Consider the following 218,740-nt stretch of genomic DNA (forward strand, 5'->3'; position numbering starts at 1 on the left):
CAACCGCTTGCGATCTTTCGATCGTAGCCCTTTCAGCAGCACCTTAACTACCTAACTCATTGAATCTCAAGGAGTTTGTCGTTCCGATGTCGCTGGAAGTGGGGCGCATTATAAGGGGATTCGGAAGGGCGTCAACCTTTAATTTCAGTTATTTGGAATATTCCTGGCGAAGGCCGTATCAAGGGCCACCAGGTGTCCGCCACAACACATTCAGCGCCTATGAGATCGAGCGCCGCCCGCGCGGCGCTTCGCAGCACAAGGCTGCTCCTACATTTGTTTCGGGCCAGTATCGCCTGTGGCAGACGCGCGCGACCTCCTTGTTTGAACGACGCGATATCGAGCCGTGCTCCAAGGCGTTCGCGCGCAAATCTCACAGTGCTGCGAAGCGCCGCGCGGGCGGCGCTCGATCTCACAGGCGGCACAAGATCAAAGGCAAGCACCTTTCACAGCCACTACTATCTCAAGACTGGCCCCTGGCAGCCCCACCTCACTCTCAAACCGCCCTACCCTGCTTCCTGCCGATCCTGGAAAGCCCCCGCCCAACAGCAGGAATCCGCAGCACCATCAGCAAAGTACCGATAACCGCATACACAGCCCACTCCCGCAGATCCGAGCGCACAATCCACAAAAAGTGCAGCAACCCCAGCCCAAGAACCAGATACACCAACCTGTGCAGCTTCTTCCACCGCGCCCCCAGCCGCCGCTGGCTATACCGATTCGAGGTAACCGCCAAGGCCAGCAAGCACAGGAACCCCAGCGCACCGACAATAATGTAGGGCCGCTTGCTCAGCTCCACCGCCAACTGCCCCCAATCCAGCCCAAGAATAAAGAAGAGGTAACAGAGGATGTGCAGCACTATATAAGCAAACACCCACAACCCCAGCTGCCGGCGCACCACGATCCACACCGACCAGCCCGTCAGCTTCTGCAGTGGGGTCATGCTCAAGGTCACCAGCAGGAAGGTAAGCGCCCCAAGCCCAAGGCGATCCATCATGATCTTCCCGGGGTCAGGCCCCAGCAGGTTCATCGCCGCCTCATATAGCCACCACCCCGGGAACAGGCATCCCACGATGAAGATCGCCAGGCGAAACCAGGGGTAACGCATCAATAGTTCTTCCGCAGATCAAGCCCTGTATACAGCGACGCCACTTCATCAGCGTAACCATTGAACATCTGCGTCTCTCGCACATTGGGGCTGAACAACCCGCTGGGCAACCGGCGTTCGCGCCCCTGGCTCCAGCGTGGGTGATCGACCGTCGGGTTCACGTTGGCATAAAAACCATATTCATCCGGCGCCAGCCCTTCCCAGGTCGTGCCCGGCTGCTCAGCCACCAGGCTGATGCGCACGATCGACTTGATGCTCTTGAAGCCATATTTCCACGGCACCACCAGGCGCAACGGCGCGCCATTCTGATTGGGCAGTTCGCGGCCATACATGCCGACCGCCAGGATCGCCAGCGGATGCATCGCCTCGTCCAGGCGCAACCCTTCTCGATAAGGCCAGTCGATCAAGGCGAACCCTGAACGCTGCCCAGGCATATGCTGTGGATCTTTCAACGTCTCGAAGCGCACATAGCGCGCCCTGGAAGTCGGCTCGACCTGCTTGAGTACCTGCGCCAGCGGGAACCCCAGCCACGGGATGACCATCGACCACGCCTCTACACAACGCAACCGATAGATCCGCTCTTCGAGCTGATAAGGTTTGACGAAGTCTTCCAGCGCATAGCGCCCGGGCTTGCCCACCTCACCATCCACCACGATCGACCACGGTTCGGTCTTCAGGCTGTCGCCATTGGCGGCCGGGTCGCCCTTGTCAGGCCCGAATTCATAGAAGTTGTTGTAGTGGGTAGCATCTTTGAACGGCGTGATTGCCTCGCCCTTCACCGTCACCGCCTGCCAGCGCGTGGCAGCGAGCTTGTCAGTGAACCAGGCCGGTGCGGCACCCGCCTGCACATCGGCATAACGGGAAACTTCAGCAGCGCCCGCCCTGCCCGGCAATGCGCCCAGCGCCAGGCCGGCCAATGAGCCACCCAGCAGGGTACGACGGGAAAGATAGATGCCTTCGGGCGTGATCTCCGACGCCTTGCACTCGGAAGACCTGGGAAGCTTGATGAGCATGGGCGGCTCCATAGCACTGGATAACGGATGTACCAGTAAGACTATGGAGCCGGAGGGTTATTCCAGCGTTAAGCAATTTTCACGCTTTGCGCCGGCGCGCCTTCAACAGGAACTGGATCGGCCCCGACGCTGCATAGGCGAGGAAGATCAGCAGCAGGATGCGCGGCGGGTCGCTGAACACGACGGCAAACACTAGCACCACGGCAAGGATGGCCACGAATGGTACGCGCCCCTTGAGGTCCAGCTCCTTGAAGCTGTTGTACTTGATATTGCTGACCATCAGCATGCCGGCAGCTGCCACCAGCAGCGCCACCAGGAACGACAGCTTGGAGCCCTGGATACCGTAATCGCTGAACGCCCACACGGTACCCGCTACCACACCTGCGGCAGCCGGGCTGGCCAGGCCGATGAAGTAGCGCTTGTCAGCGGTACCGACCTGGGTGTTGAAGCGCGCCAGGCGCAGCGCGGCACCGGCCACATAGATGAAGGCGACCATCCAGCCGACTTTGCCCATGTCACCCAGCGCCCAGCCAAAGGCCAGCAACGCAGGGGCCACACCGAAGGCGACCATGTCCGACAGCGAGTCATACTCGGCACCGAAGGCGCTCTGGGTATTGGTCATGCGCGCAACGCGACCGTCCAGGCCGTCGAGCACCATGGCCACGAAGATGGCGATGGCGGCGAAGGCGAAGTACTTGCTCGCCTCGCGCGGGTCACCGGCACTCAGGGCGCTCTGTGCGCTCATCGAGCTGATGATGGAATAGAAGCCGGCAAACAGGTTGGCGGTGGTGAACAGGTTGGGCAGCAGGTAGATGCCGCGGTGGCGCACCTTGCGGCCTTCGGCGTCATGCCCTTCTTCAATGTGCTCATCGATAGGTAGCAGGCTTTCGGCGTCGGAGGGCTTGTTCGGCTCTTCGGGACGTTCGCTCATAAAGGGTACCTTGCAACAGGATGGAAAATGTTCGACACGGGCCCGCGAAACAGGTTCTGACAGCAGGCCACTGGTCTGCTTTATACCAGAAGCGGACTGCCAGAACGAAAAAACGCGGCCGAAGCCGCGTTTTTCATCTTTCGATAAGACTTAGTTCTTGGTCTTGTCGACGATTTTGTTAGCCGAGATCCACGGCATCATCGAGCGCAGTTGCTCGCCGATGATTTCGATACCGTGAGCGGCGTTGTTGCGGCGCTTGGCGGTCATCGATGGGTAGTTGGTTGCACCTTCGGAAATGAACATCTTCGCGTACTCGCCGTCCTGGATGCGCTTCAGGGCGTTGCGCATGGCCTTGCGGGATTCTTCGTTGATGACTTCCGGGCCGGTAACGTACTCACCATATTCGGCGTTGTTGGAGATCGAGTAGTTCATGTTAGCGATGCCGCCTTCGTACATGAGGTCAACGATCAGCTTCAATTCGTGCAGGCACTCGAAGTAGGCCATTTCCGGCGCGTAGCCAGCTTCGACCAAGGTTTCGAAACCGGCCTTGACCAGTTCAACGGTACCGCCGCACAGAACAGCCTGCTCACCGAACAGGTCGGTTTCGGTTTCGTCCTTGAAGGTGGTTTCGATGATGCCGGTACGGCCGCCACCAACGCCCGAAGCGTAGGACAGGGCAACGTTCTTGGCATTGCCCGAAGCATCCTGGTAGATAGCGATCAGGTCAGGAATGCCGCCGCCTTTGACGAACTCGGAGCGAACGGTGTGGCCCGGGGCCTTCGGCGCGATCATGATCACGTCGAGGTCGGCACGCGGAACAACCTGGTTGTAGTGGATCGAGAAGCCGTGGGAGAAGGCCAGGGTAGCGCCCTTCTTGATGTTCGGCTCGATCTCGTTCTTGTACAGAGCGCCCTGGAACTCGTCCGGGGTCAGGATCATGACCAGGTCAGCCGCAGCGACAGCGGTAGCAACGTCGGCAACTTTCAGGCCGTGGGCTTCAGCCTTGGCAACGGTAGCCGAACCTTTACGCAGACCGACGGTAACGTCTACACCGGAGTCCTTCAGGTTGCACGCTTGAGCGTGGCCCTGGGAGCCGTAACCGATGATGGCGACTTTCTTGCCCTGGATGATGGAAAGGTCGCAGTCTTTATCGTAGAAAACTTTCATGAAATACCCCTGGTTATATCTCGGCCCCTGCGGAGCCATCGCTAATTTTTGAATTTAGATGCTGAGCACTTTGTCGCCACGGGCAATGCCGGTAACGCCGCTGCGCACGGTTTCGAGAATCGATGCAGTGCCGATCGCCTGGATGAAGCTGTCCAGTTTGTCGCTGGTGCCGCTCAGCTGCACGGTGTACACGCTGGAGGTCACGTCGACGATCTGGCCACGGAAGATATCCGTGGTGCGCTTGATCTCGGCGCGCTGGGCACCGGTGGCCTTGACCTTGACCAGCATCAGTTCACGCTCGATGTGAGCGCTTTCCGACAGGTCGACAAGTTTGACCACTTCGACCAGCTTGTTCAGGTTCTTGGTGATCTGTTCGATCACTTCGTCATGGCCAACGGTGGTCAGCGTCAGACGCGACAGGGTCGGGTCTTCGGTCGGCGCCACGGTCAGGCTTTCAATGTTGTAGTTGCGCTGGGAGAACAGGCCGACCACACGGGACAACGCACCTGGTTCGTTTTCCAGCAGCAGGGAAATGATGTGCCGCATATCAGGTACGCTCCGTCTTGCTCAGCCACATGTCACGCATCGAGCCATCCTTGATCTGCATCGGATAGACGTGCTCGCTGCGGTCAACCGCGATGTCGATGAACACCAGACGGTCCTTCATCGCAAACGCTTCTTCCAGCTTCGGCTTGAGGTCCTTCAGGCTGGTGATGCGGATACCCACATGGCCATAGGCCTCGGCCAGCTTGATGAAATCAGGCAGCGACTCGACGTACGAGTGCGAGTGACGACCGTTGTAGGCCATGTCCTGCCACTGGCGGACCATGCCCAGCACACCGTTGTTCAGGTTGACGATTTTCACCGGCAGGCCGTACTGCATGCAGGTGGACAGCTCCTGGATGTTCATCTGGATGCTGCCCTCGCCAGTCACGCAGGCAACGTCCTGATCCGGGAAGTTGAGCTTGACGCCCATCGCCGCCGGGAAGCCGAAGCCCATAGTGCCCAGACCACCGGAGTTGATCCAGCGGTTCGGCTTGTTGAAGCGGTAGTACTGCGCCGCGAACATCTGGTGCTGGCCTACGTCGGAGGTGACGAAGGCATCGCCATGGGTCACTTCGCACAGGGTTTCGATGACTTTCTGCGGTTTGATGACAGTGCCGTCGCCCTTGTCGTAAGGGAACATCTCGCCATTGCCGCGCCATTCGTCGATCTGCTTCCACCAGGCATCCAGCCACGCCTTGTCAGGCTGCTCGCCGATTTCCTTGAGGATACCGAGCATTTCGCTGAGCACGCTGTCGACCGGGCCGACAATTGGCACGTCGGCCTTGATCATCTTGGAGATCGACGCCGGGTCGATGTCGATGTGGATGATCTTGGCGTTCGGGCAGAACTTGGCCGGGCCGTTGACCACACGGTCGTCGAAGCGTGCGCCCACAGCGAGGATCACGTCGGCGTTGTGCATGGCCATGTTGGCGGTGTAGCTGCCGTGCATGCCGAGCATGCCGAGGAACTGGCGGTCGGTACCCGGGAAGCCACCCAGGCCCATCAGGGTATTGGTGACCGGCAGGTTCAGCGACTTGGCGATTTCGGTCAGGGCTTCGGAGCCACCGCCGAGAATCACGCCACCACCGGAGTAGACGATCGGGCGCTTGGCAGCCAGGAGCATCTCGGCGGCCTTGCGGATCTGGCCGGAATGGCCACGGACCGCCGGGCTGTAGGAGCGCAGCTTGACCTTTTTCGGGTAGACGTATTCGAACTTTTCGGCCGGGTTGGTCATATCTTTTGGAATGTCGACCACGACCGGACCTGGGCGACCGGATTGCGCCAGGTAGAACGCTTTTTTCAGGACTTCCGGGATCTCGGTCGGGTTCTTGATCATGAAGCTGTGCTTCACGATCGGCCGCGAGATACCAATCATGTCGGTTTCCTGGAAGGCATCGGTACCCACCATGGTGCTAGGCACCTGGCCGGACAGGATAACCATCGGAATCGAATCCATATAGGCGGTGGCAATGCCGGTGATGGCATTGGTCGCGCCCGGGCCGGAGGTTACCAGCACCACACCGGCCTTGCCGGTGGCGCGGGCGTAGCCGTCCGCCATATGGGTTGCCGCCTGCTCGTGACGAACCAGGATGTGTTCCACTTCCGGTTCTTTGAACAGTGCGTCGTAAACATGCAGGAGAGCACCACCAGGGTACCCGTAGATGTGCTTAACGCCTTCGTCACGCAAAAAGCGGACGACCATCTCAGCGCCAGATAAAAGCTCCACGTTGTTCACCTCTAAAACGCCAGAATACCGTCCCTAGTGGACGGGTCTTAATAGGTTTACTGCCAAGCAGAGCATGAGCGAAAACGTCAGCACTGACTGAGCAAGTATTGGGAGCACCCCTGAGTGTTGCGGGGCTTTCCCACCCAGCGCGAGGTAACGCGTTGCGGGGTGTAACAGGTCGGCGCGGGTGTGCACCTCATGATCTGCTTAGCGGGTCTGCTTCTGGCAGTCCCTCTACAGCGGAAGTTGGATTCTTGTGATTCGGCGCCAACATGTCAAGAAAAATTATTGCCAATTTTTCCCCAAGATGAATTCCTGCCACCACTAAAAATCGCTTCAGCAGCAGAATAAATAACATTTCCATAAAAAAGGGCCACAATCTGCGGCCCTTGAAGGAAAAACTGAAGAAATCAGGCGGAAGGAGCGATCAATTGGTCAAATGCTGCCAACAGGCGGCGCAGCTCACGACTTTGCTCCGGCCGGTCGGTAAACACGGTCTCGGCCATGACCAGGATGCTGGAGGCGTTGGGCAACGGCTGCCCGAGCTCGATGATGATCTTCATCCGCGGCAGGAAGATCCATTGCAGCCACTGCTCGAAACTGAGGGTATCGACCGCGAACGGCACGGTACTGGCCAGAGCCTCGTCGCTGGGTGGCTCGTCATCCCACCACCCTTGCACCACCAGTTCACGCTCGATCAGCAGCAGGTGGTCGGCAATGTCCAGAATACGTCGCTCGATCATCACGAATTGACCCGCGCCTTCTGCCGGGCCAGTGCCGCGCCAGCGCTGTCACCTTGCTTTTCACGGGCCTGGGCGATGGTGTTCCACAGCTCGGCCTGCAGGCTTGGGCGGCCGTTGGCGTAAGTCAGGGCGCGACGCGCCAACTGCTCGGCCTGCGCTGCATCACCTTGCGACAGGCGCACCTGAGCCAGGCGATACAGCACCTGCGGCTCGCGCGGGGCAATGCGCTGTGCACGCTCCAGGCTCGAAGCAGCGCCGTTGAAGTCACCACTGCCCTGCTGAGTCTGCGCGGTGGTCAGCAGTGCCAGCACCGGGCCGTCCAGTTGCTCGTCGGCCGACAGACCACCGGCAGCGGTGCTGCTGCGCGGAATGCCGGTTGGCGCGCTGGTGCTTGCCGGGGTGCTGTTCATTGCCGCGATGTCGAACGGCTCGTCGGCGATCGGGTTGGGGTTGGTGGTCATCGGCGCCGAACTGACCGGGCCAGGGGTAATCGGGCCCGGCGTGATTGGCGAGGTGCTGATCGGCGCCGCGCCATTGGCAGCCGGGAACGTCTGGATGCCAGAAGCGCCAGCGCCCTGCGGGATCATCACGGTCACGCCGGAGTCTTCGGGCAACGTCTGCGCTTGCGCGGTGCCCGTGTTATAGCCACCCGCCGAGCGGTTGGCCGTCACGCGCTCGCTGTTGGACACGCGAGTGCTCGAATCGACCACCGGAATATTACCGCGCGGGACGCTAGAGCACCCCTGGAGCACAGCCAACGCCGTCACGGCAGGAAACAGCCACTTGTTCACGTCACACCTCATCAATGCAGCCTGCGCTTAATTCATCCAGCCTTTGACCCAGTCCATGACTGATTCTGCAGGATTCTGCTCGCCGCCACAGGTCGCGCCGGCGGGCGGTTCACTCCCGCGAATATACGGCATCTGCACCGCTCCCGGACAGCTGCCATCAGACCCATGGCCAGTGTACGGGTCGATCCAGGCCTGCACCACGTTGTCCGGCTGCGGCATGTCCAGCGGTAGCGGGTCGGCCTTCTTCATGAAGCTGGTCCACACCTGCAGGGCACCGGTGGCACCGGTAAAGGGGGTTTTACCGTTATCGTCACGGCCCATCCACACCACGGCCAGCAGGTCCTGGCTGAAGCCGGAGAACCAGCTGTCGCGCGAGTCGTTACTGGTACCGGTCTTGCCCGCCAGGGTCAGCGAGCGCGGCAAGGTGTTGTACACCGAGCGCCCGGTACCTTCGCGCATGACCCGCTGCATGGCGTTCTGCACCAGGTAGATGGCCCCCGGGTCGAAGGTTTGCTGGATTTGGAACGGGTAGCGCTTGAGCGGCTCGCCCTCGGCAGTCAGCACACTGCGGATACCACGCATCGGGGTGTTGAAACCGCCGTTGGCGATGGTCTGGTACATGGTCGCAACCTGCATCGGTGACATGCCGCCGGCACCCAGCAACATGGCCGGGAAGGCTGGCCAGTCGACATTTACCCCCAGCCGGCCAATGGTCTTGATCACATTGGACACGCCCACTTCCAGGCCGAGCTTGGCGGTCGACAGGTTGTACGAGTTGGCAAGCCCCTGGTACAGGTAGATGGTGCCATGCGGTCGACGGTCATAGTTTTGTGGGCGCCAGACCTGACCATCGGCACCCTTGACCGAAAATGGCTCGTCCTGCACCCAGCTGGTCAGGGTGTACTTGCTCGGCTGCTCCAGCGCAGTCAGGTACACCGACGGCTTGACCAGCGAGCCGATCGGCCGCACAGCATCGATGGCCCGGTTGAAACCGGCGAAGCCTGCCTGGCGGCTACCGATCAGCGCCTGTACCTCACCGGTTTCCGGGTTGGTCACGACCATGGCCGATTCCACCTCGTCAGCACCTTTGCGCCCCGACAGGCGCTTGAAGGTCTCGCTCATCGAGGTTTCGGCCTTCATCTGCAGGATCGGGTCGAAGCTGGTGAAAATACGCAGGCCTTCTTCGGTCAAGTCTTCGTCGCGGTAGTCCTGGCGCAGCTGACGCTTGACCAGGTCGAGGAAGGCCGGGAACGAGCTGTCGGCCAGGCTGCCGCGCTTGGTCACGCCCAACGGCATCTTCTTCGCAGCATCGACTTCCGCCTGGCTGGCGACGCCCTGTTCGGCCACCAGGTCGAGCACAAGGTTGCGGCGGGCCAGAGCGCGGTCAGGGTATCGCCGCGGGTTGTAGTAGGACGGTCCCTTGACCATGCCCACCAGCAAGGCGATCTGATGCAGCTTCAGCTCCGAAAGCGGCTGGCTGAAGAAGAACTGGCTGGCCAGGCCGAAGCCGTGAACGGCACGCTGGCCATCCTGACCGACAAACACCTCGTTGAGGTAGGCCTCGAGAATCTCGCGCTTGTCGTAGTGCAACTCAAGCAGCATGGCCATCATCGCTTCGGTCAGCTTGCGGCTAAGGCTGCGTTCGCTGCTGAGGTAGAAGTTCTTCACCAGCTGCTGGGTCAGGGTACTGCCGCCCTGGCGCATCGAGCCGGACGAGGTGTTGACCCACATTGCCCGGGCGATGGACTTGGGCGACACGCCGTAGTGGCTGTAGAAGTCGCGGTCTTCGGTCGCCACCAGGGTTTCGAGCAGGTATTTGGGCACCTGGTCGATCTTGATCAGGATGCGGTCTTCGAGGTTCTTCGGGTAGATACCACCGATCATCAGCGGCTCCAGCCGCACCACGTCGAGCGCCTTGCCGTTGGCGGCAGAAAGGCCCGCCACGTAATCGCCGGAGAAGCGCACGCGCACGAACTGCGCCGGCTCCATGCCCTCGTAGAACTGGAAGCCACGGGTATTGAGGTCGACGGTGTTGCCGTTGACGGCCGCTGCACCCGGGCCATTGGCCGCGCTTTCACGCCGGTAGCCGAGCGCGTCGAGTTCGGTAAGGAAGTCGTTCTTGCTCAGTTTCTGACCAGTAAAGAGCTCCAGCGGCCGGGCATACACCTTGGCCGGGATGGTCCAGCGCTTGCCGGAGAACTTCTCCTGCACAACAGCGTCAAGGTAAACCGCGAAGCCGGCAACGATCACCAGGCCTACCAGGCTGAGCTTCAAAGCCCAGCCCAGCCAGGCGCGAGAGCGGCCGGTCGGGCGTTTCTGAGGGGTACGGGGATTTCGGGTTCGGGTCATGGCGGCGGATTATACGCACTTTATAAAGGCTGGGCAGACGGCCCAGCGGTAGGCAGGGACGGCACCATTGACCATAATGGCGCATTCGAATTCCCTGCCCCCGGAAGGATTTCCCGTGAGCCAAGCCCTTATCACTGCGCTGCAGAACCCTGCCCTGTACCCTCACCCCGTGGATGGGTTCCAGCTCATCGAGACACATATCTCCTGGGTGCTGCTCACCGGCGAGTACGCCTACAAGATCAAGAAACCGATGAACTTCGGCTTTCTCGACTTCACCGAACTGGGCCAGCGCCAGCATTTCTGTAATGAAGAGTTGCGCCTGAACCAACGCCTGACCGACGGCCTGTACCTGGAGGTATTGCCGGTTACCGGCAGCGTCGAAGCGCCGCAGATCGGTGGCGACGGCGAAGCCATCGAATACGCGCTGAAGATGCGCCAGTTCCCCCAGGGGCAGATGCTCAGCACCCTGCAGGCCAATGGCGAGCTGAATGCCGCGCACATCGACCAGATGGCCCGGCAAATCGCCGAGTTCCACCTGCAGACTCCCAAGGTATCGGCCGAGCAGCCCTACGGCTCGCCTGAAAGCGTCATGGCGCCGGTCGAGCAGAACTTCGAGCAGATCCGCCCATTCCTCAGCGACAAGGCCGATCTGCTGCAACTGGACAACCTGCAGGCCTGGGCCCGCAGCAGTTTCGAGCGGCTGCAAGGCCTGTTCGCCTCGCGCAAGGCCAATGGCTTCACCCGCGAGTGCCATGGTGACATCCACTTGGGCAACGCTACCCTGATCAACGGCCAGGTGGTGATCTTCGACTGCATCGAGTTCAACGAGCCGTTCCGCATGACCGATGTGTGGGCCGACACCGCCTTCCTGGCCATGGACCTGGAAGATCGCGGCCTCAAGTGCCTGGCACGACGCTTCATCAGCCAGTATCTGGAGCTGACCGGCGATTATGAAGGCCTGGAAGTGCTCAACTTCTACAAAGCCTATCGCGCCCTGGTACGGGCCAAAGTCGCGCTGTTCAGCATGCCGGCCAATGCCGACGGCGTGCAGCGGGCCACCACCCTGCGCACCTATCGCAACTACGCCAACCTGGCCGAAAGCTACAGCGCCATCCCTTCGCGGCTGCTGGCCGTTACCCATGGCGTCTCGGCAGTGGGCAAGAGCCACGTGGCAATGCGTCTGGTCGAGGCCTTGGGCGCCATTCGTGTGCGCTCCGATGTCGAGCGCAAGCGCCTGTTCGGCGAACAGCCGCAAGAAAACGCCGGTCAGCTCACCTCCGGCATTTATGACCAGGATGCCAGTGCTGCCACATACCAACGTCTGCACGAAGTTGCAGCAACCGTTTTGCGCGCCGGCTTCCCGGTGGTGCTGGATGCCACCTACCTCAAGCATGAACAGCGGCAAGCTGCGGCAGACGTTGCCAGCCAGACCGGTGTACCGTTCCTGATCCTCGACTGCCACGCACCCGAGGCAGTCATCGCCAGCTGGCTGAAGCAGCGTCTAGCCGAAAACGCCGACCCTTCGGATGCCACCCTGGACGTGGTCATGGCCCAGCAGGCCAGCCGTGAAGCCCTGGATGCGCAGGAGCTGGTCCAGAGCACCCGGGTCGATACCCAGGATGCTGGCAGCATGGACCAGGTGATCGAGCAGATTCGCCAGCGTTTGCCTGGCCTGTAAGTTCGCCGCTTTCCTGTACCGGCCCCTTCGCGGGTAAACCCGCGAAGAGGCCGGCACAGGTCCCGACAGCTCATCGCCCCGATGGCAAAAGGCCGCGCATTTCTTAACCCCCGCTACACTCCTCTCTGACCTGCTCGCGATTTATCCTCCAATCCACGTTCAGCCATCGCAAGGAGGCTCGATGAACGATGAATTGCAGCACCTGAAGAACCTTGGCAAGACCTCTGCGCAGTGGCTGCATGCCGCCGGCATCCACAGTGCATCGGACCTGCGTCGCCTGGGTGCGGTGGGTGCATACCAGGCCGTAAAGACACGAGGGTTCCGCGCTTCCAAGGTGCTGTTGTACGCCATCGAAGGCGCCCTGCTGGACATGCACTGGAACGATCTGCCACTTGAACGCAAAGAAGCGCTCAATCAACAACTGGACGCGAAAAACCCTACGCAAAAAAATCCAAAATAATCGTGGGAAGGGGATTGACTACGAAATGAGAATCGTTATGATTATCACAACTGGTCGCGAGACTGGTTGGATAACCTAAGAGCCCCTGGTTCGGACTCTCAGATTATCTCCTCATCAGGCTAATCACGGTTATTGACCCGGCTCTTTGCCGGGTCTTTTTTTGCCTGTGGTTTTTGTGCCGCCTGGCTTGGCTTTACCACCGTGCACACTACTGGCGAAACTGCGCGCAGTAATCCTGCTCCGGCGTCGCCGCCGTGTACCACACGTAATCAGCCTCGCCTGGCTCAACCTGCTCGCCCACCTCGGCCAGCAGCAATACCTTGCTCTCCCCCGACGCCCCCAGATCAGCCAGGTGCAAGGGTATGCCCAAGTCCTTGCGCACGTGATATGCCCCGGCAAACAGCAGCGCCGGCTGCGGCGCCGACAGTAAACGCTCGGCCATGCGCCGGTCGCGCTGCTGCTGCACGGCCAGCATCGCTGGCAACTGGTTTTCCGGCAGCATACCGCAATGCCCGGCGCGTACCTGCTCCAGCAAGGCAGCCTTCACCGCTGGCGCATTGGACCTTTCGCCGGTCAGCGAGGCGGGTTGTCGATAGGCTTGGCGCATCTCGCCAGGCGACAGGTTGGCCGCCAGCAGTGGCACTCTCTGCTGCAAGGCCTCACGCACTATCGGCCCGTACAGTTGCCAGTCCCAACCCTCCTGCCAGGCCAGCGCCTTGGGCAAGTCTGCCGGCAGGGGCTGCCCCTGAACCTTGTCGACCAGCGCTTGCTGCTCGGGCTGCAGCATTTCCAGCAAGAGGCTGCCTTGCACGCGCTGCCCCTGCAACGCGCGCAGCAGCCAAAGTTGCAGCGCGTGGTGGTCCGGGTTGTCGTGTTTTTCGCCCACCAGCACCCGAGGGGTGCCCGCCAAGCGTTGCACCAGTTGCTCTGGGCTGATCGCCTGGCCGCTGGCAAGGTTGATAATGTGCCCCAACTCGGCATGCGTAAGCCCCTCACTGCTCTGCCAAGCGGGCAACGGCGGCAGGCTGGCCTGGCAGCCACCCAGTGCCAACATCAGGCAGAGCGAGAAACCGGACAGCAGCGGATGACGCATCGGCAATGCCTCCTAGCGGGTGATGATCAGTGGATGCCCACGCTCCGGGTGCGCCTGCACTAGCACATCGATTCCGTAAACCGCCCTCAACGCCGCTGGCGTCAGCACCTCTTCAGGCGAGGCCAAGGCATGACTGCGCCCCTGTTCCAGCAACAGGATACGGTCACAGTAGCGCGCTGCCAGGTTCAGGTCATGCAGGATCAGCAGCACCGCGGCGCCGCGGTCGGCAAAGCGGCGCACGGACTCCAGGGTAGTGTGCTGGTGCAGTGGGTCGAGCATCGAGGTCGGCTCGTCGAGCAGCAGCGTGGTCCCCTCCTCGCCTGGCCACAGCTGCGCCAGCACGCGGGCCAGGTGCACCCGCTGGCGTTCGCCACCGGACAACGCCAGGTAACTGCGCTCCACCAAGTGCCAGGCATCCGCCGCCTGCAACGCCGCTTCGACAATTTCCGCATCGCGCCGCTGCCCGGTGCCATGGGGCATGCGCCCCATGCCCACCACTTCCTCGACCCGGAACGAGAAACCCAGGCTGGACACCTGTGGCAATACGGCCAGGCGCCTGGCCCGCTCCTGCCCAGGCCAATCGGTGAGGGGCCGGCCCTGCAGCGTCACCCGCCCCCGGTCGGGCGCCAGCTCGCCACACAGCACACCCAGCAGGCTGCTCTTGCCGGCACCGTTGGGGCCTAGCACGCCCACCACCTGTCCCGGGCTCAGTTGCAGATTGATATCGTGCAGCACCTCATTGCTTCCCCGCCGCAGGTGCAGGCCTTCGACTTGCAACATCAGCTGCGCCCTCGTATCAGCAGGACCAGAAAGAACGGCGCACCGATGAAGGCCGTGACAATACCAATCGGCAACTCGGCAGGTGCCAGCAGTAGCCGCGCCGCCAGGTCGGCGAACAGCATCAGCACGCCCCCCGCCAGCAACGAGGCCGGGAGCACCACACGGTGATCAGGCCCGGCCAGCAAGCGCACCAGGTGCGGCACCACCAGGCCGATGAAACCGATCAGCCCTGCTGCAGCCACTGCCGCACCTACGCCCAACGCCGTGCAGAACACCAGCTCGCGCTTGAGCCGCTCAACGTCAACGCCCAGGTGGCGCGCCTCCGACTCACCCAGTAACAGGGCATTCAGCGCCTTGGCCCGGCGTGGCAGCCATACCGCTACCCCCGCCGCCACCAGCAGCAACGGCCACAGCCGTTCGTAGCTGGCACCGTTCAGGCTGCCAAGGTTCCAGAACGTCAGCGTGCGCAGGGTGGCGTCGTCGGCTAGGTAAGAGAACAGCCCAACGGCCGCGCCGCCCAGCGCAGTCATGGCCACGCCCGCCAGCAGCATGGTTGCGACGTTGGTCTGGCCATCGCGCCGGCCCAGACGGTAGACCAACGCGGTTACGCCAAGCCCCCCGACAAAAGCGCAGAACGACAGCAGATACGGCGCGAAAGCCTCCGGCATGCCGCCAAACCAGGCACCACCGACTATGGCGACCGCGGCCCCCATCGCCGCCCCAGCGGCAACCCCCACAAGCCCTGGATCGGCCAGCGGGTTGCGGAACAGCCCCTGCATGGCCACGCCGGACAGAGCCAGCACCGCACCCACCGCCAGCCCCAGCAAAGTCCGCGGCAGACGGATCTGGCCCAGGATCATCTCGGCCTGCTGCAGGCCGTCAGCCGCAATCGGCAGCCCCAGCAGGCGCAGGCCGGCGCGCAGGGTGTCGAACAACGGCAGGCTGACCGGCCCCAGGGCCAGCGACAGCCAGACCGCCAACAGGCACAGCAGGCTCAGACATATGAACAACGTACGTGGCTGGACCCGCTGTTTCATTGCGCGAAGCTGGCCTGGGCTGCCGGGTAGAAGGTGGCTGCCAACGACTGCAAGGTCGATGGCAGGCGTGGGCCAAGCCCGCCCACCAGCAGCGTCGGGTCCAGTGACACCAGGCGTTTCTCACGCACAGCCCGCGAGGCAGCCAGCGCGGGGTTTTCCTTCAACAGCGCCTGCAAGGCCTGCTCATCGGCCAGCGCCCGGTCGGAAAACACGATCACGTCCGGGTCCAACGCCGCCAAGGCTTCGTTGGAGAAGTTCTTGTAGCCCTGATGTTCTGCCAGATTGTGCCCACCTGCCTGGCCCAGCAGCCAGTCACCCGCAGTGCCCTGCCCGGCGATCAGGGGCTTGGCCCCGGCGTGGCCGACCAGCAGTAGCACCCCAGGTGCCTTTTGCCCGGCCTGAGCCTGCTTGACCTTGGCCTGCACAGCCTCGATTTGCTGGTGGTAACCCGCCGCCAACGCCGAAGCTTGCTGCTCTGCGCCAAGCAACTGCCCCAGATGCTTGAGGTTTGCATCCACCGCCGCCAGTTCGGCCTTGCTGGAGAACAACTCCACCTGCACACCGGCCTTGCGGATTTGCGCCAGGACCGGCGGCGGGCCCATTTCCTCGGTGCCCACCAGTACATCCGGGCGCAGGCTGAGAATGCCTTCAGCCGACAACTGCCGCTGGTAGCCCACGCTGGGCAGTGATTTCAGCGATGCCGGATGCTGGCTGGTGGTGTCCACACCGACAAGCCGTGCTTCACCGCCCAGTGCCGTTATCCACTCGCTCAGGGCGCCACCCGCGCTGACCCAGCGTTGCGGCAACTCGGCCGCCAGGGCCTGGGTGGAGAGCACAAGGCTTGCGCACAGGGCGAGCAAGGCGACTGGACGGCGCATCATCGGGTTCCTTCTGAGGGCGAGCCGCGCGCCTTGTGGCGGACGGCAGAACTGCGCACCATAGGTAGCCAGGCGCAGCGAATGCGGGAAATTTGATAATTATTCGCATTGACGCGTCAAGTCATCATCTGTTTCATGAGTCGTCCTCGCCATGCACTTGCTCTGTACCTCCCACGCCCTGGCCGAAGGCCAAAGCCGCGCCTTCAGCGTAGACGGCCTCGAACTGTTCGGCGTACGCCGCCAGGGCCAGGTGTACCTCTACCGCAACCTTTGCCCACACCGCGGCATCCCGCTGAACTGGGCGCAAGATGCCTTTCTTGATGACAGCGCCAGCCTCATCCACTGCGCCCACCATGGCGCGCTATTTTTGATTGAAAGCGGCGAGTGCGTAGCCGGGCCCTGCGAAGGTGAGCAATTGCTGGCCCTGGGCTGTCACGAGGACAGCCAGGGCATCTGGCTTATGGCGTAACCAGCACCGGCAGGCGGCGATCAACAACAATGCCTTCGGCGTCCAGACGGGTGCCGTAGGCCAGCACCTCCACGCCGTCCGCCACCGCCGCACGCAGGGCCTGGGCATAGGCTGCGTCGATTTCCTCAGCTGGGCGTATGGCGTCGATGCCCGTCAGGTTCACGCAATACAACTGCACCGCCCGTACACCCTGGCGGGCCAATTTCGCCAGCTCGCGCAGGTGCTTGGCACCGCGCTGTGTCACCGCATCGGGGAAGGCTGCAACTGTGCTGTCGGGGTAGCCCAAGGTCACGCTCTTGACCTCGACGTACGCGGGGGCACCGTCGAACTCCAGGCGAAAGTCGATGCGGCTGCTTTCCTCACCGTACGCCACTTCGCGCTTGAGCGCGGTGAACCCGGCAAGTTCCGTGATGACGCCGGCCCGCAGTGCCTCTTCGACCAGCGCGTTGGCACGCCCGGTATTCACGCAGGCCAGCCGCCCCTGCGGGGTTTCGCTGATTTCCCAAGTGCCCGGCAGTTTGCGCTTGGGGTCGTTGGAGCGGCTGAACCACACCTGCCCGCCTTCACGCATGCAGTTGAGCATCGAGCCGGTGTTCGGGCAGTGAATGGTCAGCTGTTCGCCGCTGGCCAGTTCGATGTCCGCCAGAAAGCGCTTGTAACGGCGCAGCAGGCGGCCCTGTTCGAGTGGGGGATAGAACTGCATCAGCCTTGCCAGCTCTGCAGGCCACGGGCAATGCGCTGCACCGCCTCTTCCAGGCGCGGCAGGCTCTGGGTGTAGGCAAAGCGCACATGGTGCCCGGCCAGGTGGCGGCCGAAGTCCAGGCCCGGCGTAAAGGCCACGTGCTCGGTTTCCAGGAAATGCCGGCAGAAGGCAAACGCATCACCGCCAAAGGCGCTGATGTCGGCATACAGGTAAAACGCCCCCTGCGGCTCGACGGCAATGCGGAAGCCCAATTCGCGCAGGGCGGGCAACAGATAGTCGCGACGGCGGGCGAACTCGGCCCGGCGTTCTTCGAAAATGGCCAGGCTCTCGGGCTGGAAGCAGGCCAGCGCGGCATGCTGGGCCATGCTCGGTGCACTGATGTAAAGGTTCTGCGCCAGCTTCTCCAGGTCGCCCACCGCGCCGGGTGGGGCTACCAGCCAGCCAAGGCGCCAACCGGTCATGCCGTAATACTTGGAAAAACTATTCAGGACGAACGCCGAGTCGTCGACTTCCAGCACGCTTGGCGCGTCCATGCCATAAGTGAGGCCATGGTAGATCTCGTCCACCACCAGGTGGCCGTGTCGCTCATGGGTGGCCTTGGCAAGGCTGGCCAACTCTTCGCGCCCCAGCACGGTACCGGTCGGGTTAGCCGGCGACGCGACCAGTGCACCGACGGTGTCCTTGTCCCAGTAACGCCCGACCAGGTCGGCGGTCAGCTGGTAATTCACCTCCGGGCCCACTGGCACCAGCTGCGCCCCGCCCTCGACCAGCCGCAGGAAGTGGCGATTGCACGGGTAACCCGGGTCGGCCAGCAACCAGTGCTTGCCCGGGTCGACCAGCAGGCTACTGGCCAGCAGCAGCGCGCCAGAACCACCTGGGGTAATGAGGATGCGCTGCGGGTCGATATTCAAGCCATAACGCTGACCATAGAAGCCGGCGATCGCTTCGCGCAGTGCCGGCAGGCCGCGTGCGGCGGTGTAGCGGGTGTGCCCGGCGGCCAGTGCCGCCTGGCCGGCAGCCACGATCGGCGCAGCCGTAGTGAAGTCCGGCTCGCCGATTTCCAGGTGGATCACGTCGTGCCCGGCCGCCTGCAGCTCGTTGGCCCGGGCCAGCAGCGCCATGACGTGGAAGGGTTCGATGGCGCGGCTGCGCGCACTGTAGGGGTGGGCCATGACCTTCTCTCAATTGCGTCTAAACTGGAGATTCTACCTCTGCACGCCAACGAACGTACGGCTCGCGCCGATGTCAATAAGCAGGATCGGGCGGGGTAGCGCACCCCCGATCTATCTGGTAAGTTCGGCGGCTCGCAGTCGCAGGGCCGGCGGTCGCCGGGGATGGAGCATCCTGCGCATTGGATCAGATGAGTGAGAGGCGGTCTATTCATGTCCACCGTAGAAAAGCAAAAAACCGGTCAAACCATGTACGGTGTCGAGCCCTATAAAGAGACCAAGGGCGAAGAGTACATGGGTGAGCCCATGAAGAAGCACTTCACCAAGCTTCTCAATGCCTGGAAAGGCGAGCTCATGCAGAGTGTGGATCGCACCGTAGACCACATGAAGGATGAAGCTGCGAACTTCCCGGACCCGGCCGACCGTGCCAGCCAGGAAGAAGAATTTGCTCTTGAGCTGCGCAACCGTGATCGCGAGCGCAAGCTGATCAAGAAAATCGACAAGACCCTGCAGAAGATCCAGGACGAAGATTACGGTTGGTGCGAATCGTGCGGCATCGAAATCGGCCTGCGCCGCCTGGAAGCACGTCCGACCGCCGACCTGTGCTTCGACTGCAAGGAAATCGCCGAGAAAAAGGAAAAAACGGTCGGCAAAGGCTGATCTTTCTTCCACCTGAACGGGGCGCTTGATGCGCCCCGTTTCATTTATATGCCCAGCCTGACCATGACCGACTCCAGTTACATCGGGCGCTTCGCCCCGACCCCCAGCGGCTTCCTGCACTTCGGCTCGCTGGTCGCCGCCCTCGCCTCCTGGCTCGATGCCCGTGCCGTCAACGGCCGCTGGCTGCTGCGCATGGAAGACACCGACCCACCTCGGGAAATGCCCGGGGCCCGTGATGCGATCCTGCAGACCCTGGAGCGTTACGGGCTGGAATGGGATGGCGAGGTGGTGTTCCAGAGCCAGCGGCACGATGCCTATGCCGCAGTAGTCGACCGCCTGTTCAACATGGGCCTGGCCTATGCCTGTACCTGCTCGCGCAAACAGCTGGAGGGTTACAACGGCATCTACCCAGGCCTTTGCCGTAACGCTGGCCATGCCCGGGAAGGTGCGGCGATCCGCTTGCGCGTGCCAGAGCTGATCTACCGCTTTACCGACCGGGTCCAGGGCGAGTACCAGCAGCACCTGGGGCGTGAGGTGGGCGACTTCGTCATCCAGCGCCGCGACGGGCTGTATGCGTATCAGCTGGCGGTGGTGCTGGACGATGCCTGGCAACGTGTGACCGACATCGTGCGTGGCGCCGACCTGCTGGACAACACCCCCCGCCAGCTGTACCTGCAGGAATTGCTGGGCTTCTCACAGCCGCGCTACCTGCATATTCCGCTGATCGTGCAGCCAGATGGGCACAAGCTGGGCAAATCGTACCGTTCGCCGCCCTTGCAGGCGGAGCATGCCACACCGCTGCTGTTACGGGCATTGCGGGCGCTGGGGCAAGAGACAGACCCCGATTTACTACTGGCTACGCCGGCTGAAGTGTTGGCGATAGCCCGCAAGCAGTGGCGGACGGAGGCAATCGAGCAGCGGACCACGGTGCCAGAGGCTGATTTGCGCTGAGGCAGGCCCGGCCCTTTCGCGGGTAAACCCGCGAAAGGGCCAGCACAGGCAAACCAACCCTCAAAAACAAAAGCCCAATAATTTCAAAACCTTGGCTAACGCAATGGATTCCCGCTAGCATCCCCCCAGCCATTTGCGCCAATAATAAGTCCAAGCCCGCAGCGCCCAACCATCGAGGCCAGCATGTACATCTATCGTTTGGTCCTGCTTCTGGTCGTGGGGATCTACCTGTTCTCCCCGGCCATCATGGACTGGTGGATCGAACCGACCGGAGCCTGGTACCGCCCCTACCTGCTCTGGCTGATCCTGATCGTCGTCACCTTCATCCTGCAGAGCCAACGAGATGCCGATGAGCTTTAGCCTGACCCAGATGATCCTGATCAGCGCCGGGTACCTCATGGTGCTGTTTGGCGTGGCCTGGATCAGTGAGCGGGGGTTGATCCCGCGTTCGATCATTCGCCACCCGCTCACCTACACCCTGTCGCTGGGCGTGTACGCCAGTGCCTGGGCCTTCTATGGCTCGGTGGGCCTGGCCTACCAATATGGCTACGGCTTCCTTGCCTGTTACCTGGGGGTGTCCGGCGCGTTCCTGCTGGCACCGGTGCTGCTCTACCCGATCCTCAAGATCACCCGCACCTACCAGCTGTCATCGCTGGCCGACCTGCTGGCGTTCCGCTTCCGCAGCACCTGGGCCGGGGCACTCACCACCATCATCATGCTGATCGGCGTGCTGCCGTTGCTGGCGTTGCAGATCCAGGCGGTGGCCGACTCGATCAGCATCCTCACCGGTGAGCCGGTCAAGGCCAGGGTGGCCTTCGCCTTCTGTACGCTGATCATCCTGTTCACCATCTTCTTCGGCTCGCGGCACATCGCCACGCGCGAAAAACACGAAGGCCTGGTGTTTGCCATCGCCTTCGAGTCGGTGATCAAGTTGCTGGCCCTGGGCGGTATCGGGCTTTACGCCCTGTACGGCGTATTCGGCGGCCCGCACGAGCTGGAAGTGTGGCTACTGCAGAACCAGACCGCCCTGGCCGCGCTGCACACCCCGCTGCAGGAAGGCCCATGGCGCACCCTGCTGCTGGTGTTCTTCGCCTCGGCCATCGTCATGCCGCACATGTACCACATGGCCTTCACCGAAAACCTCAACCCGCGCTCGCTGGTCAGTGCCAGCTGGGGCCTGCCGCTGTTCCTGCTGCTGATGAGCCTGGCCGTGCCGCTGGTGCTGTGGGCTGGCCTGCGCCTGGGCGCCACTACCAACCCCGAGTACTTCACCCTAGGCCTGGGGATTGCCGCCAACAACGAAGCATTGGCACTGCTGGCCTACGTCGGCGGTTTGTCGGCCGCCAGCGGCCTGATCATCGTCACCACCCTGGCGCTGTCGGGCATGGCCCTCAACCACCTGGTGCTGCCGCTGTACCAGCCCCCGGCCGAAGGCAATATCTACCGTTGGCTGAAGTGGACCCGCCGCGCGCTGATCGTCGCCATCATCACCGCCGGCTTCATGTTCTACCTGACCCAGAACAACCACCAGAGCCTGGCCAACCTGGGCATCGTCGCCTTCGTCGCCACCCTGCAGTTCCTGCCGGGCGTGCTGTCGGTGCTGTACTGGCCCACCGCCAACCGCCGCGGCTTCATCGCCGGGCTGCTGGCCGGCACCCTGGTGTGGATGGTGACCATGCTGCTGCCGCTGCTGGGCAATCTGCAGGGCTTCTACATCCCGCTGCTGGACATGATCTATGTGCTGGACGATACCAGCTGGCACATGGCGGCCATTGCCTCGCTGGCGGCCAACGTTTTGCTGTTCACCCTGATCTCGCTGTTCACCAACGCCAGCACAGAAGAAGTCAGCGCGGCCGAAGCCTGCGCCGTGGACAACGTACGCCGCCCGCAGCGGCGCGAGCTGCACGCCGCCTCGCCACAGGAGTTCGCCACCCAACTGGCCAAGCCGCTGGGCGCCAAGGCCGCACAAAAGGAAGTGGAACAGGCCCTGCGTGACCTCTACCTGCCGTTCGACGAGCGTCGCCCCTACGCCTTGCGCCGCCTGCGCGACCGCATCGAGGCCAACCTGTCAGGCCTGATGGGGCCGAGCGTGGCGCAGGACATGGTCGAAACCTTCCTGCCGTACAAGTCCGGTAACGAAAACTACGTGACCGAAGACATCCACTTCATCGAAAGCCGCCTGGAAGACTATCACTCGCGCCTGACCGGCCTGGCCGCCGAGCTCGATGCCCTGCGCCGTTACCACCGCCAGACCCTGCAGGAGCTGCCCATGGGCGTCTGCTCGCTGGCCAAGGACCAGGAAATCCTGATGTGGAACAAGGCCATGGAAGAGCTGACCGGTATCGCCGCCAAGCACGTGGTCGGCTCGCGCCTGCTCACCATCGACGAACCGTGGCGGGGCCTACTGCAAGGTTTCATCAACCTGCCCGACGAGCACCTGCACAAGCAGCGCCTGGCACTGGACGGGCAGCCGCGCTGGCTGAACCTGCACAAGGCCGCCATCGACGAGCCGTTGGCCCCCGGTAACAGCGGCCTTGTGCTGCTGGTGGAAGACCTTACCGAAACACAGGCCCTGGAAGACAAGCTGGTGCACTCCGAGCGCCTGGCCAGCATCGGCCGCCTGGCCGCCGGCGTGGCCCACGAAATCGGCAACCCGATTACCGGCATCGCCTGCCTGGCGCAGAACCTGCGCGAGGAACGCGAAGGCGATGGCGAAATCATCGAGCTGTCCAGCCAGATCCTCGACCAGACCAAACGCGTGTCGCGCATCGTCCAGTCGTTGATGAGCTTCGCCCATGCCGGCGGCAGCCACCAGAACAGCGAAGAACCGGTGTGCCTGGCCGAAGTGGCGCAGGACGCCATCGGTCTGCTGGCCTTGAACCGGCGCAATTTCGAAGTACAGTTCTTCAACCTCTGCAACCCGGATCACTGGGCCGAAGGGGACCCGCAGCGCCTGGCCCAGGTGCTGATCAACCTGCTCTCCAACGCGCGCGACGCATCAAAGCCCGGCAGCGCCGTACGCGTGCGCAGCGAGGTCAGCGAACATACCGTCGACCTGATCGTCGAGGATGAGGGCAGCGGGATACCGAAGAACATCATGGACCGCCTGTTTGAACCCTTCTTCACCACCAAGGACCCGGGCGAGGGAACCGGACTAGGGCTCGCTCTGGTCTATTCCATCGTGGAAGAGCATTATGGGCAAATCACCATCGACAGCCCGGCCGATATCGAACGGCAACGTGGCACCCGGATCCGCGTGACCCTGCCCCGGCATGTCGTAGCGACGTCCCCTGAAATTCGAGACCGTCGAGAGAATTGAATCAATGCCGCACATTCTGATCGTCGAAGACGAAACCATCATCCGCTCGGCCTTGCGTCGCCTGCTCGAGCGGAACCAGTACCAGGTCAGCGAAGCCGGCTCGGTGCAGGAAGCCCAGGAACGCTTCAGCATTGCCACCTTCGACCTGATCGTCAGCGACCTGCGCCTGCCAGGCGCACCCGGCACCGAGCTGATCAAGCTCGGTCAGGGCACCCCGGTGCTGATCATGACCAGCTACGCCAGCCTGCGCTCGGCGGTGGACTCGATGAAAATGGGCGCGGTGGACTACATCGCCAAGCCTTTCGACCACGACGAGATGCTGCAGGCCGTGGCGCGTATCCTGCGCGACCGGCAGAACGCCCCGGCTGCCGCACCGGCTGCCGAGCCACGCGCCACCAATGGCAAGGCCGCACTGGCCGACAAAGGCAGCGCGGCTGCGGCCAATGGCGAAATCGGCATCATCGGCTCGTGCCCGCCGATGCAGGACATGTACAGCAAGATCCGCAAGGTGGCGCCTACCGACTCCAACGTACTGATCCAGGGCGAGTCGGGTACCGGTAAAGAGCTGGTGGCCCGCGCCCTGCACAACCTGTCGCGCCGGGCCAAGGCACCGATGATCTCGGTGAACTGCGCCGCCATCCCCGAGACACTGATCGAGTCCGAACTGTTCGGTCACGAAAAAGGCGCCTTCACTGGCGCCAGCGCCGGGCGTGCGGGCCTGGTAGAAGCCGCCGACGGCGGCACACTGTTCCTCGACGAAATCGGCGAATTGCCGCTGGAAGCCCAGGCCCGCCTGCTGCGCGTGCTGCAGGAAGGCGAGATTCGCCGGGTGGGTTCGGTGCAATCGCAAAAGGTCGATGTGCGCCTGATCGCCGCGACCCACCGCGACCTGAAGAACCTGGCCAAGGCCGGCCAGTTCCGCGAAGACCTTTACTACCGCCTGCACGTGATCGCCCTGAAACTGCCTGCCCTGCGCGAGCGCGGCAGCGACGTCAACGAGATCGCCAGCGCCTTCCTCGCCCGCCAGAGTGCGCGCATCGGCCGCGACGACCTGCATTTCTCGGCCGAGGCCGAGCAGGCCATTCGTCATTACAGCTGGCCGGGTAACGTACGTGAGCTGGAAAACGCCGTGGAGCGCGCGGTGATCCTCAGCGAGAGCGCAGAAATTTCTGCCGAGCTGCTGGGCATCGACATCGAGCTGAGCGACCTGGAGGAGGACGAGATCCTCAACAACGCGCTGGTAGTGGCCAGTGCTGCCAATGCCAGCCACGAGCCGACCGAAGACCTTTCGCTGGAAGACTACTTCCAGCACTTCGTGCTCGAGCACCAGGACCACATGACCGAAACAGAACTGGCACGCAAGCTAGGCGTCAGCCGCAAGTGCCTGTGGGAACGGCGTCAACGCCTGGGCATTCCACGGCGCAAGAGCAACGCTACCAGCGAGTAACTCAACCTGCCCAGTGTTCGCCGCAGCAAGTGCGGCGCCTGGGAGATCGAGCACCGCGCGGGCGGCGCTCGATCTCCCAGGCGCTAAACGGGGTGTGGCGAACACATCTGGCCCGGAAACACCCCAGGTAACACATCAGTTCCCACAAAAATCTGTTACCCAACCTTTCCGCCGTAACAGTTCCCGAGGTGTACGGTAACGAAATCGCCCCGATTTCAGCCCGCAAAATTTCGCCGAAACCCCTCAAACCCTTGATTTTACTGGGTTTTGAAAAGTTGGCACGGCACCTGCTATATGCTTAGTACAAAAACAATAACAAGCACTGCAACCTAAAATAAGAACAAGACGAAACGGCTCACGCACAATAAAAACAAGACGGCGGAGGCGCAGCTAACTGATTCTTTTGGAGAGGATGCGTGTTTGGGGCTTGCCCCACGACCAGGCAGAGAACAACAAAAACTGCACTAAAAAGCAGCGCCTGAACTGGTTGGATCGATAGATCAACGTGACATCAGCGGCCAAAGCAATCCGTTTGCTCTTAACCCCTGGATTGGGGGTCGTCCACAAGCTTCGAGATTTGTGGACAGGGCACTCAACAAAAACAAAAAGCCCAGTAAAAAAACAATAAGAGCACGCAACGACTTCTTGGGGAGCTTAGGCTCCCCTTGTCGTTTCTACCCTTCTGGCAGCCATCCTGCTACCCGCCTACACCATTCCCCGAGTAAATGCTAGAATCCCCGCCCATCATGCGGCCATTCTCCTATTGTTGGCCGAACATTCCTTCACACAGTGCATCCCATGCTGAAGAAGCTGTTCCAGTCTTTCCGCCCGCCCGTACCGGGCCCGCACCACAGGCGCACCACGCCAGAGGTGATCAACAAGAGCCAGCACTCGCTGCAGCGCCACCAGTTCAGCCGTCACGCGGTGAACATCGTGGAACGCCTGCAGAGCGCCGGCTACCAGGCTTACCTGGTCGGTGGCTGTGTCCGCGACCTGATGCTGGGCATCACGCCGAAGGACTTCGACGTCGCCACCAGCGCCACCCCCGAACAGGTCCGTGCCGAGTTCCGTAACGCGCGCATCATTGGTCGCCGCTTCAAGCTGGTTCACGTGCATTTCGGCCGTGAGATCATCGAAGTTGCCACCTTCCGTGCTCCCCACTCGGAAGACGATCAGGGCGACAGCCACCGTTCGTCGCACAATTCCAGTGGCCGCATCCTGCGTGACAACGTGTACGGCACTCTGGAAGAAGACGCGCAACGTCGCGACTTCACCATCAATGCCCTGTACTACGATCCGGTCAGCGAGCGCATTCTCGATTACGCCAATGGCGTGCACGATGTACGCAACCGCCTGCTGCGGCTGATCGGCGACCCGACCCACCGCTACCAGGAAGACCCGGTGCGCATGCTGCGCGCGGTGCGTTTCGCCGCCAAGCTGGACTTCGGTATCGAGAAGCACACGGTTCAGCCGATCCGCGAACTGGCCCCGCTGCTGCGCGAGATCCCGCCGGCACGGCTGTTCGAGGAATGCCTCAAGCTGTTCCTCTCCGGCCAAGGCGCCATCGCCTTCGAAATGCTGGTCGACCTGCAGCTGTTCGAGCCATTGTTCCCGGCCAGTGCGCACGCCCTGGACGAGCGCCCGACCTACGCCCACACACTGATCAGCCAGGCGTTGCAAAACACCGACCTGCGCGTGAAGCAGGGCAAACCGGTAACCCCGGCGTTCCTGTTCGCTGCGCTGCTGTGGCCAGCCCTGCCGGCCCGTGTACTGCACCTGCAGAACCAGGGCGTGCCGCCGATCCCGGCCATGAACGGCGCGGCACACGACCTGATCGCCGAGCAATGCGCGCGCATCGCCATTCCCAAGCGCTTCACCCTGCCGATCCGCGAGATCTGGGACATGCAGGAGCGTCTGCCACGGCGCAGCGGCAAACGCGCCGACCTGCTGCTGGACAACCCACGCTTCCGCGCCGGTTACGACTTCCTGCTGCTGCGTGAAAGCGCCGGGGAAGAGACCGACGATCTTGGCCAGTGGTGGACCGACTACCAGGATGCCAACGACAGCGAGCGCCGCGAGATGATCCGCGAGCTGGGCAGCCGTGACGAAGGCACCAGTGCCGGCCCGCGCAAACGCAAACGCAGCGCCAGCAAACGCAAGCGCGGTGGCGACGAGGCGCCCGAGTGAAGACTCGCGCCTACGTCGGCCTGGGCAGCAACCTGGACGCGCCTGCCGAGCAACTGCGCAGTGCCTTGCAGGCGCTGGACCAGGTCGAGCAGACCCGCCTGGTGGCGGCTTCGGCCCTGTACACCAGCGACTCGCTGCTGCCGGGTCAACCGCGTTACACCAACGCTGTCGCCGCCCTGGACACCGCATTGCCGCCACTGGCGCTGCTCGATGCACTGCAAGCCATCGAGAACGGCCAGGGCCGCGTGCGCAAGGACCGCTGGGGCCCGCGCACGCTGGACTTGGACATCCTGCTCTTCGGTGACCAGGTGCTCGACGAGCCACGTCTGAAAGTGCCGCATTACCACATGCATGCCCGGCCTTTCGTGCTGTATCCACTGGCCGAACTGGTGCCGGACGATTTCCACTTGGCAGATGGCCGCGCCCTTGCGCAATTGCTCGACGACTGCCCGTTCGTCGGCCTTGAGCGCCTGTAAACCGGGCGTTCCAGCCTTACCCACTGGCGCGGTAACGCCAGTAACACCCTGATCGTAACAATGCGGTAACAGGGTGATTGACTTCCCACACCTCGCTCACGACTATAGGCGTCCCGTGTGGCACCAAAGTGCCGCATACCCGTATTTAGGCCCGGACGGACCTGTGCCCGAACATCACGCGCGATGATGTGCCGCTCCGGAAGATGACTACACGCGTTGAATGCAGTCGTTTTTTACAGCGCCTGAACGAGGATTTTCCGACATGCCTGAAGTAACCCTTACCACCCTCAATGGCCTCAAGGCCAAGGGTGAAAAAATCACAATGCTGACCTGCTATGACGCGACCTTCGCCAAGGCCGCCAGCCAGGCCGGCATCGAAGTGTTGCTGGTTGGCGACTCGCTGGGGATGGTCCTGCAGGGCCACGACAGCACCTTGCCGGTCACCACGGCGGACATGGCCTACCACACCGCCAGCGTCAAACGCGGCAACGACGGCGCGCTGATCCTTGCCGACCTGCCGTTCATGGCCCACGCCACCCCGGAGCAAGCCTTTGCCAACAGCGCCACGCTGATGCAGGCTGGCGCCCACATGGTCAAGATCGAGGGCGCCGCATGGCTGGCCGAAACCATCCGTCTGCTGGCTGAGCGCGGCGTGCCGGTGTGTGCGCACATGGGCCTGACCCCCCAGACCGTCAACGTGCTGGGCGGCTACAAGGTGCAAGGCCGCCAGGAAGCCCAGGCCCGCCAGATGCGCGCCGACGCCATCGCCCTGGAACAGGCCGGCGCGGCCATGCTGCTGCTCGAATGCGTGCCCAGCGAACTGGCGGCAGAGATTACCAATGCCGTGGGCATTCCGGTGATCGGCATTGGCGCCGGCAGCGCCACCGATGGCCAGGTGCTGGTACTGCACGACATGCTCGGCCTGTCGCTGACCGGCCGGGTGCCGAAGTTCGTGAAGAACTTCATGCAAGGCCAGCCTGATATCCACAGCGCCCTCGTCGCTTACGTCGAGGCGGTCAAGCAGGTCAGCTTCCCAGGTAGCGAACACGGGTTCAGTGCATGAATACAGTCAAGACCGTCCGCGAATTGCGCGCCGCCGTCGCCCGCGCTCGTGGTGAAGGCAAGCGCATCGGCTTCGTGCCGACCATGGGCAACCTGCACAGCGGCCACGCGGCCCTGGTGACCAAGGCTGCGCAGCGCGCCGATTTCGTGGTGGCCAGCATCTTCGTCAACCCGCTGCAGTTCGGCGCCAACGAAGACCTCGACAAGTACCCGCGGACCCTGGCCGCCGACCAGGAGCGCCTGCTGCAGGCGGGCTGCAACCTGCTGTTCGCGCCCAGCGCCGAAGAGATGTACCCCGACGGCATGAGCGTGCAAACCCGCGTCAGTGTGCCCCACCTTTCCGAAGGCCTGTGTGGCGCCAGCCGGCCCGGGCATTTCGAAGGTGTGGCCACCGTAGTCAGCAAGCTGTTCAACATGGTCCAGCCTGACCTTGCCGTCTTCGGTGAAAAGGACTTCCAGCAGCTGGCGGTGATCCGCGCCATGGTGCGCGACCTGAACATGCCGATTCAGATCATAGGCGAGCCCACTGTGCGCGCCGAAGATGGCCTGGCGCTGTCGTCGCGCAATGGCTACCTCACGCCGGAGCAGCGTGCGATCGCGCCGGTGCTGTACCGTACGTTGCAGCACATTGCGGCTGCAATTGGCCATGGCCAGCGCGACTTTGCCGCGCTGGTCGCTGACGGCCAGGCCAAGCTGAGTGCTGCGGGGTTGCGCCCGGATTACCTGGAAGTGCGCCATGCCGTGAGCCTGCGCCCGGCCGTGATCGATGATCGGGACCTGGTGGTGATTGCGGCGGCGTACTTGGGTAACACGCGGTTGATCGACAACCTTTACCTGCATGTGGAAGAGAAGACCGCGTAACGGCCTGGGGCTGCTTTGCAGCCCATTCGCGGGCAAGCCCGCTCCCACAGGCACCCCCAAAATCACCCTGCCATACCCATTCCCAGCGCGTGGCCTTTGCCTATAATGATGCCAGCCTGAACCCGGCAATGACTGCCGTGTCCAAGGCATCACCACGCACCAAGGGAACCCCGCGCAATGGCGTATTACCGTACTCCCCACGATGTGACGGCCCTGCCCGCCTGGCAGGCGCTTCAGCAACACCGCGACGCCATGCAAGGCTTCAGCATGCGCGAAGCCTTCGCCGCCGATGCCCAACGCTTCGACCAGTTCTCCCTGAGCTGCTGCGGCCTGTTCCTCGACTACTCGAAAAACCTGATCACCGAACAAAGCCGCGACCTGCTGGTGAACCTGGCCAACGAAGTGGGCCTGCAGGACGCCATCAAGTCGATGTTCAGCGGCGAAATCATCAACGCCTCTGAAGGCCGCCCGGTGCTGCACACTGCCCTGCGCCGGCCCGTGGGCGACAAGCTCAGCGTCAACGGCGTGAACGTCATGCCGGAAGTACACAAGGTACTCAACCAGATCACCGAACTGGTCGGGCGCATCCACGACGGCCTGTGGCGCGGCTACAGCGAAAAGCCCATCACCGACGTGGTCAACATCGGCATCGGTGGCTCGTTCCTTGGCCCCGAGCTGGTTTCCGAGGCGCTGCTGCCCTACGCCCAGCGTGGCGTACGCTGCCATTACCTGGCCAACATCGACGGCAGCGAGTTCCACGAGCTGTCGGCCAACCTGCGCGCCGAAACCACCCTGTTCATCGTCTCGTCGAAGTCGTTCAACACCCTCGAGACCCTGAAAAACGCCATGGCCGCGCGCACCTGGTACCTGGCCCAGGGCGGCTCGGAAGCCGAGCTGTACCGCCACTTCATCGCGGTTTCCAGCAACAAGGCCGCCGCCGTGGCCTTTGGTATTCGCGAAGAGAACATCTTCCCGATGTGGGACTGGGTGGGTGGGCGCTATTCGCTGTGGTCGGCCATCGGCCTGCCAATCGCCCTGGCCATCGGCACAGCCAACTTCAAGGAACTGCTGTCCGGTGCCCACACCATGGACCAGCACTTCCAGACCGCGCCGTTCGACAAGAACATGCCGGTGCTGCTGGCCCTGCTGGGCGTGTGGTATGGCAACTTCTGGGGCGCGAACAGCCACGCGATCCTGCCGTACGACCACTACCTGCGCAATATCACCAAGCACCTGCAGCAGCTGGACATGGAGTCCAACGGCAAGAGCGTGCTACAGGACGGCACCCCGGTGAAAACCGATACCGGCCCGGTGATCTGGGGCGGGGTCGGCTGTAACGGCCAGCACGCCTACCACCAGTTATTGCACCAGGGCACCCAGCTGATTCCGGCCGACTTCATCGTACCGGTGGTGAGCTTCAACCCGGTGGCCGACCACCACCAGTGGCTGTACGCCAACTGCCTGTCGCAGAGCCAGGCGCTGATGCAGGGCAAGACCCGTGAAGAAGCCGAGGCCGAATTGCGCAGCAAAGGCCTGAACGAAGCGGACATCGCGAAGCTGGCCCCGCACAAGGTGATCCCGGGCAACCGCCCGAGCAACACCTTGGTTGTGGAGCGCATCAGCCCACGCCGCTTGGGCGCACTGGTGGCAATGTACGAGCACAAAGTGTTCGTGCAGAGCGTGATCTGGGGTATCAACGCCTTTGACCAATGGGGTGTGGAACTGGGCAAAGAGCTGGGCAAGGGTGTTTACCAACGCCTGGTCGGCACATTGGAAGACAGCGCCGAAGACGGCTCTACCCAAGGCCTGATCAACTACTTCCGCGGCCGTCACCGCGGTTGATCCAACGCCTGTACGGGCCTCTTCGCGGGTAAACCCGCGAAGAGGTCAGCACAGGTTGAACACCGCTCCCAGCTACACTGTCCTATCGAATAGCCGTTGCAGTCCATCGCCCCTTACAAGAGCAGGACCACCCGCCATGTTCGATATCCACAATTACCCCCAGGCCCTGGCCGTCAGCAAGTCCGCCGCCCTCACCCCCGACGAATACCGCCGCCTCTACCGCCAGTCGGTCGACGACCCTGACACCTTCTGGGCCGAACAAGCCAAACGCCTGGACTGGATCAAGCCCTGGTCGAGCGTGCAGCAATGCGACCTGAACACCGGCGAAGCCCGCTGGTTCGACGGTGCGCAACTGAACGTCAGCTACAACTGCATCGACCGTCACCTGGCCCAGCGCAGCGAGCAGACCGCCCTGCTGTGGGAAGGCGACGACCCGAAAGATGCAAAGACCATCACCTACCGCGAACTGCACCGTCAGGTCTGCCGCCTGGCCAACGCACTGAAAGCACGCGGGGTTAAAAAAGGCGACCGGGTATGCATCTACATGCCGATGATCCCCGAGGCTGCCTTCGCCATGCTCGCCTGCACCCGCATCGGTGCCATCCACTCGGTGGTGTTCGGCGGTTTCTCCCCTGACGCCCTGCGTGACCGCATACTCGACGCCGACTGCCGCACGGTGATCACCGCCGACGAAGGCGTGCGGGGGGGCAAGCGCATCCCGCTGAAGCAGAACGTCGACAAGGCCCTGGCCAGCTGCCCGGCAGTCAGCAGTGTATTCGTGGTGCGCCGCACCGGCGGCGATGTCACTTGGGCCGAAGGCCGCGACCTCTGGTACCACGAGGCAACCGACAACGCCGGCGACGAATGCATCCCCGAACCGATGGAGGCCGAAGACCCGCTGTTCATCCTGTACACCTCAGGCAGCACCGGCAAACCCAAGGGCGTGCTGCACACCACCGGCGGGTACCTGTTGCAGGCGACGATGACCTTCAAGGTGGTGTTCGATTACCGCGACGGCGAGGTGTTCTGGTGCACCGCCGACGTCGGCTGGGTCACCGGCCACAGCTACATCGTCTATGGCCCGCTGGCCAATGGCGCAATCTCGCTGATGTTCGAAGGCGTGCCCAACTACCCGGACACCTCGCGCTTCTGGCAAGTGGTGGACAAGCATCAGGTGAACATCTTCTACACCGCCCCAACCGCCCTGCGCGCGTTGATGCGCGAGGGCTCGGCGCCATTGCAGGGTACTTCGCGCAAAAGCCTGCGCCTGCTGGGCAGCGTCGGCGAGCCGATCAACCCCGAAGCCTGGGAATGGTATTTCGAGGAAGTCGGGCAAAAACGCTGCCCCATCGTCGATACCTGGTGGCAGACCGAAACCGGCGGCATCATGCTCACCCCGCTTCCCGGCTCACAGTCACTCAAGCCCGGTTGCGCAACCCAGCCCATGTTCGGCGTGCAACCGGTACTGCTGGACGAAAAAGGCAAGCTGATCGAAGGCCCCGGCGCCGGCCTGCTGGTGATCAAGGCCAGCTGGCCGGGTCAGATCCGCAGCGTCTATGGCGACCACCAGCGCATGGTCGACACCTACTTCAAGCCCATGCCCGGCTACTACTTCACCGGCGACGGTGCCCGCCGCGACGCCGATGGCGACTACTGGATCACCGGGCGTATCGACGATGTGATCAACGTGTCCGGGCACCGCATCGGCACCGCAGAGGTGGAAAGCGCGCTGGTGTTGCATGACAGCGTCGCCGAAGCAGCGGTGGTCGGCTACCCGCACGACCTGAAGGGCCAGGGCGTGTACGCCTTCGTCACGCCCATGAATGGCGTGGCCCCGGACGATGCGCTCAAGGCCGAACTGCTGGCCCTGGTCAGCAAGGAAATCGGCAGTTTCGCCAAGCCCGAGCTGATTCAGTGGGCGCCGGCATTGCCCAAGACCCGCTCAGGCAAGATCATGCGGCGTATACTGCGCAAAATCGCCTGCAACGAGCTGGAGAACCTGGGCGATACCTCGACCCTGGCCGACCCCAGCGTGGTACAGGGCCTGATTGATAAACGCCTCAACCAGTAACCGGCGGCCACTGTCCATGGCCGCCCTGAACCACAGGTCGCCATGGAAGCCCTTCGCCGCCGCATCGAAACCCAGGTCATGAGCCTCACCGGGCTGGCCCTCGGCCAGCTCGACCTGGAATCGCCCAAGGGCGACCCCGGCCTGTTCGGCCCGCACAGCATCAGCTGGCGGGTACATGGCGACTTCCCGAGCATGCTGGTCGGCGGCATCAGTGCGCTGATGCTGCAGCTGTTGCACCCGCTGGCCCTGGCCGGTGTGTGGGACCACTCAAACTTTCGTGAAGACCTGCTCGGCCGCCTGCGCCGCACCAGCCAGTTCATTTCCGGTACCACCTTTGGTGCTACCGGCGATGCCGAGTGGCTGATCGACAAGGTGCGCACCATTCACCTGCAGGTCACCGGCACAGCACCGGACGGCCGCCCCTATGCCGCCAGCGACCCGGACCTGCTGACCTGGGTGCATGTGGCGGAGGTGAGCAGTTTCCTCGCCGCCCACCTGCGTTACCGCAACCCGCACCTGCCGCGCGCCGAGCAGGATGCTTACTACAACGAAATCGCCCTGATCGCCGAACGCCTTGGCGCCCGTGACGTGCCACGTTCCTGCCAGCAAGTCGAAGACTACCTGCAACGCATGCGTGCGCAGCTGCACTGCGATACGCGCAGCCATGAGGTGATACAGATCCTGCTCGACGCCCCTGCCCCCAGCCGCCTGGCACAGCCGGTAGGCAAGCTGATGCTGCACGCCGGCATCGACCTGCTGCCCGGCTGGGCCCAGGCCATGCTCGGCCTGCAGCACAGCCCCTTGCAACAGCGCCTGATCCGCCTGGGCCTGAAACGCACCGCGCCTGTGCTGCGCTGGGCAATGCGCGACGGCTCGGCGCATCGGGCCAAGCGGCGCATGGGCATCGAGTGAGGGCAAATGGTCGCCCCTGCGGAACTGATTTAACGTGCCATACTCCAAGCACTCCTGCTTAGACAGACGAAGCGACACATGTACAAAGGATTGACTCGCGCCGCTGGCGCAATCGTGGCCCTCGTAGCCCTCTACAGCCTGCTCGGCTTTCTCGTTCTTCCCGGTGTCGCGCTGCGCATCGCCAACCAGCAGTTGGCCCAGTACGCGACCGTGCCGGCCCACCTCGAGCGGATCGAACTCAACCCCTTCAGCCTCGAGCTGACGCTATGGGGTCTGCAGCTTGGCGAGCCGGGCAAGGAGCAAGTCGGTTTCGAGCGGTTGTACGCCAACCTCTCGCTCGACAGCCTGTGGACCAAAGCCCTGCATGTGGAAGCGGTGGAACTCGACAAGCCACGCAACGAGGTACTGTTCGCCAAGGACGGTACCCTCAACCTGACCCGGTTGTTCAAGCTGCCCGCCGGTGAGGCCAAACCCGACGAGCCGCCCAGTGACCCGTTCCCACTGCGCATTGGCAGCATCAAGTTAGTCGATGGCTACCTGCACTTCGAGGACCTGCGCCCCAGCGAGCCGATCGAGTTCCTCTACGACAACATGAACCTGGAGCTGAAAAACCTCAGCACCCTGCCCAACGACAATGCCGACATGACGCTGGTGGCCAACGGCCCCAACGGTGGCCGTGTCGACTGGAACGGCACCTTGAGCCTGTCGCCGATAGCCTCCGAAGGCACCCTGAAAGTCACCGACGCGAAGATGAAGCTGTTCTGGCCCTACGTGCGCGATGCCGTGCCACTGGTGCTTGAAGACGGCGTGGTCAGCCTCGATACGCATTACAAGCTCAACCTCGCCAAACAGACCGAACTGCTGCTGGATAACGTGTCCGTACGCATTGCGCCGTTCGCCATCAAAGCCCCGGATGGCCGCCCATTGGCGCGCTTGGCCAGCCTGGAAGTGAGCGAAACCTCCATCGACCTGGTCAAGCAACGGGTGACCGTGGGCAAGATCCGCAGCGAAAAACTGGAAACCTGGGCGGCACTGGAAAAAGACGGCCAGCTCGACTGGCAGAAGCTGTTCGCCAGCCAACCGGCCAAGGCCACACCGAAGGAAAAAGCCGAGCCTGCCGCCGCCGAGCCTACGCCTGAAGAGAACGCCGCCAAGGAGCCTGGCAAGCCGTGGCAAGTGCTGCTCAAGGACGTGCAATTGCGCAGCTACCTGGTGCACCTGGCAGACCGCAGCCAGAAAGAACCTGTCGCCTTGGACATCGGCCCGCTCAACGCCGACCTGCAAGGTTTCGACAGCCTCAACCAGACGCCCTTCACGCTCAAGCTCGATACCGGCGTAGGCAGGCAAGGCAAGCTGCAGGCGTCCGGCCAGGTTAACCTGGCGCCAATATGGGCCAAGCTGGATGTGAGCACCCGCGACATTGACCTGCGTGTGGCCCAGGCCTACATCAACCCGTTCATCCTGCTGGAGCTGCGCAGCGGCATGCTCGCCAGCGACCTCAAGGTCGACCTGAAGAACACCGCGCCACTGGCCTTCACCGTAACCGGCAAGGCGCAAGTCAACCAGTTGCATACCCTCGACACCATCAAGAGCCGCGACTTCGTCAAATGGCAGCAGGTGAACGTCGACGGCTTGTCCTACGTGCACGGCGACGCCCTGTCGATCGACAAGGTGACCCTGCTGCAACCCTATGCGCGTTTCATCATCAACGAAGACCGCACCACCAACGTCAATGACCTGCTGATCCCACAACCGGCCGGCGCTCCGGCGAGCAGCCAGGCCAAGCCGGCCTCGGCCAGCAGCGACAAACCACTGGGCATCCACATCGGCCAGATCGACATCAATGACGGCTCGGCCAACTTTGCCGACCTGTCGCTTACCCCCAACTTCGCCACCGCCGTCCAGCAGCTAAACGGCCAGATCGGCACCATCGACAACCGCAAGCCGCTGCCGGCCAAGGTCGATATCAAGGGCAAGGTCGACCGCTACGCACCGGTTACCATCAAGGGTGCCCTCAACCCGTTCAACCCGCTTGCCAGCTTGGACATCGCCACCAGCTTCAAGCGCGTCGAGCTGACCACGTTGACGCCCTACTCCGGCAAATTTGCCGGTTTCCGTATCCGCAAGGGCCGGCTAAACCTCGACCTGCACTACCTGATTACCAACGGCCAGCTCAAGGCCGAGAACAAGGTAGTGGTGGAGCAGCTGCAGCTGGGCGAAAAAGTCGACAGCCCGGACGCCGTCGACCTGCCGATCCGCCTGGCGGTGGCACTGCTGAAGGATACCGAGGGCAAAATCTCGATCGAACTGCCTGTGACGGGCGACCTCAACAACCCACAGTTCAGCGTGATGCCGATTGTGTGGCAAACCCTGCGCAACCTGGTGCTGCGCGCGGCACAGGCGCCGTTCAAGTTCATTGGTGGGTTGGTTACCGGCGGTGGCTCGGAAGACTTGGGTAACGTGGCCTTTGCCCCGGGCTCCAGCGAACTCACCGGCGATGCCCAGTCGTCACTGGACAAGCTGGCGTCGGCGCTGAAAGAGCGCCCGGAGCTGCGCCTGGAAATCGAAGGCACCAGCGCCCAGGCCAGCGACGGCCCGCTGATCGCCCAGCAGCGCCTGGAGCGTGAATACCAGGCCACCTGGTACAAGATCCTCCAGCGCCGCGGTGACAAAGTGCCGGCCAATGCGTCGATGCTGGTAGTCGACGACAGGGACAAGCCAGCAATGCTGGAAGGCATCTACCGCACGCGCCTGAAACAGCAACCGCCTGCCGAATGGGAGCAACTGGCCCGCGACGAACGCACCACCAAGCTACGCGAAGCAGTGATCAAGTCGTGGGCCGAAAGCACCGCCCTGCTGCGTACACTGGGCCAGGAGCGGGCCAGCAGTATCAAGGATTACCTGGTGGACAAGGGCAAGCTGGAAGATGACCGGGTGTATTTCATCGATACCAGCCTGGGCCAGCCTGAGAGCGATGGCCGGGTGGTGACGCCGATGCACCTGGATGCCGAATAGTCGTTCAGACTGACACTTACCCTTGTAGGAGCAGCCTTGTGCTGCGAAGAGGCCAGAGCTGGTAAAGCATTTGTATCTGCCTGTTCCGGCCTCTTCGCAGCACAAGGCTGCTCCTACAAGGGGATGTGGTTGCCTACTAGACCAACCGCTGCCCCGACACCGCCGGGTGATACAGCGGCTGCACCTTGTTCCCCGCCGGGTCCAGCAAGTGGAAGCTGCGCGCCCCGTCACCATGGTTGAACGGCCGGTCGAGCAAGGTCACGCCATGGGCCTTGAAGTATTGATACCAGGCCTCCAGCTCCTCCACGCTGTCCACAATGAACCCATAGTGGTCCAGTGTCTGCAGCCCGTTCGCCGCCCCCGCCCCACGCCCCAGCGAAAGGTTGTCGTTGCCGCAGGTGAGGTACACCAGGTCTTCGTTGGCACGGTTCAGCACTTCCATGCCCAGCACGTCGACGTAGAAGCGTTCGCACTCCTCCAGGTTGGGTACCAGCAGGGCAATATGGCGCAGGCCATTCAGGCGGCCGGGACGTGCAGGCAATTCAGACATTGGTGAGGCTCCATTTTTGTATACAATTCATAATCGAATTTAAAACAAAAGGAGCGACTTGTGTATAGCCTGTTCATCAAGACCCGTGTAAAGCCCGGTTGTGCGAAGGAGTTTCTGGCAGCGATCAAGGTCAATGCCGCCGCGTCCGTTGCCAGCGAGCCCGGCTGCCTGGTGTTCGATGTGTCGCAGGACCGGGTCGACCCGGAGCTGATCTACCTGTACGAAATCTACCGCGACGATGCCGCGTATGAAGCCCATACCCAGACCGCGCACTTTCGCGACAGCCGCCCACTGGTAGAACCGCTGATCCTGGAGCAGGAATGCTTCGAGAGCGATGTAATCGCCCGCAACCCGGTGTACTGAGCGCCAAAAGCAAAGCCCCGGCACAGGGCCAGGGCTTCGGTAGAGGTGGCCAAATCCTTATGGCCGACGGGACATCCCTTATTCGGACTTCAGGCCATCAGCCGACACGGCCTGAACGCCTTTGATTTTCTTGGCGATGGCGACTGCCATCTCTTTCTGTGAATCGGTAATGGCAACATCGGACGACAGCGACACTACGCCTTTGTTGGTTTCAACCTTGATGTCGCTGCCTGGCACGCCTTTCTCGGTCATCAGGTCAGCTTTGACCTTAGTGGTGATCCAGGTATCAGAGGTAGCTTCCTTGGCTTGGGTCACCTCACCGGCCGCCAGCGTCATGGGGGCCTGGGTGGACTGTTGGGCAAATGCCGCGTTAGCCATGGTCAGGGTCAGAGCGGTAGCAGTAGCGGCAGCAATGGCGAACTTCTTCATGTGGGTCACTCCTGTTTTTTCGAAAGGTCTGCGCCTGTGTCCTGGCGGCAGGTATGAAGGTAGTTGCATGTGCTGTGCCAGCTTTGAGACTTCTATTTAACCCTTATAAATCAATTGGTTAGCACACAGCCATCATTTGCGTGATCGTGCATTTTGCAATCAGCGCGGTAAACCTGCATGCAAGATGCAAGTCCGCAAAAGGTTCCCGCCACCCATGAAAAAAGGGCCCCGAAGGGCCCTTTTTCTGTTGCGGTGCAGTCGCTTAGACGCCCGAGGCCTTGGCCGCGGCAACATCTTTGATCGACAGCTTGATACGGCCGCGGTTGTCCACGTCCAGTACCAGCACTTCAACTTCCTGGCCTTCTTTCAGGATGTCGGTGACTTTTTCGACGCGAGCATCGCTCAGCATCGAAATGTGCACCAGGCCGTCCTTACCAGGCAGGATGTTCACGAAGGCGCCGAAGTCGACGATACGCTCAACCTTACCCACGTAGATCTTGCCGATTTCGGCCTCGGCGGTGATGCCCAAGATGCGCTGCTTGGCAGCCTCTGCCGCTTCCTTGGTTTCGCCGAAGATCTTGATCGAGCCGTCGTCTTCGATATCGATCGAAGCCTTGGTCTCTTCACAGATGGCACGGATGGTGGCGCCGCCTTTACCGATGACGTCACGGATCTTGTCGGTGTCGATCTTCATCGCGATCATGGTCGGGGCGTTGGCCGACAGTTCGGTACGCGACTGACCAATGATCTGGTTCATCTGGCCGAGGATGTTCAGGCGCGCTTCCAGGGCTTGGCCCAGGGCGATTTCCATGATCTCTTCGGTGATGCCGTTGATCTTGATGTCCATCTGCAGCGCGGTAACACCTTTGGCGGTACCGGCTACCTTGAAGTCCATGTCGCCCAGGTGGTCTTCGTCACCCAGGATGTCGGTCAGAACGGCAAACTTCTCGCCTTCCTTGACCAGGCCCATGGCGATACCGGCAACCGGCGCCTTCATTGGCACACCAGCGTCCATCAGGGCCAGGGAAGCGCCACAGACCGAAGCCATGGAGCTGGAACCGTTGGATTCGGTGATTTCCGAAACCACGCGGATGGTGTACGGGAACACGTCAGCAGCCGGCAGCATGGCCTGGACCGAGCGACGGGCCAGACGGCCGTGGCCGATTTCGCGACGGCCAGCACCGCCCATACGACCACACTCGCCCACCGAGAACGGCGGGAAGTTGTAGTGCAGCATGAAGGGGTCTTTCTTCTCGCCTTCGAGGGTGTCCAGCAGCTGGGCGTCACGGGCAGTACCCAGGGTCGCAACGACCAGAGCCTGGGTTTCACCACGGGTGAACAGCGCCGAACCGTGGGTCTTCGGCAGAACACCTACTTCGATGTTCAGCGGACGAACGGTCTTGGTGTCGCGGCCGTCGATACGAGGCTTGCCGTTGACGATGTTTTCGCGAACGGTGCGGTATTCGATTTCGCCGAAGATTTCTTTGACTTCGGAAGCCGAAGGCTGGCCTTCTTCACCGGAGAACTTGGCGATGGCCTGGTCACGCAGCTCGCCCAGGCGCGCATAGCGGTCAGCCTTGACGGTGATGGTGTAACCCTGCGAAACCGCTTCGCCGAACTCGGCGCGGATGGCGTTGAACAGCTCGGTGTTGGCAACCGCAGGTTTCCAGTCCCAGGTCGGCTTGCCAGCTTCGGCAGCCAACTCTTTGACAGCCTGGATAACAGCCTGGAACTCGTCGTGGGCGAACAGTACGGCACCCAGCATCTGGTCTTCGGTCAGCTCTTGAGCTTCCGATTCAACCATCAGCACGGCGTCGGAGGTACCGGCAACGACCATGTCCAGGCTCGAGGCAGCCAGTTGCTCGTAGGTAGGGTTCAGCAGGTAGCCGGTGCTTTCGTGGAAGGCAACGCGGGCGGCGCCGATCGGGCCTTCGAACGGAATACCCGAGATGGCCAGGGCAGCCGAGGTACCGATCATCGCAGCGATGTCCGGGTCGGTCTTCTTGCTGGTGGAAACCACGGTGCAGACGACCTGCACTTCGTTCATGAAGCCTTCCGGGAACAGCGGACGGATAGGACGGTCGATCAGGCGCGAGGTCAGGGTCTCTTTCTCGGAAGGACGGCCTTCACGCTTGAAGAAACCACCTGGGATCTTGCCGGCGGCGTAGGTCTTTTCCTGGTAGTGAACCGACAGCGGGAAGAAACCCTTGCCTGGATCAGCCTGTTTGGCGCCTACCACAGTCACCAGCACGGTGACGTCGTTGTCGACGGTAACCAGCACGGCGCCGGTTGCCTGACGGGCAATACGGCCCGTTTCGAGAGTAACGGTCGACTGACCGAACTGGAATGTCTTGATTACCGGGTTCACGGTTTCCTACCTTTTTCAGTGGCTCTGGGGGAACTGGTTTCTTGCGAATTTGTGGGCAGAACGGGGAATCGGCCCCATTGACCGTCCAGATACAACACGAGGCTGGGAGCCTGGTTGAAGAGCGGAAAACCGCTCCACTTCACCAGGCTGCCAACCTCGGAGATACGCATGGCGTGCCCATAGACAACGCTGCCAGGCAGCGCTGCCACTGCATGAGACACGCCATGCACACCACTGACCAGGCCGCTATTAGCGACGCAGGCCCAGGCGACCGATCAGGGCGCTGTAACGAGTGGTGTCTTTACCCTTCAGGTAGTCCAGCAGCTTACGACGCTGGTTTACCATACGGATCAGGCCACGACGCGAGTGGTGGTCTTTACCGTTGGCCTTGAAGTGGCCTTGCAGCTTGTTGATGTTCGCGGTCAGCAGAGCAACCTGAACTTCCGGGCTACCAGTGTCGCCAGCGGCTTGCTGGAAGTCGGTAACGATTTGAGCTTTTTCTTCAACGCTGAGGGCCATTTGGCTTCTCCTGATAACGGATCCCGCAAGCGGGGTCCAATAGGCCAGGGACAAATCCCTGTATTAATAAAAAAGGTGTGACCGTGCCTACTGACAGCCACCCTTGATTCCGTAGGGTTCGGCCAAAGCCTTACCCCGCGGTTTCGGTCATTCCGACCGAATAAGCCGACGCGGCGCAATACGCCCGTCTTCGCTCACTTCACCGATACCGATGAAGCGCGCATTGTGATCTTGTACCCGGACCATGCCAAACTGTGGCGCGTCCGGCGCGCGTACCGCCTGACCATGCAGCCAGTAGAACGCGCTGTGCTCGGACAGGCTCACCATGGGCCAGTCCTGCAGGCCGCTGTCCGAGGGCATCAGGAAGCGATCGAGCGCTTCGTTACCGCCTTCGGCATGGGCCTGTTCAAGCGCTTCGAGCGTGACCGTTTGTGCCAGCGCGAAAGGCCCGGCCTGGGTCCTGCGCAGCTCGGCGACATAGGCACCGCAACCAAGGGCCTCGCCGATATCCTCCACCAGGGTGCGGATATAGGTGCCTTTGCTGCATCCTACGGTCAACCGTGCACGAGTGCCTTCGCACTCCAGCAACTCCAAGCGGTTAATAGTAACAGAACGCGCCTCGCGCTCCACTACCTCTCCTGCACGTGCCAGCTTGTACAACGGCTGGCCGTCACGCTTGAGCGCCGAGTACATCGGCGGTATCTGGCTGATCGGGCCACGAAAACGTGGCAGCACCGCTTCGATGTCGGCACGACCAACGGTCACTTCGCGGGTCTGCAGCACCTCACCTTCAGCATCGCCGGTGTTGGTAGTCTGCCCCATCTGCATGACGGTTTCGTAGCCCTTGTCGGAATCGAGCAGGTACTGCGAAAACTTGGTCGCCTCGCCGAAGCACAGCGGCAGCACGCCGGTTGCCAACGGGTCGAGGCTACCGGTGTGACCGGCCTTTTCCGCGTTGAGCAGCCAGCGCACCTTTTGCAGGGCGGCGTTGGACGTGAAGCCCAGAGGCTTGTCGAGCAGGATGATGCCGCTGACATTGCGGCGGATACGTTTGACCTGGGCCACCGCTTACTCCTTGGTGTCCAGCTCGTCGGTATCCTTGTGCAGGCGGTCTTCGGCCACTGCACGCTCGATCAGCGCCGACAGGTGCACACCGCGGCTGACGCTTTCATCGAAGTGGAAGTGCAACTGCGGCACGCTGCGCAGCTGCATCGAGCGGCCCAGGTGCAGACGCAGGAAGCTGGCAGCACTGTTCAGTGCCTTCAACGACTGCTTCACGGCGTCTGGCGTTTCCTCGCCCATGACGGTGATGAACACCTTGGCATGGCCCAGGTCACGGCTGACGTCCACGGCGGTGATGGTGACCAGACCGACACGTGGATCCTTGACTTCGCGACGGATCAGCTCGGCCAGCTCGCGCTGCATCTGATCGCCGATACGTTGGGTACGGCTGTATTCTTTGGCCATTCTTGCTACCTGTAACTTAAAGCGGCAAACGCCCGGTCAGACGAATGCCTGACCGGGCGCTACCTGAAGAGGTGCCGCAAACCGCCCTGTAGCGGGCGTTTGCGGCTAGCTCGCCCTTAGAGGGTACGAGCCACCTGGACTTTCTCGAACACTTCGATCTTGTCACCGACCTTGACGTCGTTGTAGCTCTTGACGCCAATACCGCACTCCATGCCGTTACGCACTTCGGCGGCGTCGTCCTTGAAGCGACGCAGCGATTCCAGCTCGCCTTCGAAGATAACCACGTCTTCGCGCAGTACGCGGATCGGACGGTTACGGTACACGGTACCCTCGATGACCATACAGCCAGCGATGGCGCCGAACTTCGGCGAACGGAACACGTCACGTACTTCGGCGACACCCAGGATGTTCTCGCGAACATCGCTGCCGAGCATGCCGGTCAGGGCCTTTTTGACGTCTTCGATGATGTCGTAGATCACGTTGTAGTAACGCATATCCAGACCTTCCTGCTCGACGATCTTGCGCGCGCCGGCATCGGCACGCACGTTGAAGCCGAACAGTACTGCATTCGAAGCCAGCGCCAGGTTGGCGTCGCTCTCGGTGATACCACCGACGCCGCCACCGATCACACGGACCTGTACTTCGTCGTTGCCCAGAGCGCCGAGCGAACCGTTGAGCGCCTCGAGCGAACCGCGAACATCGGTCTTGAGAACGATGTTGAGGGTTTTCTTCTCGGCCTGGCCCATGTTCTCGAAGATGTTTTCCAGCTTGCCGGCGTGAGCACGGGCCAGCTTGACCTCGCGGTACTTGCCTTGACGGAACAGGGCAACTTCGCGGGCTTTCTTCTCGTCGGCCACTACCGACAGCTCGTCACCGGCTTCCGGCGTGCCATCCAGGCCGAGGATCTCGACCGGGATCGACGGGCCAGCTTCCTTCACAGGCTTGCCGTTCTCGTCGAGCATGGCGCGAACACGGCCATAGTTGGAGCCACACAGGACCATGTCGCCCTGACGCAGTGTACCGTCCTGGACCAGGATGGTAGCAACCGGACCACGGCCCTTGTCGAGGCGCGATTCAACCACGACACCACGGCCTGGGGCGGTCGGCGTAGCGGTCAGTTCGAGAACCTCGGCCTGCAGCAGGACGGCTTCGAGCAGTTCGTCGACACCGGTACCCATCTTCGCCGAAACCTTGACGAACGGCGTGTCACCACCCCATTCCTCGGAGGTCACGCCTTCGACGGACAGTTCGTTACGGATGCGATCGAGGTCAGCACCTGGCTTGTCGATCTTGTTCACCGCGACCACCAGCGGAACGCCAGCTGCCTTGGCATGCTGAACGGCCTCGCGGGTTTGCGGCATCACGCCGTCGTCCGCCGCCACCACCAGGATGACGATGTCGGTCGCCTTGGCACCACGTGCACGCATCTGAGTGAAAGCTGCGTGGCCCGGGGTGTCGAGGAAGGTGACCATGCCGCGGTCGGTTTCGACGTGGTAGGCACCGATGTGCTGGGTGATACCACCGGCTTCGCCAGCAGCAACCTTGGCACGACGGATGTAGTCGAGCAGCGAGGTCTTACCATGGTCAACGTGGCCCATGACAGTTACCACCGGCGCACGCGACTCGGACTGGCCTTCGAATTTCAGCGATTCGGCCAGGGAGTCTTCCAGGGCGCTGTCGCTGACCAGGGTGACCTTGTGGCCCAGCTCTTCTGCGATCAGCTGAGCGGTTTCCTGGTCGAGTACCTGGTTGATGGTAACCGGGGTGCCCATCTTGAACATGAACTTGACAACTTCAGCGCCCTTGACGGACATCTGGTTGGCCAGTTCGGAGACCGTGATGGTCTCGCCGATGGTCACGTCACGGATGACGGGGCCGGTCGGGTTCTGGAAGCCATGCTGGTTACGCTTCTTCAGCTTGCCCTTGCCACCACGACCGCGACGAGCGCCATCGCTCTCTTCGTCGGTGGTACGCGGAGCAGCACGCGGAGTCGGCGCCTTTTCCTTTTCCTTGACCTTGACCTTGATCGACACACGAGGCGCCTCGCCACGACGACGATCGTCATCGCGAGTACGGCTTTCGTTGCGACGGGTCTCGTCCTTCTTGCGCTCGGCAGCACGGGCTGCAGCGTCTTCGGAGGCCGGGGCGTCGGCGACTACCGGAGCCGGGGCAGCGGCAGGTGCCGGCTCTGGCTTGGCGGCAGGCGCAGGAGCGGCTACAGCAGAGTCGGCTGCCTGACGGCGAGCCTGATCTTCGTTGCGCTGGCGGACTTCGGCATCAACCTTGTCACGAACGGCGTTTTCAGCCGCGCGGCGCTCTTCCACTTCACGCTTCTGCTCAGCCTGGACTTCTTCCGGGCTGCGCTGCACGAATACTTTCTTCTTGCGTACTTCTACGCTAATGCTTTTGCTACCGGCGACACGCAGGGTGCTGGTGGTTTTGCGCTGCAAGGTAATCTTGCGCGGCTCTTCCGCCTTGCTCTTGTGGCTGCTTTTCAAATGAGTCAGCAGGGTCTGCTTCTCATTGTCGGTCACTACCTGACCGGCGTCGGTGTGCGGCAGACCTGCCTCACGCATCTGCTGCAGCAGGCGCTCTACCGGTGCCTCGACCTCTTGGGCCAGTTCTTTCACCGTGACTTGCGTCATGCACTTCTCTCCTCAGGCCGCGCCTAATTACTCGAACCAATGGGCTCGGGCGGCCATGATCAACTTGCCGGCACGCTCTTCGTCGATGCCGTCGATGTCGAGCAGATCGTCGATCGACTGCTCGGCCAGGTCTTCGCGGTTAACCACGCCGCGCACCGCCAGTTCAGCCGCCAGGTCCTTGTCCATACCCTCAAGAGAGAGCAGGTCTTCGGCCGGGTGGGCGTCTGCCAGTTTTTCTTCGGTAGCGATGGCCTTGGTCAACAAACGGTCCTTGGCTCGAGCGCGGAGCTCATTGACGATATCTTCGTCAAAGCCATCGATGTTGAGCATTTCTTCCAACGGTACGTAGGCAATTTCTTCGAGGCTGGTGAAGCCTTCGTCGACCAGCACTTGGGCCAGCTCCTCGTCGACTTCCAGTTCATCGATGAAATTGCGCAGGATGTCACCTGTTTCGGCCTGCTGCTTGGCCTGAATGTCCTTCTCGGTCATCACGTTCAGGGTCCAGCCGGTCAACTGACTGGCAAGACGAACGTTCTGACCGCCACGGCCAATGGCCTGGGCCAGGTTATCCTCGGCGACGGCGATGTCCATGGCATGGGCATCTTCATCAACGATGATCGCCGCGACTTCAGCCGGCGACATGGCGTTGATGACGAACTGCGCCGGGTTATCGTCCCACAGGACGATATCCACACGCTCACCACCCAACTCCCCGGATACAGCTTGGACGCGCGAACCACGCATGCCGATACAGGCGCCTTGCGGGTCGATGCGCTTGTCCTTGGAGCGGACGGCGATCTTGGCTCGCGAACCCGGATCACGGGAGGCAGCCATGACTTCAATGAGGCCCTCGGCAATTTCCGGCACTTCAATGCGGAAAAGCTCGATCAGCATCTGTGGCGCAGTGCGCGACAGGATCAGCTGAGGACCACGGTTTTCAGTGCGAATTTCCTTGAGCAGTGCACGCAGGCGCACACCCACACGGAAGGTTTCGCGCGGAATAATATCTTCCCGGGCCAGCAAGGCCTCGGCGTTGTTACCCAGGTCAACGATGACGTTGTCGCGGGTAACCTTTTTAACGGTACCGGAAATGATCTCGCCTACGCGTTCGCGGTAAGCATCGACCACCTGGGCACGCTCGGCCTCACGGACCTTCTGTACGATGACCTGCTTGGCGGTCTGGGCGGCGATACGACCGAACTCGATGGACTCGATCTTCTCCTCGATCACGTCACCAATCTTGGCTTCCGGATGAGTGTCCTTGATCTTGTCCAGCCAGGTTTCGATCGCCGGATCATCAAGATCGGCTTCATCGACCACGGTCCAGCGACGGAAGGTCTCGTAGCTACCGGTGTGACGATTGATTTCCACACGCAGATCGACTTCATCTTCAAAACGTTTTTTGGTCGCAGTGGCCAGGGCCACTTCCAGCGCTTCGAAAATGACGCCGGGCGGTACACCTTTTTCGTTGGATACCGATTCAACAACCAGCAGTACTTCTTTGCTCATCGTACGCCTCGCCTTGCGCAAGCCATTGGGCCCGGATAGTCCGCCGGGCCCGGCACGTCTCAGTCAAAACTGGGAATAATATTGGCCTTGTCGATCGAGTCGATCGGCAACAGGAACTCTTGATCGTCCACCTGGACCACCACATCCTGCTCCTCCACACCGCGGAGAAGGCCCTGGAAGTTACGACGACCCTCGAAGGGTGAGCGCAGCTTGATCTTCACTTGTTCGCCGGCATGCGAGGCAAACTGTTCAAGCGTGAACAGCGGGCGTTCCATGCCAGGAGAAGAAACCTCTAGGGTATATTCAGAGCTGATCGGATCTTCCACATCGAGAACGCTGCTGACCTGACGGCTGACTTCTGCGCAGTCGTCCACCAGAATCCCGCCTTCCTTGTCGATGTAGACACGTAGTACCGAATGCTTGCCTTGGGAGACGAATTCAATCCCCCAGCATTCGAAGCCCAGCCCCGTGACCACCGGGGCCAACAAGGCCTGCAACTGTTCTAGCTTGCTCGACACCTGAACCCCCTCGTGCATGCTGTGCAAATGAAAAATGGGCGAAGCGCCCATCCCTGAAAGCGCCGTTGGACAACGACGCCGAAAACTGTTCGGTTAGCAAAAAGCCCCTGAAAAGGGGCTCCGCTGAAGCTGGTTGCGGGGGCTGGATTTGAACCAACGACCTTCGGGTTATGAGCCCGACGAGCTACCAAGCTGCTCCACCCCGCGACAAAGCTGGGGCGAAAGTATAAGACCGAACCCCATTGAGGGTCAAATCCAAACCTTCACCTACAAGAAAGCCCGCTAAAGCGGGCTCTCAAGCTTCAATATGGTACCGAGAAGGGGACTCGAACCCCTACACCCTATGGGCACAACCACCTCAAGGTTGCGTGTCTACCAATTCCACCACCTCGGCAATACTACTACTTGAAACCCGTTACTTCTGCTCTTGAGCCGGAGGAGGTACATCACCCGTATTATTGGGGGTTTCGCTCTTCTGCTGTTGGAGCACCGGTACATCATCATTAACTGCCGGCTTCTGCTGCTCTTTCACTTCTAGCACTGCTGGATCTGGAAGACCTGCTTGGCTAAGCTGGTGAGCTTGTTGCTTCGCGAAGTATCCTAACCCAAGTGCTGTCAAAAAGAAAGTGGCAGCGAGTATAGCAGTGAATTTACTTAGGAACGTTGCAGAGCCCTGGCTCCCGAACACGGTATTTGAAGCACCCGCGCCGAAAGATGCACCTGCTTCAGCACCCTTACCCTGTTGCAACAGTACCAGCACTACAAGCGACAGCGCTGCCAACAGATGAAAAACAACGATGACTGTTTCCAGCATTTGTTCAGTTTCCTGCGGCGCGACAAATTGCACCGAATTCGTCTGCGTTCAGGGAAGCCCCACCAATGAGACCCCCATCGATATCCGGCATGCCGAACAGTTCGGCCGCATTGGCCGCCTTCACGCTGCCGCCGTAGAGCAACTGCACCTTCGCAGCTACTTCAGCATCTTCTGCCGCCAGCTGGCCGCGGATGGCGGCGTGCACATCCTGGGCCTGCTGTGGCGTGGCCGTCAGGCCGGTGCCGATGGCCCATACAGGCTCATAGGCAATTACTGCATTGGCAAAAGCCTGAACACCGAATGCTTCGATGATACTGCTTAGTTGACGCCCGACAACTTCAAGCGTTTTGCCTGCCTCGCGCTCTTCAAGGGTTTCCCCGATGCAAAGCACTGGCTTCAAACCTTTGGCCTGGGCCGCTGCAAACTTGCGATTGAGCACTTCGTCGGTTTCACCAATGATCTGGCGACGCTCCGAGTGACCCACCAACACCAACTTGCAACCTGCTTCAACCAGCTGTTCCGGAGCAACTTCCCCGGTCAGCGCACCCTGTTCGGGTTGTACAGCAGAATTCTGTGCGCCGACAGTTATTTCTTTACCTGCCAGGCCATCAATCACCTGATTGATGAACAAAGCCGGTGGAAACACCGCGACTTCCACTCCGCTCGGCAAGGCGAGATTGCTCAAGCCTTCGGTCAGCTCAGCGACGCTAGCGCGGGTACCGTGCATCTTCCAGTTACCAGCTACCATAGGGCGACGCATGCTTTACCTCGTCGGTCAAAGTGGGCGCAGATCTTACCCAACCAGATCTGCGCTGGCAAGCGCCTTCAGACACAAACTTCGCCGACCAGTCTGGCCAACGCTTCAGCGTGCGTCCGCACCTGGCTTTCGTCTTCGCCCTCGACCATGACCCGCACCAACGGCTCGGTACCGGACTTGCGCAACAGAACACGACCGCGACCAGCCAAGGCTTCGGTCACATTGGCACTGGCCTCCTTGACTGCCGGGTGCTCCAGCGGGTCGACCTTGCTCGCGCCGAAGCGCACGTTGATCAGCACCTGCGGGCACTTGCGCAGGGCCTGACGAGCCTGCGCCAGGGTTTCACCACGGCGCTTGAGCGCCATCAGCACCTGCAGCGCGGCAATGATCGCGTCACCGGTGGTGGTGTGGTTGCAGCACACGACGTGGCCAGAGTTTTCCCCCCCGACCAGCCACTCGCGCTCCAGCAGTTCGGCCATGACGTAACGGTCGCCGACCTTGGCCCGCACGAACGGGATATCCAGGTCCTTCAGCGCAAGCTCCAGGCCCAGGTTGCTCATCAACGTACCCACTACCCCGCCCTGCAGCTTGCCACGGTCGTGCAGGTCGCGGGCAATGATGAACAGCAGCTCGTCGCCGTCGACGATGGCGCCAGTGTGGTCGACCATCAACACGCGATCACCGTCACCGTCGAAGGCAATGCCGAGGTCGGCATGGCCAACCAGCACAGCGGCCTGCAGCGATTCGATGTGGGTCGAGCCGCAACCTTCGTTGATGTTCAGGCCGTCCGGCTGGGCATGCAGCACGGTCACGTCAGCACCCAGCTCGCGGAACACGCTTGGCGCAACCTTGTAGGTGGCACCATGGGCACAGTCGACCACAAGCTTCAGGCCATCGAAACTGGTGCTGCTAGGCACGCTGCTCTTGCAGAATTCGATGTAGCGGCCAGCAGCATCGTTGATGCGAGAGACCTTGCCCAGCTTGCTCGAGTCGACAACGGTCATCGGCTGGTCGAGCAACTCTTCGATCATCAGCTCTACTTCGTCCGGCAGCTTGGTGCCCTGGCCCGAGAAAAACTTGATGCCGTTGTCTTCGTGCGGGTTGTGCGAAGCACTGATGACAATGCCCGCCTGGGCATGGAAGGTGCGAGTCAGGTAGGCGATGGCCGGTGTAGGCATTGGCCCCAGCAGCATGACGTCGGCACCTGCTGCGGCCAGACCGGCTTCGAGTGCGGACTCGAACATGTAGCCGGAGATACGCGTGTCCTTGCCCACCAGCACGCGGCAATGGCCCTGCTTACGGAAGGCCATGCCGGCCGCCCAGCCAAGCTTCAGCATGAAGTCAGGCGTGATCGGGAATTCGCCGACGCGGCCACGAATGCCGTCGGTACCAAAGTATTTTCTGCTCATAGGGACTCCAATGTTCTTATTCGGCGTTTTGTACCGCAGCGATCATGCGCACCACATCGACAGTTTCGGCCACGTCATGGACACGAAGGATGCTCGCCCCCTTGGTCATGGCCAACGCCGCCAGCGCAAGGCTGCCGTACAACCGCTCGCCGACCGGACGATCCAGCGTCAGGCCGATCATGCTCTTTCGTGAAACGCCCACCAGCAGCGGGCGCCCAAGGCGATAGAGCGCTTCCATGTGCTTGAACAGGCTAAGGTTGTGCGCCAGTGTCTTGGCGAAACCAAAGCCTGGGTCAAGGATGATTCTGTTCGCATCGATGCCCGCTGCAGCGCAGGCGGCCATCCGCTGTTCAAGATAACGCGTAACGTCGGCGGCCACATCATCGTAATGCGGGTCGTCCTGCATGTTACCCGGCTCGCCGCGCATGTGCATGAGGCACACCGGGAGCCCGGTATCCGCAGCGGCATCCAGGGCGCCATCACGCTCCAGGCCACGGACGTCATTGATCAGCCCGGCACCGAGGCGCGCCGATTCACGCATGACGGCAGGCGTCGAAGTATCGACCGAAATGACGACGTCCAGGCGGCTGTTGATAGCCTCGACCATCGGCGCCACACGCTCCAGCTCCTCGGTCACGGATACCGCCCGCGCACCGGGGCGCGTGGACTCACCACCGATGTCGATCAGCGTGGCGCCGGCGGCAGCCATCGCTTCGGCATGGCGCAGGGCCTCGTCGCGCTGACTGAAGCGCCCACCATCGGAGAAGGAATCGGGGGTGATATTGAGAATACCCATGACATGGGTACGCGACAAATCAAGAACCCGGTTGCCGCAAGGCAACCGGGTCGGGTACTGCACTGAGCTCATAGACGCCCTTAGTGTTGAGCTGCCGGACCGCCAATTGGCGATTCAGGGCGATCATCCTGGGCAGCAGGGGTGCCCGAATGCTTGTCGTCGTCCCAGTCACGCGGTTCGCGTGGCGTACGGCCAGCCATGATGTCATCGATCTGATCGGCATCAATGGTCTCATACTTCATCAGCGCTTCGGTCATCGCTTCGAGCTTGTCGCGATTCTCGATCAGCAGCTGCTTGGCAGTGGCGTAGCACTGGTCGATGATGCTGCGTACTTCGGAGTCGATCAGCTTGGCAGTCTCGCCGGACACACTGGCGTGCTGGCTGCCCGCGCTGCGGCCGAGGAACACTTCACCCTCTTCTTCTGCGTACATCAGCGGGCCGAGTTTTTCCGACAAGCCCCACTTGGTGACCATGTTGCGAGCGATCTGGCTGGCCCGCATGATGTCGTTGGAGGCACCCGTGGTGACGCCGTCGAAGCCCAGGGTCATCTCTTCGGCGATACGGCCGCCGTACAACGAGCAGATCTGGCTGATCAGTGCACGCTTGGACAGGCTGTAGCGGTCTTCTTCCGGCAGGAACATGGTCACGCCCAGGGCGCGACCGCGCGGAATGATCGAAACCTTGTAGACCGGGTCGTGCTCAGGCACCAGGCGACCAACGATGGCATGACCCGCCTCGTGGTAGGCAGTGTTGCGCTTTTCTTTCTCGGACATGACCATGGTCTTGCGCTCGGCGCCCATCATGATCTTGTCCTTGGCCAGCTCGAACTCTTTCATTTCGACCACGCGCTTGTTGGAACGCGCGGCAAACAGCGAAGCCTCGTTGACCAGGTTGGCCAAGTCGGCACCGGAGAAGCCAGGGGTACCACGGGCAATGACCGCCGGGTTGACGCTTTCGCCAATCGGCACCTTGCGCATGTGCACCTTGAGGATCTGTTCGCGACCGCGGATGTCTGGCAGGCCCACCACCACCTGGCGGTCGAAACGGCCAGGACGCAGCAGTGCCGGGTCGAGCACGTCGGGACGGTTGGTGGCGGCGATGACGATGATGCCATCGTTCATTTCGAAGCCGTCCATCTCTACCAGCAACTGGTTGAGGGTTTGCTCACGCTCGTCGTGACCACCACCCATGCCGGCGCCACGGTGGCGACCAACGGCGTCGATCTCGTCGATGAAGATGATGCACGGGGCGTGCTTCTTGGCCTGTTCGAACATGTCGCGCACACGGCTGGCACCGACACCGACGAACATTTCCACGAAGTCCGAACCGGAAATGGTGAAGAACGGTACTTTCGCCTCGCCCGCAATGGCCTTGGCCAGCAGGGTCTTACCGGTACCGGGCGGGCCTACCATCAGCACACCGCGCGGGATACGGCCACCCAGGCGCTGGAACTTGCCCGGATCGCGCAGGAACTCGACCAGCTCGCCCACTTCTTCCTTGGCTTCGTCGCAACCTGCAACGTCGGCCAATGTGGTTTTGACCTGGTCTTCGGACAGCAGGCGCGCCTTGCTCTTGCCGAAACTCATCGGCCCGCCCTTGCCACCCGCACCGCCTTGCATCTGGCGCATGAAGAACATGAACACGGCAATGATCACCAGGATCGGGAAGCTGGCGACCAGCAACTGCGTCCAGATGCTCTGCTGTTCAGGCTGCTTGCCTTCTACAACCACGTGGTTGTCGACCAGGTCACCGATAAGGCCATTGTCGGTAATGGCCGGGCGCACGGTCTTGAAATTGTCGCCGTCGGCGCGCTTGCCGGTAATGATGTAGCCGTCGACGGTCACACGCTCGACCTTGCCATCCTTGACCTGCTGGATGAAGTCGGAATAGTTGAGGGTCTGCGGCTCGTTAGGGCTGGAGAAGTTGTTCATCACTGTCACCAGGACAGCTGCGATGATCAACCACAGGATCAGATTCTTTGCCATGTCGTTCAATTCGCTACCCTCTGAGGCCGGCGCACGACGCAGCCGTGCCTCGCATGATATTCATCGCCCTAACTTACTACATTACCTACGCAGCCGCAGGCACCGTCTGTAACCCTTTGTGAAAGCTAGACTACACGAAGTTCGGACGATCCAGACGGGAGGGCCGATTGGAAATAACTATCGACCACCCGCAGCACGCTTTTCAAACACCTTTGAAACCTTTGCCCAACAGGTACTGCTCACGGGAACGGTCCCGCGAAGAGGACGGCTTGCGCATTTGCACCTTGTCGAACTTGGTGCGCACATCCTTCAGGTACATATCGAAACCTTCGCCCTGGAAAATCTTGATCAGGAAGTCACCGCCAGGCTTCAACACGCGGGTTGCCAGATCCAGGGCCAGCTCGCAGAGGAACATGGCGCGCGGCATGTCCACTTCGGGCGTACCACTCATATTGGGGGCCATGTCTGAAATCACAAGGTCTACGTGCGAATCACCGACCGCCGCGAGGATCTGCTGCAGCACTGCATCCTCGGTGAAGTCACCCTGGATGAAGGTCACGTCGGGGATCGAGTCCATTTCCAGGATGTCGGAAGCGATCAACCGGCCCTGACCACCAATCAGACGACTGGTCACCTGCGACCAGCCGCCAGGGGCCGCGCCAAGGTCGATTACACTCATGCCAGGACGGATCAGGCGGTCCTTTTCCTGGATCTCCAGCAGTTTGTAGCTCGCACGCGAGCGGTAGCCATCCTTCTGCGCCTGCTTCACAAAAGGGTCGTTAAAATGCTCTCGCAGCCAGTTTGCGCTGCTTTTGGAACGTTGTACCACGGGGCACCTCGATGATATGCGTCGTGATTGACTGGGCGGAGCCGGTGGCCCTCGGGTAAAATGCCGGTCAATTTTACAGAATCAGACGGAAAGGGTCAGATTATGCCGCTCAATAACGAGCAGAAGAAGCAATACAAGTCCATTGGTCATGACCTGAAGCCGGTCCTGATCGTTGCCGGGAACGGTCTGAATGAAGGCGTAATCGGCGAGCTGGAGCGCGCACTGGTCGACCATGAGCTGATCAAGGTCGAAATTCGCTCGGAAGACCGCGAAGAGCGTGCTGCCACCATTGCCGAGCTGTGCAAGGCCGGCCGTGCCGAGCTGGTGCAGACCATCGGCAAGAAAGCGCTGATCTACCGCAAGAACCCACAGCCGAACAAGCAGCTGTCCAATATCCACCGCTTCAAGTAACGGTGGCTCCGGTCAGTGGCGCGGCGAACGCGCCCTGACCGGTACCGGCTGGGCCACCAGCACGATGCCGGAAAAGCCCAGCACCAGGAAGCAGAACATCTGCCAGCGCTCGCCCACGGAAATACCGTAGCGCAAGGTGTAATACCCCACGCAGGCACCGAAGCCGAGCAACAGCATCTGGCCACGGAACTGCCGCCACCAGGCCGCCAGGCCGTCCACCCTTGCCAGCACTGCCAGCTGGGTCAACAAGCCAAGCAACGCCACGCCGATCAACCAGCGGTCGATCTGCCCGGCGATGTCCTGCACAAGCAGCGGCGCCAGACCACTGACCTTGAGCGCAGGCACCAGCCCTACATGGAACACCCACAGGCCACCAACCCAGAAAACCTGGGCCAGTTGCCAGAGGATCCCCTCAAGGGATGGCGCCCGCAGGCGCCGGTCAGATGTGCTGGACTTCGACAATCTCGTACTCGACCGTGCCGCTTGGCGTCTTGATGACGACGATGTCGCCTTCTTCCTTGCCGATAATGGCACGGGCAATCGGCGCGCTTGCCGAAAGCTTGCCGAGCTTGATGTTGGCTTCGTCCTCGCCAACGATCTGGTACTTCACCCGCTCGTCGGTTTCGGTGTTGGCCAGCTCTACGGTGGTGCCGAAGATGACCTTGCCGGTATGGGCAATGGTGGTCACGTCGATCACGACCGAGTTCTGCAGACGGCCTTCGATATCGCGGATACGCGCCTCGACCATGCCCTGCTCTTCGCGGGCGGCATGGTATTCGGCGTTCTCCTTGAGGTCGCCCAGTTCGCGCGCTTCACCGATCGCCTGGCTCAAACGCGGGCGCTCTGTCTTGCTCAGGAACAGGTGCTCCTCTTCCAGGGCGCGAGCGCCCTGGACGGTCATCGGGTACTTGGTAATGCTCATGCTTTCAGTCCTGCATGCAGATCTTGCAGGCGACGAACGGTCTTTTCAGGACCAAATTTCAGCGCCTCGCAGATGGCTTCACCGGCCGCAATGGTGGTGGTGCAGTAAATCTTGTGCTGCAGCGCATTGCGACGAATCGAATAGGAATCGGCAATCGACTGACGGCCCTCGGTGGTGTTGATGATCAGCGACACTTCGTCGTTCTTGATCATGTCGACCACGTGCGGGCGACCTTCGGTCACCTTGTTCACACGGCGCACTTTCAGGCCAGCCGCCTCGATAACCTTGGCGGTGCCAGCAGTTGCAACCACTTCGAAGCCCAGGGCGATCAGGTCGCGGGCAACGCCAGCCACTTGTGGCTTGTCGTCGTCACGCACGCTGATGAACGCGGTACCACCGGTCGGCAGCACTTCGCTGGCACCCATCTGGGCTTTGGCGAACGCTTCACCGAAGGTGTCACCGACACCCATGACTTCACCGGTCGATTTCATCTCAGGGCCGAGGATCGGGTCAACCCCCGGGAACTTGGCAAACGGGAAGACGGCTTCCTTGACGCTATAGAAGTTCGGGATGATTTCCTGGGTGAAGCCCAGCTCTTTCAGGGTTTTACCGGCCATCACGCGGGCGGCGATCATGGCCAGGGAAGTGCCGATGCACTTGGACACGAACGGCACGGTACGCGAGGCGCGCGGGTTGACTTCGATCACGTAGATCTTGTCGCCTTGCAGGGCCAGCTGCACGTTCATCAGGCCGACAACGCCCAGCTCCAGGGCCATTTTGGTGACCTGTACGCGGACTTCGTCCTGCACTTCCTTGCTCAGCGAGTAAGGTGGCAGCGAGCACGCCGAGTCGCCGGAGTGAACGCCGGCCTGTTCGATGTGCTGCATGATGGCGCCGATCACAACGTCAGTGCCATCGCACACCGCATCCACGTCCATCTCGATGGCGCAGTTGAGGAAGTGGTCGAGCAGTACCGGGCTGTCGTTCGACACTTGTACCGCTTCACGCAGGTAGCGTTTGAGCTCGTCCAGTTCGTAGACGATTTCCATGGCGCGGCCGCCCAGTACGTACGACGGGCGCACCACCAGCGGGTAGCCGATGCCGCCAGCAGCGCGGATGGCTTCTTCTTCGCTGCGCACGGTGGCGTTTGGCGGCTGCAGCAGGTTCAGGCGCTGAACCATCTGCTGGAAGCGCTCACGGTCTTCGGCGCGGTCGATAGCATCCGGGCTGGTACCGATGATCGGTACGCCGGCTTCTTCCAGGGCACGGGCCAGTTTCAGCGGGGTCTGGCCGCCGTAATGGACGATCACGCCTTTCGGCTTCTCGACGCGGCACACTTCCAAGACGTCTTCCAGCGTCAGCGGCTCGAAGTACAGGCGGTCGGAGGTGTCGTAGTCGGTGGAGACGGTTTCCGGGTTGCAGTTGACCATGATGGTCTCGTAACCGTCTTCACGCAGCGCCAGGGCGGCGTGTACGCAGCAGTAGTCGAACTCGATACCTTGGCCGATACGGTTCGGGCCGCCACCCAGGATCATGATCTTGTCGCGGGTCGACGGGTTCGCCTCGCACTCTTCCTCGTAGGTGGAGTACAGGTAGGCGGTGTCGGTGGCGAACTCGGCGGCGCAGGTGTCGACGCGCTTGTACACCGGGAACACTTCCAGCTTGTGGCGGTGACGGCGCAGGTTCTTGTCGGTGATACCCAGCAGCACGGCCAGGCGCTGGTCCGAGAAACCTTTGCGCTTGAGGCGCAGCATCAGGCTCTTGTCGATGGACGACAGGGCCAGGGTCTTGACCTTCTCTTCTTCCTTGATCAGATCTTCCATCTGCACCAGGAACCACATGTCGATGCCGGTGAGTGCAAAGATTTCTTCGCAGGTCATGCCCGAACGCATGGCATCAGCGACGTACCAGATACGCTCGGCGCCCGGCACGGTCAGCTCGCGCTTGAGGATGCCGGCAGCTTCAGGGCTGGCCAGGTCCACTTTCGGGTCCAGACCGCAGGCACCGACTTCCAGGCCGCGCAGGGCTTTCTGCAGGGATTCCTGGAAGGTACGGCCGATGGCCATGACTTCACCCACGGATTTCATCTGGGTGGTCAGGCGGGCGTCGGCTTTCGGGAATTTCTCGAAGGCGAAGCGCGGCAGCTTGGTGACGACGTAGTCGATCGACGGCTCGAAGGAAGCCGGGGTGCGGCCGCCGGTGATGTCGTTCTGCAGCTCGTCGAGGGTGTAGCCAATGGCCAGCTTGGCGGCGATCTTGGCGATCGGGAAGCCGGTGGCCTTGGAAGCCAGGGCGGACGAACGCGATACGCGCGGGTTCATCTCGATGACGACCATACGACCGGTGTCCGGGCAGATACCGAACTGCACGTTGGAACCGCCGGTTTCAACACCGATTTCACGCAGCACCGCCAGCGAGGCGTTGCGCATGATCTGGTATTCCTTGTCGGTCAGGGTCTGCGCGGGAGCAACGGTGATCGAGTCACCGGTGTGCACGCCCATCGGGTCGAAGTTTTCGATCGAGCAGACGATGATGCAGTTGTCCTTTTTGTCGCGGACCACTTCCATCTCGTACTCTTTCCAGCCGATCAGCGATTCGTCGATCAGCAGCTCTTTGGTCGGCGACAGGTCCAGACCACGGGTGCAGATTTCTTCGAATTCTTCACGGTTGTAAGCGATACCACCGCCGGTGCCACCCATGGTGAACGATGGGCGGATGATGCACGGGAAGCCGAGCTTTTCGAGGACCGCATTGGCCTCTTCCATGCTGTGGGCGATACCCGAGCGCGGGCATTCCAGGCCGATGTCTTTCATGGCCTTGTCGAAGCGCGAGCGGTCTTCAGCCTTGTCGATGGTGTCGGCGTTGGCACCGATCATCTCTACGCCGAACTTCTCCAGAACGCCGTGGCGCTCCAGGTCCAGGGCGCAGTTCAGTGCGGTCTGGCCACCCATGGTCGGCAAAACGGCGTCCGGGCGCTCTTTCTCGATGATCTTGGCCACCGACTGCCACTTGATCGGCTCGATGTAGGTGGCATCGGCCATGGCCGGGTCGGTCATGATGGTGGCTGGGTTGGAGTTCACCAGGATGACGCGGAAACCTTCCTCGCGCAGGGCCTTGCAGGCCTGGGCGCCGGAGTAGTCGAATTCACAGGCCTGGCCGATCACGATCGGGCCGGCACCGAGAATCAGGATGCTTTTGATGTCTGTACGTTTTGGCATGGTGGTCACTCAAATCCGGGGTCAGTCGGCAAGCCGCTTAGAACAATCTGGGTCAGGCGCTTCCGGGCGCGGCGCGAGCCAGCCCGGGGCCTTGAAGCAGGATGCTCAGCGGCGCTTGGCCATGGCATCGGTGAAACGATCGAACAGTGGCGCGACGTCGGTCGGGCCAGGGCTCGCTTCAGGGTGGCCCTGGAAGCTGAACGCGCTCTTGTCGGTGCGCTCGATACCCTGCAGGGTGCCGTCGAACAGCGACTTGTGGATGGCGCGAACGTTGCCCGGCAGGGTAGCTTCGTCAACAGCAAAACCGTGGTTCTGGCTGGTGATCATGACCACACCGCTGTCCAGGTCCTGGACCGGGTGGTTGGCACCGTGGTGACCGTGGCCCATTTTCACGGTCTTGGCGCCGGAGGCCAGGGCCAGCAGCTGGTGGCCGAGGCAGATGCCGAATACAGGAATCTCGGTTTCGAGGATTTCCTTGATCGCCTGGATGGCGTAGTCGCACGGCTCAGGGTCACCAGGGCCGTTGGACAGGAACACGCCGTCCGGGTTGAGTGCCAGCACTTCGCTGGCCGGGGTCTGGGCCGGCACCACGGTCACGCGGCAGCCACGGGCAACCAGCATGCGCAGGATGTTCAGCTTGACGCCGTAGTCGAAGGCGACCACGTGGTAAGGCAGGTCGGCAGCTTCGATGGTCGGGTGGCTGTCGGTTTTCAGCTCCCACACGCTGGAGCGCCACTCGTAGCGCTCTTTGGTGGAAACGACCTTGGCCAGGTCCATGCCCTTCAGGCCCGGGAAACCACGGGCAGCGGCGATGGCGGCTTCTTCGCTGATGTTGTCACCGGCGAGGATGCAACCGTTCTGGGCACCCTTTTCACGCAGGATACGGGTCAGGCGACGGGTGTCGATGCCAGCGATGGCAACGACGTTGTTGGCCTTGAGGTATTCAGGCAGCGACTGGGTGTTACGCCAGTTGCTGGCCAGCAGCGGCAGGTCACGGATGACCAGGCCAGCGGACCAGACGCGGTTCGACTCGGCATCTTCCGGCGTAGTACCGGTGTTACCGATGTGCGGGTAGGTCAGGGTAACGATTTGCTGCGCATAGGAAGGGTCTGTAAGGATTTCCTGGTAGCCGGTCATAGCGGTGTTGAATACCACCTCACCAACGGTCTGACCGTCGGCACCAATGGCTTCACCGCGAAAAATACTGCCGTCGGCAAGGGCGAGTATGGCTGGCTTTGTCAAGAAGACCTCCCGTAAATCAAGCATGAAAGGGCGATCGCAGGTTGCAAAAAAGCGGAGTGACGTATGGACACGTCACCCCGCTTTCATGTGCTGAATTCAATTCGCTGCGCGCTTTTAGTGGACACACTAAAGCTGTAGCTTACAGAAAAGTGCGTTTTCGGTCTACCGCATATGTGTCTCTAAAACACATCAATGCGACAGACTGACATCGGCGGTGGCTTCTTCGCGGGCTCGCCCGCTCCCACAGAACCACCAGGCGCCAAGACCGGCGCAATACCTGTGGGAGCGGGCAAGCCCGCGAAGAAGCCAACACCACTCGAACGGCTCAGCGCAGCTCGAGCACATCCTGCATGTCGTAAAGGCCAGGCTCGCGCCCATCCAGCCACAGCGCCGCACGCACGGCGCCCTTGGCGAAGGTCATGCGGCTGGAGGCCTTGTGAGTGATTTCCAGACGCTCGCCTTCGGCAGCGAACAATACAGTGTGATCACCCACCACATCACCGGCACGCACAGTCGCGAAACCAATGGTCTTGCGATCACGCGCACCGGTCTGCCCTTCGCGGCCATACACGGCCACTTCCTGCAGGTCCCGGCCCAGCGCATTGGCAACCACTTCACCCATGCGCAGCGCAGTACCCGACGGCGCATCGACCTTGTGCCGGTGGTGCGCCTCGATGATCTCGATATCAACATCATCACCCAGCACCCGCGCCGCCATATCCAGCAGCTTGAGGCTGAGGTTGACGCCGACACTGAAGTTGGCGGCAAACACGATTGGAATGTCCTTGCCCGCCTCGGCCAGCAACTGCTTCTCTTCAACAGAGAAGCCCGTAGTACCGATGATCATCGCCTTGCCGTGCTTGCGGCAGAACGCCAGGTTCTTGAGGGTGACCGAAGGGTGCGTGAAATCGATCAGCACGTCGAACTCGTCGGCAACCTTGACCAGGTCATCGGACAGCAGCACACCGATCCGGCCGAGGGCCGCCAATTCACCGGCGTCCGCCCCGACCAGCGAGCTGTCAGGGCGATCGATCGCTGCCGTCAGGCCGGCACCCGGGGTTTGCTGCACAGCCTCGATCAGGGTCTTGCCCATCCGCCCTGCCGCGCCCATCACTGCAATACGTCGCATAGCCTTTTCCTTGTCAGAGATCGCCGAAGAAGCGCTTCACGCCATCGAACCAGCCACTGGCCTTGGGCGAGTGGGAACTGTCGCCTTCCAGCGAGTCACGCAGCTCTTCGAGCAGCTCGCGCTGACGGCGGCTGAGGTTGACCGGGGTTTCCACCGCCACACGGCACAGCAGGTCACCCGCACCACCACCGCGCACCGGCGCCACACCCTTGCCACGCAGGCGGAACTGCTTGCCAGTCTGGGTGCCTTCCGGAATTTTCAGCTTCACGCGACCATCAAGGGTCGGCACTTCCAGCTCACCACCCAGGGCGGCATCGGTGTAGCTGATGGGCACTTCGCAGTACAGGTGCTTGCCGTCGCGCTGGAAGATCTCGTGCTCACGCACACTGATCACCACGTACAGGTCGCCAGTCGGGCCACCATGGGTACCGGCCTCGCCCTCGCCCGACAGGCGGATGCGGTCGCCGGTATCGACACCTGCCGGCACCTTGACCGACAACGTCTTGTATTCTTCGACACGGCCTTCGCCGTGGCACGAGGTGCACGGGTCGGTAATGATCTTGCCCTGGCCATGGCAGCGCGGGCAGGTTTGCTGCACCGAGAAGAAGCCTTGCTGCATGCGCACCTGACCGATGCCCCCGCACGTCGGGCAGGTCGACGGGGTCGAACCCTTCTTGGCACCGGAACCGTCGCAAGGCTGGCAATTGACCAGGGTAGGAACACGGATGCTGACCGTGGCGCCACGCACCGCTTCTTCCAGGTTCAGCTCCAGGGTGTAGCGCAGGTCACTGCCGCGCTGGGCACCGCCACGTCCGCCACCGCGGCCGCCACCGAAGAAGTCGCTGAATACATCGCCGAAGATGTCGGAGAAGTTGGCGCCACCGAAGCCGGCACCACCACCGCCCATGCTCGGGTCGACACCCGCATGGCCGTACTGGTCGAACGCCGCGCGCTTGCTGGCATCAGACAGCACTTCGTAGGCCTCGTTGGCCTCCTTGAACATGTCTTCCGACTCTTTGTCACCCGGGTTGCGGTCCGGGTGGTATTTCATCGCCAGGCGGCGATAGGCCTTTTTGAGGTCAGACTCGCTGGCGCCGCGCTCGACACCCAGTACCTCATAATAATCACGCTTGGACATAGGTCATTTGCACCTTGTTGGGCGTCTGGCATCTGCGCCGCGCCATCAGCACCTGCCTGCGCCACCAAAGTTGGCTGACAGATGCTGTAAAAATTCTCGAATTCCAGATACGCCAACGCGGGAGCAAGCCCCCGCGCGGCGACATCCTACCAGCTCACCGCCAAACGGCGGTGGGCTGGCCGACAACATGCAGGGATTACTGCTTGTTGTTGTCTTTCACTTCTTCGAACTCGGCGTCAACCACGTCATCGTGCTTGGCTTCCGGCTCGGCCTGCTGCGCGCCACTCTGAGGCTGTTCGGCCGACTGCTCGGCGTACATCTTCTGGGCAACCGGGGCAGAGACCTTGGACAGCTCCTCGACCTTGGCATCGATTGCAGCCTTGTCATCGCCTTTGACAGCGGTTTCCAGGGCAACAACGGCAGCCTCGATGGCAGTTTTCTCTTCAGCGGTGACCTTGTCACCCGCGTCAGCAACCATCTTGCGGGTCGAGTGAACCAGCGCATCACCCTGGTTACGGGCAGCGGCCAGCTCTTCGAACTTGCGGTCTTCCTCGGCGTTAGCCTCGGCGTCACGCACCATGCGCTCGATCTCTTCGTCCGACAGGCCGGAGTTGGCCTTGATCACGATCGACTGAGTCTTGCCGGTAGCCTTGTCTTTCGCGCCTACGTGCAGGATGCCGTTGGCGTCGATGTCGAAGGTTACTTCGATCTGTGGAACGCCACGTGGTGCTGGCGGAATGTCAGCCAGGTCGAACTTGCCCAGCGACTTGTTCTGCGCAGCCTGCTTGCGCTCACCCTGCAGTACGTGGATGGTCACGGCGCCCTGGTTGTCATCGGCAGTCGAGAACACCTGCGACTTCTTGGTCGGGATGGTGGTGTTCTTCTCGATCAGCGCGGTCATCACGCCGCCCATGGTTTCGATACCCAGGGTCAGCGGGCTGACGTCCAGCAGCAGTACGTCTTTCACGTCACCGGCCAGTACAGCGCCCTGGATGGCAGCGCCCATGGCAACTGCTTCGTCCGGGTTGACGTCCTTGCGTGCTTCTTTACCGAAGAAGTCGGCAACTTCTTTCTGCACCAGCGGCATACGGGTCTGACCGCCGACCAGGATCACGTCGTCGATCTTGCTGGCGTCGATGCCGGCGTCTTTCAGGGCGATGCGGCAAGGCTCGATGGTACGCTTGACCAGGTCTTCGACCAGCGACTCCAGCTTGGCGCGGGAGATCTTCACGTTCAGGTGCTTAGGACCGGTGGCATCTGCAGTGATGTACGGCAGGTTGACGTCGGTCGACTGAGCGGAAGACAGCTCGATCTTGGCTTTTTCTGCGGCTTCTTTCAGGCGCTGCAGGGCCAGAGGATCGTTCTTCAGGTCCATGCCCGACTCTTTCTTGAACTCGTCGACGAGGTAGTCGATCAGGCGCATGTCGAAGTCTTCGCCACCCAGGAAGGTGTCGCCGTTGGTAGCCAGTACTTCGAACTGGTGCTCACCGTCGACTTCGGCGATTTCGATGACCGAAACGTCGAAGGTACCACCACCCAGGTCATAAACGATGACAGTGTGGTCGCCCTTGGCCTTGTCCATGCCATAAGCCAGTGCAGCGGCGGTCGGCTCGTTGATGATGCGTTTTACGTCCAGGCCAGCGATGCGGCCGGCGTCTTTGGTGGCCTGACGCTGGCTGTCGTTGAAGTAGGCCGGAACGGTGATGACCGCTTCGGTGACTGGCTCGCCGAGGTAGTCTTCGGCAGTCTTTTTCATTTTCTTCAGGACTTCGGCGCTGATTTGCGGCGGAGCCATTTCCTTGCCAGCAGCCTCGACCCAGGCGTCACCGTTGTTCGCCTTGACGATCTTGTACGGCACCAGCTTGATGTCTTTTTGCACAACGTCTTCTTCGAAGCGGCGGCCAATCAGGCGCTTCACTGCGAACAGGGTGTTGTGCGGGTTGGTCACAGCCTGGCGCTTGGCCGACTGACCCACCAGGATTTCGCCATCGTTGGCGTAGGCCACGATCGAAGGGGTGGTACGCGCACCTTCGGCGTTTTCGATGACTTTGACGTTACCGTTTTCCAGAATGGAGACGCACGAGTTGGTGGTCCCCAGGTCGATACCGATGATTTTACCCATGTTAACTCTCCCGAAACTTGAATTTGGTAGCAGCGACTACTTTGGCCAACTGCGGTAATACTTGAAGGCTTGACACCTAGATGGGGTTGCCCGGAAGGATTTCAAGCCTTTTCATTGATCGAGGGTTGCGCCGCGCTCGGCGCCTTGCTGACCACCACCATGGCGGGGCGCAGCAGGCGGCCGTTCAGCAGGTAACCCTTCTGGAACACATTCAGCACGCTGTTTGGCTCGACTTCGCCGTTTTCCTGCATGGCCATGGCCTGGTGGTGCTCAGGGTTGAACGGCTGGCCGTGCGGGTCGACTGCTTCGAGGTTGTAGCGCTTGAGGGTGTCCTGGAACATTTTCAGGGTCAGCTCGACGCCTTCGCGGATCTGCTTGACGTGCTCATCCTCGGCGCTGGAGTGGGCCAGGGCCAGTTCCAGGCTGTCGATGACCGGCAGCAGGTCGCTGGAGAACTTCTCCAGGGCGAACTTGTGGGCTTTCTCCACATCCTGCTCGGCACGACGGCGCACGTTCTGCACGTCGGCAACGGCGCGCAGCGCCTGGTCCTTGGCTGCGGCCAGCTGTTCCTCGAGCTCCAGAACACGGGTGTCAGCTGCAGTGCCTGCACCGGTTTCTTCCACGTTAAGGTCTTTCTCGTTCAGCTGTTCATCAGCCATGGGGTCTCTCCTGCGCAATTTTGTGGACTGCGAGCCAGGCTCGCCTGTGATGTCGGCTATATGGGGCCGGAAAAACCAGCTTCAAGGGGCAAGGTGGTTTTCCGGGTTGCAACAGAATCTGGCAGGGGGCATTGGCAGGCCTGAAAAAAGTACTGTATAAATAACCAGACCTGACTTTCGGGAGCCGCCCCTCATGCTGGTGCACCTGTCCATTCACAACTACGCCATCGTCGAGCACCTCGACCTCGAAATTGCCCGCGGCATGTCCGTCATCACGGGCGAGACCGGTGCCGGCAAATCGATCATGCTCGACGCCCTCGGCCTGGCCCTTGGCGACCGTGCCGACAGTGGCGTGGTGCGCCCTGGCACCGACAAGGCAGACATCCTCGCCACCTTCGACCTGGTAGACATCCCGGAAGCCCATGCCTGGCTGGCCGAACGCGACCTGGACAACGACGGGCTATGCATCCTGCGCCGGGTAATCACCGCCGAAGGGCGCAGCCGCGGCTACATCAACGGCACGCCGTGCCCGCTGGGCGACCTCAAGGCGCTGGGCGAGCTGCTTATCGATATCCACAGCCAGCACGAGCACCAGTCGCTGCTGAAAACCGACACCCACCGCCGCCTGCTCGACGAGTACGCCGGCGCCGTCGACCTGGCCCGCCAGGTGCATCTGGCGGCCAAGCGCTGGAACCAGACCCGCCTGGAGCTGGAGCGGCTGTCCAATTCAGGTGACGAGCAGCGCGCCCGTCATCAGTTGCTCAGCTACCAGCTGGAAGAACTGGACAACCTCGGCCTGGGCGAGCACGAACTGGAGCAACTGGAGCAGGAGCACAAGAACCTGACCAGCGCCGAAGCGCTGTTCGGCATTTGTCGCCAAGTGATCGACCAGTGCAGTGAAAGCGATTCGGGCAACGTGCTCAGCGCCCTCACCTCCAGCCTCAACCGGCTGGGCGCTGCCACCCACTCACCCAAGGCCCTGGGCGAGGCCGCCAACCTGATCGCCAGCGCACAGATCCAGATAGAAGAAGCCGTGGGCGAGCTCAACCGTTTCCTCGACAACTTCGACGCCGACCCGATGCGCCTGCAGGCTTTGGAAGAACGTCTCGACACCATCTATACACTCGCGCGCAAACACCGCGTGCACCCCACTGAACTGCCGCACCTGCAGCAACAACTGATGGAAGAAATCGAAGGCCTGAACGCCAGTGACGAGTCGATCGAGCGGCTGGGCGAGGAACTGGCGGCTTTCGCACAGCATTACAAAGAGCGGGCCCGTGAACTCAGCGCCCTGCGCCAGCAAGCCGCCCAGCAACTGGCGGGCGCCGTCGAGCAGGAAATCCAGCGCCTGGGCATGCCCGGCGGGCGTTTCCGCATCGAGCTGACGCCCACCGAGGGCGCAGACCTGTCACCGCATGGCCTGGAGCAGATCGAACTGCTGGTCAGCGCCAACCCCGGCCAACCGCTCAAGGGCCTGGCCAAGGTAGCTTCGGGTGGCGAACTGTCGCGTATCAGCCTGGCGATCCAGGTGATTACCGCACAGACATCGCGCATTCCTACCCTGGTATTCGACGAAGTCGACGTGGGTATCGGCGGCCCTACTGCCGAAATTGTCGGCCAGTTGTTGCGCCGCCTGGGCGAGCGCGGCCAGGTGCTGACCGTGACTCACCTGCCGCAGGTGGCCGCGCAAGGGCATCACCACCTGTTTGTGCACAAAGTGCGCAACAGCGACACCACCCACACCGCCGTGGCCAGCCTGGGCAAGCGGGAGCGGGTAGAAGAAGTGGCGCGGATGCTGGGCGGCATTGACCTGACCAAGGAATCCCTGGCGCATGCGCGCAAGATGGTGGTTTCTGGCAAGGCTTGATGCTACCGGTACTGACCCTATCGCCGGCAAGCCAGCTCCCACAGGGTGATCACAGGACCTGGGATATGGGGTGTACCTGCGGGAGCTGGCTTGCCGGCGATAGGGCCAGTGCAGACAACCAAATTAATCTGCCGAAGCAGAAAGCACAAAGGCGACCCGGAGGTCGCCTTTGTCATTCATAACGATAAAAAATCATTACTTCTTCTTACGCACATACAGGACCAGATTGTGGTCCACCAGCTCGAAGCCATGCTCGGCTACGATTTCGCGCTGGCGCTTCTCGATTTCGGCATCCATGAATTCGATGACTTCACTGGTATCCACGTTCACCATATGGTCGTGGTGACCGCCATCGGCCAGCTCGAACACTGCGTGGCCGCCGTCGAAGTTGTGGCGAACCACCAGACCCGCCGCTTCGAACTGGGTCAGTACGCGATAGACGGTGGCCAGGCCTACGTCCTCGCCTGCTTCCATCAGTGCCTTGTAAACATCCTCGGCACTCATGTGACGCTGCTCGGTGGAATCGAGCATCTGAAGGATCTTGACTCGAGGCAGGGTCACCTTGAGACCGGCTTTGCGTAATTCGCTATTTTCAACCATGGTCAGCTTTCTCGCCGATGCTGCTTCGCAGCTTCTCTTAATACGGGTATGATCGGGGTTTACGTTGTCCAGCCAAGATAGTGGAAGTCGCCCACCGATGCAAAACACCAAGCTCTTGCTAACCAGCCTCACCCTAGTGGGACTGCTCGCACTCGCCGGTTGCTCGTTTCCCGGGGTTTACAAAATCGACATCCAGCAGGGCAATGTCGTCACGCAGGACATGATAGACCAATTACGCCCGGGAATGACCCGCCGGCAAGTAAGGTTTATCATGGGCAACCCGCTGATTCAGGATACCTTCCACACCAACCGTTGGGATTACCTGTACAGCCTGCAGCCTGGCGGTGGTAAACGCCAGCAAGAGCGCATGAGCATCTTCTTCAACGAGAGCGACCAACTGGTCAGCTTGTCGGGCGACTTCATGCCAGGCGTCAGCCGCGACCAGGAAATCCTGGGGGGCAGCAGCGACACCACAGTCAGCCCGGCCACCGAGCCAGGCCAGACAGCGCAGCCAGCAGCTCAGCCTGAAGAAAAACCAGCTAAGCCAGGCTCGGTGGAAGAGTCCATCCAGCGCGAAATCGACACCATCGAGACCACCCCGGTCCCGACGCCGGCTCCGTTGGAAACCCGCTAAGCGGGAACAGCAGTCACAAAAAAGCCCGGACCTGGTCCGGGCTTTTTGTTTTCGCCGTATCTGTCAGGCATGCAGTTGCTTGGCACGCTGGCAGAAAGCATCGACCAGCGTGTTGGCCGCCTGATTGAACAGCGGGCCCAAGGTGGCGCGCACAATCGGCCCGGCATAATCGAAAGACAGGTCCAGGCTGATCTTGCAGGCCTTTTCACCCAGCGGCTTGAACACCCACACGCCATGCAACTGCGTGAACGGCCCCTCCTCAAGGTTCATCTCGATAGACTGCCCCGGCACCAGCACGTTACGCGTGACGAAGTACTGACTCATGCCGCCCTTGGCCACCTCGAGCTTGGCGTGCATGTGCGTGTCGCTGGCGTCGATCACCGTCGAGGCCGAGCACCACGGCAAAAACTCTGGGTAGCTGGCCACATCGTTGACCAGATCATAGAGCGCCTGGGCGGGGTATGGCAGCAGGGCGGAGCGTTGAATATGGGTTGTCATCCAGGCGTCACTTCCAAGGCTGGGTGGCGGCGCTTCGCAGCGTGCCGAAAACAGGTTCTGTCACCAAGACAGGCCCGTATTGTCCGGTATTCATTGCAGTGGCTCAAGCACACCGAAATCCCATAGCGGACGACGCACGGACTTGCCTATAATGCCGCCCCTATGGCTAAGCAAAAAAAACATCCGACCGGGACCATCGCGCAAAATAAAAAAGCGCGACACGATTACTTCATCGAACACAAGTTCGAGGCCGGGCTGGTCCTGTCCGGCTGGGAAGTAAAAAGCCTGCGAGCTGGCAAGGCGCACCTCGTTGACAGTTACGTGCTGCTCAAGGACGGTGAAGCCTGGCTGTTCGGCAGCCACATCACCCCGCTGACCACTGCCAGCACCCACGTCATCGCCGACCCCATCCGCACCCGCAAGCTGCTGCTGAACAAGCGCGAGCTGGAGCGGCTGGAAGCGGCTGTAGCGCAAAAGGGCTACACCTGCGTGGCGTTGTCGCTGTACTGGAGCAAGCACCTGATCAAGTGCGAAATTGCGCTGGGCAAGGGCAAGAAGGAATACGACAAGCGCGACACCGTGCGCGAACGCGATTCCAACCGCGAGCTGCAGCGGGTCGTGCGGAACAAGGGCAAGGAAGACTAATTAGTCTTTAGCCTGTTCCGGCCTCTTCGCGGGCACGCCCGCTCCCACAGGGATCGCGCCAGGTCCAAACCCGGCGCCCATCCTGTGGGAGCGGCGTGCCCGCGAAGAATCCAGCACCGATCTCAGCGCCCGCTGCGCCGCTCTGCCCGCGCCACCCGCTGCGCCTCTTCGTGTGCCTCTTGCAGCACCTCCTGCACATACAGAATGTGCCGGCTGGACACCTCCCGCGCATCCTCCGCCCTGCCCTCGACAATCGCCAGGTACAGTTCCCGGTGCTGGCTGATCAGCATGTCCCGGGTTTCGGTGCGTTGCTGGTACATGCCACCAATGTTGGTCACCACGTTGCGCTTGAGCAGGTCGAACAAACCACGAATGGTGTGCAGCAGCACCGCGTTATGGCTGGCCTCGGCAATCGCCAGGTGAAAGCGTGCATCGGCCACACCCTCCTCCGCCCGAGTGACTTCATCGACCCTGCTGTAGCAGTCCTGCAACGCATCGAAGGCCGCCTTCAAGCGTGCCCGGTCCGGCTCGGTGGCACGCTGGGCGGCGTAATAGGCACACGACGCCTCCAGGGTATGGCGAAATTCAAGTAGGTCGCGCTGCGCCTCGGCACTGTGCTCGAGCAACTGCAGCAATGGGTCGCTGAAGGTAGAGCCCAGTGACTCGGCAACAAAATTGCCGCCGCCCTGGCGGCTGACCAGCAGCCCTTTGGCCACCAGCTTCTGGATCGCCTCACGCAGTGACGGGCGGGACACGCCGAACTGCTCGGCGAGGGCGCGTTCGGCCGGCAGCCGCTGCCCCGAGGTCAGCGTGCCTTCCAGAATCATCCCTTCCAACCGATCGACGATGTCGTCGGACAGGCGCCGTTGGCGGACCTGATCAAAAACCATCACATGCTCTCCACAAACCCCCGGCAGATTTCAGGGGGCGCCTATTCTCGCCGATCCACGCCGCGCAAACACCCATCAAGCCACGATTTTGCATGCGCATCAGGCGCCCGCTCATCGGCACACGACCAAAGTTTTGCACAGGACAAATTGACACACCCACGACAGCGCTTTTAACCTAGCGACCAGCCATTGTAAATTGGTCTTACCAATTATCCAATGCCAGTGCTGACCAACAACAATTAGGGGCCACCCCATATGCAAACCTGGCAACAACTCTATAGCCCGCTTGGTAGTCTTGGCTTGTCCGCACTGGCGGCAGTCATCCCTATCGTGTTCTTCTTCCTTGCCCTCGCCGTGTTCCGCCTGAAAGGCCACGTAGCGGGCAGCATCACGCTCGCGCTGTCGATCCTGGTGGCGATCTTTGCCTTCCAGATGCCTGTCGACATGGCCCTCGCTGCCGCGGGTTATGGCTTCCTCTACGGCCTCTGGCCAATAGCATGGATCATCGTTGCCGCGGTGTTCCTGTACAAACTCACGGTCAAGAGTGGCCAGTTCGAAGTGATCCGCAGCTCGGTGCTGTCGATTACCGACGACCAGCGCTTGCAAGTGCTGCTGATCGGCTTCTGCTTCGGTGCCTTCCTGGAAGGCGCGGCGGGCTTCGGCGCCCCCGTGGCAATCACTGCCGCGCTGCTGGTGGGCCTGGGCTTCAACCCGCTATACGCCGCCGGCCTGTGCCTGATCGCCAACACCGCACCGGTGGCATTCGGCGCCTTGGGCATCCCGATCATCGTGGCCGGCCAGGTCACCGGCATCGACGCCTTCCACATCGGCGCCATGACCGGCCGCCAGCTGCCGCTGCTGTCGCTGTTCGTGCCGTTCTGGCTGGTGTTCATGATGGACGGCCTGCGCGGCGTGAAGGAAACCTGGCCTGCCGCCCTGGTCGCCGGCCTGAGCTTCGCCGTTACCCAGTACTTCACGTCGAACTTCATCGGCCCTGAGCTGCCCGACATCACCTCGGCACTGGCCAGCCTGATCAGCCTCACCCTGTTCCTGAAAGTCTGGCAGCCAAAGCGTTCGTTCAGCGAAGCCAAAGGCAGCGTCGGCGCAGCCGTTGTGCAATCAAGCGGCAGCCAGCCAAGCCCTTACAGCTTTGGTGAAATCTTCAAGGCCTGGTCGCCGTTCCTGATCCTGACCGTACTGGTCACCATCTGGACCCTGAAGCCGTTCAAGGCAGCGTTCGCCCCGGGCGGTGCCATGTACAACTTCGTCTTCAACTTCGCCATCCCGCACCTCGACCAACTGGTGATCAAGACCGCACCGATCGTTGCCGCGCCCACTGCCATGCCAGCGGTGTTCAAGCTCGACCCGATCTCCGCCACCGGCACCGCGATCTTCCTCTCGGCGCTGATCTCCATGGCGGTGCTGAAGATCAACTTCAAAACTGGTCTGACCACTTTCAAGGAAACGTTCTGGGAGCTGCGCTGGCCCATCCTGTCGATCGGCATGGTGCTGGCCTTCGCCTTCGTCACCAACTACTCGGGCATGTCCTCGACCATGGCCCTGGTACTGGCCGGCACCGGTGCCGCGTTCCCGTTCTTCTCGCCGTTCCTTGGCTGGCTTGGCGTATTCCTGACCGGCTCGGACACCTCGTCCAACGCCCTGTTCAGCTCGCTGCAGGCCACCACTGCGCACCAGATCGGCGTCAACGACACCCTGCTGGTAGCGGCCAACACCAGCGGCGGCGTGACCGGCAAGATGATCTCGCCGCAGTCCATTGCCGTGGCCTGCGCCGCCACCGGCCTGGTGGGCAAGGAATCCGACCTGTTCCGCTTCACCGTCAAGCACAGCCTGTTCTTTGCCACCATCGTCGGCCTGATCACCCTGGTCCAGGCTTACTGGCTGACCGGCATGCTGGTTCATCACTAAAGTGAAAGGGGCCGGGCGCCATTGCGCGCCCGGCACTCCCCACAAGCAACGCTGCGAGAATCCATGATCATTTCTGCCTCTACCGACTATCGCGCCGCGGCCCAACGCAAGCTGCCTCCCTTCCTGTTCCACTACGCCGACGGCGGCGCCTACGCCGAGCACACCCTGCGCCACAACGTGTCGGACCTGGCCGGCATTGCCCTGCGCCAGCGCGTGCTGAACAACATGTCCGAGCTCAGCCTGGAAACCAAGCTGTTCGACGAAACCCTCAGCATGCCGGTGGCCTTGGCCCCGGTCGGCCTCACCGGCATGTACGCGCGCCGTGGCGAAGTGCAGGCGGCGCGTGCAGCCGCGGCCCATGGCATCCCGTTCACCATGTCTACCGTGTCGGTGTGCCCGATCGAAGAAGTGGCCCCGGCGATCAACCGGCCGATGTGGTTCCAGCTGTACGTGCTCAAGGACCGCGGCTTCATGCGCAACGCCCTGGAGCGGGCCAAGGCCGCCGGGGTCAAGACCCTGGTGTTCACCGTCGACATGCCCGTACCCGGCGCCCGCTACCGCGATGCCCACTCGGGCATGAGCGGCCGCAACGGCCCGCTGCGCCGTGTGCTGCAAGCCATGACCCACCCCGAGTGGGCGTGGGATGTCGGCGTGATGGGCCGCCCGCACGACCTGGGCAACATCTCCAAGTACCGCGGCAACCCCACCGGCCTGGCCGACTACATCGGCTGGCTGGGCAACAACTTCGACCCGTCCATCTCCTGGAAAGACCTGGAGTGGATCCGCGAGTACTGGGACGGCCCGATGATCATCAAGGGCATTCTCGATGCCGATGACGCCCGCGACGCGGTCAAGTTCGGCGCCGACGGCATCGTGGTGTCCAACCACGGCGGCCGCCAACTCGATGGGGTGCTGTCCAGCGCCCGAGCCCTGCCGGCCATTGCCGACGCCGTCAAAGGCGACCTGAAAATTCTGGCCGACTCCGGCATCCGCAGTGGCCTCGACGTGGTGCGCATGATCGCCCTGGGCGCCGACACCGTACTGATCGGCCGCGCTTTCCTCTACGCCCTTGCCGTGCACGGCGAGGCCGGGGTGAAGAACCTGCTGGAGCTGTTCGAGAAGGAAATGCGCGTGGCGATGGTGCTGACCGGCGCCAAGTCGATCAGCGAGATCACCCGCGACTCGTTGGTACGCGAACTGGGCGCCTGACCGCCTGCAAGAAACACCGCCTGATTGACCCGGGGCATGTGGCGCACAGACGCCACGGCCCCGCGAGGAGACTGCATGAGCTTGCCCGCCGCGTTCCTGCGTGATGCCGAGCGCCTGATACCCGCCGAACGCCGCTTCGACGACCCCACGTCCACCCTGGCCTTCGGCACCGACGCCAGCTTCTACCGGCTGATCCCCAAGCTGGTGGTGCGCGTCGAGTCTGAGGACGAAGTGGTCGGCCTGATCAAACTGGCCCAGCGCGAGCGGGTGCCGGTCACCTTCCGCGCAGCCGGCACCAGCCTGTCTGGCCAGGCCATCACCGACTCGGTGCTGATAGTGCTCGGCGATAACTGGAACGGCCGCGAAATCCGTGGCCAGGGCGAGCAGATCCGCCTGCAACCTGGCGTGATCGGCGCCCAGGCCAACGCCTGGCTGGCCCCCTTCGGGCGCAAGATCGGGCCCGACCCTGCGTCGATCAACGCCTGCAAGATTGGCGGCATCGTTGCCAACAACGCCAGCGGCATGTGCTGCGGCACCGCGCAGAACACCTACCACACCCTGGCCGGCCTGCGCCTGGTGCTGGCCGACGGCACCCGCCTCGACAGCGAAGACCCGGCCAGCGTTGCCGCCTTTGAACGCAGCCACGCCGAGCTGCTGGAATCGCTGGCCCGCCTGGCCCGCGAGACCCGCGCCAACACCGCGCTGGCCGAGCGCATCCGGCACAAATACCGGCTGAAGAACACCACCGGCCTGTCGCTGAACGCACTGGTGGACTACGACCAGCCGCTGGACATCCTGCAGCACCTGCTGGTCGGTTCCGAAGGCACGCTGGGCTTCATCAGCGCCGTCACCTACGACACCGTGCCCGACCACCCGCACAAGGCCAGCGCCTTGCTGGTGTTCCCCAGCGTCGAAAGCTGCTGCCGCGCGGTGCCCGTGCTCAAGCAGCAGCCAGTCTCGGCCGTGGAACTGCTCGACCGCCGCAGCCTGCGCTCGGTGGAGAACATGCCCGGCATGCCGCTGTGGGTAAAAGGCCTGTCGGACAATGCCTGCGCCCTGCTGATCGAGTCCCGCGCTGCCAGCCAGAGCCTGCTGCACGAGCAACTGCGCCAGGTGATGGCCTCGATTGCCGACTTCCCGCTGGAACAGCAAGTGGACTTCAGCGAAGACCCAGCCGTGTACAACCAGCTGTGGAAAATCCGCAAGGACACCTTCCCCGCCGTCGGCGCAGTGCGCCAGACTGGCACCACGGTGATCATCGAAGACGTGACCTTCCCCGTCGAGCAACTGGCCGAAGGCGTCAACCGCCTGATCCTGCTGTTCGACAAGCACCGCTACGACGAAGCGATCATTTTTGGCCACGCGCTGGAAGGCAACCTGCATTTCGTCTTCACCCAAGGCTTCAACAGCGCCGCGGAAGTCGCCCGTTACAAGGCGTTCATGGACGACGTGGCGCAACTGGTGGCGGTGGAGTTCGGCGGCTCGTTGAAAGCCGAGCACGGCACCGGGCGCAACATGGCACCGTTCGTGGAACTGGAATGGGGCCATGACGCCTACCAGTTGATGTGGAAGCTCAAGCGCCTGCTCGACCCCAACGGCATCCTCAACCCCGACGTGGTGCTGAGCGAGGACCCTGACATCCACCTGAAAAACCTCAAGCCGCTGCCAGCCGCCGACGAAATCGTCGACAAGTGCATCGAATGCGGCTTCTGCGAACCGGTGTGCCCGTCCAAAGGGCTTACCCTCAGCCCGCGCCAGCGCATCGTCATGTGGCGGGACATCCAGGCCAAGCAACGTGCCGGCATCGACACCCGCGAACTGATGCAGACCTACCAGTACCAAGGCCTCGATACCTGCGCCGCCACCGGTCTGTGCGCCCAGCGCTGCCCGGTCGGTATCAACACCGGCGAGCTGGTGAAGAAACTGCGCAGCCAGGCCGCCGAACACACCAAGACCGCCGACTGGCTAGCCGAGCACTTCCACACCGCACTGGGTGGCGCCCGCCTTACCCTCACGGCCGCCAACACTGCACGCAAGCTGCTCGGCGCCCCGCGCCTGGGCCGCCTGAGCGCCTCGCTGAGCAACGCCAGCAAAGGCCGCCTACCCCAGTGGACCCCGGCCATGCCACAACCCCTGCGCCCGATCAGCTTCGGCCCGGCCAGCAACGACGCACGCCCCCGCGTGGTGTACCTGGCAGCCTGCGTGTCACGAGTGATGGGCCCGGCCTATGCCGACCGCGAGCAAAGCTCGCTGCTGGACAAAACCCGCGCCCTGCTGGAAAAGGCCGGCTACCAAGTGGTGTTCCCCGACAACGCCGACAGCCTGTGCTGCGGCCAGCCCTTCGCCTCCAAGGGCTACCCCGAACAGGCCGAGCACAAGCGCCAGGAGCTGATCACCGCCCTGCTGCACGCCAGCCGCGGCGGCCTTGACCCGATCTACTGCGACACCAGCCCCTGCACCCTGCGTCTGGTGCAAGACCTGGGCGAAACCCGGCTGGACCTCTACGACCCGGTACGCTTCATCCGCACCCACCTGCTCGACCGCCTGGAGTTCACCCCCCAGGACGAGCCGGTGGCCGTGCACGTGACCTGCAGCACCCAGCACCTGGGCGAAAGCCAGGCCCTGATCGACCTGGCGCGGCGTTGCAGCAAACAGGTGGTAATCCCCGAAGGCATCCATTGCTGCGGGTTTGCCGGTGACAAAGGCTTCACCACCCCCGAACTCAACGCCCACTCGCTGCGCAGCCTGAAGGACGCGGTGCAGTATTGCAGCGAAGGCATCTCCACCAGCCGCACCTGCGAGATAGGCCTGTCGAGCCACAGCGGCATCGACTACCACGGCCTGGTCTACCTGGTAGACCGCGTCACCCGCCCACGCAGCATCTAGGCCGGGAGCGGTTCGGCGTGGGGGTTGCAGCGCCTGGGAGATCGAGCACCGCGCGGGCGGCGCTCGATCTTCCAGGCGCCGCGCATTCCAAGGCGAACCCAGCAGCCACCCCGGTCCCACTGCCAATCAATCCCTCCCCCATCCCGATTGAACCCCCGCCAATCCCCCACAGTCCACCCTACAGGCCCACCTTCCAGAGGCCCCAGAGGAGACACCCATGAAAGGTACCGCGCTTTCGGCCCTGTTCGCGGCCGCCACCCTGCTGGCTTCGCCGGTGTTCGCCGCCGATGACCTCTGCACCACCAACCTGCAAAAGATCGACGACAGCATGGCCACCGCCGGCGCCACCTCCGAAGGCCTGGACAAGGCCCTCACCGAGCACGTCGACAAAGCCAAGGCCGCCCAAGCTTCGGGCGATACCAAGGAATGCATCGCCATCACCAGCAAAGTGCTGGAGCGCCTGGAAAAAACCGAAAAAGGCAGCAGCTCCGGCAGCGGCGGCGGCGGCGCGTGAGCCTTGATGCGGGCGACAGGACCGGCTGTCGACGTCGCCCGCGCAATGGCGTATACTCCATCCCACGTGCCGTAAGGTGCGTTAGCGTAACGCTAGTGTGGGGCCGATTAGGATTCGACGCCGGTAGCGAAACTCTAGGTGCATGCCGAGTTGGTAACAGAACTCGTAAATCCACTGTTGCAACTTTTATAGTTGCCAATGACGATAACTACGGCGCGGAGTACAAGCTGGCTGCGTAAGCAGTCTTCTTGACCCGTTGCTTCTGGTAGCTTCGGCTCCAGCAATCACTAGGGGATGCCTGTAAACCCGAACTGATTGTCATACAGAACAGGATCGTCGCGTAGCACGTTGTGGGCGAAGTGACTAAAACTTACACAACTCATCCAAAGCACCCTGCCCGTCGGGCGGCTGCGGATTAAATCAGTAGACACGGCTACGCATGTAGTACCGACAGCGGAGTACTGGCGGACGGGGGTTCAAATCCCCCCGGCTCCACCAAATCCAAAGAAGAAGACGCCCTCGGGCGTCTTTTTTTGTGCCTGGATTTTGGGCCCTGCGGGCCGAAAAATCGGATTTACCCCCTTTCTTGTAGGGCGTTTCCCAAAGATACTCCCAGCGCCTGTTTTCCGTTGCGGTCATTTTTTCGGGGTTTTAGTCTCGGTGGGTCGTTGCTCATCAACGGCATGACTTTGACAGGTCGCGACGGTAAACAACAAAACGGCTCGTCCTTATGGCGGCTGTACGTGCGGGCACGCTTGCGTGCGCCGGAACTTGTTGTTTCCGCCGGTCTGTCAACCCGCGTACAGCTGCCACCCTCTGTTTGACAGCAGATGGTGACGGCCCTGAAATGGAAGCAATCATGTTGAAGATAGTCCCCGACCCACCCCACCACCTCCACTCCCTGGAAGACACGATCATGATGGCCTCGGACTACGCGCTCTGTGCAGAAGCCGTAGCCCAGCAGGCGATGCTGATGCAGCCCAGGTCGCCCGCATCGGTTTTGATCATGGCCTCGATGCACGAGCTCGAAACGCTGCGCCGATTGCTCGAATCAGCGCTGGTGCAAATACAGCAGCCAGCGAACCCGCAACCGATGCACTGATTCGCATATCGAGCAGAAAACCTGTGGGAGCCCGGCTTGCCGGCGACAGGGCCAGCCCAGGCAACCACCAGACCAGGGAGATTGATCAATGACCACCGAAGACACGAACTGCACAGTCGGCAAAACCATCTTCTTTCAAGGCGAAAACCAGACTCACCCACTGTTCCGCATCGAACCCGGCATCCCTTGCCAGAACGCCCGCGAACAGGCCTCGGAACTGATGGGCTACGCGCGGGACCTGACTATTGATGGCCTGATGGAAGACAAGCCCAAGCTGATCTGGGCTGCGCACTACCTTTGCGCTTTGGGCAAAGCGCTACTGGATGATGCCGAACTCGGCATGATGCGTTGAAACCCAAACTGCTAGGCCTACCAGCCGCCGCCATCTGACCTAGGTGGCGGCCATATCATGGGAGTGCGGAAAGCGCTCTTTCAACCGTTCAATCGTTGATCGCCACTTCGGCGTTCCAGGCCAACACACCGTCTTTTGACTACTTATTTTGACCGCAGGTCAGTCCCCCTCCGCCTTCTTGTGCTTACGATAACGGGAGAGCGAAACACCCGTTTGGCGCTTGAAGTAGCGACACAAGTACGATGCGTCGGCGAAGTTCAGTTCCTCGGCCACACGGCCAATAGATAAGTCACTGTACGAAAGAAGAGCCTTGATTTCCAAGGTTACCTGCCGATCGATCAGGCCCTTGGGAGTTTCATTGAAAAACGCATTGGTCAACTGCGACAGGTAGAACGGTGTGATATTCAGTGCATCGGCATAGAACTTCACATCTCGGTAGCGGCGGCAGTGTTTGCCAATCAACTCCCAGAAGCGCCAACAATGCATTTCCTGCCGGTTGAAGCCACTGTTTTCTATGGGAGTAGCTGGTAATTGCTCGGCTATTTTCAAAAAGAGGTTCTGCAGCTGATTGCGCAACATGATGCGTTGGTATGTGGGACAAGTCTGCGCAACGTTACGCATCTGTGCCACCCACCCCTCTATCAGCGGCATGTCGTCCTTGGATGGAACGCAATGAGGGTGGTCATGCAGAAATACGAACAAGCTATTTGGCAGCGGGTAGGCTACCTCCGCTGCAAAATTTTTCGGCATCAGGCAGAAGAAAACCTTGAAGCGGCGCGAGCGACGTTTGAGCAAGGCAATAGTGTCCTCAGCTAGCAGCATCACACCACCGCGCCTGACCGCATGCTCTTTGAAGTTGAGAGTGAAGTGGGCACTACCGGAGAGGCACACCAGCAGCGTCAAGTAAGCATGACCGAAGGAGAGCGGCAAACCACGCCCTTCCGCTAGCGTGGTTTCTCCCATCCGCATCGGATCGTCAGGAACGGAGAGCTTCGGAATGTGATGCATAGTGCCTCAGCGCTACAACAAACAGTAGCCATCATCGTATCACTGCGTGGCGCGATTGTTTCGAAAAGTACCGAAGAAGCCGAGTTACTGGCATGTACCGATGCCCTGTCTCCCAATACTCTATCCCGAACACACCAATCCACTACGAGTACAGGATATGACACTTAAAACAGAACGACTCTTGCTGCGCCCGTGGCAAGACACAGACGCCGCTGATCTATACGAATATGCCAAAGACGCCCGAGTCGGCCCCATCGCTGGCTGGCCCCCGCACACCAGTGTGGAGAACAGTGCCGACATCATCCGCACTGTCTTTAATCACCCAGAGGTGTACGCGGTCGAATTGAAGGAAAATCGCCGTGCTGTGGGTTGTGTGGGCATTCTCATAGGCAGCAATAGCCATTTTGAAATCAGTCAGCAGGAAGGGGAAATAGCCTACTGGATCGGTGTGCCGTACTGGGGCAAAGGCCTGATTCCGGAAGCAGTGCGTGAAGTGATGCGACATGCTTTTGAAAACCTGGGCCTCAAAGCACTATGGTGTGGTTACTTCGCCGACAACATCCAGTCCCATGCTGCTCAATCGAAGTGTGGCTTTCGCTTTCACCACACGGAAGAAAACAAATATAACCCATTCCTCCAAGACTACCGAACAGAACACATTAGCCGTATCACTTACCAAGAATGGCTAGGACATTCGAAAGAGTAAGAACACAAACCAAAGGTACCGCCAGGAGAAAACTCAGGAGACGCTATGGAAATCTCACTCGCCCAAATAACCCAACAAAACTATGAGGTAATTTGTGAACTGGAAGTCACTAAGGAGCAGGAGGACTACGTGGCTAGTAATACCTGGTCGCTCGTTGAGGCTGCGTACAACCCAGGTTACTTCACACGTGCCATCATAGCGGATGAAGAGCCCGTAGGCTTCTTTATGTGGGTGCAGGAATCAAAAGAAAAAGTCTCCATCTGGCGCTTTATGGTGGACAAAGAACATCAGCAGAAGTCCATCGGTAGAGTAGCGCTGGGTCTCGCCCTGCAGGAAATAAAACAGATCGAATATTTGAAAGAAATTGAAATTTGCTACAACCCCAACAACATCGTAGCCAAAGGCTTCTATTCCAGCTTTGGGTTTGTCGAGGTTGGCATGGATGTAGACGGCGAGGATATGCGGGCGAGGATCATGATTTGATCGCCAAATACAATCTGAGCGACATTCCGATCCCTCCCTCTCGACGCTCAAGCAGTTGCCGCTGAGCTCGCTGCTGCCGTTTTCCTTGGTGCTTACACCCAGGGCAGTTACCCCTACAGGCATCTTTGCAGACGTCAGTGTTTTGCACACCTGCAGGGGCTGATTTGCTCGAGAACACGGACGGAGTCCGTGCCCCCTACCCGCCTTACCAGCTGTAACTCACCTTCGCCGTAACCTCACGCCCCGGGTTGTAGTAATTCGCCGTCCCCGACCCCACCACATGCTGCTCGTCAAACAGGTTGCTGACATTCAGGGCCAGGTCAGTCCCTTTGGCAATCTTGTAGTTCAAGGCCGCGTCAAACAGCGTGGTACCGTCGCTCTTCTTGGTGTTGGCAGCATCCATGTAATAACCTCCAACGTACCTGGCACCCAGACCAACGCTCACATCAGTGTTGGCAATGTCGTAGTAGCTCCACAGCGAAGCCGTATGCTTCGGCGCCACAGTGAATTCCTTGCCCTTGAGCGAACTGCCGTCATACAGCGCGCCGCGCAGCACCTCGGTTTCCATGTAGGAATAGGCACCGATCAGGCTGAGGTTTTGCGTGACTTGCGCCTTGGCTTCCAGGTCCAGGCCGCGGGCACGGGACTCGCCCACCGTCTGCTGCTCGATGATGCCGCTCGGCAGCACGACGGCGATGGTGACGTTTTCCTGGGTCAGGTCATAAACGGCAGCAGAGAACAACGCATCCATGCCCAGTGGCGAGTACTTCACACCCACTTCGTACTGCCTGCCGGTCTGCGGCGTTACGCCAACCTGCGGGGGCGAAACAGATTCCACCATGCTCACATAAGTGGAGACTTCATCGTTGACAATGTAAGTCAGCGCGCCACGGTAGGACGTTTCAGAGAAATTGTCGCTTTGCTTGCTCACCCCGCCGACGTACTCCGTGCTGGACAGGTCCATGGAGTCATTACGCACACCCGCTGTAGCGATCAAGCGGTCATGGAAGGACAAGTTCTGCTGCAGGAACACGGCCTTGGTGGTGGCGTCGTTCTTCTTGCGGGTATAGGGCGTGATGCCGCCCGGCACGCCGGTGAACACTGGGTTGGCGATATCGATGGAGGGCGCCAGGCTGTATACGGAGCTCTGTTTGGTGGTGGAGTCGAGGTATTCCACACCCACCAGGGTGCTGCTGTCGATGTGCTCGAACTGGGCATCGTATTGCAGCATCAGGTTGCCGTTGAGCTGATCGGCATCGCTGTCGGTGCCGAACACGTAGCGCGGTATGGTGGTGCCAACCCGCGAAGCGCTGTCGCTCAGGTAGACATAGCCAAAGTCATCGCTCAACTCGCTGTAGCGCAGGTTGCCGCGCAGCGTGAAGCCGTTGTCGAAGTCGTGGGTGATGTTGCCGCTGAGGCTGGTGCGCTCGACATCGTGGAAGTTGTAGCCGGGCTCGCCGTAGAAATCGCTGCGGTCGTATTCCTTGTCCAGTGGGTAGCCACCGCTGTTTGGCGAGCTGTTGGTCTTCAGGTAGTCGAGGATCACGGTAGCCGAAGTGAAGTCGGTAGGCGCCCAGGTCAGGCCGCCCATCACGAACCGGTTATCGTCCTGCGAGTGGTCGTACTCACGGTCGCTGTTCTGCATCTTGGCAGTGAAGCGGCCGGCCAGCGTCTGTTCGTCGTTCAGGGCGTCGCCTACATCGATACCGGTTTCGGCATGGTCATACGAGCCGTAGGTGACATAGCCCTGGCCAAATTTTTCGAAGCGCGGCTGCTTGGTCACGAAGTTGACCGAGCCACCTGGGTCTGCCGGGCCGAACAGGGTGGAGTTGGCGCCGCGCAGAATTTCGATGCGCTCATAGGCGAACGGGTCTTCACGCACACCGCGCATCGAGCTCAAGGTCAGGCCGTCACGGTAAGTGGTGGCCTGGAAGCCGCGGATCTGGAAGTAGTCGTTGCGGTCGTCCGAGCCGTAGAAGTCGCTGACCACACCAGGGGTGTATTGCAGCGCCTCTTCCGTGGTGCTGACGCTGCGCTGCTGCATTTCCTTGTTGGTCACTACCGACACGGAGGCTGGCGTGTTGAGGATGCTGGTCGCCACCTTGCCACCCACCCACAGTTCCTTGGCAACCACCGAGTTGGTGTCATCGTCGGCACTGGCCTTGACCTTGGCGTTGATGATGACGGGCGCCAGGCGGTAGTCCTCGGTCGCGCCCAGTTCCAGCGGGCCGGTCGGCTTTGGCTGCGGTACCACCAGGTAAGCACTCGGGCCTTGCTGTTCAGCCTGAAGCTCGGTCCCCTGCAACAACGACGAGAGTGCAGCCGACGTACCCAGCGCACCCTGCACACCCGCCGTGTTGCGGTTGGCTACGCTCTGTGCGTCGAAGGACAGGCTGATACCGGCCTGGCGCGCAAAGTGGTCAAGCGCCGGGGCCAGTGGGCCCCCAGGAATATTCCATTGCTGGACCTGGTTGTTGCGCTCAGCGGTTGCCTCTTGTGCAAGCGCAGGCAGCGCAGCGCTGCTGACAACCAGGCCCAGGAAAGCAGCGTGCACAGCACGGCTCAATGGATGGCGCTGTGAAACCGGGGTCAAACTCATTTTCTCGCTCCGTAGAGGGGTCGGCGGGCTGGCCTGTATTCCGGCCTTCTCTACAAGCCGAACGAGAATGAGAAAACACCTCATTTATTTTTCGGATAGCTGGAGGCACCACATCGCGGGCGCTTCCAGCACTTAAACCTTATTCACTATCGCGGCTCGCAAACGGGTCAAACTCGGGGTCGTTCAACTTCAGGATGTGGTTCTTGATGGCATAACCGGCCAGCTCGATGTATTCCATATAGAAGTCTTTACCCAGTTGCCGCAGCGGTGAGCCCTTCAATGATTCAGCGACAGCTTTTAACGTTATGGTCCCGGATTGTTCAGCGATGATTTCCATACTGCGCACACGCTTTTCAGGGTGGTCATAGGGCTTCTGGTACCAGCTCGCGATCTGATACTGGATATCCTCTCTTTCCAGCGCCTGATACAGATGGCTGGCAAACGCGATGCTGGTTTCGCGAATCAGGCCCGGGTCGATATCGCGCTTTTCAAGTAGCGTTTCAGTGGGTTGGTAAGCAACATAAAGCAGGTCGGCGATGGTGAAGCCCGGCATCGGCGGAAAAACGCCTGGCGGTAGTTGGTCCGCCGGGATTGATAGCTGGTCGGAATAGTCGTCGTTGTGCACGGGAAGCTCCTTGCCTCGGTGTAGTTTTACTGGCCAGCGCCAGCATCATCCACGCGCCATTGCTGGCGCGCAGTGAAATGACATTTTCCGGTTGTATTAGTTGCGCGCAAGGGTGAAATAACCGCGGTCAGCTACCTACTCATCCGAGTGCGGTTTCAAAGCGGTTTCGCCGGTGTGGATACAGGCCTTTTACAGGGGTTGGCTTTGCGCCAGTAGCGTTTCCTGCGTAACGGGCAGCGGGCGGCTCAGCAGCACGCCAACCACCACCGCGAACACCAGCGCTGCAAAGCCCGCAACCTGCAACACGGCCTCGAAGCCACCCATGAACGCCTGGCGGGCCAAGGGTGCCACCGCTTCACGCAAGCCCGGATCAAGCAGCGCCAGGGCCGCCTGCAGGTCGCCCGCAGCTACCCGCGTGGCCATCGCAGCAACCTGGCCCACTTGCGATGGCGCTACGGCAACCAGGGCTTCGTGAAGCAATTGCCCGCTGCGGGCGGCCAGTACGCCCCCCAGTAAACCGATAGCCAGGACGATGGCCCCGAAGCGCGTAGTTGTACTTAACCCGGAAGCCATCCCGGTACGCTGGCGTGGCACACAAGCCATGATGTTTTTCTGGGTGTCGCCATTTAGCAGCCCGGCACCCGCCCCCAGCACCAGGCTGGCCAGGGCAAAGGCTGCATAGCCGCCAAACCCGGCGGCCCAGGCACACAGCAGGTTGCCCACCCCCACCAGCACCAGGCCCAACGCAAACACCTGCGCCGGGCTCAAGCGGGTGGCCAGGCGCATGCCCAGCCGCGGCGTCACCAACATGGCGATGGCGAACGGCAACATGCCTGCGCCAGCGGCCAGGGCCGAAAGCTGCAGGCCGTTCTGCAGGTACAGCGGTAGCAAGGTCATCATCACCTGGGCGCAAGCGGCGTACGCGAACATGCCCAGCAGGGCGCCGACGAAACGCCCGCTGCGCATCAGCCGCAGGTCGATCATCGGCCGTGCCTGGCTGCGCTCGACCATGACGAACAAGCCGAACAGGAAGGCGCTGATCACCAGCCGCCCAAGGGTTTGCGCGCTGCCCCAGCCCACCTGGTTGGCATCGATCATCGCCCAGATCAGGTAGCCCAGGCTGCCGGCGAAGGTCAGGCTGCCCCATGGGTCGAGCCGGGCGGCGTCGGTGTCGCGAGATTCTTCGACACTGCGCATTACCATCACGGCAAGCAGCGCAACCAGCGGCAGGTTGATGTAGAAGATCCAGCGCCAACCCAGGGTGCTGGCGATTATCCCGCCCAATAACGGCGCAAAGGTGATGGTGGCGCCCATGCAGGCACCCCAGAAAGCCCACGCGCGCATGCGCTCCTGCGGCTCATGAAAGCGGTTGCCGATCGCGGCCAGGGCCGAGGTCAGCAACAACGCAGCCCCAACACCCTTGGCGGCCCTGGCCAGGTCAAGGAACAGCAGGTTGGGCGCGGCACCACACGCCAGCGAGGCCAAACCGAACAGCACCAGGCCGAGCAGCAGCATGCGCCGCCGGCCAAAACGGTCGGCCAGGCTGCCGGCGGGCAACAGGCAGGCGGCGAAGGCCAGCAGGTAGGCGCTGACTACCCACTCGATATCGGCGAACGAGCCGGACAGGTCGCGGGCGATGCTGGGCAGGCTGACCGCGACGATGTTGGTGTCGAGAATGATCAGGGCACAGACCAGGGAGGCAGTGAGCAGGGTGAAACGTGCAGAGGGCATAATGGGGCTCCGGAAGCTGAGCGGGCTGGCTCGGAGGTACTGTCAGCTTGCAGCATCGCCGGGGCTGCCTTGCAGCCCATCGCAGGCAAGCCAGCTCCCACAGGTTTTGCATAACCTCCGAAAGCGCTGCAGCCCCTGTGCAAAGCGGTACCCTGCAATTGCACAGGCAGGCTTTGCCGCCAAGCCACCAGCCTTGTAGTGTTGGCCTTACCATACCGCCGCCTGCGCCAAGGCTTGTTAGCCCCGGCGGCCCGCGTCATTACCCTGCAGGTAACACCTGATGGAAATCCGCCATTTCCGCTATTTTCTCTGCGTCGCCCGCCACGGCCATTTCACCCGGGCCGCCGAGCAGTTGGGCATCGCCCCGCCCACCCTCAGCCGGCAGATCCAGGACATGGAACGCGAGCTGGGTGTGCGCTTGTTCGAGCGCAGCCAGCGCGAGGTCAACCTGACCGCCGCCGGCCAGGCGTTGTTGATCGAGGCGGAGCACGCCGTGCGCCAGTTCGATGCGGCGCAACTGGGCGCACAAAGGGCCGCCCGTGGCGAAAGCGGGCGTATCGAACTGGGCTACGTGGCCTCGGCCGCCTACTCGGGCATGCTCCAGCAGCACGTCAGCCGCTACAGCGAAACCTGCCCTGGCGTGCGCCTGAATATCCGTGAACTGCCCATGGCCGAACTCCCCGGCATGGTCCGCGACGGCTTGCTCGACCTTGCCTACGTGCGCTCACCGATGGAGCTGCCAGACGAACTGCAAGCCATCGCCCTGCACCAGGAAGGTTTCGTCCTCGCCCTGCCCGCCAGCTCGCGGATCAACGAAGTACCGCAGATCCCGGCCTCGCGCCTGGCCAACGAAACCTTCATCCTGCCCGAGCAGATTTCCGGCACGCTGGAAGTGGCCGCGCAAGGTGGTTTCGTGCCCAGGCTTGGCCCACAACCCGGCAGCCTGGTGGCCGTGATTACCTTGGTATCCCTTGGGCAAGGCATTGCCGTAGTCCCGGCATCGGTGGTGCAGCGCATCAACCTGCCGCAGGTGAATTACCGGCAGATCGTCGATTTCCAGGCCAGCTCGTGGCTAAGCCTGGTCCACCGGCGGTTCGAAAAAGCGCCGGCAGTGATGAGGTACATCGAGATGATGAAGGCCTGACCGTCGCCCTGAAAAACAAAGGGCACCCTCCTCGGGTGCCCTTCGCCTTACCGCCCGGTGAACTCAGTCACCCCATCGACCGCGCCCCCACCGGTTGCGCATGGCCGCGCGAGGTCACGATCCCCAGGAAGGAAATCACGATCGCCAGGCCCAAAGTAGAGCTGACCTCCACCCGATGCTCGGGCGTGTACATCATCACTGCCAGCGCCCCGGCAATGAAGATGATCACCGCCCAGGTCAGGTACGGGAACAGCCACATGCGGAACTTCAGCTCGGTGTTCTCCCGCTCCAGGCGGCGGCGCATGCGCAGCTGCGAAATGGCGATGACCATGTACACCAGCAGGGCGATGGCCCCGGAGCTGGCCAGCAGGAACTCGAACACGCCCTTCGGTGCGAAGTAGTTGAGCACGGCGATGGCTGCGCCGATCAGGGTGCTGCCAAACACTGCAGCGCGCGGTACGCCAACCTTGGAGGTCTTGTTGAGGAAGGCCGGGGCGTCACCGCGCTTGGCCAGCGAATACATCATCCGCGAAGCAATGTAGATCGACGAGTTCATGCAGCTGGTCACAGCCACCAGCACCACCAGGTCGACCATGAACGCCGCGTTGGGGATGTTCATGATTTCCAGCGCACGCTGGTACGAGCCCACCACCGCCAACTGCGGGTCGTTCCACGGCACCACCGAAATGATCACGAAGATCGACAGGATGTAGAAGGTGCTGATACGCCAGATCACCGAGCGCGTGGCTTTGGCGATGTTGCGCGAAGGGTCGCTGGATTCGGACGCGGCGATGGTCACCGCCTCGGTGCCGATGAAGCTGAACATCACGGTGATGAACGCACCGACCACTGCCGACCAGCCCTTCGGCGCAAAGCCGCCGTACTCGGCCATCAGCCCGCTCAGGCCGCTGACCTCGCGGTTGGGCAGCCAGCCCATCAGTGCGGCAAAGCCCAGGCCGATGAAACCCAGAATCGCCGTAACTTTCAGGATGGCGAACCAGAACTCGAACTCACCGTACTTGGCCACGCTGAACAGGTTGGTGCAGGCCAGCAGCAGTACCGAGGCCAAGGCGAAGATCCAGCTGTCCACCTGCGGGAACCAGGCGTTCAGCACATGCCCGGCAGCCAGTGCTTCGATAGGGATTACCAGTACCCAGAACCACCAGTACAACCAGCCGATGGTGTAGCCGGCCCAGCGGCCGATGGCCTGGTCGGCGTAGGTGGAAAACGATCCGGTATCAGGGTGTGCCACGGCCATTTCGCCGAGCATGCGCATGACCAGTACCACGAGGGTTCCGGCCACGAAATAAGAAACTATGGTAGCTGGCCCGGCCGCCGCGATGGCGTGACCAGAGCCTACGAAAAGTCCGGCGCCGATGATGCCGGCGATGGACAGCATCGTTACATGACGAGGCTTGAAACCTTGTGCAAGGTTGCCATCAGATCCCACGGTGCTCATTGGTGTTGTTCTCTTTTTGCTGACACAAGGATGGACGGGCAGGCGTAGGCGAAAATATCTCCTTTCAAATCAGTTAGTCGACAGGTTGCTCGCGCGCTGTTGTTGATCTTTGGCGCGCATCACAGAGCAACGTGTCCGTGCGGTTCGGGCTTCATTTAAGCCTCGCAGGGCTGCGGGAAATTACACGAGAACGCCCCGGAACTGTTCGATCACGACAGGGCAGTTCCATTACCGCCAGATGTCGCGAATGGCATGCCCGATCGCGCCATCGGGCCATCTGGCGCTTTTGTTTTTCATTTGGATGTGTGTTGCCAGTGCCGGTCTCTTCGCAGCACAAGGCTGCTCCTACAGGGACCGCACCAGTCTCAACGGCAGTGGGGTACTTGTAGGAGCAGCCTTGTGCTGCGAAGAGGCCAGCACTGGCCCAGGCGATTTCAGCTACTCACAAAAAAGCCCCGGTCACCCGGGGCTGTCTTTGCACTGCGGGGCCTGTAACCGCCTCAACGCACCAGGCAAGGCCGCTTGTTATCGAAGCGCCAGCCCGAGATCAGAAACTGCATCGCCACGCTGTCATCCCGCGCGCCCAACCCCATGTTGCGGTAGCACTCATGGGCCTTGGCCAACTGGTCCTCATCCAGTTCCACCCCCAGCCCCGGCCGGGCCGGTACCCGCACGTGCCCGTCCACTATGCGCAGCGGTTCACGGGTAAGGCGCTGGCCGTCCTGCCAGATCCAGTGGGTGTCGATTGCGGTGATCTCGCCCGGCGCCGCAGCCGCCACCTGGGTGAACATCGCCAGCGAAATGTCGAAGTGGTTGTTCGAATGCGAACCCCAGGTCAGCCCCCAGTCATTGCACATCTGCGCCACCCGCACCGAGCCCTGCAAGGTCCAGAAGTGCGGGTCGGCCAGCGGAATATCCACAGCCTGCGACTGGATCGCATGGCCCATCTGCCGCCAGTCGGTGGCAATCATGTTGGTGGCGGTGCGCAGGCCAGTGGCACGGCGGAACTCGGCCATCACCTCACGGCCCGAGTAACCGTTCTCGGCGCCGCAGGGGTCTTCGGCATAGGCCAGCACGTGATGCTTGTCGCGACACAGGGCAATGGCCTCTTTCAGTGACCAGGCGCCGTTGGGGTCAAGGGTGATGCGCGCTTCGGGGAAGCGCTCGGCCAGCGCCGTCACGGCCTCCATCTCCTCCTCGCCACGCAGCACGCCGCCCTTGAGTTTGAAGTCGCTGAAGCCATAGCGCTGCTCGGCCGCTTCGGCCAGGCGCACCACCGCTTCCGGGGTCAAGGCCTTCTCGTGGCGCACGCGGAACCAGTCGTCATCGGCATCGGCCTCGTTGCGGTAGGCCAGGTCGGTCTGCTGACGGTCGCCGATGTAGAACAGGTAGCCCAGCATCTTCACCGCATCGCGCTGCTGCCCCTCGCCCAGCAGCGCCGCCATGGGCACGTTGAGGTGCTGGCCAAGCAGGTCGAGCATCGCCGACTCGATGGCCGTTACCGCATGCACGGTAATCCGCAGGTCGAAGGTTTGCAGGCCACGGCCCGCCGAGTCACGGCTGGCGAAGGCCTGGCGCATGGCATTGAGCACGCGCTGGTAGTGGCCGACCGGCTGGCCGACTACCAGGCTGCGGGCGTCTTCCAGGGTCTGGCGAATCTGTTCACCGCCAGGCACCTCGCCCAGCCCGGTATTGCCAGCACTGTCGCGCAGCACTACTACGTTGCGGGTGAAATACGGGCCATGGGCGCCACTGAGGTTCAGCAGCATGCTGTCATGGCCGGCCACGGGGATCACCCGCAGGTCGGTGACCACCGGGGTGCTGGTATGAACGGCGGGATTGGTCTGCATATTCATGATTGTTGTCTCGCAGTATTCAGTGGGTCTGGCCCAGGGCCGAGGGGGCCTTGAGGTCATCGGAAGGGGCGCCCTTTGGGCGAGTGCGTACGAAGAAGATGGCAATGGCCGCCAGCACCGAGGTCACGGCCAAGCCATACAGCCCGCCCTGGATCGAGCCGGTCTGCTGCTCCAGCAGGCCGAAGGTGGTGGGGGCAACAAAGCCGCCGAGGTTGCCGACCGAGTTGATCAGGGCGATCACTGCCGCCGCGATGCGGGCATCCAGGTAACCCTGCGGGATCGGCCAGAACAGTGACGATGCCGATTTGAAACCAATGGCCGCGAAGCACACGGCGACAAAGGCGAACACCGGCCCACCGGTGGTGGACATGAACATGCCGATGGCCGCGACCACCAGGGCACCGGCTACCCAGGCCTGCTGGAACTTCCAGCGCGCAGAGCCAGCGGCGAAGGCGTACATGGCCAGGATCGAGATTAGCCACGGGATCGAGTTGAAGAAGCCGACCTGCAGGTCGCTGAGGTCACCCATGCGCTTGATGATGCTGGGCAGCCAGAAGGTGGCGGCGTAGATGGTCAACTGGATGCAGAAGTAGATCACGCAGAACAGCACGATCTGGCGGTCCTTGAGCAGGCTCCAGGCCGAAGCCTTGACCGTGCCAACGGCTTCGCGCTCACGCTGCTCGCGGTCGATGGTGGCCACCAGCGCGTCCTGCTCAGCCTGGCTCAACCACTTGGCATCCTGCGGCTTGGAGTCCAGCCAGAAAAACACGAAGAAGCACAAGGCGACCGAGGCCATGCCTTCGATGAACAGCATCCACTGCCAGCCATGCATGCCTAGGCCCTGGATCTGCATCAACGCCCCGGCCAGCGGCCCGGAAATCAGCGAAGCCAGCGCCGAACCGCTGAGGAAGATGGCAATCGCCTTGCCGCGCTCGGCGCCTGGCAGCCAGCGGGTGAAGTAGTAGATCACCCCAGGGAAGAAGCCCGCCTCGGCAACACCCAGCAGAAAGCGCAGCACGTAGAACTGGGTTTCGTTCTGCACAAAGGCCATGGCCGTGGCCACCAGCCCCCAGGTGAACATGATGCGGGTCAGCCAAAGCCGCGCCCCCACTTTTTGCAGCAGCATGTTCGAAGGCACTTCGAACAACGCGTAGCCAATGAAGAACAAGCCGGCGCCAAAGCCGTAGGCCGCGGCGCTGATGCCCAGATCGCTTTCCAGATGCGGGCGGATGAAACCGATATTGACGCGGTCGAGGTAGTTGACGATGAACATGATGACGAACAGCGGCAGGACATGGCGCTTGACCTTGGCTACAGCACTGGCCAGGGCGTCGCCGTCATTCCGGGCAGACGGAGCGAGGGTGTCGTTCACGTGCGAATCTCCCACTAATTGTTTTTGTGCGGGTCTTGGTTGTCTGACATGGCAGTGGGGACGAGCATATTCGCGACGAGGTTGTACGACAAGATCAACAGTGTCGACAAAATGGCAAAATACAAGCTGTCACAATGCCAATATGCTGCGATCTTTCAAAAGTAGAGAAGTCAAATGCCAGCTTAGAGGCAGAAAAAATCGGCAAAAAATAATTTGATCGATTAACTTGTCGTACAAGTACTGCGCAAAACGGATCACACCATGGAACCCGAACACACCCGCAAACGCGGCCACAGCCGTGCCCATGACTTGGTCTCCAGCCTGACCCAGCAGATTTTGCTGGGCACCTTCAAGCCGGGTGACAAGCTGCCCTCAGAGAACACACTGGTGCGCGAGCATGGCGTCAGCCGCACGGTGGTGCGTGAAGCCTTGTCCAAGTTGCAGGCTTCCGGGCTGGTGGAGCCGCGCCACGGTATCGGTACCTTCGTGATGGAGCGCCAGGCCCAGGCCGGGCTGCGCATCGCGGCGGAAAGCGCGGCGAATGTGCGCGACCTGCTGGAGCTGCGCATTGGCCTGGAAGGCCAGGCCGCCGCCCTGGCTGCGCTGCGCCGCGACGAGGGGCACCTGGTGCGCATGCGCCAGGCGCTGGATGACTACCAGGACCTGGCAGCCGCCGGCGACAGCTGTATCGAGCCCGACCGACGTTTCCACCTGCTGATTGCCGAGGCCACCGGCAACCTGTACTTCACCGAAATGCTGCTGCATCTGGGCAACAGCCTGATCCCGCGCAACCGCATGGCCCTGGCCGAACGCGGCGGGGCGAAGCTGGCGCGGCAGGCGTACCTGGCCAACCTGGAGCATGAGGCAATCCTCAATGCCATCCGCCGGCAAGACCCGGACGCAGCGCGGGCGGCGGTCTGCCTGCACCTGTCCAACAGCCGCGACCGTTTGCTGCCGGACTAGGGGCCGCTGCGCAGTCTTTCGCGGGCACGCCCGCTCCCACAGGTACCGCGTATGGGCAGGGCGTGTGGGAATCCAGCCCTCACCAGGTCAGGCAGATCTTGCCGAAATGCCGGTTGCTTTCCTGGTAGCGGAACGCCTCGACGATCTGCTCCAGTTCGAAGTGCTTGTCCACCACCGGCCGCAGGCCGTTGGCATCGATCGCGCGCACCATCGCCTGCTGCTGGGCGCGGCTGCCCACCAGCACACCTTGCAGGCGAATCTGCCGCACCAGCGCCTGCACCAGCGGCAGCTGACCGGCCACGCCGGTAAGGATGCCGATCAGCGACACATGCCCACCGATGCGCGCGGCAATCATCGACTGTTCCAGCGTCGCCGGGCCACCCACTTCGATCACATGGTCGACCCCGCGATTGCCGGTGAGCGCGCGCACTTTCTCGCCCCAGGCCGGGGTGCTCTTGTAGTTGATCAGGTAATCGGCGCCCAACGCTTTCAGGCGCTCCAGCTTGGCGTCGCTGGACGATGTGGCGATCACGGTGGCGCCAGCCAGCTTGGCAAACTGCAGGGCGAAGATCGACACACCACCGGTGCCCTGCACCAGCACCGTGTCGCCAGGCTTGAGGTGGTCGTCGCTCATCAGCGCACGCCAGGCGGTAAGGCCAGCGGTGGTCAGGGTAGCGGCTTCGGCATGGCTGAAGCCTTTGGGCGCCAGGGTGAACGCGGTCGCGCGCGCGGTCACCTGTTCGCGGGCATAGCCGTCGAGGCCGTCACCGGGCACCCGGGCAAAGCCCTCGACATTGGCCTGGCCGTCGAGCCAGTCGGGGAAGAAGGTGCTGACCACATCGTCGCCGACCTGGAACTCGCTGACGCCTTCGCCCACCGCAACCACTTCGCCGGCGCCATCGGCCATGGGGATACGCCGCTCGCTAGGGCCCCACATGCCGCTGACCACGGCGAAGTCGTGGTAGTTGAGGGAGCTGGCGTGCAGGCGCACGGTGATTTCGCCGGCCTTGGGGGCCTGGGCCTCGCTGGTGCCGACCTCGACCTTGTCGTAGCCGCCGCCGGGTTGTACGTAGATGGCCTTGCTGGTCATGGGTGGGTCTCCGTATCAGAGGAAAGAATGGGGTTCAGCATAGACAGGTCCGGCACCACAGACCTGAGACTTGCACAATACCGGTGGGAGCGGGCATGCCCGCGAAGAGGCCCGCATTGCCGACACAAAATCAGCCCAGCATCACCTTCAGCGCTCGGCAATCGGCCGCATGCCAGTCCACCAGTTCCGGCCACGGGTTATCCGGCAGATTCACCAGCACCGTGCGCGCACCTGCAGCACGCCCACAGTCCAGGTCAAACCGGTAATCCCCCACCATCACCAGCTCGCCCGGCGCCACGCCCCAGGCACTGGCGATCTTCAGTAGCCCGTCCGGGCTCGGCTTGGGCGCCGCTTCGTCACGCCCCAGAATGTGCTCCACCGGGAAGCAGTCTGCCAGGCCGATGGCCTCCAGCGTCACATGCGCCAGCTCGCGGGCATTGCGGGTCAGAATACCCAGCCGGCACCCCCGCCCGGCCAGCTCGCGCACCAGCTCCACCGCGCCGGTGGCCGCCGTGGAGGCAACCGCCAGGTCGCGTTCGTGCTCCAGCAACCAGGCATGCTTGGCCGCTGCTACATCTGCCGGCAAGGCCGCCAGATGGGTGAGGATGTCGTGCTCGGCCGGGATGTCCAACGCCACGCGAATGGCGTCGAAATCATGCACGGCCACGGTCAGGGTGCCGTCCATGTCGAACACCCAGTTACGCACCTCGCCCAGGCTCATGCCCAGTCCTTGCGATGGCGAATCAGGCCTTCCTGGCTCGACGATGCCACCAGTTGCCCGGCCTGGTTGAAGATGCTACCGCGGCAGAAACCGCGAGAATTCCCGGCCCAGGGGCTGTCGGTTGCGTAAAGCAGCCACTCGTCGGCCCGCAGGTTGCCATGGAACCACAGCGAATGGTCGAGGCTGGCGATCTGCATGTCGCGCTGCCACACCGACTTGCCATGCGGCAGCAACGCCGTGGTCAGCAGGCCGAAGTCCGAGGCATAGGCCAGCAGGTACTTGTGCAGGGCAGGTACGTCCGGGAGGCTGCCGTCGGCGCGGAACCAGGCGTACTTCACCGGGTCGCCGGGTTTGGGGTTGAACGGGTCGCGCTCGGTGATCGGGCGGATCTCGATCGGCTTGGCGCACAGCACTTTGTCGCGAATACGCTCGGGCAACTGGTCGGCCATGGCGCGGGCCAGCTCCACCTCGCTCGGCAGGTTTTCCGGGCCGACCACGTCTGGCATTTGTGCCTGGTGCTCGAAACCTTCCTCGTCGTACTGGAACGACGCGCTGCAGGTGAAGATGGTCTGGCCCTTCTGGATCGCCGTTACCCGCCGGGTGCTGAAGCTGCCGCCATCGCGCACGCGGTCCACCGAGTACACCACCGGCAGGCTGGCATCGCCCGGGCGCAGGAAGTAGCCGTGCAACGAATGCACATGGCGAGCATCCTCGACCGTCTGGCTGGCCGCCGACAAGGACTGGCCCAGCACTTGCCCACCGTACAGCTGACGGAAGCCCAGGTCCTGGCTACGCCCACGGAACAGGTTCTCCTCGATGGATTCGAGGCTCAACAGGTCGACCAGGTCGTCCAACACATGACTCATTGGGGGTTCTCCTCGCAAGGCAACACGTCTCTACAGCGCTCGTTATGAAGGCAAATGATACAGGGTTTGTCATTCGCGCCGGGCATGGCCGTGCATTCAGGCGCGCAGGGTGCGCTCCCAGTGTGCGCGGTCGATGCGGTACAGCACGTGCGGGCGCAGCGGATGGCCCTCGGCCAGGCGGGGGTGTTCGAAGCTGCCGTTCAGGTCCTGCTGCATGCCGATGGCTTGCATCACCTTCTGCGACGGCAGGTTGCTCTCGCTAGTGAACGACACCACTTCTTCCAGGCGCAATTGGGCGAAAGCACAACGCAGGCAGGTCCACGCCGCCTCACTGGCAAAGCCCAGGCCCCAGTGGCGACGTGCCAGGCGCCAGCCGATCTCCACCGCCGGGGCAAAGGGTGCCTCGAAGTTGACATTGAGCAACCCGGTCATGCCGATGAACGCGCCGCTGTCTTTGCGCTCCAGCGCCCACAGGCCAAAGCCGTACTCATTGAAATGCCCGCGCACACGGCCGATCAACGCAGCCGCCTCAACGCGCGTCAGCGGCGCCGGAAAGTAGCGCATCACCTGGGGGTCGGCACACAGCGCGGCGAACTCGCGCAAATCATCGTCATGCCATTGGCGCAGCACCAGCCGTGCGCTTTCCAGTTGGAGGATGGGGGTCATGGGGCCTGCTCCGGTTTACCGCCTTGCAGTTTACAGCGTAGGCGCGGGCGCGGGTTTCACCCAACCGGCAGCAGCCGAATGCAATTTTCACACGCCCTTCACCGGCCCCAGACAGGCGGGAGGCTGAACAAACCTGACTGGCAACGCGTATTGGCCAGCACCGCCAAGTGATGCAGGCAATCACAATTCCCTTGTAGGAGCAGCCTTGTGCTGCGAAGAGGCCATTACTGCCACAGACACTTGTTTGTCATACCGGCCCTTTCGCAGCACAAGGCTGCTCCTACAGGCGATTGGGCAGCAAAGCGGCCCCGGCCATGGCAAGATCAGCACTGGCCCTGATTGCGACCCCACCCATGCCGTTGCCGCTGATCTACCACGAAGACTACAGCCCGGAGTTCCCCGCCGAACACCGCTTCCCGATGGACAAGTTCCGCCTGCTGCATGACCACTTGGTCGACAGCGGGCTGACCACCGACCAGGCGCTGCTGCGCCCGGACATCTGCCCCAACGACATCCTCGCCCTGGCCCACGACCGTGGCTACATCGAGCGCTACATGAACGGCGACCTGTCCCGCGAGGACCAGCGTCGCCTCGGCCTGCCCTGGAGCGAAGCCCTGGCCCGGCGCACGGTGCGGGCAGTGGGTGGCTCGCTGCTGACCGCCGAGATGGCGCTGCAACATGGCATCGCCTGCCACCTCGCCGGTGGAACCCACCATGCCCATTACGACCACCCCGCCGGCTTCTGCATCTTCAACGACCTGGCCGTGATCAGCCGCTACCTGCTGGAGGCTGGCCGGGTACACCGGGTACTGATCTTCGATTGCGATGTGCACCAGGGTGACGGCACCGCGCGCATCCTGCACGACACCCCCGAAGCCATAACCGTGTCGTTGCATTGCGAACAGAACTTCCCGGCCCGCAAGGCGCAGAGCGACTGGGACATTCCCCTGCCTCGGGGCATGGGCGATGCGGCCTACATGAAGGTGGTGGACGACACCCTCAACTACCTGCTGCCGCTCTATCAACCCGACCTGGTGCTGTATGACGCCGGCGTCGATGTGCACAAGGACGACGCCCTGGGATACCTGCAACTGACCGACGCCGGCCTGGCCGCCCGTGACGAAGCGGTGCTGCGCCATTGCCTGGGCCGTGACATCCCGGTGGTTGGCGTAATCGGCGGCGGCTACAGCAAGGACCGCGAAGCGTTGGCCAGGCGCCATGGCATCCTGCACCACAGCGCGGCACGCGTCATCGGTTGTTCACAATGACTGTGGAACCGCTTGTGGATAACCTGCGGGAAAGGCGCTGTAGCCCTTTGTACACAAGGCCTGCAGAACTCTGATCGTTTTTTGACCAGTGCTTCCATGGGCAGCGCTGCGCTAGAATGCGCATCTTTTCCACAGCCTGCTGCCCACCATGCCCGATCTGAACCCCGCCTCCCCTCCCCTCGCCGTCGTTATCGGTGGCGGCCCCGCCGGCCTCATGGCCGCCGAAGCGCTGGCCCAGGCAGGCCTGGCGGTCGAGGTGTTCGACGCCATGCCTTCGGTGGGGCGCAAGTTCCTGCTCGCGGGGGTTGGCGGCATGAACATCACCCACTCCGAGCCATACCCAGCGTTCGTTTCACGCTATGCCGAGCGCCAGGGCGAAGTCGATGCGCTGCTGCGCGACTTCGACGCCGACGCCTTGCGACAGTGGATTCACGGCCTGGGCATCGAAACTTTCGTCGGCACCTCGGGGCGGGTGTTCCCCACCGACATGAAGGCCGCGCCATTGCTGCGCGCCTGGCTCAAGCGCCTGCGCGACAGCGGGGTAGTTATCCACACCCGCCACCGCTGGCTGGGCTGGAACGCCAACGGTGCCTTGCGGATCGCTTATCCACAGGGCGAGCGCGCGGTGAAGGCTGCAGTCGTGGTACTGGCGCTGGGTGGCGGCAGTTGGGCGCGGCTTGGTTCGGACGGCGCCTGGCAGCCATTGCTGGCCGAACGGGCTGTGGATATCTCGCCTTTGCAGCCCAGCAACTGCGGGTTTGAGGTGGAAGGCTGGAGCGCATTGCTGAAGGAAAAATTCGCGGGTGCGCCACTGAAGAACATTGCCCTCAGCGTCCCCGGCAGCGCGCCGCGCAAGGGCGAGTTCATCCTCACCGCGCAGGGTGTTGAAGGCAGCCTGGTGTATGCCTGGTCGGCGCCGGTGCGTGAGGCCATCAACCGCGAAGGCCGAGGGGTATTGCTGCTCGACCTGCTGCCGGACAAGCCTGTGGACAAGATTGCCCAGGCATTGGCCAAGCCACGCGGTTCGCGCTCCATGGCCAAGCATCTGCACAGCCAGCTGGGCATTGATGGTGTGAAGGCGGCGCTGCTGCGCGAGCTGACCGATCAGGCGACCTTTGCCGACCCACTGGTGCTGGCGCAGGCGATCAAGGCATTGCCGTTCACATTGGTGCGTACGCGGCCACTGGATGAAGCAATCAGCAGTGCCGGCGGGGTACGCTTCGAGGGGCTGGATGAGGGGTTGATGGTCAAGGGCATGCCGGGGGTGTTCTGTGCCGGCGAGATGCTGGACTGGGAGGCGCCGACCGGGGGGTATCTGCTGACGGCTTGCTTCGCCAGCGGGTTGCGCGCCGGGCGGGCGGCGGCGGATTGGGTTACGCGGGTTTCCTGACAGATTTTTGGGGCCGCTTTGCGGCCCCAACATCTCAAGGCTTACGCTTACGCGGCCCACCATTGAAGCTCGGCACCTTGCGCACCGCCTTCACAGCCGGCTCCGGCTCACCACTGTCCATCCAGCGCCCCAGCCCGCGCTTGGCGCTGTTCTCTTTCGGCTTTTTGGGTTTCTTCGGCTTCTTGATCACCTGGCCACTGGCGTCGGTCATCGGCACCCGGTGATCAGGGATGAAATCCGGCTCTTCATGACGTGGCAGGGTCTGCCGGGTAAGCACTTCGATAGCCCCCAGCAACTGCACTTCATCCGCGCACACCAGCGAAATCGCCTCGCCTTTGTTACCCGCCCGCCCGGTACGGCCGATGCGGTGCACGTAATCCTCGGCAACGATCGGCAGGTCGAGGTTGACCACCAGCGGCAGGTCGTCGATATCCAGGCCACGGGCCGCCACGTCGGTTGCCACCAGCACCTGAATCTCGCGGACCTTGAAGCTGTCCAGCGCACGCTGGCGGGTGGCCTGCGGGCGGTCACCGTGGATGCCGTCGGCGTTCACGCCTTCGGCCAGCAAGCGCGCCACCAGTTGGTCGACACCGTTACGGGTCTTGGCAAATACCAGCACCTGCGTCCAGCGTTGCTTGCGCAGCAGGTGGCAGAACAGGTCTTCCTTGCGCTTCTTGTCCACAGGTACCAGCCACTGCTTGACGCTGGTCGCGGTGGCGTTGCGCGGGCTCACTTCGATACTGATCGGGTCGTTCAGGGCCAGCCCGGCCAGCACGCGAATCTGGTCAGAGAACGTGGCGGAAAACAACAGCGTCTGGCGCTTGCGGGGCAGCGCGGCGTACACCGATTGCAGTTCTTCGGCAAAGCCCAGGTCGAGCATGCGGTCGGCTTCGTCCAGCACCAAGGTCTGCACCTGGTTGAACTTGACCGCGTTTTGCCGGAACAGATCGAGCAAGCGGCCCGGGGTGGCCACCAACAGGTCGACGCCACGGCGCAGGCGCATCATCTGCGGGTTGATGCTGACGCCGCCGTACACCGCGTAAGTGCTCAGCGGCAGGTTCTCGGCGTACTCGCGCACGTTGTTGTGCACCTGCTCGGCCAGCTCGCGGGTAGGCACCAGCACCAGCGCGCGGATCGAGTTGCTGGCCACCTTCTCGCCCTCCAGCGCCAGACGCTGCAGCACGGGCAGGGCAAAGCCTGCGGTCTTGCCGGTACCGGTCTGGGCTGCGGCCATCAGGTCGCGGCCGGCCAGCACGGCGGGGATGGCCTTGGCCTGCACCGGGGTCGGGGTGGTGTAGTCCAGCTGCTGCAGGGTGCGCAGCAGCGGTTCGATCAGGCCGAGTTTGGCGAAATTCATGGCAATACCGTCAGGGGGTTCAGCGAAGGCGGCAAGTTTACCGCATCACCCCGGCCTACTTGCAGATTTCGCCTTCCAGCGGCTGCGCAGGCGCAGGTGCCTTGCGCCACTGTGGCAGGCCGATCAGCACCACCGCACCGATAATCACCGCCATGGCCACGCACTCCTCTGCGCCAATCTGTTCGCCGGCAAAGACGATGCCCAGCAGCACGGCAACCGCCGGGTTGACGTAGGCATAGCTGGTGGCCGCCGCCGGGCGTACGTTCTTGAGCAGGTACATGTAGGCGCTGAACGCCAGGATCGAGCCAAAGAACACCAGGTAGGCCAACGCCCCCCAGCCGGCCGCGGTCGGCATCTGCGTCATACGCTCGCCAGACAGCACGCTGCCCAGCAACAGCGCCGCGCCACCCACCAGCATTTCCGCCGCGCTGGCCATCGGCCCCTGGGGCAATGGCAAGGTCTTGCTCCACACCGAGCCGAACGCCCACGACGCCGCCGCGAAAATGATCAGGGCAGCACCCACCGGGCTTGCCTGCAAGTTCGAACCCAGGTTCAGCAGGCCGATACCCACCAGCCCCAGGGCAATCCCCGCCCACTCCAGCCGCGAGTTGCGGTGCCCGAACAACAGGCCGAACAGCAAGGTGAACAAGGGCACTGTCGCCACCGCCAGCGCCGCCACGCCCGATGCCACCCCGGCATGTTCGGCCACGGTCACACCGCCGTTGCCACAGCTGAGCAGCAGAAAGCCGATTGCCCCTGCCGCCCGCCACTGCGCCCAGGTCGGCGCCGGCGCACCGCGCCAGCGCAGAAAACCGTACAGCAGCCCCCCAGCAATCACGAAGCGCACACCAGCCATGAGCATCGGCGGCCAGCTCTCCACGCCAATACGAATGAACAGATAGGTAGAGCCCCAGACCAGGTACAAGGCCAGGAAAGCACCAATGAGCAGCAACGGGAAGCGACGGGCGGCAGGCATGGGAAAAACTCGAAATCCGTTTACGGGTGATTCAGTTTAACGGCCTGCCTGGGTGAAGTTACGTTACAGAACGGGCTCAAATGAGCGGCACACTTTTGGTGCGCACAGCTTGGACGGTGGCCTTAGCGGAACTTGGCCAGGGTTTCACGTACCTTTGCGGCAGGCACTTTCTGCAGACGGCAAAGCAGGCCATGGGACAGTTGCTGAATACCATGGGCCTGGCGCAGTTCGCCTACCAGGTGCTGCAGCAGGTTGGCGGCCATCTCGGCATCGGCCATGGCCCGGTGCGCGGTACCGGTGTCCGGCAGGCCGGCCCAGCGGGTCAGGGTGCCCAGCTTGTGGTTCGGTGCCATCGGCAGCAGGCGCCGCGACAACAGCAGGGAGCAGGCGAACGACTGGCTGCGGCTACGGCCGATGCGACTCAGTTCGTAGTCCCAGAACTTCTGGTCGAACGCCGCGTTGTGTGCCAGCAGCGGGGTGTCGCCGACAAACTCGGCCACTTCGTTCATAACCTTGTCCACCGGTGGTGCGCTGCGCAGCATGGCGGTGGTAATCCCGGTCAGCCCGGCGACGAAGGCCGGTACCGGCACGCCAGCGTTCATCAGGCTCTGGTAGCGCTCGACGATACGCCCGCCTTCCAGCATCACCACTGCCACTTCGGTGGCGCGGCAGCCGGCGCCAGGGCTGATGCCGGTAGTTTCAAAGTCGATGACAGCAATACGTTCCATGAAGGGGCCTCAATGTTTGAGCAACAGCTTACCCTCGATGGGCACATAACGGGTGGCCGCACGGATCAGCGACAATGCGGTAAGCCCAGGCACGCCATACACCACGGCCTCTGTACCGTGGCGCTGGATCACCCGTTCCAGCAGCAGGTCGAAGTCGCCATCGCCAGAGGCCAGCACCACCTGGTCGACCCGGCTGGCCGCATCGATCACATCCAGGGTAATACCCACATCCCAGTCCCCTTTGGCCGAGCCATCGCTGCGCTGGATGAAAGGCTTGAGGCGCACATCGAAACCAAGGTTGCGCAAAATCTGCTGGAACTGCTGTTGCTTGCTGTCGCCACGGTCGATGGCATAGGCCACCGCTTCGACAATTTCGCCTTCACGGCTGACGTCGGCCCACAACGCGGTGTAGTTGAAATGGCACCCGTGGGCCTGGCGCACGGTGTAGTAGAGGTTCTGCACATCGGCGAACAGCGCGATCTTTTTCACCTGGGAACCTCATGTCTGGCCCGCGAAGGGGCGCAAAGCGCCCCCAAAATTGCCAGCAGTATGCCAGACCTGTCACACGTACGAATCGTCGTCCGAGAAGAACCCGCCATCGTCGCTGCCGTAATCGGTGTCGGCATAACCGCCCTGGTCACTGCCCCAACCACCGTTGTCAGCCACTTGCTGCTGCCCGCCCTGATCGTTCCAGCCACCGCTGTCGCTGGCCGGTGCTGGCTCTTCCTTGATTACCTCGACCACTTCCTCGGGCTGTGAATTGTGGTTGAACAGGCTGCTGATGCCCTGGGCCAGCAACACACCACCGGCCACACCGGCTGCGGTCTGCATGGCCCCACCGAGGAAGCTGCTGGCACCGCCGCGCGCCGGCGCAGCGCCAAAGCCTGGCTGCTGCGGTTGCGGCTGAGCCTGGGAGAAGCCCGGTGCCGACGGCTCGCGCCAGCCACCACCGGATGCTGCAGGCGGCGCCGAAGGGCGCTGAGGCTGCACAGCCGGCGCCGCATTGCGCCCGCCCGAGCCAAAGATGCTGGACAAGAAACCACCGCCGCCGCTGCCCGGTGCGCCGTTGCCAGCCTGTGCCGCCTCGGCCTGGGCGCGGGCCTGCTTCAACTCGGCCTCCAGCTGCTTGTTCTGTTCGTCGAGGCGCTTGATTGCCGCCTCCTGCACCAAAATCGCCTGGGCCATGTAGTAAGGCGCCGCCGGCTGCTGGCGCAGGTGTTGCTCGATGCACGCCTGGGCCTGCGCGTCACGCGGCTGGCTTGGGTCTTCGGCTTGCTTGATGCGGCCGAACAGGCCGTCGATCAGGGTTTGTTCTTCAGTGTTCATGGGGCGACCTCGTGGGGTAGCAGGACAACGGACAGCGTCAAAGATGGGGTGTAGCGGCACGGGATTCAATCACTGGCGCCGTGAAACTTTTTTCAGCAAGTGACAGCCCCACGCCCGCTTTGGGCTAAAGTTATGCCCCTGATTTTACTGCCATGCGATGTTGACTGATGAATCCGCTGAGCGTTCTGCGCGACTCCCTGTACTTCTTCCGCCGCCACCTGCCGAACATCCTCCAGCTGTGCCTGCCGTTGGTGGTGCTGGAGGCCTTGCTCACCCAGCTGCTGTACCGGCAGATGGGCGACCAGGCATCGCCGGCCTACGGCATGCTGGTCAGCCTGCTGTTCTACCCGCTGTACAGCGCGGCACTGATTCTTTACCTGCACACGCGCAGCAACGGCCAGGACATCGGCAAGCGCGACCTGTTCGCCCGCGCCCTGCAGCTATGGCCGCAACTGGCCCTGCTGATCCTGATCAGTTCGCTGCTGATCATGGCCGGCCTGGCGCTGTTCATCTTCCCGGGCGTGTGGATCATGATCAACCTGGTGTTCGCCGAGTACCTGCTGGTGCTGCGCGGCCTGCCGGTGGTGCAGGCAATGCGCGAAAGCGCACGCATGACCACCGGGCACTTCATGCGCATCATGATTTGCGTGGTGGCCGTGCTGGCACCGATCTGGCTGATCGACGGGCTGTTGCTGATGGCCTTCCCCGAGCCATCGCCGGGCATGGAGCTGGCCATGGACAGCCTCAGCGGCTTCCTGCAGTTGTTCAGCACCGTGGTGCTGTACCGCCTGTTCATGCTGCTGGAGGGCGAAGCCGGGGCGTGATGCCCAGGCCCGCGTTTCGGCCAGGCAGCACCGTAATCAGGTACCCCGAGGCTTGGCCCGCGCCGTAGCTTCGGCCACCAGAGGGTCGTCCGGCCAGTAATGCTTGGGGTACCGCCCTTTCAGGTCTTTCTTCACTTCGGCATAGGTCGTGCGCCAGAAGTTGGCCAGGTCCTGGGTCACCTGCACCGGTCGGCGTGCCGGCGACAGCAGGTGCAACTTGACCTGCTGCCGGCCATTGGCGATGCGCGGGGTATCGGCCAGGCCGAACAGTTCTTGCAGGCGCACGGCGAGAATCGGCGGGGTTTCGCTGTAGTCCAGGCGGATATTCGAGCCGGACGGCACGGCCAGGTGCGCGGGGGCCTGTTCTTCCAGGCGTTGCGGCAGCGGCCAGGGCAGCAGGTTGCGCAGCAGCGACGGCAGGTCCAGCGCGCTGAAGTGGCTGAGCCGGGACACTTTGCCAAGGTAGGGCTGCAACCAGTCTTCCAGGCTGGCGAGCAGCGCCTCGTCACCCAGGTCGGGCCATTCGCTTTGCCCGTCCCTGTCCAGGTCCAGCTGGCGCAACAGTGCCACCCGCGCCTGCCACTGGCGCAGTTCCGGGGTCCATGTCAGCAGGTTCAGGCCTTTGCGCCGTACCAGGCCAAGCAGCGCCTTGGCCCGCGCTTCGTCAGTCAGGCCCGCCAGTGGTTCACGGCTTAGTATCAGCTCACCGACTTTGGTTTGCCGCTCGGCACGCAGCACCTGCTCACGCTCGTCCCAGTCGAGTAGATCGACACGCTCGACCTGCTCGGCCAGCACATCATCAAGCAGCGCCGGGTCAAATTCTGCGGCAAGGTAGATGCGCTCTTCGCGCTGGCCCTGGCGGCTGCCCAGGTCGGCGATCACCAACCACGGGTGCTTCATCAACGCATCGACCTCGCCGAACAAGGCAGCACGGCCGTTGGCCAGGCGATACTCGGCGCCCCCTGCACGCCGCTGCTGCGCGACCCGGTCGGGATAGGCCAGCGCCAGCAAGGCGCCAAGCCAGCGCGGATGATCGGGGTCGGCGACGGCGGCCCCGGCCTTGCCGCGCAACAGGCCACGGTACTGACGCGCAAGCTGCCGGGCGCGCTGCACGCCACCCTGGCCGCCACGGCTGGCCTTGCTCTCGCCGCTGACCAGGGCCAGCCGGCTGTGCAGGTCGGCACCGCCGCCACGCTGGATATCCCGCTCACCGAGCAACGCCGCCACATCACAGGCCATGGCGGCCAAACCCAGGCTCTGCCCCCGCAGCAACAAATGGGCGATACGGGGGTGGGCCGGCAGCTCGGCCATGGCCTGGCCGTGGTCGCTGAGGTTGTCGCGGCTGCCCGGTTTGAATGCCCCCAGGCGCGCCAGCAGGTCCTGAGCCTGGGTAAACGCTGCGCTGGGCGGCTGGTCGAGCCAGCTCAACTGATGGGGGGCGACGCCCCAGCGCGCCAGTTGCAGGGCCAGGCCTGCCAGGTCGGCCTGGAGGATTTCGGCGCTGCCATGGGCAGCCAGTTGGTCATGCTGGGCTTCGGACCACAGCCGGTAGCACACGCCCGGCTCCAGGCGGCCGGCACGGCCGGCACGCTGGGTGGCGCTGGCGCGGGAGATACGCTGTGTATCCAGCCTGGTCATGCCACTGCCAGGGTCAAAACGCGGCACCCGGGCCAGGCCCGCGTCGATCACGACGCGCACGCCGTCGATGGTCAGGCTGGTTTCGGCAATGTTGGTGGCCAGCACCACCTTGCGCTGGCCCTTGGGCGCCGGGTCGATGGCTGCACGCTGGGCATTGAGGTCAAGTTCGCCATGCAGCGGGCACAGCAGAATCTCCGGCCGCTCGCCCAGTGCTTCCTGCAGGCTCTGATGCACCCGGCGGATTTCGGCCTGGCCCGGCAAGAACACCAGCACGCTGCCCGTCTGGTCGGCCAGCGCCTGCAGCACGCTGTCCACGACCCGTGGCTCGATGAACTCGCCCGGCTGGAAGGGCCGCCCCCAGCGGATGTCCACCGGGTGCATGCGGCCCTCACTGCTGACCACCGGGGCGTCGTCCAGCAGCCGTGACAGGCGCTCGCCTTCCAGGGTTGCCGACATCAGCATGATCTTCAGCGGTGGGTCGTCACGCAGCAACGCGCGGCCGTTGAGGCTCAGCGCCAGGGCCAGGTCGGCATCCAGGCTGCGTTCGTGGAATTCGTCAAAGATCAGCAGGCCCACGCCTTCCAGCGCCGGGTCGGCTTGCAGGCGGCGGGTAAGAATGCCTTCGGTCACCACCTCGATACGGGTTTTCGGCCCGACCTTGCTGTCCAGGCGGATGCGGTATCCCACCGTTTCACCCACCTGCTCGCCCAGTTCACTGGCCAGCCGTTCGGCTGCCGCACGCGCCGCCAGGCGCCGCGGTTCGAGCATGAGGATGGTCTGCCCGGCAAGCCACGGCTCGTTCAGCAGCGCCAGCGGCACGCGGGTGGTCTTGCCGGCGCCGGGTGGCGCTTCGAGCACAGCTTCGTCACGTTTTTCCAGGGCATGGCGCAAAGCAGGCAAGACGGCATCGATCGGTAATGAAATCATGGTGGTCCTCGAACAATCTGGCGAGTATAACGGCGAACCCAGCCTGCTCTATCATGGTCTTAAGCTTCAGGCGCAGGCGCTTCGCTTGCCCTGCTGAATACCTTCTCGGAGATTTACATGCGCATCCCATCCCGCGTCATCGGCGGCGCCCTCATCGCCACCTTGCTGACCCAGCTGACGGCCTGCGGTACCATTTTCTACCCGGACCGGCGCGGCCAGATCGGCGGCAAGATCGACCCCGTGGTAGCCGCAATGGACGCCATCGGCATTCTGTTCTACGTCATCCCGGGGCTGATTGCCTTCGGCATCGACTTCGCCACTGGCGCCATCTACTACCCGGGTGGCCGCACCGCCCAGGTCGACCCGGCCAAGCTGCAAGAAGCGGTCAGCCCCGACGGCAAGGTCGACAACCTGAAGTTGCAGGCCATTCTCGAAAGCGAACTGGGCCAGCGCCTGCCGCTGAACGACCCTCGGCTGATCCAGCACCGCGGCAGCGTCGAACAGCTGGCCAGCCTGGGCTTGGTGCCGGCAGCCTGAACCCCACGCACGGACGTTGACCACGGATGATCACCCCAGCCGAACACCAGCGCCTGCTACGCCTGGCCACCCGCGCCTCACTGGCGGTGGCCAGTATCCTGGTGCTGAGCAAGGCGCTGGCCTGGTGGCTGAGCGGCTCGATCAGCCTGCTGGCCGGGTTGACCGACTCGGCACTGGATGCTGTCGCCTCGTTTATCAATCTGCTCGCGGTGCACTACGCCTTGCGCCCGGCCGACGACGACCACCGTTTTGGCCATGGCAAGGCCGAAGCCTTGGCCGGTATGGCGCAAGCGCTGTTCATCGGCGTCAGTGCGGTGCTGATTGGCGTACAGGCGGCCGAACGCCTGCACACGCCGCAACCCTTGGGCGATACCGGCGTCGGCATTGCAGTGATGCTGCTGTCGCTGGGGCTGACCTTTGCCTTGCTGGCACTGCAACGCAAGGTCGTTCGCCTGACCGGCTCCACCGCAGTGCGGGCCGACTCCCTGCATTACCGCTCGGACCTGCTGTTGAACAGCAGCATTCTGCTGGCCCTGTTGCTGGCACGCTTTGGCTGGCCACAACTGGATGCACTGTTCGGCCTGGGCATTGCCTGCTACATCCTCTGGAGCGCGTTGCAGATTGCCCGCGAGAGTACGGCAATCCTGATGGACAAGGAGCTGCCCGGTGATGTTGGCGAGGACATGACCACACTGGTTTTGGCCATACCCGGGGTGAAAGGTGTGCATGACCTGCGTACGCGGGTGTCGGGCAACCAGTGGTTCGTGCAGCTGCACCTGGAGCTGCCGGGGCAGTTGCCGCTGCATGATGCGCATGGTTTGTGCGTGGAGGCCTCGCGGGTGATCCGCCAGCGTTATCCACTGGCGGATGTGATGGTGCACGCCGACCCTGTTTGAATCTGCAAGGGTCCTATCGCCGGCAAGCCAGCTCCCACAGGGCCTGCACTGGCCTGGAGGCATGCGCAATACCCATGGGAGCTGGCTTGCCGGCGACAGGGCCGGGACAGACAGCACATCTGGCTTAGTTGATGCTGTAACCCCGGCCACTGAAGCAGGCACCCAGCGCCCGGCGATAGGTGTCGAGCACATTGGCCGCCGGTGCGTAGGTCGCCGTCGCCGGGTCGAACCCCGACTGGCTCACCGCCCAGCGATGGCACTGGTAGCGGTCCTGCTCCTGCTGCTGTTGCCCCTGCCCGTTCATCGGGTAAGCCACCACGTCATACCCGCCGGTTGCCGGCGCCACCGGTACGGGGGCCGGGGCGGCGACAGGTGGGTTGACCACCACATACTCCCGGCTGTCAGCCAGGTACTGGTAATAGGTGTCGGCCACCAGGAAGAACATCGCCCCACCCAGCCAGACCTCCTGCGCATAGGGCGGCAGGTAATTGACCCGCACGCCGTAAGGCGGGGTCACGACGATGTAACTGCCACCATGGGGGCGATACCAGTAGCCACCGGAGTAGAAGTAGTCCGCCCCCCGGTAAGGCACTTTCCAGTAGCGGTCGGGGAAATGATCGACAGTGTGACCCGGTCGATACTGCGGCCCAGGCCCCCAGCCATTGCCGTGGCCATCCGGGCGCCCCTGCCAGTCGCCACCGGGACGTTGCCCTGGGCCGCCAGCTTCCCATTGATGGTTATCGCCGTGGCGCCGGGGAATGTCCTGGTAATAGCCCTCCCTTGGCGGCTGGGTCTGGCGCACTTCGTCGCGCGAGTTCAATGAGCGGCCAGGCGTGCCTTCTGCCTGCCCCTGCTGGCCTCGTTCGCCATGCCCCTCGGCCGGCCCTTCGGCCAAGGCCCCCAGGCTGATGCTCAAACCCAGCAAACCAACACCTGCCAACTGCCAGATGCGCGACTTCATGGTGTTCCTCACGGTAGAAAATACGGCAACTAGAGCCAGTCTACCGTGACGGCACCACAGGCCAATTAAATTTCCAGACAGAAAAAAGGGAGGCCACAGGGCCTCCCTTCTGAAATTGTCGTCCGTGCTCGGCACTTGTGGCGCCGGCTCACCTCACACCGTCTTCTGGAGGGTGTGTAGCCCGGGGGCCGAGTGCATCCTGTTGGATGGCTGGCCGCGACCGCCCGCCTAGGGCGCGTCGCTGTGGACTGATGTCCGGGCAGTGATTCTGTGGATAAAGATACCGGACAGGTTGCGGCAGAGGATTGCGAAGATTGCTCAGATAAATAGCACTTGCGCAATTTTTCACCCTGGATTGATAATTCGCCGCAATACGAACAGAAAAGGGCAAATGCCATGAGCAAACTTGACCGCTACGACCTGAGCATCCTCGCCGAATTGCAGCGCGATGCGCGCATTTCCAACCAGGAACTGGCCGAACGCATAGGCCTGTCGCCTTCGCCATGCTCGCGTCGGGTCAAGCAACTGGAGGACGACGGCTACATCTCGCGCCAGGTAGCGCTGCTCGACCGCAAGAAGCTGGGCCTGAGCCTCACCGCCTACGTGCTGATCGGCATGGACCGCCACACCCCGGAGCGCTTCGAAACCTTCGAGGCGGCCATCCGCATCCTGCCGCAGGTGCTTGAATGCAGCCTGGTCACCGGGATGGATGCCGACTACCAGCTCAAAGTGGTGGTGCCGGACATGGACCATTACCAGAAACTGCTTCTAGGCAGCCTGACCCGTATCGAAGGCGTCACCAGCGTGCGTTCAAGCTTCGTGCTCAACCAGGTGTTGGCCAGCACCGAGCTGCCATTGACCCACCTGCGTTAAATGCCCACGGTAGCCGGCGTATAATCGGCTGTTAAGCCTGCCTGGAGAACACAGATGGATCCCGCCGTATTCGAAGAGTGGATGATGATCATCCTGGTTACCGTATTGATCGGTTTCATGGGCTTCATCGTCTGGGACCTGGCGAAAAAGTCCAAGGCAGGCAAGTTCGGGACGTTGATCCTGTTCTTCGTGCTGGGGCTGGGGGTGCTGGCCTTTATCATCAAGAGCGTGGTGGTGGGGTTTCTCGAAGGCGTTTAAGGCTCAGGAATGGCGGGAGCGCTGCAACTTCGCCGGCACTTCGCGCCAGCACCCCTGCTCCAGCCCATCCAGCGCCCAGTCACCAATCCGCACCCGCACCAAACGCAAGGTCGGCAGCCCCACTGCCGCCGTCATCCGCCGTACCTGCCGGTTACGCCCCTCGCGAATCACCAGTTCCAGCCAGCTGGTCGGCACGCTCTTGCGAAAGCGTACCGGGGGGTTGCGTGGCCACAAGTCGGGTTCTTCCAGCCGCCGCGCCTCGGCCGGTAAAGTCGGCCCATCGTTCAGCTCCACGCCATCGCGCAAGCGCTGCAACTGCTCGTCGCTCGGTTCCCCCTCCACCTGTACCCAGTAAGTCTTGGCCAGCTTGTGCTTGGGGTCGGCAATACGCGCCTGCAGCCCGCCATCGTTGGTCAGCAACAGCAGGCCTTCGCTGTCGCGGTCCAGCCGCCCGGCAGGGTACACGCCCGCGATGTCGATGAAGTCCTTGAGGGTCGCGCGCCCTTCGCCGTCGCTGAACTGGGTCAGCACGTCGAACGGTTTGTTGAACAGGATCAGGCGCGGCTCGGCCGGTGGCGCCTTGGGCTGGCGACGCGGGCCGGCGGCAGGCCGCGCCTGGGGGCGGCGCGGCTTGTTACGGGGTGGCAGTGACATGGATCCTCAGCGGAACGGCGGCTCATCGAAGCTGCGCAGTTTACGCGAGTGCAGCGAGTTGAGCTCGGTGCGCAACAGGTCGAGGGCGGCAATGCCGATCTTCAGGTGCTGGCTGACCGCCCGGTTGTAGAAGGCGTTGGCCGAACCCGGCAGCTTGATCTCGCTGTGCAGCGGCTTGTCGGACACACACAGCAAGGTGCCGTACGGCACGCGCAAACGGTAACCCTGTGCGGCAATGGTCCCGCTTTCCATGTCCACGGCCACGGCACGCGACAGGTTGATCAGCGGCCGTTCCTGGGCCCATCGCAGCTCCCAGTTACGGTCGTCGTAGGTCAGCACGGTGCCGGTGCGCAGGCGTTTCTTCAGCTGTTCGCCACGTTCGCCGGTAACCTGCGCAGCCGCTTCCTGCAAGGCCAGTTGCACTTCGGCCAGGGCTGGAATGGGGATGTTCGGCGGCACCACCCGGTCGAGAATGCCGTCACGGCGCATGTAGGCGTGGGCCAGCACGTAGTCGCCGATGGTTTGCGACTGCCGCAAGCCGCCGCAGTGGCCGATCATCAGCCAGCAGTGCGGGCGCAGCACGGCCAGGTGGTCGGTGATGTTCTTGGCGTTGGACGGGCCGACACCAATGTTGACCAAGGTCACGCCGTCGCCGTCGGCGGCGATCAGGTGGTAGGCCGGCATCTGGTAGCGGTGCCAGATCACGCTGGCGACCAGGGCCTGGGTTTCACCGTGATCCATGGCTTTTTCGATCACCACGTTGCCCGGCAGCACCATGCGCACGAAGCGCGGGTCGTCGCGAAGTTGCTCCAGACCGTGGCTGATGAACTGGTCGACATAACGGTGGTAGTTGGTCAGCAGGATCCACGGCTGCACATGGCGCCAGTCGCTGCCGGTGTAGTGCACTAGGCGGCGCAGCGAAAAGTCGACGCGCGCGGCGTCGAACAGCGCCAGTGGGAAAATTTCGGCACGGTCCCAGTCGTACAGGCCATCGGCGATGTTGTCAGTGGCGGCCGACAGGTCGGTGCTAGGGAACACCCGCGCCAGCTGCGCGGCGGTAATGCCGCTGCCGGCCAGTTCGTCGCCCTGGTCGACTACGTAAGGGTATGGAATGTTCTGCTCGCTGATGCCTACCTCTACCGTGACGGTGTAGTCGTGCATCAGGGGGCGCAACTGCTCCAGCAAGTAGCCACGGAAAGCAGCGGGCTGGGTGACGGTGACGCTGTAGGTGCCGGCCACCTGCACCTTGGCATAGGCCCGCGTGGTGGCGGCGACCTCACCGTGGCTGTAGTAGGTCAGGCGCAGCGCCGGGTAGCGGAACAGGTCGCGCTCATCGGCGCCCGGCTCGGTACGATCCTTCAGGTAACGCTTGAGGGCCTGGCTAAGGGCCCCGGTAGCCTGTTCATGCAGGGCCGCCAGACGGTCGACGGCCTGTTCGGGGGTATCAACGACTACAAAAGCGTGGCTCACACTGTGCTTCCTGTCTGGACATGCATGTGAACCATCTTGCCTGCGTTTCATGGCAATTACATCCCCGGCGGTCAGTACCGGCCCTATCGCCGGCAAACCAGCGCCCACAAGTCCTCCACCGGTATCGAACATTGCGCATTACCTGTGGAAGCTGGCTTGCCGGCGATAGGGCCTTCAAACACACCTCAACTCGGCCAGGCAGGTGTTGCCCTGATCACCAATGCCTGCACATCCACACCCCGTGGCAGCGCCCCATACGCCCGTCCACCACCCGTCAGGCGGCTACCGATAAACGCATCGCTGACCACCGCGTTGCCCGCCTCCAGCAACAGCTTGGCCTGAAGCGCCAGCGCGATATCCTCGGTCAGCTGCCGCGCGCGGTACTGTATGTCGCCGGTGTCGGCAAACGCCCCCTTGAGGTTGCCGATATGCGCCGCCAGCCGCGGATCCCCATGCCCGTCGCCCAATTCGGCGAACAGCGCATCGAGCACGCCCGGCTCCTTGGACAAGGCCCGCAGCACATCCAGGCACTGCACGTTGCCCGAGCCCTCCCAGGTCGAATTGACCGGTGCCTCGCGGTACAGCCGTGGCAGGATGCTGTCTTCGACATAACCCGCACCGCCCAGGCATTCGGCGGCCTCGTTGATCATGGCCGGCGCCCGTTTGCAGATCCAGTACTTGCCAACCGCCGTGACCAGCCGGGCGAAATGCGCCTGCTGCGGGTCGTCGAGTTGCTCCAGTGCCTGCCCCATACGCAGGCTCAGGGCCAGTGCCGCCTCGCTTTCCAGGGCAAGGTCGGCCAGCACGTTCTGCATCAGCGGCTGCTCATTGAGCAACCGGCCGCCGACCTTGCGGTGCGCGCAGTGATGGGCCGCCTGGGTCAACGCCTGACGCATCAGGGCGCTGGAGCCGACCATGCAGTCGAAACGGGTCATGGCGACCATCTCGATGATGGTTGGCACACCCCGCCCTTCCTCCCCAATCATCCATGCCAGCGCACCACGGAACTCCACCTCGCTGGAGGCGTTGGAGCTGTTGCCCAGCTTGTTCTTCAGGCGCTGGATGTAGAACTGGTTGCGGTTGTCGTCCGGGCGATGGCGCGGCAGCAGGAAGCAGCTCAGGCCTTTTTCGGTTTGCGCCAGCGTGAGGAAGGCATCGCACATGGGTGCCGAGCAGAACCACTTGTGCCCGACCAGCTCATATGGCTGGCCCGGGCCAGGTGCCCCTACCGGGTAGGCCCGCGTGGTATTGGCGCGCACATCGGTGCCGCCCTGCTTCTCGGTCATGGCCATGCCCAGGGTGACCCCGGCCTTGTGCCGGTCGCCGACGTTGCGCGGGTCATACTCGCAGGCAAGGATTTTCGGCAGCCAGTACTCGGCCAGCTCGGGCTGAAGGCGCAGCGCCGGCACGGCAGCGAAGGTCATGGTCAGCGGGCACCCAGTACCGGCTTCGGCCTGGCTGTGCAGGTAAGTCATCGACGCGCGTGCCACATGGGCGCCAGCGCGGGGTTCGGCCCATGGCAAAGAAGGCAGGCCGTGCTCGACGGCGGTACGCATCAGCTCGTGGTAGGCCGGGTGGAACTCGACCAGGTCGATGCGATGGCCATAGCGGTCGTGGCTGATGAGCTCCGGCTTGTGCGCGTTGGCCAGGAAACCTGCCTGCATCAGCGGGCCGCCCGCCAGGGCGCCGTAGGCATCTATCCGCGACTCGGCCCAGCCCGCGCCGAAACGCCGGGACCATTCCTGCAAAGGCAGGTCGAGGCGGTACAGGTTGGCACCGTCGAGAGGCGGCGGCTGGTTGGTGACTTCGTGGGTTTCAGCGTACTGGTGCAGGTTCATCGGGGGGCTCCTGGATCCGGGTAGGCTTGAGAGACCCAGTGAAGCACTGCTTGCGGGGGAGTCAAAGGGGCATTAATGACTAAACGTGTGGTGGGGGTGGCGCATACCTTGGGAGGCATCAGGGCTGAAGCTGCTCGCCGTGGCAGGTGCAGCGTCTATGAGATCGAGCGCCGCCCGCGCGGCGCTTCGCAGCACAAGGCTGCTCCTACATTTGTTTCGGGCCAGTGGTTCCTGAGGCAGAGGCGCGCGGCCCCTTGGTGTTCACCTCGATATCGTGTCGGGCAAACCAGGCGGTCGCGCGCGTTGGCCCAGGTGTTACTGGCCCGAGACAAACGTAGGAGCAGCCTTGTGCTGCGAAGCGCCGCGCGGGCGGCGCTCGATCTCATAGGCGCTGCACCTGCCCCCGGCGAACACCTGCCAGCCCTCACGAACGCTATGCCTTCAAAGCAAGCGCCGCGTCTGCACTATATTCGGGCTCATCTGCACCTGCGAAATCGCCACGTTCAAACTCAATTCAAACCGGCTCCCCAACCCGCGCGTCGATTCATGCGCCAACCTGGCCCCCAGCAATTCCCCCATCTGCCGGCAGATCGACAAGCCAATCCCCAGGCCGCCATACCGCCGGGTCATCGAACCGTCGACCTGGAAGAACCGCTGGTACAGGGTCGACTGCTCCAGGTCATCGAAGCCGATACCGCTATCACTGATGGTAAAGGTCAAGGCCAGGTCGCCCGGCCCCAACCGGCGGCCGCGCACCTGGATCATCACCCCGCCCTGATGGGTGAACTTCAAACCGTTGTCCACCAGGCAGCCCAGGCACTGGGCCAGTTTCTTCCCGTCACCCAGCAGCCCGTCCGGCAGGTCGGCCGGTATGTCCAGGCTGAGGTACAAGCCTTTGCGCAGGGACTGCCCTGCATAACCGGCGCGCAAGCCCTGCAGCAGTGCGCGCAGGCTGAACGGCGCCGGCTGCGCGCGCAGGCGGCCTGCCTGCAGCTCGGACAGGGTAAGAATGGCGTCGACCATGTCCATCATGCCTTGCGCCGACCCCACCGCCGTGCGGTGGTACTGGGCCATCTCGGCTTCCATCGGCAGGGTGTGCATCAGCTCCAGCGAGCCGATCACGCCATTCATCGGGGTGCGCAGCTCATGGGTCACGCTGGCCAGAAACTCGTCCTTCAGGCGGTTGCTCCTGGCCAGTTGCAGGTTCAGCTGCTCCAACGTGCGCCCAGTCTCGCGCAAGGTCTGCGCCTGTTGCTCACGCAGGCTGTTGATACGGTCGGCCAGCGCCAGCGACAGCAATGCTACCTCCAGCGCAGAACCGAGCTGGCTGGCATACATGGTGATGAACACATTTGGCAGGTGGCCCAGCACCATCAGGGTGTTGACCAGCCCGCCAAGCAGGAACGCCGTCCAGGCGATGATGAACCAGCGCGCCACGCGCAAGCCACGCCACCAGGCGTAGAGGCCGGCGCTGAAGATGCTCACGGTGAACAGCAACGCCAGTAGCGTGGCCATGCGCAGGGCAATGCCGTAGGGCATGCTCACCGCCATTACCATGACCAAAGCGCCGCCCAGCATCAGTAGCTGCAGCAGCCGGTCGAAACCACGGCTGATGTTACCCAGTTGCAGGAAGTGCCGGGCGAACTGGCAGCCGAACAGGCCGGCCGCACCAATGAACAGCGGCGTCGAGGCGTTCGCCCACCAGGGGCTGTCCGGCCAGAAGTAGGCCACGCCTGCACCGTTCACCGATACCTGGTAGAAACCGAACGAGGCGATATAGAGGATGTAGTAGAGGTAGCTGACGTCGCGCACGCTGAGGTAGATGAACAGGTTGTACACCAGCATCACCAGTAACACGCCGTAGATGATCCCCAGCACGTACAGGCGCGTGGGCTGCTCTTCCAGGTAGGCTTCAGGGGACCACAGCGCCAGCGGCGCTTGTACCGAACCCTGGCTGTGCAGCCGCAGGTAGGCGGTGGTCACCTTGCCAGGGGGCAACTGCAACTTGAACAGGTAGTTGTTCTGCCGTATCTGCCGGCTGTCGTAGGGCAAGGCATCGCCGGTGCGCTGCGCCAGGCGGTATACGCCGCTGCCGTCGGGCAAGTACAGCTCGAGGTGGTCCAGCGGCGGATAGGCCAGCTCCAGCAGCCACTGCCGCGGGGCAGCGCCGGGCGGGGCAACGGGGCGCAGCTCGACCTTGAGCCAGAACACCGAGGTGGAATAACCGGCGTTCAGCACGTCTTCATGGTGGGGGCGGAAGAATTTGGCAAACCCGGGGGCACTGACCTGGGCGATGCTGGCACTGCCATCGAGGTCTTCGTAAACCTGCATGGCCTTGCCCAATGGAAGATGCCGGGTAGCGTCGTCGAAATCGACCGCTCCGGCCAGCACGGGCAGCAAGCCCAGAAGCACAATCAGCAAATAGCGCATACAGCCCCAGCATGGCCTGTCCGGTCGCGTCGCGGTAGCCTCCCATCCGTTTGAGACGACGTTATCCGGCAGAACCCGTTTGTCGAGTTATCCGAGCACTCTAGCATAGCTTCGCAACCTGGCAATCGGCCATATCAAAAACCAAAGAAAAGGCTCTAAATCAATACTTTCAGAAGTTCATAAAATTAAAATCTGACCGATCGATCAGTAAAACTCGTTTGTCGGACGATCCGCCCAAACAGGTTTGGTGGTAAGCTCGCCGACCATGAATACCTACAGCTCCCGCCCCGTTGTCCTCTGTCTCTCCGGCCACGACCCCAGTGGCGGCGCCGGCCTGCAGGCAGATATCGAAGCCCTGATCGCCCAAGGCTGTCACGCTGCACCCGCAGTGACCGCCCTGACCGTGCAGGATACCGTCAACGTTTCCGACTTCCGCGTGCTCGACCGCGAGTGGGTACTGGCCCAGGCCAATGCCGTACTGGCCGACTCCACGGTGGCCGCCGTCAAGCTGGGCATGCTCGGTTCGATCGAGATGGTCGACACCGTCGCCGAACTGCTGGCCGCCCACCCGCACCTGCCGCTGGTTTGCGACCCGGTGCTGCGTGCCGGCGGCGGTGGCCGCCTGGGCAAGGACGAGGTGGGCTACGCCGTGCGCGAACGCCTGCTGCCACTGGCGACCATCGCCACGCCGAACCTGCCCGAAGCGCGCATCCTCGCCGAGCTGCCCGAAGGCACCGCCGACGAATGTGCCGAAAAGCTGCTGCCGTTCTGTAGACACCTGCTGATTACCGGCGGTCACGGCGACGAAGACGAAATTCACAACCGCCTGTACACCCAGGACGGTCAGCACCACACCTGGACCTGCCAGCGCCTGCCGGGCAGCTACCATGGCTCGGGCTGCACCCTGGCCAGCGCCCTGGCTGGCCGCCTGGCCCTCGGCGAGCAGCTGGAAAGCGCCGTGCGCAGCGCTTTGGACTACACCTGGCGCACCCTGCGTGACGCCGAGCAGCTGGGCAGGGGCCAGTACGTGCCGCGCCGCCTGCCCCTGGACTTCTGTTCCTGATACGAGGCTTTCAATGAAGCTACGCGGTCTGTATGCAATCACCGACAGCCAGCTGCTCGCCGGCCGGTTCCTGTCCCATGTCGAGGCGGCACTGGAAGGCGGCGTGTGCCTGCTGCAGTACCGCGACAAAAGTGACGACGCGGCGCGCCGCCTGCGTGAAGCCGAAGGGCTGATGAAGCTCTGCGAGCGCTACGGCACCCAGCTGCTGATCAACGACGACGCCGAACTGGCCGCACGCCTGGGTGTCGGTGTACACCTGGGCCAGACCGACGGCCCGCTGACCCCGGCCCGCGCCCTGCTCGGCCGCCGGGCGATCATCGGTTCCACCTGCCACGCCAGCCTCGACCTGGCCGCCCAGGCCGCCAGCGAAGGCGCTAGCTACGTCGCCTTTGGCCGCTTCTTCAATTCCGTTACCAAGCCGGGCGCGCCCGCCGCCAACGTCGAACTGCTGGAGCAGGCGCGTGCCCAGGTGAAATTGCCGATTGCCGTGATCGGCGGCATCACCCTCGACAACGCCGCCCCGCTGGTCGCCCACGGCGCCGACCTGCTGGCGGTGATCCATGGCCTGTTCGGTGCCGACAGCGCGCAGGAAGTTACCCGCCGCGCCCGCGCCTTCAATGCCTTGTTCGCATCCTGATTTCGAGAGAGCCTTTCATGTCCCGTTCCGAAGACCTGTTCGCCAAAGCCCAGAAGCACATCCCCGGCGGCGTCAACTCGCCAGTGCGCGCTTTCAAAAGCGTGGGCGGCACGCCGCTGTTCTTCAAGCATGCCGAAGGCGCCTACGTCGTTGACGAAGACGACAAGCGCTATGTCGACTACGTAGGCTCCTGGGGCCCGATGATCCTCGGCCACGGCCACCCGGACGTACTGGACTCGGTACGCAAGCAGCTGGAGCACGGCCTGTCCTACGGCGCGCCGACCGCCATGGAAACCGACATGGCCGACCTGGTCTGCTCGCTGGTGCCGTCGATGGAAATGGTGCGCATGGTCAGCTCGGGCACCGAAGCCACCATGAGCGCCATCCGCCTGGCCCGTGGCTACACCGGCCGTGACGCCATCATCAAGTTCGAAGGCTGCTACCACGGCCACTCCGACAGCCTGCTGGTAAAAGCCGGTTCCGGCCTGCTGACCCAAGGCGTGCCAAGCTCGGCCGGCGTGCCGGCAGACTTCGCCAAGCACACACTGACCCTGCCGTTCAACGACATCGCCGCGGTCGAGAAAACCCTGGCAGACGTCGGCCAGACCGTGGCCTGCATCATCGTCGAGCCCGTGGCCGGCAACATGAACTGCGTCCCGCCGGCGCCGGGCTTCCTTGAAGGCCTGCGCGAGCAGTGCGACAAACACGGCGTGGTGCTGATCTTCGACGAAGTGATGACCGGCTTCCGCGTCTCGCTGGGCGGCGCCCAGGGCCACTACGGCATCAAGCCGGACCTGTCCACCTTCGGCAAGATCGTCGGTGGCGGCATGCCGGTCGGCTGCTTCGGCGGCAAGCGCGAAATCATGGGCTGCATCGCCCCGCTCGGCCCGGTTTACCAGGCCGGCACCCTGTCGGGCAACCCGCTGGCCATGGCCGCTGGCCTGACCACCCTGAAGCTGATCAGCCGCCCGGGCTTCCACGATGAGCTGACCGACTACACCAGCCGCATGCTCGATGGCCTGCAGCAACGTGCCGATGCCGCTGGCATACCGTTCGTCACCACCCAGGCCGGTGCCATGTTCGGCCTGTATTTCAGCGGCGCCGACGATATCGTCACCTTCGAAGACGTGATGAGCAGCGATGCCGAACGCTTCAAGCGCTTCTTCCACCTGATGCTGGAAGGCGGCGTGTACCTGGCACCCAGCGCATTCGAGGCGGGCTTCACCTCCATCGCCCATGGCGACAAGGAGCTGCAAATCACCCTGGATGCGGCTGAGAAGGCCTTTGCTGCATTGAAGTAACTGCCAGCCTGCATCGGCCTCTGTGGGAGCGGGCTTGCCCCGCGAAGAGGCCGGTACAGGCAATAATTACGCATGCACAATCAGCTGACTTCCCCAACCAAGCAGAAATTCGAGTAAAACTTTGTAAGGTTGGCGCTGCTTATCCCATAATGTGCCACCAGAGACATTGGCCGCAGCTTTGCAGAGGTAAGTCGATCCCCATGAACCGCACCGGCCGCGCCCTGACCCTGGGCTGCCTGTTGCTTCTTCAGCCCCTGCTGGCCTTGGCGGAGGGCGGTAACTCGTTGCTGATTCCGGCGACGGGCCGCTGCACCTTGAATGTTCAGCCTGAAGACCTGGCAAACGCCCTCAAGGCCTGCGAGCAGACGGCTACCGCGGGGGATGCCCAGGCGCAATTCGAACTGGGCGAGTACTACTACACGCAAACGCCGAAAAACCTCGACAAAGCCCTGGACTGGTTCCAGAAGGCTTCGCTGCAAGGCCAGGCCGACGCCCAGTACCGTCTGGGTGCGATGTTCTTCCATGGCGAAGGGGTCAAGGCCAACAACGTGCAAGCCTACATCCTGCTGAAGATGGCCGCGGTCAACGGCGCCGAAGATGCACTGGACATGGCCGACGAAATCACCGAGCAAATGCCCCGCGACGAACTGGAGCATGCCACCCAGGTGCTCGGCCAGATCTTCCGCAAATACCTGCTGGAACTGCAGAACGCCGAAGGGCGCACGCCGTTCTCGCCACTCCCCTGACGGTTACTTTTCCGGCATTGGCATCGGGAACGGCATCACGTTGCCGCCGCCCTTGGCTTCGCTGATCTTTGCCGTGCCCAGCCGCTCCACTTCGTCAATCCGCACGATCGAGTGCATCGGCACGAAACTGCGGATCACGCCCTCGAACTGGTTCTTTAGCTTCTCCTCGCTCGGATCCACCACCAGTTGCGAGCGCTCGCCGAACACGAACTCCTCGATTTCCAGGAAGCCCCACAGGTCGCTCTGGTAGATCTGCTTGGCATACATCTCGAAGACCTGCCCCTGGTTGAGGAAGATCACTTTATAGATGGCAGGTTCGCGTTTGCTCATGATGGGAGGGATAACACATGCGTAAGAAAAGGCAGGCATGATACCTGCTCCGGCCTCTTCGCGGGTGAACCCGCTCGCACAGGTCATGCACACAACCTGTGGGAGCGGGTTCACCCGCGAAGAGGCCAGAACAGGCAGTACATACCGTTGAACGTTTCAGTGCTTTCGCCACTGGCATTCAAGGGTTATTCTTGAGTTCACACCCATTGCCGTCGAGCGGCTAAAAACGACCTTGAACGCACCCATAGAACCTCATCGTTTCATCCTCGAGCCCTTCGAGGCCCACCGTTTCGCCAACTTGTGCGGGCAGTTCGACGAGCACTTGCGCCTGATCGAACAGCGCCTGGCCATCGAAATCCGCAACCGCGGCAATCAGTTCGAACTGATCGGCGAACCCAAGACCACCTCTGCGGCCGAACAGTTGCTGCGCCGTCTCTACCGCGAGACCAAGGCCACCGACCTGTCGCCGGAAACCGTGCACCTGTACCTGCAGGAGTCGGCTGTCGAAAACATCGACAACCCGGCCGTCAACGAGGTCAGCGTGTCGCTGCGTACGCGCAAGGGCAACATCCGCCCGCGCGGGCTCAACCAGCAGCGCTACGTGAAGGAAATACTGGCCAACGACATCAACTTCGGCGTCGGCCCGGCCGGTACCGGCAAGACCTACCTTGCCGTGGCCTGCGCCGTGGATGCGCTGGAGCGCGAACAGGTGCGCCGTATCCTGCTGGTGCGCCCTGCGGTCGAGGCAGGCGAAAAGCTTGGCTTCCTGCCCGGTGACCTGGCACAGAAGATCGACCCGTACCTGCGCCCGCTGTACGACGCCCTGTACGAAATGCTCGGCTTCGAACACGTTGCCAAGCTGATCGAGCGCCAGGTGATCGAGATCGCCCCGCTGGCCTACATGCGTGGCCGTACCCTGAACAACAGCTTCATCATCCTCGACGAAAGCCAGAACACCACGCTGGAACAGATGAAAATGTTCCTCACCCGCATCGGTTTCGGCTCCACCGCGGTGATTACCGGCGACATCACCCAGGTCGACCTGCCACGTGGCACCAAGTCGGGCCTGGCACACGTCATCGAGGTGCTGAAAGACGTTCCGGGCATCAGTTTTACCCACTTCCAACCCAAGGATGTGGTTCGTCACCCACTGGTGCAGCGTATTGTCGAAGCCTACGACCGCTTCGAAGCCCGCCAGGCCAAGCCCGAGGCGCCCGGCAAAGATGCTTGAACTTGATATCCAACGGGCCACGGACGCTGCCGCCCCGGATGACGCCGCCTTCCACCGCTGGTGCGAACTGGCCCTGCGCCAGCGCAGCGCCGACTCGGAAATGACCATTCGCCTGGTCGACGAAGCCGAAGGCCGTGAGCTGAACCACACCTACCGGCACAAAGACTACGCGACCAATGTGCTGTCTTTCCCGGCCGATGTGCCCGACGAACTGCTCGATATTCCGCTGCTGGGGGACCTGGTGATCTGCGTCCAGGTGGTCGAGCGCGAAGCGGCCGAACAAGGCAAGTCGCTCGACGCCCACTGGGCGCACCTGGTCATTCACGGTTGCCTGCACCTGCTCGGCTACGACCACATCGATGATGAGGAAGCCGAAGAAATGGAAAGCCTGGAACGGGAATTGCTGGCAGAACTGGGTCACCCCGACCCGTATGCCGACGATGAAACCGACTCAATCACACACTGAAACACGAAGGATCACGAGAACCGCCATGAGCGAAGATCGATCGAGCAACGGGCAAAAGTCCTGGCTGGGCAAACTGACCCAGGCTTTTGCCCATGAGCCGAAAAACCGCCAGGAGCTCCTTGAGCTGCTGCGCGAAGCCCATCAGAACAAATTGCTGGACAGCGAAGCGCTGACCATCGTCGAAGGCGCCATCCAGGTCGCCGACCTGCAGGTGCGCGACATCATGGTGCCGCGCTCGCAGATGAACAGCATCAAGGCCGGCCAGTCGCCTCGCGAGTTTCTGCCAGCGGTGATAGACGCCGCGCACTCGCGCTACCCGGTGATCGGCGAAAGCCACGACGATGTGCTCGGGATCCTGCTTGCCAAAGACCTGCTGCCGCTGATCCTCAAGGAGAACGGCGACAGCTTCAATATCAAGGACCTGCTGCGCCCGGCCACCTTCGTGCCCGAGTCCAAGCGCCTGAACGTGTTGCTGCGCGAGTTCCGCGCCAACCATAACCACATGGCCATCGTCATCGACGAATATGGCGGCGTGGCAGGCCTGGTGACTATCGAAGACGTGCTGGAACAGATTGTCGGCGACATCGAAGACGAGCACGACGTCGAGGAAGACAGCTACATCAAGCCGCTGCCAAGCGGTGACTTCCTGGTCAAGGCGCTTACCCCGATCGAGAACTTCAACGAGTTCTTCGACAGCGAGTTCTCCGATGACGAGTTCGACACGGTTGGCGGGCTGGTGATGAGCGCCTTTGGCCACCTGCCCAAGCGCAACGAAACCACCGAGATCGGGTCTTACAAGTTCCGTATTCTCAACGCCGACAGCCGGCGGATACACTTGCTGCGCCTGACCCCGATCACCCGTTAAGGACAAACATGCGTTGGATCACCCGCCCCGGCTGGCCCGGTAACCTGCTGGCCCTGGCGGCCGGTGCTTCCACCCTTCTGGCCCTGGCGCCGTTCGACATCTGGCCGCTGGCCATATTGTCCATCGCCGTGCTCTACCTTGGCCTGCGCGAGCTCACCCCGCGCCAGGCCATGTGGCGGGGCTGGTGGTTCGGTTTCGGCCTGTATGGCGCCGGCACCTGGTGGATCTACGTCAGCATGAACACCTACGGCGGCGCCTCGCCGCTGCTGGCGATCCTGCTGCTGTTGGCGTTCTTCGCCGCCCTGGCCTGGTTCTTTGCCCTGCCCACCTGGCTGTGGGCACGCTGGCTGAGGCGCAATGAAGCGCCACTGGCCGACGCGTTGTGCTTCGCCGCCCTTTGGCTGCTGCAAGAGGCCTTCCGCGGCTGGTTCCTGACCGGTTTCCCTTGGCTCTATGCCGGCTACAGCCAGCTGGATGGCCCATTGGCCGGGCTGGCACCACTGGGGGGCGTGTGGCTGGTTTCCTTCACCCTGGCGCTCACTGCGGCCCTGCTGTGCAACCTGCACCGCCTGCGCGCCCGCCCCTCGTTCCTTGCCGTGGCCTGCTTGCTGTTGCTGGCCCCGTGGGTACTGGGCCTGGCGCTCAAGGGCCATGCCTGGACCAAACCGGCAGGTGACCCGCTGAAAGTGGCAGCCATTCAAGGCAACGTCGAGCAGGACCTGAAATGGGACCCGGCGCACATCGACGCGCAACTGGCGCTGTACCGTGACCTGAGCTTCAGCTCCAAACCTGTGGACCTGCTGATCTGGCCAGAAACCGCAGTGCCTGTGCTCAAGGACCAGGCACAGGGCTACATCGACGTGATGGGGCGCTTCGCTGCCGAGAGGCATTCGGCGCTGATCACCGGCGTGCCGGTGCGTGAAGTGGTGCATCATCAGCGCCGCTACTACAACGGCATCACCGTCACCGGTGAAGGCGATGGCACCTACCTCAAGCAGAAACTGGTGCCGTTTGGTGAATACGTGCCGTTGCAGGACATGCTGCGAGGGATGATCGAGTTCTTCAACCTGCCCATGTCCGACTTCGCCCGCGGGCCGGAAGATCAGCCGCTGCTGCAAGCCAAGGGTTATCAGATTGCGCCGTACATCTGCTACGAAGTGGTCTACCCCGAGTTTGCCGCAGGCCTGGCCGCACGCAGCGACCTGCTGCTGACCATCAGCAACGACACCTGGTTCGGCAAATCGATCGGTCCTTTGCAGCACTTGCAGATGGCACAGATGCGCGCCCTGGAAGCCGGCCGCTGGATGATCCGCGCCACCAACAACGGCGTGACCGCCCTTATCGACCCGTTTGGCCGCATTACCACGCAGGTGCCGCAGTTCGAGCAGGCGGTGCTGTATGGCGAAGTGGTGCCGATGCAGCAATTGACGCCGTACCTGAAATGGCGCTCGTGGCCGCTGGCGATTGTCTGTGTGCTGCTGCTGGGCTGGGCGTTGCTGGCAGGGCGCATAGCCAAAACTGTCTGATGATGCTACCTGTACCGGCCTCTTCGCGGGCTTGCCCGCTCCCACAGGTACTGCACACGCCTCGAAGGCTGCGCTAATTCTGTGGGAGCGGGCAAGCCCGCGAAGAGGCCGGTACAGGTAGCACAAGTTTCAATAGAACACCCGATACCCCACCAGCCCCACCACCTCATTCAGCAACTGACCGCTCTGCCACATCGCCCGGCTCTCGGGCAGCAGCCCGGCAAACGGTCGCGCATGATCGCGCCCAAGGAACCCCACCGGCGCTGGCACCACCTCGAACCCCGCCTGTTCAAAACTCCAGCGTGAGCGCTGCATGTGCCAGGCCTGGGTCACCAGCACCACCCGGCGAAACCCCAAAGGCTGCAAGACCTTGGCCGTCAGCTGAGCATTTTCCCAGGTCGTGCGGCTGGCCTCTTCGCGCCATTTCACCTCGACAGCGAAATCTTCATGCAGGCGTTCCGCCATCAGCCTCGCCTCGCTGGGCGGCGTGCCGTAATGCAGTCCACCACTGGTCAACACTGGCAGGCCCGAGGCCTTGGCCAGCCGCGCGGCAAAGCGCATACGCTCCAGTGCCGTGGCCGTGGGCTGGTCACCGCCACCCCAGGCCGGGTCCCCGCGCTCGCGCCCGGCGCCCAGCACCACAATGGCATCCGCCCGGCTCGCCAGGCCCGCCCAGTCGCTCACGGCCAGCGGCGGCTCACTTTCCAGCACACGGGCGGTTTCCTGCACCACCAGCGGCAGGCTCATCAGCCATAGGCCACCCAGCCCCATGGCAAAGCACAGCGCCGCCAGCCGTGGCCGCCGTGCACGCAGCCACCACGCCGCAAGCAACAGCAGCAACAGGATGCCCGGCGGCATCAGCCATTGTTTGATGAAGAATCGGATCGGCATCGGCCACACCTCCTTGGCAGGGGTGCAGCCTAAAAGGATCGGCGCCGGTCAACAAGGGTGCGACCGGCGCCAATCGTGAGCTGTGTGATATTGAAGAACCGGCGCGCGATGGCCTGCGGCTGGCATCCTGAACGGCTAGCGATGTGGCAGCGTCCTGGATCTCGCCGTATTGGCGGGGCGTTTCTTGTCCTTGAGCCAGATGATCTTGGCCGATGTCGGCTCCGCTTGTGGGTAACTGCCGGCACAGGCACTCTGGCGCACCGGGAGCGATTCCAGGTAGGCCTTGATCACTTCGAACTCTGCGTGGCTCAGGCCGCGCAATTCCAGCTCGGCCGGCATCTCGTCGCGCAATCGAACCGAGGTCCTGGCGGTTTCCAGCGCCAGGCCAAGCCGGTCGATCAGACGTTCGTAAAGCTCCGGCTTGATTGCGGGTAGCTGCGTCTCTCCCATCCGTTCACCTCATTGAAGATAAAGAATATCTCCCCCCACACCTGAGCTTAGCGGCGCAATGAAAAGCAGCCGCCTGCCGCGACCAGCGGGCATTCGCAACGAAGGTTTCCCACGATGCGCAACGCTGCTGTATGCTACGGCGTTCACTCTAAACGACACCGGAGTACCGGTTGCAGCGAGGTTCCGCTGCCTGGAACAAGGTCTCTTCTCTCTCAGCCAAAAGTAGCCATGCACGAACAATACACGCCCCGTGATATCGAAGCCGCCGCCCAGAACTTCTGGGACGAGCAACAATCGTTCGCTGTTACCGAACAGCCAGGCAAAGACACCTACTATTGCCTATCGATGTTCCCGTACCCGAGCGGCAAGCTACACATGGGCCACGTGCGCAACTACACCATCGGCGACGTGATTGCCCGCTACCAGCGCATGCTGGGCAAGAACGTCCTGCAGCCGATGGGCTGGGACGCTTTCGGCATGCCCGCGGAAAACGCGGCGATGAAAAACAACGTCGCCCCGGCCAAGTGGACCTACGAAAACATCGACTACATGAAGACCCAGCTCAAGAGTCTGGGCCTTGCCATCGACTGGGCACGTGAAGTGACCACCTGCAAACCCGACTACTACCGTTGGGAGCAGTGGCTGTTCACCCGCCTGTTCGAGAAAGGCATCATCTACCGCAAGAACGGTACCGTGAACTGGGACCCGGCTGACCAGACCGTACTGGCCAACGAGCAGGTCATCGACGGCCGTGGCTGGCGTTCGGGCGCGCTGATCGAAAAGCGCGAAATCCCGATGTACTACTTCCGCATCACCGACTACGCCGACGAGCTGCTGGAAAGCCTCGACGAACTGCCGGGCTGGCCTGAGCAGGTCAAGACCATGCAGCGCAACTGGATCGGCAAGTCGCGCGGCATGGAAGTACAGTTCCCGTACGACCAGGCCAGCATCGGCCACGAAGGCACCCTGAAGGTCTTCACCACCCGCCCGGACACGCTGATGGGCGCGACCTACGTCGCCGTCGCCGCCGAGCATCCGCTGGCCACCCAGGCCGCCCAGGGCAACCCGGCGCTGCAGGCGTTCATCGACGAGTGCAAGAGCGGCAGCGTTGCCGAAGCCGACATGGCCACCCAGGAGAAGAAGGGCATGGCCACTTCCCTGCTGGTCGAGCACCCGCTGACCGGCGAGAAGCTGCCGGTATGGGTCGCCAACTACGTGCTGATGCACTACGGCGATGGCGCGGTAATGGCCGTGCCGGCCCACGACGAGCGCGACTTCGAGTTCGCCCACAAGTACAAGCTGCCGGTCAAGGCCGTGGTACGCAACAGCGCTGGCGATGAAGTCGGCAGCGAGTGGCAGGCCGCCTATGGCGAGCACGGCCAACTGATCAACTCCGGCGAGTTTGACGGCCTGGACTTCGCCGGCGCCTTCGACGCCATCGAAGCCGCCCTGATCCGCAAGGAACTGGGCAAGTCGCGTACCCAGTTCCGCCTGCGCGACTGGGGTATCAGCCGCCAGCGCTACTGGGGCTGCCCGATTCCGATCATCCACTGCCCGTCCTGCGGCGACGTACCGGTGCCGGAAGACCAGCTGCCGGTCACTCTGCCGGAGAACGTGGTACCGGACGGTGCCGGCTCGCCACTGGCGCGCATGCCTGAATTCTACGAATGCACCTGCCCGAAATGCGGCACCGCGGCCAAGCGCGAAACCGACACCATGGACACCTTCGTCGAGTCGTCCTGGTACTTTGCCCGCTACGCCTCGCCTAATTACGACAAGGGCCTGGTCGACCCGAAAGCCGCCAACCACTGGCTGCCCGTCGACCAGTACATCGGTGGTATCGAACACGCGATCCTGCACCTGCTGTACGCGCGCTTCTTCCACAAGCTGATGCGCGACGAAGGCCTGGTCACCTCGAACGAGCCGTTCAAGAACCTGCTGACCCAGGGCATGGTGGTCGCTGAAACCTACTACCGCGTGGCCAGCAACGGCGGCAAGGATTGGTTCAACCCGGCCGATGTCGAAATCGAGCGCGATGCCAAGGCCAAGATCATCGGCGCCCGCCTGAAGACCGACGGCCTGCCGGTGGAAATCGGCGGCACCGAGAAGATGTCGAAGTCGAAGAACAACGGCGTCGACCCGCAATCGATGATCGAAGCCTACGGCGCCGACACCTGCCGCCTGTTCATGATGTTCGCCTCGCCGCCCGACATGAGCCTGGAATGGTCCGACTCTGGCGTCGAAGGTGCCAGCCGCTTCCTGCGCCGTGTCTGGCGCCTGGCCCAGGCTCACGTCAGCCAGGGCCTGCCGGGCAAGCTGGATGTCGCCGGCCTGGACGACGCGCAGAAAGTCATCCGCCGCGCCATCCACGCCGCCATCAAGCAGGCCAGCAATGATGTAGGCCAGTTCCACAAGTTCAACACCGCCATTGCCCAGGTGATGACCGTGATGAACGTGCTGGAAAAGGCCCCGCAAGCCAGCGAGCAGGACCGAGCCCTGCTGCACGAAGGCCTGGAAGCCGTCACCCTGCTGCTGTCGCCGATCACCCCGCACATTTCCCACGCGCTGTGGCAGCACCTGGGCCACGCAGGGTCGGTAATCGATGCCGCCTGGCCGAGCGTCGACGAGCAGGCACTGGTGCAGGACACCGTTACCCTGGTGGTTCAGGTCAACGGTAAACTGCGCGGCCAGGTCGAGATGCCTGCCGCAGCCAGCCGCGAAGAAGTCGAAGCCGCCGCCCGCAGCAACGAGAATGTCCTGCGCTTCATCGATGGCCTCACCATCCGCAAGGTCATCGTGGTACCGGGCAAGCTGGTCAACATCGTCGCCAACTGATGAAAACGCCCACCCGCAGTGGCTGCGGGTGGGCGGTACAGGCCCACAAGGGAGCAACAACATGATCAAACGCAATTTGCTGGTAATCGGCCTGGCGGTCATGCTCAGCGCCTGCGGTTTCCAGCTGCGCGGCACCGGCTCCACCGAGCTGAGTGTGAAGGAAATGGACGTCAGCGCACGCAATGCCTACGGCCCGACCGTGGTCCAGCTCCGAGAGGTACTGGAGCGTAGCGGTGTCAACGTGCATGCCGGCGCGCCTTACCGCCTGGTGTTGACCAACGAGCAGGAGCGCGAGCGCTCGGCAACCTACAGCAGCGGCAACCGTACCGCCGAGTACGAGCTGACCACGGAGCTGAACTACAGCATCCAAGGCCTGAACAACCTGGAACTGCTGAGCGACAAGCTGGAAGTGCGCAAGATCTACGTGCGTGACGGCTCGAACATCACCGGTTCCGAGCAGGAAGCCAACCGCGCGCGTGAAGAAATGCGCCGCGACCTGGTCAATGCCATGGTCGTGCGCCTGCAGATGCTGAGCCCGTCCCAGCTGGACGAGCTGCAGCGTAAAGCCGACGAGCGCGCCAAGGCCGAAGCCGACGCGCTGGAAGCTGCGCGCCGCCAGCAGGCCGACACGCCTCAGCAGTCGCCACTGGAAGTGCCGGGCAACTAAGCCCGCGTGGGGCACCCTCGGGTGCCCCACCTGTTTCCCATGAAACTCGCCCCCGCCCAACTCAACAAGCACCTGCAAGGCGCCTTGGCACCGGTCTACGTAGTCAGCGGCGACGACCCGCTGCTGTGCCAGGAAGCCGCTGACGCCATCCGCAACGCGGCACGTCAGCAAGGTTTCGACGAACGTCAGGTATTCAGTGCCGACGCCAACTTCGACTGGGGCACCCTGCTCCAGGCTGGCGCCAGCCTGTCGCTGTTCGCCCAGCGCCGCCTGCTGGAACTGCGCCTGCCCTCGGGCAAGCCTGGTGACAAGGGCGCCGCCGCGCTGATCGAATACTGCGCCAGGCCCGCCGAAGACACCGTGCTGCTGGTCAGCCTGCCCAAGCTCGACGGCAGCGCGCAGAAGACCAAATGGGGCAAGGCCTTGATCGAAGGTGCCCACTGCCAGTTCATCCAGATCTGGCCGGTGGATGTGCACCAGCTGCCACAGTGGATCAACCAGCGGCTGCAGCAAGCCGGCCTGTCGGCGCAACGGGACGCTGTCGACCTGATCGCTGCGCGCGTGGAAGGCAACCTGCTAGCCGCCGCGCAGGAAATCGAAAAGCTCAAGCTGCTCGCCGACGGCAACCAGATCACCGTGGAAACCGTGCAGGCTGCAGTCGCCGACAGCGCCCGCTTCGATGTCTTCGGCCTGGTCGACGCCATTCTCAACGGCGAAGCGGCGCATGCCCTGCGCATGCTCGAAGGCTTGCGTGGTGAAGGCGTAGAGCCGCCCGTGATCCTCTGGGCCCTGGCCCGTGAACTGCGCCAACTGGCCGGGCTGGCCCAACAGTTCAGCCAAGGCGTGCCGCTGGACAAAGCCTTTAGCCAGGCCCGCCCGCCGATCTGGGACAAACGCCGACCGCTGGTCAGCAAAGCCCTGCAACGCTTGTCAGCGCAACGCTGGGGGCAGTTGTTGCAGGATGCCCAGCGTATCGATGCGCAGATCAAGGGCCAGGCCGAGGGTTCGCCCTGGACAGGTCTGGCGCGCTTGTCGCTGTTGATGGCGGGTCAGCGCCTGTCGTTACCTTCGCAATAGCCGGGGCCGCTTTGCGGCCCCAAGATCCAAGCCATAAACACAATCAATTGGCCCCACCCCGCACCAAGCCCTACAGTGCGCCCCGAATCCCCACCCAACCCGGGAAGCCCACCATGAGCAAAAAGCCGAAAAAGCACGGCCCCAACAAGGCCAAGTCCATCGTCGCCCAACCCCTGTTCCGCTGCCGCCAGGAACAACCGGACAAGGGCAAAGGCAGCTACCGCCGCGAAGCCTTCCAATCGAGAGATTGGGAGGCTTCCTACTTTTTGGCAGCATGAAAGCATCGCAAGCGCAGGCATGGTATGGTCGTCACCTGACCTGCAATTCTGGATCTGTGCATGCTCTTCCGTCTTCTCCCCCGTTGGGAAACCCGCCAGCTGATCGCGGCCTCCAGCTTCATCCTGCTCGTGGCCTGCGCGGAAAAACCCACCGCTGCCGACGCACTGCCGCTGGCCCCTGCCCAACCCGCTCCAGTGGTGACTGTGCCCGGCACAACGCCTGACGTCAGCACTGAAATCCAGCCTCTGCAAACCTTCGCCCAATGGCAAGCAGGCTTCCGCCAGCAAGCCCTGCAAGCCGGCATCTCGCCGAGCACGTTCGACAGCGCCTTCCTCGGCGTCACCCCCGACATGGACGTGATCAAGGCTGACCGCAGCCAGCCAGAGTTCACCCGCCCGGTATGGGAATACCTTGAAGGCGCCCTGTCGCCTCTGCGCGTGCGCAATGGCAAGAAGCTGCTGGAGCAGAACGCCGAGCTGCTGACCCGCCTCGAGCAACGCTATGGCGTCGACCGCCAGGTGCTGGTCGCCGTGTGGGGCATGGAAAGCAACTTTGGCCAGTTCCAGGGCAACAAGTCGGTGATTCGCTCGCTGGCCACGCTGGCCTATGAGGGCCGTCGCCCGCAGTTCGCCCAGGACCAGCTGATCGCCGCGCTGCAAATTATCCAGCATGGCGACATCCAGCCTGAAGCCATGCGTGGTTCGTGGGCCGGTGCCATGGGCCAGACCCAGTTCATCCCGACCACCTACAACACCCATGCCGTGGACTTCGACGGCGATGGCCGTCGCGACATCTGGAACAGTACGCCGGATGCCCTGGCCTCGACGGCGCATTACCTGCAAAGCTCGGGCTGGAAGCGTGGTCAGCCATGGGGCTTCGAGGTACAAGTGCCGGCTGGTTTCGATTTCTGGCAAGCCGATGGCGCGCTGCGCAAACCGGTCAGCGAGTGGCTGGCGATGGGTGTGACACTGCCTGCAGGCACGCAATTGCCCGCCAACAGCAACCAGCTGTCAGCCGCCCTGCTGCTGCCAGCGGGCGCACGTGGCCCGGCGTTTTTGGTGCTGGACAACTTCCGTGCAATCCTCAAGTACAACAACTCGTCGTCCTACGCCTTGGCGGTGAGCCTGCTGGGGGATCGCTTCAGTGGTTGGGGCTTCATTGCCGGCAGTTGGCCGAAAGAAGACCTGCCATTGAGCCGCAGCGAGCGCATGGAGCTGCAGAACTTGCTGAACAGCCGTGGGCACGAGGCCGGCAATGCCGATGGCATCATCGGCGCCAATACCCGCAAGGCCATTCGCACCGCCCAGCAGGGGCTGGGGTGGCCAGCAGATGGCTACCCGACCCACAAGCTGCTCGAGAGCCTGCGTCAGCCGTGAGATTGCTGAGGGCGCTCCTGCAGCCAACCGCGTAACTGCAATGTATCGCAATTCCCTGTAGGAGCGGCCTTGTGCCGCGATGGGCTGCAAAGCAGCCCCGACAATCTCAAACCTTGAACAGGTCCTGCTCCAGCACCAGGCTCTGCCGATCACTGTCCAGCCTGACCCGAGCCCCCAGCGGCAAGCACACATTCGGGTCGCAATGCCCACTGCGCCACCCCGCCAGCACCGGCACACCCAAGGGCGCGAAGGTATCCTCCAGCAACGGCGCCAACGCCGCCGGGGTGATCCCGGCAAAGTCCCCTACCAGCACACCCTTGATCCCCTCCAGCTTGCCCGCCAGGCGTAACTGGGTCAGCAGCCGGTCCACCCGGTACAACGGCTCGTTGACGTCCTCGATGAACAGGATGCAGCCCTGAGTATCCAGCTCGGCAAGCGTCCCCATGGTCGCCCCCAGCATCGACAGGTTGCCGCCCAGCAGCGGCCCGCTGGCCACACCCGGCAACACCGTGGTCAAGGCATAGTCCGCCGGGTGCGCGATCTGCTCGCCGCCCCGCACAAGCCCACCCAACTGTGCCAACAACGACGATTCGGTCGGCGGCAACTTGGCCCCCAGCAGATCGGCATTCAGCATCCCCCCGTGGAAGGTAACCAGCCCGCCGCAATGCCGGTAGATAGCAGTGTGCAGTGCAGTAATGTCGCTGTAGCCGATCAACGGTTTAGGGTTGCGGCGAATGAGCTCGAAGTCGAGCTGATCGAGCAAACGCATGCTGCCATAGCCCCCGCGCATGCACAGGATGGCGTCGATGGCCGGGTCGGCAAAGGCATCGTGCAGGTCCTGCAGGCGCTGCTGGTCCGGCCCTGCCAGGTAACCCTGCGCTTGCAGGGCACCTGGGTAGATACGGCAACGGTAGCCGCGGTCAGCAAACCACTGGCTGACCTTGTACGTATCCAGACGCGCCGCGCCTGCCGGCGCGACAATGGCAAAGCAGGCGTTAGCCGGCAGCGCGGCTGACAGGCTGGGTTGGACAGTTTCGGCGCAATTCATCGCGGCTCCTTGCAGCGCAGGTGGCACAAATAAAAATGCCGATGCCGCCTTTCGGCGTGCATCGGCATACGTAGCTCTGCTTTTGGCTCAGAGCTTGATCTTGGCTTCGTGAGCTTGCTGGTCAGCGTGGTACGAAGAACGCACCAGCGGGCCGGAGGCGACGTTCTTGAAGCCCATCTTGTAACCTTCCTCGGCGAACCAGGCGAAGGTGTCCGGGTGAACGAAACGTTGCACCGGCAGGTGGCTACGCGATGGCTGCAAGTACTGGCCGAGGGTGAGCATGTCGATTTCATGCTCACGCATGCGGTGCATCACCTCGATCACTTCTTCGTCAGTCTCGCCCAGGCCGAGCATCAGGCCCGACTTGGTAGGTACGTGCGGCACCATCTGCTTGAACTTCTGCAGCAGGTCCAGCGACCAGTCGTAATCGGAACCCGGGCGCGCGGCCTTGTACAGGCGCGGCACGGTCTCGAGGTTGTGGTTGAACACATCTGGCGGCTCTTGCGCAGTGATCGCCAACGCAACGTCCATGCGGCCACGGTAGTCCGGCACCAGGGTTTCCAACTGCACACCCGGCGACAGCGCACGAATTTCGCGGATGCAGTCGGCAAAGTGCTGGGCGCCGCCATCACGCAGGTCGTCGCGGTCCACCGAGGTGATCACCACGTACTTCAGGCGCAGGTCGGCAATGGCGACCGCCAGGTTTTTTGGCTCGTCCAGGTCCAGCGGTTTCGGTCGGCCGTGGCCAACGTCACAGAACGGGCAACGACGGGTGCAGATGTCACCCATGATCATGAAGGTGGCGGTGCCACCAGAGAAGCACTCACCCAGGTTCGGGCAGGAGGCCTCTTCGCACACGCTGTGCAGCTTGTGCTTGCGCAGCAGTTGCTTGATGCGGTCTACCTCGGGCGAAACCGGGATACGCACGCGGATCCAGTCAGGCTTTTTCGGCAGCTCATCGGTCGGGATGATCTTTACCGGGATGCGCGCGACTTTGTCGGCACCACGCAGTTTGACCCCGGCTTCCACCTTTTTCGGCGCTTGGCGCGGGGTGGCATCCAGGGTAGGTATCAGGTTCGGCACGGCTTCTTGCACAGTTGTCATATTCAGTCGATTCCGCCCGTGAGGGTCGTCTGCTCAGCGTAGTCGAGGTGCTTGACCAGCTGTCCGCGCAGCCTTGTCCTGACCTCGTCGAGTTCGATCGGACCTGCCAGGTCGCGCAGCTGGGTCATGGCCAGCCCCGCATAGCCGCAGGGGTTGATTCGGCGGAATGGCGCAAGGTCCATGTCCACGTTCAGGGCAAGGCCGTGGAACGAACGGCCGTTGCGAATTCGCAGGCCGAGGGAGGCGATCTTCGCTCCGTCGACATAGACGCCCGGGGCATCGGCCTTGGCCGATGCCTGCACGTCGTAACTGGCGAGCAGGCCGATCAGGGCCTGTTCGATACGGCTGACCAACTCGCGTACGCCAAAGCCCAGCCGGCGCACGTCCAGCAGCAGGTAGGCCACCTGCTGACCGGGGCCATGGTAGGTCACCTGGCCACCGCGGTCGGTCTGCACCACCGGGATGTCGCCCGGCACCAGCAGGTGCTCGGCCTTGCCGGCCTGGCCCTGGGTGAAGACTGCGGGGTGCTCGACCAGCCAGATTTCATCCTGGCTGTCCGGGCTGCGCTGCTCGGTAAAGCGACGCATGGCCTCCAGCACCGGTTCGTAGGGCTGCAGGCCAAGCTCGCGAAAACCGAGACAGGCGGACATCAGAGCACCATTTTCACGATGCCGGTAGCGCGCAGGGCGCTATTGATGTCGTGCAACTGGTCTTCGCTGGTGGCAACGATGTGCAATTGCACGGTGGTGTACTTGCCTTCCTTGCTCTGGCGCTCAGCCAAGGTCTTCATGTCGACCTCAGCATATTTCTTCAAGATCTCGACGACCGTGTCCTTGAAATGGACAACGGTATCGCCGATCACCTTGATCGGGTAATCAGCGCAAGGGAATTCGATCTTGTGCGACTTGACGTCTGGTTCGCTCATGGCGGAAACGGCCTCGTAAGCCGTGGCAACAACAACACCCCCGCTAGATACGCGGGGGCATGCAGGTCACGTATCAGTTGAACAACCCGAAGAAGAATAGACGGATGCTATCCCACATACGGCGGAAGAAACCACCTTCCTCGACGCCATCGAGGGCGATCAGGTCGGCGCTGTGAACCACTTTCTCGTCCAGTTTGACTTCCACTTTGCCGATCACGTCACCTTTGGCGATTGGCGCGGTGAGCTGCGGGTTCATGGTCATCGAAGCCTGCAGGCGCTTCAATTGGCCTTTAGGCATAGTCATGGTCAGGTCGTCGGCCAGGCCAGCCTTGATCTGGCTGGTCGCGCCCTTCCAGACCGGGGCCTGGGTCAGCTCGGTGCCCTTCTGGTAGAAGGTCTGGGTTTCGAAGAAGCGGAAACCGTAGGTCAGCAGCTTCTGGGTCTCGGCAGCACGGGACTGCTCGCTGTTGGTGCCGAACACCACGGCGATCAGGCGCTGGCCATCACGAACGGCCGAAGCCACCATGCAGTAGCCGGCTTCGTCGGTGTGGCCGGTCTTCAGGCCATCGACGGTCTTGTCACGCCACAGCAGCAGGTTGCGGTTAGGCTGCTTGATGTTGTTCCAGAAGAACTCTTTCTGCGAGTAGATGGCGTAGTGGGCCGGGTCGACGGTGATGATCGCACGGGCCAGGGTTGCCATGTCATGCGCCGACGAGTAGTGCTCCGGGTTCGGCAGGCCAGTCGGGTTCATGAAGTGGCTGTTGCTCATACCCAGGTCGGCAGCCGTCTTGTTCATCATGTCGGCAAAGGCATCTTCGCTGCCGGCGATGTGCTCGGCCAGGGCGACCGAGGCGTCGTTGCCGGACTGGATGATGATGCCGTGCAGCAGGTCGCTGACAGTCACCTGGCTGCCGACCTTGATGAACATGCGCGAACCGCCGGTACGCCAGGCGTTTTCGCTGACGGTAACCGGGTCGTTCTCACCGATCTGGCCGCGGCGGATGTCCAGGGTGGCGATGTAGGCGGTCATCAGCTTGGTCAGGCTGGCTGGCGGCAGACGCTCGTCACCGTTGTTCTCGACCAGCACGTTGCCGCTGGACGCGTCCATGAGTACGTAGGACTTGGCTGCCAGTTGCGGTGGTGCCGGCGTCATCTGCTCTGCCGCGAAGGCGGCAGGCGTGATCATCAGCAGTACAGGCAGGCAAAGTCGTTTGGCAAGGTTGGTGATGTTCATCCGTCTCTCGAAAATCGCTAATGGTCTGAGATGTTCCCTGGGCAAGATCGTGTGCCCAGCGCCAGTCAGTCTAGTTTTATGGCCGTTGGCCTGGCCCGCATGTGCGGCTTTATGTCGCTGCGGGCAAAAGCCGTCATTGTACATGGCCGCGCCCGGCAATTCATGACAAAACCGACAGTTTGGTGTTGCCTTCTTCGCGGGCACGCCCGCTCCCACAGGGTGTCGCATACCCCTGTGGGAGCGGGCGTGCCCGCGAAGAAGACGACGCGGTCAGTCTGCTGTGACCAGCTTGGCCTGCCCCAAGTTCGCCAGGCGGATGCTGTCTTGTGCTTGCTGGATCTCGCCCTGGCTGCCGATCGGCCCCAGGCGCACGCGGTGCAGGGTCTGCTGGTTGCGCACGATCGAGCTGATGAACACCGGTGCGCTGACCATGGTGCTGAGCTTGGAGCGCAGCAGTTCGGCGGCGTCCGGGTTGGCGAAGGCGCCCACCTGCAGGAAGCTGCCGCCATTGCCGCCAGGTACGTTGTTGCCCCCGACCTGCACCGGCACTACCGGCGCTGCATGCTGTTGGGCCGGCGGGGTCCATTGCTCGACACGCCCGGTAGTGGCCGGGATCGCCTGGGTCTGGGCCACCTGCGGCTCTTTCAGCACCATCGGCGGCGTCTGGCCACGCTGGGCCCACCACTGCTGCGGGTCGATACCCTCGACACGCACATGCGCGGTGCCGGTCTCGGCATAGCCGAGCTTTTTCGCTGCCGCGTAGGACAGGTCGATGATGCGGTCCGAATAGAACGGGCCACGGTCATTCACCCGCAGGATCACGCTCCGGCCGTTGGCAAGGTTGGTCACCCGCACGTAGGCCGGCAGCGGCAGGGTCTTGTGCGCCGCGCTCATGCCATACAGGTCGTACAGCTCGCCGTTGGCGGTGTTCTGACCGTGGAACTTGGTGCCGTACCACGACGCGGTGCCCTCGGCGCGGTAATTGCGCGAGTCCTGCATCGGGTAATAAGTCTTGCCCAGCACCGTGTAGGGGTTGGCCTTGTAGTTGCCGGTGTGCACGGTCGGCGTGGCATCGGGGATCTTGTTCACATCCACGTCCCACCACGGCGCGCCGTCCTTGTGGGCCCGGTTGATGTCCAGCCCCGGCTGGGCACGCACGACGTTGCCACTGCTTTGCTGGGGCGGGCGGCTGGATGAACAGCTGGCCAGCAGCACGCCAACGGCGAGGCAGGTCAACAGCTTGAAGGAATTGGCAGAAATGATTGCGCGCATTACTTGACGCCCCGTGCTTGAACCAGCTGTTGCGCAAGCTGATGCACCGCCATGGCATACATCACGCTGCGGTTATAGCGAGTGATCGCGTAGAAGTTCTTCAGGCCCACCCAGTACTCGGGGCCATTGTCGCCCTCAAGGCGGAAGGCAGTAACCGGCAGATCATCGCGCAGCGAATCATGAACCGACCAGCCAAGCGCGCGCAACTCCCCTACCGTCTTCACCGGCTCGATACCGGTGGTCAGGCCTTGGTCGGCACGTGCACCGTCCACCCAGGCGCGACTGACCACGCCCCCGCCCGCTACCCAGCCATGGCGCTTGAAGTAGCTGGCGACGCTGCCGATGGCATCGTCCGGGTTATTCCAGATATTGATGTGGCCATCGCCGTCGAAGTCCACCGCGTAGTTGCGAAAACTGCTCGGCATGAACTGCGGCAGGCCCATGGCGCCGGCGTAGGAGCCTTTGAGCGTCAGCGGGTCGAGCTGTTCATCACGGGCCAACAGCAGGAATTCGCGCAGTTCCTTGCGGAAGAACTCGGCCCGCGGCGGGTAATCGAAGCCCAGCGTCGACAGCGCGTCGATCACCCGGTAGTTGCCGGTGTTGCGGCCAAAGAACGTTTCCACACCGATGATCGAAACAATGTACTGCGCCGGCACGCCGTATTCCTGCTCGGCACGGGCCAGCACGGCCTCGTGCTGGCGCCAGAAGTCCACACCACGGGCAATACGCGCGTCGGTGAGGAACATCGGCCGGTAGTCCTTCCACGGCTTGACCTTTTCGGCCGGGCGCGAGATGGCGTCGAGGATCGACTGCTTGCGCTGCACTTCACGGAACACGCCCATCAGCTGCTCAGGGGCAAAACCATAGTCGCGGCTCATTTCGCCAACAAACTCGGCCACCTGCGGTGAGCCTTGGTAATCGCCGGCATGGGCCAGCTGTACAGCGCCGAACAGGCCCACCGCGCCGATCCACGGCGCACAACGGGCAGCCCAGTTACGCACTGCTTGCATGAAATTCTTCACCTTATTCAAACCTGTGCGATCCATTTGCGGTGCGTGTGGATCGACATCAGAACGCCAAACGCTGAAAGCAGCGTCACCAACGATGTTCCGCCATAGCTGATGAAGGGTAGCGGCACGCCCACCACGGGCAGGAGGCCGCTGACCATCCCGATATTGACGAACACGTATACAAAGAAGGTCATGGTCAGGCTGCCCGCGAGCAGCTTGCCAAACAGGGTCTGCGCCTGGGCGGTGATCATCAGGCCACGGCCGATCAGCAGCAGGTAGACAATCAGCAGCAGGCAGATACCGACCAGGCCGAACTCCTCGCCCAGTACGGCGATGATGAAGTCGGTGTGGCTTTCCGGCAGAAAATCCAGGTGCGACTGGGTGCCGAGCAGCCAGCCCTTGCCGAACACCCCGCCCGAACCGATCGCCGCCTTGGACTGGATGATGTTCCAGCCCGTGCCCAGCGGGTCGCTTTCCGGGTCGAGGAAGGTCAGTACCCGCTGCTTCTGATAGTCGTGCATGACGAAAAACCACATCGCCACCGCCACCGGCACCGCCGCCGTCAGCACACTGAGAATCCAGCGCCAACGCAGGCCACCCATGAACAGCACGAAGGCGCCGGAGGCGAGAATCAGCAGCGCCGTGCCCAGGTCGGGCTGGCGCACGATCAGGATGAACGGCACGCCGATCAACACCAGGCTGATCGCCACGTGCTTCAAGTGGGGCGGCAAGGTGCGCTTGGACAGGTACCAGGCGATGGTCGCCGGCATGATGATCTTCATGAATTCCGAGGGCTGGAAGCGGATCACGCCGGGAATGTTGATCCAGCGCGTGGCGCCCATGGCGTTGTGGCCCATCACGTCCACCACCACCAGCAACAACACCCCGGTCAGGTACGCCAGCGGCACCCAGCGTGCCATGAAGCGCGGCTCCAGCTGGGCGATGACGAACATCGACACCAGGCCGATGCCGAACGAGGTGGCCTGCTTGAGCAGCAGGTCCCAGTTCTTGCCACTGGCCGAATAAAGGACGAACAGGCTGCCGGCCGCAAGGGTGAGCAGAATGATCAGCAAGGGGCCGTCGACATGGATGCGCTGCAGAAAGCTGGCGCGCCGACGCATCACATCCTCACTGGAGAGCATGCGATCGAAATTGTTCATCACAGGGCCGATTCCTGGGTAACGGTGGCAGGCGCGAACTCGGGCTTGAGCCGGCCATTTTCGTCGAGCAGCCAGGCGTCCATGATCTGGCGTACCACGGGCGCAGCCACGCCCGAGCCGGACTCACCGTTCTCGACCATCACCGATACCACGATTTTCGGGGCTTCGGCCGGGGCAAAGGCGACGAACAAGGCGTGGTCGCGGTGGCGCTCCTGAAGCTTGTTGCGGTCGTACTTCTCGCCTTGCTTGATCGCCACCACCTGGGCGGTACCGCTCTTGCCGGCAATGCGGTACTGGGCGCCGGCGGCAGCCTTGCGCGCAGTACCGCGGGCGCCGTGCATTACCTGCTCCATGCCATGGGTGACCTTGGCCCAGTCGGACTTGTCACGCAGCACGATGTTTTCCATGGGGTTTTCGTCCACAGGCTGCTGGCCTTCGATGGTCTTGGCCAGGTGCGGGCGGTTCCACACGCCCTTGTTGGCGATCAGCGCAGTGGCCTGGGCCAGCTGCAGCGGCGTGGCCTGCATGTAGCCCTGGCCAATACCGAGAATCAGGGTTTCACCAGGGAACCAGGCCTGGCGGCGGGTGGCACGCTTCCATTCGCGCGACGGCATCAACCCGGCAGACTCCTCAAACATGTCGAGGGAAACCCGCTGGCCGATGCCGAACCTGTTCATGTAGCTGGACAGCCGATCGATGCCCATCTTGTGCGCAAGGTCGTAGAAGTAGGTGTCGTTGGAACGCATGATCGCGGTGTCCAGGTCGACCCAGCCATCGCCGGAGCGGTTCCAGTTACGGTATTTGTGGTCATAGTTGGGCAGTTGGTAATAGCCCGGGTCGAACACCCGGCTGCTGGCATTGACCACGCCACTGTCCAGGCCGGCGATGGCCACCGCCGGCTTGATGGTCGAACCAGGCGGGTACAGGCCACGCAGCACGCGGTTGAACAGCGGCCGGTCGATCGAATCGCGCAGTTCGGCATAGGCCTTGAAGCTGATGCCGGTGACGAACAGGTTGGGGTCGAAGCTTGGCTGGCTGACCATCGCCAGCACCTCGCCAGTACGTGGGTCGAGTGCTACCACTGCGCCACGCCGGCCACCCAGGGCGGCCTCAGCGGCCTCCTGCAGCTTGATGTCCAGGCTCAGCACAATGTCCTTGCCCGGTTTCGGGTCGGTGCGCTTGAGCACCCGCAGCACGCGCCCCCGAGCGTTGGTTTCGACTTCTTCGTAGCCGACCTGGCCGTGCAGGTCGTCTTCGTAGAAGCGCTCGATGCCGGTCTTGCCGATATGGTGAGTGCCGCTGTAGTTCACCGGGTCGAGGGTTTTCAGCTCTTTCTCGTTGATGCGCCCAACATAACCCACCGAGTGGGCGAAATGCGCACCCTGCGGGTAATGCCGCACCAGCTGGGCCACCACTTCCACGCCTGGCAGGCGGAACTGGTTCACCGCCACCCGGGCGATCTGCTCTTCGTTGAGTTCGAACAGGATCGGCACCGGCTCGAACGGCCGACGGCCCTGGCGCATGCGCTTCTCGAACAGGGCCCGGTCGTCGGTTGTCAAATCCAGCACTTCGACGATGGTGTCCAGCACTTCCTGCCAGTTACCCGCACGTTCGCGGGTCATCGACAGGCTGAAGCTGGGCCGGTTGTCGGCAACGATCACCCCGTTGCGGTCGAAGATCAACCCGCGGGTCGGCGGGATCGGCTGCACATGCACCCGGTTGTTCTCCGAGAGCGTCGAGTGGTAGTCGTACTGGATGATCTGCAGGTAGTACAGCCGCGCAATCAGCACGCAAATAAGCAGCACGATCGCCACTGCGCCGACCACGACGCGGTTGCGCACCAGGCGGGCGTCTTTCTCGTGGTCCTTGAGGCGGATCGGCTGCGACATCTGACTGCTTACAGGCTCATTTGTGGTAAGGGTGCCCGGACAACACGGTCCAGGCGCGGTAGATCTGCTCGCCGATGAGTATCCTTACCAACGGGTGCGGCAGGGTCAGCGGCGACAGCGACCAGCGTTGCTCGGCGCGCGCGCAAACCTCAGGCGCCAGGCCTTCCGGGCCTCCGACCATCAAATTCACCGTGCGCGCATCCAGGCGCCAGCGGTCCAGCTCGGTCGCCAGCTGCTCGGTGCTCCAAGGCTTGCCATGGACCTCGAGGGTGACAATGCGTTCCCCAGGCTGAACCTTGCTCAGCATGGCTTCGCCTTCCTGACGGATCAGGCGGGCGACATCGGCATTCTTGCCACGGGTATTCAGCGGGATTTCCACCAGCTCCAGCGACAGCTCGGCGGGCAGGCGCTTGGCATATTCATGCCAGCCTTCCTCGACCCACTTCGGCATGCGCGAGCCGACCGCGATCAGGCGCAGACGCACGACGCTTCCTTATTCCCGGTCTTTGATCTTGTCATCGAAGTAGGCGCTGGCGTTTTCCGGGCTGTGATGCTTGGCATCAGCAGCACGGCTCTGCTCGGCACCCGCCCACAGACGCTCCAGGTCGTAGAACTGGCGGGCAGCGGCAGTCATCATGTGCACGATGACGTCATTCAGGTCCAGCAGAACCCAGTCGCTGTCGCCCTTGCCTTCTTCGCCCAGCGGCTGCGCGCCTTGTTTCTTGACCGCTTCACGGACCTTTTCCAGCATCGCGTTGATCTGGCGGTTGGAGGTACCGGTGGCAATGATCATGTAGTCGGTCAGGCTGTGCTTTTCGCGGACGTCGATAACCTGGATGTCCTGGGCTTTGACGTCTTCCAGAGCGCTAATGGTCAGTTTGACCAGTTCTTCGCCACTGATGCCATTGGTTTTCTGCTTGCTCATATAAAACTCGTTCAACTCGTTGGATGAGGCGCCAGAGGCACCGTCAGTTAGGCGCACGATACAGTTCGTGCGCCTCGATGTAGGCCAGTACGGCGTCCGGCACCAGGAACCTCACCGATTTGCCGCTGGCCAGCAGCTGTCGGATCTGTGTAGCCGACACCGCAAGCGGCGTCTGCCAGACGAACGAAATATTTCCCGCCGGGCCGGACATGGCGGCGGGATCGCTCTCCGAGCGCGCAGCCAGCAGGTTGCGCAGCTCGTCAGGGGGTTCTACGTCGGCATCCGGGCGTTGCAGCACCAGGATGTGACAATGTTGCAGCAATTCTTCCCAGCGGTGCCAACCAGGCAGGCCACAGAAGGCATCCCAGCCCAGCACCAGGAACAACTGGTCGTTGCCGGCCAGTTCGGCGCGGATCGATTCCAGCGTATCGATGGTGTACGACGGCTTGTTCCTTTCCAGCTCGCGGGCATCGACGCTCAGGCAAGCAACGCCTTGCACCGCTTCGCGGACCATGGCCAGGCGATCCTGCGCGCCCACCTGCGGGGTGTCGCGGTGCGGCGGCCGGGCGTTGGGCAACAGGCGCAGCTCGTCCAGCCCCATGAACTCGGCCACTTCCAGCGCGCTGCGCAGGTGGCCGATGTGCACGGGGTCGAAGGTGCCGCCTAGAATGCCGATGCGCCGGACTGCCTGGGCCTTGCTCAACTCAGCAGGACTCCTGACCGCGCAGCTGGCCGTCGCCGATCACTACGTACTTCTCGCAGGTCAGGCCTTCCAGGCCGACCGGGCCACGGGCATGCAGCTTGTCGGTGGAAATACCGATTTCCGCACCCAGCCCGTACTCGAAACCGTCGGCGAAGCAGGTCGGGGTGTTGAGCATGACCGACGCCGAGTCGACCTCAGCCATGAACTGGCGGGCTTCACCCTGGTGTTCGCTGATGATCGAGTCGGTGTGGTGCGAGCCATAGTGGTTGATGTGCTCGATGGCGTGGTCCAGGCCATCGACGACACGGATCGACAGGATCGCGTCCAGGTACTCGGTGTGCCAGTCGTCTTCAGTGGCCGGCTTGGCCTCGATCAGCGCGCGGGTACGCTCGCAGCCACGCAGCTCCACGCCCTTCTCTTGGAAGCGGCGGGCCATCTCCGGCAGGAAGCGCTCGGCCACTTGCTGGTCGACCAGCAGGGTTTCCATGGCGCCGCAGATGCCATAACGGTAGGTCTTGGCGTTGAAGGCCACGTTCCAGGCCTTGTCCAGGTCGGCATGCTGGCTGACATAGATGTGGCAGATGCCGTCCAGGTGCTTGATGACCGGAACGCGGGCATCGCGGCTGATGCGCTCGATCAGCCCACGGCCGCCACGCGGCACGATGACGTCGACAAACTGCGGCATGCTGATCAGCGCACCCACGGCTTCGCGGTCGGTGGTCTCGACCACCTGCACCACGGCGGCCGGCAGGCCCGCAGCAGCCAGGCCACGCTGGATGCAGGTGGCGATGGCGCGGTTGGAATGGATGGCTTCGGAGCCGCCACGCAGGATGGTTGCGTTACCCGACTTCAGGCACAGGCTGGCGGCATCGATGGTCACGTTCGGGCGCGACTCGTAGATGATCCCGATCACCCCCAGCGGTGCGCGCATCTTGCCGACCTGAATACCGGATGGGCGGTAGCTCATGTCGCGGATGGCACCGACCGGGTCCGGCAGGCTGGCGACCTGACGCAGGCCGGTGATCATGCCGTCGATGCGCGCGGGGGTCAGCGCCAGGCGGTCGAGCAGCGCCGGCTCAAGGCCATTGGCGCGGCCGGCGGCCAGGTCCAGCTCGTTGGCGGCAGTCAGTTCGGCACGGGCAGCATCCAGCGCATCGGCAGCGGCTTGCAGGGCGCGGTTCTTCTGCGCGGTGCTGGCACGGCCGATCACCCGGGAAGCCTCACGGGCAGCGCGACCCAAACGGGTCATGTAGTCAAGAACGGACTCAGTCATGGGTTCGGTGTCTTGGCGAAGGGGAAATCGGCTGATTATAACTGCCGCGCAGGTGTACGCCCAGCGGCGGGTGGCGGATGGTAGAAAATGGCTGAGGCAATGCGCAGGAAAGATGTAACTGCACTTATCGAAAATTCCTCTCCCTGCTCCGACCCTTTCGCGGGCGAACCCGCTCCCACGCTGATTCCACACGGCCTGAGCCCTATGAAACACCTGTGGGAGCGGGTTCACCCGCGAAGAGGCCGGCACTGCCAACTTCGATATCCGATTCAGCCTCGATTAAGCCATTCATTGCTATCATCCCCGCCTCCCCAGCCACGAACCGCCCGCATGCCAGCCCTGCCCGACAGCTTTTTCAACCGTGATGCCCAGACCGTGGCCAAGGCGCTGCTGGGCAAGGTAATCCGCCATCGCCACGGCGACCTGTGGCTGGCTGCGCGCATCATTGAGACCGAGGCCTACTACCTCACTGACAAGGGCAGCCACGCCTCGCTCGGCTACACCGAAAAGCGCAAGGCATTGTTCCTCGATGGCGGGCACATCTACATGTACTACGCCCGCGGCGGCGACTCGCTGAACTTCAGCGCCGAAGGCCCGGGTAACGCGGTGCTGATCAAGTCTGCCTATCCTTGGCAGGACGCCCGCTCGGGCCCCAACAGCCTGGCGCAGATGCAACTGAATAACCCCGACGCCAGCGGCAAGCTGCGCCCGGATGCGCGCCTGTGCGCCGGCCAGACCCTGCTCTGCCGGGCGCTGGGCCTGAAAGTGCCCCACTGGGACGCCCAGCGCTTTGACGCCGAGCGGCTGTACGTGGACGATTGCGGCAATGCCGTACCAAGGGTGATCCAGACTGCACGGCTGGGCATCCCGCACGGGCGCGACGAGCACCTGCCCTACCGCTTCGTCGACGCCGAGTACGCCCGTTTCTGCACGCGGAACCCGTTACGTCGCGGCCAAGTCGAAGGCCGTGACTTCTTCATTCTGGAACAAGGAAGCTGAACATGGGCCAATGGCTCGACAGCCTGACCGGCTGGCTCAGCGCCAACCCGCAGTGGCTTGGCCTGGCGATTTTCCTGGTGGCCTGCATCGAGTGCCTGGCCATTGCCGGCATCATCGTGCCTGGCACCGTGCTGCTGTTCGCCGTCGCGGTACTGGCCGGCAGTGGCGCCTTCAGCCTGGGCGAAACATTACTACTGGGTTTTCTCGGCGGTTTGCTGGGCGACGCGGTGTCGTACACGTTGGGCAAGCACTTCCACCAGAACATTCGCCGCCTGCCATTGCTGCGCCATCACCCTGAGTGGATCGGCAGCGCCGAAACCTACTTCCAGCGCTACGGCATCGCCAGCCTGCTGGTGGGGCGCTTCATCGGGCCGCTGCGGCCCATGCTGCCAATGGTCGCCGGCATGTTCGACATGCCCCTGCCGCGCTTCATCGCCGTCAGCCTGGTGGCCGGCGCCGGCTGGTCGGTGGCCTACCTGCTGCCAGGCTGGGCCACCGGCGCGGCCATGCGCCTGCCGCTGCCGGAAGGCTTCTGGCTGGATGCTGGCATCATCGCCGGCACCCTGGCAGTCATCATCGGCTTTAGCCTGACCACCAGCATTCGCGACCAGCGCCATGGAACACGACTGATCGCCGGCATGAGCTTCGCTGCCTTGGCCGGAGTATTTTTTGGCTGGCCTTACCTGCACGAGTTCGACCAAGGCGTGATGACACTGGTACAGGAACATCGCAGCCAGGCCATCGATGGCGCCGTGGTACTGGTGACCCGGCTGGGCGATTTCCGCACGCAACTGTTTCTTGGCGGCCTGCTGACCGGCCTGCTGCTGCTTGCCCGGCAATGGCGGCAAGCCTTTTTTGCTGCCGGCGCGCTGATGGGCACGGCAATCGCCAACGGTACGCTGAAATGGCTGTTCGCCCGCGCAAGGCCGGAAGTGCTGACCGACCCACTGACCAGCTACAGCATGCCCAGCGGGCACAGCTCGGCGTCGTTTGCGTTCTTTCTGGTGATGGCGGTACTGGCAGGGCGCGGCCAGCCGCCACGGATGCGCCTGACTTGGGTGATGCTGGGTTGTATTCCGGCGCTGGCGATTGCCCTGTCACGGGTGTACCTGGGGGCGCACTGGCCGACCGATATCCTGGCTGGGGCGCTGCTGGCGTGCTGCGTGTGTGCGCTTAGCCTGGCAGTGGTGCAGCGCCAGCAAACACTGCCGGCCCTGCCGCTGCGGGTGTGGTGGCTGGTGTTGCCGGCATGTATCGCGCTGCTGGCGTTCTTTGCCATGCATGCGCTGCCGCAGGCTTTGCTCAGATACCAGTACTGATGTCGCCCTCACTGGCCTCTTCGCGGGCAAGCCCGCGAAGAGGCCAGCCCAAGCAGCACAAAGAGGTCAGGCGAAAAGCTCACCCTGAATCCGCTCCAGCAATTTCTGAATCTCCCCCAATCGCTGCTGCGGCGAGTCAAGGGTCAGCAGGTCCAGCTTGTCTTCTTCCATGAACGGCAGCAGGTACGCCAGCTGATTGGCCAGCGCCTGGCGCCCGTCCACCGGGCGCGGCATGTCCAGCGCCTCGACCATCGGGTGCTCGCCCAGCGCCACCAGCAGCGCCAACAGGTCGTCATCGGCCTCGAGCAACGGGCTGTCCGCCTGCTCCGGTAGCCATTGCACCTGCCCCACCAGCAACTGGTCCTTCTGCACTTCGGTGCTTTCCAGGTTGAAGCGCCGTACGCCCTCGACGCGGATCCCCAGCAAACCGTTGTCCTGCTGCACGAAGTCGCGGATCACTGCTTCACAGCCGATCGACGCGACCATCGGTGGCGCCTTGCCAACCTGCTCGCCCTCCAGGATGCAGACCACCCCAAAGCCTTCGCCCTGCTTCATGCAGCGCCCGATCATGTCCAGGTAGCGTGCCTCGAAAATCTGCAAATCGAGAAAGCAACCCGGGAACAGCACGGTATTGAGCGGAAACAGCGGTAGTGTCATCACAACTCCTCAAGCCACCAGGCTGACCGCCAACGGCAGGAACACTGCCGTGGCTACCCCCATCAAGCTCATCGCCAGCGCGGCAAAAGCGCCGCATTCGTCACCTTCCTGCAGGGCGACCGAAGTACCCACCGCATGCGCGGTCACACCCAACGACATGCCGCGCGCCTCAGGGCTGTGCACGCCGAAGCGGCTCAGCAGCGCCGGGCCGAAGATCGCGCCGATCACCCCGGTGATCAGTACGAACACTGCCGCCAGCGCCGCCACACCACCAATCTGCTCTGCGACCAGCATGGCGATTGGCGAGGTCACCGACTTGGGTGCCATGGTCATCAGGATCATGTGCTCGGCACCGAACCACCAGCCTAGCAACAGGCAGCAGAGCGTGGCGAACAGCCCCCCGATTACCAGCGTAGTAAATGTGGGCCAGAACAGCTGCCGGATACGCCGCAGGTTGAGATAGAGCGGCACGGCCAGCGCCACGGTGGCGGGGCCCAGCAGGATGTTCATGATTTCGGTGCTGTTGCGGTACTCGCTGTATTCGATGCCGCACAGCAGCAACACGCCGATTACCAGCAACATCGACACCAATACCGGCTGCAGGAAGATCCAGCGGGTTTTCTCGTAGGCCGCCAGCACCACCTGGTAGGCACCGAGCGTAATACCGATACCGAACAAAGGATGGTGCACCACGGCATTCAGCGCGCCTTGCCAATCGAGCATCATGGCTGCTCCTCGCGCTTGCCCTGGCGATGCATGAGCTTTTGCATCAGCACACCAACAAACACCAGCGTTAACAGGCAGGAAATCAGCAAGGCGCCGGCAATCGCCCAGAAGTCAGCGGCGATGTCCTTGGCATATACCATCACCCCCACTGCTGGCGGTACCAGCAACAGCGGCAGGTATCGCAGCAGGCTGCTGGCCGCCTCGTTCAGCGGCTTGCCCACCTCCCCACGGGCCATGAGGAAGAACAACAGCAGCACCAGGCCGATGATCGGCCCCGGCAGAAATGGCACCAACAGGTGATTGATCGCCGTCCCCAGCAGCTGGAACAGCACCAGCCAGGTCAAACCACGCAACAGCATAAGCATCTCCCTCGGGCATGGCCGCCATTATAAGCACGCGCAGCTATAGACCGATATTCGCCGAAAAGCACACAACTTGACTGAAACGGTTCGCCGTGCTGATCTTGCACTTTCGTACCAACTGACAACCTGGAGAGTCCGCGATGCCCTATGTACCGGTTACAGAGCTTTCGCAATATGTTGGTAAGGAACTGGGCCGCTCCGAGTGGCTGAAAATCGACCAGCAGCGCATCAACCTGTTCGCCGAGGCGACGGGCGATTTCCAGTTCATCCATGTCGACCCTGAAAAGGCGGCCAAAACCCCGTTTGGCGGCACAATTGCCCACGGCTTCCTGACATTGTCACTGATCCCCAAGCTGATCGAGGACATCCTGGTCCTCCCAGAAGGGCTGAAGATGGTGGTGAACTATGGGCTGGACAGCGTACGGTTCATTCAGCCGGTCAAGGTCAACAGCCAGGTTCGGCTGAAAGTGGACCTGGCCGAAGTGGTGGAGAAAAAGCCGGGGCAGTGGTTGCTCAAGGCGATTGCCACGCTGGAAATCGAGGGTGAAGAGAAGCCTGCTTATATAGCTGAGTCGCTCTCGCTCTGTTTCGTCTGATTTATCCCCGGGGGCGCTACGCGCCCCATTCGCAGCACAAGGCTGCTCCTACAGGGGTATGCGATCTCATGTAGGAGCAGCCTTGTGCTGCGAATGGGCTGCACAGCAGCCCCCGATCCACAAATCTTCCGCACTCGCGTAGACTGCCAGCCTCCGCGCAGCCTAGGGCTGCCCCTGTCGATTTACCAAAGGTGCCCGCCATGCCCTGGCTGCAAGTACGCCTGGCCATCAGCCCGGAACAAGCCGAAACCTACGAAGATGCCCTGCTCGAAGTAGGCGCCGTCTCGGTCACGTTCATGGACGCCGAAGATCAACCGATCTTCGAACCAGACCTCAACACCACCCCGCTGTGGTCGCACACCCACCTGCTGGCCCTGTTCGAGGCCGATGCCGAGCCCGAGCAGGTGTTTGCTCACCTGCGCCTGCTGACCGGCGCCGAGCTGCCACAGCACCAGGCTGAAGTGATCGAGGACCAGGACTGGGAGCGCAGCTGGATGGACAACTTCCAGCCCATGCGTTTCGGCCGCCGCCTGTGGATCGTGCCAAGCTGGCACGAGGCCCCGGAAAAGGACGCCGTCAACCTGCTGCTGGACCCGGGCCTGGCCTTCGGCACCGGCACCCACCCCACCACGGCCCTGTGCCTGGAATGGCTCGACGGCCAGCAACTCGAAGGCACCCAGGTGCTGGACTTCGGCTGCGGCTCGGGCATCCTGGCCATCGCCTCGCTGCTGCTGGGCGCCCGTGAAGCAGTCGGTACCGACATCGACGTGCAGGCCATCGAGGCTTCGCGCGACAATGCCCAGCGCAACGGCATCGCCGATGACAAGCTGGCCCTGTACCTGCCCGAGCACATGCCGGCCATGCAGGCAGACGTGCTGGTCGCCAACATCCTCGCTGGCCCGCTGGTGTCGCTGGCGCCGCAGTTGTCCGGCCTGGTGCGCCCTGGTGGCCTGCTGGCACTGTCCGGCATTCTGGCCGAACAGGGCGAGGAGGTGGCCGCGGCCTACGCCGCCGACTTCGAGCTGGACCCGATCGTCGTCCGCGACGGCTGGGTGCGCATCAGTGGTCGCCGCCGCTAAGCGGGCCTAGAATATCTCTCTGCATAGCTTCCGGATTGCCGCATGACCGACAGTTTCGTCACCCAGTGCCCGCATTGCCAGACCAGCTTTCGCGTCACCCACCACCAGTTGAGCGTGGCCCGCGGCGTGGTTCGCTGCGGCCATTGCCTGCAGGTGTTCAATGCCGCCAAGCAACTGCTGGAGCAGAACCGCGCCAGCGCACCTGAGGTGCCGGTAGCGGCGCCTGTGCCAGCGGCACCTGCCGAGCCAGTGGTCGAGCCGCCGGTTACCCCCGAGCCTGTCACCCGCGAGCGCAGCATCACGCCTGACGAGGACTGGGCCCTGACCGCCCAGGCGCTGGACGCACTCGACCTCGACCAGGAACTGGCACGCCTGGAGCGGCGCGGCCAGCCGGCCCCGGCACGCCCCGCCAACCTGGATGGCGGGCTGCAGGCGCGCCGTGACGAACTGCACCCGGACGAGCATGCGGACGACCTGTTCGGCAACGCCACCGATGAGCCCTTCGAGCCGCAAACGCCGGCAGAGCCCGCACCTGTGTTGCTGGAGCCGCAGCCGCTGGAGCTGGACCTGGAGCCCGTACCCGGCGAGCGCACCGAGCCGACCCTGGGCCGTAACCTTGACCTGGACATCGATGACGAGCCGCCCGTACACCGCGCAGCTGAAATCGACGACCAGCCCGCCTTCAGCGAACCGCTGCGCACCCGTGATGACGAAATCCCGGAAAAAGGCCTGAGCGCCCGCGACGATGAACCGCTGGCGCTGCACCTGTCGGCGCGCGACGACGACCCTGTCGAGCCGCTGCCGGGTGAACGCCTGGAGCCAGGCCTTGCCAGCAAGCCCGAGCGCCCGGCGCGCAAGGAGCCGCTGGTCGATGTGGTGGACGACCCGCTGCAACTGGGCTGGGAAAAACCCGCGCCCAACTGGGGCAAGCGCCTGCTGTGGGGCTTCCTGACCCTGCTGGCCGCTGGCCTGCTGGCATTCCAGTATGTGTGGTTCCACTTCGACGAAATGGCCCGCCAGGACCAGTACCGGCCGATCTTCCAGCAAATTTGCCCGATCGTCGGGTGCCAGGTGCCGACCCGCGTCGATATCGCAAGAATCAAGAGCAGCAACCTGGTGGTGCGCAGCCACCCGGACTTCAAGGGCGCACTGATCGTCGATGCGATCATCTACAACCGTGCACCGTTCGCCCAACCGTTCCCGCTGCTGGAACTGCGTTTTGCCGACCTCAATGGCCAGCTGATCGCCAGCCGGCGCTTCAAGCCCAGCGAGTACCTGTCCGGCGAGTTGGCCGGGCGTGGCGACATGCCAAGCCAGACGCCCATCCATATCGCCCTGGACATCCTCGACCCGGGGCCAAAGGCCGTGAACTACAGCCTCAGCTTCCGCTCGCCGGAATAGTCAGCACAACCCTGTGGGAGCGGGCATGCCCGCGAACACGGGCAAAGCCCGTGCCATGCACCGCGGCGTCTGCTTCGCGGGCGCGCCCGCTCCCACAGGGGTCCGCGCGATACCCGGGTCTTGGCTCATACCAAAAGTCATAAGCCGACAACTGTTCAGATTTTATCCAAATCCATCTTTATCCGGTCACCGAGAGCGGGTATCATGCCCACCCTTTTTCGAACTCCAAGATTCGGCCCCACAACAGGGATCACCTATGTCGGCGGTACGCATCGGCCCATACACACTACGTAACAACCTGATCCTCGCGCCCATGGCCGGGGTCACGGACCAGCCTTTCCGTACACTTTGCAAGCGTCTGGGCGCGGGCATGGTGGTGTCGGAGATGGTCTCCAGCGACATGAGCCTGTGGAACAGCCGCAAGTCGAGCCTGCGCCGCATCCATGAAGGTGATCCCGAGCCACGCTCGGTGCAGATCGCCGGTGGTGATGCGCAGATGATGGCTGCGGCAGCAAAGGCCAACGTCGAGGCGGGTGCCCAGATCATCGACATCAACATGGGCTGCCCGGCAAAAAAAGTCTGCAACAAAGCTGCAGGCTCTGCTTTATTGAGAGATGAAGCCTTGGTCAGCGAGATCCTCAACGCCGTGGTCGGCGCTGTGGACGTCCCGGTGACCCTGAAGATCCGCACCGGTTGGGACCGGGCAAACAAGAACGGCCTGAACGTGGCGAAGATCGCCGAACAGGCCGGCATCCAGGCGCTGGCGGTGCATGGCCGCACACGCGCCGACCTGTACACCGGCGAAGCCGAATACGACACCATCGCGGCCATCAAGCAAGCGGTGTCTATCCCGGTCTTTGCCAATGGCGATATCACTTCGCCAGAAAAGGCCCGGGCGGTGCTGGATGCCACCGGGGTCGACGGCCTGTTGATCGGCCGGGCTGCCCAGGGGCGGCCATGGATCTTTCGCGAGATCGAGCATTACCTGCGCACTGGCGAATACCTGCCAGCGCCGCAACTGGACGAAGTGGAACGCATCCTGCTGGAGCACCTGGCCGCGTTGCATGCCTTTTATGGCGATGTGATGGGCGTACGTATCGCCCGCAAGCACGTTGGCTGGTACCTGGCAACACGACCCGGCGGCAAGGAGTTTCGCTCCCGGTTCAACGCTTTGGAAGAGACACAAGCGCAGTGCGCCAACGTTCGTGCGTTTTTCAGCGAGCGTCGACAGAGCCTTGAGACAGAGGACGGACAAGGGGTGGCCGCATGACGATGATGACCGAGAATTTTGTGAGTGGAACAACGCCCGTGAGCGACAACGCCAACCTGAAACAGCACCTCAACACGCCGAGCGAAGAGGGCCAGACCCTTCGCGACAGCGTCGAGAAGGCGCTGCACAACTACTTCGCCCACCTGGAAGGCGCGACCGTGACGGACGTGTACAACCTGGTGCTCTCCGAAGTGGAGGCGCCACTGCTCGAAAGCGTGATGAACTACGTGAAGGGCAACCAGACCAAGGCCAGCGAGATGCTCGGGCTGAACCGAGGCACCCTGCGCAAGAAGCTCAAGCAGTACGACTTGCTGTAAGCCAGAATCCCAACCAGAAAAGGCGGCTCCCTGAACAGAGGCGCCTTTTTTGCAGACTCCACCGCGTTATTGGAACCCGAAATGACCGACCAGACTACCCGCCTGCCAGTCCGCCGCGCCCTGATCAGCGTCTCCGACAAGACCGGTATCCTCGAATTCGCCCGTGAGCTGCAGCAGCTCGGTGTCGAGATCCTGTCCACCGGCGGCACCTACAAGCTGCTGAAGGACAACGGCGTGAACGCGGTGGAAGTGGCCGACTACACCGGCTTTGCCGAAATGATGGATGGCCGGGTCAAGACCCTGCACCCGAAAATCCACGGTGGCATCCTCGGCCGTCGCGGCACCGACGACGCCATCATGAACGAGCACGGCATCAAGCCGATCGACCTGGTTGCGGTCAACCTGTACCCGTTCGAAGCCACCATTTCCAAGCCTGGCTGTGACCTGCCGACCGCCATCGAGAACATCGACATCGGCGGCCCGACCATGGTCCGTTCGGCAGCCAAGAACCACAAAGACGTCGCCATCGTGGTCAACGCCAGCGACTACGCCGGCATCGTCGAAGGCCTCAAGGCCGGCGGCCTGACCTACGCCCAGCGCTTCGACCTGATGCTCAAGGCGTTCGAGCACACTGCTGCCTATGACGGCATGATCGCCAACTACATGGGCACCATCGACCAGGCCAAGGACACCCTTTCGACTTCCGCACGCAGCGAATTCCCGCGCACCTTCAACAGCCAGTTCGTCAAGGCCCAGGAAATGCGCTACGGCGAGAACCCGCACCAGAGCGCGGCGTTCTACGTAGAAGCCAAAAAAGGCGAAGCCAGCATTTCCACCGCCACCCAGCTGCAGGGCAAGGAGTTGTCGTTCAACAACGTGGCCGACACCGACGCCGCACTGGAGTGCGTGAAGAGCTTCGTCAAGCCAGCCTGTGTCATCGTCAAGCACGCCAACCCGTGCGGCGTGGCCGTTGTGCCTGAAGACGAAGGCGGCATCCGCAAGGCCTACGACCTGGCCTACGCCACCGACACCGAGTCGGCCTTCGGCGGCATCATTGCCTTCAACCGCGAACTGGACGGCGAAACCGCCAAGGCCATCGTCGAGCGCCAGTTCGTCGAAGTGATCATCGCCCCGAAAATCTCCCAGGCCGCCCGCGACGTGGTAGCTGCCAAGCAGAACGTACGCCTGCTGGAGTGCGGCGAGTGGCCAGCTGAGCGCGCTGCCGGTTGGGACTTCAAGCGCGTCAACGGTGGCCTGCTGGTGCAAAGCCGCGATATCGGCATGATCACCGCAGACGACCTGAAGATCGTCACCAAGCGTGCCCCGACCGAGCAAGAAGTCCACGACCTGGTGTTTGCCTGGAAAGTGGCCAAGTTCGTCAAGTCCAACGCCATTGTCTACGCCAAGCAGCGCCAGACCATCGGCGTCGGCGCTGGCCAGATGAGCCGCGTCAACTCCGCCCGCATTGCTGCAATCAAGGCCGAGCATGCTGGCCTGCAAGTGCAGGGCGCGGTCATGGCATCGGATGCGTTCTTCCCGTTCCGTGATGGCATCGACAATGCGGCTAAAGTGGGTATCAGCGCCGTGATCCAGCCGGGTGGCTCGATGCGTGATGCCGAAGTCATTGCCGCTGCCGATGAGGCAGGTATCGCGATGGTGTTCACCGGTATGCGCCACTTCCGCCACTGATTTACGGCAATCGGCCGCACTGAAGCAGGCATCTGCTGCGTTGGGGCCGGTTCCGCTGATGCTCATTGCCAGAAGGCAACTCCGCTCATCGGAACCGGCCCCGCCTTGCATCTACCTGCTTCATTGCGACCTCGTACAGCGTGAGGCTTCGCCTTGCGCCCGAAAGAATTCGAGGTTTTGACATGAAAGTTTTGATCATCGGCAGCGGCGGCCGTGAGCACGCCCTGGCCTGGAAAGTTGCCCAGGACCCACGCGTCGAGAAAGTCTTCGTTGCCCCAGGCAACGCAGGTACCGCCATTGAAGCCAAGTGCGAGAACGTCGCCATCGACGTGTGCGCCCTGGAACAACTGGCCGACTTCGCCGAAAAGAACGTCGACCTGACCATCGTCGGCCCGGAAGCACCGCTGGTCATCGGTGTGGTCGACCTGTTCCGCAGCCGTGGCCTGGACTGCTTCGGCCCAACCAAGGGTGCGGCCCAGCTGGAAGGCTCCAAGGCCTTCACCAAGGACTTCCTGGCGCGTCACAAGATCCCGACCGCCGACTACCAGAACTTCACTGAAATCGAGCCGGCGCTGGCCTACCTGCAGGAAAAAGGTGCGCCGATCGTGATCAAGGCCGACGGCCTGGCTGCGGGCAAAGGCGTGATCGTCGCCATGACCCTCGAAGAAGCCGAAGCCGCCGTGCGTGACATGCTGGCCGGCAACGCCTTCGGTGAAGCCGGTTCGCGTGTGGTGATCGAAGAGTTCCTCGACGGCGAAGAAGCCAGCTTCATCGTCATGGTCGACGGCCACAACGTGCTGCCCATGGCCACCAGCCAGGACCACAAGCGCGTCGGCGACCAGGACACCGGCCCGAACACGGGCGGCATGGGTGCCTACTCCCCTGCCCCGGTCGTTACCGCCGACGTGCACCAGCGCGTGATGGACCAGGTAATCTGGCCAACCGTGCGCGGCATGGCCGAGGAAGGCAACGTCTACACCGGCTTCCTCTATGCTGGCCTGATGATCGACAAGGCAGGCAACCCCAAGGTCATCGAGTTCAACTGCCGCTTCGGCGACCCCGAGACCCAGCCAGTCATGCTGCGCCTGGAGTCGAGCCTGGTGCTGCTGATCGAAGCCGCCTTCGCCAAGGCGCTGGACAAGGTCGAAGCCCAGTGGGACCCACGCCCGAGCCTGGGCGTTGTGCTGGCGGCTGGCGGTTACCCGGGCGACTACGCCAAGGGCGACGTGATCAGCGGCCTGGACGCAGCAGCCAAGATCGAAGGCAAGGTATTCCATGCCGGTACTTCGCTCAAGGACGGCCAAGTGGCCACCAACGGCGGGCGCGTGCTGTGCGCCACGGCAATGGGCAGCACGGTTGCCGATGCGCAGCAGCAGGCTTACCGCCTGGCCAGGGAAGTAAGCTGGAACGGTAGCTTCTACCGCACTGACATCGGCTACCGGGCCATTGCCCGCGAGCGCGGTGAGCACCAGCAGTAAGCATTACCGGAACGCCGTGCCGCCCAGGGCTGTCAACCGCCCGGCGCACGGCATCCGGCTCGTCGACAAGGCCCGGCACGGGCCTTGCCTTCGACTTGGCGCGCCGCGCATAGTTAGTACCCGGCACATCGGCTAAGAAGGGATCTCGTAGTGCGTCGGCTTCGGATTGCCTCAGCTCTGATCGTCACCTTGCTGACCCTGCTCTGCATGTTCCCGGCTGCAGCCGAACATGACGCAGGCTGGACCGTTTTGCTCGACGAACAGGCCAACCTGCAACTGAGCGATGTACGCTCGGAGCGCTACCGCAACCAGTTCAGCCCGCTGGTGCTTACCGAGCTGGATGCCGCCCCGCCGGAACAGGCCTTGTGGCTGCACTACCGCCTGGAACCAGGCGACCAGGAGCAACTGCTACGGGTATTCGCCCCCGACCTGTCTGGCCTTGATCTCTACGCCCTCGAAGGCGACCAACTTCTGCGTCAGCTGCACCACGGGCGCCAGGCCGGCAATGCCAGCCCGACCCTGCGTGGCAGCGACCATGTACTGCCCCTGCCCAACAGCAAGCAACCGCTGGACATCTACCTGCGCCTGGTCTCCGAGCACCAGTTGCGCCCAGCCATCAGCCTGGAACCTGCGGCCGTAGCCGCCTCGGACCAGAGCCAGCCACTGTTGTTCGGCATGCTGTTCGGCGGCCTGGTCATGTTGATCCTGCACAACCTGATCCGCTTCCTCTACAGCCGCTCCACCACCACCCTGATCCTGGCGTTGTACCACGGCCTGATGCTGCTCAGCGGCCTGATCCTGCTGAACCTCAGCGGCCCCTGGTGGCACGTCTGGCACAACGCGCAAACCCCGGCCGCCTACCTGACTCTGGTACTGGCCGGCCTGGCGGGGCTGTATTTCACCCAACACTTCTTCAACCCGTGCAACTCACCCCGGCTTAACCGCCTGCTGCAGGGCGAAATGCTGGTGGTGGGGGTCAGCGGGCTGGTGCTGTTGTTTGTCGACACCCTCCCCCTCAACCTGATGACCTACGCCCTGATGGCGTTGGGCAGCGTGAGCATGCTGCTGGTCAGCAGCTACCACTGGTACCGGGGTTACGCGCCTGGGCGCCTGTTCAGCCTGGCCATGGTGGTGTTCAACCTGGGCGGCCTGGTGCTGCTGCCGGCACTGCTGGGCCTGACCCGCACCTCGACGCCTTGGCTGCTGTGCGTCCTGCTGGGGCTGGCCGTGGCCAGCGGCCTGCTGCTCAACCTGGCAGTCAGCGAGCGCCTGCGCCGCATGAGCGAGGAGCGCTTCAGCGCCAGCCGCGCCCTGGCCGCCAGCGATGCCGAAATAAACGCCAAGGCCGAGTTCCTGGCCAAGATCAGCCACGAAATCCGCACCCCCATGAACGGGGTACTGGGCATGACCGAGCTGCTGCTGGGCACACCGCTGTCCGTCAAACAACGTGACTACGTGCAGACAATCCACAGCGCCGGCAACGAGCTGCTGACGCTGATCAACGAGATTCTCGACATTTCCAAGCTGGAGTCCCGGCAGATCGAACTGGATGACGTGCAGTTCGACCTCAACGCGCTGATCGAGGACTGCCTGAACATCTTCCGCGCCAAGGCCGAGCAGCAGAACATCGAGCTGATCAGCTTTACCCAGCCGCAAGTACCGCGGGTGATCAGCGGCGACCCGACACGCCTGCGCCAAGCCTTGTCGAGCCTGCTGGAAAACGCCCTGAAAAACACCGACCAGGGCGAGATCCTGCTGGTCGTGGCACTGGACCAACGGGGTGAGCTACCGCGCCTGCGCATCGCCGTGCAGGACAGCGGCGAGCCGTTGGCCGCCGCAGACCGTGAAGCCTTGTTGCAGGCCGAGTTGCACAGCCACCACTTCCTGTCCAGCAACAAGCTGGGTGGCCACCTTGGGTTGGTCATCGCCAAACAGCTGATCGGCCTGATGCAGGGCGAGTTCGGCATCAAGAGCAGCACCGGCATGGGCAACACCCTGTGGTTGACCCTGCCGCTGGACCCTTCTCGCCTGGAACAGCCACCGACCGACCTCGACAGCCCGCTGCGCGATGCCCGCGTGCTGGTGGTGGACGACAATGACACCTGCCGCAAGGTGCTGGTGCAACAATGCAGCGCGTGGGGCATGAATGTCAGCGCAGTGCCATCAGGCAAGGAAGCCCTGGCCCTTCTGCGCACCAAGGCCCACCTGCGCGACTACTTCGACGCGGTGCTGCTGGACCAGAACATGCCCGGCATGACCGGCATGCAGCTGGCCGCCAAGATCAAGGAAGACCCGAGCCTGAACCACGACATCCTGGTGGTGATGCTCACCGGCATCAGCAATGCGCCGAGCAAGGTCATCGCACGCAATGCCGGGGTGAAGCGGATACTTGCCAAGCCGGTGGCCGGCTACACGCTGAAAACCACCCTGGCCGAAGAACTGGCCCAACGCGGCCGCGATCAGGCAGTGCCGGCCAGCCTGCCCGGTGTCCCGCAGGCACTGGACCTGCCCGGCGACTTCCGCGTGCTGGTTGCCGAAGACAACAGCATTTCCACCAAGGTGATACGCGGCATGCTTGGCAAGCTGAACCTTGAGCCCGACACCGCGTGCAATGGCGAAGAGGCCCTGCAGGCGATGAAAAACCAGCGCTATGACCTGGTGCTGATGGACTGCGAAATGCCGATTCTGGACGGTTTCTCGGCCACCCAGCAGCTGCGCGCCTGGGAAACCGCCAACCAGCGCCAACGCACCCCGGTGGTGGCACTGACCGCGCACATTCTTACAGAACACAAGGAACGCGCCCGTCTGGCGGGCATGGACGGCCACATGGCCAAGCCGGTCGAGCTGTCGCAGTTGCGCGAGCTGATCCAGTACTGGGCCAATCACCGGGAAGCCAAGGTGGACCCGGCGCATACGTCCTAGACTACGCTGTCGAGCAGTGAACACTGCTCACAAGATCTCTACGGCCCCTGTGGGAGGGGGCGCGCCCGCGAAGAAGCCACCTCGCTGTATGGCACCGGCTCTGCCGGTGTTCGCGGGCATGCCCGCTCCCACAGAGATAGCGCACTTGTGCACCGAGCGCGCATCCTTTTTAAGTTTCCGAGGATCAGCACTCATGCTCCATGAGTTGTTCAGCGTCTACCTGAAAATGCTTGTGCTCTACAGCCCGTTCTTCGTGCTGTCGTGCTTCATCAGCCTCACCCGCGGCCACTCCAGCAAGGAGCGCAAGCAACTGGCCTGGAAGGTAGCCTTCGCAGCCCTGCTCGCCAGCGTGCTGCTGTACCTGTTCGGTCGGGTGATCTTCGGCATTTTCGGCATCACCGCCGACGCCTTCCGCATCGGTGCCGGCAGCGTGCTGTTCATCTCGGCATTGGGTATGGCCCAGGGCAAGCCGGCGGTGCAGGCCGACAACGTGCAGCAGGATGTGACCATCGTGCCACTGACCATTCCGCTGACGGTTGGTCCCGGTACCATCGGGGCCCTGTTGGTGATGGGTGTGAGCCAGCCGCACTGGGACGACAAACTGCTGGCCATCGTCAGTATCGCGCTGGCCAGTTTCACTGTCGGCCTGGTGCTTTACCTGTCGCACGGTATCGAGCGGATCCTGGGCGACCAGGGCCTGCAGATCGTCAGCCGTCTGATGGGGCTGTTCGTCTGTGCCCTGGCGGCGCAGATCATTTTTACCGGGATCAAAGGGTACCTGGTGCCTTAGATGGCATAGTCATGAATGCGCGCGAGAGATACCTTGACGACGCTTTCCTGCACTTTTGGCATTACGCTGTTCTCGAAGGCCAGAATATTGAACCGGACCAGCTCCGCACGCACATTCTTGTAACTGCGCTTGCGGCTGATGAACCCTGCACTGAAAACAGACTGCTTGTCCGTTTCGTGGTAAATCACCATGTCGACACGGTTATTACCGGCCGGCGCGCAGGCCAACACTTGAAAGTGCTGCATCTCGAATGCCTTTTTCTCAAGTTCCTTCAGCACCGACGGCTTGGTCAGCAACGCTTGAATGGACACTTTGACCGACGACGCAAAGCTGTCCCCGGCAGTTTTAGACAGGGTCTGCAGCACGTGGTCCGTCTGTTGCGTACGCGTCTTGTCCGGCCAATGAATCTGCTCAGCCGTTACCGCATCCCACCCCATGAATTTGAGCTGGTTACGGTAATAAGCGAACCAGTCTTTAATCAGCCCCTCTTTGAAAGCGGCCTCGGTGGCTCTTTCGGCCATTGCCAAGGCCAGCTTCACCTTGTTTTTCTGCGCGGCGTCGACGCCCGGCAAGAACGAAACAATCCCAGCGCCGATCACGGCAGACGTGGTTTCACTCATGATGCTGCTCCTGTGGGTTGTGCGTAAGGGTCGAACCGGTAGACGGCCTGTGCATCCTTGGTTTTCATCAAGGTCTGCAATTCATCACGCTGGCGTTGAAAGCGCCCTTCATCCAACGCCAGGGAAACGCCGTTGAACTCGGCCTCGCCCTCAAGTACTTGTTCGCCCAGAAATGTCTCCAGCGAAACCAGCGAGAGTGGCTTATCGATTTGCAGCGAGATGCTGCACAAGTCCAGCGCCGGCCCCGGCTTGAGTACGCCAAGTTCGATGACCAGGGTGGAGCACTGCGCCAGATCATGCGCGCAGAAACTCAGCAAGTGCCGGAAGCCTTCGGCAGACTGGCCAAGGCCCGTTTTTATCGCCGCGAGCACAGCCTCATGGCGAAGCGAACGCATCTTCAGCCACGCTTCAAGTGGCTGTATATGCGCGTTGCGCACAGGTCGCCCCAACGGTTTCAGGTCATGGGTACTGGCCAGCTTGATCCAGCCCAGTTGGCGGTAGGCCTCCCGATACGCGGCATACCAGTTTTCATAATTGTCAACGCGTGAACCGGCGTGCTTGTTGGCTACCAACTGCGCGTACAGGACTGAATCGAAAGCGGCCTGGCGTTGTGCCTCGACTGCGCCTGGCGAATACAGCAATGCTGTTCCGCCAATCAACATCAGTTGCTCAGCTGCTCTATCCATCGTGTTACCTCGTCACAAAGAACCGAACAAGGCGGCGTTGCGACTACGCCGCCGAGCAATCAGATGTCGTACTCGAGCACGTTCTCGACACTGCGCACGCCGAGTTTGTTTTCTACGGTTTCGCGGACTTTGTCGTAGACAAAGTTATTGAGGGTGAGCACTGCCGTGCCGGCGTAGTAAGCGGCCCTGTCCAGCTTCCACTGGATGCCCAGCACGTCGTCGTCCAGTGTTGGGGCAGAGGTCTGGATGCAGCTCACCACCATGACCACATCGTTGTTTGCGGTTTCAATACAGGCGGCCATGCCAACCATGCCCCTGGCTTTGTTCTTGCGCTTGTGGTCGAGCACCTTAGCGTCGTTTTCGACAGTGGTCATTTTGTCGAAGGCCCGCTTTGCCACTTCACCCAGCTTGGTGCCACCCAGCACCGCATTGCCAACCACACCTATGGTGCGGATGGCCACGGCGCCTACGGTGACGGACAGTTCCACCGAAGTTTCAAGTTCGAAGCTACGACGTGGGATGGTAAAGCCAAGGTCTCGCATGACATCGATGAATTTGTCGTACCACTCCCGGCTCTGCTTTTCGGCGTCAAAAGCTTTGTCGGCGACCAACGTGGCGAAGTGGAAGGCATTCTTCACATCATGACGGCTCTGCGCAGACATGCCCGCGCCGCAGGCAAGCAGGTTGCCGTCTACCAGGATGGCGGCATCGGTGGTGGTGATTTGGGTTGCATCGGACATCTGGAAACTCCTTGATGGTTGCCCCTTGAACCAGGGGCAATCACCTTAGCCAGCGCGCTGGCCACAAAGCGCGCTGAAGAGTTTCCGACGCAACTAGTTGGCAGTGGGGTACCAACGCGGCGTGTAGGCCCACACCCCGCCCGACAGACGAGGGAATACACAGGTTGTAGAGGAGCCGACCAGAACCATGGTGCGCATATCGACCATTTCCGGCAGCAGCTCGGCCAAGGTGACTACCTTAAGCGTCTGCCCCGGCCTACCGATGTCGCGCCCAAGGACTACAGGCGTGTTCCCCTCGCGGTGGCGACGCACAACTTCCAGGGCCACCCCGAGCTGGTGCGGCCTGGACTTGGAAATCGGGTTGTAGAAGGCCAGCACCAGGTCAGCCTGGGCCGCCAGGTCCAGGCGCTTTTCAATGATCGACCAGGGCTTGAGGTTGTCCGACAGCGACATCACACAGAAGTCATGCCCCAGCGGTGCCCCCGCCTGCGCAGCGGTAGCGAGCGAGGCCGACACCCCTGGCAAGATCTCGAGGTCGACGCGATGCCAGGCGGGGTCGCTGGATTCGTGCAGCGCTTCGAGCACTGCAGCGGCCATGGCGAACACGCCTGGGTCGCCCGACGAGACCACCACCACCGAACGGCCTTGTGCCGCCAGCTCGAAGGCATGCCGGGCGCGCTGCATCTCTTCACGGTTGTCGGTGCAGTGCAGCACCTGGTCGTCACGGAACGGCCCGGCCATGCGCACGTAGGTTTCGTAGCCGAGGATGTCCTCGGCGCGTGCAAGTTCTGCCTTGACCGCCGGCACCATTAGCTCGGCAGCGCCGGGGCCGAGGCCGATCACCGCCAGCCGGCCACGACGGCGGCCGACCTGCGCGGCATCCACCGGCGCCGGGGCCACGGCGATGACGGTATCCGCCTGCTCGATCAGCTCGGCGCCGGGCAGCGCCTGGGCCAGCATGCCTCGCAGGTCGCCAGGCTTGGCCGCAAAACGCAGCGCCACGCCAAGGGCCTGCGCGGCCTCGTGCAAGGCTGCATCAGCCATGGCGTGCTCGCCAGCCAGCAGGCAAGCCAGCGATTGTTCGGCGATACCCGCCGCCTGCAGCGCGGCGCGGATGCTTTGCAGGTCAGCGGTATCGACGCCCACCACCACCGAACGCGGGTGGATCAGCAGCTCATCACGGCTGCTCGGGCGTGCCTGATGGCCGACATGGATGGTGCGCCGGGCGCTCTCGCTGGCGGGGAGCTGCGCCTGCTCCAGCCAAGGTGCATCGCCTTCGACACGCACCGCCTCGCCAGCCAGCAAATCAGAGACAAAGCGCTTGCCTTGCTCGATATCCGCCAGTGCATAACCCTGCGGCGGGTTCAGCAGGCAAGTGCCGAAACGCAGCTCGCCACTGGTGGTAATCGCAGCAGCAACGCCCAGGACCTCTGCGATTTCGCGTGCCATCACGTTCACGCCACTCAGGCCACCGAGCAGCGGCACCACCGCACTGCCATCTTCGGCCACGGCCAGAACCGGCGGCTCGCTGCCCTTCTCGCTGAGCAGGCTGGCCAGGCTACGGATGACAATTCCCGCAGCGCACAGGGCGATGATCGGCGTATCCTGCTGATACAACCCGCGCAGGGTGTCGCCGAACGTGCTGTACGATTGGTCTGCACCCTCGACACGCCCCTCCAGGCCATGGATCGTGGCCTGTGGATAACAGTGCTGGATACGCTGCGCCGTCGCCAGGCTGCCCGGGCCAAGAATGATGATCGCCGGCGCCTTGTGGATGTTCAGCCCTGCCATTTTTCCCCCGGCACGATGATCAGCGAGAAGTACGGCGACGACTGTGGATCAACCTGATCGAGCGGCACGATCTTCTGGTTGGCCATGGTGGCCCGCTCCACATACAACGCGCGCCCGTCCAGGCCCAGTTCGGTCAGTACTTCGCGTACTTTCGGGAAGTTGCGCCCAAGCTTCATGATCACTGCTGCATCGGCGTCGGCCAGGCGGCGCTTGAGCTCCTCGGCGGGCAACACGCCAGACAAGACCGAGAGGCTCTGGTTGCGGTACACCAGCGGCGCACCCAGCACCGAGGCGCCACCGAGCATCGAGCACACGCCAGGGATCACTTCAGCCTCATAGCGCTGGGCCAGGCGGTCGTGCAGGTACATGTAGGACCCGTAGAAGAACGGGTCACCTTCGCAGATCACCGCCACGTCGCGACCGGCATCCAGGTGCTCGGCCACCTGCACGCTGGCTTCGTCGTAGAAGTCGCTGATCACCTGCTCGTAGGACAGCGGCGCCGGCAGGGCTTCGGTGGTGACCGGGTACACCAGCGGCAACAGCGTCTGCTGCGCTTGCAAGTGTGCCTCGATGATGCCGAAGGCATTGCCACGCTTGCCCTTGGCCACGAAGTAGCCGACCACTGGCGCTTCGCGCAGCAGGCGCAGGGCCTTGAGGGTGATCAGTTCAGGGTCGCCCGGGCCCACGCCCAGGCCAAGCAGACGTCCACGCGGCGCCATCACTCCACCTCCGTGGCCAGGGCGTTGACCGCGGCGGCGGCCATCGCGCTGCCGCCCAGGCGGCCTTGCATGATCACGAATGGCACACCACGGCTGTCGGCGGCGAGCATCGCCTTGGACTCGGCAGCACCGACGAAACCGACCGGGAAGCCGAGGATCAGCGCCGGCTTGGGTGCACCGGCGTCAATCATCTCCAGCAGGTAGAACAGGGCGGTGGGCGCATTGCCGATCACCACCACACTGCCTTCCAGGTACGGGCGCCACAGTTCAAGGGCTACGGCAGAACGGGTGTTGCCGGCGTCCTTGGCAAGGCCCGGTACGCTTGGGTCGCGCAGGGTGCAGATGACTTTGTTGTCGGCTGGCAGGCGGGCCCGGGTGATGCCTTCGGCGACCATGTGCGCATCGCACAGGATTGGCGCGCCGTTAAGCAGCGCCTCGCGCCCGGCCCGGCCGGCGCCTTCGGAGAACTGCAGGCCATCGATGGCATCGACCATGCCACAGGCGTGGATAACGCGTACGGCGAGCTTTTCGAGGTCTGCGGGGATCCGCTCGAGTCGGGCTTCCTCACGGATGATCCGGAAGGAATTGCGATAGATCTCCTGACCATCGCGGATGTAGTCAATCATCAAGGTGCTCCGTCGGCAGGTCGAGCATGGCGCCTGCTTCATTCAAGGTAAGGTCGGTGGCGCGCAGGGCGCCGAAGCCCGGCTGGCGCGCGTCACGCAGATAGAGGTCATATCGGCCCGGCGAGCGGGCCAGCAGGGTGGCCGGGGCAACATGGGCCACGGCGCAGGAACGGGGGCAGCCGGACAAGTGCACGCTGGCAGGCACGCCAGGGCCCAGCAGCGCGGCAAGGGCAACGGCGTCGGCCTTGGTTTCGCCAAGGGCCTTGGCGCAGCCGCTGGCACCCGTGCAGGCGCTGATACGCGCCAGCGGCTCGTGGTCGTGGCACAGCAGGCCCAGGGCCGAGAGTTCAGCCTGGGCCTGGTCGATGAAGTCGGCTTGCAGGTTGGTCAGCACCAGGCTTTGCCATGGGCTGAGATGCAAGCTGCCATCGCCCCGCTCACGGGCAACCTGCGCGGCGCCGCGCAGCATGGCCGGGGTCAGGCGGCCTTGCGGCGGGGCGACGCCAAGGGCAACGCCATCTGCCTGCGGCAGCGTGCCCAGCCAGGAGGCGCGGTGATGTTCACGGCGCCAGGCGAGCACGACGGCATCGCGGCGGATGCCCAGGCCGAGCCCATCGACGAAATCGCTTGCCGGGCACACCTCGAGCAGCTGGCGCATGCGCGATTGCATCGGGGTTGCCAGGTCGAGGAAGCGCTCCAGCACCGCACGCACCAGCGCCAGGCCCTGCGCCAGTGGCACGGCGCCGAGCACCTGGCCGTCCGCCGGGCAGCCCGCCAGGCCAAACGCCAGCCAGGTCTGCTGCTCCAGACGCAGGGCCGATAGCCACAGGTCGTGGGGGTGTTCGAGCATGGTCAGGCGCTCGCCGGCATCCAGCTGCACGGCAAACTTGGCCGACAACTGGTGAAAGCGCGGGGTCCCTTCCAACAGGTCGAGGATCTGCCCCGCCAAAGGCCGTGCGTCCAGCAGCATCGCCGGGTCATGCCCGGCCAGCGGGCTGAGCATCAGGTTGCGCACATCGTCACCGGCCGCGTCGCGCGGGCCCAGGCCAGCGGCGAGCAGGGTCTCGACCAGGGCGCGATGCTCGTTGCCAATGCCGCGAATCTGCAAATTGCCACGGTTGGTGGCCTCGATCACACCGCCGGCGAAGCGCTCGGCCGCCGTCGCCACCGCTTCAGCCTGTTCGGCCAGCAGCAGGCCGCCCGGCAGCTTGATGCGGCAGATGCCGCCATCACGGGCACTGACAATGCGCCACAACCCCGGGCAGGCCGAGGGGCGGGGCGAAACGTTGAGGGCATGGGCCTGCGTCAAAGGGGCGTCCGGCAATCTGTGAAAATGCGCTTGAGTGTAGAAGGCGCGGTATTATGCCTGCTTTGTCCGGCGGCATGAAAAGCCGGTGGTCGAGCATCCTCAGCGATTGAGGAGAAATTCAGGGCTGTTTCGCCCTCTTCGCGGGCACGCCCGCTCCCACAGGATCATCGCTACCCTCAATGGCTGCGCTGTACCTGTGGGAGCGGGCGTGCCCGCGAAGGGGCGCGAAGCGGCCCCAAAAAATGGCGGAATGAAATACATGGCACCCTGGCTGACAGTAGTAGGCATCGGCGAAGACGGCTTCAGTGGCCTGGGCAAACAGGCCCGGCGCGCGCTGCTGGGCGCTGCGCGGGTCTTCGGCAGCCCGCGCCAGCTGGCCTTGCTGCCGCGCTGCGTGCCCGGCGAGCGGCTGGGCTGGCCAAGCCCGTTCTCGCTGGCCCCGGTGCTAGCCTTGCGCGGCGAACCGGTGTGCGTGCTGGCCAGCGGCGATCCGATGTTCTTCGGCGTCGGCGCCAGCCTGGCGCGGCAGGTGCCCGCCGATGAAATGCGCGTGCTGTCGATGCCCTCCTCCTGCGCCCTGGCCGCTGCCCGCCTGGGCTGGCCGTTGCAGGAGGTGCAGGTTGTGTCGCTGGTGGCGCGGCCACTGGCGGCGCTGAATGCCCACCTGCACAGCGGCATGCGCCTGCTGGTGCTGAGCAACGATGGCGACAGCCCGGCGGCAATTGCCGCACTGCTGCGCGAATGTGGCTTCGGGCCAAGCCGCCTGCGGGTTTTCGAGCACCTGGGTGGCCAGGAAGAACGCGAGTTGGCCGGTACCGCCCAGGACTGGCCGCACGCCGATATCGCCACGCTCAACCTGGTGGCCATCGAGTGCCTGGCCGCACCCGATGCGCCACGCCTGCACCGGCTGGCCGGGCTGCCCGACAGCGCCTTCCGGCACGACGGCCAACTGACCAAGCGTGACGTGCGCGCCATCACCCTGGCGCGCCTGGCGCCTCAGCCCGGCGAACTGCTGTGGGACGTGGGCGCGGGCTGCGGCTCGATCGGCATCGAATGGATGCGCGCCCACCCGGCCTGCCGCGCCTTGGCCATCGAGGCCGACGAAGGCCGACAAGGCTTCATCGAACACAACCGTGACGCGCTGGGTGTACCCGGTCTGCAACTGGTCTGCGGCAAGGCGCCTGCGGCACTGCAAGGCCTGGCGCAGCCCGATGCAATCTTCATCGGCGGCGGCGTCACCCGCGAAGGCGTGCTGGACCTGTGCTGGGCCAACCTGCGCCCAGGCGGGCGGCTGGTGGCCAATGCAGTGACCTTGCAAAGCGAACTGGCCCTGGCGCATTTCCGCGAGCAGCACGGTGGTGAGCTGACCCGCATCCATGTCGCCCATGCCCAGCCCCTGGGCGCGTTCGACACCTGGCGCCAGGCGCTGCCGATCACCCTGCTGGAAGTGGTGAAACCCGTCGATGCGTGAAGAAACCCGTGAACAGCCCGCGCCCCTGCGCAGCGGCCTGACCACCGGCAGCTGCGCCACCGCCACCAGCCTGGCAGCCGCTCGCTTGCTGCTGAACGGCGAAAGCAGCGACGCCGTCAGCATTACCCTGCCCAAGGGCAAGGTGGTGCAGATGCGCCTGGAATTCTGCCGCCTGATTGGCGAGCGTGCCGAAGCCGGAACCCTCAAGGATGCTGGCGACGACCCGGACGTGACCCACGGCGCCCTGCTCTACAGCCAGGTAAGCCTGCTGGGCGAACCGGGTATCCGCTTTGTCGCCGGGGCCGGCGTTGGCACCGTGACCCGCCCGGGGCTGGTGCTGGCGGTGGGTGAGCCGGCCATCAACCCGGTGCCACGGCGCATGATCACTGAACACCTGCAACGCCTGGCCGACGAGTGCGGCTACCTCGGTGGTTTCGAGGTCACGGTCAATGTGCAGGGCGGCGACCAACTCGCCCTCAAGACCATGAACCCGCGCCTGGGCATCCTCGGCGGGCTGTCGATCCTCGGCACCAGCGGCATCGTGCGGCCGTTCTCCTGTGCGGCCTACATCGCTTCGATCCATCAGGGCATCGACGTGGCCCACACCAACGGCTACACGCACATCGCCGCCTGCACCGGCAACGCCAGTGAAGACACCATGCGACGGGTCTACGGCCTGCCGGAAATCGCCCTGATCGAAATGGGCGATTTCGTCGGCGCAGTGCTCAAGCACCTGCGCAAGGTGCCGGTGCCACGCCTGACCCTGTGCGGTGGTTTCGGCAAGATCAGCAAACTGGCCGCCGGGCACATGGACCTGCACAGCCGTCACTCCAGCATCGACTTGCCGCAACTGGCCGGTTGGGCGGCAGACATTGGCGCTGACGAAACGCTGCAAACGGCCATCATCGGCGCCAACACCAGCCAGCAAGCGCTCGCCCTCGCGCATACAGCCGGTATCGCCTTGGGGGATGCAGTGTGTGCTCACGCCCTGGCCTTCGCCCGCAGCGTCGTGCCGGCGCAGGTGCAAGTGGAAGTGTTCGCCATCGACCGCCAAGGCGGCATCGTTGGCCAGGCAGGTGTGCAATGACCACGCGCATCCTGCTGCTGGGCGGTGTTACTGAAGCCCTCGCCATCGCCCGCCGCCTCGGCCCACAGCATGTTTATAGCCTGGCCGGTATCGGCCGCGTGCCGCAGGACCTGCAATGCCAGGTGCGGGTCGGGGGTTTTGGCGGTGCCGAGGGCCTGGCCAGCTACCTGCGCGAGGCGGGTATCACACTGCTGATCGATGCCACCCATCCCTATGCCGCGCAGATCAGCCGCAATGCCGCCAGCGCCGCACGCAACGCCGGCATCCCGTGCTGGGCCTTGCGTCGTCCCGCCTGGCAGGCGCAAGCAGGGGACGACTGGCGAGAAGTCGAGGATTGGGCAGGGTTGATCGATGCACTGAAGCCGTTCCGCAGGCCACTGTTCACGCTAGGGCGCGAGCCGCTGCAGCACCTGGACGAGATTCCGCCGGAGCAGTTCTGGACGCTGCGTGCGCTGGAAGCGTGCCCTGGTAACGAGCGCTGCGAAGTGATTGGCGCGCGTGGGCCGTTCCATATCGAAGATGAGCGGGCGTTGTTCCAGCGCCGCCACATCGATGTGCTGATCAGCAAGAACAGCGGCAGTGTGGCGACCGAGCCGAAGCTGGAGGTAGCGCGGGAGCTTGGCGTGCCGGTGCTTGTCCTGAAACGTCCGACACTGCCGGAGGTGGACCGAACATTCGACTCACTGGCGGACCTGGCAACAGCGCTCGCCCTCTAGACGCTGCCCTTTCGCGACACAAAGGCGCTCCTACAACGATTTCAGACTTTTCTTCCAACTAACCCAGTGGCCCGTTGCCGCTCTGCTGCCTTAAACTCGACGCCCCTCCCCCGGAAGGTTTCACCCATATGGAAATGCAATGGTGGATCTGGCTGGTCTTCGGTGTCGCGCTGATCCTGCTTGAACTGGTCCTGCCGACGTTCTTCATCCTCTGGTTCGGCATCGGTGCCGTGCTGGTCTCGCTCATCTCGCTCGCCGCACCCAGCCTGCAACTGGACATGCAGGTCCTGCTGTGGGTGCTGCTGTCATCCGCCACCACCGCGCTGTGGTTCAAAGTGTTCCGGCGCAAGCAGCCGGATGTGCGCTGGACCGCCGACAGCGTGATCGGCGAAGTGGGCTTGCTGACCGCTGGCGTTTCGGAGTTCCAGAAAGGCCGTGTGCGTTTCCAGAAGCCGATTCTTGGCAGCGAAGAATGGACCTGCATCGCCGACAGCGAGATCCCGGTTGGCGAACGGGTGCGCCTTACCGCCATTGAGGGCAACACAGCCCGTGTCATCCGGGCCTGAATCCGCACTAAAAGGAATTTCGCATCATGACCAGCCTCATCGTTGTCGCCGCCATCGCCCTGTTCGTCCTGATCACCGTGTTCAAGGGGGTACGTATCGTGCCCCAGGGCGAGGAATGGATCGTCGAGCGCCTGGGCCGCTACCACAGCACCCTCAAGCCCGGCCTGAACATCCTCATCCCGTACATGGATGTGGTCGCCTATCGCCTGCCGACCAAGGACATCATCCTCGATGTGCAGCAGCAGGAAATCATCACCAGAGACAACGCCGTGATCGTCGCCAACGCCCTGTGCTTCGCCAAGGTGGTCGACCCGCAGAAAGCCTCCTATGGCGTGCAGAACTTCTCGTTCGCCGTCACCAGCCTGACCATGACTTCGCTGCGCGCCATCGTCGGTGCCATGGACCTGGACGAAGCGCTGTCCAGTCGCGAGCAGATCAAGGCACGCCTGCGCGAGGCGATGTCGGAGCAGACCGAAGACTGGGGCGTGACCGTGCGCTCGGTGGAAATCCAGGACATCAAGCCTTCGGAAAACATGCAACTGGCCATGGAGCGCCAGGCGGCGGCCGAGCGTGAGCGCAAGGCCGATGTAACCCGCGCCGAAGGTGCCAAGCAGGCCGCGATCCTCGAAGCGGAAGCACGCCTGCAAGCGGCCAGGCTGGATGCCGAAGCACAGATCAGCCTGGCCGAGGCTTCGGCGCGGGCGATTTCGCTGGTCAAGGAAGCGGTGGGCAACGAGACCGTGCCGGCGATGTATTTGCTGGGTGAGCGTTATGTCGGGGCCATGGAGAACCTGGCGAGCAGCAGCAACGCCAAGGTGGTGGTGCTGCCGGCGGACCTGCAGGAAACCGTGCGTGGCCTGATGGGCCGTAACAAGGCTTGAGATTGTCAGGAGCGCTTTGCGCCCCATCGCGACATAACCTCGCGCCTACAGGGGCCGCACAATCCCTAATGGTACGTGGTCTTTGTGGGAGCGGCCTTGCGTCGCGATGGGCTGCCCAGCAGCCCCCATTACCCGACCACCTGCGTCACTTCACCGCACCCCGCCATTTTTACCTATACTGCGCCTTACAATAGCCACCACGATTCCTGACCGGATCTCTCCATGCCCCCACGTCGGCACATCGCCTGGATAGCCTGCCTTGCAGTGCTGTTCAACCTGCTGGCCATGCCGCTGGCCTCTGCCGTGCCCAAGGGCCCGGCCGAGCAGCTGCTGTGGGGGGCTTTCTGTTCCAGCATGGCCAACAAGGCCAATGTCGACGTCCAGGCCCTGGCCAAGATCGACCTCGGCCCGCAAAGCGACGACAGCGCCAGCATGATGAATTGCTGGTGTTGCTCGGGCGCTGCACCACTGCTGGCCCTGCCCGGCTACCCGCCGCAGCTGCACAACCCGCCAACACTGTTTGCCGGCCTGCTGCCGCCCCCCGCCGACTACCAACCCACGCCGCGCCAGCTCTGGCCTGCGTTAAACCCCCGTGCCTCTCCGCTGGCCTGAGTTCATCACGCTGTCTGCCTGAACCTGAACAGAACGGAGATTCACCATGCTCAAGCACGCCCTCGTCATGGCCGCCCTGCTGCTGCCCGGCGCCTTTGCCAATGCCCACGAATACAGCGTGGGCGACCTGCACATAGCCCACCCCTGGTCGCTGCAGTTGCCGCCCAACGCCCCCAATGTCGCCGCGTATTTCGTGGTGCACAACAATGGCCAGGCCGATGACCGCCTGTTGAGTGTCGACAGCCCCATCAGCGATGACGCGCAACTGCACGAGCATGCCATGAGCGCCAGCGGTGCCATGAAGATGCAGCAAGTACCCAGCGTGGTAGTGCCTGCCGGCAAGGACCTGACCTTCGCCCCCAGCGCCTACCATGTGATGCTGATGCAGCCCAAGGACCGCAGCCTGCTCAGCGACGGCAAGCGCTTCCCGTTGACCCTGCACTTCGAGAAGGCCGGCGACGTCACCGTCGAAGTGGCCGTGCAGAAGCAGGCGCCAGCGGACCAGCCGCAAGCCCACGAACACGCGCACTGACACCTGCTGACAGGCACTCGCCATGAGCCTGCCGCGCAACAGCATCAGCCGTACCACCCGCCCTGACCGCAGGCGCGCCGGTGGCGGATGGCTGAGCCTGTTCGCCATGTGGATGATCTTCATCGGCCCGCTGATTTCCCAGTCGATGCCGATGGACCAGCACGCCGGCATGAGCATGCCGATGGACATGCCGATGGCGGCTGCCCATCAGCATGGCGGCGACGCCCATCACGGCCACGGCGGCGATGGCCAGCTGCACGTGATGTGGGAAAAATGCGGTTACTGCAGCCTGTTGTTCAACTGCCCGGCCCTGCCCCAGGCCCTCAGCCCGCTCAGCGCCGGCAGCGTCGTCCCCACCACCCACCTGCTTGCGCCAACGCACCAGGGCCATGCCCGGCAGGCTGTATTCCCCGGTGCGCGCAGCCGCGCCCCACCCTCCTCGATCAGCGTCTGAACCCACATTTTGCGCACGGAGCCAGGAGGCTTCGCGCTAACTCATGACTGATCGACTGGAATCATTATGTCCGGCTGTACCCCTGTTTTTGCCTTGTCCCTGCGTGGGGCCCTCGCCGCCGTGTGCGGCTCGCTGCTCGCGCCCGTGGCCCTGGCCGCCGAAACTGGCCATGAAGGCCATGCGCACGACGCACCCGAGCTGAGCCCGACGGTAATCACCGCCGTGGCCCCGAGCTCGCCGCTGACCGTGGTCACCAACCCGAAAGACCCGCGCCAGCCAGTGCCGGCCAGCGACGGCGCCGACTACCTGAAGACCATCCCCGGCTTCTCGGCGATCCGTGCCGGCGGCACCAACGGTGACCCGGTGTTGCGCGGCATGTTCGGCTCGCGCCTGAATATCCTCACCAATGGCGGCCTGATGCTGGGCGCCTGCCCCAACCGCATGGACGCGCCCACGTCCTATATTTCGCCGGAAACCTACGACCGCCTGACCGTGATCAAAGGCCCGCAAAGCGTGATCTGGGGCCCGGGCGGTTCGGCAGGCACCATTCTTTTCGAACGTGAACCCGAAAAGTTCGGCACCCTCGGCAGCCGGGTAAACGCCAGCCTGCTGGCCGGCTCCAACGGCCGCTTCGACAAGGTGCTGGATGCCGCCGCCGGCAACAGTCAGGCCTACGCCCGCTTCGTCGGCAACCAGTCGCGCTCGGATGACTACCACGACGGCAACAACGACACCGTGCCGTCGCGCTGGGAAAAATGGAACGGCGATGTCGCCCTCGGCTGGACGCCCGACCAGGACACCCTGCTGGAGCTGACGGCCGGCAAGGGCGATGGCGAGGCCCGCTATGCCGGGCGCGGCATGGACGGCTCGCAGTTCAAGCGTGAAAGCCTGGGCCTGCGCTTTGAAAAGTCCAACCTTGGTGAGGTGCTCGACAAGGTCGAGGCGCAGGTCTACTACAACTACGCCGACCATGTGATGGACAACTACAGCCTGCGTACCCCATCGGGCAGCGGCATGATGGGCATGCCGATGGTCAGCAACGTCGACCGTCGCACCATGGGCGCACGCATCAAGGCCACCTGGCGCTGGGCCGATGTGCAGCTGATCAGTGGCATCGACGCGCAAACCAACGAACATCGCCAGCGTGGGGGCATGGGCGTAGACGCACACAAGGGCCAGGCCTGGACCAAGGACGCCGACTTCCACAACTACGGTGCCTTCAGCGAACTGACCTGGTACGTCAGCGGTGAAGACCGGCTGATCACCGGTGCCCGCCTGGACCGCCCCTCGGCCCGAGACTTCCGTAAAGGCAGCGCCACAGAAGGTGATAGCCGCGCCGACACCCTGCCCAGCGGTTTCATACGCTACGAGCACGACCTGGCAGCCATCCCGGCCACCACCTATATCGGCCTCGGCCATGCCCAGCGTTTCCCCGATTACTGGGAGCTGTTCTCGCCCAAGCTGGCACCGCCCGGTGCAGCAAATGCCTTTGACGGCATCAAGCCAGAGAAGACCACCCAGCTCGACTTCGGCATCCAGTACCGCACCGAGCGCCTGGAAGCCTGGGCTTCGGGCTATGTCGGGCAAATCCGCGACTACATCCTGTTCGACTACCGCACGGGCATGATGGGCATGAGCACCTCGCAGGCACAGAACATCGACGCCCGCATCATGGGCGGCGAACTGGGTGCCGCCTACCAGCTGACCGAAAACTGGAAGGCCGACGGCACGCTGGCCTACGCTTGGGGCAAGAACAGCAGTGATGGCAAAGCGCTACCGCAAATGCCACCCCTGGAAAGCCGCCTCGGCCTGACCTACAGCCGCGATGTATGGAGCGTCGGTGCACTGTGGCGGCTGGTGGCGGCGCAAAACCGCATTGCCGAGAACCAGGGCAACGTGGTCGGCAAGGACTACGACAAGAGCGCCGGCTTCGGCGTGTTCTCCCTGAACGGCGCCTACAAGGTGAACAAAAACCTCAAGCTCAGCGCAGGGGTCGACAACCTGTTCGACAAAACCTACGCCGAGCACTTGAACCTGGCCGGGAACGCCGGGTTCGGCTACCCGGCTACCGATCCACAGCCGGTCAACGAGCCAGGCAGGACCTTCTGGACCAAGGTCGACTTCAGCTTCTGACAACAACCACGGGCGCAGCCTCGGTTGCGCCCATCTGCTGGTCAAACAGGAGGTTCCCATGAGAGGAACACGCACCAATTTCTATAACCTGGCCTGGCGTTGGCACTTTTATGCGGGGCTGTTCGTGGCCCCGTTCATGATCCTGTTGGCGATCACCGGGATCATCTACCTGTTCAAGCCGCAGCTCGACCCGCTGCTGTACCGCAACCTGATGGTGGTCGAAGCCGGCCACCACCGACAGGGCGCCGATGCGATGCTGGCGGAAGTGCGCCAGGCTTACCCCAAAGGCCACGTCGGCCAGTACCTGCCGCCCATCAACGCCGAGCGCAGTGCGCAGTTCGTGGTGCATGACAGCGGGCGCGAACTGAACGTGTTCGTCGATCCGTACAGCGGCAAGGTCCTCGGCGAGCAGGACGCCAAGCAGAACCTGCAGGCCATTGCCCGCGCCCTGCATGGCGAGCTGATGGTCGGCACGGTCGGTGACCGCCTGGTGGAGCTGGCCGCAGGCTGGGGCATCGTGCTGGTGGTGTCGGGCCTGTACCTCTGGTGGCCACGCGGGCGCAATGGCGCTGGCGTGCTATGGCCACGGCTGTCGGCACGCGGCCGGTTGTTCTGGCGCGACCTGCACGCGGTTACCGGCTTCTGGGGCTCGGCCTTGCTGTTGCTGATGCTGGTCAGCGGCATGACCTGGACCGGGCTTTGGGGCAAGCAGTACGCCGATTTGTGGAACCGTTTCCCGGCAGCCATGTGGAACGACGTGCCCAAGTCGGACCAGCAGGCGGGTGAGCTTAATAGTGCCCACCGCCAGACCGTGCCCTGGGCGGTGGAAAACACGCCGATGCCGCAGTCCGGCGCACACGCCGAACACGCCGGGCACCACATGATGTCGGACATGCCCGCAGCGCCCCAGGTGAGCGTGCAGCAGGTCGAAGACATCGCCACCTCCCGCCAGGTCGAGCCGGGCTACAGCATTACCCTGCCGACCACGGCAGACGGTGTGTTCACCATTGCCGTGTTCGCCGACGACCCTCGCAACGACGCCACCCTGCATGTCGACCAGTACACCGGCAAGGTCCTGGCCGATGTGCGCTGGCAGGACTACAGCCCGGTCGCCCGCGCCACCGAGCTGGGGGTGATGCTGCATGAGGGCAAGATGTTCGGGGCGTTCAACCAGATCATCATCCTGCTGGTGTGCCTGATGATTCTGCTGGGGTCGGTGAGCGGGCTGGTGATGTGGTGGAAGCGCCGGCCTGAAGGCGGGCTGGGTGTGCCGCCGCTGCGCCATGACCTGCCGCGCTGGAAGGCGGCGGTGGGGGTGATGCTGGTGCTGGGGCTTATGTTCCCGTTGGTGGGCGTATCGATGGTGGTGATGTGGGTGGTGGACAGCCTGGTGGTGCGCCGCCGTCGGGAGCTGGCCAGCGCCTGAGCCCTGCATAACCTGCACTGGCCTCTTCGCGGGCTTGCCCGCGAAGAGGCCGGCGAAGGTGTCGAACTTTTCCTACTGAAGCACGGCTGCCATCTGAAAATCGTGGCGATCTGTCGCGATCTCGAATTGGAACGCCCGTGTTAGCCTAGCCGGCGACTTTCAAGGGAATGCAGCTTATGACCGCAATTTCACCAAAACCACAAGAAGAGCAGCACCTGCAACGCAACCTGACCAACCGCCACATCCAGCTGATCGCCATCGGCGGCGCGATCGGTACCGGCCTGTTCATGGGCTCGGGCAAGACCATCAGCCTGGCGGGCCCGTCGATCATCTTCGTCTACATGATCATCGGCTTCATGTTGTTTTTCGTCATGCGCGCCATGGGCGAACTGCTGCTGTCGAACCTCAACTACAAATCGTTCATCGACTTCTCGGCCGACCTGCTCGGCCCCTGGGCCGGTTACTTCACCGGCTGGACCTACTGGTTCTGCTGGGTGGTCACCGGTATCGCCGACGTGGTCGCCATCGCCGCCTACACACAGTTCTGGTTCCCCGACCTGCCGCAGTGGATACCGGCGCTGACCTGCGTAGGGCTGCTGCTGTCGCTGAACCTGGTGACGGTAAAAATGTTCGGCGAGATGGAGTTCTGGTTCGCCCTGGTCAAGATCATCGCCATCCTCGGCCTGGTCGCTACCGGCCTGTACATGGTCATCACCGGCTTCACCTCGCCCAGCGGGCGCACTGCACAGCTGGCCAACCTGTGGAATGACGGCGGCATGTTCCCCCATGGGCTGATGGGTTTCTTCGCCGGTTTCCAGATCGCCGTGTTCGCCTTCGTCGGTATCGAGCTGGTGGGCACCACCGCCGCCGAAGCGAAAAACCCGGAGCGCACCCTGCCGCGGGCGATCAACTCGATCCCGATCCGCATCATCGTGTTCTATGTGCTGGCGCTGATCGCGATCATGGCCGTCACCCCATGGCGCGACGTGGTCCCGGGCAAGAGCCCGTTCGTCGAGCTGTTCGTGCTGGCCGGCCTTCCAGCGGCGGCCAGCATCATCAACTTCGTGGTACTGACCTCGGCGGCCTCGTCGGCCAACAGCGGCGTGTTCTCCACCAGCCGCATGCTCTTCGGCCTGAGCCAGGAGGGTGATGCACCCAAGGCGTTCGAGAAGCTTTCGAGCCGCTCGGTGCCGGCCAACGGCCTGTACTTCTCCTGCACCTGCCTGCTGCTCGGTGCAGTGCTGATCTACCTGGTGCCGAACGTGGTCGAGGCGTTCACCCTGGTGACCACGGTTTCGGCGGTGCTGTTCATGTTCGTGTGGACGCTGATTTTGCTGTCGTACCTGAAGTACCGCAAAAACCGCGCGGCGCTGCATCAGGCGTCGAAGTACAAGATGCCGGGCGGGCGCTTCATGTGCTACGTGTGCCTGGTGTTCTTTGCCTTCATTCTGGTGTTGCTGAGCCTGGAGGCAGACACGCGTTCAGCGCTGGTGGTAACGCCGATCTGGTTCGTATTGCTGGCGGTGACCTATCAGTTTGTACGCAGCAGGCGCCATCCGCGTTCGGCTGTGCGCAACGGCTGATAGCCTCGGGGGCTGCTCTGCAGCCCCAATCCTGTGCACATCAATGTCCCAGGCACCAACCTGGACCTCGCAAACGCCCCAACACCTCGCACAACCCCTCTATTACGCCCATTTCGCCACTAGGCACACCCCTTGCAACGCCCCTCCCCGCTTGCCCAACACTCTAAAAAACTCAGCGGAGAGAGCACATGAAGCGTCGCAGTCTGATCAAGGCTTTTACCCTCAGCGCATCGATTGCGGCGATGGGCCTGAGCTGGAGCATCCAGGCCGCCGAGACCATCAAGGTTGGCATCCTGCATTCGCTGTCGGGGACCATGGCCATTTCCGAGACCTCGCTCAAGGACATGGCGCTGATGACCATCGACGAGATCAACGCCAAGGGCGGCGTGAACGGCAAGATGCTCGAACCGGTGGTGGTCGACCCGGCCTCCAACTGGCCGCTGTTCGCTGAAAAGAGCCGCCAGCTGCTGACCCAGGACAAGGTCGCGGTGGTGTTCGGCTGCTGGACCTCGGTGTCGCGCAAGTCAGTGCTGCCAGTGTTCGAAGAGCTCAACGGCCTGCTCTTCTACCCGGTGCAGTACGAGGGTGAAGAGATGTCGCCGAACGTGTTCTACACCGGCGCCGCCCCCAACCAGCAGGCCATTCCTGCCGTCGAATACCTGATGAGCGAAGACGGCGGCAGCGCCAAGCGCTTCTTCCTGCTGGGCACCGACTACGTCTACCCGCGCACCACCAACAAGATCCTGCGCGCTTTCCTGCACAGCAAAGGCGTGGCCGACAAGGACATCGAAGAGGTGTACACGCCGTTCGGCCACGCCGATTACCAGACCATCGTTGCCAACATCAAGAAGTTCTCCGCCGGCGGCAAGACGGCGGTGATTTCCACGGTCAACGGCGACTCCAACGTACCGTTCTACAAAGAACTGGCCAACCAGGGCCTGAAGGCCACCGACGTGCCGGTGGTGGCGTTCTCGGTGGGCGAAGAAGAGCTGCGCGGCATCGACACCAAACCGTTGGTGGGGCACCTGGCAGCGTGGAACTACTTCGAGTCGGTGGATAACCCGGTGAACCAGAAGTTCGTCGCCGACTGGAAGGCCTACGCCAAGGCCAAGGGCCTGCCAGGCGCTGACAAGGCGGTGACCAACGACCCGATGGAAGCCACCTACGTGGGCATCCACATGTGGGCGCAGGCCGCCGAGAAGGCCAAGTCCACCGACGTCGACAAGGTACGTGAAGCACTGGCCGGGCAGAGCTTCAAGGCACCGTCGGGCTTCACCCTGACCATGGACAAGACCAACCACCACCTGCACAAGCCGGTGATGATCGGCGAGATCCAGGATGACGGGCAGTTCAGTGTGGTGTGGGAAACCGAGCAGCCGCTGCGGGCGCAGCCTTGGAGCCCGTTCATTCCAGGGAATGACAAGCGACCTGACTACGCAGTGAAAGGTAACTGAGTGCACTGGGGCCGCTATGCGGCCCATTCGCGGGCTTGCCCGCTCCCACAGGTCCCCACTGCCCTCTGGACCAGTGAAATACCTGTGGGAGCGGGCAAGCCCGCGAAGAATCCACCACTGTATTCCAGGATTGCCCGCATGCTCAGAATGCTGCTCACCCTGCTTCTGCTACTCCCCATGGCCACCCAGGCCAGCGAGGGCGAATTCTTCCTCACCGCCAAGCCCGCCGAGCAGGCCCGCCTGCTCGAAAGCTGGGCGGCGCAACCCGATGCCGCGCGCCTGCCACTGCTCGACAACCTGCGCCAGGGCCGCATTGCCACTGACGACACCCGCAAGGTGCGCCTGAACAACCGCCTGCGCGGCCTGATCGACAACGCCCTGGCCAGCCACCAGCTGCTCAGCGACAACAGCGAAACGCGCCTGGCCGCCGCCCAGCAACTGCAAAAAAGCGCACAGCCCGCGCAAATGGCCTTCCTCGACCGGCGCTTCGCCAGCGAGCCGGATGCCGCCGTGCACGCCGCCATCGGCCTGGCCCTGGCCAACCTGCAACTGGGCGCCAGCGAACCGGCAGTACGCCTGGCCGCCGTGCGCCTGCTGGGCGAAACCGGTGACCCGCTGGCCCGCACCCGCCTCGAAGCGCTGCTGCAACCCAACGCTGAAGCCGACCCGGGCGTGCGCACCGCTGCCGAAACCAGCCTGGCCCAGGTCAAACGCAAGCTGCTGGTGGGCGAACTGCTCGGCCAGGCCTTCAGCGGCCTGTCGCTAGGCTCGATCCTGCTGCTGGCGGCGCTCGGCCTTGCCATCACCTTCGGCCTGCTCGGGGTGATCAACATGGCCCACGGCGAGATGCTGATGCTCGGCGCCTACAGCACCTATATGGTCCAAGTGCTGGTGCAGCGCTATGCCCCGGGCGCCATCGAGTTCTACCCGCTGATTGCCCTGCCGGTGGCCTTCGCAGTGAGTGCCGGGGTCGGCATGGCGCTGGAACGCACCGTGATCCGCCACCTGTACGGCCGCCCGCTGGAGACCCTGCTGGCCACCTGGGGCATCAGCCTGATGCTGATCCAGGCCATCCGCCTACTGTTTGGCGCGCAGAACGTCGAGGTGAGCAACCCGGCGTGGCTCTCGGGTGGCATTCAGCTGCTGCCCAACCTGGTGCTGCCGTACAACCGCCTGGTGATCATCGGCTTCGCCCTGGCCGTGGTGCTGCTCACCTGGCTGCTGCTCAACCGCACACGGCTGGGCCTGAACGTGCGCGCAGTCACCCAGAACCGCAACATGGCCGCCTGCTGCGGCGTGTCCACCGGGCGCGTCGACATGCTTGCCTTCGGTTTGGGTTCTGGCATCGCCGGGCTTGGTGGCGTGGCCCTGAGCCAGGTCGGCAACGTCGGCCCGGACCTGGGCCAGAGCTACATCATCGACTCGTTCCTGGTGGTGGTGCTGGGCGGTGTCGGGCAGCTGGCCGGCAGCCTCTGGGCCGCGTTCGGCCTTGGCATCGCCAACAAGCTGCTGGAGCCGCAGATCGGTGCCGTGCTCGGCAAGATCCTCATCCTTGCGTTGATCATTCTGTTTATCCAGAAGCGCCCGCAAGGCCTGTTCGCCCTCAAGGGACGGGTAATCGACTGATGAACCAGCCACTGCTTGTCACCGCTACGCAAAAGGCCGGGCCGCGCCTGACCCTGGCCATCGGCGCCATCGTCGTGCTGCTGTTGCTGGCCCTGCCGCTGTTGTCGCTGCTGCCGGCGGATCACGCGCTGCAGGTGTCGGCGTACACCCTGACCCTGGTCGGCAAGATCCTCTGCTACGCCATCGTCGCCCTGGCCCTGGACCTGGTCTGGGGCTATGCCGGCCTGCTGTCGCTGGGGCACGGCCTGTTCTTCGCCCTGGGCGGCTACGCCATGGGCATGTACCTGATGCGCCAGGCGGCGGGTGACGGCCTGCCGGGGTTCATGACTTTCCTGTCATGGACCGAGCTGCCGTGGTACTGGGCCGGTACCCAGCATTTCGCCTGGGCCCTGTGCCTGGTGGTGCTGGCGCCCGGCTTGCTGGCACTGGTGTTCGGCTGGTTCGCCTTCCGCTCGCGGATCAAGGGCGTGTACTTCTCGATCATGACCCAGGCCCTGACCTTTGCCGGCATGTTGCTGTTCTTCCGCAACGAAACCGGCTTTGGCGGTAACAACGGCTTCACCAGCTTCCGCACCATCCTCGGCTTCGACATAGCCGCCCAAGGTACCCGCGCGGTGCTGTTCCTGCTCACTGTCGGCCTGCTGCTGGCCAGCCTGTACCTGTGCTGGCGCCTGACCCGCAGCAAGTTCGGCCGCCTGCTCACCGCCGTGCGCGACGCCGAAAACCGCCTGATGTTCTGCGGCTACGACCCACGCGGTTTCAAGTTGCTGGTGTGGGTGCTCAGCGCCGTGCTGTGCGGCCTGGCGGGCGCGCTGTATGTGCCGCAGGTGGGCATCATCAACCCCAGCGAAATGTCGCCGACCAACTCCATCGAAGCCGCCGTGTGGGTAGCCTTGGGCGGGCGCGGCACGCTGATCGGCCCGCTGCTCGGCGCCGGCCTGGTCAATGGCATGAAAAGCTGGTTCACCGTGGCCTTCCCGGAGTTCTGGCTGTTCTTCCTCGGCGCGCTGTTCATCCTTGTCACCCTGTACCTGCCCAAGGGCGTGGTCGGCCTGTTGAAGAAAAGGAGCCAGCCATGAGAGGCGTGCCCCCGGTACACCCTGAGTTCATGCTCGAACCGGTGTTCGACACCCTCGGCAGTGGTCGCGAAGCGATCGGCCTGGGCCAAAGCCGCAAGGCCGGCCTCGACACCCGCCACGGCACGGTGCTGAGCCTGGAGGACATCAGCGTCAGCTTCGACGGTTTCAAGGCTCTCAATGGGCTGAACCTGTATATCGGCGTGGGCGAACTGCGCTGCATCATCGGCCCCAACGGCGCCGGCAAGACCACGATGATGGACGTGATCACCGGCAAGACCCGCCCCGACACTGGCAGCGCCTACTTTGGCGACACCCTCGACCTGACCCGCATGAGCGAATACCAGATCGCCCAGGCCGGCATTGGCCGCAAGTTCCAGAAGCCCACGGTGTTCGAGGCACTGACGGTGTTCGAAAACCTGGAGCTGGCGCTGAAGACCGACAAGTCGGTGTGGGCCAGCCTGGCCGCGCGCCTGGGTGGCGAGCAGCGCCAGCGCATCGAAGAAGTGCTGACCACCTTGCGCCTGCTGCCCCTGGCCCAGCGCCAGGCCGGCTTGCTGTCGCACGGGCAGAAGCAGTTTCTAGAGATTGGCATGCTGCTGGTGCAGGAGCCGCAATTGCTGCTGCTAGATGAGCCGGTGGCCGGCATGACCGATGCCGAGACCGAGTTCACCGCCGAGCTGTTCAAGGGCCTGGCTGGCAAGCATTCGCTGATGGTGGTGGAGCATGACATGGGCTTTGTCGGCAGCATTGCCGACCATGTGACCGTGCTGCACCAGGGCAGTGTGCTGGCAGAAGGGTCGCTGGAGCAGGTGCAGGCGGATGAGCGGGTGGTCGAGGTGTATCTGGGCCGCTAGACATTGAAGCCTGTACCGGCCCTATCGCCGGCAAGCTTTGCGCTTCACCTGTGGCAGCTGGCAAGCCCGCGAAAGGGCCAGTACAGGCACAGTAACTCTTTCAGGAACACTCACATGCTCAAGATCGACACCCTGCACCAGTACTACGGCGGCAGCCACATCCTGCGCGGCCTGTCCTTCGAAGCCAAGGTCGGCGAAGTCACCTGCCTGCTGGGCCGCAATGGCGTGGGCAAGACCACCCTGCTGCGCTGCCTGATGGGCCTGGTACCCGCCCGTGACGGCAGCATCGAATGGGAGGGCAAGCCGATCACCAGCCTCAAGCCCCAGCAACGGGTCCAGGCCGGCATCGCCTACGTGCCCCAGGGTCGTGAAATCTTCCCGCGCCTTACCGTCGAGGAAAACCTGCTGATGGGCCTGTCACGCTTCCCGGCCCGTGAGGCCCGCGAAGTGCCCGCCTTCATCTACGAACTGTTCCCGGTGCTGGAGCAAATGAAACAGCGCCGTGGCGGCGACCTGTCTGGCGGCCAGCAGCAACAGCTGGCCATCGGCCGCGCCCTGGCCAGCCGCCCACGGCTGCTGATTCTCGACGAGCCCACCGAAGGTATCCAGCCCTCGGTGATCAAGGAGATCGGCGCGGTCATCCGCCGCCTGGCCCAGCGTGGCGACATGGCGATCCTGCTGGTGGAGCAGTTCTACGACTTTGCCGAAGAACTGGCCGACCAGTACCTGGTCATGGCCCGTGGCGAGATCGTGCAACATGGCCGCGGCGAAAACATGCAAGCCGAAGGTGTGCGCGGGCTGGTAACCATTTAATCTGCGAGCAACGACCCTGCGAGACGCTGTCATGAGTTACGAAATCCGCGACGCCCTGCCCACCGACGTGCCGGGCATCCTCGACATCTACAACGACGCGGTGCGCAACACCACGGCGATCTGGAACGAAACGCCGGTTGACCTCGGCAACCGTCAGGCTTGGTTTGAAGCGCGGGCGCAGCAGGGGTATCCCATTTTGGTGGCAGTGGATGAGACGGGTGTATTGGGGTATGCCTCGTTTGGCGACTGGCGGCCGTTTGAAGGGTTTCGTAACACCGTTGAGCACTCGGTGTATATCCGCGCAGACCAGCGTGGCAAAGGGCTGGGGCCGGTGTTGATGGCAGCGCTGGTGGAGCGTGCGCGCGGGTGTGGCAAGCATGTGATGGTGGCGGCCATCGAGAGTGGCAATGCGGCGTCGGTGCGCCTGCATGAGCGGCTGGGCTTCGTGGTGACCGGGCAGATGCCGCAGGTGGGGGTGAAGTTTGGCCGCTGGCTGGACCTGACCTTCATGCAGCTGGTACTGAACCCCGGAGCCGAACCCAACTGAGCACTTAGGCCTGACGCGATCCCTGTAGGAGCGGCCTTGTGCCGCTCCTACAGGGGACGATGCAGCGTTTACATCTGGGTAAACCTGCCCAGCCGCTGGCGCAGCATGGTGTTCTCGCTGCGCAACTGCTGCACTTCCTGCAACAGCTCCAGCGCCAGCGCCACCCCTTCCCACTCCAGTTCCAGCTCCTGGTGCAGCTTCGCCGCGCGCTTGGCCACCAACGGCGCCTGATCGTCGAACAACCAGTCCTCAGGCGTTCGCCCGGAGGGTTCGACAATGCCGTGTTCGACGATCTCGATCACGCAGTCCGCCGTGACATCGGCTTCCTGACACAAGGTACGCATGTCCAGTTGAACGATCAGGGTGCTGCTCATGATCACTTACTCCATTGTGTCCTCGGGTTGAACGCCGCTTTCTCGGAAAGCTTGGCCCACAATTCGCGGGCAGCCTCGTCGGAGGTCGGCGGCATGACCACTTTCAGTTGCGCATAAAGGTTGCCGCGCTCGCCGCTCTTGTTCGCCAGGCCCTTGCCCGGTACACGCAGGCGCTGGCCGCTCTGGCTGTCGGGGCGGATGGTCAGGTTGATCTTGCCTTCCAGGGTCGGCACCGCAACCTTGGTGCCCAGCGCCGCCTCCCACGGTGCCAGCGGCACAGTGATGATCAGGTCATGTCCTTCGACATCGAACAGCGGGTGCGGTGCCATGCGGATGGTCAGGAACAGGTCACCATTGGCCCCACCACCGCTGCCTGGCGCGCCTTGGCCCTTGAGGCGGATACGCTCACCGTCGGTCACACCGGCCGGGATCTTCACGTTCAGGGTCTTGGTGGTGAAGCCGGTGCGTTGGCCCAAGGCATTGGTTTGCGGCACCTGGAAGCTGATCTGCTTGGACTCCTTGCTCAGGGTCTCTTCAAGGAACACAGCCAGTTCAAGCTCCACATCCTGCCCTCGCCTGCCGGCACTGCGTTGCTGCTGCCGGGCACCACCGAAGGGGTTGCCACCCCGTCCACCGAAGACCGAACTGAAGAAGTCGGAGAAGTCGCCGCCCTCGAAGCCGCCGCCACCGCCACGGCTCTCCCAGCCCGGTGGTGCCTGGAACGGCCGGCCATGTTGGCCGCCGTACTTGCGAATTTCGTCGAACTCGGCACGTTTTTGCGCGTCGCCCAGCACTTCGTAGGCCTCGTTGGCCTCCTTGAACTTGTCCTCGGCGTCGCGCTCCTTGCTGACATCGGGGTGATACTTGCGCGCAAGCTTGCGGTACGCGGCCTTGATCGCCTTGTCGTCCGCCGTGGGCTCTACGCCGAGTATCTTGTAATAGTCTTTGAAGTCCATCTGTGGATCACCAATGTGAATGTGCGTGTTGCAACAGAAGATAGGGGTCAAGCATAGCCTTTCAAGACCGCCTTGGGTTTGCGCCATGGCAGACGACTGGTCTTGATTCTGTAGCCAAGTGGCATAAACTGCGCGGCCGTTTTCCTTCCGGAAGCTGATTTCCCATGTCTGACGTATCCCCGGCCCGCGCCCTGGGCATCGACTTTGGCACCTCCAACTCCACGGTCGGCTGGCACCGCCCTGGCGTGGAGTCGCTGATTGCCCTGGAAGACGGCAAGATCACCTTGCCTTCGGTGGTGTTCTTCAATATCGAAGAGCGGCGCCCGGTGTATGGCCGCCTGGCACTGCACGAATACCTGGAAGGCTACGAAGGCCGCCTGATGCGCTCGTTGAAGAGCCTGTTGGGCTCCAAGCTGATCAAGCACGACACCAGCGTGCTGGGCAGTGCCCTGCCGTTCAAGGACCTGCTGGGCATGTTCATCGGTGAGCTGAAAAAGCGCGCCGAAACCGCCGCTGGCCGCGAATTCGACCAGGTGGTGCTGGGCCGCCCGGTGTTCTTCGTCGACGAAGACCCGGCTGCCGACCAGGAGGCCGAGGACACCCTGGCCGACGTGGCGCGCAAGATCGGCTTCAAGGATGTGTCGTTCCAGTACGAGCCGATTGCTGCGGCCTTCGACTACGAGTCGGGCATCAGCCGTGAAGAACTGGTGCTGATCGTCGACATCGGTGGTGGTACTTCGGACTTCACGTTGATCCGCCTGTCGCCCGAGCGCCACCTGATCGCCGAACGCCAAAGCGACATTCTCGCCACCGGCGGCGTGCACATCGGCGGTACCGACTTCGACAAGCAGCTGAGCCTGCAAGGCGTGATGCCGCTGTTCGGCTACGGCAGCCGCATGAAAAGCGGCGCGCTGATGCCCACCAGCTATCACCTTAACCTGGCCACCTGGCACACCATCAACACCCTGTACTCGCAGAAGTCGCAGCTGGCGCTGGGCAGCATGCGCTATGACATCGAGGACAGTTTCGGCATCGACCGCCTGTTCAAGCTGATCGAGCAGCGCGCCGGGCACTGGCTGGCGATGGAAGTGGAGGCCAGCAAGATCGAGCTGACCGAGCAAGACAGCCGCCACATCGACCTGCGCCGTGTCGAGCCCGAACTGACCGCAGCGCTGACCCGTGCGCTGTTCGAAGAGGCGATCGAAGGCCTGCTGGAGCGCGTGCGCGGCAGTGTGACCGAGCTGCTGGCCAAGGCTGGCGTGAGCGAAAGCCAGGTTGACACAGTGTTCTTCACGGGCGGTTCCAGCGGCATTCCGGCGCTGCGCAACAGTGTGTCGGCGATGTTGCCGAATGCGCGGCATGTGGAAGGCAACATCTTTGGCAGCATTGGTAGCGGCCTGGCCATCGAAGCCCGCAAGCGTTACGGCGCAGCCTGAGCCATTTTTGGGGCTGCTTTGCAGCCCCGGCAATCTGTCAGACCAGCTCTTCGCGCTTCAGCTCACTCTTCAGGTAGGCATAGTAGATCGGCCCCGCCACCACGCCGGGCAGCCCGAATGCCGCCTCGAACACCAGCATCGCCAGCAGCAGTTCCCAAGCCTTGGCACTGATCTGCCCGCCAACGATCCGCGCGTTGAGGAAGTACTCGACCTTGTGGATGACGATCAGGTAACCCAGCGCTGCCGCCGCCACCCAGATCGACAGCGACAGGCCGACAATGGTGATCAGGGTGTTGGACATCAGGTTGCCGATCACCGGCAGCAAGCCCAGCAGGAAGGTCAGCACGATCAGCGTCTTGGTCAGCGGCAGGTGCACGCCGAACAGCGGCATCACCACCGCCAGGAAGATGCCGGTAAAGGCCGTGTTGAGCAGCGAGATCTTGATTTGCGCGAACACGATGTTGCGAAACGCCTTCACCAGCAGGTTCAGCCGTTCGAACAGCGCTGCCGCCAGAGGCTTGCGCCGGGAAACATCGGGGATGCGCTGCAAGGCGATGATCGCGCCGAGGATCATGCCGATCAGCAGCGTCACGAACATGTGTGCCATGCCCTTGCCCACCAGTTGCAAGTCGCTCAGGTGGCTCTTGATCCAGTCACCGATGGCCACCTTGAACTCAGCGGCACTGGCGGGCAGGTAGCCCTCGATGAAGGGCGGCAGCTGACCGCGGGCACGCTCCACCAGGGCCATGAACTTGTCCAGCGAGGCGCCGGGGTTTTCCGCCTCGTGCAACAAGAAGCTGAAGGCACCGGCAATCAACAGCGTCAAGGTAATGACCACCAACGTACCGAGCAGCGCTACGGCCAGCCAGCGCGCGCGTTGGCCGGCCAGTAGCGGTTGCAGGCGCGGGGTCAGCATGTTGACCAGTTCGAACACCAGCAGGCCGGCCAGCAGGCTGGGCAACAACTTCAGCGGCAAAGCCAGCAGCAGGCCAGCCATGACGATGATCAGGCTGGCCAGAGTGATCTGACGGGGGGTAAAGGTCATACAGCCTCGACGGCAGACAGCGGGAATGCCCGCAGTCTGCCAGCCTTGGCGGCGCAGGCATAGGCGCAGGTCATTTCTTCTTCAGGCAGTCGCTCATGTACGCCTTGCGCTCGTCACCCTTCAGGGCTTTGGTGGTGGCGTCGGCGTTGCAGGTCTTCATCTTCTCCTGCTGGGTTTGTGGCACGTCCTTCTTCAGGCAGGTGCTCATGAAGGCTTTTCGTTCATCGCCCTTCAGGGCTTTGGTAGTGGCGTCGGCGTTGCAGGTTTTCATTTTTTCCTGCTGCGCGGTATTGGCCGCGAAGCCTTGGGCGCTGAACAACACCGCCAACACCAGCAATGGAATTTGCAGCACTTTCATGGAGTGGTCTCCTTGGCTCCGTGCCCGACGCACGGGGGTCGAGCAGAGTGTAGCCAAGAATTTCAGCGCCCCGCCCGGGCCTGCCGACGGTACTGCTCGGGGGTGCACTGGGCCTGGCGCTGGAACATGGCGATGAACGCCGACGCGCTGCTGTAGCCAAGGTCGAAAGCAATCGCCTGAATCGGCAGGCCAGCCTCCAGCGCTTCGATGGCACGCAGAAAACGCAGGCGCACGCGCCATTCGCCAAAACTGATGCCCAGTTCGCGCAAGAACTGGCGGGCCAGGGTGCGTTCGCTGACATGCACGCGGGCGGCCCAATCGGCCAGCGGGCGGTTGTCACCGGGCTCGGCACCGAGGCCATCGAGTACCTGGCGCAGGCCATCGCTGTGGGCAAACGGCAGGTAGCAGGCCTGGGTGGGCGCCAGCAGCAACTGGTCGAGCAGTACCTGCACCAGGCGCTGGTCGCGCTCGTCCTCGGCCACCTTCAGGTCACGCCGGGCGAAGTCGCCAAGGATGGCCTTGAGGATATCGCTGATCATCAGGCTGCACGGTTGCTGCGGCAGGGCTGTGCACAGGCTGCGGTCGAGATAGATGGAGCGGTAGACGATGGCCTGCGGGTTGTAGCAGCCATGGGCGGTGTCGGGCGGTACCCAAACAGCGTATTGCGGCGGTGACAGAAAACGTTGGCCGGCCACATCCAGGTGCATCACGCCGTGAGCGGAGTAGTTGAGCTGGCCCCAGGCGTGGCAGTGCACGGCGCTGTGGGTGTCGGCAACGAACTCGTCGTGGCGGAAGTACACCGGGGCCGGCAGTTGGGTGAATTGGGGGATATCCAGGAGTTTGCGCGGCATGCTGTCTGCTTTGCGGGGTGGGTTGTCTGGATAGGAGTATAGGCTTATGAACAGACAGTTGATAATGGCTGGTACCGGGGCCGGCAGCCACATCGAGCCCCTGTAGGAGCAGCCTTGTGCTGCGAAGAGGCCGGCACCGTCATGAAAGATCTTTCGCCCACACAGGCCCTTTCGCAGCACAAGGCTGCTCCTACAGGGACCGCGCAAGCAGTACGACTCGCCCCAAAACCGCCATACCGAGTACCTGCAACATGAATTACCTGTTCCCCCTCACCGCCATCCTCATCTGGGCCGGCAACACCGTGGTCACCAAGATGTCCGCTGGCGCCATCCACCCTGCCGAAATCGGCTTCTACCGCTGGCTGCTGGCCGGCTTGCTGTTCACGCCGTTCCTGTTGCCCGCCGTGTGGCGCAACCGCGCAGCCATTCGCCCGCACCTGGGCAAAGTGTTCGTGCTGGGCGTGCTGGGCATGGCGATGTACCAGAGCCTGGCCTACTTCGCCGCCGGCATCACCAGCGCCACCAACATGGGCATCATCCTCTCGCTGATGCCGCTGATGTCGCTGGCGCTGTCCATCGCCTGGCTGGGCCAGCGCCTGAGCTACGGCGCCCTGCTGGGGGCGGTGGTGTCATTTTTCGGCGTGCTGGAAGTGGTCAGTGCCGGCTACCCCGCCAGCCTGCTGGAACAGGGCCTGAACGGCGGCGACCTGTTGATGCTGGTGGCCACCCTGGCCTACGCGCTGTACAGCTTTCTGCTGAAGAAATGGCAGTTGCGCCTGCCACCGCTGCAGTTGCTGTACTTGCAGGTGCTGGTGGCAATCGTGGTGCTGCTGCCGCTGTACCTGCTGTCGGAAAAGACGGGCCTGCACAGCCATAACATCGGCCTGGTGCTGTACGCCTGCGTGCTGGCTTCGATGATCGCGCCGCTGCTGTGGATGCAGGCCGTGCACCGCCTGGGCCCAAGCCGCACCACGCTGTTTTTCAACCTGCTGCCGCTGGTCACCGCACTGATCGCCGCCGTGGTGCTGGACGAGCAACTGGCCAGTTACCACTTGGTCGGCGGCGTGCTGACCCTGGTCGGTGTGGTGCTGGCTGAGCGCTGGACCACGCCGATACGCCGCTAAAGCCCGGCTGCCTTGAGCCGGGCTGCATGCTCGGTGAACAGCCGCACCGGCTCGGCGCCCTTGCCCACGGCGCCGAGCGACTGGTTGACGATATCCAGGTGATCAAGTGGATAGTCATCGCCGATCACCTGCCCCAGGTGCGAACTGAAACGCCCGACCATGCCGTCGCACTGGCCCTTTTCCTTGACGAAGCTGCGCGCGAACAGGCGGCAGAAGCGGTTGCTGCCGTCAAAGCGGTTGCGCCCCTGGTCAGTCAACCCGGGCTGCAAGGTGCCGGACCACGAGTAGTAGCGCACGCCATTGACCTCATAGGCCCCTTCCCCGCCCCAAGTGTTAGGCAGGCCCTGTGGATAAGCCTGGTTGAACAGCGCGACCCCGGCGCTGGTCAGCGCCTGGTGCGAGGCATGCACATCGACCGGCAGCGGGTCGCGGCGCCAGCCGGTTTCCAGCCACACCAGCAACACGGCAAAGCCATGCAGCACGGCCTTCAGGATACGCCCTTGGGGTGAATGGCCCGGTGCCGTGCGATCAAGGTGGTCGGCCAGTTCCGAGCCGTGATTGGGGCCGGCCACCGAGGTGACCGAAGCCACCCGACCAGGCCGCTTGGCCGCTGCGTAACGGGCGCTCAGGGCGCCCTGGCTGTGGCCGATGAGGTTGACCTTGTCGGCGCCGGTGCGCTGGCAGATGTCTTCGATGATCGCCAGCAACTGCTCGCCGCGCACCTCGCTGGAATGCAGCGGCGAAACCTGCACCGGGAACACCTGCGCCCCGCCCTTGCGCAGGGCAGGCACGATGCCGAACCAGTAGGGGTAGAGCACTAGCCGGACAAACCCGAGCATGCCCGGCACCAGCACCAACGGGTATCGCGTGGCCAATTCCTGCTGCATTGCCCCAGCCCCTTTCCGTGGACGACCGGCCAACACTACAGCGCCAATCATGACCATCGCAATCGAACTCCCGGCGCGCGCTGTGGTTCCAAACCACACAGACCCTTTGCAAGGAGCGGGACCATGTACAAGCAGACCCTGGCAATCCTTCTGGCAAGCGCCACCTTGGCCGCCTGCGGCAGCCGCCCGGAAAACCCGGTGGACTACGTCACCTACCGCGACGAACCGCTGGTCAAGCAGGTGGAGCACGGCATGACCATGCAGAAGGTCATCGCCATCGGCGGCAGCCCGTCGAACGTGATCGACCTGCCGCACGGGGGTACCTGCAACGACTACATCCTCAACCGTGACGGCAAGCAACAGCCCTACTACGTGCGCTTCGATGCCACCGGCCACGTCGATGCCAAAGGGTTCAAGACCTGTAAACAACGCCAAGAGGACAGCGACGCCGTCCCCGGCGCGTAAGCCTGCGTCACCACCCTGACCCTGATCCGCCTGGAGATAAACATGAGCAACGTTGAACTGACCGATGTGAAAACCCTGCGCGAACGTGCCCGCCAGCATGTGGAGCAAGGCGCGGTGACCGAGGGTTACCACGCCGACCGTCAGGAAATCCTGCGCCTGCTAAATGAATCGCTGGCCACCGAGCTGGTCTGCGTGCTGCGCTACAAGCGCCACTACTTCATGGCCAGTGGCATCAAGGCCAGCGTGGCTGCCGAGGAATTTCTGGAGCATGCAAACCAGGAAGCCGAACATGCCGACAAGCTGGCCGAGCGCATCGTGCAGTTGGGCGGCGAGCCGGATTTCAACCCCGATAACCTGACAAAAAACTCCCATGCCCAGTACGTGGCGGGTAATTCGTTGAAGGAGATGGTGCTGGAAGACCTGGTGGCTGAGCGGATTGCCATTGATAGCTACCGCGAGATCATCCAGTACATCGGCGACAAGGACCCGACCACCCGACGCATCTTCGAAGACATCCTGGCCCAGGAAGAAGAGCACGCGGACGACATGTCCGACCTGCTGCAAGGGCTGTAATCGCTAGGCTGCTTTGCAGCCCATTCGCGGCACAAGGCCGCTCCTACAGGGGTAAGCGATCCCTTGTAGGAGCGGCCTTGTGCCGCGAATGGGCCGCAGAGCGGCCCCCGCTATTTCCGCCCTTTCACTGCAGCCGGCGCCTTGCCCGCCTTCATCTGCTGCAACAGCGGCGTGCACTGGTTGGGATCATCCCCGCTGCTGGGCGCAATCAGCGCCAGCAACCCCGCTGCCGGCCCGGCCACCACACCCAGCGCCACCATTCCCGCCCCGCGCAGTGCCAGCGGCAACGCCTGCACGCCGGCATTGGGCTTGGCAAACGGCCCGCGCACATACAGCGGCGAACGCAGCGAGAACAGCCGCAGGCCTTTCGATTCCGGGGTCACCTTCAAGTCCAACTGCTCGGAGGCAAAATTGGCCGTGCCGTTGATGTAGATGATCGCGTTCTCGGTATCGAAGATGAACAGCCGCGTAGTCGCCAGGCCATCCTTGATACCCACATCAGCCGCCGCGCAATTGATCTTCACATCCTCATCACCAAACAGCTTGCCGACCACATAGTTGCCCACGTTCAAGCCGGCGATCTCCATCAGGCTGCGGCTGATCGCGCCATCGTTGATCAGCATGCGCAGGTCGCCATTGGCCGTCCCCAGCAAGGCCGCAACCGAATTGCCGCGGCCGCTGATGTCGGCATCGCCGTTCAGCTCGCCAAAGCTGGTCTGCATCGGCGCAAAAGTGGGGAACAGCTGCTTGAGCTTAAAGCCCCGGGCAGTCAATTGGGCGCGGCCCTGCAAAGGCACGCTGCGACCATCCAGACGGATTTTGGAGGCCAGGTTGCCGCCGGCCACACCAAAACGCAGGGGCTCCAGACGCAGCAGGCCGTCCTCAAGCATCACATGGGCCGAAAGGTCGTTGAACGGCAGTTGCGTGCTGTGCACGATGCGCTTGCCGGCAAAGGTGACGTCGGCGTCCATCGCGCGCCAGCGCTCTGTGCGAAATTCTTCAACCGGCAGCACCTTGCCCGTCGGCTGCTTGCTGGCACCACCACGTGCCTTCTGCTCGGCGTTGGAGTCGGCGCCGATCAGTGGCGCCAGGTCCTTGAACAGCAACTGGTTGGACACCAGGTTGCCGGACAGCTTGGGCCGTGGCTGGCTGGCGACGAAGGCCAGGTCGCCGTGGATGTCGCTGTCACCGATCTTGCCGTTGAAGCCCTGGTAGTTGAACGTTGCGCCTTGCGGCGCATGCAGGTTGGCGCTGAGGCGGCCGTCGGTCGAGTAGGCCGGGGTATCTGGCAGGGTTACCCCGGTCAATGGGTAGAGGTTACCCAGGCTGGCACCGGACAGGCGAAGGCGTAGGTCGAGCGCGCCGAGGTTGCGCGGGTCGGTCAGGGTGCCGGCGAGCACTACATGGGTGTCGGCGATGCGCACGTCGGCTTGCAGCGGAAAAGGCTGGCTGGCGTCCTGCAGGGCCAGCAGGCCGCCGATCTTGCCGGTGCCGGACACCGGCTGGCCTTTGTAGCGGCCTTGGGCCTTGAGCCCGAAGGCGTAATCCTGTGCACCACCGGCCTTCTCCGCGCTGGCCTTGCCGACAATGTCGCTGAACGGGATCGGCTTGCCCAGCGGGTCGATCTGCACCTTCATGCTGGTTTTCAGGGTCTGGTCGTCGAAGCTGACATTACCCTGGTCGAAACCGATCGCACCGATATCCAGCTGCCATTTGGACGGTTCTGCGTTTTCATCCTTGGGGCCGAAGTCGAACGTCCAGTTGGCACGGCCATCGGCCAGGCGGGTGAGGCTGGCAGTGGGCTTGGTCAGGTCGATGCGCGGGATGCTGATCTGCTGGAACAGCAGCGGCAACGGCGCCAGGCGGAACTCCACGCGCTCCAGGCCGACCATCTTGGGTTCCTTGAGCCAGTCCGGGTTGCCCAGGGTCAGGTCCTCGGCAATAAAATGCGGCCATGGCACCCAGGCACGCCAGCCACCCTCTTCAGGCTCGGTGCGCCAGTGAACGGCCAGGTTGCCGTTGATTGCGAAGGGCCGGTGCAGGGCCTCGGAAACCTTTTCGTTGAGCAGGGGTTTTACGCGGTTCCAGTCGAAGGTGGCGATCACCACCACCAGAATCGCCAGCAGGGTTAACAGGGTGGCGAGGGCCCAGAGGAGGATTCTGGCGGGACGCGTCATTGCGTGATTCTCCTTGCGGTATGGCACAAAACGGGTGCAGCGATGGCAGTCAATATGTCGGACTGTGGAAAACCCGTGGGGTTTTATCGAGAGCGCCATGATAGCGAAGTTTTCCTGGCCTTTTGCTCAGCAATACGTCGCGCCAAGCGATGCCTGCTACCCGGCAACAGCCCAACCAAAATCGTCATCACCCGACCTGTATGGCGCTGCCTAGAGCGCTTGCAAACCTCTATCAATGCGGTCGATTGTTACCATTACCCGTATGAACTTCTCTCTGGCGTTACCGAGCGTAGCATTGGCTCCGTACCCACTTTCCAGCCCCCGAGAGGAGCACCGAAATCATGAAACGCCACCTGCTGACCCTGACCCTGTCCATCCTGGCTGCCAATGCTTTTGCCCTGCCAGCCGACGAACAACACCTGACCGCCGAATCCCGCTCCAGCGCTGCCGAAATCGCCCAGCCGCTGAAAACCGTTGCCGAAGGGGGCTCTGACCGCCTGATCGAACGCAGTGGCCGTGTTGCCGAAGGTGGCTCGGATCGCCTGATCGAACGCACTGGCCGCGTCGCTGAAGGTGGCTCGGATCGCCTGATCGAACGCACTGGCCGCGTCGCTGAAGGTGGCTCGGATCGCCTGATCGAACGCAGTGGCCGCGTCGCTGAAGGTGGCTCGGATCGCCTGGTTGAACTCAGCCGTGTGAGCTGATCGCCATGGCCGAAAAGAACAACCTGAGTCACAACGCGTGCTCCCCTCCAGGCCCGGTCCATTGACCGGGCTTTGTTTTTTTATCTAGAGTGCCCAGCCTTACCGCCACAGAAGCCCGCACCATGCTGCCGCGCGCCGAACAGAAACTACAGACCCGCCAGGCCCTGCTCGATGCCGCCTGCCTGCTGATGGAGAGTGGCCGTGGTTTCGGCAGTATCAGCCTGCGTGAAGTGGCGAAGACGGCCGGCATCGTGCCCACCGGCTTCTACCGGCATTTTCCCGACATGGACGCCCTCGGCCTGGCCCTGGTGGCCGAAATCGACACCACCTTCCGCCAGACCATCCGCCTGGTGCGCCAGAACGAATTCGAACTGGGCGGCATCACAGACGCTTCGGTGCGCATTTTCCTCGACGTGGTGGCTGCTCACCGCGCGCAGTTCCTGTTTCTGGCCCGCGAGCAATACGGTGGCTCACAGGCCGTGCGCCAGGCCATTGCCCGCCTGCGCCAGGACATCAGCGACGATCTGGCCACCGACCTGGCGCGCATGAAGCGCTGGCAGCACCTGGACAACGCCGCGCTGTCAGTGATGGCCGACCTTGTGGTGAAGACTGTGTTCGCGACCCTGCCCGAGCTTATCGACAGCCCCGAATCGGGTTATCCACAGGCGCTGACGGCGCAGGAAAAGATCACCCAGCAATTGCGCTTCATCTTCGTCGGCGCGCGGCATTGGCAAGGGCTCGGCAACCCGGGCTGATGGGCCGGCACAGGCTACCGAAAACCCCAGTTCTGCTACCATGGCGCCCTGCCCGACAGCGACGAGCGCCGAAATGTCCAACCCCCGCCCCACCCTGCCTGAACTGGCCCGCTTCAACCAGCACTTCGCCGAATGCATCGTGCCGTTGTGGCAAGGCCCAGGCTGGAATGCCGACATGGCCCTGCCCTACGAGGCGCTAGACGCCAAGCACCAACCGTTGCCGGCGCAGCGCTACCGGGCCATGGCCTGCGCCCGCCAGCTGTACCTGTTCAGCAGCCGTATCGGGCAACCGGGCGCGGCCGAGCGCGCGGCGGCGTTGTTCCGCTCGCTGCAAAAGCACTTCCACGATGCCGAGCACGGTGGCTGGTTCTACAGCATCGACGCCCAAGGCAAGCCGCTGGACCGGCGCAAGGACCTGTACACCCACGCATTCATCGTCTTTGCCTGCGCGCACTACTGGGGCAAGGTGCGCGAAAGCCTGGTGGAATCCACCCTGAACGCTGCGCTGGGCATCATCGACCAGCAATTCGCCCGTGACGATGGCCTGTACGAGGCCAGCCTGGGCGAAGACTGGGCTGACCTGGGCAGCGGCCCGCTGCAGAACCCACAGATGCACCTGGCCGAGGCGTTCCTGCAGGTGCTGGCGGTGCGCGTTGATGAACATACCCAGCAGTCGCTGCTGCAGTTGTGTGAAGCGCTGCAGGCGCACTTCGTCGAACCAGCCCATGGCCTGATGCTGGAAAAGCCACGCGGGGCTGTGGATAACTGGTTCGAGCCGGGGCATCAGTTCGAGTGGTTCTACCTGCTGCACACCTCACCGCTACTGCGTGACACGCCACTGCATGCATCCATTGACCGGGCGTTCGGCTTTGCCGAGCAGTTCGGGGTGAAGAATGGGGCAGTGTTGGCAATGCTGGATGTGGATGGCCGGGTGCTGGATGCCACGCAACGCATCTGGGCCCAGGCGGAGTACCTGCGGGCGCTGGTGCTGCGCGCGGGGAGTGAGGCGAAGCTGGTTGACCAGTTGCAGGCGCTGCAAGCGCGGTTCTTGCGCGAAGCGGGCTGGTATGAGTGCCGAGATGGTGAGGGCAACGTCAGCCGACATGATATGCCTTCTACTACGCCCTACCATCTGGCGACTTGCCTGGAAGGGTTGCAGCGCCTGAGCTGACGCTTTCGCAGCACAAGGCTGCTCCTACCGAAACCTGCGCAATGCCTGTAGGAGCAGCCTTGTGCTGCGAATGGGCCGCAAAGCGGCCCCACTTTCCTGAATCAGCCCTTGACCGAACGGTCGATGGAGAACCCTGCCCAATCCTGGCTCACCGGCATCAGCTCCAGGCTGTTGATGTTGATGTGCGCTGGCTGGTTGAGGATCCAGAAGATGGTCTCGGCAATGTCCTGCGGCTGGATCGGCTCGGCACCCGCGTAAGTGGCGTCGTACTTGGCCTGGTCACCGCCGAACCGCACCAGCGAGAACTCGCTCTCGCACAGGCCCGGCTCGATGTTGCTCACGCGCACACCAGTGCCGCGCAGGTCGCAGCGCAGGCTTAGCGAGAACTGGCCGACGAAGGCCTTGGTGCCGCCATACACGTTGCTGCCCGGGTACGGGTAGTTGCCCGCCACAGAACCTACGTTGAGGATCGACGCGCCGCGACCGTGGGCGATCAGGCGTGGCAGCAGCAGGCGGGTGGTGTACATCAAGCCCTTGATATTGGTGTCGACCATGGTTTCCCAGTCGTCCAGGCTGCAGTTCTGCGCCGCATCCACACCCAGTGCCAGGCCGGCGTTGTTGACCAGGCCGCGAATCTTCTCGAACCCGGCCGGCAAGCTGGCGATGGCCTGCTCCATGGCCTTGCGGTCACGCACGTCGAGCACCAGGGCGTGGACCTCGGTCTTGGCCGACAGCTCTGCGCACAGGGCATCCAGGCGCTCCTTGCGGCGGCCAGTGAGCACCAGCTTCCAGCCAGCTTCGGCAAAGCGGCGGGCGGTGGCCTCGCCGAAACCGGAAGTGGCGCCAGTGATGAATACGGTGGACGTCATGCTCTGTTCCTCACGGTAGGTTGTCATCGGCAGCTTTGCAGCATGCCCGCGCCGCGCGCGGGCAGCAAGCCGTTCAGGGCGCTGTACATTTTTTGTACATGTCCGGCAAACCCTTGCGGCAGAAGGCTCGGCGCCAGCTATGCGCATGTTATCCACAAGGCTTTCCCCACAGATTGGGGGCAACTCGTCCACAGTGCGGAACCCTTTCAGCGTTGGGTGGTCGGTGGATATCTTTTCGTTGAGGATGCAAAGCTTTCAAGCATGCAGCCTGCAGCAGTCTGTCCAAGGTTTTCCCACAGAGTTATCCACAGCTTTGGCATTGATTTCCAGGTGCTTTCGGGTCTGTGAAAAACCCTGAAAAGTCATCAACAGGAACCATGTGATCAAAAAATGATCGCATCGCTGCAGGGCTTGTAACCAAAGGGCTGGAGCGAGATGCCACCATGTTTTCCACAGGCGGCTCCACATTATCCGTGGACAAGATCAAGCCTGTGGAAACAAGGGCTTGCGAGGGGGTATTGGCGTGTATCGCGAATAAGGCGCGGCAAGTTGTCCACATGGGAATGGGGCTGCTTTGCAGCCCCGGATGTAACTCAGTGCCCGCCAAGATAGGCGTTGCGCACTTCCTCGTTGACCAGCAGCTCCTGCCCGGTGCCGGTCATGCGAATCTCCCCGTTGACCATCACATAAGCCCGGTCGGACAGCTTCAAGGCATGGTTGGCGTTCTGCTCCACCAGAAAAATGGTCATCCCGGTCTTGGCCAGCTCACGCAGGGTCGAGAAGATCTGCTTGACCACGATCGGTGCCAGCCCCAACGAGGGCTCATCCAGCAACAGCAACTTCGGCCGGCTCATCAGCGCCCGGGCAATCGCCAGCATCTGCTGCTCGCCACCGGACATGGTCATGGCCCGCTGGGTACGCCGCTCCTTCAGCCGCGGGAACAGTTCGTACATGCGCTGCATGTCTTCAGCGGCATGCTTGTCGCCGATGGGGATGGTGCCCATCATCAGGTTTTCCTCGACGGTCATGTCGGGGAATACCCGGCGTCCTTCCGGCGACTGGGCAATACCGTTGGAAGCAATGTAGTGCGACGACTTGCGGGTAATGTCGGTGCCGCGATAGACGATATGCCCGGATGCCGCCCGCGGCTGGCCGAAGATCGACATCAGCAGGGTGGACTTGCCGGCACCGTTGGCACCGATCAGGCTGACCGTCTCGCCTTCGTTGATGTGCATCGAAACCTTTTTCAGCGCCTGGATCGGCCCGTAGAACACGTCCAGGTCCTTCAGTTCGAGAATGGGTGCACTCATACCAGTTCCTCTTCATCTGCACCCAGGTAGGCGGCGATCACCGTCGGGTTGTGGCGGATTTCCTGCGGCGCGCCTTCGGCAATCACGTTGCCGTGGTCCAGCACCACGATATGGTCGGAAATGCTCATGACCATGCCCATGTCGTGCTCGATCAGCACCACGGTGATGTCATGCTCGTCACGCAGCACACGAATCATGCGGCTTAGGGCTTCGGTTTCCTGCGGGTTCAGGCCCGCCGCCGGTTCGTCCAGGCAGATGATCTTCGGCCGCGTGCACATGGCCCGGGCAATTTCCAGGCGGCGCTGCTGGCCGTACGACAGCTCGCCGGCCAGGCGGTTGGCGCAGTCAACCAGGTCGACCACTTCCAGCCAGTAGAACGCATGGTCCAGCGCGTCGCTTTCGGCCTTGCGGTAGGCCTTGGTGTTGAGCACCCCGGCCAGCAGGTTGCGGTTGACCCACATGTGCTGGGCCACCAGCAGGTTTTCCACTACCGACATTTCCTTGAACAGGCGGATGTTCTGGAAGGTGCGCGCCAGGCCTGCGCGGTTGACCAGGTGTGTGCCGCCGAACATCTTGTAATACAGGCGGTTGGCAAAGCGCGCCGGCGACACGAAGTCCGCCGCCTGGAAGCGCTCGCCAAGCAACTGGATGACGTTGGTGTGGGTGCCGCGCACGTTCAACTCGATGCGCCCGCCACTGGCCTTGTAAAAGCCGGTCAGGCAGTTGAACACCGTGGTCTTGCCGGCGCCGTTGGGGCCGATCAGGGCGAAGATCTGGTTGCGCCGGACCTTCAGGCTGACATCACTCAGCGCCTTGATGCCACCGAACTGCATCATCAGGTTGTCGACAGAGAGAATGATATCGTCGCTCATGGCGCCACTCCTTTACGCGGGGTCACACCGGTACGGCTGATGCGGATCAGCCCACGCGGTCGCCAGATCATCATCAGCACCATCAGCACGCCGAACAGCAGCACCCGGTATTCGGAGAAGCTGCGCAGCAGTTCGGGCGCCACGGTCAGCACGAACGCTGCAATCACCACGCCCACGGTCGAGCCCATGCCACCCAGCACGACAATGGCGAGGATCAGCGCCGACTCGAAGAAGGTGAACGACGACGGGTTGACGAAGCCCTGGTAGGTGGCGAAAAACACCCCCGCCAGGCCAGCCGTGGAGGCACCCAGGGTAAACGCCGAAAGCTTGACCAGCACGTGGTTCAGGCCCATCGAGCGGCAGGCGATCTCGTCTTCGCGCAGCGCTTCCCACGCGCGGCCTACCGGCATGCGGGTCAGGCGGTGCTTGATGTACAGCACGGCCAACACCACCAGGAACAGCACCGCGTAGATGAACACGAACTTGAGGTTGGCGTTGTAATCGAAGCCGAAGAACTCGTGGATCGGTACCCCGCCATCTTTGGCCCGGCGGCCGAATTCCAGGCCGAAGAAGGTTGGCGAAGGCGCCGGCATGCCGTTGGGGCCTCCGGTGAACGACAGCCAGTTGTTCAGCACCAGGCGGATGATCTCGCCAAAGCCCAGGGTCACGATAGCCAGGTAGTCACCGTGCATTCGTAGCACCGGGAAGCCCAGTATGCACCCCGCCAACGCGGCGGCGATGGCCGCCAGGGGCAGCACGCTCCAGAAACCCAGGCCGAGGTACTGGTAACCCAGTGCCAGGCCGTAGGCGCCAATGGCGTAGAACGCCACGTAGCCCAGGTCGAGCAGGCCGGCCAGGCCGACCACGATGTTAAGGCCAAGCCCCAGCAACACGTAGATCAGCCCGAGGATGACGACGGTCAGCAGGTACTTGTTGGCGAAGATCGGGAAGACGATGGCAATCACCACCAGCGCCGGGATGATGTAGCGCAAGCGCGACTTGTAGTCCGGCGCGTTCACATGCACGCCAGAGCCACCGTTATCGAAGCCCTGGAGCATGCGCACGCCAGCGGCGGTCTGCAGGTACAGGCTGAGTAGGAAGCGCCCCACCATCACCCCGCCGACCAGCCAGGCTACGCGGCGCGGCTCGGCATTGAAGGTGTAGCCGTCGAGCACCACGCCGACGACCGGGCCAAACACAATGAGTGCCAGCAGGCCGGCGACGAGGGTCTCCAGCAGGCTGCGTTTAAGGTCGAAACCCTTGGTTTCGGAAGCAGAGGCAGTTTTGGCAACGGACATGTTCACACCTTAGCCACGAGCGGGCGACCCAGCAGGCCTTGTGGGCGGAAGATAAGGATCATCACCAGCAGCGAGAAGCTGAACACGTCCTTGTAGTCGGAGTTGATCAGGCCAGAGAACAGCGACTCGGAAATCCCCAGGATGATGCCGCCAAGCATGGCGCCAGGCAGCGAGCCGATACCACCGAGCACTGCGGCGGTGAACGCCTTGATGCCGATGATGAAGCCGGCATAGAAGTCGAAGGTGCCGTAGTTCATGGTGATCAGCACACCGGCCAAGGCGGCCATTACCGCACCGATGACAAACACGTACGAAATCACCCGGTCGGTGTTGATGCCCAGGATCGAGGCCATCTTGCGGTCTTGCTGTGTGGCACGGCACATGCGGCCGAGCTTGGTGTACTTGATCACGTAGGTGAGCAGGCCCATGCCCACGAAGGCGGCGATCAGGATGAAGATCTTGGTGTAGGTCAGTTGCACGAAGCCGGTGCCGACTTCGACACGCAAGGCCCCTTCAAGCAGGGTGGGCACGCCTTGTTGGCGGGCGCCCTGGCTGATCTGTGCGTAGTTCTGCAGGATCAGCGAGATGCCGATGGCACTGATCAGCGGCGCCAGGCGGGTGGAGTTACGCAGGGGTTTGTAGGCGATGCGTTCGATGGTGAACCCATAGACGCCCGTGACGACGACGGTGAACAACAGCGTGCCCAACATCAGGAGCGGGAACGACTCGACGCCGAAATAGGCCAGCAATGCCAGGCTGATTGCCGCGAGGTACGCGGAAATCATATACACCTCGCCGTGCGCGAAGTTGATCATGCCGATGATGCCATAGACCATTGTGTAGCCGATGGCGATCAGGCCATAGACCGACCCGAGGGTCAGGCCGTTGACCAGTTGCTGCAGGAAAATACCATCCATAACGCAATCTCACCTGATTGAGATTGCACGAGCGCCGACCACGGCAGGCCACGGATAAAGCGGCCCCCGCAGTGCAGAACCGTGCAGATCTCCGAATAAAGACAGGTACCGCAGAGGCTTGGGCCCGGGCATCAGCCCGGGCCGTGGGCCGTTATTATTTTTGTTTTTCCAGCTGGTGGTATTTACCGTCTTTGTCCCACTGGTAGACCACGTAGTCGGACACGGTCAGGTCACCCTTGCTGTCCCACTTCTTCTCGCCCATCACGGTCTGCACCGGGTTGGCCTTGAGCCACTTGGCGGCGTCTTCGCCCTTGTTGGATTTGGAGCCATTGAAGGCTGCGGCCAGCGCTTGTACCGAAGCGTAGGCATACAGGGTGTAGCCTTCGGGCTCGGTACCGCCTTTGCGGAACTCTTCCACCACGGCCTTGCTGTCTGGCAACAGGCGTGGGTCGGCGCCGAAGGTCATGTACACACCATCGACGTACTGCTTGCCGCCGGCGGTGGACACCAGTTCGTCGGTGACGATGCCGTCATCGGACATGAACTTGACGTCCTTCAGGCCCTGCTCGCGCAGTTGGCGGACCAGCGGGCCGGCCTCTGGGTGCAGGCCGCCGAAGTACACCACGTCGGCACCGGTGGAACGGATCTTGGTAACCACGGCGCTGAAGTCTTTCTCGCCACGGGTCAGGCCTTCATACAGCACCGGCTTGACGCCGCGCTTCTCAAGCTGCGCCTTGGTCGCATCGGCCAGGCCCTGGCCGTAGGTGTCCTTGTCGTGCAGCACCGCGACTTTCTTGCCCTTGAGCACGTCGACGATGTAGTCACCGGCCACGATGCCCTGCTGGTCGTCACGGCCGCACATGCGGAACATGGCGCTGAGGCCGCGCTCGGTCACTTGTGGGTTGGTCGAGCCCGGGGTAATGGCGATGATGCCCGCTTCGTCATACACCTCGGACGCCGGAATGGTGTTGGAAGAACAGAAGTGGCCCACTACGCCGATCACTTTGTCCTGGTCGGCCAGGCGGTTGGCCACGGCCACGGCCTGCTTCGGTTCGCAGGCGTCATCGCCTTTGACCAGGACGATTTTCTCGCCGTTCACGCCACCGGCGGCGTTGATCTTGTCGGCCGCTGCCTGCGCACCTTTCATGTACTGCTCGCCAAACGCCGCGTTAGCCCCGGTCATCGGGCCCGCTACACCGATCTTGACGTCGGCCTGAACATACGAAGAAACACCTAGGGCCGTAGCTACGGCCAGAGCCAGGAAACCTTTCTTGTAAAACGTCTGCGACATGAGGTGGTGCTCCTAGAGTTTTTTTTTGGTTGGCACTACAACTTCTCAACCCTGTGCTCAGAGCAAGGGCCGTGCCATAGGTTTTGTCTTCCGGGAAAACACACTGCGCAGGTGCACTGCAGGCGACCGACGGCCTTTTCTTTATTGAGCGTGCAACCGTCTGCCGCGCGGCAGGCGCCACCACACGTACAGACAAGGAGCAACCGCCATGTGCCATCATTGCAACCCTGGCAAGTGTTTACGTGCAACCGCCCTGTAACAGCGGACGTCACCGAAGTGCACACCGCTGGTGCGCGACTGCTACAGGCGGCACCGTTTGAAGGCTAGCCGGTGCACGGAAAAACACCTCTGTTTTGGCACATACGCAGCCCTGTGGGAGCGCGTTCACCCGCGAAGAGGCCAGCCCAGACACAACAAGGCCCAAAAGGCTGGCACAATGTCGGCCATTCGCCGCTTCCGGAGCCCCCTTGATGAGCGAGAGCGCATTCGCCGAGCGCATCGTGCACAACCTGCTCGACACCGACTTCTACAAACTCACGATGATGCAGGGCGTGTTGCACAACTACCCGGACGCCGACGTCGAATGGGAATTCCGCTGCCGTAACGGCGAGGACCTGCGCCCCTACCTGGGCGAGATCCGCCACCAGCTCGAACTGCTCAGCGACCTCACCCTGGATGATGGCCAGCTGGCCTTCCTCGAACGCATCAGCTTCCTCAAACCCGACTTCCTGCGCTTTCTGCGCCTGTTCCGCTTCAACCTGCGCTACGTGCACGTCGGCATTGAAAACGACCAGCTGTTCCTGCGCCTGAAAGGCCCGTGGCTGCATGTGATCCTGTTCGAAGTGCCACTGCTGGCCATCATCAGCGAAGTGCGCAACCGCCATCTGCACCCGCACATGCGCCTGGCCGAGGCCCGCGACCAGCTGTACCGCAAGTTCGACTGGCTGCGCGCGCATGCCAGCGATGACGAACTGGCCAACCTGCAGGTAGCCGACTTCGGCACCCGCCGGCGCTTTTCCAGCCGTGTGCAGGAAGACGTGGTGCGGGTGCTGCGCGACGACTTCCCGGCCCGCTTCGTCGGCACCAGCAACGTCGACCTGGCATGGAAACTGGATATCAAGCCGCTGGGCACCATGGCCCATGAGTGGATCATGGCCCACCAGCAACTCGGCCCGCGCCTGATCGACAGCCAGATCGCCGCGCTGGACTGCTGGGTGCGCGAGTACCGCGGCCTGCTCGGCATCGCCCTGACCGACTGCATCACCATGGATGCCTTCCTTGGCGATTTCGACCTGTACTTCGCCAAGCTGTTCGACGGCCTGCGCCACGACTCGGGCGAGCCGGTGGCCTGGGCGGAGAAGGCCATTGCCCATTACCAGAAACTGGGTATCGACCCGATGACCAAGACCCTGGTGTTTTCCGACGGCCTCAACCTGACCCGCTCACTGGAGATCTTCCGTGCCCTACGCGGTCGCATCAACGTCAGCTTTGGCATCGGCACCAACCTGACCTGCGACATACCGGGTGTGGCGCCGATGAACATCGTGCTTAAAATGACCGACTGCAACGGCGCGCCAGTGGCCAAGATCTCGGATGAAGCTGCCAAGACCCAATGCCGTGACGAGAACTTCGTCGCCTACATGCGCCACGTATTCAAAGTCCCCAGCAAGGAGTAACCCATGCAAGCGGTTCAGCAAGAGATTGCCCAGGCGCTGAAGGTACAGCCGCCGTTCGCCGACGCTGCAGCGCTCGAGGCCGAAGTCGCCCGGCGTGTGGCGTTCATCAAGGATTGCCTGGCCAACGCCCGGCTCAAGACCCTGGTGCTGGGCATCAGCGGCGGTGTCGACTCGCTGACTGCCGCCTTGCTCGCCCAGCGCGCCGTGAATGAACTGCGGGCCGAAACCGGCGACAAGGCATACACCTTCATTGCCGTGCGCCTGCCCTACCAGGTGCAGCATGACGAGCATGACGCCCAGGCCTGTCTGGACGTGATCAAGGCCGATGAAGTGCACACCGTGGATATCGCCCCGGCGGTGCGGGCATTGGCCGCTGAAGTGGTGGAATTGAAGAACGGCTCGCCGACGCTGGTGGACTTCGTGGTGGGCAACGTCAAGGCACGTACCCGCATGGTTGCCCAGTACACCATCGCCGGGGCCCGCGCGGGCCTGGTGATCGGTACCGACCACGCCGCCGAGGCGGTAATGGGCTTCTTTACCAAGTTTGGTGATGGTGCCTGCGACCTGGCGCCCCTGAGCGGGCTGGTGAAGAACCAGGTACGGGCCATTGCACGCAGCTTTGGCGCGCCGGAGTCACTGGTGGAGAAGGTGCCGACTGCCGACCTTGAGGACCTGGAGCCGGGCAAACCGGACGAAGCATCACATGGCGTGACCTACCAGCAGATCGATGCCTTCCTGCATGGGTTGCCGGTTGATCAGGCGGCGTTCGATATCATCGTTGCTACCTACCGCAAGACCCAGCACAAGCGCGAATTGCCGTTCGCCCCGTAAAAGCTTCGCGGGCACGCCCGCTCCCACAGGATTTTCACTGCCCTTGAAAACAGTGATTAACCTGTGGGAGCGGGCGTGCCCGCGAATAGGCCCGAGAGGCCTACACAGCTGTCTTTACTTGACGACGACCTTGCCTTTCATCATCGAGATGTGGCCCGGGAAGGTGCAGAAGAAGCTGTAGTCACCACCGGCTTCCAGCTTGGAAGTGTCGAACTTCACTTCGGTCTCTTTTTCCGGTGCACCGATCATCGCGGTGTGGGCGATGATGTTGGCGTTATCTTCCTTCAGGTAGCCCTTATCGATGCCCTGGGTCATACCTTCAGTGGCAATGCCCTGCATGTCGGCAGTCTTGCTGATCACCAGGTTGTGGCCCATGACGTTCTTCGGCAGGTTGCCGGAGTGGGTCAGTTTGACGGTGAATTCCTTGCAGCTCTTGTCGACGGTGAATTCTTTGGTGGTGTAGGACATCTGGTCCGTCGATTCGACAGTCACCGAGCATTCGGCTGCAAAGACAGAGGCGCTGGCGAGGGTCAGCAGGGATACCGCTACAGCTTTCGCAAACATCATGAATCTCCTTGGCAGGGTTTTATCAATTGCGAGACTGCCTGAAACCGTTCAGCCCCTTGCTGATATGGGTCAAGGGGGTGTCAACAGGCCAGCCAGTAGAATTGTTCAATGGATTGTATACAACCAATCTAAGAGCACATCATGCCCTTTTAATAGACGATGGGACAACCTCTCATTTAGGAGCAATACCAAATGCCCATCTCTGCATTTATCAACAGCCTGCTCGCCGCCTATGCCCACGGGGCAACGGGCGCCATCTGCGAATTCTCCCGCCCGGAATGAACGTGGCCTTGGAAGCGACGGGCATGCGCCGTACCCTGACCACCTGAGTGACAGGAGATGAGCAATGCCCGTACGTTCCGTTTGTGTGTTCTGCGGCGCCAGCATCGGCGCCAACCCTGCCTACCGTGAAGCAGCCATCGCACTTGGCCAGGCCATTGCGCGCCGCGGCCTGACCCTCGTCTATGGCGGTGGCGCGGTCGGCCTGATGGGCACCGTTGCCGACGCGGCCATGGCGGCCGGTGGCGAAGTGATCGGAATCATTCCCGAAAGCCTGATGAACGCCGAAATCGGCCACAAGGGCCTCAGCCGCCTGGAAGTGGTCGACGGCATGCATGCGCGCAAGGCACGCATGGCCGAGCTTAGCGATGCCTTCATCGCACTGCCGGGTGGGCTGGGTACGCTGGAAGAATTGTTCGAGGTATGGACCTGGGGGCAACTGGGCTATCACGCCAAGCCGTTGGGGCTGCTGGATGTGAACGGCTTCTACACGAAACTGGGCGGGTTCCTGGACCATATCGTCGAAGAAGGCTTTGTGCGGCCGCAACATCGGGCGATGTTGCTGCTGGGGCAGCAGCCGGACGCGCTGCTGGACGGGATGGACAGCTTTGTGGCGCCGGTGGTGCCGAAGTGGGTCGACAAGCAGCCTGACTAAAGCTGAGATTTTTGGGACCGCTTTGCGGTCCTTTCGCGGCACAAGGCCGCTCCTACAGGGAATCGCGGTTTCTTGTAGGAGCGGCCTTGTGCCGCGAAAGGGCTGCAAAGCAGCCCCAAATAGATCAATCAGCGCGGAATAACGGGCTGACGCGGCTTCTTGTTGCCCTTGCCGCCCTTGGCTGCTTCCTTGCGCTCCTTGGCCGCCTGCTGGTTACGCGCAAACGCCTCGGCCTTGGCCTTCTCACGCTTGTCCCACGGCTTGCTGCCATCGCTACCACGCGGCGGCAGGCCGGTGTGCTGGGTGAGGATCTTCTGGTCCTTGCCCACCTTGTGGCTGCCCGCTGGGGTCGAGTTCTTGCGGCGCGCGCTCTGGTACGTGTCGGACTGCGGCTGGTGCAGCGGAATCAGCTGGTGCTTGCCCGGCCCGATCAGGTCGGCGCGGCCCATACGCTCCAGCGCTTCACGCAGCATCGGCCAGCCCTTCGGGTCGTGGTAGCGCAAGAACGCCTTGTGCAGGCGGCGTTGCTCGTCGCTCTTGACGATCTCCACCCCTTCACTCTTGTAGGTCACTTTACGCAGGGGGTTCTTGCCCGAGTGGTACATGGCCGTGGCCGAGGCCATCGGCGACGGGTAGAACGCCTGCACCTGATCAGCGCGGAAGCCGTTGCCCTTCAGCCACAGGGCCAGGTTCATCATGTCTTCGTCGGTGGTGCCCGGGTGCGCGGCGATGAAGTACGGGATCAGGTACTGCTCCTTGCCCGCCTCTTTCGAATACTTCTCGAACATACGCTTGAAGCGGTCGTACGAGCCGATACCAGGCTTCATCATCTTGTCCAGCGGGCCACGCTCGGTGTGCTCCGGGGCAATCTTCAGGTAGCCGCCCACGTGGTGGGTAACCAGCTCCTTGACGTACTCCGGCGACTCCACGGCCAGGTCGTAGCGCAGGCCCGAGGCGATCAGGATCTTCTTCACACCTGGCAGGGCACGGGCCTTGCGGTACAGCTCGATCAGCGAGCTGTGGTCGGTGTTGAGGTTTTCGCAGATACCCGGGAACACGCACGACGGCTTGCGGCAGTGCTTCTCGATTTCATGGCTCTTGCAGGCGATGCGGTACATGTTGGCGGTCGGCCCGCCAAGGTCGGAGACCACGCCGGTGAAGCCCGGCACCTTGTCGCGCATCTCTTCGATCTCGTGCAGGATCGACTCGTGCGAGCGGTTCTGGATGATGCGGCCTTCGTGCTCGGTGATCGAGCAGAAGGTGCAGCCACCAAAGCAGCCACGCATGATGTTCACCGAGAAACGGATCATCTCGTAGGCCGGGATGCGCTCCTTGCCATAGGCCGGGTGTGGCACACGGGCGTAGGGCATGCCGAACACGTAGTCCATTTCTTCGGTGGTCATGGGGATGGGTGGCGGGTTGAACCACACATCCACTTCGCCATGCTTCTGCACCAGGGCGCGGGCGTTACCCGGGTTGGTCTCCAGGTGCAGCACGCGGTTGGCGTGGGCATAAAGCACCGGGTCGTTACGTACTTTTTCGAACGACGGCAGGCGGATTACCGACTTTTCCCGGGTCACGCTCGGGCTGTCGAGAATCTGCACGACCTTGGCTTCGTTCGGGTCTTCCTGGTCGCCCTTGGCCTGCTCGATGGCGCAGGCCTGGGTGTCCTGGGTGTTCACGTACGGGTTGATGATCTTGTCGACGCGGCCCGGGCGGTCGATGCGCGTGGAGTCGATCTCGTACCAGCCCTGCGGGGTATCACGGCGCACGAACGCGGTGCCGCGGATGTCAGTGATGCTCTCGATCGTCTCGCCACTGGCCAGGCGCTGGGCTACCTCGACCACCGCACGCTCGGCGTTGCCGAACAGCAGGATGTCGGCGCTGGCGTCGATCAGGATCGAGTGACGCACCTTGTCCTGCCAGTAGTCGTAGTGGGCGATGCGGCGCAGGGAAGCCTCGATGCCACCGAGTACGATCGGCACATGCTTGTAGGCTTCCTTGCAGCGCTGGCTGTACACCAGGCTGGCGCGGTCCGGACGGCTGCCGGCCAGGCCACCTGGGGTGTAGGCGTCGTCGGAACGGATCTTCTTGTCTGCGGTGTAGCGGTTGATCATCGAATCCATGTTGCCCGCGGCCACGCCGAAGAACAGGTTCGGCTCGCCAAGCTTCATGAAGTCGTCTTTCGACTGCCAGTTCGGCTGGGCGATGATGCCCACGCGGAAGCCCTGGGCTTCCAGCAGGCGGCCGATGATGGCCATGCCGAACGACGGATGGTCGACGTAGGCATCACCGGTCACGATGATGATGTCGCAGGAATCCCAGCCGAGCAGATCCATCTCCTGCCTGCTCATTGGCAGGAAAGGTGCTGGCCCGAAGCATTCGGCCCAGTACTTGGGATAGTCGTAGAGTGGTTTGGCTGCTTGCATGTCAGTGACCGGTTCTGGTGTGCAGGGAAATCGCGGGCGCGGAATATAGCACAAATTTTGACCAAATCCGACGATGGTGGTCGGATGTTTTACCTGTAGCCTTTGCACCTGCCAGATTTGACAGTTTCGTCCGGCTCAGGGCAACGCTAGCATTGCAACTGCATCGGCATCATCAAAGGCTCGGACATGAAAATCTCGCCTACCACCTCTTGCCTGACCGCCGCGCCACCGAGACTGACGCAACGAGCTTTCAGCGCTTACGGCTGCAGCGTCAGGGCCAATACCGCCATAGGTTTCAAAGGCGAATATCAGGAGCCTTTTACTGATCAGTACCTATTGGGTAATGGCTATCGTAGCTACAGCCCTGGCCTGATGCGATTCACCTGCCCGGACAGGGAAAGCCCTTTTGAAACAGGAGGATTGAACTGCTATGCGTTTGCCCTCAATGACCCGATCAATGGCAGCGACCCTACAGGAAAGGCTCCAGAATTTGGCACCCTACTAGGCAGAACGCTATCGCAGAAGGCTTATCGTGGGAGGGTTTTCGTTGAATTCGATGGAGTCGTCGCCTTTATGGAGCAACAACCAAACGGGTACAGGCCATCGACCTTGTATATCAGCGCCCATGGCGCACCAGGTTCGGTGATCGGCAGTAGCAAGGACGGGTACAACGCTGCGCGTCTTTACCGACAGCTGGATCGTGATATTGATATGTCGGGTCGGCCAACTCATTTTCTGAGCTGTCACTCCAGCGCGCCTGCCCCGCAGTCCGGTACGTCACTCATCGAGGATATGAGCAAATTGACTGGAGCAGCTTCCTCCGGTTATGCAACCCGTGTGTCAGTAACCAGAGCTAGGAACGGCGATGAATTTATCGCATACAAACATTTCAAGCTATTACCCGGCTTCACTTCAACCAAAGTCACGATCGGTACGATCAGGGATCCCAAATAAACTACACCGAGCCTTGCCCCTTCTGCGGCCGGAGTTGACCGGCCGCTATTTGGGACACCGCCGCAGGGGCTTTTAAGTCTCGAAAGAGCAATCATAGGGCAGTTGTTCTTGGTCACCGTCGAGGCGAGCGAAAGGTGTCGCGATACTTAGTCAGGCTTATTCGTCGTCATCGAAGTTGTACATCCCCGGCGCCAGGTTCTCGAAGCGGGTGTACTTGCCAATAAATGCCAGGCGTACGAAACCGATGGGGCCGTTACGCTGTTTACCGATGATGATTTCCGCAATCCCCTTGTGCTCGGTCTCGGGGTGATAAACCTCGTCCCGGTACACGAACATGATCACGTCGGCGTCCTGCTCGATTGCACCCGATTCACGCAAGTCGGAGTTCACCGGGCGTTTGTTGGGGCGCTGTTCCAGGGAGCGGTTCAGCTGCGACAGGGCGATGACCGGGCAGTTGAACTCCTTGGCCAGGGCCTTGAGCGAGCGGGAGATTTCAGAAATTTCGTTGGTGCGGTTGTCACCGGAAGAGCCCGGGATCTGCATCAGCTGCAGGTAGTCGACCATGATCATGCCGATTTCACCGTGCTCACGCGCCAGACGACGCGTGCGCGCACGCATTTCCGACGGGCTGATGCCAGCGGTATCGTCGATGAACAGCTTGCGGTCGTTGAGCAGGTTGACTGCGGAGGTAAGCCGCGGCCAGTCGTCGTCGTCCAGCTGGCCGGAACGCACCTTGGTCTGGTCGATACGGCCCAGGGACGACAGCATACGCATGATCAGCGATTCACCTGGCATCTCGAGGGAAAACACCAGCACCGCCTTTTCGCTGCGCAGCACGGCGTTTTCCACCAGGTTCATGGCGAAGGTGGTTTTACCCATCGACGGACGGCCGGCGACGATGATCAAGTCGGCTGCCTGCAGGCCGCTGGTTTTCTCGTCCAGGTCGGTGTAGCCGGTAGAAATACCGGTGATATCACTGTCGGAGTTGAACAGCGTATCGATACGGTCGATAGCCATGGTCAACAGCTCGTTGACGCCTACCGGGCCGCCGGTCTTTGGCCGTGCCTCGGCGATCTGGAAGATCTGCCGCTCGGCATCGTCCAGAATCTCTGCAGCGTTGCGCCCCTGCGGGTTGAACGCGTTGTCGGCAATATCGGTGCTGATGCTGATCAGCTGGCGCAGTGTGGCCCGTTCGCGAATGATCGCGGCGTAGGCCTTGATGTTGGCCACCGACGGGGTGTTCTTGGCCAGTTCGGCCAGGTACGCCAAGCCGCCTACCTGCGAGGACAGGCCTTCCTTGTCCAGCTGCTCGTGCAGGGTCACCACATCAAATGGCTGGTTGGCATCAGCCAACTTGTGCACGGCGCGGAAGATCAGCCGGTGGTCATGCCGGTAGAAATCGCCGTCCGACACCTGGTCCAGCACTCGCTCCCAGGCGTCGTTGTCCAGCATCAGGCCACCGAGCACGGCCTGTTCGGCCTCGATGGAATGCGGCGGCACCTTCAGGGCGGCGGTTTGCAGGTCAAGCTGTTCGGAGGTGGTGATCTCGTTCATGGCCACGAAAGAATTCTGGAGGATGAAAAAGACAAAGGGCACGGCCTGCATAAAACAGGACCGTGCCCGATGTTAACCGCCTGACCCGCAAGGAGCCAGCCAGTTAGCGCAGCTTAGGCAGCTACGACAACCACGCGTACGGTGGCTTCAACGTCGCTGTGCAGGTGCACGGCTACGTCGTATTCGCCAACCTGACGGATGGTGCCGTTCGGCAGACGAACTTCAGCTTTGGCCACTTCAACGCCGGAGGCGGTCAGGGCGTCAGCGATGTCGTGGGTGCCGATCGAACCGAACAGCTTGCCTTCGTCGCCAGCGGTGGCAGTGATGGTCACTTCCAGCTCGGCCAGTTGGGCAGCGCGGCTTTCAGCCGACGATTTACGGTCAGCAGCTGCTTTTTCCAGCTCGGCGCGACGCTCTTCGAACGCAGCCAGGTTGGCGGCGTTGGCAACGGTGGCCTTGCCGAATGGCAGCAGGAAGTTACGGCCGTAACCAGCCTTAACTTTTACTTTGTCGCCCAGGTTGCCCAGGTTAGCGACTTTTTCCAGCAGGATCAGTTCCATTTGGTAAAACCTCTTAACTTTTAACCTTCACCGTTCGCGGAGTCATTCCCCTTGGGGGACTTGCGACCGCGAAAATCAATCAGGCTGTCGACAATGGCCAAAACCACCAGCAACGGATAAATCAGCTGCATGATCAGCGGTAGCGTCACGTACATGCCCACCAGCCAGAAACCGGCCAGTCGGCCCTGTGCCACCAGCCCGTGCATCAAAGCGATGCCGGCCAGTACCAGTACCAGGCTCGAAGCCGATGCCAGGATGATGAACTGCGGCCCGATAAACGGAGCCACCACCATCACTGCCACCAAGACCGCCATGGTCTGTTTTGGCAACTTCAGGGCGCGAAACTCGCGACCGAAGCCTCCAGGGTTGTACAACGCTGCCTGCCAGTAGCGCGCCAGCACCAAGGCCAGCACACTGAACAATTGCACCGTCACTGCTGTGGAAGCGACCAGCACAGGGCGGATCAGCTCACCGGAGAGCACGGGTTGCCCCTCGATTTTCGGCATGGCTTCGGCAAACGCCTTGGCCAGCACATCGAAGGTTTGCGCCAGCGCCAGATCGAGCACGAGGCTGAAAGCCACGGCGAACACGGCACTGACCACCAACACCCGGCTCCAGGGATGCTCGGCTCGCAACAGGGCGGCCAGGCTCAGGGCTCCTGCAATCACCAGAAAGGTGATGGGATCGCCCATGACCCACACAGCCAACCCGGCCAGCAGGCCGCCGGCGATGACCGTTGTAGCATCCTTGAAACCACGCCGCAGCAGCACAAAGCTGCATGCAGCGGCACTCAACCAGAACAGCAGCGGCAGTACCGCGCTGATGACCACCACGAGGGTGGCCTGCACACGACCGCGCATGATGAAACTTGCTAACGCTCGCATGCTAATCCCTTACTGCTTGTCGACGACCCGGTCTCAGCGGCCGTGGCTGTCGGTGTAGGGCAGCAGGGCCAGGAAGCGGGCGCGCTTGATAGCGGTAGCCAGCTGACGCTGATAACGAGCTTTGGTACCGGTGATGCGGCTTGGAACGATCTTGCCGGTTTCGGATACGTAAGCTTTCAGGGTGTTGAGATCTTTGAAGTCGATCTCTTTCACGTCTTCAGCAGTGAAGCGGCAGAATTTACGACGACGGAAGAAACGTGCCATTTAATAGGCTCCTCTAAAGGTCCGTGGATTACTCGTCAGCGTTATCGCTGGAGTCGCTGTCATTGCTGTCGTCGCCTTCGGCGGAGTCAGCATGCTCAGGACGCTCACGACGCTCACGGCGCTCGCTGCGGTTTTCTTCAGCCTTCAGCATCTCGGACTGGCCGGTAACGGCTTCGTCGCGACGGATGACCAGGTTACGGATAACGGCATCGTTGTAGCGGAAGTTGTCTTCCAGCTCGGCCAGGGCCTTGCCGGTGCACTCAACGTTCAGCATCACGTAGTGAGCCTTGTGAACATTGTTGATTGCGTAGGCCAGTTGACGACGGCCCCAGTCTTCCAGGCGGTGGATTTTGCCACCGTCTTCTTCGATCAGCTTGGTGTAACGCTCAACCATGCCGCCGACTTGCTCGCTCTGGTCCGGGTGAACCAGGAAGATGATTTCGTAATGACGCATGAATGCTCCTTACGGGTTAGTAGTCTGCCAGCGTATCTGGTCAGACAAGGAGTGAATGACACTGTATGTCTTGCACGGAGGGGAGGCACATGAGCGCCTGCCAGCTCGGCAAGGGGCGCAATTGTAGAGAAGGCGTGGCGCACAAGCAAGGCAATTGGCGAATATTTGAACAGTCTGAAACATATTCAGAATGCATCACCCCCCATTCGCGGGCACGCCCGCTCCCACAGGTTTACTGATGCCTCTGGCATTGCAGATTACCTGTGGGAGCGGGCGCGCCCGCGAATGGGCCGGAACAGGCTGAAGATCAGCGCTTGGCCTGGCGTTGACGCACGGCTTCGAACAGGCAAACCCCGGTGGCCACCGAAACGTTCAGGCTGCTGACGCTACCGCCCATCGGCAACTTCACCAGGAAGTCGCAATGTTCACGGGTTAGCCGGCGCATGCCTTTGCCTTCTGCGCCCATGATCATCACCAGAGGCCCGGTCAGGTCCTGCTGGTAGATCTCCTGCTCGGCCTCGCCGGCGGTACCCACCACCCACAGGCCACGCTGCTGCAGTTTCTCGAGCGTGCGCGCCAGGTTGGTCACGGCCACCAGCGGAATCACCTCTGCCGCGCCGCACGCCACCTTGCGCACCACAGGCGTCAGGGTCGCCGACTTGTCCTTGGGCACCAGCACCGCCGTGGCACCGGCCGCATCGGCCGTGCGCAGGCATGCGCCGAGGTTGTGCGGGTCGGTAACACCGTCCAGCACCAGGATCAGCGGCGGCGTTTCGGTGCGCTCGAGCAACTCTTCGAGCATCAATTCGCCCCACACCTGGCTTGGGCTCACCTCGGCGACAACGCCCTGGTGCACGCCTTCAACCCAGGCGTCCATCTCACGGCGCTCGGCCTGGCCAACCTGCACACGGTTTTCTGCAGCCAGCGCCAGCAGGGTCTGCAGGCGTGGCTCGCTGCGCCCTTCCGACAGCCAGATCTGTTTGACCCGCTTCGGATGGTGCTGCAGCAACGCCTGCACGGCGTGCACGCCGTAGATCTTTTCCAGCTGACTCATGACTTGCTCTTGCTCTTGCGTGGCGCGCCGGACTTCGGCGGGCCTTTACGGTGCTTGGTCGGCTTGCCGGCGGCCTTGCCACCTTTGTCCGACTTGCTGCTGGACGAGCCGCCGGTGCGGGCATCGCTCATCAGCGCCTTTTTCATTTCACGGCTTTTGCGCACTTCGGCGTTACGCTGCACGGCGTCTTTCGGGAAATACGCCTCGGAGGTTTCGCTCTTGCGGCTGCGCGGCTTCGGCGTGGCCCGGGCCTCGACCGGTGCTGGCTCGGGTTTGTCGGCTTTGTCGGCAGCCGGCGCGGCGCCGCGCTGCTTGCGGCCAATCGGCGCAGCAAGCGTCTTGTCGGCCACTTCGAAGTCGATCTTGCGCTCGTCCAGGTCAACACGCATGACCTTGACTTCAATCGTGTCGCCCAGGCGGAAGCTGCGCCCGGTGCGCTCACCGGACAGGCGGTGGTGGACCGGGTCGAAGTGGTAGTAGTCGCCCGGCAGCGCACTGACGTGCACCAGGCCTTCTACATAGATATCGGTCAGCTCGACGAACAGGCCGAAGCCGGTCACCGCGGTGATCACGCCTGGGAAGGTTTCGCCCACGCGGTCCTTCATGTACTCGCACTTGAGCCAGTTGACCACGTCACGGGTGGCTTCATCAGCCCGGCGCTCGGTCATCGAGCACTGCTCGCCAAGCTGCTCGAGGGTGTTTTCGTCGTACGGGTAAATGCGCGCCTTGGGGATGCTCATGGCGCCGGCACGCTTGACGTGCGGGGTGTCGACCTTGGAACGGATGATGCTGCGGATGGCGCGGTGCACCAGCAGGTCCGGGTAACGGCGGATCGGCGAGGTGAAGTGGGTGTACGCCTCGTAATTCAAGCCGAAGTGGCCGTTGTTTTCGGTGCTGTACACCGCCTGGCTCAGCGAGCGCAGCATTACGGTCTGGATCAGGTGGAAATCCGGGCGCCCGGCGATGCTCGCCAGCAGGGCCTGGTAATCCTTCGGCGACGGGTCTTTGCCCTTGTGCAGGCTCAGGCCCAGCTCGCCCAGGAAGGCACGCAGTTTTTCCAGGCGCTCCGGCGGCGGGCCGTCGTGCACGCGGTACAGTGCCGGCACGCCGTGCTTCTGCAGGAACTCGGCGGTGGCCACGTTGGCCGCCAGCATGCATTCCTCGATCAGCTTGTGGGCTTCGTTGCGCACGGTCGGGCGAATTTCCGCGATCTTGCGCTCATCGCCGAAGATGATGCGAGTTTCCTGGGTCTCGAAGTCGATGGCACCGCGGGTGTGGCGGGCATCCAACAGCACCTTGTACAGGTTGTACAGGTTCTTCAGGTCAGGCACGACCGCCTTGTACTCCTCGCGCAGCGCCTTGCCCTCACGGGTGCGGGCGTGCTCGAGCATGCTGCTGACCTTGTTGTAGGTCAGGCGGGCGTGGGAGTGGATGACACCTTCGTAGAACTGGTAGTCGACCATCTGGCCGGCTTTGTTCATGGTCATTTCACAGACCATGGCCAAGCGGTCGACGTGCGGGTTCAGCGAGCACAGGCCGTTGGACAGCTCTTCGGGGAGCATCGGCACCACACGCTCGGGGAAGTACACCGAGTTACCGCGCTGCTGGGCCTCGACGTCCAGGGCCGAGCCAAGGCGCACGTAGCTGGACACGTCGGCGATGGCCACATACAGGCGCCAGCCACCGGAGAACAGGCGCAGCTTGCCCAGCGGTTCGCAATAGACAGCGTCATCGAAGTCGCGGGCGTCTTCACCGTCGATAGTGACGAACGGCAAATGACGCAGATCGACGCGCTTCTCTTTGTCTTTGTCTTCGACTTCGGAGCGGAACTTGCGCGCTTCCTTGACCACATCTTCGGGCCAGACGTGCGGGATGTCGTAGCTGCGCAGGGCAACGTCGATTTCCATGCCCGGCGCCATGTAGTTGCCGATGACTTCTACCACGTCGCCTTGTGGCTGGAAGCGCGGCGTTGGCCAGTGAGTGATCTTGATCTCGACGAACTGGCCGATCTTGGCACCACCGTTACGCCCGGCAGTCACCAGCACTTCCTGCTGGATCTTCGGGTTGTCCGGGGTTACGTAGCCGATGCCGCCTTCTTCAAAGTAGCGGCCGACCACGCTTTCGTGGGCACGGGAGATGACCTCGACGATCACGCCTTCACGGCGCCCACGGCGGTCAGTACCGGAAACACGCGCCAGCGCGCGGTCGCCGTCGAAGGCCAGGCGCATCTGCGACGGGCTGAGGAACAGGTCATCGCTGCCATCATCGGGAATGAGGAAACCAAACCCATCGCGGTGGCCGGAGATACGGCCGCAGATCAGGTCGAGCTTGTCCACCGGGGCATAAGTGCCGCGCCGGGTATAGATAAGCTGGCCGTCGCGCTCCATGGCACGCAGGCGGCGGCGCAGGGCTTCGATCTGGTCTTCTTCATACAGACCAAACTCTTTCGCCAGCTCCTCGCGCGCGGCGGGCTCGCCGCGGTCGGCAAGGCGCTGCAGGATCAGCTCACGGCTGGGAATGGGGTTGTCGTATTTTTCCGCTTCGCGAGCGGCCTCGGGATCGAGGGATTGCCAATCGGCCATCAGAAGGGGTTCACCTTGGGGTATATAGATATGAATTCTGGCATAGGCCTATTGAAACCGGAAATGTCTGCCTTGGACAGCCCCCACTGCTGTGCATCCAGAACGGTAATAGGCCTGTGGAATCAACAAGTTGAATTTTTTGAAATTTTTTTTGATTGGGGGGTTTACAGCCTTGGGGAGCGTCCGTATAGTGCGCACCACAACGACGGACAACCCCGACGTTGTAGTAGAGATGAACGGCGCTGTAAAGCATCTTTTAATCTCGAATGTGTGCCCAGGTGGCGGAATTGGTAGACGCGCTGGTTTCAGGTATCAGTGACCGCAAGGTCGTGGAAGTTCGAGTCTTCT

The 218,740-nt window shown here is 62.7% G+C and carries 201 protein-coding genes, 2 tRNA genes and 1 other RNA gene; 91 read left to right on the plus strand and 113 right to left on the minus strand.

Translation table 11 applies throughout. The annotated features are described in order from the left end of the window. Window positions 1-493: 493 nt before the first annotated feature. The 9 genes from msrQ to mrcB form a co-directional block, all read right to left on the minus strand. Window positions 494-1,105 carry a protein-methionine-sulfoxide reductase heme-binding subunit MsrQ gene (gene msrQ / locus SB765_RS20465; protein WP_410931828.1) on the minus strand — a complete coding sequence of 204 codons (612 nt, stop codon included), beginning with the start codon at window positions 1,103-1,105 and terminating at the stop codon, window positions 494-496. Further along, a complete protein-coding gene (msrP, locus tag SB765_RS20470) occupies window positions 1,105-2,118 on the minus strand; it encodes a protein-methionine-sulfoxide reductase catalytic subunit MsrP (RefSeq protein WP_341796804.1) in 1,014 nt (337 codons plus the stop codon). Before msrP ends, msrQ begins: the two co-directional genes overlap by 1 nt. Before the next feature lie 79 nt (window positions 2,119-2,197). Continuing rightward, entirely contained in the window at window positions 2,198-3,049 is an 852-nt protein-coding gene (gene pssA, locus SB765_RS20475) for a CDP-diacylglycerol--serine O-phosphatidyltransferase (RefSeq protein WP_016501605.1), read from the minus strand. A 150-nt stretch (window positions 3,050-3,199) separates the two neighbouring features. Next, window positions 3,200-4,216, minus strand: coding sequence for a ketol-acid reductoisomerase (ilvC, locus tag SB765_RS20480; RefSeq protein WP_003250043.1), 1,017 nt, complete (start codon window positions 4,214-4,216; stop codon window positions 3,200-3,202). A gap of 54 nt (window positions 4,217-4,270) precedes the next feature. Beyond that, the gene (ilvN, locus tag SB765_RS20485) at window positions 4,271-4,762 is read right to left on the minus strand and encodes an acetolactate synthase small subunit (RefSeq protein WP_225790222.1); all 492 of its coding nucleotides are present in this window, start codon (window positions 4,760-4,762) and stop codon (window positions 4,271-4,273) included. Window position 4,763: 1 nt separating this feature from the next. Beyond that, the gene (locus tag SB765_RS20490; RefSeq protein ID WP_341796805.1) at window positions 4,764-6,488 is read right to left on the minus strand and encodes an acetolactate synthase 3 large subunit; all 1,725 of its coding nucleotides are present in this window, start codon (window positions 6,486-6,488) and stop codon (window positions 4,764-4,766) included. Between the two features lie 410 nt (window positions 6,489-6,898). Beyond that, window positions 6,899-7,231 carry a YqcC family protein gene (locus SB765_RS20495; RefSeq protein WP_341796806.1) on the minus strand — a complete coding sequence of 111 codons (333 nt, stop codon included), beginning with the start codon at window positions 7,229-7,231 and terminating at the stop codon, window positions 6,899-6,901. Next, window positions 7,231-8,034, minus strand: a complete 804-nt coding sequence (locus SB765_RS20500) for a tetratricopeptide repeat protein (protein WP_341796807.1) — start codon at window positions 8,032-8,034, stop codon at window positions 7,231-7,233. The genes SB765_RS20495 and SB765_RS20500 overlap by 1 nt, the downstream gene beginning before the upstream one ends. A 15-nt stretch (window positions 8,035-8,049) precedes the next feature. Continuing rightward, on the minus strand, window positions 8,050-10,371 hold the full coding sequence (mrcB, locus tag SB765_RS20505; protein ID WP_410931829.1) for a penicillin-binding protein 1B: 2,322 nt from the start codon (window positions 10,369-10,371) through the stop codon (window positions 8,050-8,052). A gap of 115 nt (window positions 10,372-10,486) precedes the next feature. Between mrcB and SB765_RS20510 the strand changes: the two genes are divergently transcribed. Both SB765_RS20510 and SB765_RS20515 read left to right on the plus strand, forming a co-directional pair. Next, the gene (locus SB765_RS20510; protein WP_410931830.1) at window positions 10,487-12,049 is read left to right on the plus strand and encodes an AAA family ATPase; all 1,563 of its coding nucleotides are present in this window, start codon (window positions 10,487-10,489) and stop codon (window positions 12,047-12,049) included. 181 nt (window positions 12,050-12,230) lie between these two features. After that, entirely contained in the window at window positions 12,231-12,509 is a 279-nt protein-coding gene (locus SB765_RS20515) for a TfoX/Sxy family protein (protein WP_016489141.1), read from the plus strand. Between the two features lie 208 nt (window positions 12,510-12,717). Here SB765_RS20515 and SB765_RS20520 read toward each other — a convergent pair whose 3' ends face one another. From SB765_RS20520 to SB765_RS20535, 4 genes are read right to left on the minus strand one after another with little or no spacing between them, the layout of a single operon-like run. Beyond that, window positions 12,718-13,602, minus strand: coding sequence for a ChaN family lipoprotein (locus SB765_RS20520; protein WP_410931831.1), 885 nt, complete (start codon window positions 13,600-13,602; stop codon window positions 12,718-12,720). A gap of 12 nt (window positions 13,603-13,614) precedes the next feature. Continuing rightward, a complete protein-coding gene (locus SB765_RS20525; protein ID WP_410931832.1) occupies window positions 13,615-14,382 on the minus strand; it encodes a heme ABC transporter ATP-binding protein in 768 nt (255 codons plus the stop codon). Beyond that, complete coding sequence (locus SB765_RS20530) at window positions 14,382-15,365, minus strand: FecCD family ABC transporter permease (protein WP_162471788.1); 984 nt, start codon at window positions 15,363-15,365, stop codon at window positions 14,382-14,384. The genes SB765_RS20525 and SB765_RS20530 overlap by 1 nt, the downstream gene beginning before the upstream one ends. Window positions 15,366-15,415: 50 nt before the next feature. Beyond that, window positions 15,416-16,300, minus strand: coding sequence for a hemin ABC transporter substrate-binding protein (locus tag SB765_RS20535; RefSeq protein ID WP_341796811.1), 885 nt, complete (start codon window positions 16,298-16,300; stop codon window positions 15,416-15,418). 148 nt (window positions 16,301-16,448) lie between these two features. Between SB765_RS20535 and SB765_RS20540 the strand changes: the two genes are divergently transcribed. Then, a complete protein-coding gene (locus SB765_RS20540; protein ID WP_410912055.1) occupies window positions 16,449-16,766 on the plus strand; it encodes a Rieske (2Fe-2S) protein in 318 nt (105 codons plus the stop codon). On the opposite strand, the gene sfsA is transcribed toward SB765_RS20540, so the two are convergent. Next, complete coding sequence (sfsA, locus tag SB765_RS20545) at window positions 16,756-17,469, minus strand: DNA/RNA nuclease SfsA (RefSeq protein ID WP_341796813.1); 714 nt, start codon at window positions 17,467-17,469, stop codon at window positions 16,756-16,758. The genes SB765_RS20540 and sfsA overlap by 11 nt on opposite strands. Then, complete coding sequence (locus tag SB765_RS20550) at window positions 17,469-18,641, minus strand: pyridoxal phosphate-dependent aminotransferase (RefSeq protein WP_341796814.1); 1,173 nt, start codon at window positions 18,639-18,641, stop codon at window positions 17,469-17,471. The genes sfsA and SB765_RS20550 overlap by 1 nt, the downstream gene beginning before the upstream one ends. A gap of 210 nt (window positions 18,642-18,851) precedes the next feature. On the opposite strand from SB765_RS20550, the gene dksA reads away from it, so the two are divergent. The 13 genes from dksA to SB765_RS20615 all read left to right on the plus strand — a co-directional run bounded on the left by dksA (window position 18,852) and on the right by SB765_RS20615 (window position 37,441). Continuing rightward, window positions 18,852-19,298: an RNA polymerase-binding protein DksA gene (gene dksA, locus SB765_RS20555; RefSeq protein ID WP_016501618.1), complete on the plus strand. Its 447-nt coding sequence runs from the start codon at window positions 18,852-18,854 to the stop codon at window positions 19,296-19,298. A gap of 63 nt (window positions 19,299-19,361) precedes the next feature. Further along, window positions 19,362-20,249, plus strand: a complete 888-nt coding sequence (gluQRS, locus tag SB765_RS20560) for a tRNA glutamyl-Q(34) synthetase GluQRS (RefSeq protein ID WP_341798927.1) — start codon at window positions 19,362-19,364, stop codon at window positions 20,247-20,249. A 183-nt stretch (window positions 20,250-20,432) separates the two neighbouring features. Beyond that, a complete protein-coding gene (locus SB765_RS20565) occupies window positions 20,433-20,609 on the plus strand; it encodes a hypothetical protein (protein WP_003250005.1) in 177 nt (58 codons plus the stop codon). Then, complete coding sequence (locus SB765_RS20570; RefSeq protein WP_169725163.1) at window positions 20,593-23,568, plus strand: sensor histidine kinase; 2,976 nt, start codon at window positions 20,593-20,595, stop codon at window positions 23,566-23,568. Before SB765_RS20565 ends, SB765_RS20570 begins: the two co-directional genes overlap by 17 nt. A 4-nt stretch (window positions 23,569-23,572) precedes the next feature. Further along, complete coding sequence (locus SB765_RS20575) at window positions 23,573-25,015, plus strand: sigma-54-dependent transcriptional regulator (protein WP_341796815.1); 1,443 nt, start codon at window positions 23,573-23,575, stop codon at window positions 25,013-25,015. Window positions 25,016-25,813: 798 nt separating this feature from the next. Then, window positions 25,814-27,202, plus strand: a complete 1,389-nt coding sequence (locus SB765_RS20580; RefSeq protein WP_410931833.1) for a polynucleotide adenylyltransferase PcnB — start codon at window positions 25,814-25,816, stop codon at window positions 27,200-27,202. Continuing rightward, a complete protein-coding gene (gene folK / locus SB765_RS20585; RefSeq protein ID WP_341796816.1) occupies window positions 27,199-27,678 on the plus strand; it encodes a 2-amino-4-hydroxy-6-hydroxymethyldihydropteridine diphosphokinase in 480 nt (159 codons plus the stop codon). Before SB765_RS20580 ends, folK begins: the two co-directional genes overlap by 4 nt. Before the next feature lie 262 nt (window positions 27,679-27,940). Further along, window positions 27,941-28,741, plus strand: coding sequence for a 3-methyl-2-oxobutanoate hydroxymethyltransferase (gene panB / locus SB765_RS20590; RefSeq protein ID WP_019470466.1), 801 nt, complete (start codon window positions 27,941-27,943; stop codon window positions 28,739-28,741). Further along, window positions 28,738-29,601: a pantoate--beta-alanine ligase gene (gene panC, locus SB765_RS20595; RefSeq protein ID WP_410912047.1), complete on the plus strand. Its 864-nt coding sequence runs from the start codon at window positions 28,738-28,740 to the stop codon at window positions 29,599-29,601. Before panB ends, panC begins: the two co-directional genes overlap by 4 nt. 177 nt (window positions 29,602-29,778) lie before the next feature. Beyond that, complete coding sequence (pgi, locus tag SB765_RS20600) at window positions 29,779-31,443, plus strand: glucose-6-phosphate isomerase (RefSeq protein ID WP_169725164.1); 1,665 nt, start codon at window positions 29,779-29,781, stop codon at window positions 31,441-31,443. A 136-nt stretch (window positions 31,444-31,579) separates the two neighbouring features. Then, window positions 31,580-33,514, plus strand: coding sequence for an acetate--CoA ligase (gene acs / locus SB765_RS20605; RefSeq protein ID WP_341796817.1), 1,935 nt, complete (start codon window positions 31,580-31,582; stop codon window positions 33,512-33,514). A gap of 42 nt (window positions 33,515-33,556) precedes the next feature. Beyond that, on the plus strand, window positions 33,557-34,426 hold the full coding sequence (locus SB765_RS20610) for an oxygenase MpaB family protein (RefSeq protein WP_341796818.1): 870 nt from the start codon (window positions 33,557-33,559) through the stop codon (window positions 34,424-34,426). Window positions 34,427-34,504: 78 nt separating this feature from the next. Further along, window positions 34,505-37,441 (plus strand): DUF748 domain-containing protein, encoded by a 2,937-nt coding sequence (locus SB765_RS20615; RefSeq protein WP_410931834.1) that lies wholly within the window; start codon window positions 34,505-34,507, stop codon window positions 37,439-37,441. Window positions 37,442-37,577: 136 nt separating this feature from the next. Here the strand turns inward: SB765_RS20615 and SB765_RS20620 are convergent, their stop codons facing one another. Beyond that, on the minus strand, window positions 37,578-37,991 hold the full coding sequence (locus tag SB765_RS20620; RefSeq protein WP_010955354.1) for a VOC family protein: 414 nt from the start codon (window positions 37,989-37,991) through the stop codon (window positions 37,578-37,580). Window positions 37,992-38,051: 60 nt separating this feature from the next. Between SB765_RS20620 and SB765_RS20625 the strand changes: the two genes are divergently transcribed. Then, the gene (locus SB765_RS20625) at window positions 38,052-38,354 is read left to right on the plus strand and encodes a putative quinol monooxygenase (RefSeq protein ID WP_049277401.1); all 303 of its coding nucleotides are present in this window, start codon (window positions 38,052-38,054) and stop codon (window positions 38,352-38,354) included. Between the two features lie 78 nt (window positions 38,355-38,432). Here SB765_RS20625 and SB765_RS20630 read toward each other — a convergent pair whose 3' ends face one another. The 16 genes from SB765_RS20630 to rlmE all read right to left on the minus strand — a co-directional run bounded on the left by SB765_RS20630 (window position 38,433) and on the right by rlmE (window position 54,399). After that, window positions 38,433-38,783: a BON domain-containing protein gene (locus tag SB765_RS20630; protein WP_063422843.1), complete on the minus strand. Its 351-nt coding sequence runs from the start codon at window positions 38,781-38,783 to the stop codon at window positions 38,433-38,435. Between the two features lie 262 nt (window positions 38,784-39,045). Further along, window positions 39,046-41,151 (minus strand): polyribonucleotide nucleotidyltransferase, encoded by a 2,106-nt coding sequence (gene pnp, locus SB765_RS20635; protein ID WP_341796820.1) that lies wholly within the window; start codon window positions 41,149-41,151, stop codon window positions 39,046-39,048. A gap of 249 nt (window positions 41,152-41,400) precedes the next feature. Beyond that, entirely contained in the window at window positions 41,401-41,670 is a 270-nt protein-coding gene (gene rpsO, locus SB765_RS20640; protein WP_012274241.1) for a 30S ribosomal protein S15, read from the minus strand. 147 nt (window positions 41,671-41,817) lie between these two features. Beyond that, window positions 41,818-42,735, minus strand: coding sequence for a tRNA pseudouridine(55) synthase TruB (gene truB, locus SB765_RS20645; RefSeq protein WP_016501634.1), 918 nt, complete (start codon window positions 42,733-42,735; stop codon window positions 41,818-41,820). A gap of 3 nt (window positions 42,736-42,738) precedes the next feature. Further along, window positions 42,739-43,137 (minus strand): 30S ribosome-binding factor RbfA, encoded by a 399-nt coding sequence (rbfA, locus tag SB765_RS20650; RefSeq protein WP_016489165.1) that lies wholly within the window; start codon window positions 43,135-43,137, stop codon window positions 42,739-42,741. A gap of 116 nt (window positions 43,138-43,253) precedes the next feature. Next, entirely contained in the window at window positions 43,254-45,782 is a 2,529-nt protein-coding gene (gene infB, locus SB765_RS20655) for a translation initiation factor IF-2 (protein ID WP_016501636.1), read from the minus strand. Window positions 45,783-45,809: 27 nt separating this feature from the next. Beyond that, window positions 45,810-47,291 carry a transcription termination factor NusA gene (gene nusA, locus SB765_RS20660; RefSeq protein WP_016489167.1) on the minus strand — a complete coding sequence of 494 codons (1,482 nt, stop codon included), beginning with the start codon at window positions 47,289-47,291 and terminating at the stop codon, window positions 45,810-45,812. Window positions 47,292-47,350: 59 nt separating this feature from the next. Continuing rightward, complete coding sequence (gene rimP / locus SB765_RS20665) at window positions 47,351-47,809, minus strand: ribosome maturation factor RimP (RefSeq protein WP_033702568.1); 459 nt, start codon at window positions 47,807-47,809, stop codon at window positions 47,351-47,353. A 130-nt stretch (window positions 47,810-47,939) separates the two neighbouring features. Beyond that, window positions 47,940-48,016, minus strand: a tRNA-Met gene (locus SB765_RS20670). 101 nt (window positions 48,017-48,117) lie between these two features. Beyond that, a tRNA-Leu gene (locus SB765_RS20675) sits at window positions 48,118-48,203 on the minus strand. Between the two features lie 21 nt (window positions 48,204-48,224). Next, window positions 48,225-48,623 (minus strand): preprotein translocase subunit SecG, encoded by a 399-nt coding sequence (gene secG / locus SB765_RS20680; RefSeq protein ID WP_341796821.1) that lies wholly within the window; start codon window positions 48,621-48,623, stop codon window positions 48,225-48,227. Between the two features lie 4 nt (window positions 48,624-48,627). After that, complete coding sequence (tpiA, locus tag SB765_RS20685; RefSeq protein WP_341796822.1) at window positions 48,628-49,383, minus strand: triose-phosphate isomerase; 756 nt, start codon at window positions 49,381-49,383, stop codon at window positions 48,628-48,630. A gap of 65 nt (window positions 49,384-49,448) precedes the next feature. Beyond that, the gene (gene glmM, locus SB765_RS20690; RefSeq protein ID WP_341796823.1) at window positions 49,449-50,789 is read right to left on the minus strand and encodes a phosphoglucosamine mutase; all 1,341 of its coding nucleotides are present in this window, start codon (window positions 50,787-50,789) and stop codon (window positions 49,449-49,451) included. Window positions 50,790-50,805: 16 nt separating this feature from the next. Next, window positions 50,806-51,657 carry a dihydropteroate synthase gene (gene folP, locus SB765_RS20695; protein WP_341796824.1) on the minus strand — a complete coding sequence of 284 codons (852 nt, stop codon included), beginning with the start codon at window positions 51,655-51,657 and terminating at the stop codon, window positions 50,806-50,808. Window positions 51,658-51,665: 8 nt separating this feature from the next. Then, window positions 51,666-53,570 carry an ATP-dependent zinc metalloprotease FtsH gene (gene ftsH / locus SB765_RS20700; protein ID WP_410931835.1) on the minus strand — a complete coding sequence of 635 codons (1,905 nt, stop codon included), beginning with the start codon at window positions 53,568-53,570 and terminating at the stop codon, window positions 51,666-51,668. A 202-nt stretch (window positions 53,571-53,772) separates the two neighbouring features. Continuing rightward, window positions 53,773-54,399, minus strand: coding sequence for a 23S rRNA (uridine(2552)-2'-O)-methyltransferase RlmE (gene rlmE, locus SB765_RS20705; RefSeq protein ID WP_041167880.1), 627 nt, complete (start codon window positions 54,397-54,399; stop codon window positions 53,773-53,775). 102 nt (window positions 54,400-54,501) lie between these two features. Between rlmE and SB765_RS20710 the strand changes: the two genes are divergently transcribed. Beyond that, window positions 54,502-54,810 (plus strand): YhbY family RNA-binding protein, encoded by a 309-nt coding sequence (locus tag SB765_RS20710; protein ID WP_341796825.1) that lies wholly within the window; start codon window positions 54,502-54,504, stop codon window positions 54,808-54,810. 12 nt (window positions 54,811-54,822) lie between these two features. On the opposite strand, the gene SB765_RS20715 is transcribed toward SB765_RS20710, so the two are convergent. From SB765_RS20715 to grpE, 8 genes are all read right to left on the minus strand, one after another. Then, on the minus strand, window positions 54,823-55,272 hold the full coding sequence (locus tag SB765_RS20715; RefSeq protein ID WP_012053750.1) for a hypothetical protein: 450 nt from the start codon (window positions 55,270-55,272) through the stop codon (window positions 54,823-54,825). Next, a complete protein-coding gene (gene greA / locus SB765_RS20720) occupies window positions 55,250-55,732 on the minus strand; it encodes a transcription elongation factor GreA (protein WP_016501645.1) in 483 nt (160 codons plus the stop codon). Before greA ends, SB765_RS20715 begins: the two co-directional genes overlap by 23 nt. Further along, on the minus strand, window positions 55,729-58,950 hold the full coding sequence (carB, locus tag SB765_RS20725; RefSeq protein ID WP_016501646.1) for a carbamoyl-phosphate synthase large subunit: 3,222 nt from the start codon (window positions 58,948-58,950) through the stop codon (window positions 55,729-55,731). The genes greA and carB overlap by 4 nt, the downstream gene beginning before the upstream one ends. 105 nt (window positions 58,951-59,055) lie before the next feature. Beyond that, the gene (carA, locus tag SB765_RS20730; protein ID WP_016501647.1) at window positions 59,056-60,192 is read right to left on the minus strand and encodes a glutamine-hydrolyzing carbamoyl-phosphate synthase small subunit; all 1,137 of its coding nucleotides are present in this window, start codon (window positions 60,190-60,192) and stop codon (window positions 59,056-59,058) included. 325 nt (window positions 60,193-60,517) lie between these two features. Next, on the minus strand, window positions 60,518-61,321 hold the full coding sequence (dapB, locus tag SB765_RS20735; protein ID WP_410931836.1) for a 4-hydroxy-tetrahydrodipicolinate reductase: 804 nt from the start codon (window positions 61,319-61,321) through the stop codon (window positions 60,518-60,520). 13 nt (window positions 61,322-61,334) lie between these two features. After that, complete coding sequence (gene dnaJ, locus SB765_RS20740; protein WP_410931837.1) at window positions 61,335-62,459, minus strand: molecular chaperone DnaJ; 1,125 nt, start codon at window positions 62,457-62,459, stop codon at window positions 61,335-61,337. A 196-nt stretch (window positions 62,460-62,655) separates the two neighbouring features. Beyond that, window positions 62,656-64,581: a molecular chaperone DnaK gene (gene dnaK / locus SB765_RS20745; protein WP_410931838.1), complete on the minus strand. Its 1,926-nt coding sequence runs from the start codon at window positions 64,579-64,581 to the stop codon at window positions 62,656-62,658. A 101-nt stretch (window positions 64,582-64,682) separates the two neighbouring features. Then, entirely contained in the window at window positions 64,683-65,240 is a 558-nt protein-coding gene (gene grpE, locus SB765_RS20750; RefSeq protein WP_016489179.1) for a nucleotide exchange factor GrpE, read from the minus strand. Between the two features lie 193 nt (window positions 65,241-65,433). Here grpE and recN point away from each other — a divergent pair, with 193 nt between their 5' ends. Continuing rightward, complete coding sequence (gene recN, locus SB765_RS20755) at window positions 65,434-67,107, plus strand: DNA repair protein RecN (RefSeq protein ID WP_341796828.1); 1,674 nt, start codon at window positions 65,434-65,436, stop codon at window positions 67,105-67,107. A gap of 195 nt (window positions 67,108-67,302) precedes the next feature. Here the strand turns inward: recN and fur are convergent, their stop codons facing one another. Further along, window positions 67,303-67,707, minus strand: a complete 405-nt coding sequence (gene fur, locus SB765_RS20760; protein WP_003249922.1) for a ferric iron uptake transcriptional regulator — start codon at window positions 67,705-67,707, stop codon at window positions 67,303-67,305. 97 nt (window positions 67,708-67,804) lie between these two features. Between fur and SB765_RS20765 the strand changes: the two genes are divergently transcribed. Next, the gene (locus tag SB765_RS20765) at window positions 67,805-68,341 is read left to right on the plus strand and encodes an outer membrane protein assembly factor BamE (RefSeq protein WP_016501653.1); all 537 of its coding nucleotides are present in this window, start codon (window positions 67,805-67,807) and stop codon (window positions 68,339-68,341) included. 63 nt (window positions 68,342-68,404) lie between these two features. Here SB765_RS20765 and SB765_RS20770 read toward each other — a convergent pair whose 3' ends face one another. Continuing rightward, window positions 68,405-68,839, minus strand: coding sequence for a type II toxin-antitoxin system RatA family toxin (locus SB765_RS20770; RefSeq protein WP_016501654.1), 435 nt, complete (start codon window positions 68,837-68,839; stop codon window positions 68,405-68,407). Window positions 68,840-69,001: 162 nt separating this feature from the next. On the opposite strand from SB765_RS20770, the gene smpB reads away from it, so the two are divergent. After that, window positions 69,002-69,484 carry an SsrA-binding protein SmpB gene (smpB, locus tag SB765_RS20775; RefSeq protein WP_016501655.1) on the plus strand — a complete coding sequence of 161 codons (483 nt, stop codon included), beginning with the start codon at window positions 69,002-69,004 and terminating at the stop codon, window positions 69,482-69,484. Window positions 69,485-69,606: 122 nt separating this feature from the next. Here smpB and SB765_RS20780 read toward each other — a convergent pair whose 3' ends face one another. After that, window positions 69,607-70,374 carry an FCD domain-containing protein gene (locus SB765_RS20780; RefSeq protein ID WP_341796829.1) on the minus strand — a complete coding sequence of 256 codons (768 nt, stop codon included), beginning with the start codon at window positions 70,372-70,374 and terminating at the stop codon, window positions 69,607-69,609. Window positions 70,375-70,629: 255 nt separating this feature from the next. On the opposite strand from SB765_RS20780, the gene SB765_RS20785 reads away from it, so the two are divergent. The 7 genes from SB765_RS20785 to SB765_RS20815 all read left to right on the plus strand — a co-directional run bounded on the left by SB765_RS20785 (window position 70,630) and on the right by SB765_RS20815 (window position 78,363). Continuing rightward, a complete protein-coding gene (locus SB765_RS20785) occupies window positions 70,630-72,300 on the plus strand; it encodes a lactate permease LctP family transporter (RefSeq protein ID WP_341796830.1) in 1,671 nt (556 codons plus the stop codon). A 63-nt stretch (window positions 72,301-72,363) separates the two neighbouring features. Continuing rightward, entirely contained in the window at window positions 72,364-73,509 is a 1,146-nt protein-coding gene (gene lldD / locus SB765_RS20790; RefSeq protein WP_043202589.1) for an FMN-dependent L-lactate dehydrogenase LldD, read from the plus strand. A 75-nt stretch (window positions 73,510-73,584) separates the two neighbouring features. Continuing rightward, window positions 73,585-76,395: an FAD-binding and (Fe-S)-binding domain-containing protein gene (locus tag SB765_RS20795; RefSeq protein ID WP_410931839.1), complete on the plus strand. Its 2,811-nt coding sequence runs from the start codon at window positions 73,585-73,587 to the stop codon at window positions 76,393-76,395. 217 nt (window positions 76,396-76,612) lie between these two features. Next, window positions 76,613-76,909: a hypothetical protein gene (locus SB765_RS20800; protein ID WP_016501659.1), complete on the plus strand. Its 297-nt coding sequence runs from the start codon at window positions 76,613-76,615 to the stop codon at window positions 76,907-76,909. Between the two features lie 99 nt (window positions 76,910-77,008). Beyond that, window positions 77,009-77,407, plus strand: a transfer-messenger RNA (tmRNA) gene (ssrA, locus tag SB765_RS20805). Window positions 77,408-77,768: 361 nt separating this feature from the next. Next, the gene (locus SB765_RS20810; protein ID WP_063422809.1) at window positions 77,769-78,011 is read left to right on the plus strand and encodes a hypothetical protein; all 243 of its coding nucleotides are present in this window, start codon (window positions 77,769-77,771) and stop codon (window positions 78,009-78,011) included. Window positions 78,012-78,099: 88 nt separating this feature from the next. After that, window positions 78,100-78,363: a DUF3077 domain-containing protein gene (locus SB765_RS20815; RefSeq protein WP_016489250.1), complete on the plus strand. Its 264-nt coding sequence runs from the start codon at window positions 78,100-78,102 to the stop codon at window positions 78,361-78,363. Between the two features lie 159 nt (window positions 78,364-78,522). Here SB765_RS20815 and SB765_RS20820 read toward each other — a convergent pair whose 3' ends face one another. Beyond that, window positions 78,523-79,371 carry a helix-turn-helix domain-containing protein gene (locus SB765_RS20820; protein WP_410931840.1) on the minus strand — a complete coding sequence of 283 codons (849 nt, stop codon included), beginning with the start codon at window positions 79,369-79,371 and terminating at the stop codon, window positions 78,523-78,525. 157 nt (window positions 79,372-79,528) lie between these two features. On the opposite strand from SB765_RS20820, the gene SB765_RS20825 reads away from it, so the two are divergent. Together SB765_RS20825 and SB765_RS20830 are read left to right on the plus strand one after the other, a co-directional pair. Beyond that, entirely contained in the window at window positions 79,529-80,077 is a 549-nt protein-coding gene (locus SB765_RS20825) for a GNAT family N-acetyltransferase (protein WP_410931841.1), read from the plus strand. 45 nt (window positions 80,078-80,122) lie between these two features. Continuing rightward, window positions 80,123-80,560 (plus strand): GNAT family N-acetyltransferase, encoded by a 438-nt coding sequence (locus tag SB765_RS20830; protein WP_410931842.1) that lies wholly within the window; start codon window positions 80,123-80,125, stop codon window positions 80,558-80,560. 205 nt (window positions 80,561-80,765) lie between these two features. On the opposite strand, the gene SB765_RS20835 is transcribed toward SB765_RS20830, so the two are convergent. The 3 genes from SB765_RS20835 to SB765_RS20845 all read right to left on the minus strand — a co-directional run bounded on the left by SB765_RS20835 (window position 80,766) and on the right by SB765_RS20845 (window position 85,515). Next, window positions 80,766-83,159, minus strand: coding sequence for a TonB-dependent siderophore receptor (locus tag SB765_RS20835; RefSeq protein ID WP_341796837.1), 2,394 nt, complete (start codon window positions 83,157-83,159; stop codon window positions 80,766-80,768). A gap of 139 nt (window positions 83,160-83,298) precedes the next feature. Beyond that, window positions 83,299-83,784, minus strand: a complete 486-nt coding sequence (locus SB765_RS20840) for a hypothetical protein (protein ID WP_410931843.1) — start codon at window positions 83,782-83,784, stop codon at window positions 83,299-83,301. Between the two features lie 189 nt (window positions 83,785-83,973). Beyond that, window positions 83,974-85,515: an MFS transporter gene (locus SB765_RS20845; RefSeq protein ID WP_410912018.1), complete on the minus strand. Its 1,542-nt coding sequence runs from the start codon at window positions 85,513-85,515 to the stop codon at window positions 83,974-83,976. Window positions 85,516-85,795: 280 nt separating this feature from the next. Between SB765_RS20845 and SB765_RS20850 the strand changes: the two genes are divergently transcribed. Next, window positions 85,796-86,659 carry a LysR family transcriptional regulator gene (locus SB765_RS20850; RefSeq protein ID WP_410931844.1) on the plus strand — a complete coding sequence of 288 codons (864 nt, stop codon included), beginning with the start codon at window positions 85,796-85,798 and terminating at the stop codon, window positions 86,657-86,659. A gap of 67 nt (window positions 86,660-86,726) precedes the next feature. Here SB765_RS20850 and SB765_RS20855 read toward each other — a convergent pair whose 3' ends face one another. From SB765_RS20855 to SB765_RS20865, 3 genes are all read right to left on the minus strand, one after another. Beyond that, the gene (locus tag SB765_RS20855; RefSeq protein ID WP_016501678.1) at window positions 86,727-88,118 is read right to left on the minus strand and encodes an amino acid permease; all 1,392 of its coding nucleotides are present in this window, start codon (window positions 88,116-88,118) and stop codon (window positions 86,727-86,729) included. A gap of 500 nt (window positions 88,119-88,618) precedes the next feature. Then, window positions 88,619-89,974, minus strand: a complete 1,356-nt coding sequence (gene gudD, locus SB765_RS20860) for a glucarate dehydratase (protein ID WP_410931845.1) — start codon at window positions 89,972-89,974, stop codon at window positions 88,619-88,621. A 19-nt stretch (window positions 89,975-89,993) separates the two neighbouring features. Further along, entirely contained in the window at window positions 89,994-91,346 is a 1,353-nt protein-coding gene (locus tag SB765_RS20865) for an MFS transporter (protein WP_353457044.1), read from the minus strand. Between the two features lie 261 nt (window positions 91,347-91,607). Between SB765_RS20865 and SB765_RS20870 the strand changes: the two genes are divergently transcribed. Beyond that, the gene (locus tag SB765_RS20870) at window positions 91,608-92,309 is read left to right on the plus strand and encodes a FadR/GntR family transcriptional regulator (protein WP_341796843.1); all 702 of its coding nucleotides are present in this window, start codon (window positions 91,608-91,610) and stop codon (window positions 92,307-92,309) included. Window positions 92,310-92,388: 79 nt separating this feature from the next. Here the strand turns inward: SB765_RS20870 and SB765_RS20875 are convergent, their stop codons facing one another. From SB765_RS20875 to SB765_RS20890, 4 genes are all read right to left on the minus strand, one after another. Next, on the minus strand, window positions 92,389-93,399 hold the full coding sequence (locus tag SB765_RS20875; protein ID WP_410931846.1) for a zinc-dependent alcohol dehydrogenase family protein: 1,011 nt from the start codon (window positions 93,397-93,399) through the stop codon (window positions 92,389-92,391). A gap of 130 nt (window positions 93,400-93,529) precedes the next feature. After that, complete coding sequence (locus SB765_RS20880) at window positions 93,530-94,120, minus strand: HAD family hydrolase (RefSeq protein WP_028614113.1); 591 nt, start codon at window positions 94,118-94,120, stop codon at window positions 93,530-93,532. Next, window positions 94,117-94,986 (minus strand): acyl-CoA thioesterase II, encoded by an 870-nt coding sequence (tesB, locus tag SB765_RS20885; RefSeq protein WP_341796845.1) that lies wholly within the window; start codon window positions 94,984-94,986, stop codon window positions 94,117-94,119. The genes SB765_RS20880 and tesB overlap by 4 nt, the downstream gene beginning before the upstream one ends. Before the next feature lie 96 nt (window positions 94,987-95,082). Continuing rightward, a complete protein-coding gene (locus SB765_RS20890) occupies window positions 95,083-95,652 on the minus strand; it encodes a GNAT family N-acetyltransferase (RefSeq protein WP_049274282.1) in 570 nt (189 codons plus the stop codon). 353 nt (window positions 95,653-96,005) lie between these two features. Here SB765_RS20890 and SB765_RS20895 point away from each other — a divergent pair, with 353 nt between their 5' ends. Next, on the plus strand, window positions 96,006-96,920 hold the full coding sequence (locus SB765_RS20895; protein ID WP_410931868.1) for a histone deacetylase: 915 nt from the start codon (window positions 96,006-96,008) through the stop codon (window positions 96,918-96,920). A gap of 148 nt (window positions 96,921-97,068) precedes the next feature. Further along, window positions 97,069-98,310, plus strand: a complete 1,242-nt coding sequence (locus SB765_RS20900; RefSeq protein WP_410931847.1) for a TIGR03862 family flavoprotein — start codon at window positions 97,069-97,071, stop codon at window positions 98,308-98,310. 34 nt (window positions 98,311-98,344) lie between these two features. Here SB765_RS20900 and SB765_RS20905 read toward each other — a convergent pair whose 3' ends face one another. The 5 genes from SB765_RS20905 to SB765_RS20925 form a co-directional block, all read right to left on the minus strand. Further along, the gene (locus tag SB765_RS20905) at window positions 98,345-99,667 is read right to left on the minus strand and encodes a DEAD/DEAH box helicase (RefSeq protein ID WP_410931848.1); all 1,323 of its coding nucleotides are present in this window, start codon (window positions 99,665-99,667) and stop codon (window positions 98,345-98,347) included. 55 nt (window positions 99,668-99,722) lie between these two features. Beyond that, the gene (yedA, locus tag SB765_RS20910) at window positions 99,723-100,643 is read right to left on the minus strand and encodes a drug/metabolite exporter YedA (RefSeq protein ID WP_341796847.1); all 921 of its coding nucleotides are present in this window, start codon (window positions 100,641-100,643) and stop codon (window positions 99,723-99,725) included. A 122-nt stretch (window positions 100,644-100,765) separates the two neighbouring features. Beyond that, the gene (locus SB765_RS20915) at window positions 100,766-101,371 is read right to left on the minus strand and encodes a PolC-type DNA polymerase III (protein ID WP_049275210.1); all 606 of its coding nucleotides are present in this window, start codon (window positions 101,369-101,371) and stop codon (window positions 100,766-100,768) included. A 9-nt stretch (window positions 101,372-101,380) separates the two neighbouring features. After that, window positions 101,381-101,860 carry an NYN domain-containing protein gene (locus SB765_RS20920; protein WP_016501691.1) on the minus strand — a complete coding sequence of 160 codons (480 nt, stop codon included), beginning with the start codon at window positions 101,858-101,860 and terminating at the stop codon, window positions 101,381-101,383. A gap of 72 nt (window positions 101,861-101,932) precedes the next feature. Continuing rightward, entirely contained in the window at window positions 101,933-102,697 is a 765-nt protein-coding gene (locus SB765_RS20925) for a DUF2076 domain-containing protein (protein WP_341796849.1), read from the minus strand. 167 nt (window positions 102,698-102,864) lie between these two features. Between SB765_RS20925 and SB765_RS20930 the strand changes: the two genes are divergently transcribed. Then, complete coding sequence (locus tag SB765_RS20930) at window positions 102,865-103,521, plus strand: YciC family protein (RefSeq protein WP_341796850.1); 657 nt, start codon at window positions 102,865-102,867, stop codon at window positions 103,519-103,521. 36 nt (window positions 103,522-103,557) lie between these two features. Here SB765_RS20930 and hrpB read toward each other — a convergent pair whose 3' ends face one another. Beyond that, window positions 103,558-106,086 (minus strand): ATP-dependent helicase HrpB, encoded by a 2,529-nt coding sequence (gene hrpB, locus SB765_RS20935; RefSeq protein ID WP_341796851.1) that lies wholly within the window; start codon window positions 106,084-106,086, stop codon window positions 103,558-103,560. Between the two features lie 117 nt (window positions 106,087-106,203). Between hrpB and SB765_RS20940 the strand changes: the two genes are divergently transcribed. Together SB765_RS20940 and SB765_RS20945 are read left to right on the plus strand one after the other, a co-directional pair. Beyond that, complete coding sequence (locus tag SB765_RS20940; RefSeq protein ID WP_016489328.1) at window positions 106,204-106,623, plus strand: hypothetical protein; 420 nt, start codon at window positions 106,204-106,206, stop codon at window positions 106,621-106,623. A 26-nt stretch (window positions 106,624-106,649) separates the two neighbouring features. Beyond that, window positions 106,650-107,519, plus strand: a complete 870-nt coding sequence (locus SB765_RS20945; RefSeq protein ID WP_341796852.1) for a cation diffusion facilitator family transporter — start codon at window positions 106,650-106,652, stop codon at window positions 107,517-107,519. A gap of 124 nt (window positions 107,520-107,643) precedes the next feature. On the opposite strand, the gene SB765_RS20950 is transcribed toward SB765_RS20945, so the two are convergent. Next, window positions 107,644-108,480: a DUF6515 family protein gene (locus tag SB765_RS20950; protein WP_410931849.1), complete on the minus strand. Its 837-nt coding sequence runs from the start codon at window positions 108,478-108,480 to the stop codon at window positions 107,644-107,646. A gap of 396 nt (window positions 108,481-108,876) precedes the next feature. Between SB765_RS20950 and SB765_RS20955 the strand changes: the two genes are divergently transcribed. Both SB765_RS20955 and SB765_RS20960 read left to right on the plus strand, forming a co-directional pair. Further along, entirely contained in the window at window positions 108,877-109,353 is a 477-nt protein-coding gene (locus SB765_RS20955) for an Lrp/AsnC family transcriptional regulator (RefSeq protein ID WP_016501780.1), read from the plus strand. A 54-nt stretch (window positions 109,354-109,407) separates the two neighbouring features. Next, the gene (locus SB765_RS20960) at window positions 109,408-109,611 is read left to right on the plus strand and encodes a DUF2788 domain-containing protein (protein ID WP_003249787.1); all 204 of its coding nucleotides are present in this window, start codon (window positions 109,408-109,410) and stop codon (window positions 109,609-109,611) included. A 3-nt stretch (window positions 109,612-109,614) separates the two neighbouring features. On the opposite strand, the gene SB765_RS20965 is transcribed toward SB765_RS20960, so the two are convergent. From SB765_RS20965 to SB765_RS20980, 4 genes are all read right to left on the minus strand, one after another. Beyond that, window positions 109,615-110,265 carry a pseudouridine synthase gene (locus SB765_RS20965; RefSeq protein WP_341796854.1) on the minus strand — a complete coding sequence of 217 codons (651 nt, stop codon included), beginning with the start codon at window positions 110,263-110,265 and terminating at the stop codon, window positions 109,615-109,617. 6 nt (window positions 110,266-110,271) lie between these two features. Further along, the gene (gene amn / locus SB765_RS20970) at window positions 110,272-111,786 is read right to left on the minus strand and encodes an AMP nucleosidase (protein WP_217436105.1); all 1,515 of its coding nucleotides are present in this window, start codon (window positions 111,784-111,786) and stop codon (window positions 110,272-110,274) included. A 134-nt stretch (window positions 111,787-111,920) separates the two neighbouring features. Continuing rightward, window positions 111,921-113,573, minus strand: a complete 1,653-nt coding sequence (locus SB765_RS20975) for an acyl-CoA dehydrogenase family protein (protein WP_410931850.1) — start codon at window positions 113,571-113,573, stop codon at window positions 111,921-111,923. Between the two features lie 441 nt (window positions 113,574-114,014). Next, window positions 114,015-116,003 (minus strand): 7TM diverse intracellular signaling domain-containing protein, encoded by a 1,989-nt coding sequence (locus SB765_RS20980; RefSeq protein WP_410912002.1) that lies wholly within the window; start codon window positions 116,001-116,003, stop codon window positions 114,015-114,017. A gap of 265 nt (window positions 116,004-116,268) precedes the next feature. Between SB765_RS20980 and SB765_RS20985 the strand changes: the two genes are divergently transcribed. The 4 genes from SB765_RS20985 to SB765_RS21000 all read left to right on the plus strand — a co-directional run bounded on the left by SB765_RS20985 (window position 116,269) and on the right by SB765_RS21000 (window position 119,750). Beyond that, entirely contained in the window at window positions 116,269-117,066 is a 798-nt protein-coding gene (locus tag SB765_RS20985; RefSeq protein ID WP_132844205.1) for a hydroxymethylpyrimidine/phosphomethylpyrimidine kinase, read from the plus strand. Window positions 117,067-117,079: 13 nt separating this feature from the next. Further along, complete coding sequence (thiE, locus tag SB765_RS20990) at window positions 117,080-117,703, plus strand: thiamine phosphate synthase (protein WP_016501788.1); 624 nt, start codon at window positions 117,080-117,082, stop codon at window positions 117,701-117,703. Window positions 117,704-117,720: 17 nt separating this feature from the next. Next, a complete protein-coding gene (gene hemL, locus SB765_RS20995; RefSeq protein ID WP_258654112.1) occupies window positions 117,721-119,004 on the plus strand; it encodes a glutamate-1-semialdehyde 2,1-aminomutase in 1,284 nt (427 codons plus the stop codon). A 200-nt stretch (window positions 119,005-119,204) separates the two neighbouring features. Then, complete coding sequence (locus SB765_RS21000) at window positions 119,205-119,750, plus strand: tetratricopeptide repeat protein (RefSeq protein ID WP_410931851.1); 546 nt, start codon at window positions 119,205-119,207, stop codon at window positions 119,748-119,750. A 3-nt stretch (window positions 119,751-119,753) separates the two neighbouring features. On the opposite strand, the gene SB765_RS21005 is transcribed toward SB765_RS21000, so the two are convergent. Then, on the minus strand, window positions 119,754-120,080 hold the full coding sequence (locus tag SB765_RS21005; RefSeq protein ID WP_041167902.1) for a DUF1820 family protein: 327 nt from the start codon (window positions 120,078-120,080) through the stop codon (window positions 119,754-119,756). A 232-nt stretch (window positions 120,081-120,312) separates the two neighbouring features. Between SB765_RS21005 and SB765_RS21010 the strand changes: the two genes are divergently transcribed. Genes SB765_RS21010 through lnt form a run of 4 tightly spaced genes read left to right on the plus strand, consistent with a single transcriptional unit; the run spans window position 120,313 to window position 124,168 of the window. Next, window positions 120,313-121,311, plus strand: a complete 999-nt coding sequence (locus tag SB765_RS21010; protein ID WP_016501791.1) for a PhoH family protein — start codon at window positions 120,313-120,315, stop codon at window positions 121,309-121,311. Further along, window positions 121,304-121,777 carry an rRNA maturation RNase YbeY gene (ybeY, locus tag SB765_RS21015; RefSeq protein ID WP_410911999.1) on the plus strand — a complete coding sequence of 158 codons (474 nt, stop codon included), beginning with the start codon at window positions 121,304-121,306 and terminating at the stop codon, window positions 121,775-121,777. Before SB765_RS21010 ends, ybeY begins: the two co-directional genes overlap by 8 nt. A 25-nt stretch (window positions 121,778-121,802) precedes the next feature. Next, window positions 121,803-122,642: an HlyC/CorC family transporter gene (locus SB765_RS21020; RefSeq protein WP_003249762.1), complete on the plus strand. Its 840-nt coding sequence runs from the start codon at window positions 121,803-121,805 to the stop codon at window positions 122,640-122,642. 8 nt (window positions 122,643-122,650) lie between these two features. Next, window positions 122,651-124,168, plus strand: coding sequence for an apolipoprotein N-acyltransferase (gene lnt, locus SB765_RS21025; RefSeq protein ID WP_410931852.1), 1,518 nt, complete (start codon window positions 122,651-122,653; stop codon window positions 124,166-124,168). Window positions 124,169-124,297: 129 nt separating this feature from the next. On the opposite strand, the gene SB765_RS21030 is transcribed toward lnt, so the two are convergent. Together SB765_RS21030 and SB765_RS21035 are read right to left on the minus strand one after the other, a co-directional pair. Then, window positions 124,298-125,059, minus strand: coding sequence for a YdcF family protein (locus SB765_RS21030; RefSeq protein ID WP_341796858.1), 762 nt, complete (start codon window positions 125,057-125,059; stop codon window positions 124,298-124,300). Window positions 125,060-125,194: 135 nt separating this feature from the next. Continuing rightward, a complete protein-coding gene (locus tag SB765_RS21035) occupies window positions 125,195-125,509 on the minus strand; it encodes a hypothetical protein (RefSeq protein ID WP_063422775.1) in 315 nt (104 codons plus the stop codon). A gap of 228 nt (window positions 125,510-125,737) precedes the next feature. Between SB765_RS21035 and leuS the strand changes: the two genes are divergently transcribed. The 5 genes from leuS (at window position 125,738) to SB765_RS21060 (ending at window position 131,743) form a co-directional block, all read left to right on the plus strand. Then, window positions 125,738-128,344, plus strand: coding sequence for a leucine--tRNA ligase (gene leuS / locus SB765_RS21040; RefSeq protein WP_410931853.1), 2,607 nt, complete (start codon window positions 125,738-125,740; stop codon window positions 128,342-128,344). A gap of 61 nt (window positions 128,345-128,405) precedes the next feature. Continuing rightward, on the plus strand, window positions 128,406-129,011 hold the full coding sequence (lptE, locus tag SB765_RS21045) for an LPS assembly lipoprotein LptE (protein ID WP_410911993.1): 606 nt from the start codon (window positions 128,406-128,408) through the stop codon (window positions 129,009-129,011). A gap of 39 nt (window positions 129,012-129,050) precedes the next feature. Further along, a complete protein-coding gene (gene holA, locus SB765_RS21050; protein ID WP_341796861.1) occupies window positions 129,051-130,088 on the plus strand; it encodes a DNA polymerase III subunit delta in 1,038 nt (345 codons plus the stop codon). A 113-nt stretch (window positions 130,089-130,201) separates the two neighbouring features. After that, entirely contained in the window at window positions 130,202-130,366 is a 165-nt protein-coding gene (gene arfA, locus SB765_RS21055) for an alternative ribosome rescue factor ArfA (RefSeq protein ID WP_016501800.1), read from the plus strand. A gap of 60 nt (window positions 130,367-130,426) precedes the next feature. Further along, window positions 130,427-131,743: a lytic murein transglycosylase gene (locus SB765_RS21060; RefSeq protein WP_410931854.1), complete on the plus strand. Its 1,317-nt coding sequence runs from the start codon at window positions 130,427-130,429 to the stop codon at window positions 131,741-131,743. A 106-nt stretch (window positions 131,744-131,849) separates the two neighbouring features. Here SB765_RS21060 and SB765_RS21065 read toward each other — a convergent pair whose 3' ends face one another. From SB765_RS21065 to SB765_RS21125, 13 genes are all read right to left on the minus strand, one after another. After that, window positions 131,850-132,791, minus strand: a complete 942-nt coding sequence (locus SB765_RS21065; RefSeq protein ID WP_410931855.1) for an LD-carboxypeptidase — start codon at window positions 132,789-132,791, stop codon at window positions 131,850-131,852. Between the two features lie 87 nt (window positions 132,792-132,878). After that, on the minus strand, window positions 132,879-133,895 hold the full coding sequence (lipA, locus tag SB765_RS21070; RefSeq protein WP_016501803.1) for a lipoyl synthase: 1,017 nt from the start codon (window positions 133,893-133,895) through the stop codon (window positions 132,879-132,881). A gap of 2 nt (window positions 133,896-133,897) precedes the next feature. Next, entirely contained in the window at window positions 133,898-134,545 is a 648-nt protein-coding gene (lipB, locus tag SB765_RS21075) for a lipoyl(octanoyl) transferase LipB (protein WP_410911985.1), read from the minus strand. Continuing rightward, window positions 134,545-134,820 (minus strand): DUF493 domain-containing protein, encoded by a 276-nt coding sequence (locus SB765_RS21080; protein ID WP_016501804.1) that lies wholly within the window; start codon window positions 134,818-134,820, stop codon window positions 134,545-134,547. The genes lipB and SB765_RS21080 overlap by 1 nt, the downstream gene beginning before the upstream one ends. 73 nt (window positions 134,821-134,893) lie before the next feature. Further along, the gene (locus SB765_RS21085) at window positions 134,894-136,054 is read right to left on the minus strand and encodes a D-alanyl-D-alanine carboxypeptidase family protein (protein ID WP_016489361.1); all 1,161 of its coding nucleotides are present in this window, start codon (window positions 136,052-136,054) and stop codon (window positions 134,894-134,896) included. A gap of 270 nt (window positions 136,055-136,324) precedes the next feature. Beyond that, window positions 136,325-137,326: a septal ring lytic transglycosylase RlpA family protein gene (locus tag SB765_RS21090; protein WP_341796865.1), complete on the minus strand. Its 1,002-nt coding sequence runs from the start codon at window positions 137,324-137,326 to the stop codon at window positions 136,325-136,327. After that, a complete protein-coding gene (mltB, locus tag SB765_RS21095) occupies window positions 137,326-138,336 on the minus strand; it encodes a lytic murein transglycosylase B (RefSeq protein WP_063422768.1) in 1,011 nt (336 codons plus the stop codon). The genes SB765_RS21090 and mltB overlap by 1 nt, the downstream gene beginning before the upstream one ends. 17 nt (window positions 138,337-138,353) lie before the next feature. Further along, window positions 138,354-139,457 (minus strand): rod shape-determining protein RodA, encoded by a 1,104-nt coding sequence (gene rodA, locus SB765_RS21100; protein ID WP_049275595.1) that lies wholly within the window; start codon window positions 139,455-139,457, stop codon window positions 138,354-138,356. A gap of 38 nt (window positions 139,458-139,495) precedes the next feature. Beyond that, entirely contained in the window at window positions 139,496-141,385 is a 1,890-nt protein-coding gene (gene mrdA, locus SB765_RS21105; RefSeq protein ID WP_016501807.1) for a penicillin-binding protein 2, read from the minus strand. A gap of 16 nt (window positions 141,386-141,401) precedes the next feature. Further along, window positions 141,402-141,869 carry a 23S rRNA (pseudouridine(1915)-N(3))-methyltransferase RlmH gene (gene rlmH, locus SB765_RS21110; RefSeq protein WP_003249722.1) on the minus strand — a complete coding sequence of 156 codons (468 nt, stop codon included), beginning with the start codon at window positions 141,867-141,869 and terminating at the stop codon, window positions 141,402-141,404. Between the two features lie 9 nt (window positions 141,870-141,878). Continuing rightward, window positions 141,879-142,310, minus strand: coding sequence for a ribosome silencing factor (gene rsfS / locus SB765_RS21115; protein ID WP_016489366.1), 432 nt, complete (start codon window positions 142,308-142,310; stop codon window positions 141,879-141,881). A 43-nt stretch (window positions 142,311-142,353) separates the two neighbouring features. After that, the gene (gene nadD, locus SB765_RS21120; RefSeq protein ID WP_410911979.1) at window positions 142,354-143,013 is read right to left on the minus strand and encodes a nicotinate-nucleotide adenylyltransferase; all 660 of its coding nucleotides are present in this window, start codon (window positions 143,011-143,013) and stop codon (window positions 142,354-142,356) included. Window position 143,014: 1 nt separating this feature from the next. Then, the gene (locus tag SB765_RS21125; RefSeq protein WP_341796868.1) at window positions 143,015-144,286 is read right to left on the minus strand and encodes a glutamate-5-semialdehyde dehydrogenase; all 1,272 of its coding nucleotides are present in this window, start codon (window positions 144,284-144,286) and stop codon (window positions 143,015-143,017) included. A gap of 330 nt (window positions 144,287-144,616) precedes the next feature. Between SB765_RS21125 and SB765_RS21130 the strand changes: the two genes are divergently transcribed. Together SB765_RS21130 and SB765_RS21135 are read left to right on the plus strand one after the other, a co-directional pair. Further along, the gene (locus SB765_RS21130) at window positions 144,617-145,285 is read left to right on the plus strand and encodes a DNA-3-methyladenine glycosylase (RefSeq protein ID WP_341796869.1); all 669 of its coding nucleotides are present in this window, start codon (window positions 144,617-144,619) and stop codon (window positions 145,283-145,285) included. 2 nt (window positions 145,286-145,287) lie between these two features. Further along, a complete protein-coding gene (locus tag SB765_RS21135; protein ID WP_410911975.1) occupies window positions 145,288-146,604 on the plus strand; it encodes a bifunctional DedA family/phosphatase PAP2 family protein in 1,317 nt (438 codons plus the stop codon). Between the two features lie 66 nt (window positions 146,605-146,670). Here the strand turns inward: SB765_RS21135 and SB765_RS21140 are convergent, their stop codons facing one another. The 3 genes from SB765_RS21140 to SB765_RS21150 are packed head-to-tail and all read right to left on the minus strand — an operon-like array spanning window position 146,671 to window position 148,346. Next, on the minus strand, window positions 146,671-147,261 hold the full coding sequence (locus tag SB765_RS21140) for an LON peptidase substrate-binding domain-containing protein (RefSeq protein ID WP_016501812.1): 591 nt from the start codon (window positions 147,259-147,261) through the stop codon (window positions 146,671-146,673). A gap of 9 nt (window positions 147,262-147,270) precedes the next feature. Continuing rightward, on the minus strand, window positions 147,271-147,987 hold the full coding sequence (locus tag SB765_RS21145) for an LrgB family protein (RefSeq protein WP_341796871.1): 717 nt from the start codon (window positions 147,985-147,987) through the stop codon (window positions 147,271-147,273). Continuing rightward, window positions 147,984-148,346, minus strand: coding sequence for a CidA/LrgA family protein (locus SB765_RS21150; protein WP_341796872.1), 363 nt, complete (start codon window positions 148,344-148,346; stop codon window positions 147,984-147,986). The genes SB765_RS21145 and SB765_RS21150 overlap by 4 nt, the downstream gene beginning before the upstream one ends. A gap of 143 nt (window positions 148,347-148,489) precedes the next feature. Between SB765_RS21150 and SB765_RS21155 the strand changes: the two genes are divergently transcribed. The 9 genes from SB765_RS21155 to SB765_RS21195 all read left to right on the plus strand — a co-directional run bounded on the left by SB765_RS21155 (window position 148,490) and on the right by SB765_RS21195 (window position 159,891). Continuing rightward, window positions 148,490-148,945, plus strand: coding sequence for a MaoC family dehydratase (locus SB765_RS21155; protein ID WP_410931856.1), 456 nt, complete (start codon window positions 148,490-148,492; stop codon window positions 148,943-148,945). A gap of 200 nt (window positions 148,946-149,145) precedes the next feature. Continuing rightward, a complete protein-coding gene (gene prmA, locus SB765_RS21160; protein ID WP_341796873.1) occupies window positions 149,146-150,024 on the plus strand; it encodes a 50S ribosomal protein L11 methyltransferase in 879 nt (292 codons plus the stop codon). Between the two features lie 42 nt (window positions 150,025-150,066). After that, window positions 150,067-151,425, plus strand: a complete 1,359-nt coding sequence (locus tag SB765_RS21165; protein WP_341796874.1) for a DUF3426 domain-containing protein — start codon at window positions 150,067-150,069, stop codon at window positions 151,423-151,425. A 256-nt stretch (window positions 151,426-151,681) separates the two neighbouring features. Further along, complete coding sequence (dusB, locus tag SB765_RS21170; RefSeq protein ID WP_341796875.1) at window positions 151,682-152,695, plus strand: tRNA dihydrouridine synthase DusB; 1,014 nt, start codon at window positions 151,682-151,684, stop codon at window positions 152,693-152,695. Continuing rightward, complete coding sequence (gene fis / locus SB765_RS21175) at window positions 152,692-153,012, plus strand: DNA-binding transcriptional regulator Fis (RefSeq protein ID WP_003249693.1); 321 nt, start codon at window positions 152,692-152,694, stop codon at window positions 153,010-153,012. Before dusB ends, fis begins: the two co-directional genes overlap by 4 nt. Before the next feature lie 81 nt (window positions 153,013-153,093). After that, window positions 153,094-154,701 (plus strand): bifunctional phosphoribosylaminoimidazolecarboxamide formyltransferase/IMP cyclohydrolase, encoded by a 1,608-nt coding sequence (gene purH, locus SB765_RS21180; RefSeq protein ID WP_258909627.1) that lies wholly within the window; start codon window positions 153,094-153,096, stop codon window positions 154,699-154,701. A 182-nt stretch (window positions 154,702-154,883) separates the two neighbouring features. Next, window positions 154,884-156,179: a phosphoribosylamine--glycine ligase gene (gene purD / locus SB765_RS21185; protein ID WP_016501820.1), complete on the plus strand. Its 1,296-nt coding sequence runs from the start codon at window positions 154,884-154,886 to the stop codon at window positions 156,177-156,179. 150 nt (window positions 156,180-156,329) lie between these two features. Then, window positions 156,330-159,101 (plus strand): hybrid sensor histidine kinase/response regulator, encoded by a 2,772-nt coding sequence (locus SB765_RS21190; RefSeq protein ID WP_063422759.1) that lies wholly within the window; start codon window positions 156,330-156,332, stop codon window positions 159,099-159,101. 193 nt (window positions 159,102-159,294) lie between these two features. Then, a complete protein-coding gene (locus tag SB765_RS21195; protein ID WP_016501822.1) occupies window positions 159,295-159,891 on the plus strand; it encodes a MarC family protein in 597 nt (198 codons plus the stop codon). On the opposite strand, the gene SB765_RS21200 is transcribed toward SB765_RS21195, so the two are convergent. The 7 genes from SB765_RS21200 to cobG form a co-directional block, all read right to left on the minus strand. Continuing rightward, a complete protein-coding gene (locus SB765_RS21200) occupies window positions 159,888-160,511 on the minus strand; it encodes a hypothetical protein (protein ID WP_341796876.1) in 624 nt (207 codons plus the stop codon). The two genes, SB765_RS21195 and SB765_RS21200, sit on opposite strands and share 4 nt — an antisense overlap. Then, the gene (locus SB765_RS21205; RefSeq protein WP_410931857.1) at window positions 160,508-161,197 is read right to left on the minus strand and encodes a hypothetical protein; all 690 of its coding nucleotides are present in this window, start codon (window positions 161,195-161,197) and stop codon (window positions 160,508-160,510) included. The genes SB765_RS21200 and SB765_RS21205 overlap by 4 nt, the downstream gene beginning before the upstream one ends. 59 nt (window positions 161,198-161,256) lie before the next feature. Beyond that, window positions 161,257-161,937: a hypothetical protein gene (locus SB765_RS21210; protein ID WP_394207005.1), complete on the minus strand. Its 681-nt coding sequence runs from the start codon at window positions 161,935-161,937 to the stop codon at window positions 161,257-161,259. A 93-nt stretch (window positions 161,938-162,030) separates the two neighbouring features. Continuing rightward, window positions 162,031-163,728, minus strand: a complete 1,698-nt coding sequence (gene cobJ / locus SB765_RS21215) for a precorrin-3B C(17)-methyltransferase (RefSeq protein WP_410931858.1) — start codon at window positions 163,726-163,728, stop codon at window positions 162,031-162,033. Continuing rightward, window positions 163,716-164,447 (minus strand): precorrin-2 C(20)-methyltransferase, encoded by a 732-nt coding sequence (locus tag SB765_RS21220; protein ID WP_016501827.1) that lies wholly within the window; start codon window positions 164,445-164,447, stop codon window positions 163,716-163,718. Before SB765_RS21220 ends, cobJ begins: the two co-directional genes overlap by 13 nt. Beyond that, entirely contained in the window at window positions 164,447-165,073 is a 627-nt protein-coding gene (locus tag SB765_RS21225) for a precorrin-8X methylmutase (protein WP_016489386.1), read from the minus strand. The genes SB765_RS21220 and SB765_RS21225 overlap by 1 nt, the downstream gene beginning before the upstream one ends. Beyond that, window positions 165,066-166,397 (minus strand): precorrin-3B synthase, encoded by a 1,332-nt coding sequence (gene cobG / locus SB765_RS21230; protein ID WP_410931859.1) that lies wholly within the window; start codon window positions 166,395-166,397, stop codon window positions 165,066-165,068. The genes SB765_RS21225 and cobG overlap by 8 nt, the downstream gene beginning before the upstream one ends. 244 nt (window positions 166,398-166,641) lie before the next feature. On the opposite strand from cobG, the gene cbiE reads away from it, so the two are divergent. From cbiE to SB765_RS21315, 17 genes are all read left to right on the plus strand, one after another. After that, a complete protein-coding gene (gene cbiE, locus SB765_RS21235) occupies window positions 166,642-167,853 on the plus strand; it encodes a precorrin-6y C5,15-methyltransferase (decarboxylating) subunit CbiE (protein ID WP_341796881.1) in 1,212 nt (403 codons plus the stop codon). Then, window positions 167,846-168,940 carry a cobalt-precorrin-5B (C(1))-methyltransferase gene (locus SB765_RS21240; protein ID WP_410931860.1) on the plus strand — a complete coding sequence of 365 codons (1,095 nt, stop codon included), beginning with the start codon at window positions 167,846-167,848 and terminating at the stop codon, window positions 168,938-168,940. Before cbiE ends, SB765_RS21240 begins: the two co-directional genes overlap by 8 nt. Then, a complete protein-coding gene (locus SB765_RS21245; protein ID WP_410911959.1) occupies window positions 168,937-169,656 on the plus strand; it encodes a cobalt-precorrin-6A reductase in 720 nt (239 codons plus the stop codon). Before SB765_RS21240 ends, SB765_RS21245 begins: the two co-directional genes overlap by 4 nt. Before the next feature lie 128 nt (window positions 169,657-169,784). Continuing rightward, window positions 169,785-170,222, plus strand: a complete 438-nt coding sequence (locus SB765_RS21250) for an NfeD family protein (RefSeq protein WP_410931861.1) — start codon at window positions 169,785-169,787, stop codon at window positions 170,220-170,222. A 26-nt stretch (window positions 170,223-170,248) separates the two neighbouring features. Next, the gene (locus tag SB765_RS21255; protein ID WP_132844128.1) at window positions 170,249-171,103 is read left to right on the plus strand and encodes an SPFH domain-containing protein; all 855 of its coding nucleotides are present in this window, start codon (window positions 170,249-170,251) and stop codon (window positions 171,101-171,103) included. 222 nt (window positions 171,104-171,325) lie between these two features. Further along, entirely contained in the window at window positions 171,326-171,715 is a 390-nt protein-coding gene (locus tag SB765_RS21260) for a DUF2946 domain-containing protein (RefSeq protein WP_341796885.1), read from the plus strand. 46 nt (window positions 171,716-171,761) lie between these two features. Further along, a complete protein-coding gene (locus tag SB765_RS21265) occupies window positions 171,762-172,247 on the plus strand; it encodes a copper chaperone PCu(A)C (RefSeq protein ID WP_063422750.1) in 486 nt (161 codons plus the stop codon). 22 nt (window positions 172,248-172,269) lie between these two features. Further along, window positions 172,270-172,701, plus strand: a complete 432-nt coding sequence (locus SB765_RS21270; RefSeq protein ID WP_341796886.1) for a DUF2946 domain-containing protein — start codon at window positions 172,270-172,272, stop codon at window positions 172,699-172,701. A gap of 66 nt (window positions 172,702-172,767) precedes the next feature. Then, a complete protein-coding gene (locus SB765_RS21275) occupies window positions 172,768-174,834 on the plus strand; it encodes a TonB-dependent copper receptor (protein ID WP_410931862.1) in 2,067 nt (688 codons plus the stop codon). Between the two features lie 58 nt (window positions 174,835-174,892). Further along, window positions 174,893-176,260: a PepSY-associated TM helix domain-containing protein gene (locus SB765_RS21280; RefSeq protein WP_410931863.1), complete on the plus strand. Its 1,368-nt coding sequence runs from the start codon at window positions 174,893-174,895 to the stop codon at window positions 176,258-176,260. 176 nt (window positions 176,261-176,436) lie between these two features. Next, entirely contained in the window at window positions 176,437-177,843 is a 1,407-nt protein-coding gene (gene cycA / locus SB765_RS21285) for a D-serine/D-alanine/glycine transporter (protein WP_016501840.1), read from the plus strand. Window positions 177,844-178,031: 188 nt separating this feature from the next. After that, on the plus strand, window positions 178,032-179,297 hold the full coding sequence (gene urtA, locus SB765_RS21290) for an urea ABC transporter substrate-binding protein (RefSeq protein ID WP_016395201.1): 1,266 nt from the start codon (window positions 178,032-178,034) through the stop codon (window positions 179,295-179,297). 138 nt (window positions 179,298-179,435) lie between these two features. Beyond that, window positions 179,436-180,923, plus strand: coding sequence for an urea ABC transporter permease subunit UrtB (urtB, locus tag SB765_RS21295; RefSeq protein WP_410931864.1), 1,488 nt, complete (start codon window positions 179,436-179,438; stop codon window positions 180,921-180,923). Beyond that, complete coding sequence (urtC, locus tag SB765_RS21300; protein WP_258654149.1) at window positions 180,923-182,002, plus strand: urea ABC transporter permease subunit UrtC; 1,080 nt, start codon at window positions 180,923-180,925, stop codon at window positions 182,000-182,002. The genes urtB and urtC overlap by 1 nt, the downstream gene beginning before the upstream one ends. Then, window positions 181,999-182,856 carry an urea ABC transporter ATP-binding protein UrtD gene (gene urtD, locus SB765_RS21305; RefSeq protein WP_338745388.1) on the plus strand — a complete coding sequence of 286 codons (858 nt, stop codon included), beginning with the start codon at window positions 181,999-182,001 and terminating at the stop codon, window positions 182,854-182,856. Before urtC ends, urtD begins: the two co-directional genes overlap by 4 nt. Window positions 182,857-182,970: 114 nt before the next feature. Further along, on the plus strand, window positions 182,971-183,669 hold the full coding sequence (urtE, locus tag SB765_RS21310; RefSeq protein ID WP_043200837.1) for an urea ABC transporter ATP-binding subunit UrtE: 699 nt from the start codon (window positions 182,971-182,973) through the stop codon (window positions 183,667-183,669). 31 nt (window positions 183,670-183,700) lie between these two features. Next, window positions 183,701-184,216, plus strand: coding sequence for a GNAT family N-acetyltransferase (locus SB765_RS21315; protein ID WP_410911950.1), 516 nt, complete (start codon window positions 183,701-183,703; stop codon window positions 184,214-184,216). 68 nt (window positions 184,217-184,284) lie between these two features. Here SB765_RS21315 and SB765_RS21320 read toward each other — a convergent pair whose 3' ends face one another. After that, window positions 184,285-184,590 (minus strand): chaperone modulator CbpM, encoded by a 306-nt coding sequence (locus tag SB765_RS21320; RefSeq protein ID WP_016501846.1) that lies wholly within the window; start codon window positions 184,588-184,590, stop codon window positions 184,285-184,287. A 2-nt stretch (window positions 184,591-184,592) separates the two neighbouring features. Continuing rightward, a complete protein-coding gene (gene cbpA, locus SB765_RS21325) occupies window positions 184,593-185,546 on the minus strand; it encodes a curved DNA-binding protein (protein WP_410911948.1) in 954 nt (317 codons plus the stop codon). Window positions 185,547-185,710: 164 nt separating this feature from the next. Here cbpA and SB765_RS21330 point away from each other — a divergent pair, with 164 nt between their 5' ends. After that, window positions 185,711-186,982: an Hsp70 family protein gene (locus tag SB765_RS21330; RefSeq protein ID WP_410931865.1), complete on the plus strand. Its 1,272-nt coding sequence runs from the start codon at window positions 185,711-185,713 to the stop codon at window positions 186,980-186,982. A gap of 37 nt (window positions 186,983-187,019) precedes the next feature. Here the strand turns inward: SB765_RS21330 and SB765_RS21335 are convergent, their stop codons facing one another. From SB765_RS21335 to SB765_RS21345, 3 genes are all read right to left on the minus strand, one after another. Beyond that, window positions 187,020-188,027, minus strand: coding sequence for an AI-2E family transporter (locus tag SB765_RS21335; protein WP_016501849.1), 1,008 nt, complete (start codon window positions 188,025-188,027; stop codon window positions 187,020-187,022). Window positions 188,028-188,097: 70 nt separating this feature from the next. Further along, entirely contained in the window at window positions 188,098-188,385 is a 288-nt protein-coding gene (locus SB765_RS21340; protein ID WP_341796891.1) for a PsiF family protein, read from the minus strand. A 62-nt stretch (window positions 188,386-188,447) separates the two neighbouring features. Then, window positions 188,448-189,236, minus strand: coding sequence for an AraC family transcriptional regulator (locus SB765_RS21345; protein ID WP_341796892.1), 789 nt, complete (start codon window positions 189,234-189,236; stop codon window positions 188,448-188,450). Between the two features lie 251 nt (window positions 189,237-189,487). Between SB765_RS21345 and SB765_RS21350 the strand changes: the two genes are divergently transcribed. After that, entirely contained in the window at window positions 189,488-190,360 is an 873-nt protein-coding gene (locus SB765_RS21350) for a DMT family transporter (RefSeq protein WP_341796893.1), read from the plus strand. On the opposite strand, the gene SB765_RS21355 is transcribed toward SB765_RS21350, so the two are convergent. Further along, window positions 190,357-191,247, minus strand: coding sequence for a triacylglycerol lipase (locus SB765_RS21355; RefSeq protein WP_341796894.1), 891 nt, complete (start codon window positions 191,245-191,247; stop codon window positions 190,357-190,359). The genes SB765_RS21350 and SB765_RS21355 overlap by 4 nt on opposite strands. A gap of 123 nt (window positions 191,248-191,370) precedes the next feature. On the opposite strand from SB765_RS21355, the gene osmE reads away from it, so the two are divergent. After that, on the plus strand, window positions 191,371-191,712 hold the full coding sequence (gene osmE, locus SB765_RS21360; RefSeq protein ID WP_016501854.1) for an osmotically-inducible lipoprotein OsmE: 342 nt from the start codon (window positions 191,371-191,373) through the stop codon (window positions 191,710-191,712). Window positions 191,713-191,754: 42 nt separating this feature from the next. Continuing rightward, a complete protein-coding gene (locus SB765_RS21365; RefSeq protein ID WP_049274600.1) occupies window positions 191,755-192,285 on the plus strand; it encodes a bacterioferritin in 531 nt (176 codons plus the stop codon). Window positions 192,286-192,395: 110 nt separating this feature from the next. Here SB765_RS21365 and SB765_RS21370 read toward each other — a convergent pair whose 3' ends face one another. Next, entirely contained in the window at window positions 192,396-194,462 is a 2,067-nt protein-coding gene (locus SB765_RS21370) for an AsmA family protein (protein WP_410911943.1), read from the minus strand. A 341-nt stretch (window positions 194,463-194,803) separates the two neighbouring features. Here SB765_RS21370 and SB765_RS21375 point away from each other — a divergent pair, with 341 nt between their 5' ends. The 3 genes from SB765_RS21375 to SB765_RS21385 all read left to right on the plus strand — a co-directional run bounded on the left by SB765_RS21375 (window position 194,804) and on the right by SB765_RS21385 (window position 197,092). Further along, complete coding sequence (locus SB765_RS21375; protein ID WP_410931866.1) at window positions 194,804-195,166, plus strand: hypothetical protein; 363 nt, start codon at window positions 194,804-194,806, stop codon at window positions 195,164-195,166. Window positions 195,167-195,288: 122 nt separating this feature from the next. Further along, window positions 195,289-195,921 (plus strand): TetR family transcriptional regulator, encoded by a 633-nt coding sequence (locus SB765_RS21380; protein ID WP_410931867.1) that lies wholly within the window; start codon window positions 195,289-195,291, stop codon window positions 195,919-195,921. A 73-nt stretch (window positions 195,922-195,994) separates the two neighbouring features. After that, window positions 195,995-197,092 (plus strand): AGE family epimerase/isomerase, encoded by a 1,098-nt coding sequence (locus SB765_RS21385; RefSeq protein WP_341796897.1) that lies wholly within the window; start codon window positions 195,995-195,997, stop codon window positions 197,090-197,092. Between the two features lie 101 nt (window positions 197,093-197,193). Here SB765_RS21385 and SB765_RS21390 read toward each other — a convergent pair whose 3' ends face one another. From SB765_RS21390 to SB765_RS21415, 6 genes are all read right to left on the minus strand, one after another. Next, window positions 197,194-197,961, minus strand: a complete 768-nt coding sequence (locus SB765_RS21390; protein WP_341796898.1) for an SDR family oxidoreductase — start codon at window positions 197,959-197,961, stop codon at window positions 197,194-197,196. Between the two features lie 593 nt (window positions 197,962-198,554). Next, window positions 198,555-199,271, minus strand: coding sequence for an ABC transporter ATP-binding protein (locus SB765_RS21395; RefSeq protein ID WP_043198088.1), 717 nt, complete (start codon window positions 199,269-199,271; stop codon window positions 198,555-198,557). Beyond that, window positions 199,268-200,143, minus strand: coding sequence for an ATP-binding cassette domain-containing protein (locus tag SB765_RS21400; RefSeq protein WP_063423426.1), 876 nt, complete (start codon window positions 200,141-200,143; stop codon window positions 199,268-199,270). Before SB765_RS21400 ends, SB765_RS21395 begins: the two co-directional genes overlap by 4 nt. Further along, a complete protein-coding gene (gene livM / locus SB765_RS21405) occupies window positions 200,140-201,441 on the minus strand; it encodes a high-affinity branched-chain amino acid ABC transporter permease LivM (RefSeq protein WP_016501862.1) in 1,302 nt (433 codons plus the stop codon). The genes SB765_RS21400 and livM overlap by 4 nt, the downstream gene beginning before the upstream one ends. 2 nt (window positions 201,442-201,443) lie before the next feature. After that, entirely contained in the window at window positions 201,444-202,358 is a 915-nt protein-coding gene (locus SB765_RS21410) for an ABC transporter permease subunit (protein WP_016489422.1), read from the minus strand. 154 nt (window positions 202,359-202,512) lie between these two features. Beyond that, window positions 202,513-203,649, minus strand: coding sequence for a branched-chain amino acid ABC transporter substrate-binding protein (locus SB765_RS21415; RefSeq protein WP_174370709.1), 1,137 nt, complete (start codon window positions 203,647-203,649; stop codon window positions 202,513-202,515). Window positions 203,650-204,119: 470 nt separating this feature from the next. On the opposite strand from SB765_RS21415, the gene pncB reads away from it, so the two are divergent. Then, entirely contained in the window at window positions 204,120-205,325 is a 1,206-nt protein-coding gene (pncB, locus tag SB765_RS21420; RefSeq protein WP_341796899.1) for a nicotinate phosphoribosyltransferase, read from the plus strand. 3 nt (window positions 205,326-205,328) lie between these two features. Further along, the gene (nadE, locus tag SB765_RS21425; RefSeq protein ID WP_016501866.1) at window positions 205,329-206,156 is read left to right on the plus strand and encodes an ammonia-dependent NAD(+) synthetase; all 828 of its coding nucleotides are present in this window, start codon (window positions 205,329-205,331) and stop codon (window positions 206,154-206,156) included. Window positions 206,157-206,270: 114 nt separating this feature from the next. Here nadE and azu read toward each other — a convergent pair whose 3' ends face one another. Further along, window positions 206,271-206,720 carry an azurin gene (gene azu, locus SB765_RS21430; RefSeq protein WP_016501867.1) on the minus strand — a complete coding sequence of 150 codons (450 nt, stop codon included), beginning with the start codon at window positions 206,718-206,720 and terminating at the stop codon, window positions 206,271-206,273. A 349-nt stretch (window positions 206,721-207,069) separates the two neighbouring features. On the opposite strand from azu, the gene SB765_RS21435 reads away from it, so the two are divergent. Beyond that, on the plus strand, window positions 207,070-207,657 hold the full coding sequence (locus tag SB765_RS21435) for a TIGR00730 family Rossman fold protein (RefSeq protein WP_341796900.1): 588 nt from the start codon (window positions 207,070-207,072) through the stop codon (window positions 207,655-207,657). A gap of 128 nt (window positions 207,658-207,785) precedes the next feature. On the opposite strand, the gene SB765_RS21440 is transcribed toward SB765_RS21435, so the two are convergent. Further along, window positions 207,786-210,086 carry a YgiQ family radical SAM protein gene (locus tag SB765_RS21440; protein WP_341796901.1) on the minus strand — a complete coding sequence of 767 codons (2,301 nt, stop codon included), beginning with the start codon at window positions 210,084-210,086 and terminating at the stop codon, window positions 207,786-207,788. Between the two features lie 186 nt (window positions 210,087-210,272). On the opposite strand from SB765_RS21440, the gene SB765_RS21445 reads away from it, so the two are divergent. Then, window positions 210,273-211,040, plus strand: coding sequence for an RHS repeat-associated core domain-containing protein (locus tag SB765_RS21445; RefSeq protein WP_341796902.1), 768 nt, complete (start codon window positions 210,273-210,275; stop codon window positions 211,038-211,040). Window positions 211,041-211,196: 156 nt separating this feature from the next. Here the strand turns inward: SB765_RS21445 and dnaB are convergent, their stop codons facing one another. The 7 genes from dnaB to rnr all read right to left on the minus strand — a co-directional run bounded on the left by dnaB (window position 211,197) and on the right by rnr (window position 218,392). After that, the gene (gene dnaB / locus SB765_RS21450; RefSeq protein ID WP_341796903.1) at window positions 211,197-212,594 is read right to left on the minus strand and encodes a replicative DNA helicase; all 1,398 of its coding nucleotides are present in this window, start codon (window positions 212,592-212,594) and stop codon (window positions 211,197-211,199) included. Window positions 212,595-212,707: 113 nt separating this feature from the next. After that, complete coding sequence (gene rplI / locus SB765_RS21455) at window positions 212,708-213,154, minus strand: 50S ribosomal protein L9 (RefSeq protein ID WP_012316464.1); 447 nt, start codon at window positions 213,152-213,154, stop codon at window positions 212,708-212,710. A 20-nt stretch (window positions 213,155-213,174) separates the two neighbouring features. Continuing rightward, window positions 213,175-214,038, minus strand: a complete 864-nt coding sequence (locus tag SB765_RS21460) for a hypothetical protein (RefSeq protein ID WP_043198105.1) — start codon at window positions 214,036-214,038, stop codon at window positions 213,175-213,177. A 33-nt stretch (window positions 214,039-214,071) separates the two neighbouring features. After that, a complete protein-coding gene (gene rpsR, locus SB765_RS21465; RefSeq protein ID WP_003249563.1) occupies window positions 214,072-214,302 on the minus strand; it encodes a 30S ribosomal protein S18 in 231 nt (76 codons plus the stop codon). Between the two features lie 28 nt (window positions 214,303-214,330). After that, window positions 214,331-214,756 carry a 30S ribosomal protein S6 gene (gene rpsF / locus SB765_RS21470; RefSeq protein WP_003249557.1) on the minus strand — a complete coding sequence of 142 codons (426 nt, stop codon included), beginning with the start codon at window positions 214,754-214,756 and terminating at the stop codon, window positions 214,331-214,333. Between the two features lie 307 nt (window positions 214,757-215,063). Continuing rightward, window positions 215,064-215,810 (minus strand): 23S rRNA (guanosine(2251)-2'-O)-methyltransferase RlmB, encoded by a 747-nt coding sequence (rlmB, locus tag SB765_RS21475; RefSeq protein WP_016489436.1) that lies wholly within the window; start codon window positions 215,808-215,810, stop codon window positions 215,064-215,066. Beyond that, on the minus strand, window positions 215,807-218,392 hold the full coding sequence (gene rnr / locus SB765_RS21480; protein ID WP_341796904.1) for a ribonuclease R: 2,586 nt from the start codon (window positions 218,390-218,392) through the stop codon (window positions 215,807-215,809). Before rnr ends, rlmB begins: the two co-directional genes overlap by 4 nt. Between the last annotated feature and the right edge of the window lie 348 nt (window positions 218,393-218,740).

The organism is Pseudomonas sp. SIMBA_067, assembly GCF_046534675.1.
Classification (GTDB): Bacteria; Pseudomonadota; Gammaproteobacteria; order Pseudomonadales; family Pseudomonadaceae; genus Aquipseudomonas; species Aquipseudomonas putida.

What these genes read in the sequence shown, in the direction of transcription:
- SB765_RS20835 (WP_341796837.1), bottom strand. Translation starts at nt 83,159, where the DNA reads ATGAGTTTGACCCCGGTTTCACAGCGCCATCCATTGAGCCGTGCTGTG.
- SB765_RS21350 (WP_341796893.1), top strand. Translation starts at nt 189,488, where the DNA reads ATGAATTACCTGTTCCCCCTCACCGCCATCCTCATCTGGGCCGGCAAC.
- SB765_RS21150 (WP_341796872.1), bottom strand. Translation starts at nt 148,346, where the DNA reads ATGCTGTTGCGTGGTTTGACCTGGCTGGTGCTGTTCCAGCTGCTGGGG.
- SB765_RS20895 (WP_410931868.1), top strand. Translation starts at nt 96,006, where the DNA reads ATGCCGTTGCCGCTGATCTACCACGAAGACTACAGCCCGGAGTTCCCC.
- SB765_RS21250 (WP_410931861.1), top strand. Translation starts at nt 169,785, where the DNA reads ATGGAAATGCAATGGTGGATCTGGCTGGTCTTCGGTGTCGCGCTGATC.
- urtB (WP_410931864.1), top strand. Translation starts at nt 179,436, where the DNA reads ATGCTCAGAATGCTGCTCACCCTGCTTCTGCTACTCCCCATGGCCACC.
- grpE (WP_016489179.1), bottom strand. Translation starts at nt 65,240, where the DNA reads ATGGCTGATGAACAGCTGAACGAGAAAGACCTTAACGTGGAAGAAACC.
- SB765_RS21135 (WP_410911975.1), top strand. Translation starts at nt 145,288, where the DNA reads ATGGGCCAATGGCTCGACAGCCTGACCGGCTGGCTCAGCGCCAACCCG.
- SB765_RS21390 (WP_341796898.1), bottom strand. Translation starts at nt 197,961, where the DNA reads ATGACGTCCACCGTATTCATCACTGGCGCCACTTCCGGTTTCGGCGAG.
- SB765_RS20855 (WP_016501678.1), bottom strand. Translation starts at nt 88,118, where the DNA reads ATGAGCACCGTGGGATCTGATGGCAACCTTGCACAAGGTTTCAAGCCT.
- SB765_RS20515 (WP_016489141.1), top strand. Translation starts at nt 12,231, where the DNA reads ATGAACGATGAATTGCAGCACCTGAAGAACCTTGGCAAGACCTCTGCG.
- SB765_RS21320 (WP_016501846.1), bottom strand. Translation starts at nt 184,590, where the DNA reads ATGAGCAGCACCCTGATCGTTCAACTGGACATGCGTACCTTGTGTCAG.
- SB765_RS20950 (WP_410931849.1), bottom strand. Translation starts at nt 108,480, where the DNA reads ATGAAGTCGCGCATCTGGCAGTTGGCAGGTGTTGGTTTGCTGGGTTTG.
- ftsH (WP_410931835.1), bottom strand. Translation starts at nt 53,570, where the DNA reads ATGGCAAAGAATCTGATCCTGTGGTTGATCATCGCAGCTGTCCTGGTG.
- SB765_RS20845 (WP_410912018.1), bottom strand. Translation starts at nt 85,515, where the DNA reads ATGCCCTCTGCACGTTTCACCCTGCTCACTGCCTCCCTGGTCTGTGCC.
- SB765_RS21165 (WP_341796874.1), top strand. Translation starts at nt 150,067, where the DNA reads ATGACCGACAGTTTCGTCACCCAGTGCCCGCATTGCCAGACCAGCTTT.
- SB765_RS20540 (WP_410912055.1), top strand. Translation starts at nt 16,449, where the DNA reads ATGCACTTGCTCTGTACCTCCCACGCCCTGGCCGAAGGCCAAAGCCGC.
- SB765_RS21255 (WP_132844128.1), top strand. Translation starts at nt 170,249, where the DNA reads ATGACCAGCCTCATCGTTGTCGCCGCCATCGCCCTGTTCGTCCTGATC.
- msrQ (WP_410931828.1), bottom strand. Translation starts at nt 1,105, where the DNA reads ATGCGTTACCCCTGGTTTCGCCTGGCGATCTTCATCGTGGGATGCCTG.
- SB765_RS20710 (WP_341796825.1), top strand. Translation starts at nt 54,502, where the DNA reads ATGCCGCTCAATAACGAGCAGAAGAAGCAATACAAGTCCATTGGTCAT.
- SB765_RS21000 (WP_410931851.1), top strand. Translation starts at nt 119,205, where the DNA reads ATGAACCGCACCGGCCGCGCCCTGACCCTGGGCTGCCTGTTGCTTCTT.
- hemL (WP_258654112.1), top strand. Translation starts at nt 117,721, where the DNA reads ATGTCCCGTTCCGAAGACCTGTTCGCCAAAGCCCAGAAGCACATCCCC.
- infB (WP_016501636.1), bottom strand. Translation starts at nt 45,782, where the DNA reads ATGACGCAAGTCACGGTGAAAGAACTGGCCCAAGAGGTCGAGGCACCG.
- SB765_RS21275 (WP_410931862.1), top strand. Translation starts at nt 172,768, where the DNA reads ATGTCCGGCTGTACCCCTGTTTTTGCCTTGTCCCTGCGTGGGGCCCTC.
- SB765_RS21445 (WP_341796902.1), top strand. Translation starts at nt 210,273, where the DNA reads ATGAAAATCTCGCCTACCACCTCTTGCCTGACCGCCGCGCCACCGAGA.
- SB765_RS20825 (WP_410931841.1), top strand. Translation starts at nt 79,529, where the DNA reads ATGACACTTAAAACAGAACGACTCTTGCTGCGCCCGTGGCAAGACACA.
- SB765_RS20975 (WP_410931850.1), bottom strand. Translation starts at nt 113,573, where the DNA reads ATGAACCTGCACCAGTACGCTGAAACCCACGAAGTCACCAACCAGCCG.
- SB765_RS20525 (WP_410931832.1), bottom strand. Translation starts at nt 14,382, where the DNA reads ATGTTGCAAGTCGAAGGCCTGCACCTGCGGCGGGGAAGCAATGAGGTG.
- cycA (WP_016501840.1), top strand. Translation starts at nt 176,437, where the DNA reads ATGACCGCAATTTCACCAAAACCACAAGAAGAGCAGCACCTGCAACGC.
- rbfA (WP_016489165.1), bottom strand. Translation starts at nt 43,137, where the DNA reads ATGGCCAAAGAATACAGCCGTACCCAACGTATCGGCGATCAGATGCAG.
- SB765_RS21195 (WP_016501822.1), top strand. Translation starts at nt 159,295, where the DNA reads ATGCTCCATGAGTTGTTCAGCGTCTACCTGAAAATGCTTGTGCTCTAC.
- SB765_RS20520 (WP_410931831.1), bottom strand. Translation starts at nt 13,602, where the DNA reads ATGCGTCATCCGCTGCTGTCCGGTTTCTCGCTCTGCCTGATGTTGGCA.
- rodA (WP_049275595.1), bottom strand. Translation starts at nt 139,457, where the DNA reads ATGCGTCGGCGCGCCAGCTTTCTGCAGCGCATCCATGTCGACGGCCCC.
- lptE (WP_410911993.1), top strand. Translation starts at nt 128,406, where the DNA reads ATGATCAAACGCAATTTGCTGGTAATCGGCCTGGCGGTCATGCTCAGC.
- lipB (WP_410911985.1), bottom strand. Translation starts at nt 134,545, where the DNA reads ATGTCCGCCTGTCTCGGTTTTCGCGAGCTTGGCCTGCAGCCCTACGAA.
- ybeY (WP_410911999.1), top strand. Translation starts at nt 121,304, where the DNA reads ATGCTTGAACTTGATATCCAACGGGCCACGGACGCTGCCGCCCCGGAT.
- yedA (WP_341796847.1), bottom strand. Translation starts at nt 100,643, where the DNA reads ATGCCTGCCGCCCGTCGCTTCCCGTTGCTGCTCATTGGTGCTTTCCTG.
- smpB (WP_016501655.1), top strand. Translation starts at nt 69,002, where the DNA reads ATGGCTAAGCAAAAAAAACATCCGACCGGGACCATCGCGCAAAATAAA.
- SB765_RS20875 (WP_410931846.1), bottom strand. Translation starts at nt 93,399, where the DNA reads ATGACCAGCAAGGCCATCTACGTACAACCCGGCGGCGGCTACGACAAG.
- SB765_RS21380 (WP_410931867.1), top strand. Translation starts at nt 195,289, where the DNA reads ATGCTGCCGCGCGCCGAACAGAAACTACAGACCCGCCAGGCCCTGCTC.
- gluQRS (WP_341798927.1), top strand. Translation starts at nt 19,362, where the DNA reads ATGACCGACTCCAGTTACATCGGGCGCTTCGCCCCGACCCCCAGCGGC.
- SB765_RS21035 (WP_063422775.1), bottom strand. Translation starts at nt 125,509, where the DNA reads ATGGGAGAGACGCAGCTACCCGCAATCAAGCCGGAGCTTTACGAACGT.
- SB765_RS20535 (WP_341796811.1), bottom strand. Translation starts at nt 16,300, where the DNA reads ATGATGCGCCGTCCAGTCGCCTTGCTCGCCCTGTGCGCAAGCCTTGTG.
- SB765_RS20495 (WP_341796806.1), bottom strand. Translation starts at nt 7,231, where the DNA reads ATGATCGAGCGACGTATTCTGGACATTGCCGACCACCTGCTGCTGATC.
- SB765_RS21415 (WP_174370709.1), bottom strand. Translation starts at nt 203,649, where the DNA reads ATGTCGCAGACGTTTTACAAGAAAGGTTTCCTGGCTCTGGCCGTAGCT.
- SB765_RS21225 (WP_016489386.1), bottom strand. Translation starts at nt 165,073, where the DNA reads ATGATTGACTACATCCGCGATGGTCAGGAGATCTATCGCAATTCCTTC.
- SB765_RS21400 (WP_063423426.1), bottom strand. Translation starts at nt 200,143, where the DNA reads ATGAGCGACGATATCATTCTCTCTGTCGACAACCTGATGATGCAGTTC.
- SB765_RS20820 (WP_410931840.1), bottom strand. Translation starts at nt 79,371, where the DNA reads ATGCATCACATTCCGAAGCTCTCCGTTCCTGACGATCCGATGCGGATG.
- SB765_RS21270 (WP_341796886.1), top strand. Translation starts at nt 172,270, where the DNA reads ATGAGCCTGCCGCGCAACAGCATCAGCCGTACCACCCGCCCTGACCGC.
- gudD (WP_410931845.1), bottom strand. Translation starts at nt 89,974, where the DNA reads ATGAATATGCAGACCAATCCCGCCGTTCATACCAGCACCCCGGTGGTC.
- SB765_RS20945 (WP_341796852.1), top strand. Translation starts at nt 106,650, where the DNA reads ATGATCACCCCAGCCGAACACCAGCGCCTGCTACGCCTGGCCACCCGC.
- SB765_RS21140 (WP_016501812.1), bottom strand. Translation starts at nt 147,261, where the DNA reads ATGACACTACCGCTGTTTCCGCTCAATACCGTGCTGTTCCCGGGTTGC.
- folP (WP_341796824.1), bottom strand. Translation starts at nt 51,657, where the DNA reads ATGAGCTCAGTGCAGTACCCGACCCGGTTGCCTTGCGGCAACCGGGTT.
- msrP (WP_341796804.1), bottom strand. Translation starts at nt 2,118, where the DNA reads ATGCTCATCAAGCTTCCCAGGTCTTCCGAGTGCAAGGCGTCGGAGATC.
- lnt (WP_410931852.1), top strand. Translation starts at nt 122,651, where the DNA reads ATGCGTTGGATCACCCGCCCCGGCTGGCCCGGTAACCTGCTGGCCCTG.
- SB765_RS20570 (WP_169725163.1), top strand. Translation starts at nt 20,593, where the DNA reads ATGCCGATGAGCTTTAGCCTGACCCAGATGATCCTGATCAGCGCCGGG.
- SB765_RS21005 (WP_041167902.1), bottom strand. Translation starts at nt 120,080, where the DNA reads ATGAGCAAACGCGAACCTGCCATCTATAAAGTGATCTTCCTCAACCAG.
- SB765_RS20770 (WP_016501654.1), bottom strand. Translation starts at nt 68,839, where the DNA reads ATGACAACCCATATTCAACGCTCCGCCCTGCTGCCATACCCCGCCCAG.
- SB765_RS21435 (WP_341796900.1), top strand. Translation starts at nt 207,070, where the DNA reads ATGCCCGTACGTTCCGTTTGTGTGTTCTGCGGCGCCAGCATCGGCGCC.
- glmM (WP_341796823.1), bottom strand. Translation starts at nt 50,789, where the DNA reads ATGAGCAGAAAATACTTTGGTACCGACGGCATTCGTGGCCGCGTCGGC.
- SB765_RS21460 (WP_043198105.1), bottom strand. Translation starts at nt 214,038, where the DNA reads ATGCGAGCGTTAGCAAGTTTCATCATGCGCGGTCGTGTGCAGGCCACC.
- osmE (WP_016501854.1), top strand. Translation starts at nt 191,371, where the DNA reads ATGTACAAGCAGACCCTGGCAATCCTTCTGGCAAGCGCCACCTTGGCC.
- SB765_RS20965 (WP_341796854.1), bottom strand. Translation starts at nt 110,265, where the DNA reads ATGTCACTGCCACCCCGTAACAAGCCGCGCCGCCCCCAGGCGCGGCCT.
- ilvN (WP_225790222.1), bottom strand. Translation starts at nt 4,762, where the DNA reads ATGCGGCACATCATTTCCCTGCTGCTGGAAAACGAACCAGGTGCGTTG.
- SB765_RS21375 (WP_410931866.1), top strand. Translation starts at nt 194,804, where the DNA reads ATGAAACGCCACCTGCTGACCCTGACCCTGTCCATCCTGGCTGCCAAT.
- SB765_RS20900 (WP_410931847.1), top strand. Translation starts at nt 97,069, where the DNA reads ATGCCCGATCTGAACCCCGCCTCCCCTCCCCTCGCCGTCGTTATCGGT.
- lldD (WP_043202589.1), top strand. Translation starts at nt 72,364, where the DNA reads ATGATCATTTCTGCCTCTACCGACTATCGCGCCGCGGCCCAACGCAAG.
- SB765_RS20930 (WP_341796850.1), top strand. Translation starts at nt 102,865, where the DNA reads ATGAATCCGCTGAGCGTTCTGCGCGACTCCCTGTACTTCTTCCGCCGC.
- SB765_RS20765 (WP_016501653.1), top strand. Translation starts at nt 67,805, where the DNA reads ATGCAAAACACCAAGCTCTTGCTAACCAGCCTCACCCTAGTGGGACTG.
- rlmB (WP_016489436.1), bottom strand. Translation starts at nt 215,810, where the DNA reads ATGAGTCAGCTGGAAAAGATCTACGGCGTGCACGCCGTGCAGGCGTTG.
- cbpA (WP_410911948.1), bottom strand. Translation starts at nt 185,546, where the DNA reads ATGGACTTCAAAGACTATTACAAGATACTCGGCGTAGAGCCCACGGCG.
- SB765_RS20630 (WP_063422843.1), bottom strand. Translation starts at nt 38,783, where the DNA reads ATGAAGAAGTTCGCCATTGCTGCCGCTACTGCTACCGCTCTGACCCTG.
- pssA (WP_016501605.1), bottom strand. Translation starts at nt 3,049, where the DNA reads ATGAGCGAACGTCCCGAAGAGCCGAACAAGCCCTCCGACGCCGAAAGC.
- SB765_RS20565 (WP_003250005.1), top strand. Translation starts at nt 20,433, where the DNA reads ATGTACATCTATCGTTTGGTCCTGCTTCTGGTCGTGGGGATCTACCTG.
- SB765_RS21395 (WP_043198088.1), bottom strand. Translation starts at nt 199,271, where the DNA reads ATGAGTGCACCCATTCTCGAACTGAAGGACCTGGACGTGTTCTACGGG.
- SB765_RS21065 (WP_410931855.1), bottom strand. Translation starts at nt 132,791, where the DNA reads ATGAATTGCGCCGAAACTGTCCAACCCAGCCTGTCAGCCGCGCTGCCG.
- SB765_RS21205 (WP_410931857.1), bottom strand. Translation starts at nt 161,197, where the DNA reads ATGGATAGAGCAGCTGAGCAACTGATGTTGATTGGCGGAACAGCATTG.
- rplI (WP_012316464.1), bottom strand. Translation starts at nt 213,154, where the DNA reads ATGGAACTGATCCTGCTGGAAAAAGTCGCTAACCTGGGCAACCTGGGC.
- SB765_RS21085 (WP_016489361.1), bottom strand. Translation starts at nt 136,054, where the DNA reads ATGAACATCACCAACCTTGCCAAACGACTTTGCCTGCCTGTACTGCTG.
- SB765_RS20870 (WP_341796843.1), top strand. Translation starts at nt 91,608, where the DNA reads ATGGAACCCGAACACACCCGCAAACGCGGCCACAGCCGTGCCCATGAC.
- thiE (WP_016501788.1), top strand. Translation starts at nt 117,080, where the DNA reads ATGAAGCTACGCGGTCTGTATGCAATCACCGACAGCCAGCTGCTCGCC.
- leuS (WP_410931853.1), top strand. Translation starts at nt 125,738, where the DNA reads ATGCACGAACAATACACGCCCCGTGATATCGAAGCCGCCGCCCAGAAC.
- rnr (WP_341796904.1), bottom strand. Translation starts at nt 218,392, where the DNA reads ATGGCCGATTGGCAATCCCTCGATCCCGAGGCCGCTCGCGAAGCGGAA.
- SB765_RS20915 (WP_049275210.1), bottom strand. Translation starts at nt 101,371, where the DNA reads ATGGAACGTATTGCTGTCATCGACTTTGAAACTACCGGCATCAGCCCT.
- SB765_RS21440 (WP_341796901.1), bottom strand. Translation starts at nt 210,086, where the DNA reads ATGCAAGCAGCCAAACCACTCTACGACTATCCCAAGTACTGGGCCGAA.
- ilvC (WP_003250043.1), bottom strand. Translation starts at nt 4,216, where the DNA reads ATGAAAGTTTTCTACGATAAAGACTGCGACCTTTCCATCATCCAGGGC.
- SB765_RS20810 (WP_063422809.1), top strand. Translation starts at nt 77,769, where the DNA reads ATGTTGAAGATAGTCCCCGACCCACCCCACCACCTCCACTCCCTGGAA.
- rsfS (WP_016489366.1), bottom strand. Translation starts at nt 142,310, where the DNA reads ATGAGCAAGCAGAAAACCAATGGCATCAGTGGCGAAGAACTGGTCAAA.
- SB765_RS20620 (WP_010955354.1), bottom strand. Translation starts at nt 37,991, where the DNA reads ATGTCTGAATTGCCTGCACGTCCCGGCCGCCTGAATGGCCTGCGCCAT.
- dksA (WP_016501618.1), top strand. Translation starts at nt 18,852, where the DNA reads ATGTCCACCGTAGAAAAGCAAAAAACCGGTCAAACCATGTACGGTGTC.
- SB765_RS21155 (WP_410931856.1), top strand. Translation starts at nt 148,490, where the DNA reads ATGCCCTATGTACCGGTTACAGAGCTTTCGCAATATGTTGGTAAGGAA.
- dnaJ (WP_410931837.1), bottom strand. Translation starts at nt 62,459, where the DNA reads ATGTCCAAGCGTGATTATTATGAGGTACTGGGTGTCGAGCGCGGCGCC.
- dnaB (WP_341796903.1), bottom strand. Translation starts at nt 212,594, where the DNA reads ATGAACGAGATCACCACCTCCGAACAGCTTGACCTGCAAACCGCCGCC.
- SB765_RS20905 (WP_410931848.1), bottom strand. Translation starts at nt 99,667, where the DNA reads ATGAATTTCGCCAAACTCGGCCTGATCGAACCGCTGCTGCGCACCCTG.
- greA (WP_016501645.1), bottom strand. Translation starts at nt 55,732, where the DNA reads ATGAGCATTACCAAGTACCCGATGACCGTCCAGGGCGCTCGCGCCCTG.
- holA (WP_341796861.1), top strand. Translation starts at nt 129,051, where the DNA reads ATGAAACTCGCCCCCGCCCAACTCAACAAGCACCTGCAAGGCGCCTTG.
- SB765_RS21315 (WP_410911950.1), top strand. Translation starts at nt 183,701, where the DNA reads ATGAGTTACGAAATCCGCGACGCCCTGCCCACCGACGTGCCGGGCATC.
- purD (WP_016501820.1), top strand. Translation starts at nt 154,884, where the DNA reads ATGAAAGTTTTGATCATCGGCAGCGGCGGCCGTGAGCACGCCCTGGCC.
- lipA (WP_016501803.1), bottom strand. Translation starts at nt 133,895, where the DNA reads ATGACAACTGTGCAAGAAGCCGTGCCGAACCTGATACCTACCCTGGAT.
- SB765_RS20580 (WP_410931833.1), top strand. Translation starts at nt 25,814, where the DNA reads ATGCTGAAGAAGCTGTTCCAGTCTTTCCGCCCGCCCGTACCGGGCCCG.
- SB765_RS20850 (WP_410931844.1), top strand. Translation starts at nt 85,796, where the DNA reads ATGGAAATCCGCCATTTCCGCTATTTTCTCTGCGTCGCCCGCCACGGC.
- prmA (WP_341796873.1), top strand. Translation starts at nt 149,146, where the DNA reads ATGCCCTGGCTGCAAGTACGCCTGGCCATCAGCCCGGAACAAGCCGAA.
- azu (WP_016501867.1), bottom strand. Translation starts at nt 206,720, where the DNA reads ATGTTTGCGAAAGCTGTAGCGGTATCCCTGCTGACCCTCGCCAGCGCC.
- SB765_RS20780 (WP_341796829.1), bottom strand. Translation starts at nt 70,374, where the DNA reads ATGGTTTTTGATCAGGTCCGCCAACGGCGCCTGTCCGACGACATCGTC.
- SB765_RS20615 (WP_410931834.1), top strand. Translation starts at nt 34,505, where the DNA reads ATGTACAAAGGATTGACTCGCGCCGCTGGCGCAATCGTGGCCCTCGTA.
- dusB (WP_341796875.1), top strand. Translation starts at nt 151,682, where the DNA reads ATGTCGGCGGTACGCATCGGCCCATACACACTACGTAACAACCTGATC.
- SB765_RS21020 (WP_003249762.1), top strand. Translation starts at nt 121,803, where the DNA reads ATGAGCGAAGATCGATCGAGCAACGGGCAAAAGTCCTGGCTGGGCAAA.
- urtA (WP_016395201.1), top strand. Translation starts at nt 178,032, where the DNA reads ATGAAGCGTCGCAGTCTGATCAAGGCTTTTACCCTCAGCGCATCGATT.
- fis (WP_003249693.1), top strand. Translation starts at nt 152,692, where the DNA reads ATGACGATGATGACCGAGAATTTTGTGAGTGGAACAACGCCCGTGAGC.
- tpiA (WP_341796822.1), bottom strand. Translation starts at nt 49,383, where the DNA reads ATGCGTCGCCCTATGGTAGCTGGTAACTGGAAGATGCACGGTACCCGC.
- SB765_RS21410 (WP_016489422.1), bottom strand. Translation starts at nt 202,358, where the DNA reads ATGGATGGTATTTTCCTGCAGCAACTGGTCAACGGCCTGACCCTCGGG.
- urtE (WP_043200837.1), top strand. Translation starts at nt 182,971, where the DNA reads ATGCTCAAGATCGACACCCTGCACCAGTACTACGGCGGCAGCCACATC.
- SB765_RS20985 (WP_132844205.1), top strand. Translation starts at nt 116,269, where the DNA reads ATGAATACCTACAGCTCCCGCCCCGTTGTCCTCTGTCTCTCCGGCCAC.
- SB765_RS21335 (WP_016501849.1), bottom strand. Translation starts at nt 188,027, where the DNA reads ATGACCTTTACCCCCCGTCAGATCACTCTGGCCAGCCTGATCATCGTC.
- SB765_RS21030 (WP_341796858.1), bottom strand. Translation starts at nt 125,059, where the DNA reads ATGCCGATCCGATTCTTCATCAAACAATGGCTGATGCCGCCGGGCATC.
- dnaK (WP_410931838.1), bottom strand. Translation starts at nt 64,581, where the DNA reads ATGGGTAAAATCATCGGTATCGACCTGGGGACCACCAACTCGTGCGTC.
- SB765_RS21080 (WP_016501804.1), bottom strand. Translation starts at nt 134,820, where the DNA reads ATGAGCGAACCAGACGTCAAGTCGCACAAGATCGAATTCCCTTGCGCT.
- fur (WP_003249922.1), bottom strand. Translation starts at nt 67,707, where the DNA reads ATGGTTGAAAATAGCGAATTACGCAAAGCCGGTCTCAAGGTGACCCTG.
- SB765_RS21340 (WP_341796891.1), bottom strand. Translation starts at nt 188,385, where the DNA reads ATGAAAGTGCTGCAAATTCCATTGCTGGTGTTGGCGGTGTTGTTCAGC.
- urtD (WP_338745388.1), top strand. Translation starts at nt 181,999, where the DNA reads ATGAGAGGCGTGCCCCCGGTACACCCTGAGTTCATGCTCGAACCGGTG.
- SB765_RS21385 (WP_341796897.1), top strand. Translation starts at nt 195,995, where the DNA reads ATGTCCAACCCCCGCCCCACCCTGCCTGAACTGGCCCGCTTCAACCAG.
- SB765_RS21365 (WP_049274600.1), top strand. Translation starts at nt 191,755, where the DNA reads ATGAGCAACGTTGAACTGACCGATGTGAAAACCCTGCGCGAACGTGCC.
- secG (WP_341796821.1), bottom strand. Translation starts at nt 48,623, where the DNA reads ATGCTGGAAACAGTCATCGTTGTTTTTCATCTGTTGGCAGCGCTGTCG.
- SB765_RS20955 (WP_016501780.1), top strand. Translation starts at nt 108,877, where the DNA reads ATGAGCAAACTTGACCGCTACGACCTGAGCATCCTCGCCGAATTGCAG.
- SB765_RS21200 (WP_341796876.1), bottom strand. Translation starts at nt 160,511, where the DNA reads ATGAGTGAAACCACGTCTGCCGTGATCGGCGCTGGGATTGTTTCGTTC.
- SB765_RS21280 (WP_410931863.1), top strand. Translation starts at nt 174,893, where the DNA reads ATGAGAGGAACACGCACCAATTTCTATAACCTGGCCTGGCGTTGGCAC.
- SB765_RS21260 (WP_341796885.1), top strand. Translation starts at nt 171,326, where the DNA reads ATGCCCCCACGTCGGCACATCGCCTGGATAGCCTGCCTTGCAGTGCTG.
- SB765_RS21060 (WP_410931854.1), top strand. Translation starts at nt 130,427, where the DNA reads ATGCTCTTCCGTCTTCTCCCCCGTTGGGAAACCCGCCAGCTGATCGCG.
- hrpB (WP_341796851.1), bottom strand. Translation starts at nt 106,086, where the DNA reads ATGATTTCATTACCGATCGATGCCGTCTTGCCTGCTTTGCGCCATGCC.
- SB765_RS20500 (WP_341796807.1), bottom strand. Translation starts at nt 8,034, where the DNA reads ATGAGGTGTGACGTGAACAAGTGGCTGTTTCCTGCCGTGACGGCGTTG.
- recN (WP_341796828.1), top strand. Translation starts at nt 65,434, where the DNA reads ATGCTGGTGCACCTGTCCATTCACAACTACGCCATCGTCGAGCACCTC.
- SB765_RS21265 (WP_063422750.1), top strand. Translation starts at nt 171,762, where the DNA reads ATGCTCAAGCACGCCCTCGTCATGGCCGCCCTGCTGCTGCCCGGCGCC.
- mrdA (WP_016501807.1), bottom strand. Translation starts at nt 141,385, where the DNA reads ATGTCGCAGCCGATCCGCCTCAAGGACCACGAGAAAGACGCCCGCCTG.
- SB765_RS21130 (WP_341796869.1), top strand. Translation starts at nt 144,617, where the DNA reads ATGCCAGCCCTGCCCGACAGCTTTTTCAACCGTGATGCCCAGACCGTG.
- SB765_RS20925 (WP_341796849.1), bottom strand. Translation starts at nt 102,697, where the DNA reads ATGAACACTGAAGAACAAACCCTGATCGACGGCCTGTTCGGCCGCATC.
- mltB (WP_063422768.1), bottom strand. Translation starts at nt 138,336, where the DNA reads ATGCAAGCAGTGCGTAACTGGGCTGCCCGTTGTGCGCCGTGGATCGGC.
- SB765_RS20550 (WP_341796814.1), bottom strand. Translation starts at nt 18,641, where the DNA reads ATGGCCCACCCCTACAGTGCGCGCAGCCGCGCCATCGAACCCTTCCAC.
- pgi (WP_169725164.1), top strand. Translation starts at nt 29,779, where the DNA reads ATGGCGTATTACCGTACTCCCCACGATGTGACGGCCCTGCCCGCCTGG.
- SB765_RS20980 (WP_410912002.1), bottom strand. Translation starts at nt 116,003, where the DNA reads ATGCGCTATTTGCTGATTGTGCTTCTGGGCTTGCTGCCCGTGCTGGCC.
- dapB (WP_410931836.1), bottom strand. Translation starts at nt 61,321, where the DNA reads ATGCGACGTATTGCAGTGATGGGCGCGGCAGGGCGGATGGGCAAGACC.
- SB765_RS20960 (WP_003249787.1), top strand. Translation starts at nt 109,408, where the DNA reads ATGGATCCCGCCGTATTCGAAGAGTGGATGATGATCATCCTGGTTACC.
- SB765_RS20880 (WP_028614113.1), bottom strand. Translation starts at nt 94,120, where the DNA reads ATGAGCCTGGGCGAGGTGCGTAACTGGGTGTTCGACATGGACGGCACC.
- SB765_RS20795 (WP_410931839.1), top strand. Translation starts at nt 73,585, where the DNA reads ATGAGCTTGCCCGCCGCGTTCCTGCGTGATGCCGAGCGCCTGATACCC.
- SB765_RS21145 (WP_341796871.1), bottom strand. Translation starts at nt 147,987, where the DNA reads ATGATGCTCGATTGGCAAGGCGCGCTGAATGCCGTGGTGCACCATCCT.
- SB765_RS21370 (WP_410911943.1), bottom strand. Translation starts at nt 194,462, where the DNA reads ATGACGCGTCCCGCCAGAATCCTCCTCTGGGCCCTCGCCACCCTGTTA.
- nusA (WP_016489167.1), bottom strand. Translation starts at nt 47,291, where the DNA reads ATGAGCAAAGAAGTACTGCTGGTTGTTGAATCGGTATCCAACGAAAAA.
- SB765_RS20785 (WP_341796830.1), top strand. Translation starts at nt 70,630, where the DNA reads ATGCAAACCTGGCAACAACTCTATAGCCCGCTTGGTAGTCTTGGCTTG.
- urtC (WP_258654149.1), top strand. Translation starts at nt 180,923, where the DNA reads ATGAACCAGCCACTGCTTGTCACCGCTACGCAAAAGGCCGGGCCGCGC.
- SB765_RS21210 (WP_394207005.1), bottom strand. Translation starts at nt 161,937, where the DNA reads ATGTCCGATGCAACCCAAATCACCACCACCGATGCCGCCATCCTGGTA.
- rpsR (WP_003249563.1), bottom strand. Translation starts at nt 214,302, where the DNA reads ATGGCACGTTTCTTCCGTCGTCGTAAATTCTGCCGCTTCACTGCTGAA.
- rpsO (WP_012274241.1), bottom strand. Translation starts at nt 41,670, where the DNA reads ATGGCCCTCAGCGTTGAAGAAAAAGCTCAAATCGTTACCGACTTCCAG.
- SB765_RS21125 (WP_341796868.1), bottom strand. Translation starts at nt 144,286, where the DNA reads ATGACTGAGTCCGTTCTTGACTACATGACCCGTTTGGGTCGCGCTGCC.
- carB (WP_016501646.1), bottom strand. Translation starts at nt 58,950, where the DNA reads ATGCCAAAACGTACAGACATCAAAAGCATCCTGATTCTCGGTGCCGGC.
- mrcB (WP_410931829.1), bottom strand. Translation starts at nt 10,371, where the DNA reads ATGACCCGAACCCGAAATCCCCGTACCCCTCAGAAACGCCCGACCGGC.
- SB765_RS20575 (WP_341796815.1), top strand. Translation starts at nt 23,573, where the DNA reads ATGCCGCACATTCTGATCGTCGAAGACGAAACCATCATCCGCTCGGCC.
- SB765_RS21240 (WP_410931860.1), top strand. Translation starts at nt 167,846, where the DNA reads ATGCGTGAAGAAACCCGTGAACAGCCCGCGCCCCTGCGCAGCGGCCTG.
- acs (WP_341796817.1), top strand. Translation starts at nt 31,580, where the DNA reads ATGTTCGATATCCACAATTACCCCCAGGCCCTGGCCGTCAGCAAGTCC.
- SB765_RS21245 (WP_410911959.1), top strand. Translation starts at nt 168,937, where the DNA reads ATGACCACGCGCATCCTGCTGCTGGGCGGTGTTACTGAAGCCCTCGCC.
- SB765_RS20800 (WP_016501659.1), top strand. Translation starts at nt 76,613, where the DNA reads ATGAAAGGTACCGCGCTTTCGGCCCTGTTCGCGGCCGCCACCCTGCTG.
- panB (WP_019470466.1), top strand. Translation starts at nt 27,941, where the DNA reads ATGCCTGAAGTAACCCTTACCACCCTCAATGGCCTCAAGGCCAAGGGT.
- SB765_RS21355 (WP_341796894.1), bottom strand. Translation starts at nt 191,247, where the DNA reads ATGCAGCAGGAATTGGCCACGCGATACCCGTTGGTGCTGGTGCCGGGC.
- SB765_RS20815 (WP_016489250.1), top strand. Translation starts at nt 78,100, where the DNA reads ATGACCACCGAAGACACGAACTGCACAGTCGGCAAAACCATCTTCTTT.
- SB765_RS20830 (WP_410931842.1), top strand. Translation starts at nt 80,123, where the DNA reads ATGGAAATCTCACTCGCCCAAATAACCCAACAAAACTATGAGGTAATT.
- panC (WP_410912047.1), top strand. Translation starts at nt 28,738, where the DNA reads ATGAATACAGTCAAGACCGTCCGCGAATTGCGCGCCGCCGTCGCCCGC.
- SB765_RS21345 (WP_341796892.1), bottom strand. Translation starts at nt 189,236, where the DNA reads ATGCCGCGCAAACTCCTGGATATCCCCCAATTCACCCAACTGCCGGCC.
- purH (WP_258909627.1), top strand. Translation starts at nt 153,094, where the DNA reads ATGACCGACCAGACTACCCGCCTGCCAGTCCGCCGCGCCCTGATCAGC.
- livM (WP_016501862.1), bottom strand. Translation starts at nt 201,441, where the DNA reads ATGTCCGTTGCCAAAACTGCCTCTGCTTCCGAAACCAAGGGTTTCGAC.
- rpsF (WP_003249557.1), bottom strand. Translation starts at nt 214,756, where the DNA reads ATGCGTCATTACGAAATCATCTTCCTGGTTCACCCGGACCAGAGCGAG.
- SB765_RS20890 (WP_049274282.1), bottom strand. Translation starts at nt 95,652, where the DNA reads ATGACCCCCATCCTCCAACTGGAAAGCGCACGGCTGGTGCTGCGCCAA.
- SB765_RS20610 (WP_341796818.1), top strand. Translation starts at nt 33,557, where the DNA reads ATGGAAGCCCTTCGCCGCCGCATCGAAACCCAGGTCATGAGCCTCACC.
- SB765_RS21090 (WP_341796865.1), bottom strand. Translation starts at nt 137,326, where the DNA reads ATGCGCGCAATCATTTCTGCCAATTCCTTCAAGCTGTTGACCTGCCTC.
- SB765_RS21330 (WP_410931865.1), top strand. Translation starts at nt 185,711, where the DNA reads ATGTCTGACGTATCCCCGGCCCGCGCCCTGGGCATCGACTTTGGCACC.
- amn (WP_217436105.1), bottom strand. Translation starts at nt 111,786, where the DNA reads ATGAAACGCAGGCAAGATGGTTCACATGCATGTCCAGACAGGAAGCAC.
- tesB (WP_341796845.1), bottom strand. Translation starts at nt 94,986, where the DNA reads ATGAGTCATGTGTTGGACGACCTGGTCGACCTGTTGAGCCTCGAATCC.
- arfA (WP_016501800.1), top strand. Translation starts at nt 130,202, where the DNA reads ATGAGCAAAAAGCCGAAAAAGCACGGCCCCAACAAGGCCAAGTCCATC.
- SB765_RS20940 (WP_016489328.1), top strand. Translation starts at nt 106,204, where the DNA reads ATGCGCATCCCATCCCGCGTCATCGGCGGCGCCCTCATCGCCACCTTG.
- sfsA (WP_341796813.1), bottom strand. Translation starts at nt 17,469, where the DNA reads ATGCAGTTCTATCCCCCACTCGAACAGGGCCGCCTGCTGCGCCGTTAC.
- nadE (WP_016501866.1), top strand. Translation starts at nt 205,329, where the DNA reads ATGCAAGCGGTTCAGCAAGAGATTGCCCAGGCGCTGAAGGTACAGCCG.
- pncB (WP_341796899.1), top strand. Translation starts at nt 204,120, where the DNA reads ATGAGCGAGAGCGCATTCGCCGAGCGCATCGTGCACAACCTGCTCGAC.
- cbiE (WP_341796881.1), top strand. Translation starts at nt 166,642, where the DNA reads ATGGCACCCTGGCTGACAGTAGTAGGCATCGGCGAAGACGGCTTCAGT.
- SB765_RS21220 (WP_016501827.1), bottom strand. Translation starts at nt 164,447, where the DNA reads ATGGCGCCGCGTGGACGTCTGCTTGGCCTGGGCGTGGGCCCGGGCGAC.
- cobJ (WP_410931858.1), bottom strand. Translation starts at nt 163,728, where the DNA reads ATGGCAGGGCTGAACATCCACAAGGCGCCGGCGATCATCATTCTTGGC.